Raw genomic sequence first — 225,989 nt, 5'->3', positions numbered from 1 at the left:
CGTCCTGGGGGTATGGCCAGCCATACCCTTGACGCATGGATGATCAGGCCACCGAGGCCACCGAGGCCACCGAGGCCACCGAGGCGATCGACAAGGCGTTCGCGGCAGCGCTGTACGCGGACGGCGTCGAGGGCCTCGACACCGGCGCCTCCCTCCTGGCGGCCGCCCCCGAGGCCGACGCGGAACTGTGGTGCAGGGGCGAGGAGCTGGTGCGCCGCGCATGGGAGCGGGGCTGGCAGCCGGCGGACGTCCTGCGCATGGTCGCCCGCGCCCAGGACGACACCGCCCACGGCACCGACCGTACCCACCAGACGCAGCTGGCCGCCGAGCTGATCACCACGGAGACCAGGCGGTACGGCGACACACTCCCGCCCCGCTGGCAGGCGCAGCTGGCCGAGCTCGCCCCTCACGACAGCCCCAGATCCGACCGCTTCTCCCAGGCCACCACCACCCTCGCCCTCTACCGCCTCCTCCTGCGCCTCCCCGCGATCGAGCCGGTGGGCCCCGCCCCCGGAACCCCGCTCCACGCGCCCCTGCCTCCCGGCCACGAAGAGCCCCGCATCCTCACCCGCATCCGCGCCCTCCTGGCCAAGGCCGAGGCGACCGGATTCCCCGAGGAGGCGGAGGCGCTCACCGCCAAGGCGCAGGAGCTGATGGCCAGGCACACCATCGACGAGGCCCTGCTCGCGTCCCGCACCCACGCCAAGGACACTCCCGGCGCCTGCCGTATCGGCGTGGATGCCCCGTACGAGACGGCGAAGGCGATCCTCCTGGACGCGGTGGCCACCGCGAACCGCTGCCGCGCGGTGTGGAACGAGGCGTACGGATTCTCGACCGTCGTCGGCTTCGAACCCGACCTGGAAGTGGTCGAACTCCTCCACACGTCCCTCCTCGTGCAGGGGACGGCGGCGATGACGAAGGCGGAGGCGGGGCAGCGGGCGGGCGGCCGGAAGCGTACGAAGACGTTCCGTCAGGCGTTCCTGCTGGCCTACGCGAACCGCCTGGGCGCGCGCCTCGCCGCGGCGGCGCAGGACGTCACCGTGGAGTCGCCGGACGCGGGGGAGCTGCTGCCCGTCCTGGCCGCGCGGGACGTGGCCGTCACGTCCCACACCGGGCGGATGTTTCCGGAGACCACCACCACCCGGGTGCGGGGCGCGACGGATCTCGAAGGCTGGGCCCATGGGACGGCGGCGGCGGACGAGGCGCAGGTGGCCCCCGGCCGGCGTCGTCTCCCCTAGGCGGCAGGGTGGGCGGCGCCGCCCCCTGCCCACTCGTTCACCCCGGATCCGCCCCTGGCCGAACGAGCCTCTCCCACCCACCCGCCCGGCACTCCGGATCCGTCCCTGGCCGAACGAGCCTCTCCCACCCGCCCGCCCGGCACCCCGCATCCACCCCTGGACGAACGAGCCTTTCCCGCCCACCCGCCCGATTGCCCCGCATCCGCCCCTGCGCGAACGATTGCTCGCAGACGGCAGCGCTCCTGAGGGGACGTGCCGGTATGTCCGCACGGAGCACGGTTCGCCGGACTCCCTCGCCGGAGCAGCAACTCGGTCACCGGACGATAGCGAGTACGGACATACCGGCGCGGCCCCGTCCCCACCGGCGACCCCGCCCCGTCCCCACCGGCGACCCCGCCCCGCCCCCACCGGCGACCCCGCCCCGCAAACGGCACCCTCGCCACGGACAGACAAGACCGATATGCCCCGTATCATCACAGAGTGACCTGGCTTCGGGCGCTGAAGGAGACCACCCGCTCGGGGTTGACCGTCGAGCGGAAGCGCCTCGAACCCCTCATCGCCCTCCGTGGCGCCGCCGGCCTAGCGATCATCATCGGCGTCAGCCTCACCCTCTTCGGCCCAGCCGTAGCCGCAAGCTCCGCCTTCGGTGCCTTCCAGGCAGCCATCGCCACCTTCCAGCGCAGCTGGCGCCCCCGCCCGGAACTGGCCCTGGCCTCCGGCACGAGCCTCGCCATCTCCACCTTCCTCGGCTACCTCACCGGCTCCCACACCCTCCTCTTCCTCGCCCTCCTCTCCCTCTGGACCTTCCTCTCGGGCCTGAGCTGGGCCGCGGGCCCGACCATCGGCATCATCGCCTCCTCCAACGTCGCGATCATGCTGGTCACGGTCACCCTCCCCGGCTCCCTCGCCGCCGCGGCCGGCCACGCCGCGATGATGGTGGTGGGCGGCGCGGTCCAGGCCGCGCTCGTCGTCCTGTTCCCCGTACGCAGATGGGGCGCCCACCGAGACGCCCTCGCCGACGCCCTGGCGGCCGAGGCCGACTACGCCCGCCGCCTCCGCCACGACCCCCATGCCGACTTCGACCCCGAACCCCTGATGGCGGCCCGCGACGCGGCGACCGTCACCCCGCGCCAGGCCCGCACCCGCCCCGCCGAACTCCACGGCGCCCGCGGCCTCGCGGAACGCATCCGCCCGGTACTCGCATCCCTGGCCGACCCGGCGGTCGGCGTCCCCGAAGAGGGCCCCGAACGCGACCGCGTACGCGAGATCCTGGCCGCTGCGGGCGCCATCCTGGACGCGGCGGCCAGGGCGATCCGCCAGGGCGAGCCGGTCAAGATCCCGCCCGCGGCCGTGGCCACTCTCCGGACCCCGGACACCGGAGCCATCCTCACGGGCCCGGCCCAAAGAGCGGCGAAGCGCCTGGCGGCCCTGCTCCGCGACGTGGTCGAAACAGCAGGCAGACCCCCGGACAAGGCACCCCCACCCACCCCCACCCCCGCCCCCGACGGATCCCCAACCTCAACCCCAACGCCCAGCCCACCCCCAACGCCCACCCCCCTCCTACGCCCCACCTTCCCCGCCCTGCTCCCCGCAGCCCTGCGCGCCATAAGGACCGAACTCCGCCGCCGCCACGAATCCCCGATCACCCGCCACGCGATCCGCGTCACCGCGGTGGCCGCCGCCGGCTACCTCCTGGGCACCTGGCTCCCCCTCGGACACGGCTACTGGGCCCCCATGGCCTCCGTGATGGTGATGCGCCCGGACTTCTCGCAGACCTACTCCCGCGCGGTGGCCCGCTTCGGCGGCACCCTCGTCGGCGTCGCCCTGGCCACGGGCCTGGTGCAACTGGCGCACCCCGACACCGAGCTCTCCGCGGCACTCGCCGTACTCAGCGCCGGAATGATGTATCTGCTCATGCGCACGGGCCAGGTCGCCGCCCAGGCCTGCGTCGCCTCGTACGTCGTGTTCCTGCTCGGCATGGGCGGCGAGCAGTGGACGCAGACGGTGCCGGAACGCGTCGTCCTCACGCTCCTCGGCGGTGTCCTCGCGATGATCGCGTACGCCGTGTATCCGGCCTGGGAGACCCCGCGCCTGCGCAACCGCCTCGCCGACTGGCTGACCGCGGACGGCCGCTACGCCGCAGCCGTCGTCAGCCGCTACGCCGACCCCACGGGCAGCAACTGCCCGGACGTCCGCGAGGCGCTCCTCGCCGCTCGCGACGCCCGCATCGCCTGGCAGGAAGCCGCGGCCCGTGCCAAGAACGAACCGGTGCGCCACCGCGGCCTCTCCCGCGCCGCGGCAGCCGACGCCGAGGAGACCCTCGCCCAACTCGGCCGCGTGGCGATGCTGATGGAGGCCCACCTCCCGGACCGCGACGCGACCCCCGTCCCCGCGGCCGACCGCCTCGCCCAGGCCCTGCGCAAGTCGACCGAGGCAGGCGCGAAGGCCGTACGCGAACGCCGCGTCCCGAAGTGGGAGGCCGTGCGCAAGGCCCTCGACGAGTGGGACGGCGAGGGAGTACCCGACCGGGTCGTACGCAGAGGAGCGAGCCTCCTCCTCGCGACCCTCGAGGAACTGTCGGACGCCCTGGACACGGCGCCGCCGCCCATGCTGGTGGACGGCACAGAAACAGCCACACAAACAGACCAGGAAGACCAAAAAGACCAGCAAGGCCAAAAAGGCCAAAAAGACCAGCAAGACCAGAAAGACAGCGGGCCGCAGAACCCCGAACAAGGTCCCACGGCCCGCCAGCCGCCGATCAGATCAGAGACTCAGGACTGAGGAATCCCCGCCGTAGGCAGGCCCTCGGGCAGCTTCCCGCCCTTGGTCCTCGTGAACTGGTCCTGCCCCGCGCCCTGCCAAGAGACCGTCATCGACGTGCCGTTGACCGACTCGACCGTGCCCTCGGTCCGGGCCGAGTCGCCCTTGGCGCACTTGAGCTTGATCGCGTCGCCGGCGGCGGTCCCACTGCACAGGACGTTCTCACCGAGCAGCGTGGCCTGCTTCCCGGCGATGACCAGCGCGAGCGGATTCCCGTCGGCGGTGGCGACCCAGCTGCCCTCGGAGCTGCCGTCCTCGCCGCCCTCGTCCGGCGCATCGGACCCGCCGGAGGAACCCGCCGAGCCGGAGTCCGAGCCCGCGCTCGATCCCTTGTCCTTGTCCTTGCCCGTGTCCTCACCGTCGCCGCCGTCACTGCTGCAACCGGTCAGGACAAGGGCGGCGACAAGACCCGCCGCCGCGGCACCGATACGTACGTTCCGGACGTGCATCCGCACTGAAGTCCCCCTACATGACGGTCAAATCAGGTCAGTGAGCCGCGTCACCTCAGTGAGTCGATCACCTCGGTGAATCGCGCGCCAAGCTACCAGGACGACTTGCGCACCCCGGGCAGGAATCCGGCGTGCGCTTGGTCACGCAGTTTCACCCTGGAGAGGCCGAACTTCCCCACGTAACCGCGCGGACGGCCGTCGACGCTGTCCCGGTTGCGTACGCGCGTCGCGCTCGCGTCCCGCGGCTGTCGCGCCAACTCCTCCTGGGCGGCGCGCCGTTCGGCGTCACCCGTGCCGGGGCGGCGGACGATCTCCTTCAGCTCGGCCCGCCGCACGGCGTACCGCGCGACGATCTCGCGCCGCTTCTCGTTCTTCGCGATCTTGCTCTTCTTGGCCATCAGACCCTCACCCCACGTGCACGGATCCTGGCGACGGCGGCCTCGATGCCGATGGCGTCGACGGTCTTGATGCCCTTGGCGCTGAGCCGCAGCCGTACGTAGCGGCCCTCGCTCGGCAGCCAGTAGCGCTTGCGCTGGACGTTGATGTCGAACCGGCGTGACGTGCGCCGGTGGGAGTGGGAGATCTGGTTGCCGAAGCCCGGCGTGGCGCCGGTCAGCTGGCAGTGGGCGGACAAGGTGACGCACCTCTCGGTCATGGGGAAGAGAACCCCTGCGGAACCGTTTTGAAAACGGGATTCATTTTCATACACTAGCGCCATGGCCCGCAACGAACTCCGCCCGATCATCAAGCTCCGGTCCACGGCCGGCACCGGCTACACGTACGTGACCCGCAAGAACCGCCGTAACGACCCCGACCGCATGACGCTGCGCAAGTACGACCCGGTCGTCGGGCGTCACGTCGATTTCCGAGAGGAGCGCTGACCGCCATGCGCAAGGACATCCACCCGCCGTACGGCCCCGTCGTCTTCCGCGACAAGTCCGCCGGCTTCGCCTTCCTCACCGGCTCCACCGCGACCAGCGAGAAGACGGTCGAGTGGGAGGACGGGCGCACCTATCCCGTCATCGACGTCGAGGTCTCCTCCGCGAGCCACCCCTTCTACACGGGGACGGCCAAGGTCCTGGACACCGCGGGCCGCGTCGAGCGCTTCGAGCGCCGCTACAGCGCGCGACGAGCGCGATGAACCGCGACCCCGGCCCGGGTTCCGGCCCGGGCCCCGACCCCGACCCCCGCCCTCACCCCCGCCCCCTGCCCATGGACGTCACCATCGTCGGCGGACTGCACTCCGACGCCCGCAAGCAGGCCGTCGAGCGGCTCCTCACCGCTGTCCCGGGGAGCGTGGCGCTCCACCACGACCTGGCGACGGCCGTGCACGGCACGGTCGTACGTACGGTGCGCGACGCCACCGGAGTGCTCTCCACCGGTGAGGCGTCGCTGGTCAACGACTGTGCGTGCTGCGCCCTGCGCGAGGATCTGGTGCCCGAGCTCGAACGGCTCGCGGACTCCGGCCTCACACGGCTCGCGGTCGTCGAGCTGTGGGACTCCGTCGAGCCCAAGGCGATGGCCGAGGTGATCACGGCGCACGCGCACGAGGGGCTGCGGCTGAGCGGCGTGATCACGGCCGTCGACCCGGCCCTGCTCCTGCCCTACCTCGGCAACGGCGACGACCTCATGGAGGCCGGGCTCGCCGCGGCCGCCACGGATCAGCGCACGGTCGCCGACACCTGGGCCCGCCAGCTCGAGTACGCCCCCGTGCTCGCCGTCGCGGAGTCCGCCGACGCCGACGACGAGGACCGCGCGCTGCTCGCCCAGCTCCACCCGACCGCCCGCCAGGTCCCGATCAGCGGTCATGGGGACCTGGCGGGTGCCGCGCTCGCCGGATTCGACGTCGAGGCCGCGGCCGCGGCCCAGCACCCCTCCTGCGCGCTGCTGCCGACCGACGCCGACGAGGGGGGGGGTCGCCACCCTCGTATGGCACCGGGACAGGCCCTTCCACCCGGAGCGGCTCTACCAGGCACTGGAGGACCTGACCTGCGCGGCGGCCCGCAGCCGCGGCAGGTTCTGGCTGGCCGACCACCCGGACACGCTGCTCGGCTGGGACGCGGCGGGCGGTGCGCTGTGCGTGGAGAGCGCGGGGCCCTGGCTGGCCTCGCTGCCGGACGCCGCGTGGGAGATGGTGCCGCCGGTGCGTCGTGCCGCGGCCGCTCTCGACTGGCATCCGGAGCACGGCGACTGCTGCCAGCACCTGGTGTTCACGTCGCCGGGCCTGGACCGCGAGGGTCTCGAAGAGGTCCTGGAGTCCTGCCTGTTGACCGACGAGGAGTACGCCGCGGGGCGCGACGCCTGGAAACACCTGCCACCCGCCTTCGACACCCTCCTGGAGGTCTGAATGTCCCCCCGCAAGCCGTCCGCCCACGTCCAGAAGCCCCGCCCCAACCCCCTGGACCAGGCGAAGATCACGTACATCGACTACAAGGACACGGATCTGCTCCGCAAGTTCATCTCGGACCGGGGAAAGATCCGCTCCCGGCGGGTCACCCGGGTCTCCGCACAGCAGCAGCGGCTGCTGGCCCGCGCGATCAAGAACGCCCGCGAGATGGCGTTGCTGCCGTACGGATCCCCGCGCTGAGCTGGGCCGACGCCGCGCGGCGGATCCTTGCCGCGACCCACCCGAGCACCCCGCAGCAAGCCCGCAGGACGTGCCCCGCGATCACCTCGCGGGGCACGTCCTGTTTCTCGTCGTGCGGGCGTGGGCCGGACCATTACACGGAACGTGGAACACCTGGGGCGCGGCGCGCGTCTGTTCCTAGTACACGGCGTTCGCAGGCCGTCTAGTACACGGCATTCGCATGCCGTGCGGGGTCTTGGGAAGGTGCTGACAGAGCTGTAACCAAGGGAACACCCCGCGTGCACGTGCATCTGCCCATGCATCGGCATGTGAACACAGCTATGATCCGGGACAGTTGACCACTGCATCTAGAGCCACATCAGGCACTGCACCACCGGGGAGCGACTGTGCACCACGTGTTTAACGGCATGGCTGCCACGGAGCTTCACGGGGTGGTCTGGCAGAAGAGCAGGCACAGCAACTCGCAGGGCGCGTGCGTGGAGTTCGCGAAACTGCCGGGCGGCGACGTCGCCGTACGCAACTCGCGGTTCCCCGACGGCCCGGCGCTCGTCTACACGCGCGCCGAGATCGAGGCGATGCTGCTCGGGATGAAGGACGGGGACTTCGACCACCTCATATAGGTGGTCGGCCCCGCTACTGGGACGGGCGGTCGGCCCGCCACTGGGTTGCTTGAGCCCTACGCCAGCTGGAACAGCGCCCACACGACCTTGCCGCGCAGCGCGCCCGCGAGCGGGTGCCAGCCCCAGCTGTCGCTGAACGAGTCCACCAGGAACAGGCCGCGGCCCGACTCGGCCGAGAAGTCGTCGTCGGTCTCGCGCGCGACCGGACTGTCGTCACTGGGGTCGCGCACCGCGCACACCAGGCGCGAGGTCCAGCGCATCAAGTGCAGCCGCACGGGCGGCCCGTGGTCGCGCGGGGTGTCGGACGGCAGCGCGTGTCTCAGGGCGTTGGTGACCAACTCGGACACGACCAGGGCGGTGTCGTCGAAGCGCTCTTCCAGTTCCCACTGACACAGCGTCTTGCGGGTGAACTGCCGCGCGCTGCCCACCGCTTCGTAGCGGGCGGGCAGGGAGCAGGACGCAGCGCTCGAGACCGCTGAGGGGTCGAGTGGGGGAAGCCCCTGCCGTAACGGCTCGAGCATGGTCGATCCATTCGTCCCCATGCGAGGCACTCCCCGGTTTCGCGGTACATAGCGATGGAGCGGTGGTGCGGTCGGTACAACGACGCTGCGAACGCATCGGTACAGCTCGGCCCGATGCATATACAGCGGTGGCGCGCGGACCATGGTTCCGAATGCGTACAGCAGATGCAAGGGCAGATGCACGTGCACGCGCCGGACTTGCTCGTTCCCGTGCCACTTCTTGCCCATTTCTTCCTACGACTTCTTGTGGAGGACTTCCGAAGGCTTTCCGTTTCTGTAACCGAACGAGTACGGCCTGAAGCGTTTAATGGCAGACTGCTGGCTTCCAAGTGATGGGGAGGATTGAGCGAAGTGACCGCAGGGGAGTCGAGCGGCTCGGTCGTACGGCGCATGCTCCTTGGCTCGCAACTGAGGCGCCTGAGGGAATCGCGCGGCATCACCCGTGAAGCGGCCGGCTACTCGATCCGAGCCTCCGAATCGAAGATCAGCCGCATGGAGTTGGGACGGGTGAGCTTCAAGTCCAGGGACGTCGAGGACCTGTTGACGCTGTACGGCGTCACCGACGAGGTCGAGCGTGTCGCACTGCTCTCACTCGCCAAAGAGGCCAACCTCGCGGGCTGGTGGCACAGTTACTCGGATGTCCTGCCGGGCTGGTTCCAGACGTACGTGGGGCTCGAAGGCGCCGCATCGCTCATCCGCGTGTACGAAGTCCAGTTCGTCAACGGCCTGTTGCAGACCGAGGCGTACGCCCACGCGGTCGTCGCGCGCGGCATGAAGGGCGCGAGCAAGGCGGACATCGAGCGCCGCGTCGCCCTGCGCCTCGAACGCCAGAAGCTGCTCATCTCCGAGCGCGCTCCCCGCTTCCACTGCGTGCTCGACGAGGCCGCGCTCCGACGCCCGTACGGAGACCGGGAAGTGATGCGTGGTCAGATCCAGCACCTGATCGACATTTCCGAACGGCCGAATGTCACCCTTCAGGTCATGCCGTTCAGTTTCGGTGGGCACTCGGGCGAGAGCGGAGCGTTCACCATGCTGCGCTTCCCGGAGTCGGACCTCTCGGACGTCGTGTACGTGGAGCAGCTGACGGGAGCCCTGTACCTCGACAAGCCGGAGGAAGTCGGCCAGTACGAGCGGGTGGTCGGCGAGCTGCAGAGCGACAGCCCCAATCCGGCCGATAGTCGCGACCTTCTCCGTGGTCTGCTCCAACTCACGTGACCCATCAGTAGGATGACGTGAAATCAGTTGACTGCACAGTCTGCGTCTAGGGGTCTCATGTCGTCCTTCTTCACTGACCTGGCTCACCAGTACATAGACGGTGAGTGGAAGGCCGGTTCCGGCTCCTGGGACATCATCGACTTCAATCCGTACAACGGGGAGAAGCTCGCGTCGATCACCGTGGCGACGGCCGACGAGGTGGACCAGGCCTACCGAGCGGCCGAGCGCGCCCAGAAGGCGTGGGGGGCGACCAACCCCTATGCCCGGCGTGCCGTCTTCGAGCGTGCCCTGCGCATCGTCGAGGACCGTGAGGAAGAGATATCCGACGCGATCGTGGCCGAACTGGGCGGCACCCGGCTCAAGGCCGCCTTCGAGATCCACCTCACCAAGGAGTTCCTGCGCGAGGCCGTCCACGTCGCGCTGCAGCCCGAGGGCCGCATCCTGCCGTCGCCGGACGACACCAAGGAGAACCGCCTCTACCGCGTCCCGGTCGGCGTGGTCGGTGTCATCAGCCCCTTCAACTTCCCGCTCCTGCTCTCCCTCAAGACGGTCGCCCCGGCGCTCGCCCTGGGCAACGCGGTGGTGCTCAAGCCGCACCAGAACACGCCCGTGATGGGCGGCAGCTTCCTCGCGAAGCTCTTCGAGGAGGCGGGTCTTCCGGCCGGCGTCCTGAACGTGGTGATCACCGACATCGCCGAGATCGGTGACGCGTTCATCGAGCACCCGGTCCCGAGCGTCATCTCCTTCACCGGCTCGGACCGCGTGGGCCGCCACGTCGGCACGGTCTGCGCCGCGAACTTCAAGCGCTCGATCCTGGAGCTCGGCGGCAACAGCGCCCTGGTCGTCCTGGACGACGCGGACATCGACTACGCCGTGGACGCGGCGGTCTTCAGCCGCTTCGTGCACCAGGGGCAGGTCTGCATGGCCGCCAACCGCATCCTCGTGGACCGCTCCCTGGAGGCGGAGTTCACCGAGAGGTTCGTCGCCAAGGTCGCGTCCCTGAAGGTCGGCGACCCGGCGGACCCGTCGACCCACATCGGCCCGCTGATCAACTCCTCGCAGGCGGACGCGGTGACGAAGACCGTCGACCAGGCGGTGGCGGCGGGCGCCAAGGCGCTCCTGCACGGCAGCACGGACGGCAACCTGGTGGCGCCCACCGTCCTCACGGACCTGGCGGCCGACGCCCCGGTCCTGCGGCAGGAGGTCTTCGGCCCGGTGGCGCTCCTCGTGCCCTTCGACGGCGAGGAAGAGGCCGTACGGATCGCCAACGACACCCCCTACGGGCTCAGCGGCGCCGTCCACACGGCCGACGTCGAGCGCGGCGTGCGGTTCGCGCAGCGGATCAACAGCGGCATGTTCCACGTGAACGACGGCACCGTGCACGACGAGCCGATCGTGCCCTTCGGCGGCGAGAAGCACTCGGGCGTTGGGCGCCTCAACGGCGAGTCGACGGTGGACGCGTTCACCACGCAGCAGTGGATCTCGGTGCAGCACGGACGCTCCCGCTTCCCGTTCTGAGCCCTCCTGGACCCCTCTGGACCCCTCTGGGCCCCTCTGAGCCCTTCTGAGGCTCCATCCCGTACGTCATGAACTCACGGACCCTTGCGGACAGAACCTGACCGCAAGGGTCCGTAACGTCAGTGGTGTCGGAAAGCCCGGCAGGCTCCACAGGCTCGGAGAGGCGGACCCCATGGTCACCCACGTCAACGCAGAGGCCCCCGGTGACGAGCGCGGCGCGCTGCTCGCCTTCCTCGACGCCGAGCGCGGCGGCATCCGGCGGGCCCTGCTCGGCCTGACCGACGAGCAGGCGGCCACCAGGCCGAGCGCCAGCGAGCTCTCGCTCTCCGGGCTGCTCAAGCATGTCGCGGAGGTCGAGGAGGGCTGGATCTCGCGGGCGAAGGGCGTCGCCCCCGCGATCGAGCGCACCGAGGCGAACTGGGACGAGTGCTTTTGCCTGATCGAGGGCGAGACGGTCGAGTCGGTGCTCGCGTACTGGGGTCAAGTCGCCGAGCGCACCGAGGAGTTCATCCGCTCCCTGCCCACGCTCGACGCGACCTTCGCGCTCCCCGACGAGCCGTGGTTCCCGAAGGAGGACGTGTCGATGCGGTGGGTGCTGCTCCGCCTGATCACCGAGATGTCCCGGCACTCGGGCCACGCCGACATCATCCGCGAGACGCTCGACGGCAGGACGGCCTTCGAGCTGGTGGCCCAGGAGCGCGGCGAGAGCTGGGGCTAAGGCTCCTCGGTGAGGTGCGCGGCCATCTCCGCCCGGCGGCGGCCGCGTGGTCCTCCTTGGACTCGCCGAGCTCGCGGCAGGGGAACAAGGGGATCATTGTCTCGGCCATGCCGCTACTCTAATCAAAGTTGATTAGAAGCGAGAAGGAGGTGGCCCGATGTCGGCGATCCGACTGCTGGTCCTCGGCGCCGTCCGTCAGCACGGGCGGGCCCACGGCTATCAGGTGCGCAACGACCTGGAGTACTGGGGCGCCCATGAGTGGTCCAACGCCAAGCCCGGCTCGATCTACCACGCCCTGAAGCAGATGGCCAAGCAGGGCCTGCTGCTCGCGCACGAGATCGCCCCGTCGACGGCGGGCGGCCCGCCCCGCACGGAGTACGAGATCACGGAGGCGGGCACCGAGGAGTTCCTGAACCTGCTCCGGTCCAACCTCGTCTCGTACGACCAGCGCCCCGACATGCTCTCGGCGGCCCTCGGCTTCATCGTCGACCTGCCCCGCGACGAGGCGGTCGATCTGCTCAGGCAGCGGGTGCGGGGCATCGAGGACTGGCGCAGATCCGTCACGGAGTACTACACCCCCGAGGACGGCCCGGAGCAGCTCGGGCACATCGGCGAGATCATGAACCTCTGGGTCCACACGGCCGACGGCGGCGTGGAGTGGACGCGCGGCCTGATCAAGCGGATCGAGGGCGGTGCGTACACGTTCGCGGGGGAGGGTGAGCCGTTCGTGGGCATCCTCGGTGAGGGCGAGGAGAACCCGTTCGCGTCCGGGGAGACGCACGCGGAGGACGATCGCTGAGCGGTGCCGGGGGTGGCCGCTGATCAAGTTTGACTAATTGCAGATTCGGGGATACCTTCCTTCGCGTTGAGTCCGTAGTCAAGTTTGACTACGGGGTGGCGCGGACTCGGAGGGAGACGGATGACGGACGCGATCGTCGTCGAGGGCGCACGGAAGCGGTACGGGGAGAAGCGGGCCCTTGACGGCCTGGACCTGGCGGTCGGGCGCGGCACGGTGCACGGCGTGCTCGGCCCGAACGGCGCGGGCAAGACCACGGCGGTGCGGGTGCTCGCCACGCTGCTGCGGGCGGACGAGGGCCGGGTGGAGGTCGCCGGGTACGACGTGCGCAGGCAGCCGGACGAGGTGCGCAGGCGCATCGGCCTGCTCGGCCAGCACGCGGCCCTGGACGAGGAGTTGAGCGGCCGGCAGAACCTGGACATGTTCGGGCGGCTCTACCACCTGGGCGCCCGGCGCGCGGGCGTGCGGGCCGACGAGCTCCTGGAGCGCTTCGGGCTCGGGGACACGGGCCGCAAGGCGGTCAAGCAGTACAGCGGCGGCATGCGGCGCCGCCTGGACCTCGCGGCCTCGCTCATCACGGAGCCCGAGGTGTTGTTCCTGGACGAGCCGACCACGGGCCTGGACCCGCGGGGCCGCACGGAGGTCTGGGACGCGGTGCGCTCGCTGGTCGACGGCGGTACGACGGTGCTGCTGACCACGCAGTACCTCGAAGAGGCGGACCAGCTCGCCCACCGCATCTCGGTGATCGACCGGGGCCGGGTCATCGCGGACGGCACGGCGGACGAGCTGAAGACCAGGACGGGCGGCGACCGGATCGACGTGGTGGTGCGGGACGCGGCCCAACTGGAGCTCGCCGCACGGCTGCTGCCCGGCGACGCCACCCTTGACGCGGACCGGCGCCTTGCCAGCGCGCCGGTGGTGGACCGGATGGCGGCGCTCACCGGGGTCGTGCAGGCCCTGCGGGAGGCCGGGGTCGAGGCGGAGGACATCGCGGTGCGCAGGCCGACGCTCGACGAGGTCTTCCTGCGCCTGACGGGCCCCGCGGAGGACCGGACAGGCCGTGCCGATCACCAGGAACGTACGAAGGAGGCCGTGTGAGCACGACGACGATCAGCCGCACTCCGGCGGCGAGCGGCGCGCCCGTCAGGTGGGCGGCGATCGACTCCTGGACCATGACGCGGCGCGAACTCGCCCACTGGGCAAGGCAGCCGGTGCAGGTGCTCGTCGGCCTGGTCTTCCCGGTGATGTTCCTGCTGATGTTCAACTTCCTGATCGGCGGCGGGAAGGGCATCGCGGGCACCTACGCCGAGTTCCTCGTGCCCGGCATGTTCGCGCTCACCATGACCTTCGGCCTGGACGCGACGATGGTCGCCGTCACGCAGGACCTGAACAAGGGGGTGATCGACCGTTTCCGTGCCATGCCGATGACCAACGGGGCGGTCCTGGTGGGGCGTTCGGTCGCGGACATGCTGCAGTCGCTCGTCTCGCTGATCGTCATGATCGGCGTCGGCCTCGTGATCGGCTGGCGGTGGCACGGCTCGTTCGGCGCGGTGCTCGGGGCCGTCGGGCTGTTGCTCCTGCTGCGGTTCGCGATGCTGTGGATCGGCATCCACCTGGCGATGGTCGCGGGCAGGCCGGAGCTGGTCATGGCTGTGCAGATCCTGGTCTGGCCGGTCGGCTTCCTCTCCAACGCCTTCACGGTCCCGCAGAACATGCCCGGCTGGCTCGGCGCGACCGTGGAGTGGAACCCGATGTCGGCGACGGCCACGGCGGTGCGCGACCTGTTCGGCAACGACCCCGGGGTGGTGGGCACTTCGTGGGCCGCCGAGCACGCGGGGCTGATGGCCGTGGTGTGGCCCCTGGTGCTCGTGGGGGTGTTCATGCCGCTCGCGGTGCGCAGGTTCGGGGCGCTCAGTAAGTAATGACGCCGTGCGGGCCTAGTGGTGGAACCCGGTGGCCGCGTCCCTGTCCCGCGTGAAGGGGTGTGGCTGCTCCCGCAGTTCGGGCACCAGGCTGCTCAGATCGGCCAGGAAGAGCTCCGCGAGGTCGGCCGTGAAGCCGTTGCGGCAGACCACGCGGAGCACCGCCAGATCCTCGCGGTGGGCCGGGAAGGTGTACGCGGGGACCAGCCAGCCGCGCTCGCGAAGCCGCCGGGACACGTCGAAGACGTCGTACGCCTTCACGTCGTCCCGCGTCGTGAAGGCGAACACCGGCAGCTGGTCGCCGCGGGTGATCAGCCGGAAGTCGCCGAGCGCCTCGACGCGGTCCGCGAGGCCGCGGGCGACGTCCCTGGCGGCCTGCTGGACGGCGCGGTAGCCCTCGCGGCCCAGGCGCAGGAACGTGTAGTACTGCGCGACGACCTGCGCACCCGGCCGGGAGAAGTTCAGCGCGAAGGTCGGCATGTCACCGCCGAGGTAGTTCACCCGGAACACCAGCTCCTCCGGCAGCGAGTCCGCGTCCCGCCACAGCGCCCAGCCGACGCCCGGATAGACCAGGCCGTACTTGTGGCCCGACGTGTTGATCGACGCCACCCTCGGGAGGCGGAAGTCCCACTCCAGGTCCTCGTCGATGAAGGGCGCCACCATCGCGCCGGACGCGCCGTCGACGTGCACGGGGATGTCGAGCCCGGTGCGCTCCTGGAGGTCGTCGAGGGCCGCGCAGAGCTCGGCCACCGGCTCGTACGACCCGTCGAAGGTGGAGCCGAGCACCGCCACGACGCCGATCGTGTTCTCGTCGCAGAGCTCGGCGGCGGCCACCGGGTCGAGGTGGTACCGGTCGCCCTCCATGGGGACCTGGCGCGCCTCGACCTCCCAGAAGTTGCAGAACTTGTCCCAGCAGACCTGGACGTTGACGCCCATGACGAGGTTGGGGCGTGCGGTGGGGGAGGGGTAGCGGTCGCTGTTCTTCTTGGCCCAGCGGCGCTTGAGCGCCATCCCGGCGAGCATGCACGCCTCGCTGGACCCGGTCGTCGAGCAGCCGACGGCGCCCGAGGGATCCGGCGCCCGCCACAGGTCGGCGAGCATGGCCACGCAGCGCCGCTCCAGCTCGGCGGTGTGCGGGTACTCGTCCTTGTCGATCATGTTCTTGTCCGTGCACTCGGCCATGAGGACGCCGGCCTGCGGCTCCATCCACGTCGTGACGAAGGTGGCGAGGTTGAGGCGTGAGTTGCCGTCCAGCATCAGCTCGTCGTGCACCAATTGGTACGCCGTCGTGGGCGGCAGCGGCCCGTCGGGGAGGCGGTGCTTGGGCGGTGCCTCGGTCATGCCGCTGACCGGGTTGGCCTCTCCGTAGAAGGGGTTCACCGAGAGGGCGCGCTTCTTGGGGTCGCCCTTCGGGTCCTCGCTGTGATGGAGCGGCATGAGCGGTCTCCTCGGGGCTGAGGTTCTCTGTCCCCGTACGGGGCTTTCATGTCCCTGCTGGCGAGGATATGGGCGGCGGCCGGGCTCTGCACTTGCACCTCACGTGGCGTGAGGATTCAGGCTGAAACGCGTACCGAGAGAGAGGCGGGAGCCAGCCATGAGCTACTCCGTGGGACAGGTCGCCGGTTTCGCCGGAGTGACGGTGCGCACGCTGCACCACTACGACGAGATCGGCCTGCTCGTGCCCAGCGAGCGCAGCCACGCGGGCCACCGGCGCTACGGCGACGCCGACCTGGACCGGCTGCAGCAGGTCCTGTTCTACCGGGAGCTCGGCTTCCCCCTCGACCAGGTGGCGGCACTCCTGGACGACCCGGACACGGACCCGCGCGCGCACCTGCGCCGCCAGCACGAGCTGCTGACCGCCCGGATCACCAGGCTCCAGGAGATGGCCGCCGCCGTCGAGACCGCGATGGAGGCACGGAAGATGGGCATCAACCTCACACCCGAGGAGAAGTTCGAGGTCTTCGGGGACAAGGATCCCGAGGAGCACGCGCAGGAGGCGCAGGAGCGCTGGGGCGGCACGGACGCCTATGCCGAGTCGCAGCGGCGGGCCGCCCGCTACACCAAGGACGACTGGAAACGCATGCAGGCCGAGGTCGCCGACTGGGGAGAGCGCTACGACGCCCTCATGGCGGCCGGCGAGGCGGCGACGGGCGAGCGGGCCGTGGCCATGGCCGAGGAACACCGGCAGCACATCACCAAGTGGTTCTACGAGTGCACCTTCGAGATCCACCAGGGCCTCGCCGAGATGTACGTGTCCGACGAGCGGTTCAAGGAGTTCTACGACTCCATGCGGCCGGGTCTCGCCGAGCACCTGAGGGACGCGATCCGGGCCAACGCCGCACGGCAGCAGTGACCGCGTAAGGGGCTTCCGCCGTGGCGGAAGCCCCTTACGTCAGCTCTCCTGGACGATCACCACCGCTGTCCCGTACGCGCACACCTCCGTGCCCACGTCCGCGGCCTCGGTGACGTCGAAGCGCATCATCAGGACCGCGTTGGCGCCCCGCGCGCGAGCCTGCTCGATGAGGCGCTCCATGGCCTGGTTCCGGGTTTCCACCAGCGTCTTCGTGAGGCCCTTCAGCTCGCCGCCGATCATGGACTTGAGGCCCGCGCCGATCTGGCTGCCCAGGTGGCGATTGGGGCCTCCCCTGCTCGAGCGCAGCCGAGAGCTTGGGGAAGCACGGTGAGGCCGAAGACCTCACCGATAACCTGTTGTACGCGGTACCCCGGTACGTCGTTCGTCGTCACGACCAGTACGTCGGAGTGCGGGTCGGTGCCACCGCCGAAATCTTCGATACCCATGGCACACAGCTTTGTCTCAGATCACGCACAGTGCACCCTGGGAAGGGCAGTGGAACCTGGGCACGTCACCTCGCGTTGATAGCTTTGGGCGGCCGTCCCCGCCGCATCGCCCTCTCACCCTCAGGAGCCCGGAACCGTGACGACGCTTGCGCTCGGACCAAGCTGGCTGGACCCGGATTACCTCCTGAACACGTTCGGGGTCTGGGGTCTGCTCGCGATCGTCTTCGCCGAGTCCGGCCTGCTCATCGGCTTCTTCCTGCCGGGTGACTCGCTGCTGTTCACGACGGGTCTGCTGATCACGACGAAGCAGCTGGACTTCCCGCTCTGGCTCTGTGTCGTCCTCATCTGCATCGCCGCGATCCTCGGCGACCAGGCGGGCTATCTCTTCGGCAAGAAGGTCGGCCCCTCGCTCTTCAACCGCCCGGACTCCAAGCTGTTCAAGCAGGAGAACGTGGTCAAGGCGCACGACTTCTTCGAGAAGTACGGCCCGAAGTCCCTGGTCCTGGCCCGCTTCGTGCCCATCGTGCGCACGTTCACGCCGATCATCGCGGGCGTCAGCGGCATGCGGTACCGCTCGTTCATCACGTTCAACATCATCGGCGGCATCCTGTGGGGTGCGGGCGTGACGCTGCTCGGCGCATGGCTGGGCAACATCGACTTCGTGCACAAGAACATCGAGGCGATCCTCATCCTGATCGTCCTGATCTCGGTGGTGCCGATCGTCATCGAGTTCCTGCGGGCGCGCAGCAAGTCCAAGAAGACGGCCGCGGCCGAGGGCGACGCCCCCGGGCCGGCCCCGGCACCGCGCGGCCGGCACGCCAAGCGGTAGCGAGCCCGTACGGCGCCGAACGAATCTGTAAGGCGCCGAACGATCCTGTACGGCGTCAGAAGCCGCGCGTCCGCTTGGCCGCGCGGCGGTTGGCCGCCGTGGTCGCGCCCGGGATCTTGAGGATCATGCGGGAGACCTCGCTGCCCAGGTTCACGCCGATCGCGATGGCCAGGGCCGTCGCCGCCGCCTTGGTGAGCGAGTTGATGCCCGTGTTCATGTCGTTCTGGGCGAGGGCCAGCAGACCGAAGTACGTCGCGCTGCCGGGCAGCAGCGGGCCGATGGCCGCGGTGACGTACGGCAGCGAAGAGGCGAAGCGGTAGCGCGAGAAGAGCTGCCCGAACAGGCCCACGAGCCCGGCCGCGATGGCCGTCGCCGCCACCGGCGAGAGATCGATCGACGTCTGGGCGAGGGCCCCGAACATGACCCAGGCGATACCGCCGTTGAGGGTCACGATCAGCACGGTGTGACGTTCCTGCTGGAGCAGTATCGCGAAGGCGAGACTCAGCGCCATCGACGCCAGGATCTGGATCACCGGGCGCGAGTCGACCGCCACGAACGCCGTCTCCGCCTTCAGGCTCGTCGCGTCCAGCATCACGCCGAGCGACAGCACGAGCAGGACGCCGACGACGATGCCCACGACGAGATAGCAGACCTCCAGGAGGCGGGCGGCCGCGGTGATGTAGTAGCCGGTCAGGCCGTCCTGAACGCCCGCCACCAGGGCTCTTCCCGGGATCAGCGCGAAGAGACCACCCGTGATCACCGCGGACGCGTTGACCTCCTGGGAGTGCAGGACGCTCAGCGTGACGCCCATCGCGGCGGGCGGCATCGCGGCCCCCACGAACTGGTAGAACTCCGGAAGCCCGCGGCCCGCGCACAGCCAGGCGAGACGGTCGCCGAGCATCGCGCCGAAGGCGGCGACCAGGAAGACCAGGGCGCCACCGCCGACGAGCACGGAGGCCGAGCCCGCGAGCAGCCCGCTGGCCGCGGTGAGTGCCCAGCCGGGGTAGGGGTGGCGGTTACGGCGGATCCCCGCGAGGCGGCGGTAGGCCTCCTCCAGAGAGACGTCGATGTCCGTGTCGCTGATGTCGTCCACCAGATGGAAGACGGCCGCGAGACGGGTGTAGTCGGTGCCACGGCGGCGCACGGTCCTCGATGCCGTGACCGGGTCGTCCACCAGGGACGGCTGGTGCGAGATCGAGAGCAGCGTGAACGTCACGGTCGGCTCGCAGCGGTCGAGGCCGTAGCTGCGGCAGACGGCGAACATCGCCGCCTCCACGTCCTCGGCGCCCTCGCCGCCGGCGAGCAGCAGCTCGCCGATACGCAGCGTCAGGTCGAGCACGCGCGGCACGGCGGGCCCTGCCTCGTCCTCGTGCTTCTGCGAGGCCTCCGGAGTGGGCCGCTCGGCGACCGGCATGCGCAGCATCGTGCGCATCTGGTCCTGCCAGGGCGTCTCCTTGGTGAGCTTCACCAGGGGTATGCCGTGCGGGGGCGTGAAGGCGGGAGGCGCGGTGCGCGAGCTGTAGGTGTGCGGCGTGGTGAACGCCGACTTCTCGGTCTCCTGCGTCGTCGACGCCGACGCGAGGTTCGGCAGACCCGTCGGGATCGCGAACTCCGAGGTCGTCTGCGACTCGTCCTCGGGTGCCGGTGGCTGCGGCATCACGCCGGTGGGCTGAGTGAACGCACTCCGAGCCTCATCCGACTGTGGCTTTCGGTCTTCGGCCTCCTGGTCAGCCACTTCTACTGCCTCGCTCCCACATACGAACCCTGCGCACCTCCAGTACGAACAGTATGCGCACAGATACGCGAACGGGCCGCGCGGTCTTCGTGAAGATCGCGCGGCCCGTCAGCGTCGGGGGAGGGGCACTCAGTGACCCTGCGCCTCCGCGCGCTTGTACGACTTCTCGATCTCGGCCTCGGCGTCCGCGCGGCCGACCCAGTCGGCGCCCTCGACGGACTTGCCGGGCTCCAGGTCCTTGTAGACCTCGAAGAAGTGCTGGATCTCCAGGCGGTCGAACTCGGAGACGTGGTGGATGTCGCGCAGGTGCTCCACGCGGGGGTCCGACGCCGGGACGCAGAGCAGCTTGTCGTCGCCGCCCGCCTCGTCGGTCATCCGGAACATGCCGATCGCGCGGCACTTGATGAGGCAGCCCGGGAAGGTCGGCTCGTCCAGGATGACGAGGGCGTCCAGCGGGTCACCGTCCTCGCCGAGGGTGTTCTCGACGAAGCCGTAGTCCGCGGGGTAGCTGGTCGACGTGAAGAGGCGACGGTCCAAGCGGATCCGGCCGGTCTCGTGGTCCACCTCGTACTTGTTCCGCGAACCCTTCGGAATCTCGATGGTGACGTCGAACTCCACGGGTGGCTCCTCCATGATCAGCACATACTTCGGGTGGTTAAGTGTCCCTCACGCAGATGTGTGATCGCGAAAGGGGCTGGTCGTCGTGCCCGAGCTCAAGCCTTGGCAGAAGACCTGGCAGCAGGTTCGGAGGCTGGCGGGGCAGCTCCCCAAGCCTCCGGCTCCCAAGATCCCTGCCGCTCTCAGAGCTCCTGCGAAGCTCAAGACCTGGCAGCTCACGGCGGGTGCCGCCACCGTAGGACTCGCTGTCGCGGCCGGTGCGGTGGCCGCGGCCGGCCCCTGGGACTCCTCCGGTCAGCGTACGGCCGAGCGGGACTGGGCGGCCTCTCAGGAGGCCGGGGGTGGCACAGATCACGGAGGTCGTACGTCCGGACGGGCGCCGGCGGCCGCCCCGAGCGCACCTTCCGTGCTCAGAGGGCTCGGCGCACCCGTGGGGTCCGCGCACGGCGGCTCCGCGCCGGCTCCGGACGGCAAGGCGCTCGCGGGCGTCCTCGACCCGCTTCTGAAGGACAAGGCGCTCGGTCCCGAGCGCTCGGCGGTCGTCATCGACGCGGGCACCGGGCGGCGGGTCTACGGCAAGGGTGGCGGGGACGCCCTGACGCCCGCGTCCACCACCAAGATCGCCACCGCGGTGGCGGCGCTGACCTCGGCGGGGGCCGACCACCGCATCACCACGAAGACGGTCATCGAGCCGGACTCCAAGGACGTCGTCCTGGTGGGAGGCGGCGACCCCACGCTCACGGCTCGCAAGGACGGCCCGTACTCGGACAGCGCCGCGAGCCTGCGCGAACTGGCTCAGGACACCGCGCGCGCCCTGAAGGACCGCGGCACGGACAAGGTGAACCTGTCGTACGACACCTCCCTCTACACGGGGGAGGAGCAGCACCCCATCGGCCCGAACGAGAACCTCACGCTGGTCAGCGCCCTGATGGCCGACGAGGGCCGCCTCGACGACTCCTCCAGCGGGCCGGCCCCGCGCTCGGGGGATCCGGCGGGCGACGCGGCGAAGAAGTTCGCGGAGCTCCTGGAGGAACAGGGCATTGAGACGGGCGCGGACGCGGGTGCCAAGGGCAAGAAGGACGAGAGAGACCCCGGCCCGTCCAAGGCGAGCGACCGGGCCGAGTCCCTCGCCAAGGTCGAGTCGGCGCCGCTGTCCGCGCTGGTCGAGCGGATGCTGACGCACAGCGACAACGACATCGCGGAGGCGCTCGCCCGGCAGACGGCGCTCGCCTCGAAGGAGCCGGCCAGCTTCGACGGCGCGGACAGAGCGATCAACGCCCAACTGAAGAAGTCCCAACTCCCCCTCAAGGGAACGAAGTTCGCGGACGGCAGCGGCCTGGACCGGGCCGACCGCAGCTCGGCCGAACTGCTCTCCGCACTCCTGGCCCGCGCCGCCGACCCGGCCCACCCCGAACTGCGCTCGGTCGTGACGGGCCTGCCGGTGGCCGGCTTCACGGGCACACTGGTCGACCGCTACCCCAAGGACTCCCCGGGCACGGGCGTAGTACGCGCCAAGACCGGCACCCTGACGGGCGTGAACACCCTGGCGGGCACGGTCGTGGACACGGACGGCCGCCTCCTGGTCTTCGCCTTCATGACAACAGGCACGACGGGCCCCAAGGCGGCACAGGGGGCACTCGACCGGATGGCTTCGGCGGTGGCGACGTGTGGGTGCCGGTGATGACGGGCTGGGTGGTGTGACCCTTACGAGCCCGGAGTGGGGCAGTCGCGGGGCTCGGCGCCTTCTGGGGGTGGGGTCGGTCAGGTGCTGGTGGTGCATGGGGAGCATCGGTGGTGCGGAGATGGTCGACTGGCTGTGTTTTCCCGGGGGCAACCCCCGGACCCCCGGCCGGTGGGGTGGTGTCTCGTCCGTCGTCGCGTCGCCGGACCGGCGGTAGCGGCGGTAGTGGCAGTCGCGGTGGTTTCGGTGGTTTCGGGGGGAGCAATTCCTTCCCGTTGGCCCCTAGGGGCCCGGAGTGGGGCAATCTCGGGGCTCAACCCCCTCCGCAGGCGGAGTCGACCACGTACCGTTGACGCATGACGAGCATCGGTGGTGCGGAGATGGTCGACTGGAATCTCGCGGTGGCGACCGCGACCCGGCTCGTCCGGCCGGGTCCAGAAGTGAGCCGGGACGAGGCGCGGGCCATCGTCGCCGAGCTCCGGAAGCATGCGAAGTCCTCGGAGGAACATGTCCGTTCCTTCACCCGGATGGGCACGGAGGACATCCACGACACCCCGGTGCTCGTGGTCGACCGGGCCGGGTGGATCCGGGCCAACGTCGCCGGGTTCCGGGAGATCCTCAAGCCCCTCCTGGACAAGATGCAGGACCGGCGCAGCGGCCCAGGCGGCGCCGTGCTCGGCGCGGTCGGCGGCAAGGTCACGGGCGTCGAGCTCGGGATGCTGCTCTCCTTCCTCGCCTCCCGCGTCCTCGGGCAGTACGAGACCTTCGCCCCGGCCACCCGCGACCTCCCGGCGGGCGAGCACGGCGGCGGCAGGCTCCTGCTCGTGGCGCCGAACATCGTGCACGTCGAGCGCGAACTCGACGTGGACCCCCATGACTTCAGGCTCTGGGTCTGCCTGCACGAGGAGACGCACCGCACGCAGTTCTCCGCCGTGCCCTGGCTGCGGGACCACTTGGAGGGGGAGATCCAGTCATTCCTCTCCGAGACCGAGGTCGACCCCATGACGGTCCTCGAGCGCATCAGGGAAGCCGCCCAGTCCCTCGCAGGCGGCCGCCCCGAGGGCGAGGAGGACGACGGGGGCCGCTCCATCGTGGAGCTGGTGCAGACCCCCGCCCAGCGCGAGATCCTCGGCCGGCTGACAGCCGTCATGTCGCTCCTCGAAGGCCATGCGGACTTCGTGATGGACGGAGTCGGGCCGGACGTGGTGCCCTCCGTCAACGAGATCCGGGAGAAGTTCCAGCAGCGCAGGGCGCGCGGGGCGAGCCGCCTTGACCAGGCCCTGCGCAAGCTGCTCGGCCTCGACGCGAAATTGCGCCAATACCGCGACGGCGAGCGTTTCGTGCGCGCGGTCGTCGGCGAGGTCGGTATGGACGGCTTCAACCGGGTCTGGACTTCGCCGAACACGCTGCCCACCAAGTCGGAGATCGCCAAACCGGCGGACTGGGTCGCGCGGGTGCACCGTAAGGGAGAGTGAGGGCAGTAGGGGAGCGAGTTGCGGCCGATGGCAGGCGAACGCCCCCGCAATCACCCGTCCGAGGGACCGTGAGCCATGGGTAGGCGTGCAATGCTCGGGGAACGGCTCGGCTCTGTCACCATCGACACACTCTGAGTGACTAACCTCGTGAGGTCTGACTGAGGCCCGATCTCCCGAGTGGTGGTCCTGAGTGACAGTGACAGGTCCGAGGCTCACCCCCGAACTTCATGAAGGGAACCGGACATGGGTCCCCATCCTGCGGTCGCGGCGATACGCCTGGCGGTCCGCCGCGTACTCCACGACGTACTGACCGACGTACAGCGCACCGACGCCCAGCGCGCCGACCTACGGCGCCCCGAAGCACAGCGCACCCCCGAGCACGTCCCCCCGCGCCCCGCTCACCCCCACCCTCCACGCGAGCAGGCCACGACGCCACTCGTCCTTGTCGCGTGCTCAGGCGGCGCCGACTCCATGGCCCTCGCCTCCGCCCTCGCCTTCGAGGCGCCCAAGCTCGGCATCCGCGCCGGCGGCGTCACCGTCGACCACGGACTGCAGGACGGGTCCGATCTGCGCGCCGCCGAGGTCGTCGCGCGGCTCACCGCCCTCGGCCTCGACCCCATCGAGTCCGTCGCCGTCGACGTGGGCCGGGACGGCGGCCCCGAGGCCGCGGCCCGCGACGCGAGGTACGGCGCGCTCGACGCGGTGGCCGACCGCCACGGCGCCGCCGCGATCCTGCTCGGCCACACCCGCGACGACCAGGCGGAGACCGTCCTGCTCGGGCTCGCCCGCGGCTCCGGCATCCGTTCCCTGTCCGGGATGGCGGCCGTGTCCGGCGGCCCGGGGGCCGACCGCCGCTACCGCCGCCCCTTCCTGCACATCGACCGGCAGACCGCCCGCAAGGCCTGCATGGTCCAGTCGCTGCCCGTCTGGGACGACCCGCACAACACCGACCCCGCCTACACCCGCTCGCGGCTGCGGCACGAAGGTCTGCCAGCCCTGGAGAAGGCGCTCGGCAAGGGCGTCGTGGAAGCACTCGCCCGTACGGCCCAGTTGTCCCGGGATGACGCCGACGCCTTGGACCACTGGGCCGCACAGGCGGAAGCTTCCGTGCGCGACGCCGCCGGGCTCCTGGAGTGCGCCAAGCTCTACGCCCTGCCGCCCGCCGTACGCCGCCGCATCGTGCGCCGCGCGGCCATCGAGGCGGGCGCCCCGGCCGGTGCGCTGTTCGCCCGGCACCTCGAAGAGGTGGACCGGCTGATCACGGGATGGCGCGGCCAGGGAGCCATCAATCTCCCGGGCAAAGTCGTCGCTCAGCGCCAGGGTGGCAGACTGGTGATCCGGCAAGGCTGTTGACCGAGGGGCCCCTGGTCCCCGCGCAGCCGGTGGGACGGACGACCGAAAGTGATGCGGGTGGACGCGAAAGACATGAGCACCGACCTTCAGTCGGTGCTCATCACCAAGGAAGAGATCGACGCCAAGCTGGCTGAGCTGGCCGCGAAGATCGACGCGGAGTACGCGGGCAAGGACCTGCTGATCGTCGGAGTGCTCAAGGGCGCAGTGATGGTCATGGCGGACCTGGCGCGTGCGCTGTCCACCCCGCTCACCATGGACTGGATGGCCGTGTCGTCGTACGGCGCGGGCACCCAGTCCTCCGGTGTCGTGCGGATCCTCAAGGACCTGGACACCGACATCAAGGGCAAGCACGTCCTGATCGTCGAGGACATCATCGACTCCGGTCTGACGCTGTCCTGGCTGCTCTCCAACCTCGGCTCGCGCGAGCCCGCGTCGCTGAAGGTGTGCACGCTGCTTCGCAAGCCCGAGGCGGCCAAGGTCGCGATCGACGTGGAGTGGGTCGGCTTCGACATCCCGAACGAGTTCGTCATCGGGTACGGCCTGGACTACGCGGAGAAGTACCGCAACCTGCCGTTCGTCGGCACGCTCGCTCCGCACGTCTACGGCGGCTGATCACTGGGCCTCCCGGCCCTCTCCCGGCCAACTCCTCGGAGGCGGCCGGGAACCCTCACCCGTTTCCCCGCGTTGAAGCATGCGAAGACGGGTTTGTCAGCCGTCCCGTGCGGCTTCGGGTGACAATGCTGGGGTACCGTCCGAAGAACAGTCTTTATCAAACTCACTATGGCAGGAGGGACGGGGCGTCATCGCTCCGTATGGATGGACGTGAAGCGATACTTCCGTGGGCCAGTCATGTGGATCGTGCTGGCCGTCCTTGCCGTGGTCGTGTTGATGCAGGTCGTCGGTTCGTCCGGCGGCTACAAGACGGTGGACACCGGCCAGGTAGTGCAGGCGATCAACGACGACAAGGTCGAATCTGCCAAGCTCACCACCGGTGACGAGCGGACCATCAAGGTCGAGCTCAAGGACGGCCAGAAGGTCAAGGACAGCAGCAAGATCCAGGCGAGCTACATCGGCGACCAGGGCGTCGCCATCGCCAACACCTTGCAGGAGAAGTTCGAGGACAAGAAGATCCCGGACGGTTACACCGTCTCGGAGTCGAAGCAGAACCCGTTCGTCGGCATCCTGCTCTCCCTGCTCCCCTTCGTACTCATCGTCGTTGTCTTCCTGTTCCTGATGAATCAGATGCAGGGCGGCGGCTCCCGGGTCATGCAGTTCGGGAAGTCCAAGGCCAAGCTGATCACCAAGGACACCCCGAAGACGACGTTCTCCGATGTGGCCGGTTCGGACGAGGCCGTCGAGGAACTCCACGAGATCAAGGAGTTCCTCCAGGAGCCGGCGAAGTTCCAGGCCGTCGGGGCCAAGATCCCCAAGGGCGTGCTCCTGTACGGGCCGCCCGGTACGGGCAAGACGCTCCTCGCGCGCGCTGTCGCGGGTGAGGCCGGCGTTCCCTTCTACTCGATCTCCGGTTCCGACTTCGTCGAGATGTTCGTCGGTGTCGGTGCCTCGCGAGTGCGTGACCTCTTCGAGCAGGCCAAGGCGAACGCCCCGGCGATCGTCTTCGTCGACGAGATCGACGCCGTCGGCCGGCACCGCGGTGCCGGTATGGGCGGCGGTCACGACGAGCGCGAGCAGACGCTGAACCAGCTGCTCGTCGAGATGGACGGCTTCGACGTGAAGGGCGGCGTCATCCTGATCGCCGCCACGAACCGCCCCGACATCCTCGACCCGGCGCTCCTGCGCCCCGGCCGTTTCGACCGTCAGATCGCGGTCGACCGCCCGGACATGCAGGGCCGTCTGGAGATCCTCAAGGTTCACCAGAAGGGCAAGCCGGTCGCCCCGGACGTCGACCTGGGCGCGGTCTCCCGGCGTACGCCGGGCTTCACCGGTGCCGACCTGTCGAACGTGCTGAACGAAGCGGCGCTCCTCACGGCGCGCGGCGACAAGAAGCTGATCGACAACCACGCACTGGACGAGGCGATCGACCGCGTCGTGGCGGGTCCGCAGAAGCGGACGCGGATCATGTCCGACAAGGAGAAGAAGATCACCGCGTACCACGAGGGCGGACACGCCCTGGTCGCGGCGGCGTCTCCGAACTCGGACCCGGTCCACAAGATCACGATCCTGTCGCGCGGCCGGGCCCTGGGTTACACCATGGTCCTGCCCGAAGAGGACAAGTACTCGACCACGCGCAACGAAATGCTCGACCAGCTCGCGTACATGCTGGGCGGGCGCGCGGCCGAGGAGCTCGTCTTCCACGACCCGACGACGGGCGCGGCGAACGACATCGAGAAGGCCACCGCGACCGCACGTGCGATGGTCACGCAGTACGGCATGACCGAGCGGCTCGGCGCGATCAAGTTCGGTGGCGACAACACCGAGCCGTTCCTCGGCCGCGAGATGGGTCACCCGCGCGACTACTCGGAAGAGGTCGCGGCGCTGGTCGACGAAGAGGTCAAGAAGCTCATCGAGACCGCGCACAACGAGGCCTGGGAGATCCTCGTCGAGAACCGCGACGTTCTCGACAACCTGGTCCTCCAGCTCCTTGAGAAGGAGACCCTGAACAAGGAGCAGATCGCCGAGGTCTTCGCAGGCATCGTGAAGCGCCCGGCCCGCCCGGCGTGGACCGGTTCCTCGCGGCGCACGCCCTCGACCCGCCCGCCGGTGCTCTCCCCCCGGGAGCTGTCACTGACGAACGGTGCGAACGGCACGACGCCCGCGGTGACCGCCGGTCCGACGGACACGCCCGTCGAGGTGACCAAGAAGGATCGCCCCGAGAGCTGACCCGTCCCCGGCAGCCTCAACAGGCCCGGAATGGAAGCTGCGCCCCCCTGGTTCTAGCCTGGGGGGCGCAGTTTTTTCGTACGCACAGTCGCACTGATGCGTGGAACGCTAGGAACGAGGCACACATGACCGACCCCGTGACGCTGGACGGCGAGGGCACGATCGGCGAGTTCGACGAGAAGCGAGCCGAGAACGCCGTGCGCGAGCTGCTGATCGCGGTCGGCGAGGACCCGGACCGCGAGGGCCTGCGGGAGACTCCTGGACGCGTGGCGCGCGCGTACAAGGAGATATTCGGCGGACTGTGGCTGAAGGCGGAGGACGTCCTGACGACGACGTTCGATCTCGGCCACGACGAGATGGTCCTGGTGAAGGACATCGAGGTGCAGAGCTCCTGCGAGCACCACCTGGTGCCCTTCCACGGTGTCGCGCACGTCGGCTACATCCCGTCGTCCGACGGCAAGATCACCGGCCTGTCCAAGCTCGCTCGCCTCGTGGACGTCTACGCGCGCCGTCCGCAGGTCCAGGAGCGGCTGACCACGCAGGTCGCGGACTCCCTGATGGAGATCCTTGAGCCGCGCGGCGTCATCGTGGTCGTCGAGTGCGAGCACATGTGCATGACCATGCGCGGGGTGCGCAAGCCGGGCGCCAAGACGATCACGTCGGCGGTGCGCGGGCAGCTGCGGGACCCCGCGACGCGCAACGAGGCGATGAGCCTGATCATGGCGCGCTAGCGGCGCTGTGGCAGGCTGCCGGCTCCCAGGTGCCGGCACAGCAGGCGCTACGCGGCCGGGGCCGCCGTACCGCCGTGCTGGTCGTCCTCGTCCTCCGGGAGCTTGCAGACCCGCTCCAGGAAGAAGGCGGCCGCTATCACCGCGATGCCTGCCACGAGGGAGAGACCGGCGTAGATCGCCTGGTCCCGGCGGGACGGGACGTCCAGGTACTCCAGGAGGAAGGCGCCCGTGCCGCCGTACATTCCGGCGACGAGGGCGGCGACCAGGGCGCTCGCCTGGCCGAAGACGACCGCGCGTGCGGCCATCATCGGCTCGACGCCCTTCGCCCCGGGGCGGCGCTCGCGCTGGGCGCGCAGCCGGGAGCGGAGCGAGAGCGCCGTGGCAAGCAGCACCGCGGCGATCACCGCGAGCACGATGGGCGCGGCCAGCGGGACCCGCGGCAGTGTGCCGACGGAGTCCCACAGGCGGGCGCCCGCCCAGGACAGCACCCCGGCCACCACGAAGAGGCCGGCGAGTGTCCTGATGCGCAGCTGCTTCACGGATGACCCTTCATCGCTTCATCGCTTCATCGTCGTACGGATCCGCTTCTCGGTGTCGTGCGGGTCCGATAGACCCTAACGATTACTCGGGCAGGCGGAGTTCCAGGTCGACACGGGGCGTGACGCCCTCGCGGGTGACCTGGGAGAGCAGCTCGGCGACCGGGCCGCGTCCCGCCAGCTGCGCCTCGGGCTCCACGTCGTGCCAGGGGGCCAGGACGAAGGCACGTTCGTGCGCGCGCGGGTGGGGGAGCGTGAGGACCGGGTCGTCCGAGACGACGTCCGCGTACGCCACGATGTCGACGTCGATCGTGCGGGCGGCCCAGCGCTCGTCCCGCACGCGGTGGAAGGCTTCCTCGACCGCGTGTGCCCGCTCCAGGAGCGAGGAGGGCGGCAGGGTCGTCTTCACCACGACCACCGCGTTGAAGTACGACGGCTGGCTGTCCGGCTCGACGCCCCAGGGCTCCGTCTCGTACACCGGAGAGACGGCCTTGACGCGCAGGCCGGGGGTGTCCTCCAGGGCGTCGATGGCGCCCTGGAGCGTCTCCAGGCGGTTGCCGAGATTGCTGCCGAGCGAGATCACGGCGCGTTTGGGGTTGGAGAGGGTGGTGTCGGCGGCGTCGACCTGTTCCACCACGGCGGTGGGCACCGGCTGGACGGTCGGGTCGCTCTGCCCTTGCGTGGAAAACGCGGTCATACTCGGCTCCGGGTGATGGTGACGGTCACGTCGTCGAAGGGGACGGTGATCGGGGCGTCCGGTTTGTGGACGCACACCTCGACCTCCAGGACTCCTTCGTGCTTCAGACACGTCTGGGCGATGCGTTCGGCGAGGGTCTCGATGAGGTCCACGGGGTCGCCCTCGACGGCGGCCACCACCTCCTCGGCCACGACGCCGTAGTGCACGGTCTTCGCCAGGTCGTCGTCGGCGGCGGCCGCACGGGTGTCCAGGCCAAGGACCAGGTCCACGATGAAGGTCTGGCCCTCTTCGCGTTCCCGAGGAAAGACACCGTGGTGCCCACGGGCCTTGAGGCCGCGCAGCGCGACACGATCCACGCGAATCACTCCTGCAATCGTCGTTATCGGCAGGCCTGCACCGAGTGCGGTCGGCACACCGGCCTCGATCGAATCTACCTGCGAGCACTGACGGGTCTTGCTCGCGGGGGCTCCTGGAACCGCCCCTACCCACTCAGGAGGGTGTGTCCTCGCCCTCTTCGTCGTCGGATTCGGCGAGTACGGGTGAGGCGTGGTGCGACCAGAGCTTCCATCCGTCGTCCGTGCGGCGGAACACATTGGTGGCGACCACGAGCTGGCCGACGAGCGGGCCGAGTTCGCCGCCCGCCTCGGGCGGCGGGCCGCCGCTGAGGATGTTCTCCGTGCAGGTCACCAGGGCGGTGTCACCGGCGACCCCGACGTGCACATCGGTCAGGAAGAACTGGATGTACTCGGTGTTCGCCATGATCAGCGCGTACGACCTGAGGACCTCGCCGCGGCCCGTGAGGACCGGCCAGCCGGGGTGGACGCAGGAGATCGGGGCTTCGTCGCCGTCGTCCGCGATGTCCTCGTCGTCCCGGCCGTCGGGGTCCGGATCGGCTTCCGGGGCCGCGTCCGTGCCCGTGTCCAGCCAGAGGTCGGAGAGCTCGTCGAAGTCGCCGCGCTCCAGCGCTTCGTAGAAGGCCGTGTTGGCGCGCTCGACCTGTTCCACGTCGGTCCTGGCCCCGGTCACTGTGGACCGCCCGCCGCGCTGGTCACGGCGTGCGCGACACGGACGGCGTCGGCGGTGGCCCGCACCTCGTGCACGCGGACCGCCCAGGCGCCCTGGTGGGCGGCGATGGCGGAGACCGCGGCGGTGGCGGCGTCGCGCTCGCGGGCGGGCGGCGGCGCGCCCTCGGGGCCCGCGAGGACGCGGCCGAGGAAACGCTTGCGGGATGCGGCGACCAGGATCGGATGACCGAGCTCACGGAGGCGGTCGATGCGGGCCAGGAGCGCCAGGTCGTGCTCGGCGTCCTTGGAGAAGCCGAGGCCCGGGTCGACGACGATGCGCTCGGGGGCGATGCCGCCCTCGATGGCGGCCTGCACGCGCGCGTGCAGCTCGTCGACGACTTCGGAGACCACGTCCTCGTAGACGGGCTTGGCGTGCATGTCGGTGAGGAAGCCGCGCCAGTGCATCACCACGAAGGGCGCGCCGGCGGCGGCGACCGCGGGGACCATGCGCTCGTCGGCGAGGCCGCCGCTGACGTCGTTCACCAGGACGGCGCCCGCGGCGAGCGCCTGCTCGGCGACGGTGGCCCGCATGGTGTCCACGGAGACCGTGACGCCCTCGGCCGAAAGGCCCCGCACGACGGGGACGACGCGCCGCAGCTCCTCGTCCTCGTCCACGCGCGGGGCGCCGGGACGGGTCGACTCACCGCCCACGTCGACCAGGTCGGCGCCCTGGGCGACCAGGTCGATGCCGTGCTTGACGGCGGCCGTGGTGTCGAACCAGCGGCCCCCGTCGGAGAAGGAGTCGGGGGTCACGTTCACGACCCCCATGACCGCACAGCGGCCCCACTCCGGCAGCCCCTCGACCGATCCCCGCCCGCGCAACGTACTCATGCCTCCAGCCTAGGCCCGTGCGGGCGGGGTCTATGCCGCCCGGACCTCGTGCTCCGCCGTGCGGTGCGGGCAGGGGCGGCGCTGGGCGGTCCCACGGCGCAGGAATCGGGGCAGGGTGAGGGTGACGAAGCCCTCGGCCTGCATGGCCGCGATGCCGATGCGGGGGAGGTCCTTGGAGGAGCGGTAGACCACGAAGCGGGGCTCCCAGCGGGGGCGGAACTTCGCGTTGAACTTGTACAGGGACTCGATCTGGAACCAGCGGGAGAGGAAGACGAGCAGGCCCCTCCAGGCGCGCAGGACCGGGCCCGCGCCGATCTTCTCGCCGCGTGCGAGGGCCGCGCGGAACATCGCGAAGTTGAGTGAGACACGGGCGATGCCGAGCTTCGGTGCGGCCTGGAGGGCGGCCACGATGAGCAGCTCGTTCATGCCGGGGTCGGCCGCGCGGTCGCGGCGCATGAGGTCCAGGGAGACGCCGTCCTTGCCCCAGGGGACGAAGTGGAGGACGGCCTTGAGGTCTCCGTAGGGCCCCGGTTCGTCATCGGCCTTGTGGGCCGTCGCGATCAGACAGTCGCCGTCCTCCGGGTCGCCGATGCGGCCGAGCGCCATGGAGAAGCCGCGTTCGGTGTCGGTGCCGCGCCAGTCGTCGGCGGCGCGCTGTATCCGCTCCAGTTCGCGCTCCCCGAGGTCACGCACGCGCCGCACGCGGGTCTCGTATCCATTCCGCTCGATCCGCTTGACCATCTGGCGTACGTTGCGCATCGCACGCCCGGACAGGGAGAAATCCACGACATCCACCACCGCCTCGTCGCCCAGTTCGAGCGCGTCGAGTCCGGTCTCGCGGGTCCAGACCTCGCCGCCCGTCTCGGAGCAGCCCATGACGGCGGGCGTCCAGGAGTGGGCCTTTGCCTCGTCCATGAAGCGCTCGATCGCGCCGGGCCAGGCCTCCACGTCGCCGATCGGGTCGCCGCTGGCGAGCATCACTCCGGAGACGACGCGGTAGGTGACCGCCGCCTTGCCGCTGGGGGAGAAGACGGCGCCCTTGTCGCGGCGGAGCGCGAAGTGGCCGAGCGAGTCGCGGGCGCCGTGCTTGTCGAGCAGGGCGCGCAGCTTCGTCTCGTCGTCCTCGGTGAGGCGCGCGGCCGGGTGTTCGGGGCGGAAGGCGAGGTAGATGGTGGTGATCGCGGTGAGCAGGCCGAGTGCCCCGAGGGAGTAGGCGACCGTCCAGGACGTGCGTCCGTAGTAGTCGACCGGGCCCTCGAAGCCGAACAGGCCGTACAGGACGTGGGCGAGGCGGTCCGTGATGCTGGGGTCCCCGATGACCTTGCCGGGGTGGACGCTGACGATCACCAGGCCGAGCACGATGGAACCGGCCCCGAGGAGCACGAAGTTGGCGAGCGCCCGCCAGCGGCTGCGCGGGTCGGGCAGCGCGGCGAACTCACCCCGGTGGCGCAGCAGCAGCGCCAGGAGCGCGAGCGAGATCAGTACGCCGATGACCGAGTGCCGGTAGGCGAACTGCGCCACGGCACCGGCCGGGAGCAGCACCACGGCGGCCCGCCAGGCCCGCCGCTTGTGGCGGCGCAGGCCGTGCGCGAGCAGCAGCAACAGGACGCCAGAGCTGAGCGCGAGCGCGGCGGCGAAGGGGCCGAGCGCACCGGGCAGGACCTCGGCGATCGCGTGCATGCGGCTGTGCCGGAAGCGGGGGAAGACGCCTGCGGCTACATTCAGCAGGCCGACGAGGGTGCAGGCGCGGGCGACGAGTGTGGGGACGGCCTCGGGGCGGGGGCCGCGGAACATCCGGCCGAACCTGCTGTCACGGAGTCTGCCGTCACGGAACCCGCCGGTACGGCCCCGACCCTCGGGGCGACGGCCCTCACTGTCCGGAACCCCACCCGACATTTCCGCATCTATCCTGACAGACATCGCATCCCGTGGTTCTTTGCGAGAGAGCTCGATTCCGGCACCAAAACGGCATCCGGCGACATTGCGCCCTCTAGGACGGTCCTTCTGCGGCTCGGGTTCACTCCCCGACCGGAAAACCGCTGGAAAAGAACGACGGAACAGGCAGAAAGCGCAGGCAGAACACCCCATGGGTCTGACGAGCAACAAGGTCATCGCGTTGGCGGTGCTCCTCGCCGTCGTGCTGTTCATCGGCACGGTCTGGTTCTGGCCGCGCCTGGCCCGCCAGTCCTGGCGGGCCGTCATCGGCCGTGTCGGGCTGCTCATCGCCACCCAGCTGGCGGTCTTCGCCTCGGTCGGCCTCGCCGCCAACCAGGCGTTCGGCTTCTACGCCACGTGGGCGGATCTCTTCGGCCAGGAGACGAGCCCCGGTGTCGTCGTCGACCACGACCCCGCCAAGGGCGAGACCCCCGTCGACGTGCGCGGCACCCGGCCCGTGAACGTGCCCGGCGGCGGCAGGCCCTCGACCGGCGGCCAGATCCAGAAGGTCGTCGTCAGCGGGAAGGAGGCGGACACAGCGAGCCCCGCGTACGTCTACCTGCCGCCCGAGTACTTCCAGTCGCGGTACAAGAACCGCACGTTCCCCGTGTCCGTCGTCCTCACCGGCTACCCCGGCACCGCCCAGGCGCTGATCAAGGGCCTGCACTACCCGCAGACCGCCCATGAGCAGGCCAGGAAGGGCAAGATGCAGCCGATGATCCTGGTCATGATGCGGCCCACCGTGGCGCCGCCGCGGGACACCGAGTGCGTGGACATCCCCGGTGGCCCGCAGACCGAGACGTTCTTCGCCAAGGACCTGCCCGGTGCCATCTCCGAGCACTACAGGACGGGCAAGGGCGCGGGCAGCTGGGGCGTCATCGGCGACTCCACGGGCGGCTACTGCGCCCTGAAGCTCGCCATGCACCACCCCGATGTGTACGCCGCGGGGGCGGGCCTCTCCGCGTACTACAAGGCGCCGATCGACGTCACGACGGGCGATCTCTTCCACGGCGACAAGGAGTTGGAGCAGCGCGCCGACCTCATGTGGTACCTCGACCACATGCCGGCGCCCAAGACGTCCCTCCTTGTCACCACCAGCAAACAAGGAGAGGACAACTACGGGGACACCGAGAAGTTCATCGGCAAGGTGAAGGCGCCCACCAGGGTCTCGTCGATCACGCTCGACAGCGGCGGGCACAACTTCAACACGTGGCGCAGGGAGATCCCCGCCACGCTGGAGTGGATCAGCGGGCGGTTGAACGGCAAGTAGGGCCTCAGCTGACCGACAAGTAGGGCCTCAGCTGACCGACAAGTAGGGCCTCAGTCCCCGGCGATGGCCGTGATGGTCTCCAGCTCGACCTCTTCGCGCGCGATGGCGCGCGCGTCCGCGGCCGTCGACCTGCGCAGCGCCTCGTGCAGCCGGGCCGGGGTGAGGACGCCGAGGAAGCGGCCCTCGCTGTCCTTGTCGATGACCGCGATCCAGCCCGCGTCGTGCTGGAGCATCGTCGCGAACGCCTGCTTCAGGGTCGCGCCCACCGGGAGCCATGCCTCCATGCGGCGCGCGTGGTCCCGGACGGTCCCCGCGCCGCCGTGCGCGTGCTCGGCGGAGATCCAGCCGTGCAGGTTGTTCCCGCCGTCCAGGACGACGGCCCAGCGGGCCTCCAGCTTCGCGGGCAGCGGGTCGTCCAGGTGCAGGACGGGCGGCTGCTCCAGGTCGCCCTCCTCGATGGGCGTCACGGACAGGCGCTTGAGGCCGCGGTCCGCGCCGACGAAATCCGCCACGTAGCCGTTGGCCGGGGCGCCCAGGATCGTCGACGGGGTGTCGAACTGCTCGATGCGGCCCTCTCCGTAGACGGCCATGCGGTCGCCCAGGCGGACCGCCTCCTCGATGTCGTGCGTGACGAAGAGGACGGTCTTGCGGACGGCCTGCTGGAGGCGGAGGAACTCGTTCTGCAAGTGCTCGCGCACCACGGGGTCGACGGCGCCGAACGGCTCGTCCATCAGGAGCACGGGCGGATCGGCCGCGAGCGCGCGGGCCACGCCCACCCGCTGGCGCTGGCCCCCGGAGAGCTGCTCGGGGTAGCGGTCGCCGAAGACCGAGGGGTCGAGGCCGACCAGGTCGAGGAGTTCGGCGGCCCGCTCGCGGGCCCTGCCGCGCTTCACGCCGAGCAGGTGCGGGACGGTCGCCGTGTTCTCCAGGACCGTTTTGTGCGGGAACAGGCCGACCTGCTGGATGACATAGCCGATCCGGCGCCGGAGTTGGACCGGGTCGATGGTGGATATGTCATCACCTTCGACGTATATCCGGCCCTCGGTCGGCTCGATGAGACGGTTCACCATCTTCATCGTCGTCGTCTTGCCGCAGCCCGACGGGCCGACGAGCGTGACCAGTTCACCCTCGGCGACCTCGAAGGACAGGTCGTCGACGGCCGTGGTGCCGTCCTCGTACCGCTTGGTGACGTGCTCGAACCGGATCATGATTCCCCATTGTTGCGGGCGTTGTGTAAAGCCCATGTTGCGCCAGTACGACGAGTCTCGGCGATTGTCGGTGCTCCGCGTTAGGGTCTCGCCAGACGGCCTCAGGAAACGGACTCGGGGGGAGTGGGGCGGGATGAGCGAACAGAACTGTCTGGTGACGAACGACTGGATCTGCGGGGAGTACGTCCGCTCCCGCAGCCAGGAGTTGATCGACGCCACCGTGCAGCACATGGGCATCACCGCCGCCTCGGTGGCCATCGGTGTCGCCGTCTCGCTGCCGCTCGCGCTGCTCGCCCGGCGCTGGCGCTTCCTCGCGGGCCCGATCCTCGGCCTGACGACCGTGCTGTACACGGTGCCCTCGCTCGCGATGTTCTCGCTCCTGCTGCCCTTCTTCGGGCTCTCGGCCTCGCTGGTCGTCACGGGCCTCGTGCTGTACTCCCTGACGATCCTGGTACGGAACATCCTGGCGGGGCTCCAGGCCGTGCCGGACGAGGCGCGGGACGCGGCCAAGGGGATGGGGTACGGCCCGCTGCGGCTGCTGTGGGAGGTCGAACTTCCGCTCGCGCTTCCCGCGTTGCTCGCCGGCGTCCGCATCACCACGGTCTCGACGGTGGCGCTGACGACCGTAGGGGCGATCGTCGACTACGGAGGCCTCGGGTCAATGATCCTCGACGGCCTCGACACGACCTTCAAGGCGCAGGTGCTCACCGCGTCCGCGCTCTGCGTGCTCCTCGCGATCGTCGCCGACCTGCTCCTGCTCGCCCTCCAGCGGTGGCTCACGCCGTGGACGCGCGTCCACCGCATACGCACGAACCGTCCCGCCCGCGCGGAACGCACGGCCAAGGTGGCTGAACCTGCATGAACGCGATAACCGGCGCGTACGACTGGCTGACCACGGGTGCCAACTGGCAGGGCGAGAAGGGGGTGTGGCACCGGCTCGCCGAGCACCTCTACTTCAGTGGTGTGTGCCTCGCCGTCGCGTGCCTGATCGCGCTGCCGATCGCCCTGTACCTCGGCCACATCGGCAAGGGCGGCGCCCTCGCCGTGAACATCTCGAACGTCGGCCGTGCCGTGCCGACCCTCGCGGTGCTCGTGCTGCTCACGCTCACCCCGCTCGGCGAGCACGGGGACGTGCCGACGCTGATCGCGCTCGTGCTGTTCGCGGTGCCGCCGCTGCTCACCAACGCGTACATCGGGATGCGCGAGGTCGACCGGGCGGTGGTGGAGGCCGCGCGGGGTATGGGAATGAGCGGCCGCCAGCTGTTCGCGCGGGTCGAGCTTCCCCTCGCGTACCCGCTGATCATGACCGGCGTGCGGTCCGCGGGCGTCCAGGTCGTCGCCACGGCGACGCTGGCCGCGATGGCGGGCGAAGGAGGCCTCGGCCGGATCATCACGGCCGGGTTCAACCTGCAGAACACGCCCCAGGTGGTGGCGGGGGCGCTCCTCGTGGCGCTGCTTGCGCTCTTCGTGGAGGTGGTGCTCGTCGTGGTGGGGAAGGTCTTCAACCCCATGCGAGGGCGTTCGGGGGTCGCGCGGTGAGCTTAGGACGGCAGGCTCCCCACCGCCGCCCATCCGGAGCGGCAGTTTCCAGTGTTTCCAAGGGCTTTCGAAATGGTGGTTCACCGATGAACAGCACAACGCGTCGCGCGCGACGGATGGCAGGGGCGGCCGTGGCCGTCGTGGCGCTGACCGCGGGGCTCACCGCGTGCGGCGGGGACAGCCTGGAGAAGGACGGCAAGGGCGAAGGGGACAAGGCGGGCGGCAAGGGCAAGATCGTCGTCGGCTCGGCCCGCTTCACCGAGCAGAAGGTGCTCGCCGAGCTCTACGTCGGAGTCCTTGAGGACGCCGGGTACGACGCCGAGGTCAAGACCGTCCAGAACCGCGAGGTCTACGAACCCGAGCTGAAGAAGGGCGCGATCGATGTCGCTCCCGAATACGCGGCGACGCTCGCGGAGTTCCTCAACCTCGGCAAGAACGGCCCGAAGGCGAAGCCGGTCGCGTCGAATGACGTGGACGCCACGGTCACCGCGCTGAAGAAGCTCGCCGAACCGCGCGGCCTGAAGGTGCTTCCGGTCGGCGATGCGGTCGACCAGAACGCGTTCGCGGTGAGCAAGGAATACGCGAAGGAGCACAAGCTCAAGACGCTTTCGGATCTCGGTAAGTCCGGCGAGAAGGTCAAGATCGCCGCGAGTGACGAATGCGAGTCGCGGCCGTTCTGCGCTCCGGGCCTGAAGAAGACGTACGGCATCGATGTCGCGGGAATCGACCCCAAGGGCGTCGGCACCACGCAGTCCAAGCAGGCCGTCAAGAACGGCACGGACCAGGTGGTGCTGACCACGACCACCGACGCGACGCTCGACAGCTTCGGTCTTGTCGCCCTTGAGGACGACAAGAAGCTCCAGAATGCGGACAACATCCTTCCGGTTGTGAACGCCAAGGATGCGGGCGACAAGGAGATAGCCGACGCCCTTGGGAAGCTGACCAAGGCGCTGACGACGGAAGATCTCGCGGAACTCGACCGGAAGGTCGATGTGGAGCGGCAGAAGGAAGCCGATGTCGCCAGGGAGTATCTGGAGTCGAAGGGATTGATCAAGAAGTAGCGCGGTAGAAGGAGGGCATCCTCGAAGTCGCTCGGCCGAAACTGGAGTTGAGCGACCGAAGAAGAGCGGGAAGGGTGGGGAGTCGGCACTATGGCGATGTCATTTTGGCGGGCGGGGCACCAGAGTTCGCCTACGCGCGGTAAGTTTCTGGCCATGCCACGTGGACGTCACCGCCATTCCCCACCCCTTCACAGGCTGCTTCCTCCCTCGACGGTCGCAGGCCTCTCTCTTGTCTGCGCCGGCGGCGCCTGGCTGTTCGCGGAACCCGTCGTGCTCCGCGGCCTCGCCGCTGCCGCTGCCGCTGCGGCCGTCGTGGGCTCGGTCGTCATGCGCCGCTGGGACCTCGCGGCCGGCAAACAGGTCGCCGAGCTGGGCCGCGCCCGCAAGAGCGACGAGTGGCGCTACGAGGAACGCATAGCCGAGTGCGAGTCCGACCTCGACGAGTCCCGTGAGATCCGGGGCCGCCTGGAGACCAAGCTCCGCTCCAAGCGGGCCGAGCTTGCCGCCCTGCGCAACGAACACGCGGCGCTGCTGCGGCGGTACGCGACGGCGGAGACCGAGCGGGCGAGCGCCCTTGAGGGGCGGCGGCTCCTCGCCATCGAGGCGTCCGCTCCGGCGCGGGCGCTGCCGCCTGCCCCGGTCCGTCCGGAGCCCGCGGCCCGCGCCGAGGCACCGGCTCCCGTCGTGCGCCCGGGGTCGATCGCACCTCCGTCGATGTACGAACGGGCGAACGCGGCGCTCGACCGGCTGACACCGAAGCCTTCCCCCGAGGGCGCGGCTTCCCGGCAGCGCGCGGACGGGGACGAAGCGCGGGGGAAGCCCGGGGCGGCCGAGGGGTACGGCGGGCATGAGCGCGCGGTCGCCGTCGCGCCGCCCGCGCAGAGGCCCCGCAAGGCCGTCCAGGGAGGCTTCGACTTCTTCGGCACGAAGAGCGAGGCGACTGCCGGGGCGCTGGAGTCCGTACAGAACGTGGACCTCGCGGACGTGGTGGGCGAGGAGGCACTCGCCGTGCACAAGGCCGAGGCCGAGGCGGAGTTCAAGGCCCCCGCGGAGGGCGCGGACCGTGCCGCGGGTCAGGTCATCGACCTGACGGCGCATGACGAGACCGAGCAGATCGATGTGGCGGGGCTGCGGACGGCGCTGCGGGCGTAAGCGGTACCTGCGGGGCTATATCCAGCCCGTCCGATCCAGCCCGTCCGGCGTTTGAGGACGAACTCGGCGGAGCCGGTGATGACGGCACGCAAGGCTCCCGAGCAGCGGTCCCTCACGCCATCCACCGGTCGGGCCGCGCAGCCCTGCGCCCCGTACGAGACCTCTCGGCCTGCGCGGACAGCAGCGTGGCCGCCTCGTCGGCGGGACGCAGCCGCGCCGTCACCGTCTTGTTCGCCCCCGTGTCCACCTGCACGTCCGCCACGCCCTTGAACCGCTCCCAGGGCCCCTGCGTGAGCCGTACGCTCTGCACCTTCGCGTGCGGCACCAGGGACAGGCGGCGGCGCAGCAGACCGTGCCGCGCGGCGAACACCGTGTCCGTCACCGTCAGGCCGTACCCCTTCCACCACACCGGAAGGCACCACGCCGCCCGCGCGGGAGGGCGGATCAGCTCGGCCGCGGCCGGCACCCGCACGCCCGGCAGGATCCGCGCGATCACGGACTCGGCGACCTCGCGCGGCGCGACCGGGACCAGGACGCCGTTCGACGAGCCCGCCACGTCCAGCTCCACCCGCACCCAGCCGTGGCGCCGCCACAGCCACGGCTCCACGACGCGCACCGTCTGCACCCGCCCCGGAGGCACCGTCTCGTGCGCCTTGTCGAGCAGCCCGTGGTCGATGCGCAGGCCGTCGGGGGACTCGCCCACCTTCCAGTCGTACTCCCCGATGAAGCGCCCCACACTGCTGGCGAACGCGCCGCCCAGCATGGGAAGTCCGGTCGCGAGCACCGTCCACAGATTGTGCGTGGCGAACCACAGGAAGGGCGGCACGATGAGCGTGGCGACGAGCATGCCCCACGTCGTGCCGGTCAGGAGCAGGGAGATCGCGAGCATGCGCGGCTGTACGTGCACCAGGTTGTTGACGGGCGCCTCGCCGACCTCACGGGCCGTCTCGGGCGCGAAACCGGCCGCCCGCGCGAGGAGTTCGGCCCGCAGGACGGAAGCGTCCTCCTGGCCCAGATAGGCCAGTTCGTCCTTCTTCTCCGTGCCCACGACATCCAGCTTGAGCTTGGCGACGCCCACGATGCGGGCCGCGAGCGGCTGCGTCACGTCCACGGCCTGGAGCCGGTCGAGCCTGATGTGCGCGGTGCGCCGGAAGACCAGGCCGGTGCGGATGCGCAGTTCGGTGTCGGTGACGGCGAAGTGCGTGAACCACCAGCTCATGAAGCCGTAGAGGGCGCCGCCCAGGAGGACGACGGCGATCCCGGCGAGGAGTTGGGTCACGGGGAGCTCGGAGGCCCGCCGCTGCGTGCCGCTCGGGTCGTGCACGGCGAAGCCCACGACGACCGCGACCGGGGCCCAGGCGCGGCGCAGGGGCGTGATGGGGTGCAGACGCCGCTCTCGTACGTCATCGGCGCCCGGGGCGTGTTCTTCCCCCGTCACCTCACGAACGCCGCTCACAGCCCCGCCGAGCGGGCCTCGCCCAGCTCGGTGAGCCGGTCGCGCAGGCGCTCGGCCTCCTGGGGGATGAGGCCGGGGATGCGGGCGTCCGTGGCCGCCGCAGCCGTGTGCAGCTGCACGCTGGCCAGGCCGAAGTGCCGCTCCACGGGCCCCGATGTCACCTCGACGAGCTGCATCCGGCCGTACGGGACGATCGTCTCCTCGCGCCAGAGCACGCCCCGGCTGATCAGCAGGTCGTCGGCCCGCTCCGCGTACCGCCAGGAGCGCCAGTTGCGCCCCAGCATCGGCCAGCCCCACGCCACGAGGGCCAGGGGCAGCGCCGCGAAGGACGCCCATGCGGGGCCCGCGAACATCCCCAGGAGCACGCCGAGCGCCACCGCGACCGGCACCAGCCACACCACCAGGAGCAGCCGCCGCATGCGCAGCAGGTCCCGTGGCAGCCCGGTCCACTCCGGCTCCGCCGCTGACTTTCCCGGCTCCGCCGGCCGTGCCGGCTGTGCCGTCCCCGTTTCCATGCCTCAAGCGTACGTAGCCGAGGTGACAGTCGCGTAGGAGCGCGCGTACGAGAGAATGCGCGCATGAGCCCCACGACGGAGACCACGCTCGGCATCGGCGGCGCCGCGGAGAGCACCGACATGGTGCTCAACATCGGCCCCCAGCACCCGTCCACGCACGGCGTGCTGCGGCTGCGCCTCGTCCTCGACGGCGAGCGGATCCAGCAGGCGGAACCGGTCATCGGCTATATGCACCGCGGTGCGGAGAAGCTCTTCGAGGCGCGTGACTACCGGCAGATCGTGGTGCTCGCCAACCGGCACGACTGGCTGTCCGCGTTCTCGAACGAACTGGGTGTCGTCCTTGCCGTGGAGCGGATGCTCGGCATGGAGGTGCCCGAGCGCGCCGTCTGGATGCGCACGCTCCTCGCCGAGCTGAACCGCGTCCTCAACCACCTGATGTTCCTCGGCTCGTATCCGCTCGAACTGGGCGGAATCACCCCGGTGTTCCACGCGTTCCGGGAGCGTGAGGAGCTCCAGAACGTGATGGAGGAGATCTCCGGCGGCCGCATGCACTACATGTTCAACCGCGTCGGCGGCCTCAAGGAGGACCTCCCGGCGGGCTGGTCCACGCGCGCGCGTGCCGCCGTCGCCTCGGTCCGTTCCCGCATGGACGTGTACGACAAGCTGGTGCTCGGCAACGAGATCTTCCGGGGGCGTACGCGCGGCGTCGGAGTGCTGTCCCCTCAGGCGGTGCACGCCTACGGAGTGAGCGGTCCCATCGCCCGTGCCTCCGGAGTCGACTTCGACCTGCGCCGTGACGAGCCGTACCTCGCGTACGGGGAGCTCCAGGACACCCTGAAGGTCGTCACGCGCCAGGAGGGCGACTGCCTGGCCCGCTTCGAGGTGCTCCTGGAGCAGACCCACAACGCCCTCGACCTCGCCGACGCCTGCCTGGAGCGGCTCGCCGAGCTGCCGCAGGGGCCGGTCAACCAGCGCCTCCCGAAGGTGCTCAAGGCTCCCGAGGGCCACACGTACGCGTGGACCGAGAACCCCCTGGGCATCAACGGCTACTACCTGGTCTCCAAGGGCGAGAAGACCCCGTACCGCCTGAAGCTCCGCTCGGCGTCGTACAACAACATCCAGGCCCTCGCCGAGCTGCTGCCCGGCCAGCTCGTCGCCGACATGGTGGCGATCCTGGGGTCACTGTTCTTCGTGGTGGGCGACATCGACAAGTAGCGGGTCCGTGATGCCGACCGGCTGGGCGAGCCACCCGAAGTCGCCGAGCCCGCCGGCCGCGGTGAGCTCCGCCGCCGCTCCCGCCTGCGCGAGGGCCCGTACGTAAGCGGCCGGGTCGGTGGAGGCCAGGGACAGCGGCGGGCGGCCACCGCTCACCCCCAGGGCGTGCAGGGCCGCGCGCTGGGTGAGCAGGGAGGCTCCCGGCAGCGCGCACGCGTCGAGTGCCACATGGGCCGTGATGTCGCAGGTGCCGTCCGGCACGGGCGCCGTCTCGCGGCCCACGCGGAAGCCGGTCAGCGTGCCGAAGGGCGGCCTTCCCGCGCGGTCGTGCGCGTAGTCGACCGCGACCGCGAGGCCGCGGGTCAGCGTCGCCGCGGCCGCCGCCCACGCCTCGTCCCTGGGGCGGCCGATCTCCGCGCGCAGGCCCGGCTCCGGGGCGAGCGGCCACCAGCGCGCGAGCCAGGAGGCGTCCGCGCCCTCGACCGTCCCGCCGAGCGATTCGGTGCCGTCGCCGCGTACGAGGACGCGGCGCACCAGGCCGTCGGGGTCCACCTCGGCGATCTCCAGGGGGACGTTGTCCAGCCATTCGTTGGCGAAGAGCAGGCCGGTGACGCCGGCGGGCGGACGGGCGCACCACTCGATGCGCGGGTCGAGCCCCGCGGGCCGGTCGGCCCGCTCGACCGCACAGGCACGCGCGCGTGGCGCCACGTCCGGGGGCAGCGCGGCCAGGACGCCCGCGGTCAACTCGCCCCGGCCCGCGCCGAGGTCGACGAACGCCAACTCGTCCGGGTGGTCGAGCGCCTCGTCCACGCGGCACAGGAGCCGGGCCACCGCGCCCGCGAAGAGCGGCGAGGCGTGCACCGACGTCCGGAAGTGCCCCGCGGGCCCTTCGGGGCGCAGATAGAAGCCGTCAGGCCCGTACAGCGCGCTCTCCATGGCCTCCCGCCAGCCACGCCGCACGTCCTGCCGCTCACCTCGGACCTCGTTCGTCACGCGAGAAGGCTAAGCGGGCCTCCACCTTGGGGAGTACATGCGAGGGGTACGGATCGGACCTCCGGTTGACCCCGGAGGGCCGTCGCGCTGCCTACGCTGGGTTACGTGCAGCGCGTCTATGACTTCCTCCGCAGACACCCGACCGGGGTCGATGGCTTCTGGGCCCTCGTCCTGCTCGGGATCTCCGGGATTGGCCTCGTCACCATGGCCGACGCGGAAGGCCATGACCCGGCGGTCCCGGCCGCCCTCGTCGTCGTCGGCATGTCCGTCGTGGTGGCGCTGCGCCGCAAGTACACCGAGAAGATGCTGATCCTCGCCGCGGTCCTCGGCGTCGCCCAGCTGATCTTCGACGTGAAGACGATGCCGGCCGACTTCGCCATGCTGGTGATCATCTACACCGCGTCGGCCGACGGCACCAAGTGGGCCTCGCGTTTCGCCCTGATGGGCGGCCTGTGCGCGGCTCCGCTGTCGTCGTTGCGCTGGCCGGAGGAGAGCATAAGCACCTTCGGCAGCATCTTCTTCGCGATCTTCCAGATGGTGCCCTTCGCCCTCGCCTGGGTGCTCGGCGACTCCATCCGCACCCGCCGCGCCTACTTCGCGCAGCTTGAGGAGCGCGCCGACCGCCTGGAGAAGGAGCGGGCGGCGCAGTCCAAGGTCGCGGTGGCGGCCGAGCGGGCCCGCATCGCACGTGAGCTGCACGACGTCGTCGCGCACAACGTCTCGGTGATGGTCGTCCAGGCGGACGGCGCCGCGTACGTCCTCGACACGGCCCCCGAGCAGGCCAAGCAGGCCCTGGAGACCATCTCGGGCACCGGGCGGCAGGCGCTCGCCGAGATGCGCAGGCTGCTGGGTGTGCTGCGCACCGGCGAGCACCAGGAGGGCGGTGAGTACGTCCCGCAGCCCGACGTCGAGCAGCTCGACGAGCTCATCGAGCAGGTGCGCACGGCCGGTCTCCCGGTCGACTTCAAGGTGGAGGGCACCCCGCGCCCGCTGCCGAGCGGCGTGGAGCTCACGGCGTACCGCATCGTGCAGGAGGCGCTCACCAACACCCGCAAGCACGGCGGTGAGAACACCGGCGCGAGCGTGCGCCTCGTCTACTTCGACGACGGCCTGGGCCTGCTTGTCGAGGACGACGGCAAGGGCGCGCCGCACGAGCTGTACGAGGACGGCGGCGCCGACGGCAGCGGGCACGGCCTGATCGGCATGCGCGAGCGCGTCGGCATGGTCGGCGGCACGCTGGACGCGGGGCCGCGGCCGGGCGGAGGCTTCCGCATCAGTGCGCTTCTCCCGCTCAAGCCCGCGAGCTGACACCTGTCACCGAATCGTCCACGCCATACGCTCATGAACACGATCCCCTCGCTCATGAACCACTCGCTCTTGAAACCGTCTCCACGAAAGGGCCTTTGATGTCGATCCGCGTCATGCTCGTCGACGACCAGGCGCTGCTGCGCACGGGGTTCCGGATGGTGCTCGCCGCACAGCCGGACATGGACGTCGTCGCCGAGGCGGGCGACGGGGTCGAGGCGCTTGCGGCGCTGCGGACGACCGAGGTCGACGTGGTGCTCATGGACGTACGCATGCCGAAACTGGACGGCGTGGAGACGACCCGGCGCATCTGCCAGGACGAGAACCCGCCGAAGGTCCTCATCCTGACGACCTTCGACCTCGACGAGTACGCCTTCTCGGGGCTGAAGGCGGGCGCGTCCGGTTTCATGCTGAAGGACGTGCCCCCGGGGGAGCTGCTCGCCGCGATCCGCTCGGTGCACAGCGGTGACGCGGTGGTCGCGCCGTCCACGACGCGGCGCCTTCTCGACCGCTTCGCGCCGATGCTGCCGAACGCGGGCGGGCAGCCGCAGCACAAGGAGCTGGAGCGGCTCACGGACCGCGAGCGCGAGGTCATGATCCTGGTCGCCCAGGGGCTCTCGAACGGCGAGATCGCGGCGCGGCTCGTCCTGTCGGAGGCCACGGTGAAGACGCACGTGGGCCGCATCCTGACCAAGCTCGGCCTGCGGGACCGGGTGCAGGTGGTGGTCCTGGCGTACGAGACGGGTCTGGTGCGGGCGGGCGGCGGGGGCGCCTGACGGCCGCGCTGCCCCTCTGGGGCACGGCCGCGCTGCCTCTCCGGGGCACGGCCGCGCTGCCTCTCGGGGTCAGCGCAGGATGCCCTCCAGGAAGTCGCTGCCCAGGCGGGCCACCACGGTGACGTCCAGCTGGTGCATCACGTACCGGCCGCGGCGCACCGTCGTGACCAGGCCCGCCTTCTTGAGGAGCGTGAGGTGCCGGGAGACCTCCGGCGCCGTGAGCCCGGTCGCGTGGGCCAGCTCGCCGGTGCTGAAGGGCGCGCGGGCCATGTCGCGGCACAGCCGCAGGCGCACCGGGTGCGCGAGGGCCGTGAGCCGCCGCTCCAGGGTCTCCACGGAGGTCGGCTTGGCCAGGTCCGGGGCGGACACGGGGTAGTGGATCACCGGGCGCCAGCCCGGGGCGTGCAGGACCATCAGGTGCGGCCAGGCGAAGTGCGAGGGCACGAACGTGAGCCCCGCGCCCAGGGTGTGGTCCAGGGCCGTCGTGGTGCCGGGCACCAGCTTGTCCGCGGTGATGCGGCGGCCGTCCGCGTCCACCGAGAGCGCCGCCGACACCGAGGTGAGGACTTCGGCCAGGCCCTTGCGGCGCAGTATCTCCGTCTTGTGCCGGGCGTCGGCGGCCAGTTGGACGCGCACCCGCCGCCAGGTGTCGGCGAAGAACGCCTCGTCGCAGTCTTCAAGGAGGCGGCGCAGCCAGGCCCGGACGGTCTGCGGATCGGTCAGGAGGCGCTCGGCGAAGTCCAGTTGCCGGGTGCCGCGCGTGGCGGCGAGCTCCAGGGCGCGGGCGCCACGGACGGGGTCGGTGAGCGGCGAGGGACCGCCTTCGTTGTACGTCGTGCCGCAGGTGAACTCCAGGGCGGCCATGACGAATCGCTCGTCGTCCAGGCGGTCGAGGAGGTCGAGCTCATCGGCGAGCGTCGCCCCCGGCCTGCCGTCGCCGTCGACGAGCCCCGCGAACGGCATGAACACGTCCGAGAACGTGTTCCGCCACAGGAAGTCGGCCTCGCACAGCCGGTCGGCGAGGTCCGGCTTGAGGCAGGCGGTGGTCGCGGTGGCCCAGCCGTGCAGCCCCGGATGGTGTCCGGGCTCGGCCAGCGCGTGCAGCGCGACGCCCAGCTCCGCCAGGGGCGAGGGGTCGAAGAAGATCCGCTCCTGCGGCAGGCCCGCGATCTCGATGTGCACGCTCATGGACCCATCGTGCACCGCGCCACCGACATCCCGGCCGCCGATTGACGACCGGCGTCAATCGGCGCGACGCCGGCGTGACGGCGGGCGCAGTCTGTGGTGACCGGGCCGCGCATGGCCCCTGATGCCACCACCACCCACTCCTGCGCCGACTCTGTTTCCCGTCGACCCATGAGTGCCCGATAAGTACTATTTGTCTTGAGAGGCGAACCCGTCATGAGCATCACGCAGCAGTACCTGCTCGACAGCTACCGCGCCGCCCAGCACGACGAGCGGACCCCGCCGGCCCCCGGTCAGCAGGACTGGCAGGTCATCCGCGAGGTGCGCGACTACGGACGCTTCCGTGCCGTGGTCGAGGGGCGTCCTGCCCAGGGACGCATCCGCGCCGCCCTGGCCCGGATCGCCCGCGCGGGCTCCGCCGGGCGGGGCTCCGTCAGCCGGGGATCCGTCGCACGAACTCCGCGACCGCATCATTGACGTCGCCGGGCGTCCACTCCAGGCCCGCCTCGGTCACGGTGACCTCCGTGACCGAGAGGCCGGGCGGCCCGTCGGCGAACCAGCGGCCGAACAGCTGGGTCTTGGTCTCCTCCGCCTGCCCGAGCGCCGCCTCGGTCAGGACCTCGGAGTCGTACGGCAGCCAGACCTGGAACTGATGGGTGTGCGGCTGCTCGGGGTGCACGCGCGACCACGGCACCCCGGCGGCCGCGAACCCTTCGCGCAGCGCGTCGGCGACCACGCGCGCGTGGGCCACGTGGTCCGGCAGCCTCGGGAGCGTGTTCTTCAGGCCGAGCAGGGCGGACACGGCGGCCGGGAACTGCTGGAAGATCTGGCCGCCGTACCGGTGCCGCCAGGTCCGCGCCTCGTCGACCAGGGTGCGCGGGCCCGCGAGGACCGCGCCGCTCAGGCCGTCCAGGGACTTGTAGAACGACACGTACACGGTGTCCGCGAGCCCGGCGATCTGGGCGAGGGAACGGCCGAAGTGCGGTGTGCACTCCCACAGGCGCGCACCGTCGAAGTGCACGACGGCGTCGCGTTCGCGGGCCGCCTCCACGACCTCTTCGAGCTCCTCCCAGGACGGCAGCACGAAACCGGCGTCCCGGAGCGGCAGTTCGAGCATCAGCGTCCCGAAGGGCTCCTCGAAGTCCCGCACTTCCTCGGCCGTGGGCAGCCGCGGCTCCCGCGTCGGGTGCACCGTGCGCAGGCCGCTCACCGCGGAGAGCGCGCCGCCTTCGTGGACCTCGGGGTGGGCCTTGGGGTGCAGGGCCACGGTCGCGTTGCCCGTGCGGCCCGCCCAGCAGCGCAGGGCGACCTGCTGGGCCATCGTGCCGCTGGGGAAGAAGGCGGCCGCCTCCTTGCCGAGCAGCCGCGCGACCTCGTCCTCCAGGCGGGCGACGACCGCGTTGCCGTAGATGTCGATCGGCTCGTCCGGGCCCACGACCTCGGCGGCCGCGTCGGCGAGTGCCGAGAGCCGTGCGGTGAGCGGCAGGTGCGCGGACCAGCGGTGCAGGGACCGGGTGGCGCCGAGGGCGGCGGCCCGGCGGCGGGCGGCCGCCGGGTCCTGCTCGCTCGCCTCGCTGTCGGCTCCGGCTCCGTCGTGTGAAGTCATCCCCCGAGCATGGCGTGCGACCGGCCGCCCGCGCGCCCCGGTCATACGAATACCCACAGCCTGTGGACAGCCGAGGACGCGGCGCGGACCAATCGCGTTAGCATGACGAGAAATCGTCCGGTACCCGGAGCGGACTGGAACGGGAAGAAGGCGTCATCACGTGAACGCACCTCATCAGCCAGACCCGCGGGACCGCCCCGCGAGGCTCACGGTGGGTGTCGTGGGAGCGGGCCGAGTCGGCCCCGCGCTAGCCGCGGCACTCCAGCTCGCCGGGCACCGCCCGGTCGCCGCGTCGGGAGTCTCCGACGCCTCCGTACGACGCGCGGCGGTCCTGCTGCCCGACGTCCCCCTCGTCCCGCCCGCCCAGGTTCTGGAGCGCGCCGACCTCGTCCTCCTGACCGTGCCGGACGACGCCCTGCCCGGCCTGGTCGAAGGCCTCGCGGAGACCGGTGCCGTGCGCCCCGGCCAGCTGATCGTGCACACCTCCGGGCGGTACGGCACCAAGGTGCTCGAACCCGCCCTGCGCGCCGGAGCCCTGCCGCTCGCGCTGCACCCCGCCATGACGTTCACGGGCACCCCCGTCGACGTGCAGCGCCTCGCGGGCTGCTCCTTCGGCGTGACCGCTCCCGAGGAGCTGCGTCTCGCCGCCGAGGCGCTGGTCATCGAGATGGGCGGCGAGCCCGAATGGATCGCCGAGGAGTCGCGCCCGCTCTACCACGCGGCGCTCGCGCTCGGCGCGAACCACCTGGTCACGCTGGTCGCCGAGTCCATGGAGCTGCTCCGAGACGCGGGCGTGGAGGCCCCCGACCGGATGCTCGGCCCGCTGCTCGGCGCCGCCCTGGACAACGCGCTGCGGTCCGGCGACGCCGCCCTCACCGGACCCGTCGCGCGCGGGGACGCGGGCACCGTCGCCGCGCACGTCGCCGAGTTGCGCAAGCACGCCCCGCAGACCGTCGCCGGGTATCTGGCGATGGCCCGCGCGACCGCCGACCGCGCGCTCGCCCACGGACTGCTCAAGCCCGAGCTCGCCGAGGACCTCCTGGGAGTCCTGGCCAACGGCGGGAGCGTGACCGGCGACGGCGAGGGAGGCACCCGATGACCAGCCTCGTGCACACCGCCGAACCGCTGCGCACGCGCACGCGTGCCGGCCGCCGTGCCGTCGTCATGACCATGGGCGCCCTGCACGAGGGCCACGCCACGCTGATCCGCACCGCACGCCGCATCGCCGGCGACGACGGCGAAGTCGTGGTCACGGTCTTCGTGAACCCCCTCCAGTTCGGCGCGGGCGAGGACCTCGACCGCTACCCCCGCACGCTGGACGCGGACGTCAAGATCGCCGAACAGGAAGGCGCGGACTTCGTGTTCGCCCCCTCTGTGGACGAGGTCTACCCCGGCGGCGCACCGCAGGTCAGGATCAGCGCCGGACCCATGGGCGCACTCCTCGAAGGAGCCACGCGCCCCGGCCACTTCGACGGCATGCTCACGGTCGTCGCCAAGCTGCTGCACCTCACCCGGCCCGACGTCGCGCTGTACGGCCAGAAGGACGCCCAGCAGCTCGCCCTCATCCGCCGCATGGTGCGGGACCTGAACTTCGGCATAGAGATCGTCGGTGTGCCCACCGTCCGCGAGGACGACGGCCTGGCCCTCTCCAGCCGCAACCGCTATCTCTCCCCGGCCGAGCGGCGCACCGCGCTCGCGCTCTCCCAGGCCCTCTTCGCGGGCCGCGACCGGCACGCAGCGCAGGAGGCCCTCCACGCGCGCGCGGCGCAGGCCCCCGTCACGCACGCGCGCGCCGACGCCCTGAACGCCCTGGGGGAGTCCCGCGCCGCGGCCGACACCCACGCACTCGCCCAGTCCGTCACGCCGACCGTCCCCGGCGGCCCCGCGGCCGTCCGCGCAGCCGCCCGGCACGTCCTGGACGAGGCGGCCCGCCGCAAGCCCCCGCTGGAGCTGGACTATCTGGCGCTGGTCGACCCGGCCGACTTCACGGACGTACAGCCGGGCCACACCGGTGAGGCGGTCCTCGCCGTGGCGGCCAAGGTCGGCGCGACCCGGCTGATCGACAACATCCCGCTCACGTTCGGAGCCACCACATGAGTGCCACCGGAATACGGCTGCATGCCCCCGCCCCCGGCTGGTCCCTGGAGGCCGACGTCGTCGTCGTCGGCTCCGGAGTGGCCGGACTGACCACGGCCCTGCGCTGCTCGGCGGCCGGCCTGAAGACCGTCGTGGTCACCAAGGCCAGCCTTGACGACGGCTCCACGCGCTGGGCGCAGGGCGGCGTCGCCGCGGCACTCGGCGAGGGCGACACCCCCGAGCAGCACCTGGAGGACACCCTCGTGGCGGGCGTGGGCCTGTGCGACGAGGAGGCCGTGCGCACCCTGGTCACCGAGGGCCCCGGCGCCGTCCGGCGCCTCATCGAGACCGGCGCCCACTTCGACACGAGCGCCGAAGGCGCCATCGAGCTGACCCGCGAGGGCGGCCACCACCGCCGCCGCATCGCGCACGCGGGCGGCGACGCGACAGGCCTGGAGATCTCCCGCGCCCTGGTCGAAGCGGTCCGCGCGCAGTCCATACCGACCGTGGAGAACGCCCTCGTCCTTGACCTGCTCACCGACGCCGACGGCCGCACCGCCGGTGTCTCCCTGCACGTCATGGGAGAGGGCCAGCACGACGGCGTGGGCGCGGTCCACGCCCCAGCGGTCGTCCTCGCCACCGGCGGCATGGGCCAGGTCTTCTCGGCGACGACGAACCCGTCCGTGTCGACGGGCGACGGCGTCGCGCTCGCCCTGCGCGCGGGCGCCGAGGTGAGCGACCTGGAGTTCGTGCAGTTCCACCCCACCGTGCTCTTCCTGGGGGCCGACGCGGAGGGCCAGCAGCCGCTGGTCTCCGAGGCGGTGCGCGGCGAGGGCGCCCACCTGGTGGACGCGGACGGCGTGCGCTTCATGGTCGGCCAGCACGACCTCGCCGAGCTCGCGCCCCGCGACATCGTCGCCAAGGGCATCACGCGCCGCATGCAGGAACAGGGCGCCGAGCACATGTACTTGGACGCCAGGCACTTCGGCGCCGACATGTGGGAGAACCGCTTCCCGACCATCCTCGCCGCCTGCCGCGCCCACGGCATCGACCCGTTGACCGAGCCCATCCCCGTCGCCCCGGCCGCGCACTACGCCTCCGGCGGCGTCCGCACCGACCCGCGGGGCCGCACCACGGTCCCGGGCCTGTACGCCTGCGGCGAGGTCGCCTGCACCGGCGTCCACGGCGCCAACCGCCTCGCCTCCAACTCCCTTCTGGAGGGCCTGGTCTACGCCGAGCGCATCGCCGCGGACATCGCGGAACGGCACGCGGAGCTGGCCCAGCCCGCCCTCTACGCTGCGGTGCCCGTCCCCGTGCCCGCCCCCGCGCCGGTGCCCCACCCCGACACCCCCGCGCACCCCCTGCTGCCCCCCGAGGCCCGCTTCGCCATCCAGCGCGTGATGACCGACGGCGCCGGAGTGCTCAGGTCCGCCGACTCCCTCTCCGAGGCCGCGGCCCGCCTGGCCCGCATCCACGCGGAGGCGGCGGGCGCGCTCGCCGAGGACGGCAAGACCGCCGAACCCGGCGTCGACACGTGGGAGACCACCAACCTCCTGTGCGTCGCCCGCGTCCTGGTCGCCGCCGCGCAGCGCCGCGAGGAGACCCGCGGCTGCCACTGGCGCGAGGACCGCCCCGACCGCGACGACGAGGCCTGGCGGCGCCACATCGTCGTACGCCTGAACGCGGACCGGACCCTGGCGGCGCACACGACCGAGACCGCAGACTTCCCCCCGACGACCAGCCTTCAGGAGAAGTGACCGTGAGCACCCCCGACGACCTCCCTCTCGCCCCCACCGGCGGCGGCTGCGGCGACGCCTGCGGCTGCGGCTCGGACGACGCCTACGACCCCCTGGAGTGCGGCCTCGACCCCGCTCTCGCGCAGCTCCTGACCGACGCGGGGCTCGACCCCGTGCAGGTCGAGGACATCGCGCACATGGCGATCGAGGAGGACCTGGACGGCGGCGTGGACGTCACCTCGGTCGCCACGATCCCCGAAGAGGCCGTGGCCACCGGCGACTTCACCGCGCGCGAGGCCGGCACGGTCGCGGGCCTGCGCGTCGCCGAAGCCGTCATCTCCCTCGTCTGCACGGACACCTTCGAGGTCGAGCGGCACGTCGAGGACGGCGAGCAGGTGGAGGCGGGCGACAAGCTGCTCAGCGTCACCACCCGCACCCGCGACCTGCTCACCGCCGAGCGCAGCGCGCTCAACCTCCTGTGCCGCCTTTCCGGCGTGGCGACGGCCACGCGCGCGTGGGCCGACGCACTGGAGGGCACGAGCGCCAAGGTCCGCGACACCCGCAAGACGACGGCGGGCCTGCGCGCCCTGGAGAAGTACGCGGTGCGGATGGGCGGCGGCGTGAACCACCGCATGTCGCTCTCCGACGCGGCGCTGGTGAAGGACAACCACGTCGTGGCCGCGGGAGGCGTGGAGCAGGCCTTCAAGGCCGTCCGCGCGGCCTTCCCCGACCTGGCCGTGGAGGTCGAGGTCGACACCCTCCACCAGCTGCGCGAGGTCGTGGACGCGGGCGCCGACCTGATCCTCCTGGACAACTTCACGCCGGGCGAGACCGAGGAGGCCGTGGCCATCGTGGCGGGCCGCGCGATCCTGGAGTCCTCCGGCCGCCTCACCCTGGAGAACGCACCCGCGTATGCGCGGACGGGCGTGGACTTCCTCGCGGTGGGCGCCCTCACCCACTCCTCGCCGATCCTGGACATCGGCCTCGACCTGCGCGCGGCGGAGTGACGACGACATGCTGCTGACCATCGACGTCGGAAACACCCACACCGTCCTCGGTCTCTTCGACGGCGAAGAGATCGTCGAGCACTGGCGCATCTCCACCGAGGCCCGCCGCACCGCCGACGAACTGGCCGTGCTCCTCAACGGGTTGATGGGCATGCACCCGCTCCTCGGCGAGGAGCTCGGCGACGGGATCGACGGCATCGCCATCTGCTCGACGGTCCCCTCCGTCCTGCACGAACTGCGCGAGGTCACACGGCGGTACTACGGAGACGTGCCCGCCGTCCTCGTCGAGCCCGGCATCAAGACCGGCGTGCCGATCCTCATGGACAACCCCAAGGAGGTCGGCGCCGACCGCATCATCAACGCGGTCGCGGCGGTCGAGCTCTACGGAGGCCCCGCCGTCGTCGTCGACTTCGGCACGGCGACCACGTTCGACGCGGTCTCCGCGCGCGGGGAGTACACCGGAGGCGTCATCGCCCCCGGCATCGAGATCTCCGTCGAGGCACTCGGCGTACGCGGCGCCCAGCTCCGCAAGATCGAGCTGGCCCGGCCGCGCAGCGTCATCGGCAAGAACACCGTGGAGGCCATGCAGTCGGGCATTCTGTACGGCTTCGCGGGCCAGGTCGACGGCGTCGTGCAGCGCATGGCCCGCGAACTGGCGGGCCCGGACGGCGATCCCGACGACGTGACGGTCATCGCGACCGGCGGCCTCGCGCCCATGGTGCTCGGCGAGGCCTCGGTCATCGACGAGCACGAGCCGTGGCTGACCCTCATCGGCCTGCGCCTGGTCTACGAGCGCAACGTCTCCCGGAGTTGAGCACTCCGGGAGACGTTCCGCAGCGGTCGCCGTAGTGGTCGCCGCGGCTGTCGACCGCACCCGTCGGCTCATAACCAACGGCTCATAAGCGGGGCTTGCGCACACAACCCCGCGCCCCATAGAAGAGTCTGCGCAGGGACGGGACGTGACCGGGTTCGAGCGGGCGTGGAGCAAATGGGGCGTAGGGGAAGTCTGGTCGCGACAGTGGCCGCCGGGGTGCTTGCCGGTCTTGCCGGACCGGCCACGGCGGCGAGCGCGGCCACCGGGTTCGAGGACGGCCGCGCGGCGCACACGGTGACGTACGCGGTGGACTTCGGCGCGGAAGGCACCGCCGAGGGCCCCGGCGCCCTTGTCGGAGGGCTGTCCACCACGGCCCCACCGTCCGCCACCTCCAGCACGTCCAGCACCTCCAGCACGCCCGGTACCGATGAAGAGGACCGCGGCACCATCGCGGACACCGGCGCGGGTGTGCTCCCCTGGATCACTGCCGTCGCGGCCGGCGCCCTCGGGGTCGGCGCGGTCGTCTTCGCGATGATCCGCCGCCGCTCGGAGTGAGCGCGGCCGCCGCCACGTCCCGCGGAAGCCACGCCAGAAGCCACGCCACAGATTGGCGTTAAGCGGATTTTGTCCGTTTGGCACGTATTGTCGGTCCATGCCCACGCCATACGGATCTCGCGGCGGCATGGCCTTCGGTGCGGAGGAGCTGCGTGTGCTCCGCCGCGCTCTGGCCCTCGCCCTGCATCCAAGCCCCGTCTCCGACGCAGACGTCCAGGACTGCCTCCGCCTCGCCGACGCCGTCGACGAGGCGGTCAGCGAGGGCGCCAGGCTCCGCGCCTTCCTGCTGGCCGACCTCGCCCGCTACCGGGCGGCCCTGCCCGGCACCGCGACCGGCTACCTCGCGCTCATCGAGGACGTCCTGTGCTCCGGCTACCAGCCGGGCGCCGACGACCTCGCCGCGCTGCGCGCCCTGCGCGGCAACCCGGTCGCGGCCGCCCTCCTGGAGCGCTGCCGGACCATCGCCGAACAGGCCGTACGCGCCCGTCTCTCGGGCCGGTCCCATACGTCCGCCCCGGCGCCCCGCCGTCTCGTCCCCGCCTCGCGCACGCGCCTGCTCGCCCTCCCCGGCGGCCGGAGCGAGGCCGACGACAGGGCGGAGCCCAAGCCCAAGACGCCGAGCGCCCCGCCCGCAAAGCCGGCCACTCCCGAGCAGCCCCGCCCCGTGCCGACCCCGGCCGAGGTCTTCCCTCCCAAGCGCCGTCCGGCGGACCCCCCGCACCAGCTCGCCGCGGGCTAGCTACTCTGGGGGCATGGAATACGTCTCCGCGCTCCTGCCCCCCGTAGTGATGGCCGTGTTCTTCGGCGGTCTCATCGTGACGATCGTGAAGACCCAGGGCGGCGCCAACAAGGCCAAGGAAGACGCGGCCGTCGACGCCGTGATCGCCCGAGCCGAAGGCGCCAGGCAGGCCCCCAAGGCCTGACCAGGTCCGACTCCCGGTGACCCGAGGTCACCACCCGCACACTCTTGGCGTACGACTCGCTCTCATTCCGAGTCGTACGCCCTTTTTGTTGCGGAAATGGCGCCTCGCCCACGTCCGTCACGTCATTAGTGACATCTCCCACTATTGTTCTGGTGTGCCTCGCCCCTTGGGAGAACTCGAAGACTCAGTCATGACACGGGTGTGGAAGTGGAACCGCCCCGTGACCGTTCGAGAAGTCCTGGAAGACCTTCAGCAGGAACGGTCCATCGCGTACACCACCGTCATGACCGTTTTGGACAATCTTCATCAGAAGGGCTGGGTGCGCCGTGAAGCGGAAGGTCGCGCCTATCGATATGAGGCGGTCTCCACTCGGGCCGCCTACGCCGCCGCACTGATGAACGAAGCATGGTCGCAGAGCGACAACCCCGCCGCCGCTCTCGTCGCGTTCTTCGGGATGATGTCGGCGGAACAGCGCGAAGCACTCAGCGACGCGATGCGCATCGTGGGCCCGGTCTCTCAAGCGATCCCTGAAGCGATCCCAGAAGCGATCCCTCAAGCGGATCCTCAAGAGACACCTCAAGCGGATCCTCAAGAGACACCTCAAGAGACGCCTCAAGAGACACCTCAAGCGGTCCCGGAGAACCCCGGCGCGGCGGAGCCAGAAGTAGAGCGATAGCGTCCGGTCATGCCAGCAGAACCCCCGGAACTCAGCGCTAAAGCAGTCTCCGTACGCCGGGCGCGCACCGCCGATGTGCCGGTCGTACGCAACCTCCTCGACTCCTACGCCCGTCAGGGGATCCTGCTCGACAAAGCGACGGTCGCCCTTTACGAGTCCATCCAGGAGTTCTGGGTGGCGGAACGCGACGACAACGCCGAGGTCGTCGGCTGCGGAGCCCTCCACGTGATGTGGGAAGACCTCGCGGAAGTGCGCACTCTCGCGGTGAACCCCGATGTCAAGGGCGCCGGAGTGGGTCATCAGGTGTTGGGGAAGTTGCTGCAGACCGCTCGCTGGCTCGGTGTCCGGCGGGTTTTCTGTCTCACCTTCGAAGTCGACTTCTTCGCGAAGCACGGCTTCGTGGAGATCGGTGAGACGCCTGTCGACGGAGATGTCTACAGCGAGCTCCTGCGTTCCAAAGACGAGGGCGTCGCCGAGTTCCTCGGCCTCGAACGAGTGAAACCGAACACCTTGGGCAACAGCCGGATGCTTCTGCATCTGTGATCGTCGCCGGTATTCCGGGCTGCCTGCTGCCCCGGTTCCCTATGTCCGAAACGCGCACGTTTCCAGGGTTCTCGGGGTCCTCAGTCTCTCCCGGGGGTTTGTGTTTTCCCAGCAAAAGCGGTTTGCTTTCCGACGTACTGCAGTACTGCATATAACAGGGGGCGGCGATTCTGCGGCTCGCGCCGTGCGATCCGGCCCTAAGTTATCGATGAAAGGAAATCCGGTGGCACAGAAGGTTCAGGTCCTTCTTGTCGATGACCTCGACGGTGGCGAGGCAGACGAGACCGTGACGTTTGCGCTGGACGGCAAGTCGTACGAGATCGACCTCACCACGTCGAACGCGGACAAGCTCCGCGGTCTTCTTGAGCCGTACCTCAAGGGCGGTCGTCGCACCGGTGGCCGTGGATCGGCCGGGCGCGGCAAAGCCCGTGCCGCTGCCACGAGCGGCGGTCAGGACACCGCGGCGATCCGTGCCTGGGCGAAGGACAACGGTTTCGAGGTCAACGACCGCGGCCGCGTCCCCGCGTCCATTCGCGAGGCCTACGAGAAGGCCAACGGCTGACGACGGGTCCGTCGCAACCGGACCCGGTGGCACTGCGTTGCCGCCGTGTCCACAAGTCGTACGAGACCGGAGCCCACGGCGGGGTCGCTGTGGGGCACGGTGCCACCCCCCACGCACGACAGGGAAGGCAGTGCCGGCAGCGTCGGCTCCACCTCGCACCCGGGCTCTGGGGGTCGCAGCCAGACGGCGGCCCCCTGCGAGCCGGACCACCCCGGAGGCGTGGGCGCGTCGATCCGTCCGCCCGCACCGATGGCCGTGAGGTCGAGGCGGATGCCGCCCCACTCCAGCCACTCCAGGAGTCCCGGAAGCTCGTCGGCGCTCCCTGCGGCCACGAAGAGCCGCATCGATTCCCCCCGCAGAGCCACCGGAGCCTTCGGCCCGAGATGCCGCAGGGCGGCGAAGCCTGCTTCAGCGGGCAACTGCAGTACGTCGAAGCGGAGCCCCGTCAGGAGCTGCACCGGCAGTCCGGGAGGGTGCTCGGCGGTCGCCCAGCCGAGTTCGTTCTCGTACCACTGCCGCACCGGGTCGCTCTGTTCGACCGGTACACGGGTCTTGGGAACGGTGATGGCCATGCCAGGAGCAACCGGCCGGAAGGCTCCTGGGTTACGCAGCGTGTCTTCATGAATGCGCACAGTGCCCGGAAAGAGGGCGTAAGGGCGTGTTCGGCGGCGCAAGGGTGTTCGCCCGTAGCGGAGGGAACCGGCGCGCGCCGCATGGAGTGTCAGTCGTTGCGGGTAAGACATCCCTAGTGGGGAGGGGCGACACACGCGCCAGGCCGTCTCACGTTCGCCATCGGCGTAGCTGAGGTGAGGGTAAGTGCTTGGCCTGCGGGAACATCGTCTCGCACCATCGGGTTGGAGCAGTTGTCGGCGTTCGGGGTCAGGAGGCACCTCTTGTTCTCGGCCGGGTGTCGGCAGTTGGAATGAGCGGTCCCCGCTTGCGGGACTAAGCTGCGGAAGGACAGGGAGGGGACAGCCCCCTTACTGCCTGACCGCTCTGAGGAGCGATTAACGATGTTCGAGAGGTTCACCGACCGCGCGCGGCGGGTTGTCGTCCTGGCTCAGGAAGAAGCCCGGATGCTCAACCACAACTACATCGGCACCGAGCACATCCTCCTGGGCTTGATCCACGAGGGCGAGGGTGTCGCCGCTAAGGCCCTGGAGAGCCTCGGGATTTCGCTCGAGGCGGTCCGCCAGCAGGTGGAGGAGATCATCGGTCAGGGCCAGCAGGCCCCGTCCGGCCACATCCCCTTCACCCCCCGTGCCAAGAAGGTCCTGGAGCTTTCGCTCCGCGAGGCCCTTCAGCTGGGCCACAACTACATCGGCACGGAGCACATCCTGCTCGGCCTGATCCGCGAGGGCGAGGGCGTCGCCGCCCAGGTCCTCGTGAAGCTGGGCGCCGATCTCAACCGGGTGCGGCAGCAGGTCATCCAGCTGCTCTCCGGATACCAGGGCAAGGAGACCGCCACCGCAGGCGGTCCTGCGGAGGGCACGCCTTCCACGTCCCTGGTGCTCGACCAGTTCGGCCGGAACCTCACCCAGGCCGCTCGTGAATCCAAGCTCGACCCGGTCATCGGGCGCGAGAAGGAGATCGAGCGGGTCATGCAGGTGCTGTCCCGCCGTACGAAGAACAACCCCGTGCTCATCGGCGAGCCCGGCGTCGGCAAGACCGCCGTCGTCGAGGGCCTGGCGCAGGCCATCGTCAAGGGCGAGGTGCCCGAGACGCTGAAGGACAAGCACCTGTACACGCTTGACCTCGGCGCGCTGGTCGCCGGTTCGCGCTACCGCGGTGACTTCGAGGAGCGCCTGAAGAAGGTCCTCAAGGAGATCCGCACCCGCGGCGACATCATCCTGTTCATCGACGAGCTCCACACCCTGGTGGGTGCCGGCGCCGCCGAGGGCGCGATCGATGCCGCTTCGATCCTCAAGCCGATGCTGGCGCGAGGCGAGCTGCAGACCATCGGTGCCACGACGCTGGACGAGTACCGCAAGCACCTGGAGAAGGACGCGGCCCTAGAGCGCCGCTTCCAGCCCATCCAGGTCGCGGAGCCGTCGCTGCCGCACACCATCGAGATCCTCAAGGGTCTGCGCGACCGTTACGAGGCCCACCACAGGGTCTCCATCACGGACGAGGCGCTGGTGCAGGCCGCCACCCTGGCCGACCGGTACATCTCGGACCGCTTCCTGCCGGACAAGGCGATCGACCTGATCGACGAGGCCGGTTCCCGGATGCGCATCCGCCGGATGACCGCGCCGCCGGACCTCCGCGAGTTCGACGAGAAGATCGCGGGCGTGCGTCGCGACAAGGAGTCGGCGATCGACTCCCAGGACTTCGAGAAGGCGGCCTCTCTCCGCGACAAGGAGAAGCAGCTGCTCGCGGCGAAGGCCAAGCGCGAGAAGGAGTGGAAGGCCGGCGACATGGACGTCGTCGCCGAGGTCGACGGCGAGCTCATCGCCGAGGTCCTCGCCACGGCCACGGGCATTCCGGTCTTCAAGCTGACCGAGGAGGAGTCCTCGCGTCTGCTGCGCATGGAGGACGAGCTCCACAAGCGGGTCATCGGCCAGAAGGACGCCATCAAGGCGCTTTCGCAGGCGATTCGCCGTACGCGTGCCGGTCTCAAGGACCCGAAGCGTCCCGGTGGCTCGTTCATCTTCGCCGGCCCGTCCGGTGTCGGTAAGACGGAGCTTTCCAAGACGCTCGCCGAATTCCTCTTCGGTGACGAGGACGCCCTGATCTCCCTCGACATGTCGGAGTTCAGCGAGAAGCACACGGTCTCGCGTCTCTTCGGTTCGCCGCCCGGATATGTCGGCTACGAAGAGGGCGGGCAGCTGACGGAGAAGGTCCGCCGCAAGCCGTTCTCGGTCGTCCTCTTCGACGAGGTCGAGAAGGCCCACCCGGATATCTTCAACTCGCTCCTCCAGATCCTGGAAGACGGTCGCCTGACCGACTCCCAGGGCCGGGTCGTGGACTTCAAGAACACGGTCATCATCATGACGACCAACCTCGGCACGCGTGACATCTCCAAGGGCTTCAACCTTGGATTCGCCGCCGCGGGTGACGTCAAGACGAACTACGAGCGCATGAAGACCAAGGTCAACGACGAGCTGAAGCAGCACTTCCGCCCGGAGTTCCTGAACCGTGTCGACGACACGGTGGTCTTCCACCAGCTCACCGAGGAAGACATCATCCAGATCGTCGACCTCATGATCGCCAAGGTGGACGAGCGTCTCAAGGACCGCGACATGGGCATCGAGCTCAGCGGTGACGCGAAGAAGCTCCTGGCCAAGAAGGGTTACGACCCGGTGATGGGCGCCCGGCCGCTGCGCCGGACGATCCAGCGCGAGGTCGAGGACATCCTGTCGGAGAAGATCCTCTTCGGCGAGCTCCGCCCCGGCCACATCGTGGTCGTCGGCACGGAGGGTGAGGGCGACGAAGCCAAGTTCACCTTCCGCGGCGAGGAGAAGGCGGCGCTTCCGGACGTCCCGCCGATCGAGCAGGCCGCTGGTGGCGCGGGGCCTAACCTGAGCAAGGAGGCGTAGCCCGCCGGGCTCGCACAGGCTCACAGGGGCTGCCCCGGACCGTTTCTCGGTCCGGGGCAGCCCCTTTTGGCGTGCGGCTGCGGGTGCGTTGTGGTTGCTCGCGCAGTTCCCCGCGCCCCCTACGGGGGCTGCCCCTGCCCGCGGCTATGACGTGATCGTGATTCCCTCCGGTACGTTCCGTACGCGGGGGAGGCGGGGGTTGACCCTGAGCACGCTCAGGTTGGGGAAGCGTGTGAGCCAGGACATGTCCGTGTCGGCCAGTTCCGCGGTGACCCACAGGTGGGTGAGCTGCTCGTGCTCCAGTCCGTCGAGGAGCTCCTCGGTGCGTATGACGCCCACGACCTGGATCCAGGGCCGCCCGCCGAGCTGCCGAAGGGCCGCGAGCTCGGCGGTGTCGGAGACCGGGAAGTACAGGCCGACCGGGTCGAGGTGGGCGATGATCTCCTGTGCGTACCGCTCCGTGTCGAAGTGCCGCCAGGGGCGCGCGAGTTCGAGCCGGATGGACAGCGCCGAGCGGTGGCGCAGGCGGGCGAGGTAGTCGATGGCGGCGTCGTCCTGGACGCGGGTCGCCGTGATCGCAAGGAGGAGCGCCTGCTGGTCGCTGGGCACCTGCTCGGGGTCCGGGAGCTGCTCCAGGACGATGGGGCCGACCCAGCCGAGGCTGCGGGCGGCCAGTTCGGTCGTGGGGCGCACGAGGTTCTTCGTACGGTCGTGGACGAGCTGCTGCACCGCCGGGTCGAGCTCGGTGACGTGCTCCAGGCAGGCCGCGGCCATCAGGCGCCGGTGGTTCACGTGCGGGCGGCGCAGGTTCGGGGCGGCGGCGAGCAGCCGCTCCAGGAAGTCGGCGCACTCCTCGGGCCGTGCGTGGGCGGCCGCCATGCGGATGACCTCCTCCCACTCGGCCTGGTGTGCGTGCTCGACGAGGGTGGGCAACTGGCCGCGGGCCACTATCTCCTTGGCGGCCAGATAGTCCTGGAAGGTGCGGTGGATGAAGTCCACCGAGAGGCCCGCCTGTTCGCGGAGCAGACCCGTGCGGTGCAGCAGGTGACGGAAGATCTTCTCGCCGTCGCCCTCGGCGCGCGCGGAGGGGATGGCGGGCAGGGCGCCGTCCAGAATGGCCACGACCCGCTCGCGCGGCAGCTCCGAGACGCCCTCCTCCACCATCGCGTGGGCCAGCTTGCGCAGGAGCAGCTCCCGGGGGCCCTGCATGAGCCGCACATCATCGGCGTACAGGACGTCGCGTTCGGGGTCGCGGCGCTGGAGGAGCATCTCCAGGGCGGCGTCGTACAGCTCCTTGCGGCCTTTGGGCAGGGAGCCGGAGCGGTCGCGGTTGAGGGCGCATATCAGGCCGCACATCAGGGGGTTGGTGGCGAGCTGGCGCAGCTCGCGGTAGATGCGCACGGAGTGCAGGAGACGCTGTTCGTACTCCTTCAGCTTGTCGCGCTCCGCCTGTTCCTTGCACTGGTCGTCGCTCATCGCGGCCGCGTGCCAGTCGTGGATGAAGCGGGTGACCTGGTCGCGTGACATCGGTGCGAGGGACAGCTCCTTGAAGCCCTCCTCGGCGAGGCGCTCCTGGGCGAGCCAGCCGTCCTCGACGGCAGAGGGGCGGGACGTCACCAGGCAGCCGTTGCCGGAGAAGATGCGAAGGAGGCGGCGCAGCTGGTTGCGCAGCTCGCCGCGGGTGGCCTCCGGGGCCTCGTCGATGCCGTCGACCAGGAGCATGGCGCGGCCCGCGAGGAGCGTGCGCACGACCCAGCCCTCCGGGGCCTGGTCGGCGAGGGGGTGGCGGATGGCGTGCAGGAACTCGTCCGGGGCGGGGAAGCCCTCGCGGGCGAAGCGGCGTACGGGAAGGACGAAGGGCACGCGGGCGCCCTCGCGCGCGGCGGCCACGGCGAGCCACTGCACGAGGGTCGTCTTGCCCGAGCCCGCGACGCCACGAAGGAGCACCCGCTCGTGGCCCTCCAGGGCCCGGTCGGCGAGCAGCACGGTCCGCGGCTCGCCCGGTACGCCGCTGCCGCTGCTCTCCTCGGCCTCCAGGCTGAGGTAGGTGTCCTCCAGTTGCCAGCGGTCCGGCGCGTTGGCCAGGTCCACGCCGACGATGGTGAGCCAGCCGTGCTGTCGTACGACTTCTTCGGCGTAGGCGGCCTCGAAGTCCCGGTCCTCCTGGGACTGTTCGGGCTGGCGGGCCGCGGCCTCCGCGTCGTTCAGGTCGATGAGCTGGCGGATGCGGCTCGCGCGCTCGGCCATGTGCCGCTGGATGTGCGGGGAGCGCCGGACGAAGTGGTACAGGACGTGCAGGCACACGGCCACGAGCAGCTCGTCGTGGAACCACGCGGCGCTGGGCGTCAGGGAGCGGTCGGCGCCCTGCACGGCGCCCCGGAGCCGTCGCGCGTAGTCCTGCGGGCCCAGGCGCACGGCGTCCACGTCCGTGAGGTCCAGCTCCCCGATGGCGAGCAGCGTGCGCGTCAACACATCGACCACGGCAGCCAGTTCGGTCGTCGGAGCGGTGTGCGCCTCGGCGGCGAGATGGACGAAGTCGGCGGCCGTGCGGTGCACGTCGTCCGGTGTCGCAGGGGCGTCCGCGCCGCGCCAGGTGGTGAAGGCGGCGATCAGCTCGGGTGTGGTGGGCGCCTGCGGGGGAGGCGTGCCGATGAGCCGTTGTACGAGGGGTGTGGCGAGGGGCGAGGGGATACGGACAACGGGCTCCATGGACATAGGGGGTCCCTGCGGGTGGGATTTCGTGTGTCGTGGAGGGTCAAGGGTAGGTCAAACCCTCCACGGCGGTGGGGTGATGAGTTCGATCCGGTCCGGCACCTGCTGTGCGACGGTTTCGCCGACGTCCGAGGCCACATGGACCCTCTTGAGGTTCGGGAAGGCCGAGAGCCAGGCCAGGCCTTCGACGGGATGGGACGCCTCCAGATTGAGCCGGGTGAGCCGCTCGCGGACGATGAGTTCGGTCAGGTCCTCGACGCGGTAGGCGCCGACGACCTGGATGTCCGCCCAGCCGCCGATGGAGCGCAGGGCGCGGAGGTCGCCGGTGTCGCGCACGGTGACCCGCGCCTGGCGTGGCAGGTGCGCGAGTATCTCCACGGCGTAGAGCTCGCGGTCGAAGTGCGGCCAGGACGCGGCGAGGGTCTGCTGGACGTCGATGCTGGGGTGCTCGCGGAACTGGGTCAGGAAGTGCAGCGCGGACTCGCTGCCCAACCCGCTTGCCGTATGGGCCACAAGACGTGCCACGCGGTCGTCGAGACCCTCCGCGGCCGGAAGCAGCGAGAGCACGAGCTCGCCCCCGGTCCGTGCCAGCTCCTCGGCCTCGGCGCTGGATCCGGGCGGCACGAGCAGCTGCACCCCGACCTCCACGAACGAACGGATCGCGGGCGCCACCTCCGCCGCGTACGGCAGTCCCGCGGCGGCCAGGAGTTTGCCGCGCGGGGTGCCCTGCTCGACGAGGTGCCGCAGCATCTGCCCGGCCTCCTTCGGCCGCGCGTGGGCGATGGCGAGGAGGACGACGTCCTCCCACTCGTCCTTGTCCGCGTTGTTCAGGAGCAGGTCGAAGTCCAGTTCCTGCACCGCGAGCCGGGAGCCGAGATAGTCCTGGAACGTGCGGTGAAGGAAGTCGACGCGCCCGTCGGCGGGTTCGCGCAGCAGTCCGGAGCGCAGCAGGAGCGAGGTGTAGATCTCCTCCGCGTCGCTGCTCAGGTTCAGGGAGGGGAGCGCCTGCGTGATGATGTGCAGCGCATCCGAACGGTCCATCTCCGAGCGGCTGTTGCGGATCAGCCACCATGCGAGGCGTTGCAGGAGCTGGATCTGGGTGGCGTAGGGAATGCGCACTCCGCCCGGATCGTCCAACCCCCGTTCCCTGTCCCGCCGTTCGAGGAGCATGGAGAGGGCGGCCTCGTAGAGGGACTTCCTGTCCTGGGGCAGGAAGCCGTTCCGGTCCCGGTGCAGGGCGCAGAGCATGCCGCACATCAGGGGGTTGGTGGCCAGACGGTTCAGCTCGGTGGTGGTCCGCACGGCCCGCAGCAGGGAGGCGCCGGTGGACTCGTCGGCCCCGGCGGCGTGGTGCCAGCGGCGTACGAAGGTGGCGACGTCGTGGCGGGCCATCGGGGAGAGCGTGACTTCGTTGAAGCCGGCGGCGGTCAGCCATCGTTCGGGGACGGCGGAGGGGCGCGAGGTGACGAGCCACAGGTTCCCGGGGAAGGTCCGCGCCAGCTCGCGCAGCCACCGGCGGGCGGATTCGCGCCGCTCGCCGGCGATCTCGTCTATCCCGTCGACGAGGAGCACGCCGCGCCGGGCGCGCAGGACGCGGTCGACCCAGCCGGCGGGCTGGTCGCCCGCGACCGGGCAGGCGACGGCCTTGAGGAAGTCCCCCGGGATGGGCAGCTCGGCCCCCGGCCGCAGGATCCGCCGCATGGGCAGGACGAAGGGCACGCGCCCGATGAGGTGCGTGAGCCCGTGTTCGTACGTCCGGCTCGCCGCCGTCACGGCGAGCCACTGGACGAGGGTGGTCTTGCCGGATCCGGCGACGCCGCGCAGCAGGACCTGGTCGTGCTGGGCGAGGACCTGCTCGGCGGGGACGTGCAGCCCGCTGCCGCCGGGGCCTGTGCGCTCGCGGGTCGCCTCCAGGCTGAGGTAGGCGGTGTCGAGGGGCCACTCGCTGGTGCCGGCGTCGAGGCCGTAGATGGTGAGGGTGCCGTGGCGCTGCGCGATGTGGGTGGCGTAGCGGTCCTCGAAGGCGGCGTCCTCGGCGGTCTGGGAGGGAAGCCGGTCGAGAAGGATGTCGATGGCTTGGACGACACGGGCCAACTGCTGGGTGTTGACGGTGAGTTGGCGGGCGATGTAGGTGGAGCGCCGGGTGAAGAAGTTCAGGATGTGGAGGCAGGCGGTGTGGAGGAGGCGCTCGTAGAAGAGTTCGCCGCTCGCGCTGAGGCCGAAGGAGATGATGACGGTGCCCGCGTTGGACCGGAGCAGGTTCGCGAAGCCTTCCGGCCCCATGGATACGGCTTCGAAGTCCTCGATGGTGATGGTGCCGAGGGCGGCGAGGGAGTGGGCGAGGGCGTTCCGTACGGCGAGGGCTTCGCCCGGGTCGATGGGCTGCTCGTGGGGCCCGGCGGCCTTCAGCGCCCGGCGCACGAGCTCGTCGGCGACCTTCTCGACGTCCTTGGGCGTGACGCTGCGTTTCTCGCCGCTGAACGAGATGAGGGCGGAGATGCGGACCGGCTTGTCCACCAGGGCCGCGCCCGGCTGGTCCGCCACGAAGAGCTTCTTGATGAGCGGCACGACGACGCCGGACGCGATGCGGGCGCCTAGCGTGGTGGCTTCGACCATGTGTCGAGGGTAGGTGAAGGGGGGTGGGGGCGGCGGGGGTTGGGGCTTAACTGGTACGTGGTCGCTTGCGCTGTTCGGCTGCGTGTGGGGCAAGGATCGTTCATTGGTTCTGCCCGGCTTTGTGTGGCGCAGGGACCGTTCATTGGTTCTGCCCGGCTTCGTGTGGCGCAGGGACCGGTCGTTGGTTCTGCCCGGCTTCGTGTGGCGCAAGGATCGCTCGCTGCCAGGCGCTGCACCGGTGCCGTCTTCCCCCACCCACCCGCCCCCACCTGGTCGGGCAACCCGCCCTGGGTACTGGCTACGGCTACGGGGCGCGGGTGCTGGCTGCGGCAGCGGTGTCCCGGCGCGGGTGCGGTGCCGCTTTGTCCCCACCCACCCGCCCCCTCTTAGCCGGGCAGCCCGTCCGGTTTGTGGCTCGGTGAACCGGGGCTCGCCAGCCGCAGGGTGCCGTGCAGTCGGTGCCGGGGCCGCCCGGCTGGTGCGAGGTTGGCGGTGGAGGGGTGCGGGTCGTCCGCTTTCGCTGCCGGGTGTGGACCGGGTCTGCCGGGGTGGGGTGCGCGGGCGCTCCGGGGTGGGTGCGGCCGGCGACCGGTCCGTCGGGCGCGGTCTGCGGCTGTCGTCAGTTGAGCTTGGTGCCGTAGATGTTGTCGACCGTCATCGTGATCAGCACCCGGCGGTCGGACACCATGACCTGGCGGTACTCGTCCCAGTTCGGGTGCTCGCCGGCGGCCGCGCGGTAGTAGTCCACCAGGGCCTGGACCTCGGGTCCCTGCGGGTCGGTTCCGGGGCCGATGAGCGTGGCCGTGCCCTCGGCGGTGGCCCAGGCGCGGCCGTCGGGGCTTGTCACCTCCAGCGTGGCGCGGGAGTCGCGGCGGAGGTTCGCGATCTTTGCCGTCTTCGCGGTCGTCGATACGCGGATCACGTTGTCGGAGCGGTCGTACGACGGCATGACGGGCGAGAGCTGGGGGCGGCCGTCGGACTTGATCGTCGCCAGTACGCCGAGGTTGCTCTGCGCGAGCAGGGCGTGCGGGTCGAAGTGCGTGTCAGTCGTCATGCTGGGCCCAACCCGCTGTCGGGTGCGGGGTATTCCGGCTCGCGTTGGGCCATGCAGGTGGTGGGGCTCTCTTCAGGAATCCAAGGACTCTCAGGACTCTCAGGACTCGATGCTGTCGATGGCGTCCTGAACCACACGGGACAAGTCATCCTCGGTGGGGACAAGTTCACGGTCTGCCGGGTTGAGTGTCGAGTAGGACGTCACCGCCATCGGGTTGTTGCTGGCGTCGAGAGCGAGTTGCACGGCCGCCTTGTTGTGACGAGCTCCGATCAGGAAGCCGATCGTCGCGTCGTCGCGCTGTGGATCGCGCACTAGCTGATCGACCACGCTGACGTAGAAGTTGAGCTTGCCGATGTGCTCGGGGCGTACGTCCTTCGTCTTGAGCTCGAAGACGAAGTAGCGGTGCAGTTTCAGGTGATAGAAGAGCAGGTCGATGCGGAAGTCGTCGCCGCCGATGACGACGGGGTACTGACGGCCGACGAAGGCGAATCCGACGCCTAGTTCGGTGAGGAACCGGATCATGCCGGCGACGATGGCCTCTTCGAGCTCACGCTCGGCGTGGTGCTTGTCGAGCCCGAGGAAGTCGAGTCGGTAGGGGTCCCGTGCCAGCTCCTTGAGGGTGTCGGATCCCTCGGGGACGGTCGCTGCGAAGTTGTTGGCGGCGGAGCCTTGCGTGAGGTGCAGCCCCTGCTGGATGAAGCGCTCCAGGATGGCGCGCGACCATCCGTTGCGGACGGCTTCGGTGGCGTAGAAGTCCAGCTCGGGACGGGTACCGAGCTTGTCCAGGAGGACGGTGACGTGGCCCCAGGGCAATTGTCCAACAGGCTGTTGGACAATTGGGTCTGGCCACGTTCGGGCCATCTTGTGCATGTACATCAGGTTGCTTCGGGAGAAGCCGCGCTGGCTCGGGAAGGCCGTTCTGAGGTCGATGGCCAGTCGGGCCACGACCTTGGTGCCCCAGCCCTCCTGCTCCTGGCGGTCGAGGATCAGCTTCCCGATCTGCCAGTACATCCGCACCAGTTCGGTGTTCACGGCCCGTTGGGCGCGGATGCGTGCGCCTGCGATGGTCTCTTTGACCTCGCCCAGGAGGTCGCCGTACCAGGGCGGCTGAGTGTTCGGGCGAGGCTGGGCGGGGACGGTGGCCTTGGGCTCGCGGTCGGGCTCAGGTTCGGGCTTGATCCCGGCATTGGCCTGGGTGTTCTTGTGCATGGGGCCGAGACTCGCGGATGCGGCCTTTACAGGCGGGGTGTTCGTGTCACATCACCCGAAAGTGTGGCTGGGGCCGCGCACCGAACCTGCTGCGGTACAGCTCAGGGCCTTGTTCAGGGCCTTGTTCAGGGTGTTGTTCAGGGCCTTGTGATGACGGAGAACTCGTTGCCGTTGGGGTCGGTGATCGTGGCGATCCGGCCGTACGGGATGTCCTCGGGGGTGGTGGACGTGCCGCCGGATGCGGTGGCTTGTTGGGCCACCGCGTCTGTGTCGGCCACCTCGAAGGTGGTGGCCCAGGCGGATGTGGGGGTTGAGGCGGGGGTGGGGGTGGAGGGCTTTGGGATACCGAAGATTCCGCCGATCTCGTGGCCGTCGGGGCGGCGCAGGAAGGTGAAGTCCGCTTCCGGCATGACGTCGTTGAGGTCCAGGGTGTAGCCGAAGACCGCCGAGTAGAACGCTCGGGCCGGGCCGGGGGTCGGGGTGAGCAGGTCGTTGCGGACCAGCGAGCCCGGTTCGTTCACGATCTCGCAGCCGATGCGCGTGCGGGCCTGCCAGAGGCCGAAGCGGGCGCCCACGGAGTCCTCGGCGACGGCCACGCGGGCGCCGCCCGCCATGTCGTCCACCGGCTCCTCCAGCAGGGTGCCGCCCGCCATGACGTCCACCGGCTCCTCCAGCAGGGTGCCGCCCGCATCGGCGATGCGTTTCGCGGTTCCGTCGCAGTCGGCGGTGGCGATGTACATGGTCCAGCCGAAGCCTGTGGTGGCCGGGGCCTGAGTGATGGCCGCGACCGGCTTTCCGTGCAGCAGGCACGTCGCGTTGCGCCGCCCGCCGGCCGACGTGGGTTCCTCGGCGTACTCCCAGCCGAAGAGCGCGCCGTAGAACTCCAGGGTGCGGTCGTACTCGGCGACGCGGAGGTCGATCCAGGTGGGGGTGCCGTCGGGCTGGGCGTTGGTGAGGTGACTCATCGTTCGCTCCTTGCGGCCTTCATCGGACAGTTGAACAACGGGGAGCGTCCGACGCTAGGCGTCCAATAGGGCAGGTGTTGGCCTATTTGGGGAGGGGGGTGGTGGGTGGTCTGGTTTCAGCTCAATCGGCCAAGGGGCGGATGTCGCGCACTTCGATGTGCGAAGGGAGCGCGTCGAGGTCTGACACCTGAGCGGTGGAGACCGCCAGGTGTCGCAAGGCGGTGAGACTCGCCAAGGGGGCGACCGTGAATCTCTCCTGGCCGGTGTGCCCGTACACGGACATGTGCGTGAGGCCCGGCAGGATTTCGCTGACGCGGGATGCCGCCGCCGTCCAGGCGCCGCCTTTGTGCAGCAGGGACAGCTCGGTCACGCCGGGCAGGGCAAGTCCGTCCGGCACGGCGGCGAGGTTGCCGGATGTCAGGTCCAGCCGGATGAGGCGTGGGAGTCGTGCGAGGGCCTCCCAGACAGCGGGTGCGCGCGGACCGTCCTTGTCGCCGAAGATGACCCACTCCAGCTCCGGCCATCTGTCCATGCGGTGCAGATCGCGCGCCACGCGAGCGGATCCGGAGAGGGCCAGCGTGCGCAGCGGGGCCTCGGCGGGGAACAGGTCCAGGCTCCAGGGCTCGATGATCTCCATGAGGCGCAGCTGATCCAGTTCGCCCAGCGCCCGGAGCGCCTCGGGAGTGAGCTGCGAAGGCGGCACCCTGAGCGAGAGGAACGTGGGGGCGCAGGACGTGAGCAGGCGGGAAGCGGCTGCGGGGGAGACGGTGCCCCGGATGTCCAGGAGCCTGGGGCGGATCCCCAGTCGTTCGAGCTCCATGACCTGGTCGTCGCCGCGGATCGTGAAGTAGGTCTCCCCGTTGTCGAGTTGAGAGATCACCTGTTCCGCGTACCTGCGGCAGTCGTAGCGACTCCATCCCCACATGAGCTGGCTGTGCACGGACAGCGCCGGGTGGCGCGCGAAGCGTGCGAGGAAGGGGATCGCGGCGTCGGACGGGATGCTCGTCGCGGTGATCGCGACGTGACCGGCCGCCTCGTCGTCCAGGCCGTTCGGGCCCGGCAGCAGGTCGAGGACCATGGGGCCGACCGCCGCGAGCTCGCGGGCGGCCTCCGGGCTCCGGGGCGGAATCACCTCGGCCAGACGTCGCTCCACCTGCTCCCGCACCGCGGGATCCAGCTCGGCCGCGTGCTCCAGGCAGGCCGCCGCGAGCAGGTGCACTCGAACCCGTGCCCGATCCTCGGAGCGTGTGTCCCCGAACTCCAGCAACTCGCCGAGGAATGCGGCGCGTTCGCGAGGGCGGGCGTGCGCCACCGCCATGCGGATGACGTCCTCCCACTGGTCGTCCGCCGCGTGGCGCGCCAGCACGCCGAAGTCGCCCTCGTCGACCGCCGCCCGCGCGCCCAGGAAGTCCTGGAACGTGCGGTGGATGAAGTCGACCGTGCCCGGGGCCGGTTCGCGGAGCAGGCCGCTGCGGTGGAGGAAGTGCGCGAAGACCTCCTTCGCGTCGCCGAGCGTGGCCGCCTCCGGGACCGAGGGGAGCGCGTCCGCGACGATCGCCTCCGCTCGCGAACGGTCCATCGTCTGGCGGCCGTTGCGGATCAGCCAGTAGGCGAGGCGCTGGAGCAGCTGCAGCTGCGGCTCCTCCCGCAGGTCGGGTACGTCCATGTGCCGCTCGCGGTCGCGGCGGATCAGGAGCATGGACAGGGCCGCCGTGTAGAGATCCTTGCGGCCGAGGGGGAGGAAACCTCTGCGGTCGCGGTGCAGCGCGCAGATCAGACCGCACATCAGGGGGTTGGTGGCCAGGAGCCCGAGGTCGGGCTTCGCGTGCACCGCGTCCAGGAGCTGACTCTCGTACGAGACGAGCGCGGCGTCCTCGTCCGCCGCACCCGTGCGTGCGGCCACGTGCCAGCGGCTGATGAAGGCCGCCGCGTCCGTGGGGCTCATCGGGGAGAGCGTGAGCTCGGCGAAGCCCTCCTCGGTGAGCCAGTCCTCGCGTACGGCCGAGGGGCGGGACGTGACCAGCCAGCGGTTGCCGGGGTAGGCGTCGATCAGGTCGCTGAGCCAGGTGCGGGTGCGGGAGCGCTCGGTGTCGGGGATCTCGTCGATGCCGTCCACCAGGACCAGGGCGCGCCCCGCCGTGAGGACGCGGGACTCCCAGCCCCTGGGCTGCGTGCCGGCCAGCGGGGAGTCGACCGCGGAGAGGAAGTCCTTGGGGGCGGGGAGGCGCTCGCCGTGGCGGGTGAGGGTGCGCAGGGGGAGCACGAAGGGGATGCGGTCGTAGAGGTACGTCATGCGCTCGTCGTCCGGTGCGGAGCGCGCGGCGCTGACCGCCAGCCACTGGACGAGTGTGGTCTTGCCGGAACCGGCCTCGCCCCGCAGGAGGACGCGTTCGTGGGTGGCCATGGCTTGATCGGCGGGGCGAGGGGCGGCGGCGATGTGCTTCACCTCGCTCACCCACCGCTCGAACTCGTCCCCCTCCAGCGAAAAGCCGTGGGCCGCCTCCCTGGCGGGCATGTGGACCGGCCAGGAGCCCCCCGTGGCCTCCAGCGACATGTACGCCGCATCCAGCGGCCACCGCCCCGGCGAGTTCGCCAGATCGATCCCGAAGATCGTCAGCTTCCCGTGCTTCTTCTCGACGTACGCGAGATACCGCTGCTCGAAGGCCACGTCCTCCGCACCGGGGAGGGGGTTGCGGGCAATCAACTCATCTATTTTGGCGATCAGTTCGGACTGTCGACGACTCTGCTCCACCAGCGTCCTGGCCACGAAGGCCGACCGCTGCGTGAAGAAATGCAGGATGTGCAGGCAGGTCGTGTCGAGCAGACGGTCGTAGAAGTACGCGGCGTCCGCCGACAGGTCACGGTCCGGGTTGCCGCTCGCCCGGCGCAGGCGCAGGGCGAGGGCGTTGTGGCCGAGCTCGACCGCCTGGGCGTCCGTGAGGGTGAGGTCGCCCAGGGAGTGGAGGGTGCGGGCCAGGGCGTCGGTGACGGCCTGCTCCTCGTCGGCGGGGACGGCGCGCTCGCCGGAGGTCCGTACGGCCTGGCGCACCAGTTCCGCCGCAAGCCTCGCCAGATCCTTGTCGGTCAGCTTCCGTTTCTCGCCCCGGAAGGACACGAGCCCCGACAGTCGCACGGGGTGTTCCACCAGGTCCGCGCCGGGTCCCTCACGTACGAACAGCCGCTTGACCAGAGGGGTGATGACGCTCGACGCGAGTCGGGTGACGGAGCCTATGGCCGTGGGATCCATGGGCGTGAGCGTAATGGGTGGTCACGTGCGCGGGACCGGGCGGCCGTCGACGGTCAGCTGCACGGAGTCGGGCAGTTGGGCGGGGTCGGGGGTGGCAAGAGCTTCCACCACCGTCACCCGTTTCAGCCGGGAGTGCCCACGCAGCGGGGTGAGTTCGAGGGCCATCGGCTCGTACAGGTGCAGATGGGTCATCGAGGGGAACGCCGTGACGACCTGCCGCAGGTCGCACTCGGCGCCGCGAGCCATGATCGAGACCTGGCTCACCGCGTGCAGCTGAACTCCGGTGGCGGCCAGGCTCGCCAGCTCATGCGGGCTCATGCTCAGGTAGGTCAGGTGGGTCAGGGTCGCGATCGCCCGCCAGTCCTCTTCGTTGATCGGGACTTCGAGTTCCAGGCCGAGCTGGGTGAGAGACGGGAAGTTCCTGAGGGCCGTGAGACCGACGGTGTTCCGGGGCGGGAAGACGCACTCCAGCGGGGCCTCGCGCGGTATGAGATCGAGGACCGGGCACTCTGACTCGGCTCGCGCGCTGACCATGGTGAGCTGGTCGAACTCTCTTATCGGGCTGAGGTCTTGCAGCAGTGGAAGGTTGAAGAGCACCAGCTCTTTCAGGGGGAGCCCGGTCACCGGGGCGAGGGAAGAGACGCCGGAGCACGACCTCAGGCTGAGGCGCTTCAGGTTCCTGAACCGGCCGACGAACTCCAGGTCGTCGATCACGGCGTTGTCGGTGAGGGTGAGGTGCTCGAGGCGGACCTCGTCGAGGGCTTCCATGATCTGGCTTCTCGTGAAGTCGCCCGTGAGGTCGACGCCCCTGTGGCCGCCCATGCGGCTCAGTGCGGAGAGCTCGGCCGCGGAACGGACGGTGATCGTCGAGACGGCCTCGCCGTGCAGGTGGCCGATGATCTGCTGGGCGTAGGTCTCCGTGTCGAACCGGTCCCAGTGCGAACCCAGTTGGAAGCGGACCGCGGGATCCTCTTGGTGCCGGTACTTCACCAAGTAGGAGAGTGCCGCGTCCCCGCCCATCTGGGCTGCTGCGCTGACCACCAAGGCCGCCTCTGTTCCGTCCTGCACGCCTTCGGGCCCCGGTAGTAACTCCAACAAGATGGGCCCGAGTTCGGACAGCTTGCGCGCTTCCGAGTAGGTCCGCGGCGGAATCAGCTCCCCCGCCCGCCGCTCCACCTTCCCCCGCACCTCGGGATCCAGCTTCGCCGCGTGCTCCAGGCAGGCCATGGCGAGCAGATGCAGCCGTACGCGGTGTTCGGGCTCCTTGTCCCCGCGTTTCATGACGCCCCGCAGCAACCTCACCCGCTCGTCCGGGCGGGCGTGGGCGACCGCCATGCGTACGACGTCCTCCCACTGGTCGAGGTGCGCGTGCCGCAGCAGCAGGTCGAAGTCGCGCTCCTCCACCGCCGCACGCGCGCCCAGGTAGTCCTGGAAGGTGCGGTGCACGAAGTCCACTGCTCCCGGGCCCGGTTCGCGCAGGAGACCCGACCGTACGAGCAGATGGCGCAGGATGTCCTCGGCCTGGCCCTGCTCGGCGACGTACGGCATGGACGGCAGCAGGCGTTCCAGCTGGTGCACGGCGTCCGTGTGGTCCATCTCCGCGCGGCCGTTGCGGATCAGCCAGTACGCGAGCTTCTGCAGGAGCTCGATCTGGGACTCCTCGTCCAGCTCCACGGCCATGTCGCGTTCGCGGTCACGGCGTTCCAGGAGCATGGAGAGCGCCGCGTCGTAGAGGGCCTTCCTGCCGCGCGGCAGGAAGCCGCGGCGCTCGCGGTGCAGCGCGCACATGAGGGCGCACATCAGGGGGTTGGTGGCGAGGCGGCCCAGGTCCTGTTTGGTACGTACGGCGCTCAGGAGGGCCTCGCCCAGTGCGGCGTCGGCTCCGGCCGCCTCGTGCCAGCGGCGGATGAAGACGCCGATGTTCTCGCGGCCCATCTGGGAGAGCGTGAGGTCGGTGAAGTCCTCCCCGCCGAGCCAGTCCTCGCGTACGGCCGAGGGGCGCGAGGTGACCAGCCACAGGTTTCCCGGGTAGGCGGTGAGGAGGTCGGAGAGCCAGCGCCGGGTGCGTTCGCGTTCCTCCTCGGGGACCTCGTCGATGCCGTCGATCAGCAGGAGGCCGCGGCCGGCGGACAGGACGCGGTCCGTCCAGCCGGTGGGCTGGGCGCCGGCGAGCGGATTGCCTACCGCCCCGAGAAAGTCCGCGGGGGTGGGCAAGGAGGCGCCGCCGCGCGTGAGGGTGCGCAGGGGCAGGACGTAGGGCACGCGTCCGATGAGGTGGGCGAGGTCGCCCGTGAGCCGGTCCTGGCGGGCGGTGGTGACCGCGAGCCACTGCACCAGGGTGGTCTTGCCGGAACCGGCGGCGCCGCGCAGCAGGACGCGGTCGGTGCCCGCGAACACTCCCTCGACGGGGGAAGGTGCCCGGCGGCCGCCGGACACGATTGCCCCCTCGTGGCTCCCCGTCGCGAAGGCGTCGTCCGAGACCTGCTGGTGTTCCGCGCTGCGGGACGCCCGCAGGCTCAGATAGGCCGTGTCCAGGGGCCAGTCGCGGCACTCGTTGAGATCGATGCCGTAGATCGTCAGGTGGCTGTGCTTCTTCGCGACGTACGCCTCGTAGCGCCCCTCGAAACCCGCGTCCTGTGCGGACTGGGAGCCGACGCGCTGGATGAGGACGTCGGTGCGGGTGATCAGCTCGTCCAGCTGCCTGCTCTGCTCGACCAGCGAGCGGGCGATGAACGTGGAGCGCTGCGTGAGGAAGTGCAGGATGTGGAGGCAGGCGCTGTCCAGGAGCCGGATATAGAGGGACGCCGAGTTCTGGCTGAGGGGCCGTGTGAGCCGGGAGCCGCCCGCCTGGTCGTAGAGCTTGGTGGCCAGTGGTCCCTGGCCGAGGCGTACCGCTTCGACGTCGCTGAGGTCCAGATCCGCCAGCGCGTACAGGGTCCGCTCCAGGGCATCGGCGACGGCTTCCGTCTCGATGCTGCCCGTCGGCGGCTCGCGGGTCTCCCCGGCCTCGTGGGTCTCCCCGGCCTCCCGGCTCTCCCCGGCCTCACGTGCCGCGCGGCGCGTCAGCTCGACCACGAGCTTGCGGAAGTCCTTCTCGTCCAGCGTCCGCTTCTCGCCCCGGAAAGACACCAGACCCGACAGCCGCACAGGCCTGTCCACCAGGCCCGCGCCCGGTCCCTCCCGTACGAACAGTTTCTTGATCAGAGGGGCTACGACGCCCGAGGCGAGCCGGGCGCCTATGACCGCGGGATCCATGCGCCGCAGCGTAGTGCCGGTCACATTCCGGAGGTTGTGGATCTCGGGGGCCGGTGACATGACGCACAGGCGTTATGTCCGGTACTAGGCGGAATAGTGGCGGCGTTCGGGAGGGGGGAGGGGACCTTCGGTCCGCAACCTCCGGGACCTTCGGCGCGTCAGGGGGCCGGGGGTCCGGCCGGGGCCAGTGCTGGCCCGAGGGGTCTTCCTGGAGTGGGGTTAAACCTGACCTCGGCGGCTAAATCCGGCAAGTGGTTGAAGGGGGAATTGTCGGAATTTGGGGGTGTCAAGGAGGAGAAAGTCGGTCGGGGAGCTACGGCTTTCGGTAGTAGATGGGGGGTTTGGGCGAGGGGTGGGGTGCGGGTTACCAAGGGATGGCCAACCCGGCGGGACGCAGTGCTGCGTGTGCCGGGTCCCTTTGTGCCCGTCGTGCACCGCACGACACACGAAGCCCCGGCGTGCACCGCACGCCAGCCGAAATCCGGCGTGCACCGCACGTCACACGAAGCCCGGCATGCGCCGCATGCCGCACGCTCCCCATCACGGAGGTCATCCGCCATGTCGAAGCGCGCCACGTCCCACCATTCCGGCCTGTCCTTGCTCCGTACGCTGCGTACGCGGACGGCCGTCGTCACCGTCGCGGGCCTCGGGCTCGGAGCATCGGCAGTTCTCGGTTCCGGGATCGCGGCCGCTGCGGACACCAAGAGCGGCGCGCTGCCCGGCGTCTCCGCCAACTCCGTGTCGGCGCAGGCGAACGCGCAGGCCAAGGCCGCCACCAAGGCTCAGCAGGCCGCCGCCAAGAAGGCCGTCTCCTGGCAGGACCCGGTCGACAAGTACACGCTCTCCGCGTCCTTCGGGCTCGGCGGCAACATGTGGTCCAGCAAGCACTCCGGCCAGGACTTCGCGGTGTCCATCGGCACCTCCGTCGAGGCCGTGCACAACGGCACCGTCGTCAAGGCCGGCGGCAACGGCGCCGGTGACGGTCCCGCGTACGGCAACGCCGTCGTGATCAAGCACGACAACGGCACGTACTCGCAGTACGCCCACCTGTCGAAGATCGACGTGCGCGTCGGCCAGAGCGTCGCCACCGGCCAGCACATCGCCGCCTCCGGCAACACCGGCAACTCCAGCGGCCCGCACCTGCACTTCGAGATCCGTACGACCCCGAACTACGGCTCGGCGGTCGACCCGGTCGCGTTCCTGCGCTCCAACGGCGTCACCGTCTGACCCAGCAGCAGCTCAGGCGCCCTCGTGCGCCTGTGTCACCAGATCGATGGCGACCTCCAGGATGGCCTTGCGCTTCTCCTCGGGGTCGCCTTCGGCGTCCTTGAGCACGAACATCCCGCCGTGCATCGTGAACAGCGCGCTGAAGCAGCGCACCTGGGTCGTCATCGGCGAGTCCGGCTCCCTGAGGATGTCGAGCAGGCTGAGCATGCGGTCCTTGAAGGTCTCGCCCGTCTTCAGGTCCCGCATCGTCGCCTGGTTCTCCTGCATGAAGCGGAAGAGAGGGGACGCGTCCGTGAGGATCTCGCTGTAGCGGGTCAGGATCGTCCGCTTGATCTCCAGCGTGCGCGGCTGGTCCTTGCCCCACTCCACCAGTTCGTCGATGGGCCTGGTCAGGTCCTCGAAGATGCTGGTGAGGATGTCCTCCTTGGTCTTGAAGTGGTAGTAGAGCGCCGCCTTCGTGACATCCAGACGCTCCGCGATCTCGCGCAGCGACGTCTTCTCGTAGCCCTGCTCGGCGAAGAGTTCGAGGGCCACGTCCTGGATGCGCTGGCGGGTGTCCCCGCGGCGGTGCTGCTTGCCCGCACCCCCACCCGTACCTGCGCCTGCGCCGGCGCTTGCGCCTGTGCCCGTGACCATGTCGGTGCTCCTCGACTCCCTCGACTCGAATCCTTGGACCCGATTTTACTTACTTGACGCCCGGCTAGTTAGGGGTCTAGCTTCCCTCAGTGTAGTCAGCTTGCCGGTCGGCAAGTAAGTACCAGAAGGCAGTCGGGGTAACCGGGGAGTGGGGAACATGGCGGAGATCAAGAAAAAGCCGGGGGAGCAGGCGAAGCAGGGCGGGCAGTCGACGGATCCTCCGGCGGATCGGACGAAGGAAGCGCCACAGCCGCGCAGCGTGCGGGTCGTGATGATGGCGCTGATGGTCACGATTCTGCTCGCGATGCTCGACAACATGATCGTGAGCCCCGCGATGCCGACGATCGTCGGTGACCTCGGCGGCATGGAGCACCTGTCGTGGGTCGTCACCGCGTACATGCTGGCGACCGCGGCCTCGACCCCCATCTGGGGCAAGCTCGGTGACATGTACGGCCGCAAGGGCGTCTTCCTCACCTCCATAGTGATCTTCCTGCTCGGTTCCGTGCTCAGCGGAATGGCGCAGGACATGGGCCAGCTGATCGGCTTCCGCGCGGTCCAGGGGCTCGGTGCGGGCGGCCTGATGGTCGGCGTCATGGCGATCATCGGTGAGCTCGTGTCGCCGCGGGAGCGCGGCAAGTACATGGGCATGATGACCGGCGTCATGGCGGTCGCCATGATCGGCGGACCGCTCGTCGGCGGCACCATCACCGACCACCTCGGCTGGCGCTGGGCCTTCTACATCAACCTGCCGCTCGGCGCCGTCGCGCTCGCCATGGTGACCGCGGTGCTGCACCTGCCGAAGAAGAAGGCAGAGGGACGGATCGACTACCTCGGTGCGGCGCTCCTGACCGTGGGCATCAGCTCGCTGGTCCTCGTCACCACGTGGGGCGGCACGGAGTACGCCTGGACCTCGACCGTGATCATGGAGCTCATCGCGATCGGCGTGGTCGCGCTCATCAGCTTCGTCGTCGTGCAGAAGAAGGCCGCCGAGCCGATTCTGCCGCTGCACATCTTCCGCAGCCTCAACTTCACCCTGATGTCGGTGATCGGCTTCCTCACCGGATTCGTGATGTTCGGCGCGATGCTGTTCCTGCCGCTCTACCAGCAGGCGGTGCAGGGCGCTTCGGCCACCAACTCCGGTCTGCTGCTGCTTCCGATGCTGCTCTCGATGATGGTCGTCTCGTTCTTCTCGGGCCGGTTCACCACCTCCACCGGCAAGTACAAGATCTTCCCGATCGTCGGCACCGTACTGATGGTCCTCGGCCTGTTCCTGCTGTCGCAGATGGACACCGACACCTCGCGGTTCACGTCGGGCCTCTACATGGCGGTGCTCGGTGCGGGCATGGGCTGCCTGATGCAGATCACCATGCTGGTCGCGCAGAACAGCGTCGAGATGAAGGACATGGGCGTCGCGTCGTCCTCGGCCACGCTCTTCCGTACGCTCGGTTCGTCGTTCGGCGTCGCGATCATGGGCGCGCTCTTCAACCACCGGGTCGAGGACACGATGTCCGAGCGGGCCGGGGAGCTCGGCGGCAAGGTCACCGAGCAGTCCGCGCAACTGGATGCGGACAGCCTGCGGCAGTTGGCCGCGCCGGTGCGGGACGCGTATCAGCATGCTGTGTCCGCCGGTACGCACTCGGCGTTCCTGCTGGGGGCGGTTATCGGGGTCGCCGCGCTGATCGCCGCGTTCTTCGTGAAGGAGGTTCCCCTGCGGGGGGCCGGGCCCAAGGACTCCGGGCCCGAGGGCTCCGACTCCGACTCCGGTTCCGAGGCTGGGGCCGGGGCCGACAAGCCGGCCGAGGACGTGGCTGGGGACGCCGCGCGTGGTCCGCGGGACGCGGTTGCAGAGGCCGTCTGACCTGCGGCCCTGATTCCCTCGGCTGAAACGGGCCCCCGGCACTGACTCTGGTGCCGGGGGCCCGTTGCTGTGCGCTGTGCGCTGTGCGCTGTGCGCTGTGCGCTGTGCGTGCCGCGGGCCGGGCCGCTACTTGTACTTGCCCGGCAGCTGCAGCATCGGGAAGCTGCCCGTGTTCGTCGGGGCGTGTTCCGGGAGCCAGAGGACTGCCACCGCGCCCTCCGCCGGGTCGTCCGGGCCCGCGCCCGCCGGCGTCACGTTGCGGAACGTGAGCCTCGCGCCGAGCACCCTCGCCTGGCCCGCGGCGATCGTCAGACCCAGGCCGTGCCCGACGCCCGCGCGGTCCGTGCTGCCGGTGCGGAAGCGGCTCGGCCCCTCCTCCAGGAGCCCCGCCGGGAAACCGGGGCCGTGGTCGCGGACCCGCACCACGCGGCCCTCGACGCTCACCTCGACCGGCGGCTTGCCGTGCTTGGCGGCGTTGGCGAGGAGGTTGCCCAGGATGCGCTCAAGGCGGCGCGGGTCGGTGGTGACCTCCGACTCGTGCACCACCGTCACGCTCACGTCCGAGTTGAGCACCGCGATCCGCCGCGTCACGAACTCGCCGAGCATCAGGTCCTGCAGCTCGGCCCGCTCGGCCGCGCTGTCCAGACGGGCCACTTCGAGTACGTCCTCCACGAGCGTGCGCATCGCCTGCGCGCGGTCCCTGACCAGCTCGGTCGGACGGCCGGGGGGCAGCAGTTCGGCCGCCGTGAGCAGGCCCGTCACCGGCGTACGCAGCTCGTGCGCGATGTCCGCCGTCACCCGCCGCTCGGCTTCGAGCCGCTGCTTGAGCGCGTCCGCCATCGCGTCCACCGACCGCGCGAGGTCATCGGTCTCATCGCGTACGACGCCGCCGATGGCATCGCGTACGTTGACGTCCGTCTGCCCCTGCGCGACCTCCTGCGCCGCGGTCGCCGCCTTGCGCAGGCGCCGCGAGAGCTGGCCGCCGATGAGCACGCCGAGCGCGCAGCCGCCGAAGACGACCGAGATGGAGCCGATGACCAGGGCCTGGTCGAGGTCCTTCATGACGGTGGCGCTGCGGTCGGTGAAGCGGGTGTGCAGCGACAGGATGTGGCCGTCGCTCAGCGGCACCGCGGCCCAGATGTCCGGCACACCGCTGGAGTGGTCCTCCACATACGTCGCGCGGCGCCCGGCGAGCACCTTCTCCAGGAGCTCCTTGGGCATCTCCGGGTCGTCGACCTTCATGCCGAACTGTCCCGTGCGCCCGGACGTCTCGTAGATCCGCTGGGCGTACTGGATCCGCTCGTCCTGCACGTCGCGCGCGTTGTCGAGCATCGAGACGCGCGCCGCGTTGTGCACCACCAGGCTCAGCGCCACCGCGACAAGCGCGCCGACCAGCGCGATCGCCGCGCTGATCTTCCAGCGCACGCCGGTGCGCAGGCGCGCGCCGAACGCCGTGCGGAGGCGGGCGCGCAGCGCGGCCACCGTCCCCCTGCTCATATAGGTCCCCCGAGATGCGCCACGTTCAGTTCATGCACCACGTGCGGTTCATGCACCACGTGCGGTTCAGCTGCCATGGAGTCAGCCATGGAGTCAGCCATGCGGTCAGCCGTGCGGTCAGCCGTGCCATCAGCCATGCCGTCGCGGCTCACGCCTTGAGCTTGTAGCCGAAGCCGCGGACCGTCTCGATCCGGTCCTGGCCCACCTTCGTGCGCAGCCGCTGCACATGGACGTCGACGACGCGGGTGTCACCGCCCCAGCCGTAGTCCCACACGCGCTCAAGGAGCTTGTCGCGGGAGAGGACCGTGCCGGGCGCGGACGAGAATTCGAGCAGCAGGCGCATCTCGGTCGGCGTCAGGGCCACCGGAGCGCCGTCCTTGCGGACCTCCATGCCCTCCGTGTCGATCTCCAGATCGCCGAAGTGCAGCACGCCGCCGTCCGGCGAACCGCCTTCGTTCGCGGCGGGCGCCGCCGAGTCGGGGCCGCTCGCGTGGCCGAAGCGGCGCAGCACGGCGCGGATCCTGGCCACGAGGACGGCGCCGTCGAAGGGCTTCGTCACGTAGTCGTCGGCCCCCGCCTCCAGGCCGAGCACGACGTCGATGGAGTCGGCGCGCGCCGACAGCATGATCACCGGGACGGTGGACTCGTCGCGGATGCGGCGGCACAGCGAGACGCCGTCGAGGCCCGGCACCATCACGTCGAGGAGCGCGATGTCGGGCCGGTCGGCTCGGAACGCCTCAAGGCCCTGGAGTCCGTCGGGCATCGCGGTGACGACGAATCCGTCCCGTTCGAGCGCGAGCTGCGTCGCCTCGCGGATGACGTCGTCGTCCTCGACGAACAGGACATGGGTGTGCTCTGCCATCGGGTGCTCTCAGTTCTCCGTCGGAGCGGGAGCATCGCCGCCCGCCGCGCTGCTGTAGTGATTGCGGATGCGGTCCGTCTCCCTGAAGTGGTTCGCCGCCCACTCGTACGTGATGACGTCCTCGCCGGACGGATACGACACCGGATCACCCTTCTCGTACAGCTGCTTGGTGACCACCAGGTCGCCCCGGTCGATCTCCGCGTAGACGGGTGGCTCCTCGTCCTGGAAGACATTCTCGTACTTCTTGCCCTCGGTGCGATACACGTAAGTGCTGGTACCGACCGCATCGCCGCAGGTCATGATGTTCACGACGACGTCGGAGGCGGATCCTCCGGTCAGGTTGCCGTAACTGACGTCCACCGGGTACTCGTCGGCGACGCAGGGCTTCAGGGCGCGCTTGACCGTCTGGCTGACCTTCGGGTCGTCCTTCACGAGTTTCACCGCCTCGGTGGTGGTGGGCGGCGAGGCCTCGGAGGTCGCGGTGGGTGTCGGCGACGGCGTCGGTGACATCACCGTCTCGCCGCGGTTGCCGGGGCCCTCGTCGCGGGCGCCGGAGCCGCCGGTCGAGCAGGCGGTGGCGGAGAGCAAAAGGCCGATGGCGGCGAGCGCGGCCACGGCCGTACTCCCCGCCTTCGTCGTTCTGCCAGTCCTGCCGGTCCTGCCGGCCCTGCCGGTCCTGCCAGTCCTGCAAGCCCGGGTGCTTAGGCCGCGCAACGCTCCCGCTCCTCACGTTCGAGCGCGCCGGTGGCAGGCTCCTCGTGGTCCCGGCTCTCCAGCTCCTGGCGGAGTCGCGCGAGCGCCCGGTGCAGTGTGCTCTTGACCGTTCCCGCCGACATGCCGAGTGCCGCGGCCGTCTCCTCTGTGGACATCTGCTCCCAGTGTCGCAGCACGACGACGCTGCGCTGCTTGGGTGCGAGCACCTTCATGATGTCCATCAGGAGGGCGCGGTCCGCATGCTGTTCGGTGGAGTCTTCCACGCTCGCGTCGGGCAGCTGCTCGGTGGGGACCTCTTCGAGCTTGCGGGCCCTCCACCACTCCGTACGCGTGTTGATCATGACGCGGCGCAGATAGGCGTCCGCGAGCCGCTTGTCGGCTATGCCGTCCCAGCGGCCGTACGTCCGCACGAGTGCGGTCTGCAGCAGGTCCTGGGCGTCGACGGGGTCGGGGACCAGGCGCCGGGCACTGCGCAGCAGGGCGTCCTGCCGAGTGCGGACGTACTCTTCGAACTCGAGCACCTCACCGTGCGCCATACCTGACCGCCTCCGTTCACCGACCACCGCTGCTTGTGCGGTACGGCTATGAAGCTACGGAGGCGTTGTCACGAGGCTGTGCGGAGCAGCCAGCGGGGGGCGCACGGCCTGCCGTCGGTTGTGTAACAGAAGTAGGCGGGACGTAAAACGGTGGCGATTCGTGGTGGATCGGCCGTCGCTCGGCCGTCGCTCGGCAGGTGTTGTCAGCTGTCGTCAGGTGAGGGGCAGGCGGTAGAGCCCGTCGGGGAGCGGCTCGACGAGTCCGTCGGAGACGAGCCCGTCCAGTGCGCGGGCCCGCTGCACGGGCTCGTCCCACACCCGGTCGAGGGCAGCCTGCGGCACGGGGGCCACGGCCTCGCGCAGGACCGCGAGCAGCTTGCCGCGGACCTGACGGTCCGTTCCCGCGTACGTCTGGCCGCGGCGCGCCGGTCCCTGGTGCGGCGGCTTGCCCGCCGTCTGCCACGCGCACTGCTCCGCGATGGGGCAGCGGGCGCAGTTCTCGTTCTTGGCGGTGCAGACGAGGGCGCCGAGCTCCATGGACGCGGCGGCCCAGCGGGACGCCGTGCGCTCGTCCTCGGGCAGGAGGGCGCGGGCGAGCTTGCGCTCGGCGGCGGTGGTGGCGTTCGGCGGGTACTGGACGCCGGTGACGGCGCGCGCGAACACCCGCCGCACGTTGGTGTCGAGGACGGCATGCCGCTGGCCGTACGCGAACGACGCCACGGCCGCGGCCGTGTACTCACCGATGCCGGGCAGCGCGAGCAGCTGCGCGTGCTTGGTGGGTACGTCGCCGCCGTGCCGTTCCGTTATGGCGACGGCGGCGCCGTGCAGGCGGAGCGCCCGGCGGGGATAGCCGAGGCGTCCCCAGGCACGGACGGCCTCACCCGGGGCTTCCTTGGCGAGGTCGGCGGGGCGGGGCCAGCGGGCGATCCACTGCTCGTACACGGGCAGGACGCGGCTGACCGGCGTCTGCTGCAGCATGAACTCGCTGACCATCACGCCCCAGGGTCCGGCGTCGGGCCGCCGCCACGGCAGGTCGCGCGCGTTCGCGTCGAACCAGGCGATGACGGGGCTGTGCAGGGCCTCGCCGGCGGGCTCGGGGCTGTCTGACATTGGCATGGGCTTCGTGGGCGCAGTCATGGCAGGACGATCCTGCCACGGGGGCGCCGGAGGGCGGGCCAGGCGGGGCTTCTTGGGGGGTGCGGGTTTTGGCTGGGGGGCGCTGGGCGGTGCGGGTTCGGACGGGGGCGCGCTGGGCGGTGCGGGTTTCGGCCGGGGGGGGGCGTGGCGCGCTGCGGGTGCGCTCGTTCTGCGGTGCGGCTGCGGCTGCGCCTTGGGGCGGGGCCGTGCCGGTATGTCCGTCCTCGCTATCGTCCGGTGGCCGTGTTGTTGCTTCGGCACCGGAGTGCCGGGAACCGTGCTCCGGGCAGACATACCGGCACGTCCCCTCACGAGCGCGGCCGACTGCGGACGTGTGGGTCCGGGGCTCCCATAGCTATGACCCCCTCCCCGCCTGTACGCCCCCACCCGCCCCTGCTGCTGTACGCGCCACCCACCCGCCCTCGGCCGGTCCCGCCCTCCACGTCCCGGCGATGCAGAGCCCCGCCCCCACCCACGGCGGTACATGCTCCCCACCGACCCTTCCCACCGTCGACACGGAGCCCCGCGCCCACCCGCCCCTGCTGCTGTACGCGCCACCCACCCGCCCTCGGCCGGTCCCGCCCTCCACGTCCCGGCGATGCGGAGCCCAGCTCCCACTCACGGCGGTACATGCTCCCCACCGACCCTTCCCACCGTCGACGCGGAGCCCCCCACCCACCCGCCCCCGGCCGGTCCCGCCCTCCACCTCCCGTCGACGCGGAGCCCCGCCCCCACCCACGGCGGTACATGCTCCCCACCGACCCTTCCCACCCTCGATGCGGAGCCCCGCGCCCACCCGCCCCTGCTGCTGTACGCGCCACCCACCCGCCCCCGGCCGGTCCCGCCCTCCACCTCCCGTCGACGCGGAGCCCCGCCCCCACCCACCCCTGTCGCCGCGGGGCAATCGGGTGGGTGGGCGGGAAAGGCTTGTTCGGGCAGGGGGAATGCGGGGTGAGGGGTGGGTGGGTGGGAGAGGCCGTTCGCTGCTCAAGGGCGAGGACCTGACGATCGGCAGGGGCGGCCCCGGGCCACCGGGAAGTAGCGTCGCGGGAGTGAAGAGCAGACGTGGGCAGGACGCCCTCCTCTGGGCAGTCCTCGCCCTGCCCGCCCTGACGGCGGACCAACTGGGGCTGAACGAGCCCCGCCCGGCCTTGCAGCAGGCCGCAGGAATCGCCGTGCTAGGCCTCGCCGTAGCCGTCTGGCGCCGCAGGCCACTGGTCGCCTTCGCGGCAGCGGCAGGGCTGGAGCTCGCGGCGGCACCGTCCCTGTTCACACTCTCGTACGGCCCCGCCCTCGCCGTCTTCGCCCTGCTCATGGGCCGCAGGGCCGACCGCCTCAGGCCCGCCCTGCTCCTCTTCGGGGCCGTCGCCCTGGTGGGGACAGCCAAGATCGTCGTACGCGGGGTCGATCCGGTCGTGGAGTGGCTCGTGCTCATGGGGACGCTGCTCTTCGGGGCCGTCTTCCCATGGCTCGCGGGCCGCTACCTCCGCCAGGGCCGCGAACTCGCCGCCGCCGGCTGGTCCCGCGCCGCCCAGCTGGAGCGCGAGCAGCGCATCGTCGCCGACCGGGCCCGGCTGCGGGAACGGGCCCGCATCGCCCAGGACATGCACGACTCCCTCGGGCACGAACTGAGCCTCATCGCGGTGCGGGCCGGCGCGCTCCAGGTGGCCGCCGATCTGCCGGAACGGCACCGCGGCGCCGTCGCGGACCTGCGCGTGGCCGCATCGGACGCCACGGACCGGCTGCACGAGATCATCGGCCTTCTGCGGGAAGAGGGCGACGAGGTCGCGCCGCTCGCCCCGGCGGGCGAGAGCGTGCGGGCCCTGGTGGAGCGCGCCGCCGATTCGGGGCTGGCGGTCCAGTTCGTCGTGGGGGGTGAGGAGGACCCTGCTGAGTCGACCGGGACGTCGACCGGGACGTCGACCGGGACGGAGTCCGAGCGGACCGTCTACCGGGTCGTCCAGGAAGCCCTGACCAATGCCGCCAGACACGCCCCCGGCGCCCCCGTGACGGTCGAGGTGACGAAGGCCGCCGTCGTCGTCACGAACGGACCCGCCAAGGAGCCGGGCTCGGGGCCAGGCGCCCGCTCGGGCCTCCTGGGCCTGCGGGCCAGGGTCGAAGACCTCGGCGGCACGTTCGACGCCGGACCGCACGGCGACGGCTTCCGGGTCGTGGCGCGGCTCCCCGCGGAGGACGGAGCCCCGGAGCCGCGCCCGGCCCCACCCGCCCCCGCCCTCGCGCACGCGCGGCGGCTGACCGTGCTGGCCTTCGGGGCCGCCCTGGCCACCGGGGTACTCCTCGTCGGCGGCGCCTTCGCCTGGTACGCGTACTCCAGATCGCACGCCGTCCTCGAACCGGCCGACTTCGCCCGGCTCACGGTCGGCAGGCCGCAGGCCGAAGCCGAACGGCTGCTGCCCGACAGAGCCGCCTCCGATCCGCCCGAGGAGCGCGCCCCGACCCCGCCCCCCGAAGGCGCGGACTGCCGCTACTACCGGGCCAGCGGCGAACTCTTCGTCACCGTCGAGCACTTCAGGGTCTGTTTCAAGGGAGGCGTCGTCGTGGAGAAGAGCGTGATCCCCAAGGCAGGGGTCGGTGGCGAGGTCCGGGAGCACGAGAAGGAGTGGGAGAAGTGATCCGCGTACTGCTGGCCGACGACGAGGCCATGATCCGCGCGGGCGTCCGCGCGATCCTCGGCGCGGGCGAGGACATCGAGGTCGTCGCGGAGGCGGGTGACGGGCGGGCGGCCGTCGCCCTCGCCCAGGCCCACCGGCCGGACGTCGCGCTGCTCGACATCCGCATGCCGGGGCTCGACGGTCTCGCCGCGGGCGAGGAGATCGTACGGACGGTGCCCGGGACCGCGGTCGCGATGCTGACGACCTTCTCCGAGGACGCGTACGTCGCGCGGGCGCTGAGCGGCGGAGCCACCGGCTTCCTGCTGAAGTCGGGCGACCCGCACGAACTCATCGCGGGCGTACGCGCGGTGGCCGGCGGCGCGGCCTTCCTCTCGCCCAAGGTGGCCCGCCACGTCATCGACGGCTACGGCGCGCAGCGCACGGTCCGCGGCGCCGACGCCCGCGCCAGGACCGCGGTCCTCACCCCGCGCGAGCGCGAAGTGCTCGGGCTCGTCGGGGAGGGGCTCTCCAACCCGGAGATCGCCGCCCGGCTCCATCTGGTCGAGGGCACGGTCAAGGCGTACGTGAGCGCGGTCCTCGACCGGCTCGGGGTCAAGAACCGCGTCCAGGCGGCGATCGTCGCCTATGAGGCGGGACTCGTGCGGCTCTGACACCAGAGCGGTCGGTGCCTCAGCGGCGGTGCGACGCGGGCCGCCGGTGCGACGTCACCTGCGACGTCGGGCTGCCCGGACCCGCGAACCACCTGACGACGCCCGTCGAGGAACCCCGCATCGCCTCGACCACCCGTGCCACGGGCCGCGTCGTCAGACGTACGAGGATGAAGGCGAGCGCGGCGCCGAGGAGCAGGCCCACCAGCACGTCATGCGGATAGTGCACGCCCACGAAGACCCGCGAGAACGCCATGAGCACGGCCATCGGCAGCGTGAGCGCTGCGATCCGCGGCCAGGCGAGCGCGAGCCCGACGGCCGCGGCACCCGCGATCGTCGAGTGGTTGCTGGGGAAGGACCAGTCGCCGTACGCCGGGCACTCGACGATCGAGGTGACCGCCCCGGCGACGGCCCGGCACGGGCGCTCCTCGTCGACCGCGGACTTGAGCAACTCGCTGCACACATACGCCACCGCCGTGACGAGGGGCGCGAGCACAGCTATCGCGAGGGCGCGCGGGTCGCCGCGCCGCGCCCGCCACCAGGCGACGATGAAGAGCACGCCGAAGAGCAGCAGTCCGAGCTCCGTCCACACCTCGGCGAGGTGCTGGAACCAGGTGGGGGTGTCGTGGGCGAAGTCGGTGACATCGCGATAGAGATCGTCGTCCATGGTGTCCATGATTACGGACGGTACGTAGTGGGCCCGAATCGTCACATGGGGCGATCGACCGGTTACGACCCCTGACGAAAGACAGGGGTGCAGAAGCGGAGTCCTTGGTTCCGTGATGATGATCCGCAAACTTTGTTGCTCAGGGCGGCGGGTGGGGCAGGACAAGGCGCGGATCTCTCGTAAGGTTTGGGCCGTGGGATCTCTGCGCAATCCGGTCGGGCCGCTTCCCTCCACCATCTACTGGCGTCGGAGGGCCGTTCTGCTGTCCTTGATCGGGCTGATGGCGCTTCTAGTCGTGTGGGTGCTCACCCTGGGGGGTGGGGGCCAGAAGAACGGCGCCGACGGTCCGTCGGGCTCCGGCCCCGCCACCTCCATCACGCCAGGACCTTCCGGCTCCGGGCCCGCCATCAGCGAACACCCGGGCGGGCGCGACGAGTCGGACGACGAGGGCGACGGCGGCTCGGGCTCCGGCGGCTCGGGCGGCGACGGTGACTCCGAGGGGTCCGGCGGCTCGGGCGGTTCCGGCGGAGGCGCCGGCGGCTCGGACGACGGCGCCAAGGGCGGCGGAGGTGCGGGCGGACAGCTGCCCGCGGGGTCGAGCCTGCCCAACTGCGTGCGCGGCGACGTGAAGTTGAAGCTGCGGAGCATTCACAACACGTACGAGATCGGCGAGAAGCCCAAGTTCGAGCTCATCGCCCAGAACAGCGCGGGCAAGTCCTGCAAGGTGGATCTCGGCGGCAAGAAGACGGTGCTGACGATCACTCAGGCCGACAGCGACAAGGAGATCTGGTCCTCGGCGGACTGCCCCGCCGGTGGCGGGAGCCTGCTGCTGCGGGTGCCGGGTGAGGGGCGCGTCACGCACACCGTCCAGTGGGACGGCCGGGGGAGCGAGCCGCAGTGCGCTTCGCCTTCGGCGGGAGTCGCGGCGCCGGGTACGTATCTCGTCGAGGCTAAGTCTCCCGGCCTCGGGTCGGTGAAGACCTCGTTCGTGCTCGAAGAGGCCTGACCGGGGCAATCGGGTGGGTGGGTGGGAAGCCCTCCACCCACCCAGCGGGACCTACTAGACGTACCGCTCCAGAATCGACGACTCGGCCAGCCGGGAGAGCCCCTCCCGGACACTGCGGGCCCGCGCCTCACCCACCCCGTCCACCGTCTGCAAGTCATCGACGCTCGCAGCGAGCAGCTTCTGCAGCCCCCCGAAGTGCTCGACAAGACGGTCGATGATCGCGCCGGGAAGGCGAGGCACCTTGGCGAGCAGACGGAAGCCCCGCGGCGAGACCGCGGAGTCCAGCGCCTCCGGGGAGCCGGTGTACCCCAACGCCCGTGCCACGGTGGGCAGTTCGAGCAGCTCCGCATGGCTCAGCGCGTCCAGCTCGAAGAGCGCCTCCTCGACCGTGCGGGAACGCTTGGCGGTCGGCTCCGGTACGTAGTCCCTGACGACCAGTTCGCGCTCGGGCTCGACGCCCGCGATCAACTCGTCCAGCTGGAGGGCGAGGAGACGGCCGTCCGTGCCCAGCTCCACCACGTACTCGGCGATCTCCGTGGCGATGCGGCGCACCATCTCAAGACGCTGGGCGACCGCGGTGACGTCCCGCACCGTCACCAAGTCCTCGATCTCCAGGGCGGACAGCGTGCCCGCCACCTCGTCCAGGCGCAGCTTGTAGCGCTCAAGGGTCGCGAGGGCCTGGTTCGCGCGGGACAGGATCGCCGCCGAGTCCTCCAGGACCTTGCGCTGCCCGTCCACGTACAGCGCGATGAGGCGCATCGACTGGGAGACGGAGACGATGGGGAAGCCCACCTGCTTGGACACGCGGTCCGCGGTGCGGTGCCGGGTGCCCGTCTCCTCGGTGGGGATCGTCGGGTCGGGGACGAGCTGCACGCCCGCCCGCAGGATCTTGGTGATGTCCTTGTCGACGACGATGCCGCCGTCGAGCTTGCAGAGCTCGCGCAGGCGCGTCGCCGTGAACTCGACGTCCAGGATGAATCCGCCGGTGCACATCGACTCGACGGTCTTGTCCCAGCCGAGGACGATGAGCCCTCCGGTGTTGCCGCGGAGGATGCGCTCGAGTCCGTCGCGCAGGCCCGTGCCGGGCGCGACCGCGCTCAGGGAGGCGCGCATCAGCCCTTCGGCACCGGAGCTTCCGCCGGGCTTGCCGGGAGCTGACGCCCGGTCGTTGGCTGCCACTGCACTCCTCGGGTCGCGGGTTGTCCAAGCCCCGGTCCGTACGTCTACTTCGTACGGATGGGCGAGACCAGGGCAAAGTCTACCGGCGCTCTTCGTCCTCCCGTGGGGCCTCTCTGCGACGCGACCTCGGAAGGACACGCAGGGCGTCCCCCATGTCGGCGACTTCGGTGACCTTCATACCGGGCGGCACCTTGCCCGGGTCGGCCGGGACGAGGGCGTGTGTGAAGCCCAGCCGGTGCGCTTCGGCCAGCCTGCGCTGGACTCCCGTGACCCGTCTGACCTCGCCCGCGAGGCCCACCTCGCCGATCGCGACGAGATTTTTCGGCAGCGGGGTGTCGCTGGCCGCGCTGGCCAGGGCGAGGGCGATCGCGAGATCCGCGGCCGGCTCGGAGAGCTTCACGCCGCCGACCGTCGCGCTGTAGATGTCGCGCTTGCCGAGCGCGGTGATGCGGCCCCGCTGCTCCAGGACGGCCAGCATCATCGAGACGCGGGAGGTCTCAAGGCCGGAGGTGGTGCGCCGGGGCGAGGGGATCTGGGAGTCGACGGTGAGGGCCTGGACCTCGGCCACCAGGGGGCGGCGGCCTTCGAGCGTGACCGTCAGACAGGTGCCGGGGACGGCCTCCGTGCGGCGGGTGAGGAAGAGGCCGCTGGGGTCGGCGAGGCCGGTGATGCCCTCGTCGTGCAGTTCGAAGCAGCCGACCTCGTCCGTCGTCCCGTAACGGTTCTTGACGCCCCGGACGAGACGGAGGCGGGCGTGGCGGTCGCCCTCGAAGGACAGGACGACGTCCACGAGGTGCTCAAGAAGGCGGGGGCCCGCGATCGCGCCGTCCTTGGTGACATGGCCGACCAGGAGCGTGGACATCGCGCGCTCCTTGGACGCGCGGATCAGGGCGCCCGCCACCTCGCGGACCTGGGCCATGCCGCCCGGCGCACCGTCGATCTCCGGCGACGCGATCGTCTGGACCGAGTCGAGGATCAGGAGGGACGGCTTCACCGCGTCCAAGTGGCCGAGGACGGCGGCGAGATCGGTCTCCGCCGCCAGATAGAGGTGGTCGTCGATGGCCTTGATGCGGTCGGCGCGCAGCCGGACCTGGCTCGCCGACTCCTCGCCGGTGACATAGAGCGTGCGGTGCTCGTCGCTCGCCGACTTCGCCGCGACGTCCAGGAGCAGCGTGGACTTGCCGACGCCCGGCTCGCCCGCGAGCAGCGCCACGGCGCCGGGGACGAGGCCGCCGCCCAGGACGCGGTCGAACTCGGGCACTCCGGTGGAGCGTGCGGTGGCCTGGCGGCCGTCGACCTGGCCGATGGGCAGGGCGGAGGAGGTGACGCGGCCGGGGGCGGTGGTGCGGACCGCGGGCGCTCCGTACTCCTCGACCGTCCCCCAGGCCTGGCACTCGGGGCAGCGGCCGAGCCATTTGGCCGTCTGCCAGCCGCACTCGGTGCAGCGATAGGACGGCCGGTCTTTGCCGGACTTCGTACGGGTGGCCATGAACCGAACCGTAGCGGGCACCACTGACAAGCAAGCACTGGCAGTGGCAGTGGCGCACGCGATCCGGATCGCTCGGGGCGTGGGTCACGGAATCATGGGTTCCTGTCCCCTTTTGAGGGATCTGTTCACCCGTAAGGATTAAATGTGCTCAAGGTGGAGGAAGGGCACGGCATCATCCGCCTAACTTCGCACGGGTGATGAGCAGCAGGCCGGAATCCCCCACGCAAGCAACCGGCGCACACCGGGCGCATCGTGACGCGCGCCAGCGCGTTGTGCCCCGCTCGGTGCCGAAGGCGCCGCCCGCACGCTATGAGCCCTGTCTGGACGGTCTGTTCACGTACTGCCTGTCCGTGCTCTGCGATCACGACGCAGCGACCGCGGCCCTGGGCGACGTGCTCGCCATCGCCGAGCGCCGCGGCTCACGCGGCCCGGCATCCGAGACCGAACTGAAGTCCTGGCTGTACGCACTCGCCCGCTGGGTCTGCCTGCGCGCGCTCGCCGACGCCAAGCGCAAGCGGCAGGGCGCGCACGCCTCCGGCTCGGCATCCCGCGACCCGAAGGCCGCCGAGCCCGCCGAGCCGCCGGACGAGACGCAGCGGCAGCGACGCCGTGAACTCGCCCAGCTGGCCTGGCCCGAGGCCGCGGGGACGACGCCCGAGCAGCGCGAGGCCCTGGAGCTTGCCGTACGCCACCAGCTCTCCCCGCAGGAGGTCGCCGCGGTCGTCGGCATGGACGTCGGCAAGACCCGCGACCTTCTCGCGTCCGCCGCCTGCGAGGTGGAGCGCACCCGCGCCGCGCTCGCCGTGGTGGAGACCGGCACCTGCCCGATCGTCGCCCGCCTCACCGGCGACAACCAGCTCCTCCTGGGCACGGCCCTGCGCCGCGAACTCGTCCGGCACGTCGACGACTGCCCGCGCTGCCGCCGCACCGCCGAGCGCGCCGGATCAGGCGCCTGGCCCGGCACGGCGGCATCGCCGGCCGCGCTGCCCGTCATCGAGGCGCCGCGGGCCGCCGTGCACGTGGCGATGGCGCACGTGCCGCGTGCGCGGGGCGCCGGTCCGCGCTTCGACCGGCGCGGATTCCCGGTGGACCCCAAGGACCACGCCGCGCGCCGGGACCGGATGCGCGCGCGTGCCGTGACGACGACGGTCGTGGCCACCGTGGTGGCGGCCCCGGTGCTCGCGCTCTGGGCGGCGTATCGCGGGGCGCCGCTGACCGGTGAGGGCCAGGACGGCCGCTCGGTCAGCGCGAGCGAGTCCGGGGCCGACGGGATGAACGGCGACCGCAGACGCGAGGACTACGAGAACGCGGGCAACGCCCACACGCCGCCCGACCCCCGCTTCACCGCGGGCAGCCGCTCGCCCGACGTCTCCGTGGAGGTCATCAGCGCCGGGTCGCCGCCGTCCCGCTCGGGGACCGGCGCGGGACGCCTGACGGTCTCGGCGCAGCCGAGCGGCGGTACGACGCTGATCACGCTCTCCGCATCGGGGGGCGAGCCGGTCCACTGGTCGGCGAGTACGGGGGCGTCCTGGCTCTACCTCAGCCGGTCATCCGGGACGCTCGCGCCGGGGGAGACGTTCACGATCCGGGTGTACGTCGACCATGCGCGGGAGCCGGCGGGCCACTGGAGCGCACGGGTGTCCGTCGCCCCGTCGGGGGCGATCGTCTCGATCGACGGGTACGGCAACGGATCGGGACGCCCGACGCGTCCCGGCCCCCGGCCGACCCCGACCCCACCGAAGCCGACCCCGACGCCATCGACGCCGGACCCGACGCCGACCCCGTCGGACCCGGACCCGACCCCGACGACACCGGACCCGACACCGACGCCGTCCGACCCGGGGAACTCCACACCCCCGCCGAGCGACAGCGGCGACCCGAGTCCCAGTGAGGGCTAGAGATTTTCCCCAAGCCCGCCCCTTCCCGAAAACCCGCTGCGCGGGGGCCTCCTCAAACGCCGGAGGGGCTGAATTCTCAGCCCGTCCGGCGTTTGAGGACGAACTCGGCGGAGCCGGTGATGACGGTACGCAAGGCCCTGCGCGGCAGGTTTCTAGCGAGAAGGATCCGCCGGATGCGGCGCAAGCAACGGCAGCTGAGAAGCGAGCCGCTCCTCGCACAGCTCCGCGAGACGGTCGTAGCCCGCCTTGCCCATCAGTTCCGTCAGCTCGGGACGGTAGGAGACGTACACGGGGTCACCCGCGCCGTGCGCCGACGTCGCCGACGTGCACCACCAGTGCAGATCGTGGCCACCGGGGCCCCAGCCGCGCCGGTCGTACTCCCCGATGGACACCTGGAGGATCCGCGTGTCATCGGGCCGGTCGATCCACTCGTACGTCCGCCGGACCGGCAGCTGCCAGCAGACGTCCGGCTTCGTCTCCAGCGGCTCACGCCCCTCCTTCAGCGCGAGGATGTGCAGCGAGCACCCCGCGCCCCCGGCGAAACCGGGGCGGTTCTGGAAGATGCAGGAGCCGTTGTACGGACGCGTCTGGCGCTCGCCGTCGTCGTCCGTCGAGACCCAGCCGCTCACCGTGCCGATGTCGTGGTGCTGCCAGATGTCCGGTGTGAGCCGCGCCACGGACTCGGCGACCCGCTTCTCGTCGTCCTCGTCCGAGAAGTGCGCGCCCAGCGTGCAGCAGCCGTCGTCCGCGCGGCCCGCCGCGATGCCCTGGCAGCCACTGCCGAAGATGCAGCTCCACCGAGAGGTCAGCCATGTCAGATCGCAGCGGAAGACCTGCTCGTCGTCCGCGGGATCCGGGAACTCCACCCAGGCGCGGGCGAAGTCGAGGCCCTTCTCGTCCGGCCGGGACTTCTGCACCTTCTCCGGCTTCCCCGACTTATTCTTCGACTTCGTTTTGTCGGTCTTCGCCTTTTTCGTCTTTGGCACGTCTCCAGGGTATGCGCGCTGTGCCCGGTCCGAGGACCAGCGACCGCCGTACGCGCAGTAGCGTTCCGTATATGAGACTCGGTGTCCTCGACGTAGGTTCGAACACGGTGCATCTGCTGGTGGTGGACGCCCACCCCGGCGCGCGCCCGCTGCCCGCGTATTCGCACAAGGCGGACCTGCGCCTCGCCCAACTCCTCGACGAGGCCGGGGCGATCGGCCCCGAAGGCGTCGACCGCCTGGTCGGCACCGTCCGTGACGCGATGGAGGCCGCCGAGGACAAGGGCGTGGAGGACCTGCTGCCGTTCGCGACCTCCGCGGTCCGCGAGGCCAGCAACGCCGACCAGGTCCTCGCCCGGGTCCGGGAGGAGACCGGCGTCGACCTCCAGGTCCTCACCGGCGCCGAGGAGGCCCGCCTCACCTTCCTCGCGGCCCGCCGCTGGTTCGGCTGGTCGGCGGGAAAGCTCCTGGTCATCGACATCGGCGGCGGCTCGCTCGAAATCGCGTACGGCATCGACGAGGAACCGGACGCCGCGGTGAGCCTGCCGCTCGGCGCGGGCCGTCTGACCTCGGCCTGGCTGGCCCAGGACCCGCCGGACCCCGCCGACGTGAAGGCGCTGCGGCGGCACGCGCGCGCCCAGATCGCGCGCACGGTGGGCGAGTTCAGCCGCTTCGGCGCCCCGGACCACGTCGTGGCGACGTCCAAGACGTTCAAGCAGCTGGCCAGGCTCGCGGGAGCCGCACGCTCCGCCGAGGGCCTCTACGTACAGCGCGAGCTGAAGCGCAAGTCCCTGGAGGACTGGGTCCCGCAGCTGGCCGCGATGACGGCGGCGGAACGCGCCGAGCTGCCCGGCGTCTCCGAAGGGCGGGCCGGACAGCTGCTCGCGGGGGCGCTCGTCGCCGAGGGTGCGATGGATCTCTTCGGGGTCGAGACGCTGGAGATCTGTCCGTGGGCGCTGCGCGAGGGCGTGATCCTGCGCAGGCTCGACCACCTCCCGCCGAGCTAGGCCAGGACCTAGGGCACCCGGGTGTGCGGGAGACCACCTGGACCACCTCCCCGGTGCCCAGGCAGGGCCCGTACGCTGTCCCTCGTGGCAGAACCAGTGGTGCGCATCCCGGATGCGAAGGTCGCCCTGTCGACGGCCTCGGTCTATCCGGAGTCGACGGCGACGGCCTTCGAGATAGCGGCACGCCTGGGCTACGACGGTGTCGAGGTCATGGTGTGGACCGACCCCGTCAGCCAGGACATCGAGGCCCTGCGCAGACTCAGCGACTACCACCAGATCCCCATCCTCGCTGTCCACGCCCCGTGTCTCCTGATCACGCAGCGCGTGTGGTCCACGGACCCCTGGGTGAAGCTCCAGCGCGCGCAGGCCGCCGCCGAGAAGCTGGGCGCGTCGACCGTCGTCGTGCATCCGCCCTTCCGCTGGCAGCGCGGGTACGCGAACGCCTTCGTCGACGGCATCTGGCGGATGGCGGACGAGACGGACGTCCGATTCGCCGTCGAAAACATGTACCCGTGGCGCTACCGCGACCGGGAGATGCTCGCCTACGCCCCCGACTGGGACGTCACCAAGGACGACTACCGCCACTTCACGGTCGACCTCAGCCACACCGCGACCGCCCGCACGGACGCGATGGAGATGATCGACCGCATGGGCGACCGCCTCGGCCACGTCCACCTCGCCGACGGCAAGGGCTCCGCCAAGGACGAGCACCTGGTGCCGGGCCGCGGCACGCAGCCGTGCGCCGAACTCCTGGAGCGCCTCGCGACGAGCGGCTTCGACGGGCACGTGGTCATCGAGGTCAATACGCGGCGCGCGATGTCCAGCGCCGAACGTGAGGCCGACCTCGCCGAGGCCCTCGCCTATACGCGGCTGCACCTGGCGTCCGCGGTGAAGGTGCCCCGCTCGTGACGGACCCGGCGCCGGACGGCGCGGCTCCGCGCCGCAGGGGACGCCCCTCCCGTACGCAGTCCGCCGAGGGCCCGGCGATGCGGGACCGCATCCTGGAGGCGGCCCGCACCGAGTTCTCCGCCCGTGGGTACGAGAAGACGTCCGTGCGCGGGATCGCCAAGGCGGCCGGGGTGGACTCGGCGCTCGTGCACCACTACTTCGGCACGAAGGAGCAGGTCTTCGCGTCGGCGATCGAGGAGGCCTTCGCGCCCGCGCTCGAAGCGCCCGCCGCGATCGAGGACGGCCCGCTCGACGGCATCGGCGAGCGCCTGACCCGCTTCATCTTCGGCGTCTGGGAGAACCCCGCCACCCGCGTACCGCTGCTCGCGATCGTGCGCTCGGCGGTGAACAACGACACCGCGGCGGCCGTCTTCCGCCGCCTCATCGCGACGCAGCTGCTCGGCAGGGTGGCGCGTCAGGTCGACCAGCCGGACGCGGAGCTGCGGGCGGAACTGGCGGCCGCGCAGCTGGTGGGCACGGCGATGCTGCGGTACGTGATCCAGGTGGAGCCGCTCGCGTCCGCGGACCCGGAGGCGATCATCGCGCGGATCGCGCCGGTGGTGCAGGGGCATCTGACCGGGCCGTAGAAGCAGTGCGGGGACAACCGCTCACCGAGACGGTCGTCCCGCCATCCGGACAGCCTGTCCAGATCGTGGAGCGTCGGCGTACCCTCGAGAACAGTCGATTCCTATGTCTCTGAGATCCCTGAAGGAGCGAGCGACGATGCCCGAGCTCAGGTCCCGCACAGTCACCCACGGCCGCAACATGGCGGGCGCACGCGCCCTTATGCGTGCCTCCGGTGTACCCGGCGCGGACATCGGGCGAAAGCCGATCATCGCCGTCGCCAACTCCTTCACCGAGTTCGTCCCGGGCCACACCCATCTTCAGCCGGTGGGCCGGATCGTCTCCGAGGCGATCGTCGCCGCGGGCGCCATCCCGCGCGAGTTCAACACGATCGCCGTGGACGACGGCATCGCGATGGGCCACGGCGGCATGCTGTACTCCCTGCCCTCCCGCGACCTGATCGCGGACTCGGTGGAGTACATGGTGGAGGCGCACTGCGCCGACGCCCTGATCTGCATCTCCAACTGCGACAAGATCACCCCCGGCATGCTGAACGCGGCCCTGCGCCTCAACATCCCGACGGTCTTCGTCTCCGGCGGCCCGATGGAGGCCGGCAAGGCCACGCTGGTCGACGGCACGGTCCGAAAGCTCGACCTGGTCAACGCGATCAGCGACGCGGTCGACGAGAGCGTCTCGGACGAGGACATCCTGCGCATCGAGGAGAACGCCTGCCCGACCTGCGGCAGCTGTTCCGGCATGTTCACGGCCAACTCGATGAACTGCCTGACCGAGGCCATCGGCCTCTCGCTCCCCGGCAACGGCTCGGTCCTCGCCACGCACACCGCCCGCAAGGCGCTGTACGAGAAGGCGGGCGAGACGGTCGTCGAGATCACCAAGCGCTACTACGACGGCGACGACGAGTCGGTCCTGCCGCGCAACATCGCCACGCGCGCCGCCTTCGACAACGCCATGGCGCTCGACATCTCCATGGGCGGCTCCACGAACACGATCCTGCACCTGCTCGCCGCCGCGCAGGAGGCCGAGCTCGACTACGACCTCGCCGACATGGACGAGGTCTCGCGCCGCGTCCCCTGCCTGGCCAAGGTCGCCCCGAACGTCGCGCCCGGCGGCACGTACTACATGGAGGACGTGCACCGCGCCGGCGGCATCCCCGCGATCCTCGGCGAGCTGTACCGCGCGGGCCTCCTGAACGAGGACGTGCACACGGTCCACTCCGCGTCCATCAAGGACTGGCTGGAGACGTGGGACGTGCGCGGCGGTTCGCCGTCGGACGAGGCCGTCGAGCTGTGGCACGCGGCCCCCGGCTGCGAGCGCTCGGCGACGGCCTTCTCCCAGTCGAAGCGCTGGGACACCCTGGACACGGACGCCGCGGGCGGCTGCATCAGGGACGCGGCCCACGCGTACTCGAAGGACGGCGGCCTGGCGGTCCTCAAGGGCAACCTCGCGGTCGACGGCTGCGTCGTGAAGACGGCGGGCGTCGACGAGTCCATCTGGACGTTCGAGGGTCCCGCCGTGGTCTGCGAGTCGCAGGAAGAAGCGGTCGACAAGATCCTCAAGAAGCAGGTCAAGGAAGGCGACGTGGTCGTCATCCGCTACGAGGGCCCCAAGGGCGGCCCCGGTATGCAGGAAATGCTCTACCCCACCTCGTTCCTGAAGGGCCGCGGCCTCGGCAAGGCCTGCGCCCTGGTCACGGACGGCCGCTTCTCCGGCGGCACGTCGGGCCTGTCGATCGGCCACGCGTCACCCGAGGCGGCGTCCGGCGGCACGATCGCCCTGGTCGAGGACGGCGACCGCATCCGCATCGACATCCCGAACCGAGGCATCGAACTCCTCGTCCCCGAGGAGGAGCTGACGGCCCGCCGCGAAGCCCTCGGCGGCGTCTACGCCCCCAAGTCCCGGGAGCGCAAGGTCTCGGCGGCACTGCGGGCGTACGCGGCGATGGCCACGAGCGCGGACCGCGGCGCGGTGCGGGACGTGTCGAAGCTGGGCTAGCGCCTGCGGTCGGGCCTTCAGCCCGTCCGGCGTTTGAGGACGAACTCGGCGGAGCCGGTGATTACGGCACGCAAGGCCCCTGCGCCGGAGCAGGTTTTCGGGAAGGGGCGGGGTTGGGGAAATGTCCCCGCCTGCGCCCCAGCACACGCAACCGTCCCGGCGCACCCAGGCGTCCACCCCTGTAAGCGAACGCGCCAAGGCGGCCGGGAGCCGCCGCTTCACGGGGGAGAGAAGCATGAGCGAGAACGTCATAGCGCCGGAGTCCGCCGCCCTGGTCACGGACGGCCGCTTCTCCGGCGGCACGTCGGGCCTGTCGATCGGCCACGCGTCACCCGAGGCGGCGTCCGGCGGCACGATCGCCCTGGTCGAGGACGGCGACCGCATCCGCATCGACATCCCCAACCGGGGCATCGAACTCCTCGTCCCGGAGGAGGAGCTGACGGCCCGCCGCGAAGCCCTCGGCGGCGTCTACGCCCCCAAGTCCCGGGAGCGCAAGGTCTCGGCGGCACTGCGGGCGTACGCGGCCATGGCCACGAGCGCGGACCGCGGCGCGGTGCGGGACGTGTCGAAGCTGGGCTAGCGCCTGCGGTCGGGCCTTCAGCCCGTCCGGCGTTTGAGGACGAACTCGGCGGAGCCGGTGATTACGGCACGCAAGGCCCCTGCGCCGGAGCAGGTTTTCGGGAAGGGGCGGGGTTGGGGAAATGTCCCCGCCTGCGCCCCAGCACACGCAACCGTCCCGGCGCACCCAGGCGTCCACCCCTGTAAGCGAACGCGCCAAGGCGGCCGGGAGCCGCCGCTTCACGGGGGAGAGAAGCATGAGCGAGAACGTCATAGCGCCGGAGTCCGCGGAGGCCATCGAGGCCGTGGCGGCAAAGACGTACGCCATCGCCGCGGACGTCAACGTCCGCTCAGGACCGGGCACGTCGTACAGCAAGGTGGGCCGCGTCTCGGCGGGCACCCGGGTGACGATCCACTGCCAGAAGCCCGGCGAGAAGGTCACGGGCCCGACCGGCACGTCGAAGCTCTGGGACCGCATCGGCAGCGGCCGCTACGTCTCCGACACGTACGTCCGCACAGGCAGCGACGGCTACGTGGCACCGCGCTGCTGAACCACCGCAAGCAAGAGCACATGAGGCAGGCAGGCGAAGCCGCCCAGGTTCACTCGGACTTGGGCGGCTTCGTCGCGTCGAACGAAAAGACCGTGTTCTTGGCCGCGGCCACCACGACCACACGCCCCGAAACCGCGACCCGCGGACTCGCGTTCACCTCACCGGCAAGACCCTCGACCCGCGGATCGGTGCTCCACAGGGTCCTGCCCCGCGGCGAAACAGCGACCACGCGCCCGCTGGGCGAGCTGAAGTACAGCGCGCCGCTGCCGCTGCCGCTGCCGCCCGCCGCCGGCCCGGAGGCCCCTTCCACACCGGTCTGCCGGGACCACTTCTGGCGCCCGGTCGCGGGATCGACCGCACTGATCATCCCGGTCGGCTCGGCGAAGTAGACGGTGCCGTCCACGACGCCGGGCGTAGCGCCGTACACCTTCTTCAGCGGCCGTGACGAGACGCGGCCACTGCCCGGCTCGACCCGCAGCACCTTGTCGTACCCGAGGAACTCGGGGCCCCGCGTCCGCTGATGGAGGAGTACGAGCCTGCCGTCGTCGCCACCCACCGGGTGCACGGGCCCCTGGACCGCGATGCCCTTGCCGAACGTCCCCGACTTGACGTCGAGAGTGTGCAGAACGGGGTGGTGCACCTCGACGTTCGCGACCTCGGCGGACGGCGCGCACATCGCGTACATCCGCTGACCCGTCGGGACCGGCGTGCACTCCGAGCCCGCGGGGAACGGCGTCGACCGGAGCAGGCGTCCGCTGTGCGCGTCCCTGGCCTCGATCCGCGTACGGCCCGCGTCGACCGACAGGACGGTCGAGCCGGACAGGACCACGTCCTGGGACCGCCCGGTGAAGATCTGGGACTGGCCGCTGATCGGGCGGGACCACAGTTCCTTGCTGGTCCCGGCGTCCAGCGCCACCACTTCGATGGGCTTGTCGGACGAGGCCTCCGGCGGGAGGCGGTAGCCGAGGACGGTGTCGTTCGTGGCGCCCACGATGTGCATGCCCTGCATGGGCACGCCGGGGCTCTTGACCTTCCAGATCTCCTTGCCGTCGGAGATCCGCAGCCGGGTGGCGACGACTCCGCCGCCCCCGCAGAACAACGCGTCCCCGCGCGGCACGCAGCGCACCTCGTCCGGGATGCCCTTGTCGTTGGGCACGGTCGTGCGCCACGGCCGGAAGCCGTCGGGCAGGGGCGCTTCGGCCGCCGCGACCGTGCGGTCCTTGCCGTCGTCGCCGCTCTCCCCGGCGGGTGAGCCGGGCGAGCCGAGCTGGAGCGCCGCGATGCCGCCCCCGAGCGCGGCCACGGCGACGGCCGCGGCGAGCACGGGGCGCCAGCGGCGGCGCAGACTGCGGCCGATGAGGGTGCCTTCGGGGGCGGCGGGCGCTTCGGCGGTGTCGCCCCCGGCAGTCCCGACATCCGATGACCGGTGATGCTGCGTGTCCGTGTCCCGCGTACGGCTGGCCCGCACCCCCGCCGCGTCCCCCAGCTCCACCGGCAGGTCCCGCAGCAGCTCAAGGAGTTGGTCCGCGGACGGCCGCGCGTCCGGGTCCTTGGCGAGACACGGCTCGACCACCGCACGCAGAGCGGCCGGAACGGCATCCAACTCCGGTGCCTCGTGCACCACTTGATACGCCGTCATGTACGGGCTGTCCGAGTCGAACGGCCCCTGTCCCGTCGCCGCGTACACCAGCAACGTACCGAGCGAGAAGACATCGGACCGCGGCCCGACCCCACGCGGCGCCTGCAACTGCTCGGGCGACATGAACGGCGGCGTACCGATGACCCGCCCCGTCATCGTCAGCGTCTGCTGGTCCGCCGCGCGCGAGATGCCGAAGTCGATGACGCGCGGGCCCTCGGGCGAGAGCACGACGTTCGACGGCTTGAGGTCGCGGTGCACGACGCCCACGCGGTGGATGTCGCGCAGCGCCTCCGTCAGACCGATGGCGAGCGTGCGCAGGTCGGTGCCGGTCAGCGGGCCCTTCTTGGCGATGTGCTGGGCGAGCGTGTGCCCCTCTATATAGGACGTCGCCATCCACGGGTGCTCGGCCTCCGGATCGGCGTCGACCACGGCGGCGGTAAACGCGCCGCTCACCCGCCGCGCCGCCGCCACCTCCTGCCGGAAGCGGATGCGGAACTCCTCGTCCCCGGCGTACTGCTGGTGGATCAGCTTGATCGCAACAGGGCGCCCCGAAGCCGTACGCGCCAGAAAGACCGTGCCCATGCCGCCCGAGCCGAGCCGTGCCTCCAGCGGATAGCCGCCGATCTCAGCTGGGTCACCTCCGCGGAGCGACACTCTCCCCGACCTCCCCGTCCCGCGTGCACCGGTTTTCGCATGGGCCCATTTACCTGTCCTGGCACCCAAACTAGCCGCCGGGTGGTACGGGAGGGCAAGGCGGGGGACGAATAGGGCGCGCCTCACCCCTGCCCCGCGCCGCCCTGTGGCCACCGCGGGCGATACTCGACGGGTGAGCGCAGATTCCAGCACCCCCGACCGCACGGACGCGACGGCCCCCGGCCCGCAGCCCGAGCCCCTCCGCTTCTTCGGCACCACCTGGGTCGGCCACGACAACGGCTACGGCGCGCGCCGCGTGGCCGTCGCGGCAGGCTCGCTGCTCGCGGCGGCGGCAGGCTGCTTCGTGCTGCGTTTCGCGTACGAGGGCATGGCGGTCGCGGACGTCGGCACGTTCGTGAACTTCCTCGTCCTCATCATGTTCTCGGTGTGCAGCGCGATCGCCTTCCGCCGCGCCTGGGAGGGGTTCACCCGCCGCCACGACCCGGCGTCCCAGTCGTCGATGCGCGGCCTCATGACGATCGGCTTCGTCGGCGTCCTCCTCGCCTATTTCTTCCGCTCCCTGACCGAGGCCCCCGGCGAGAAACTCCACCGCGAGGAGTACGAGGCGGCCCGCGAGCAGTACGCGAAGCGCACGTCACGCCGCACGGGCAACCCGTCCCGAAAGAAGAAGAAGGCTTGAAAGAAGGGGGCAGGCTTGAAAGAGGGGAAGGCTTGAAGGGCATCGTGAACAACAAGGGGTGACGGAGCCCGACCCCCTGGGGCAACGATGACCGGCATGACTTCAGCCCCTTCGCACCGCCGCGCTCACTCCTTCAACGCGGCAGCCGCCCAGTACGCGGCCCACCGCCCCTCCTATCCCCCCGCCCTCTTCGACGCCGTCGAGAACCTGGCGGGCCGCCCCTTGGCCGGGGCCCGCGTGCTGGATGTCGGCGCGGGCACGGGCATCGCGACCGCCCTCCTGGCAGCGCGCGGCGCCCGCGTCGTCGCGGTGGAGCCGGGCGACGGGATGGCGCGTGAGCTCCGCCGCGCGCTGCCGGACACGCCCTCGTACGGGGCGACGGCGACCAACTGCCGTTCGCGGACGGCTCGGCCGACTTCATCACGTACGCCCAGGCCTGGCACTGGACAGACCAGGAACGCTCCGTCCCGGAAGCCCTCCGCGTGCTGCGCCCCGGCGGCGCGCTCGCCCTGTGGTGGAACATCGCGGACCACGCGGTTCCGTGGGTCGCGGAGCAGGACACCCGGATCGCCCGCTGCCTGGGATACGACGACGGCGCGCGAAAGACCGCGGACCGGACGACCGAACTGACGAAGGCCCTGAACTTCCGCCGCGACCGGATCCACTGGAGCCGCAGCATCCCCCTCGACTCCCACCTGGCCAACATCAGCAGCCACTCGGCATTCCTGGTCCTGGGCGAGGACCGCACGGCGGCCTTCCTCGCCCAGGAGCGCACGGAACTCCTGAAGACCTTCCCGACCGGAATCGTCGAGGAGAGCTACGCAGCAGACCTGCTCCTAGCCCTGAGCCCCACCCCCTAGCCCTGAGCCGCGCCCCTTGCCGCCGACCCTTGACGCCCCCGGCGCCGAAGGCGCAATAATCATCACATGATGAATATCGACGAACCCCCTGCCGCGGAACCCCCTGCCATCGAGGCGAGGGACCTGACCGTCGTCCGAGGCCCCCGCACAGTCCTCCGCACCTTGAACTTCACCGTCCCGAAGGGACAGATCACCGGCCTCCTGGGCCCCTCAGGCTGCGGCAAGTCCACGCTCATGCGCGCAGCGGTAGGCACCCAGGCCAAGGTCACCGGCACCCTGAAGGTCCTCGGCCAACCGGCCGGCGCCCCCGGCCTCCGCTCCCGCATCGGCTACGTCACCCAAGCCCCCTCCGTCTACGACGACCTCACCGTCCGCCAGAACCTGGACTACTTCGCCGCAGTCCTGGACCCCGGCCGCGGCCCCGCCGCCCACCGCCGCCACGAACACGTCACCCGAGCCATCGACGACGTCGACCTGACGAGCCACGCCGACGCCCTCGCGGGCAACCTCTCCGGAGGCCAGCGCAGCCGCGTCTCCCTGGCGGTGGCCCTCCTCGGCGCCCCGGAGCTCCTCGTGCTCGACGAACCCACCGTCGGCCTCGACCCCGTACTCCGCCGCGACCTGTGGAACCTCTTCCACTCCATCGCCGCCGACCGAGGCACCACGATCCTCGTCTCCTCGCACGTCATGGACGAGGCCGAGCGCTGCCACCGCCTCCTCCTCATGCGCGAAGGCGAACTCCTCGCCGACGACACCCCGGAAGCCCTCCGCACCCGCACGGCCACCGAAACCGTCGAAGCCGCCTTCCTCCACCTCGTCGACAAGGCAATCGCCGCATCCAAGAACGCCTCCAGCAGCAACACCTCCACCGGGAGCCCCCGATGAACACCCACCGCACCCTCGCCACCGCGGCCCGTGTCCTGCGGCAGCTCCGCCACGACCCCCGCTCCATCGCGCTGATGCTGTTCGTCCCCTGCGTGATGCTGCTGCTCCTGCGCTACGTGTTCGACGGCAGCCCGCAGACCTTCGACTCCATCGGCGCCTCGCTCCTCGGCATCTTCCCCCTCATCACGATGTTCCTGGTGACCTCCATCGCCACCCTCCGCGAACGCACCTCAGGCACCCTCGAACGCCTCCTCGCGATGCCCCTGGCCAAGGGCGACCTCATCGCGGGCTACGCCCTCGCCTTCGGATTCCTCGCCGTCATCCAGTCGGTCCTCGCCACCGGCCTCGCCCTGTGGGCCCTCGGCCTCGACGTCACCGGCTCCGCCTGGCTGCTGCTCCTGGTCGCGCTCCTCGACGCCCTGCTCGGCACAGCACTCGGCCTCTTCGTCTCCGCCTTCGCGGCCTCCGAGTTCCAGGCCGTCCAGTTCATGCCGGCCGTGATCTTCCCTCAGCTCCTCCTCTGCGGCCTGTTCACCCCGCGCGACACCATGCATCCGGCTCTCGAAGCGATCTCCAATGTCCTCCCCATGTCGTACGCCGTGGACGGCATGAACGAAGTCCTCCGCCACTCCTCCGTCACCGGCGACTTCGTACGCGACGCCGTCATCGTCGCGAGCTGCGCCGTACTCGTCCTGGCCCTGGGCGCCGCCACCCTCCGCCGCCGCACGGCCTGACCCACCCAATGCGAGGATGGCCTCACCAAGCTGATGCGCTGACCCGCTCCACACCGAAGCGCAGACCCGCACCTGGAGGGTGACCCACACATGCCCCAGCCCGTCGCAGTCCTCGGCACCGGCAAGATCGGCGAAGCCCTCCTCAGCGGAATGATCCGGGCCGGCTGGGCCCCCGCCGACCTCCTGGTCACCACCCGCCGCTCCGAACGCGCCGCGGAACTGCGCACCCGCTACGGCGTGGACCCCGTCAGCAACGCCGACGCCGCCAAGCAGGCCGACACCCTCATCCTCGCCGTCAAGCCGCAGGACATGGGCCGCCTCCTCGACGAACTCGCCCCGCACATCACCCCCGACCGCCTGGTCATCAGCGCCGCCGCCGGTATCACCACCTCCTTCATCGAGGAGCGCCTCGCCGACAGCACCCCCGTCGTCCGCGTCATGCCCAACACCCCGGTCCTCGTGGACGAGGGCATGTCCGTCATCTCCGCCGGCAGCCACGCCACGGCCGCCCACCTCGCCCACACCGAAGCGATCTTCGGCGCTGTGGGCAAGACCCTGCGCGTCCCCGAGACCCAGCAGGACGCCTGCACCGCCCTCTCCGGCTCGGGCCCGGCGTACTTCTACTACCTGGTCGAAGCCATGACCGACGCCGGCATCCTCCTCGGCCTGCCCCGCGACAAGGCCCACGACCTCATCGTCCAGGCCGCGATCGGCGCCGCCGTGATGCTCCGCGACAGCGGCGAACACCCGGTCAAGCTCCGCGAGAACGTCACCTCCCCCGCAGGCACCACCATCAACGCCATCCGCGAACTCGAGAACCACGGCGTACGAGCAGCCCTCATCGCCGCCCTCGAAGCCGCCCGCGACCGCAGCCGCGAACTGGCCTCCGGCAACAACAGCTGACCGACCGGAGCCGGGGACCCGGGGCGCGCACGGGCCGCGCCCCGAACACGGCCCCGGCACACCCCGGAAAGCGGCCCGCCGCTACTCCACTTCGTTCACCGGCGGCAGCAGACCGATCGCGCGATAGGCGGTGTCCACCGTCGGCCTGGCCATCGCCCTGGCCCGCTCAGCTCCCCGCCGCAACACCTCCTCCACATACGCGGGATCAGCAACCAGCTCCTTGTGCTTCTCCTGCACGGGCCTCAGCATCTCCACCACGGCGTCGGCGGTGTCCTTCTTCAAAGCCCCGTACGACTCATATACACCGCTCAAGCCCTCGGGGTTCCCACCCTCACAGGACGCCAGGATCTCCAGCAGGTTCGAGATCCCCGGCTTGGTCTCCCGGTCGTACTCGACCTCGCTCCCGCTGTCCGTGACCGCGCGCAGGATCTTCTTCCGCACGACGTCCGGCTCGTCGAGCAGATAGACGATCCCGGCCCCCGCATCGCCGGACTTCCCCATCTTCGTCGTCGGATCCTGCAGATCCATGACCCTGGCCGCCACCTTGGGATACGTGGCCCGCGGCACCACGAACGTGTGTCCGTACCGCTGGTTGAACCGCACCGCCAGATCCCGGGTGAGCTCGACGTGCTGCACCTGGTCGTCCCCGACCGGCACCTGATCCGCCCCGTACGCCAGGATGTCCGCCGCCATCAGCACGGGATAGGTGAGCAGCGAAAGACGCACACTCCCGCCGCGGGCCCGCTCAAGCGCGGATTTCTCCTTGTACTGGATCATCCGCCGCATCTCGCCGTCCGTCGCGACGCACTCGAGCAGATACGAGAGCCGGGCGTGCTCGTCGACATGGCTCTGTACGAACACGGTGGCCCGCTCGGGATCGATCCCCGACGCGAGCAACAGCGTCGCCGCCTGCCGACTGAGCCTGCGCACCCGGCCGGGATCGTGGTCCACGGTCAGGGCGTGCAGATCGACGATGCTGAACAGCGACTCGGCGCGGTGCTGATCAACCTCTGCCCACTGGCGCACGGCGCCCAGGTAGTTGCCCAGGGTCAGATGCCCCGTCGGCTTGATCCCGCTGAAGATCCTCGTCATGTCTCCGCCTCCTGGTCAGGACCGTCGGCCCGACGACCGGGCTCCGGGTCCTCCAGGGGAGAAACAAGAAACGGCCGCCGAGTCGGCAGCCGTTGAGTACATGCGTATGTACGGCCGCCGTCAGGCGGCCCACCACAGCTGGGTGTGCGCATGCGTAGTCACGGCTCCTACAGTAGCCCTCGGGGGCCGCCGTGTACCGGGGTTGACACGCCCGGACCGCATACGTAGTGTTCTCCGAGTTGCCCGACGTGAGCGTCGACCCTTGGTCGGTCCCCGGGCAGCCATTCCGCAAGAACCATTCAAGCGATCGATGTCGTGTCTCTTCGATGACCCGTCGTCTGTTCGTTTTCATGCGCATTTGCGAAATGAGGAATCCGCGTTCGAAAGGACGCCCCGATTTGGATCGGGAGCCTGGATTCCGCTAAAGTCTCACTCGTCGGAACGGCCCAACAGCCGGGAAGACAAGCCCCGCTGACTGGGAATCAGGCCCGAAAGGATCTGGTAGAGTCGGAACCGCCGGAAAGGGAAACGCGAAAGCCGAAAGGCCGGAGCGGAAACCTGAAAGGCACCGAGGAAAATCGGACACGAAAGAGTCTGATAGAGTCGGAAACGCAAGAACGAAGAACAAAAAGAAACACCGAAGGGAAGCGCCCGGAGGAAAGCCCGAGAGGGTGAGTACAAAGGAAGCGTCCGTTCCTTGAGAACTCAACAGCGTGCCAAAAGTCAACGCCAGATATGTTGATACCCCGTCTCCGGCCGTCATGGTCGGGACGAGGTTCCTTTGAAGAAAACATCAGCGAGGACGCTGTGAACCGGAAGATTATTCCTCTTCCTGGTTCCGCTCAACGCGGATGTGCACCCGATTACGGGTAAACATTCACGGAGAGTTTGATCCTGGCTCAGGACGAACGCTGGCGGCGTGCTTAACACATGCAAGTCGAACGATGAAGCCCTTCGGGGTGGATTAGTGGCGAACGGGTGAGTAACACGTGGGCAATCTGCCCTGCACTCTGGGACAAGCCCTGGAAACGGGGTCTAATACCGGATGATATCCCCTCTCGCATGGGAGGGGGTTGAAAGCTCCGGCGGTGCAGGATGAGCCCGCGGCCTATCAGCTAGTTGGTGAGGTAGAAGCTCACCAAGGCGACGACGGGTAGCCGGCCTGAGAGGGCGACCGGCCACACTGGGACTGAGACACGGCCCAGACTCCTACGGGAGGCAGCAGTGGGGAATATTGCACAATGGGCGAAAGCCTGATGCAGCGACGCCGCGTGAGGGATGACGGCCTTCGGGTTGTAAACCTCTTTCAGCAGGGAAGAAGCGAAAGTGACGGTACCTGCAGAAGAAGCGCCGGCTAACTACGTGCCAGCAGCCGCGGTAATACGTAGGGCGCAAGCGTTGTCCGGAATTATTGGGCGTAAAGAGCTCGTAGGCGGCTTGTCACGTCGGTTGTGAAAGCCCGGGGCTTAACCCCGGGTCTGCAGTCGATACGGGCAGGCTAGAGTGTGGTAGGGAGATCGGAATTCCTGGTGTAGCGGTGAAATGCGCAGATATCAGGAGGAACACCGGTGGCGAAGGCGGATCTCTGGGCCATTACTGACGCTGAGGAGCGAAAGCGTGGGGAGCGAACAGGATTAGATACCCTGGTAGTCCACGCCGTAAACGGTGGGAACTAGGTGTTGGCGACATTCCACGTCGTCGGTGCCGCAGCTAACGCATTAAGTTCCCCGCCTGGGGAGTACGGCCGCAAGGCTAAAACTCAAAGGAATTGACGGGGGCCCGCACAAGCAGCGGAGCATGTGGCTTAATTCGACGCAACGCGAAGAACCTTACCAAGGCTTGACATATACCGGAAAGCATCAGAGATGGTGCCCCCCTTGTGGTCGGTATACAGGTGGTGCATGGCTGTCGTCAGCTCGTGTCGTGAGATGTTGGGTTAAGTCCCGCAACGAGCGCAACCCTTGTTCTGTGTTGCCAGCATGCCCTTCGGGGTGATGGGGACTCACAGGAGACTGCCGGGGTCAACTCGGAGGAAGGTGGGGACGACGTCAAGTCATCATGCCCCTTATGTCTTGGGCTGCACACGTGCTACAATGGCAGGTACAATGAGCTGCGAAGCCGCGAGGCGGAGCGAATCTCAAAAAGCCTGTCTCAGTTCGGATTGGGGTCTGCAACTCGACCCCATGAAGTCGGAGTTGCTAGTAATCGCAGATCAGCATTGCTGCGGTGAATACGTTCCCGGGCCTTGTACACACCGCCCGTCACGTCACGAAAGTCGGTAACACCCGAAGCCGGTGGCCCAACCCCTTGTGGGAGGGAGCTGTCGAAGGTGGGACTGGCGATTGGGACGAAGTCGTAACAAGGTAGCCGTACCGGAAGGTGCGGCTGGATCACCTCCTTTCTAAGGAGCATCTAGACTGCCAAGCTTGCTTGGTGGTCCAAGAGCCATAACGTCGGCAAATGTTCGACGGTGGTTAGCTCATGGGTGGAACGTTGACTATTCGGCACGATCGGTTAGGGACTGTAAGTACTGCTTCGGCGTGGAAAACAGAGTCTTGATTGGTCGGGCCGGGCACGCTGTTGGGTATCTGAGGGTACGGACTTGTTCCCGACCTCAATGCCGACCCCGGTGAAGCATCCTGGTAAGGGTGTGTGACGGGTGGTTGGTCGTTGTTTGAGAACTGCACAGTGGACGCGAGCATCTGTGGCCAAGTTTTTAAGGGCGCACGGTGGATGCCTTGGCACCAGGAACCGATGAAGGACGTGGGAGGCCACGATAGTCCCCGGGGAGTCGTCAACCAGGCTTTGATCCGGGGGTTTCCGAATGGGGAAACCCGGCAGTCGTCATGGGCTGTCACCCGCTGCTGAACACATAGGCAGTGTGGAGGGAACGCGGGGAAGTGAAACATCTCAGTACCCGCAGGAAGAGAAAACAACCGTGATTCCGGGAGTAGTGGCGAGCGAAACCGGATGAGGCCAAACCGTATACGTGTGAGACCCGGCAGGGGTTGCGTGTGCGGGGTTGTGGGATCTCTCTTTCACAGTCTGCCGGCTGTGAGACGAGTCAGAAACCGTTGGTGTAGGCGAAGGACATGCGAAAGGTCCGGCGTAGAGGGTAAGACCCCCGTAGTCGAAACATCAACGGCTCGTTTGAGAGACACCCAAGTAGCACGGGGCCCGAGAAATCCCGTGTGAATCTGGCGGGACCACCCGTTAAGCCTAAATATTCCCTGGTGACCGATAGCGGATAGTACCGTGAGGGAATGGTGAAAAGTACCGCGGGAGCGGAGTGAAATAGTACCTGAAACCGTGTGCCTACAAGCCGTGGGAGCGTCGCGTGCAGCACTTGTGCTGTACGTCGTGACTGCGTGCCTTTTGAAGAATGAGCCTGCGAGTTTGCGGTGCGTTGCGAGGTTAACCCGTGTGGGGAAGCCGTAGCGAAAGCGAGTCCGAATAGGGCGATTTAGTAGCGCGCTCAAGACCCGAAGCGGAGTGATCTAGCCATGGGCAGGTTGAAGCGGCTGTAAGAGGTCGTGGAGGACCGAACCCACCAGGGTTGAAAACCTGGGGGATGACCTGTGGTTAGGGGTGAAAGGCCAATCAAACTCCGTGATAGCTGGTTCTCCCCGAAATGCATTTAGGTGCAGCGTCGTGTGTTTCTTGCCGGAGGTAGAGCACTGGATAGGCGATGGGCCCTACCGGGTTACTGACCTTAGCCAAACTCCGAATGCCGGTAAGTGAGAGCGCGGCAGTGAGACTGTGGGGGATAAGCTCCATGGTCGAGAGGGAAACAGCCCAGAGCATCGACTAAGGCCCCTAAGCGTACGCTAAGTGGGAAAGGATGTGGAGTCGCAGAGACAACCAGGAGGTTGGCTTAGAAGCAGCCACCCTTGAAAGAGTGCGTAATAGCTCACTGGTCAAGTGATTCCGCGCCGACAATGTAGCGGGGCTCAAGCGTACCGCCGAAGTCGTGTCATTCCAGCATATAGGGCCAACGCCTGCTGGGATGGGTAGGGGAGCGTCGTGTGCCGGGTGAAGCTGCAGCGGAAGCTAGTGGTGGACGGTTCACGAGTGAGAATGCAGGCATGAGTAGCGATACATACGTGAGAAACGTGTGCGCCGATTGACTAAGGGTTCCTGGGTCAAGCTGATCTGCCCAGGGTAAGTCGGGACCTAAGGCGAGGCCGACAGGCGTAGTCGATGGATAACCGGTTGATATTCCGGTACCCGCTGTGAAGCGTCAAACATCGAGCCCATTAATGCTAAGGCCGTGAAGCCGTCTTGGAGCCTTCGGGCAAAGGGAAGTGGTGGAGCCGCCGACCCAAGGTGGTAGTAGGTGAGTGATGGGGTGACGCAGGAAGGTAGTCCAGCCCGGGCGGTGGTAGTCCCGGGGTAAGGGTGTAGCCCGTCATCTAGGTAAATCCGGATGACATGTGGGTGAGACCTGATGCCGAGCCGATTGTGGTGAAGTGGATGATCCTATGCTGTCGAGAAAAGCCTCTAGCGAGTTTCATGGCGGCCCGTACCCTAAACCGACTCAGGTGGTCAGGTAGAGAATACCGAGGCGTTCGGGTGAACTATGGTTAAGGAACTCGGCAAAATGCCCCCGTAACTTCGGGAGAAGGGGGGCCATCTTTGGTGATCGGATTTACTCCGTGAGCTGGGGGTGGCCGCAGAGACCAGCGAGAAGCGACTGTTTACTAAAAACACAGGTCCGTGCGAAGCCGTAAGGCGATGTATACGGACTGACGCCTGCCCGGTGCTGGAACGTTAAGGGGACCGGTTAGTGCACTTTCGGGTGTGCGAAGCTGAGAACTTAAGCGCCAGTAAACGGCGGTGGTAACTATAACCATCCTAAGGTAGCGAAATTCCTTGTCGGGTAAGTTCCGACCTGCACGAATGGCGTAACGACTTCTCGACTGTCTCAACCATAGGCCCGGTGAAATTGCACTACGAGTAAAGATGCTCGTTTCGCGCAGCAGGACGGAAAGACCCCGGGACCTTTACTACAGTTTGATATTGGTGTTCGGTTCGGCTTGTGTAGGATAGGTGGGAGACTTTGAAGCGGGCACGCCAGTGTTCGTGGAGTCAACGTTGAAATACCACTCTGGTCGTGCTGGATGTCTAACCTGGGTCCGTGATCCGGATCAGGGACAGTGTCTGATGGGTAGTTTAACTGGGGCGGTTGCCTCCTAAAGAGTAACGGAGGCGCCCAAAGGTTCCCTCAGCCTGGTTGGTAATCAGGTGTTGAGTGTAAGTGCACAAGGGAGCTTGACTGTGAGACCGACGGGTCGAGCAGGGACGAAAGTCGGGACTAGTGATCCGGCGGTGGCTTGTGGAAGCGCCGTCGCTCAACGGATAAAAGGTACCCCGGGGATAACAGGCTGATCTTCCCCAAGAGTCCATATCGACGGGATGGTTTGGCACCTCGATGTCGGCTCGTCGCATCCTGGGGCTGGAGTCGGTCCCAAGGGTTGGGCTGTTCGCCCATTAAAGCGGTACGCGAGCTGGGTTTAGAACGTCGTGAGACAGTTCGGTCCCTATCCGCTGTGCGCGTAGGAATATTGAGAAGGGCTGTCCCTAGTACGAGAGGACCGGGACGGACGAACCTCTGGTGTGCCAGTTGTCCTGCCAAGGGCATGGCTGGTTGGCTACGTTCGGAAAGGATAACCGCTGAAAGCATCTAAGCGGGAAGCCTGCTTCGAGATGAGTATTCCCACCCCCTTGAGGGGTTAAGGCTCCCAGTAGACGACTGGGTTGATAGGCCAGATCTGGAAGCCCGGCAACGGGTGGAGGTGACTGGTACTAATAGGCCGAGGGCTTGTCCTCAGTTGCTCGCGTCCACTGTGTTGGTTCTGAAACCACGAACAACCCCGTATGTCGGGCCACGACTACGGTGCGGTTGACAGTTTCATAGTGTTTCGGTGGTCATAGCGTGAGGGAAACGCCCGGTTACATTCCGAACCCGGAAGCTAAGCCTCACAGCGCCGATGGTACTGCAGGGGGGACCCTGTGGGAGAGTAGGACGCCGCCGAACTATTATTAACGGGAAACCCCCGCACCCTCTGGGTGCGGGGGTTTTCTGCGTTTAGGGTCGAGTTATGCGATACGACCTGGTCATCTTCGACAATGACGGCATCCTTGTGGACAGTGAGCCGCTTTCCAACACGATTCTTGCCGCCTATCTGACCGAGCTCGGGCACCCCACCACGTATGAGGACTCCCTCCGTGACTACATGGGGGCGGCCGTTCATCGCGTACACGATCTTGTTCTTGAGCGCAGTGGGCAGCGGTTGCCCGAGGATTTTGATGTGACCTTCCACGCTCGTGTCTTCGCCGCCTTCGAGCGGGAGCTTGAGCCTGTGGCGGGGGCCGTCGACGTACTGGAGAAGCTGGTGGCCGGTGGGGTGCCCTACTGCCTTGCCTCGTCCGGGAGCCATGAGCGGATTCGGGTGGGGCATCGGCGTACCGGGCTCGACCGGTGGTTCGGGGACGAGCGGATCTTCAGCTCCGAGGACGTGGGGCGGGGGAAGCCGGCGCCGGATCTCTTCCTCTACGCTGCCGAGCGCATGGGAGTGGCGCCCGAGAAGTGTGTGGTGGTCGAGGACAGTCCGTTGGGGGTGCGGGCCGCTGTGGCGGCGGGGATGGATGTGTACGGGTTCACCGCCATGACGCCGGCGGAGCGGCTCTCCGGGGCCACTGAACTCTTCGGGGACATGGGGGAGTTGGCTGACCTGCTCGTATGACGCGGGCCGGGGGTTCGGGCTGACATTTGTCATCGCGAGGTCCGGACGATCGTTTCTGTCGGCCGATGGGTCCTCGCGGCGAAGCTGAGTGCGTCGAGAACGAACGGGACGCACCCAGTGACAGTGACGACGGAGGACCGGACGCCATGAGCCAGCTCGCCACCCCAGCCTCGGACATAGCCACAGCAGCTGCTGACTCAGAAGGTTCGCGTCGGCAGTCGAGGTGGGAGTCGCTGAAGCCGCTCGTCCTGGACGCGGTCGTGCCCACAGCCTCGTACTACCTGCTCAGCAAGGGCTTTGGGATGAGCACGCTGGCGGCGCTCGCCTGGAGCAGTGTGGTGCCTGCCGGGCGGACGCTGTGGAGTCTGGTCAAGGAGCGCCAGGTCAACGGGCTCGCGGCGCTCATCCTGGCCGCCAACGTCGTGGGGCTGCTGCTCAGTCTGCTGGCCGGGGATCCGCGGCTGATGCTCGCCAAGGACAGTGGGATCACCGCGACGATCGGGATCGCTGTGCTTGTGTCCGTGGCTGCCGGGCGGCCGTTGATGACCGTCGGGCTCAAGCCCTGGGTCACCAAGGGGAATCCGGTGCGGACCGCGGCGTGGGAGCGGCTGATCGCCGAGCGGGGGCGGTTCGCGCGGATGGAGCGGATGTTCTCGGTGATGTGGGGCGTGGCGCTGTTCGGTGAGGCCGCGGTGCGGGCCGTGGGCGCCTACACGCTGCCCGTCGACACCATGGTGTGGCTCGGCGGCGTGATCGCCGGGGTCACCATCACGGCGACGGTCCTGGTGAGTGGTGCCCTGGTCGTCGATCCGATGGAGAAGAAGGTGACCGAGGAGATCACCCGGCAGGTGGCCGGGGAGGTCGCCGTGCTCGGGCGGTGACGGGGTGCCTCGCCTCGTCTCGGGGCGGGCCGTGGGGAATTGGGTGGGTGATCTATCTACCCACCGGTAGTCAGGGGTCCTACGCTCAGCAGCCATGACAGATGAGCTGCGGCGCGGCAGGGCCTCTTTGGCGTTCAGCTTCCTGGTGCAGGGCGTCACTTTCGCGCTCCTTGTGACGCGGATCCCCGCTATTCAGGATCAGTACGGGATATCCGACGGCCTGTTGCCGGTCTTCCTTGCCGCGGTGCCGATCCTCGCCGGGGTCGGGAGCGTCGGCACGGAGTGGCTGGTCAAGAGGGTGCCGCCCAGTCGTGTGCTGCGGTGGGCGCAGCCCGTGGTGCTCCTGGCGCTGCTCGGGGTCGGTGCCGGTGACACCCTGTGGCAAGTGGCCGTGGCACTGGGGGCGTTCGGGCTTTCGGTGGGGGCGCTCGACGCGTCCATGAACATGCTCGGGGTGAGCCTGCAGCGGGCGTCCGGGCGCAGCATCATGCTCGGCTTTCACGCGGCGTACAGCCTGGGCGGGATCATGGGGGCGTCGGCCGCGTGGGCGGGTGCGCACTGGGATCTGTCGCTCTTCGTGTCGTATCTGCCGGTGGTCGTGGTGCTGTTGCCGGCGGCGCTGGTGGGGAGTCGGTGGTACGTCGACGCCGATGCCGGCGCAGATGCGGCTGCCGCAGGTGAGGGGAAGGGCGGGCCGGTCGTCTTCAAGCTGCTCCTGCCGCTCTGCCTGGTGATGACCTTCGCGTACATCGGGGATTCGACGGTCTCCAACTGGAGCGCGAAGTATCTGCAGGACGTCCTGGGGAGTTCGGAGGAGGTCTCGACCGTCCCCTACAACGTCTACATGGTCATGACCCTGCTGGGGCGGGGGCTCGGGGACCTGGGCGTGCGGCGGTTCGGGGCCGTGGCGGTGGTGCGGGTCGGGTCGGTGGTGGGCGCGCTCGGGTTCGCGATCGTGGCGGTGGCGCCCGGGGCGTGGACCGGGATTCTGGGGTTCACGGTGCTCGGGCTCGGGCTGTGTGTGATCGTTCCGCAGACCTTCGCCGCGGCGGGGCGGCTCTTTCCCGGCGCTTCGGACGCCGCTGTCGCGCGGCTCAATGTCTTCAACTACGTGGGGTTCCTGATCGGTTCGCCGCTGGTGGGTGCGCTCGGGGATGCCTGGAACTACCGCGGGGCGATGCTCGTTCCCATGGTGTTGGTGCTCGTGACCTTGTTGTACGCCCGGTCTTTCGCCCCCGAGACGGACCGATACGGTGACGGGCATGAGCGGCCGCGCACAGCTGATGTGGGACGAGGCAGTAACGGGCTATGACTTCGGTCCTGAGCACCCCATGGACCCGGTCCGGCTCGCGCTGACCAGAAGCCTGGTCGGTGCCTTCGGGCTCGACCAGGAGTTGGACGTGGTCGCGGCCAAGCGTGCCGGTGACTCGACGCTGCGGCTCGTGCATCGCGAGGACTACGTGCAGGCGGTCAAGGCCGCTTCCGTCGATCCGGCGTCGGCGGACGGCAGTTATGGCCTCGGGACCCCGGACGATCCGGCCTTCGCGGGGATGCATGAGGTGTCGGCGCTGATCGCCGGGCAGTCGGTGGGTGCGGCCGAGGCGGTGTGGCGCGGGGAGGCGCTGCATGCCGTGAACTTCGCGGGTGGGCTGCATCATGCGATGCCGGGGTCCGCCTCGGGGTTCTGCATCTACAACGATGCCTCGCTGGCGATCGCGCGGCTGCTTGAACTGGGCGCGGAGCGGGTCGCGTACGTGGACGTGGACGTGCACCACGGGGACGGGGTGCAGGCGTCCTTCTGGGACGACCCGCGGGTTCTGACGATTTCGCTGCACGAGCATCCGCGGACGCTGTTTCCGCAGACCGGGTGGCCCGAGGAGACGGGTGCGGACTCCGTGGCGGAGGGGTCTGCCGTCAATGTCGCGCTGCCGGCGGGGACGGGGGATGCGGGGTGGCTGCGGGCGTTTCACGCGGTGGTGCCGGAGCTGCTCGCTGACTTTCGGCCGCAGGTCCTTGTCTCGCAGCATGGGGCTGACACGCACTTCGAGGATCCGCTCGCTCACCTCGCGGTTTCGCTCGATGCGCAGCGGGCGGTGCAGGTGGCCTGCCATGAGCTGGCGCATGCGTACGCCGATGGGCGGTGGGTCGCCCTGGGCGGGGGCGGGTACGCCGTGGTGGATGTGGTGCCGCGGTCCTGGACGCATCTGACCGCCATCGCCGCGGGGCGGGAGATCTTGCCTTCGGCGGATACTCCCGAGGCCTGGCGGCAGGAAGTCTTCGCGCGGACTCGGCAGTTGGCGCCTGCGCGGATGAGTGATGGGCGGTGGCCTGTCTCCTGGGCGGAGTGGGAGGACGGGTACGACCCTGCGGATCGGCTTGATCAGGCTGTGCTTGCTGCTCGCCGGGCGGCGTTTCCGTTGCGGGGGTTGTTGGCGTAGGGGGGGGCGGCCGTACTGGTTCGGGCTGGCCCTGCGGGGCTTTCCCCGATCCCGCCCCTTCCCGAAACTGGGGCTCCGCCCCAGACCCCGGCCGCTGGCGGGTCCACTGTTCATCGGTGCTCGGGAGCTTCGGTGTTGTGCCCACCCGTTCCGCCCTGCGGAACGCCTGCCCACAACGGTACGTCGTGTTAGCCCAACTGTGGGGGATTTCCGGGGTTTTGGGGCGGACGTCCGGCTGGTGCGTCAGCATCGTGCCGTGTTGAGCACCGGAGCATTGCGTGCGCATCTGTTGGCTGCCCGGTTGGCCGGGCCCGTGGCCACTACTCGGGAAGAGAGCCTGCGGAGCTATCGGCTCTTCGCGGCCCGGGACCCGCGGATACTGCTCGGGCTCGATCCCGAGTGGAGCTGGGGCCCCGGTGACTTGCTGGGGCTGATGGCGGACAAGTGCGGGGTCTCCGCCGACCCCGGGCACACCTCGGGGGTCGATGTCATCGACCCGGAGCGGACGTTGGCCGCGCTCGACGCCTTCGCCGAGAGGCTCGCGGACGCGGCGCGAAGGGGGCTTCCCGTGCTCTTCGGGACGGGTCATCCGCACCGCCTACTCGGCTTCTACGCCGCCCTGGCGGACGCTTTGTCGGCGGCCGGGTGCACCGTCCTCACCCCCGCGCAGGGCAGCAGTGTCGACATAACGACCCGGTTCGGTCTACGCACGTACAACCTTGACTACGTACAAGGAGTCGCGCTGGTGCGGGAACCCGGCGCGCGTCCCACCGGGAGTGAGACCGGCGCACATACCCACTCTCCACTCCCGGTTCGAGCCGCTCTCGCGGCCGCCGCGGAGGCTGAAGGACCGCTTCCAGAGCTCGTCATCGGGGACCACGGATGGGTCTGCGGGGCTGGTCAGCTGGGGTTTGAGGCGATCGGTCTGGCGGATACGGATGATCCCGCGCTGTTCGTCGGAGAGGTCGAGGGGCAGGTGTCCGTCGTCGTTCCGCTTGATGACGCTGTGCGGTCTGATTACTACCGACCGCTTACTCGCTATGTACTCAATCGAGCGTGTCTGTCACAGTAGGCGGCCGATCGCTACTCCTCTTCCCCACTCGCATCATCCGCCCCTAGTCTGGGGAGTGAGCGCGCAGCGACGAAGCGTCACCGGAAGGGGAAGCCGGTGCCCGTCATGTGCGGAAGGTTCAGGTGGGGTGTCATGGCTGCTGACCAGAGGCCGCTGAACGAGGTTCAGTTCTTGACCGTGGCGGAAGTCGCCTCGGTGATGCGAGTGTCCAAGATGACCGTGTACCGCTTGGTGCACAGCGGTCATCTGCCCGCCATCCGGGTCGGAAGGTCTTTCCGGGTCCCGGAGCAGGCGGTTCACGAGTACCTCCGCGAGTCCTATGTAGGGGTCGAGGCGGGCTGATCGGAGCCGGTCGATCCCCCTCGATTACGTCCCTCACCCGGGGGCGGGTAGGCTAGGCCGACGTAGGTCGTGTGGGCCCAGTCTGCTGCCCCGCACCGAGTGAAGAGAAGTGAGCGAGGGTAGTCGTGGGCTCTGTTATCAAGAAGCGGCGTAAGCGGATGGCCAAGAAGAAGCACCGCAAGCTGCTGAAGCGCACTCGCGTTCAGCGTCGCAACAAGAAGTAAGCGACAGCTGCACAGCGAGTCCCGAAGCCCTCCCGTCATCCGGCGGGAGGGCTTCGGCGTTTTGCGGGCCGCCTCAGGGGCACTCGGCGGGCACCCGCCGGGCACCCGCCGGGCACCCGCCGGGCGTCTTCCGGCCGGTTTTCGGGCCTCGCCGGATCGCCTGGGGGCTTGTTTCGAACGTATGCCCTGGGCAGGATGTGCGTCCCGATCCGGAGTACGTCCTGGTCTGGGCGTAGGGCCTGGTCCGGGCGGTTTGCTGTGGCTGTCGTCACTTCCTGCATCAGGCGGTCATCACAGCGCAACATCGACCCGCTAGCGTGTGCCGGGAGAGACATGATGGGGCGCGGCAGGACTTCGAGGGCTGGGGAAGGCAGGCGCTGATCTTGGGCAAGGTCGTGCTCGTGACCGGGGTGGCCCGGCAACTGGGCGGGCGGTTCGTCCGACGCGTCCTGAGGGACCCCGAGGTCGACCGGGTGGTCGCCGTGGACGCGGTCCCTCCTGAGCACCATCTGGGCGGCGCCGACTTCGTCCAGGCCGACATCCGGCAGCCCGCGATCGCCAAGGTGCTCGCCGAGTTCTCCGTCGACACGGTCGTGCACATGGACGTCACGGGCACGGCGCTGGCCGGCGGCAACCGCGGCTCGCTCAAGGAAACCAACGTCATCGGCACGATGCAGCTGCTCGGCGCCTGCCAGAAGTCGCCGACGGTGAAGCGGCTCGTGGTGAAGTCGAGCACGAATGTGTACGGCTCCGCGCCGCGCGATCCCGCGGTCTTCACCGAGACGACGCCGCCGAAGTCGCTGCCCAGCGGTGGCTTCGCCAAGGACACCGTCGAGGTCGAGGGGTACGTACGCGGATTCGCGCGCCGCCGCCCGGACGTGGCGGTCTGTGTGCTGCGCTTCGCGAACATCCTGGGGCCCGCCGCGGACTCCCCGCTCGCCGAGTACTTCTCGCTGCCGGTCCTGCCGACCGTCTTCGGCTACGACCCGCGGCTGCAGTTCGTGCACGAGGACGATGCGATCGAGGTCCTGCGCCTCGGGGCGCGCGACCCCGAGCGCGGCACGCTCAACAGCGGCACGTTCAACATCGCGGGTGACGGACTGCTGCTGCTCTCGCAGTGCTCGCGGCGCCTGGGGCGTCCGACGCTGCCGGTCTTCATGCCCGCGGTCACCTGGGTCGGCCAGGCGCTGCGCACCCTGGGCATGACGGACTTCTCGCCCGAGCAGATCAGGCTGCTCACCCACGGCCGGGTCGTGGCCACCCGGCAGATGCGCGAGACACTGGGCTTCAAGCCCAAGTACACGACCGCGGAGACCTTCGCGGATTTCGTACGCAGTCGGGGTCCGGGACTTCTGCCGCCGCAGGCCGTCGCGGGGGCCATCGACCGGATCGCCACGCTGCCCTTCGCGGGCAACCAGAGCGCCAACTGAGGAGAGCGTCAACGATGGCGGACGCCAAGGTCATTCCGTTCGACGACGACCGGTCGCGCACGGGTGCGCAGCGCCCGGCGCGGCGCAGGGGCACGGCCCGGCGCAAGAACGATCCGGCAGCCGTGCGTGAGGTCACGGCCATGCCGGGGCAGCAGGACGGGGAGCCGCAGGTGGAGAGGGCCGAGCCGGAGCCCGCGCGGCCGGAGACCAGGGCCGGGGCCGAACCGGAGCCGCGGGGCGGTGGCGGTGGCCTGGAGCGGCGTGTCGCGGGTGGCCTCGCGTTCCTGCGCCGGCGGCTCACAGGTGACTACGAGGTCGACGACTTCGGTTACGACGAGGAGCTCACCGACCAGGTCCTGATGTCCCTGGTGCGGCCGCTGTACGAGAAGTACTTCCGCGTCGAGGTGAAGGGCATCGAGAACATCCCGTCGGAGGGCGGGGCGCTGATCGTCTCCAACCACTCCGGGACGCTGCCGCTCGACGGCCTGATGATGCAGGTCGCCGTGCACGACAACCACCCCGAGGGGCGGCATCTGCGGCTGCTCGCGGCGGACCTCGTCTTCATGCTGCCGGTGGTCAACGAACTGGCGCGCAAGGCGGGGCACACGCTGGCGTGCGCCGAGGATGCCGAGCGTCTCCTTGAGCGGGGCGAGCTGGTCGGGGTGATGCCGGAGGGCTTCAAGGGCATCGGGAAGCCGTTCAGCGAGCGCTACAAGCTGCAGCGGTTCGGGCGGGGCGGCTTCGTCTCCACCGCGTTGCGGGCGGGGACGCCGATCGTTCCCTGCTCGATCGTGGGGGCGGAGGAGATCTACCCGATGATCGGCAACGCGAAGACGCTGGCGCGGGTGCTCGGCTTCCCCTACTTCCCGATCACGCCTACGTTCCCCTGGCTCGGGCCGCTGGGGGCGTTGCCGCTGCCGACGAAGTGGACGATTCAGTTCGGGGAGCCGATCCCCACGGACGGGTATCCGCCGGAGGCGGCCGAGGACCCGATGCTGATGTTCAACCTGACCGATCAGGTCCGGGAGCAGATTCAGCACACGCTGTACAAGCTGCTCGTGCAGCGGCGGTCCGTCTTTTTCTGACCGGACGCCGGACGGGCTGGAACCCACGAGGGTTCCAGCCCGTCCGGCGTCACGGGTACTACTTCGCGTCCTCCTCGTCGATCCCCAGGCCCGGCAGCAGGCCGGGAAGGATCGGCGGCACCGTGACGTCCGGCTTGGCCGGCGGGGATTGCTTGTCGGACGAGTCGCCGTCCGACGGGCTGCTCGGGGTGGTGTCGGACTTCGGGGGGTCCAGGAGACCGCCCGTGTTGCCGCCCAGCAGGCCGTCGTCCTCGCTCTTGTCCGGTGCCGACGGGCGGGGCTCGCCCTTGTCGGCGCTCGAGCCGTCGCCCGCGGACGAATCCGGGGACGAGGGGCTGTCCGGGGTGGAGGACCCGGAGGAGCCGCCCTGACTCGGCTGTCCCGGGGCGTTGCCCTTCTCCGGGGTGCGGGGGAGCAGCGAGCGGAGGGGGTCCACTTCCTGGTCCATCGCGTCGAAGACGGAGCTCACCTGCTCGCCCACGTCCCCGAGCTGGACGGGCAGCCTGCTCTGGAGGTCGCTCCAGCTTCTGCGGTGCGACTCGGCGAAGGCGGACAGGGTCTGGATGGGGCCGAGCGAACCATCCCTTTCGTACGCCTCGTGCAGCAGGCGGTGGCCTTCCGTGGCGTCGTGCCGCATGCCGGAGAGGGCTCGCCTGATCTCGCCCAGGGATTCGTGGTCGAGGTCGCCGCTGCGGCCCCGCTCCATCAGCCGACGGGCTTCGTTCAGGCGCGTCGACGCGTGGTCGAGATAGATCCCGCCCTTGTCGCTGTCGTCGTCGGCCATGCCGAGCTTGAGGTCTTCCATGCCGCGCTTCAGGCCGTACAGCGAATCGCCCGGCAGCGCGTCGGAGCTGGCCGCGGCCACTCCGCTGAACGCCCCGGCCGCCACACCGACGGTGAGCCCGCCCGCGGCGATGCCCTTCGACAGCCTGGAGCGCGGCTTCAGTTTGCGCAGTCCCGTGGCCCGGTGGGCACCCTTGCGGGACCGCTGTTCGGGCACCGAGGTGCCGATCGTCCCACCGCCCGCGGCCGTGCCCTCAAGGAGCATGGCCTCCATGGCAGCTACGAGCTGGGCCCGCTGGACCACTTTGACCTCGGGGTCCAGCTGCGGCTTCGGCAGCTCGCCGAGGTCCGTAGCGAGGGTCAGCATCCGGTCCGGGGCCGTCTGTTCGGACGGCACGGAATCGGGTGTGACGGAACCTTCGGACTGCTCGGCCGCCGGGCCCTGGTCGGATTGCTCCTCCAGGGCCTGGGCGAAGGCGTTCGCCCGCCGGTGTGCCGATACGTTCGCGATCACTGGCGGCACCTCCTCTCGTCATGACGGTCGACTCCCCAGGGGGTCCTGAGGGTTGCACTACCTGAACGCTTCCACACGATCGAGTGAGCGAGTAGGGCGTCCCCTGCTCATTAAGAGCTCGGGGAAGTTCAGGGGGCAACCACAGGGAGCCTGCATCCCGCACAACGAGTGTCGCGGCACTTGGGTTACGGACGGAGGATGATCGGACCGCCCAAATTCCGTGACGGCCATCTGGCCGCCACGGAGGGTGAGTTGAACGCTCCGCACGGCTACAGAGGGCTATTGAGAGGGCTATTGGTGACGCGCGGCGCTAGCGCACGTCGTCCGGCAGGAGCCGGGCCAGCGTGCGGACCGCGCGGTACTGGAGGGTCTTGATCGCGCCCTCGTTCTTGCCCATCACCCGAGCGGTCTCGGCGACCGAGAGGCCCTGCAGGAAGCGCAGGGTCACGCACTCCTGCTGCTGGGGGTTGAGGCGGCGCACGGCTTCGAGCAGTGCGGCGTTGGAGAGGGACTCCAGGACGGAGTCCTCGGGGCTGCGCTCGACCTCATTGGCGTCGAGCATTTCGCCGGTGGTCACTTCGAGGCGGAAACGGCTCGATTTGAAGTGGTCGGCGACCAGGTTGCGAGCGATCGTGACCAGCCAGGCGCCGAAGTCACGGCCCTGCCAGGTGAACGTGCTGATGCGGCGCAGGGCGCGCAGAAAGGTCTCGCTGGTGAGGTCCTCGGCGGTCGCTTTGCCGCCGACGCGGTAGTAGATGTAGCGGTAGACCGTGTCGCTGTACTGGTCGTAGAGACGGCCGAAGGCGTCGGACTCGCCCGCCTGGGCGCGTTCGACGAGGTCCATCATGCGGGCGCTGTCGCTGTCCGCGGCGGGACGGCGGGGGGTGGGGGTTGAGGTGGCGGCAGAGGCGGAACGAGCCCGTCTGCTGACCGCCGCGCCGCTGTCCGCCAGGGCATAGACGGGCCCGGCGGGTGTGGGGACGGCAAATGCGGGGACGGCGGGGCCGGCGTACGCGGTGGGGACGAAGCCGCGCAAGCGGTCGGCGACCGTTGCGCGCAGCGTAGCCAGGCCCGAGGCGTCAACCCCGACGTGTGGGTACACGGGACTCCCAGAGGCAGAGCTTCCATCACGTGCAGTGCGAGACCGTTCACCCGTCGTAGCGACGTGTGGGGTCCGTAATGCGTCTGAGGAGAATAACGCTTCGTACAGGCGGCACTACACCCAGTTGCTCAAATCACCGGTTACGTCGCTTCTGTTACCGGTCTATGCCCGTTCAAGTAGCGCACAGTGAACGGTTGTTGATCGAAAAGGTCCACATTCCGTCTCGGCGCGGGGCGTGTTGTGGCCGAGTGCTACCGGCGTGACTGGCGGGAGCCCGGGTGGGGTAGGACCGAGGGAATGTTCAGTGGCGGCGGCGGTGCAGGGCGATCGCCGCGGCTGTGCCGCCCGCGATGGCGCCGACGCCCGCGGCGGCCGGGATGCCGACCTTGGCGGCCTTGCGGCCGGTGCGGTAGTCCCGCAGGCGCCAGTCCCGCTCGCGTGCGTGCTTGCGCAGCTTCGCGTCGGGATTGATCGCGTACGGATGCCCGACGAGCGAGAGCATCGGGATGTCGTTGTGCGAATCGCTGTACGCGGCGCAGCGGGCCAGGTCCAGGCCCTCCGCCGACGCGAGCGCGCGGACCGCCTCGGCCTTCGCCGGGCCGTGCAGGGGTTCGCCGACGAGCTTTCCCGTATAGACGCCGTCCATGGACTCGGCGACCGTGCCGAGCGCGCCGGTCAGGCCCAGGCGGCGGGCGATGATCGTCGCCGTCTCCACCGGGGCGGCCGTGACCAGCCAGACCTTCTGGCCCGCGTCGAGGTGGGCCTGGGCAAGGGCGCGGGTGCCGGGCCAGATGCGCTCGGCCATGTACTCGTCGTAGATCTCCTCGCCGATGGACATCAGCTCGGCGACGCGGTGGCCCTTGACGATGGACAGGGCGCTGTCGCGGGCGTCCTGCATGTGCTCGGGGTCCTCGACGCCGGCGAGCCTGAACCACGCCTGTTGCCAGGCGAATCGGGCCAGCTCCTGGCGCTCGAAGAACTTCCGCTTGTAGAGGCCGCGGCCGAAGTGGAAGATCGCGGCGCCCTGCATCACGGTGTTGTCGAGGTCGAAGAAGGCGGCGGCCTTGTCGTCGCCGACGACCGGGAACTCCGGCTCCGGCTCCTCGGGAGCGGACGCCCCGGCGAGATCGTCGAGTGCCTCCAGCTCCTGGGAGGACTTGCGCGCTGCCTCAGCCGAGGCCTCGCCTGCCAGCACGCTCCGCGCGGTGGCGGAGCGCCTACGGGGGGTGAGCCATCCGAGAGCGGCCATGTCGTGAGCATAGCTAGTTCGTTCGGTCGTTCCGGAGTCGGCAGGATTCGGTGCTGTGAACTCTCCGCGACCGCACCGTTAAAGAGACGGGCCGCGCGGCGCGTCGGTGGGGCGAGAATGGTGTCATGAGCCCGATTTTTCGCCGTACGGAGAAGAAGAAGCCCCAGGACCGGACGGTCACCTTGATCGGCAAGCCCGGCTGTCATCTGTGTGATGACGCACAGCTGGTGATCGAGAAGGTCTGCGGCGAGCTGGGAGTCGTATGGGAGAAGAAGGACATCACGCAGGACGAAGAGCTCAACAAGGCCTACTGGGAACAGATCCCGGTGGTCCTGGTGGACGGTGAACAGCACACCTTCTGGCGGGTGAACGAAGATCGGCTGCGGCGCGAGCTCGCTCCGTAGTCCGAATCGTCACTGACCGACGAGTCCAAACGGCCCGAATGGTCCCTTAGGATCGTGGGCGGTTTGGTCTCGGGGGCGATGATCGTGAGGAGAGTGTGCGGTTTTGCCCCCATCAAGTGAGCACCGCAGCCTCATGTGTGCCGGTTCCCGGAGCGCACGCCGGGGGCGCGTGACCCCGGTCACGTTGGCCGGGCAAATCGGACACCATCTTTGTGCACGCGTTCACAAAGACATAGCCTGCTTTCGACGGGGCGGTCTGGGGACGTGTGACCGCCTGCAGCCCCGCTCTACCCGCAGGAGCACCGTGGCAACTGGCCGAACTCACCGACCGGCGACCCGCAGCCGAGGGATTCCCGAGGCCACCGTCGCCAGGCTTCCGCTGTACCTCCGAGCCCTCACCGCACTGTCGGAGCGCTCGGTGCCCACGGTCTCCTCCGAGGAGCTCGCGGCCGCCGCGGGGGTCAACTCCGCGAAGCTGCGCAAGGACTTCTCCTACCTCGGTTCCTACGGGACGCGCGGTGTGGGCTACGACGTCGAGTACCTCGTCTACCAGATCTCACGCGAGCTCGGCCTCACCCAGGACTGGCCCGTCGTGATCGTCGGCATCGGTAACCTCGGCGCGGCGCTTGCCAATTACGGCGGGTTCGCCTCGCGCGGCTTCCGTGTCGCCGCGCTGATCGACGCCGACCCGGCCATGGCGGGCACGCCCGTCGCGGGGATGCCGGTGCAGCACACCGACGAGCTCGAGAAGATCATCAAGGACAACGGCGTCTCCATCGGCGTCATCTCCACCCCGGCGGGCGCCGCCCAGCAGGTCTGCGAGCGGCTCGTCGCCGCCGGTGTGACCTCGATCCTGAACTTCGCGCCCACCGTTCTCTCCGTGCCCGAGGGCGTCGACGTACGCAAGGTGGACCTCTCCATCGAGCTGCAGATCCTCGCCTTCCACGAGCAGCGCAAGGCCGGTGAGGAAGCGGCGGCCGACGGCATCGAGCCGCCCGCCGCCGCCAAGCAGCAGCGGAAAGGACCCGACGGGGACGTCCCCGCCGTGATGCCGGCATGAGTCTCCTCGTCGTAGGGCTGAGTCACCGCAGCGCCCCGGTGAGTGTGCTGGAGCGGGCCGCCCTTGCCGCCGACGCGCAGGCCAAGCTCCTTCAGGACACGCTGGCCGCCGAGCCCGCCGCCGAAGCGGCCGTGCTCGCCACCTGCAACCGCATCGAGCTCTACGCCGACGTGGACAAGTTCCACGCGGGCGTCGCCGAGCTGTCCACGCTGCTCGCCCAGCACAGCGGTGTGGGCCTCGACGAGCTCACCCCTTATCTGTACGTCCACTACGAGGACCGAGCCGTCCACCACCTGTTCTCGGTGGCCTGCGGCCTGGACTCGATGGTCGTCGGCGAGGGGCAGATCCTCGGCCAGATCAAGGACGCCCTCGCGCGCTCCCAGGAGCTGCACACCGCGGGGCGCCTGCTCAACGACCTCTTCCAGCAGGCCCTGCGGGTCGGCAAGCGCGCGCACTCGGAGACCGGCATCGACCGGGCCGGGCAGTCGCTCGTGACCTTCGGCCTCGAACAGCTCGCCGGGCGCGAGCCGGTCGAGGCCTGGGCCAAGGGCAAGCGCGCCCTGGTCATCGGCGCCGGATCCATGTCCTCGCTCGCCGCGGCGACGCTCGCGCGGGCCGGGGTCCACGAGGTCGTCGTCGCCAACCGCACCCTGGACCGGGCCCACCGCCTCGCCGAGATCCTCTCCGAGGGCGGCACCGGCACCATCGCGCGCGCCGTGCCGATGGAGCAGGTGGCGACGGAACTGACACGTGCAGATGTCGCGGTCTCCTGCACCGGGGCGACCGGACTCGTCCTGACCGCCGAGGCCGTCGCCGCGGGCGTCGCCGACCGCACGGGCGCGCCCGTCGCCGTGGGCGCCGCGCGCCTGCCGGCGGCCGGATCCCCGTCCGCGGGCGCTTCCGCCCCGCACGGCTCCGAGAACGACACCGACGAGGCGTGCCCGCTCGGGCTCTCCGGCGGTCCTGGTGAAGGGGCGGCCGTCGGCCGCGGGGTCGGGTTCTCCGTCATGGGCGAGGACGCCGTCGCCGGGATGGACGCCGCGACCCTTGAACAGCACGCGGCCTGGGTGGACAACGCACCCGCCGTGCGCCGCGACGACCCGCAGAGCGAGGCCGACACGATCACCGCGCTCGCCGCGGCCGTGACCGCCACCGGGCGGGTGCCCGAGCGCCGCGGTCCCTCGCTCGTCGAGACGGGCAACGTCCTGCTCGCCCTGCTCGACCTGGCCATGCCCCGCGACATCGACGGTGCCGTGCACCGCATCGACGGCGTACGCCTCGTCGACATCGAGTCGCTCGCCGACGCATCCGCCGACGCCCCGATGGCCGACGACGTGGAGAAGGTCCGCGGACTCGTCTCCGACGAGGTCGCCGCCTTCGGCGCAGCCCAGCGGGCCGCGCACATCACGCCGACCGTGGTCGCCCTGCGCACCATGGCCGCCGACGTCGTCGCGAACGAGATCGCGCGGCTCGACGGACGGCTCCCCGGACTTCCGGAGAAGGAGCGCGCGGAGATCACCCAGACCGTCCGCCGCGTCGTCGACAAGCTGCTCCACGCACCCACCGTGCGGGTCAAGCAGCTGGCGAGCGAGCCCGGCGGCGCCGGGTACGCGGACGCGCTTCGCACCCTCTTCGATCTCGACCCGCAGACGGTCGCCGCCGTCAGCAGGGCCGACAAGATCAATGAACCCACCGATCAGAACGCAACGCAAACAGATCCGAATCGAGGCCGGGCATGACCGAGAGGGCACTAAGGCTCGGGACACGGCGCAGCAAGCTGGCCATGGCCCAGTCCGGGCAAGTGGCCGAGACAGTGAGCCGGTTGACCGGCCGCTCCGTAGAGCTCGTGGAGATCACGACGTACGGCGATACGTCCCGTGAGCAGCTGGCGCAGATCGGCGGCACCGGCGTCTTCGTCACCGCCCTGCGTGACGCGCTGCTCGGCGGCGAGGTCGACTTCGCCGTCCACTCGCTGAAGGACCTGCCGACCGCACAGCCGGACGACCTGGCCCTGGCCGCCGTACCGCTGCGCGCGGACCCCCGTGACGTACTCATCGCGCGCGACGGGATGACCTTCACGGAGCTGCCGAGCGGCGCGCGCATCGGCACCGGTTCGCCCCGCCGCATGGCGCAGCTCAACGCCTACGCCCGCAACCACGGGCTCGCGATAGAGACCGTGCCGATCCGCGGGAACATCGACACCCGCATCGGGTTCGTGCACAAGGGGGAGCTCGACGCCGTCGTGCTCGCCGCCGCCGGACTCCACCGCGTCGGCAGGATCGACGAGGTGACCGACTTCCTGTCGGTCGACACAGTTCTGCCCGCCCCCGGCCAGGGGGCACTGGCGATCGAATGTGCCGCGTCCAACGCGTCACTGACCGCCGCGCTCGCCGAGCTCGACGACCCGTACACCCGGGCCGCAGTGACCGCCGAGCGATCCCTGCTCGCCGCCCTGGAGGCCGGCTGCAGCGCACCTGTGGGTGCGTTGGCCGACCTGCTGGCCGACGGGCAGATTGTCAAGGAAATGCGCCTGCGCGGCGTCGTCGGGGCAACCGACGGCTCGACGCTGGTGCAGCTGTCCACCACCGGTCCCGTGCCCGAGACGCATGACCAAGCCTTGGCGCTCGGTCGCGAACTCGCTGCCGAGATGCTTGCCAAGGGCGCGGCCGGTCTGATGGGGGAGCGAGCACTTTGAGCCCCACCTCGAACCTTCCCGGCCTTCCCGCACACGGGCACGTCACCTTCCTGGGTGCCGGACCCGGAGATCCGGGACTACTTACGCTGCGCGCCGTAGAGGCGCTGGCCCGAGCGGACGTGCTGATCGCCGAGCCCGATGTGCTCGACGTCGTCTCCGCGCATGCCAGGGGAGGTGTGGACACACCTCAGCCAGGGACAGTTGACGACGCGTCAGCGATCACCGAAGCGTCCTCGTTGCGAGCCGCCACCAATCTTGTCATGGAGGCAGCACGCGGCGGCAAGCGGGTCGTACGTGCCGTCAGCGGCGACGTCGGCCTCGACACGTACGCCGCGGAGGAGATGCTCGCCTGCGCCGCCGAGGGCATTCCCTTCGAAGTCGTGCCCGGCATCGCGGCGGCGGTCGGTGTACCCGCCTACGCGGGTGTTCCGCTGCGCGACGCCCAGGGCACGGACGTGCGCTTCGTCGACGCGCGCACCGCGTCCGACCGCTGCTGGAGCGAGGTGGGGGCATCGGACGGGACCGTGGTCGTGTCGACCTCCCTGGACTCCGTGGCCGCGGCCGCCGGTGAACTGGTGTCGTCCGGCCGCAAGCCGGACACCCCGATGACGGTGACGATCGCCGGTACGACGACGCGTCAGCGCACGTGGACGGCGACCCTCGGCACGATCGCGCAGGTCCTCAAGCAGGCGAAGGTGCTGCCTTCGCCCGACGGCGGGCAGCCCGTCATAGCCGTGGTCGGTGAGCGGTCCGCCGCTGCCCAGCGTGACCAGCTGTCGTGGTTCGAGTCGAAGCCGCTCTTCGGGTGGCGGGTGCTCGTGCCGCGTACGAAGGAGCAGGCGGCCTCGCTCTCCGACCAGCTGAGCTCCTACGGTGCGGTGCCGCACGAGGTGCCGACCATCGCCGTGGAGCCGCCCCGCACGCCCCAGCAGATGGAGCGCGCGGTCAAGGGGCTCGTCACGGGTCGCTACGAGTGGATCGCCTTCACCAGCGTCAACGCCGTCAAGGCGGTGCGTGAGAAGTTCGAGGAGTACGGGCTCGACGCGCGCGCCTTCGCCGGGATCAAGGTCGCGGCGGTGGGCGAGCAGACGGCTGCCGCGCTCGTCGCCTTCGGCGTGAAGCCCGACCTGGTGCCCAGCGGTGAGCAGTCGGCCGCGGGTCTCCTGGAGGACTGGCCGCCGTACGACCCGGTCTTCGACCCGATCGACCGCGTCTTCCTGCCGCGGGCCGACATCGCCACGGAGACGCTGGTCGCCGGGCTCATCGACCTCGGGTGGGAGGTCGACGACGTCACCGCCTACCGGACGGTGCGCGCGTCGCCGCCCCCGGCGGACACGCGTGAGGCGATCAAGGGCGGCGGCTTCGACGCCGTGCTCTTCACGTCGTCGAGCACGGTGCGGAACCTGGTCGGCATCGCCGGCAAGCCGCACAACGTCACCGTCATCGCCTGCATCGGTCCCGCCACCGCCAAGACGGCGGAGGAGCACGGGCTCCGGGTGGACGTGATGGCTCCGGAGCCTTCCGTCCACAAGCTGGCCGAGGCCCTTGCCGAGTTCGGCACGCGGCGTCGCCTTGCCGCGCTGGAGGCGGGGGACCCCGTCACCCGGCCCAGCGAGCGGCGGCCGGGTTCCCGTAGGCGGCGTACGGCGCCGTAGCCTTCGGCGGCGGACGGAACGCGGCGTACCGTAATCACCGGCTTCGCCGAGTTCGTCCTCAAGTGCCGGACGGGCTAGATCATTTCCCTGGCCCCGGCTGAGATCTTCAGCCGGGGCCGGAGTCTTTTCGTGAGGTGAGAGAGACAGTGACCAAGTACGGATCGTTTCCCGGAGCCCGGCCCCGGCGCCTTCGGACCACTCCCGCCATGCGCCGCATGGTCGCGGAGACGCGCCTTCACCCGGCCGACCTGATCCTGCCCGCGTTCGTACGCGAGGGAATCAGCAGCCCCGTGGAGATCGGCGCCATGCCGGGCGTCGTCCAGCACACCCGCGACAGCCTGAAGAAGGCCGCCGTGGAGGCGATGGAGGCCGGGGTCTCCGGGATCATGCTCTTCGGTGTGCCGGAGGAGTCGAAGAAGGACGCCGCCGGGACCGTCGGCACCGATCCGGACGGGATCCTCCAGGTCGCCCTGCGCGACGTGCGCGCCGAGGTGGGCGACGACCTCATCGTCATGTCCGACCTGTGCCTGGACGAGTTCACCGACCACGGGCACTGCGGTGTCCTCGACTCGCAGGGGCGCGTCGACAACGACGCCACCCTGGAGCGGTACGCCGAGATGGCGCAGGTCCAGGCCGACGCGGGCGCCCACGTGGTGGGCCCGAGCGGCATGATGGACGGTCAGATCGGCGTCATCCGGGACGCGTTGGACCAGGTCGGCCACGAGGACGTCTCGATCCTCGCCTACACCGTCAAGTACTCGTCCGCCTTCTTCGGCCCCTTCCGCGAGGCCGTCGGTTCGTCCCTGAAGGGCGACCGCAAGACCTACCAGCAGGACCCGGCCAACACCCGTGAGTCCCTGCGGGAGTTGGCGCTCGACCTCGAAGAGGGCGCCGACATGGTGATGGTGAAGCCCGCCGGGCCCTACCTCGACATCCTCGCGAAGGTCGCGGACTCGGTCGACGTGCCCGTCGCGGCGTACCAGATCAGCGGTGAGTACTCGATGATCGAGGCCGCCGCCGAGCGCGGCTGGATCGACCGGGACAAGGCGATCATGGAGTCGCTCACCGGCATCAAGCGCGCGGGCGCGAACATGATCCTCACGTACTGGGCCACCGAGGTGGCGCGGCAGCTCTGAGGCCCCTTTCGCCTCTCCCGCTTGACCTCAAGCTTGCTTGAGGTCACAGAGTGGTGTGCATCGGCGTCCGGACGACGGACCGTCGACCTTCTGAGGAGGACGCTATGCACGCCGTTGTTCTGCACGAGTTCGGGCCCGCCGAGAACCTGACGTACGAGACCTTGCCCGACCCCGTCGCGGGGCCGGGCCAGGTGCGGATCGCCGTGCGGGCGGCGGGAGTTCACTTCGTCGAGACCGTCATGCGGCGGGGTGAGGCGAGTGACATGGCGCCGCCGCTGCCCGAGCTGCCCTCCGTCTTCGGCGGGGAGGTCGCGGGGGTCGTCGACGCGGTCGGGCCCGGTGTGGACACCTCGTGGCTGGGGCGGTCCGTAGTGACCCCGCGCAGTGAGCCCGGCGGTTACGCCGAGCTCGCCGTGGCCGACCTCGCGACGCTGCACGAGGTGCCGGACGGGCTCGGGTTCGAGGCCGCCGTGACCATGGTGATGACCGGGGCGACGGCCATGGGGCTCCTGGATTCCGCCCGGCTCACCTCCGACGACGTGGTGCTTGTGACGTCCGCCGCCGGTGGCGTCGGGCGGCTCGTGGTGCAGTACGCCAGTGCGCTCGGGGCGGTGGTCATCGGTGCCGCCGGTGGGCCGGACAAGGTCGAGGCCGTCTGGGGGCTCGGCGCCGATCTCGCCGTCGACTACAACAAGCCCGGCTGGGCGGACCTCGTGCGTGAGCGGCTCGACGGGCGCCAGGTGAGTGTCGTACTCGACGGGGTGGGCGGCGAGAAGTCCGCCGCCGCGTTCGGGCTCATCGGTGAGGGCGGGCGCCATGTGGTCATCGGCTGGTCCTCGCAGGAAGGGTTCGAGCCGGACGCCGGTGTCGTGGAGGAGCGGGGGATCTCCGTCGTCAACGCGCTGCTGGAGTTGATCGAGCGGCCCGAGGACGGCCCCGAGCACCAGAGGCGGGCTCTGGAGGCCGCCGCCAAGGGGGAGTTGACACCTTCGGTGCAGACGTTCCCGCTGGCTCAGGCGGCTCGGGCCCATGCGGCCATGGAACGGCGGGAGACCACGGGGAAGGTCGTGCTGGTTCCCTAGCTCTTCTTGAGCAGGGTCACCAGGCGGGAGAGGCCGTCGGCGCCGTGGCCCTCCTCCACCGCACGGTCGAGGAGGTCCTGGAAGGGCTCGAACGCATCGGTCCGCAGGCCTTGTTCGGCGTACGCCTGGATGAAGTTGGGATATGCCTCGCGGTTCATGGCGAGGTTGGACACGTCGGTGAGGTGCTGGTCGGTGTCGATCGCCTCGGCCGTTTCCGGCACGATCCCGTCCGTCATCGCGACGATCCAGTCCCTGAGCAGCGGCGCGAACTCGCGGGCCGGGATGCCCTCGCTGCCGATCAGCGCGAAGGCCTGGGCGACGCCGAGCGCCATGCCGTACATCCCGGTGAGCAGGGAGAGGTCGTAGAGGGCGGCGAGCCCCGGGTCCTTGCCGACCCACTTGGTGTCGGCGAGGGCCTCCAGGGTGGGGCGGTGCGTCTCGAAGGCGGCCTCGTCGCTGCCGCTGTAGAGGATGTACGCGGCGGGCGTCGCGATCATCTGCGGTACGGCCATGATGCCGCCGTCGATGTACGTGATGCCGTGAGCCGCTGCCCACTGCGCCAACTCCCTTGCCTGGGCGGGGGTTCCGTTCGTGAGGTTCACGAGCGTGCGGCCCGCGAGGGCCTCCGCCTCCGGGGCGAGGAGGGCGCGTACGGCTTCGTTGGTGGTGAGGCAGACGATGATGAGCGGGCTCGCGGCGACGGCGTCCGCCGCGGTGTCCGCCGGGGTCGCGCCCTGGGCGGCCAGGGGGCCGGTCTTGGCGGCGGTGCGGTTCCACACGGTGGTGGGGTGGCCCGCCTTGAGGAGCGCGGAGGCGAGCGCGGTGCCCATGAGGCCGAGGCCGAGGACGGTGACGGGGGACTGCGCGGGCTGAACGGGCTGAACGGGCTGAACGGGCTGAACGGGCTGTGCGGGCATGGCTGTGGGACTCCGATCGGAGGCGTGGGGTGGGAACGCCTTCGATCCTTCCCGGGGGCGGGGAAGCGGACAAGTACCCACTTTTTTGTGCGTACTTACCGGGAGGTTGGTGAGTGGGTGCCGGGGAGGCCGGGGGCGCTTGTCGCTCCTGGCCTCGCGCGGTGTCAGACGGAGACCGGCGCGGCGCCCGTCACCACATCAGCGCGTCGGACGCCGACGTCTGCCAGTACGTGACGTACGCCGAGCTGTCCACGTGGACCCCGCCCCGCGGAAGCTTCACCGCCGCCGGGGCGCCAACGCTGCCGTTCATCGTGCGGTTGGCGAAGTGGACGCCCAGCTCATGGGCCTGACGGCCCTCCGAGCCCTCCGGCGACGACGTGCCGATGGCCGCGTACGCCGTCCGGCCCGGCTTCAGCGTGACGACCGCCTGCGGCGTGCTGTCCTCCAGCCACCCGGTGGCGGACTGCGCCTCGTCGAAGCGGAGGTACGGGGCGCCGTACGCGTAACACGTCTTCGTGCCCGTGTTCTTGGCCTTCAGAAGCAGGTGGTTGAGCGGGCGGTCGACCTGCTCGACGGTGACCTCGGTGGTGGCGGCGGTACAGGTGACCGGCGCCGACTTGGCCGCGGGGGCCGCGGCCGACGCGGCGCCGCCGAGCGCGGTGAGCGAGAGGGCGGCGGTGAGGGGCGCGGCGGCGGTGGCGGCTTTGGCGGTGAATCGCATGGATCGCATGGTGAGTCGCATGGCTGGTCTCTTTCGGTGTGACGGGGGAGACGTGAGCCGCGTCGAGAGGCTCCCGGTTGCGGCGTGTTTGTATGGGCCACAGCTTGTGCGGGGTTCGTCCCTGCGGTCGGCGCGGCACGGCAGTTGGGGGCGTCGGGACATTCGGACGGCTGTGAGCTGCGAGAACTCCGTTCCCTGGAACGGGCGGATGGGATGGAGAGAGCGTGGGGGCGGGCGATCTCGCGGAGTTGCTGCGGGAGCTGAAGGAGAGGTCGGGGCTCAGTTACGGGGCGCTGGCCAAGCGGTTGCACATGTCGACGTCGACGCTGCACCGCTATGTGAGCGGGTCGGCCGTACCGACGGAGTTCGCTCCGTTGGAGCGGCTCGCGCGGGTGTGCGGGGCCTCGCGGGAGGAGATGGTCGAGGTCCACCGGCGGTGGATCCTGGCCGACGCGTCGAGAGGCGACCGCAAGGAGGGGGAGCAGGGGCAGGTGCAGCAGGGGCAGGGGCAGCAGGGGGAGCCCCCTGCCGTCGCGGCACCTGAGGCCGCGGCTGCCCCGTCCGGCCACGGTCGTTCCGGCAGCGGTGCGCAAGGTGACGGCGACTCCCACGGCGGTGACTCCGACGACGGAGCACCCGGCATCGTGATCGGCCGGGCGCCCACGGCGGCGGGGCGGCGCGAGGGGAGACGCCTGCCCAGGGCGCGGGTACTCGTGGCCGCCGGTGTCGTGCTCGCGCTCGGTGCCACCGCCGTCGCCGTACAGGCGGCCTCCGGAGGCGGTGACCGCGACCACGTGTCCAGCGACTCCCCGAGCACCTTCGAAGGGGAGCGGGAGCGGAGCCCGGACGACGCAGGGTCCGCCTCACCCTCCGGGAAGGGCTCGGGGAAGGAGTCCGAGAAGGGCAAGCCGGGCAAGGGGGCGAAGGGCTCCGCCGAGCCGGGTGGCGACGGCAAGGACTCCGGCGGCGAGACCCGGGGGCCCGGCACAGGGGACGGCACCGGGGACGGCGGCAAGGGCGGCGGTACGGGCAAGGCCGGTGTCCCGATGACCGTCTCCACCCAGCCCCAGTACTGGGACAGTCCCTGCGGTCACCCCTACCTCGTCGACAAGGACCCCGGCGACCTCTCGCCGCCCCCCAACGAGCAGGACGCCGCCGGCTGGGTGGACGCGAACGGCGCGGTCTCCGCCAGGAACCAGACCGTGATGCTGACCGTCCAGGGCACGGGCGGCGACACCGTCGTCCTGGAGTCCCTGAACGTCCGCGTCGCCGGAACCAGCGCGCCGCTCGCGTGGAACAACTACAAGATGGGGTATCTCGGCGTCGGCTGCGGAGGCAAGGTGCCCCAGCACTCCTTCGACGTCAACCTGGACGCGTCGGTGCCCCGCCTGAGCCCCCAGTCCGCGGGCGACAGCTTCCCTTACCAGGTGAGCGAGAGCGACCCGGAGGCGTTCTACATCAACGCGACCGCCAACTCCCGCTATGTGCGCTGGTACTTGGAGCTGCGGTGGTCGAGCGGCGCACGGCACGGCACGGTGCGCATCGACGACACGGGCAAGCCGTTCGCGACGAGCGGCGACCAGGGGCGTCAGGTCTACGGGTTCTCGCTCAACAGCAAGAAGTGGACAAAGACGAACCGCGACAACGACGACGTGCCGGACCCGCCGGCGTAGCGGCCAGGGGCCTGTCCCCGGCGCGGTCCGTATTCCGGAATGGCGCGTGTAGACGGCACTTACGTGCCTAGGGTGCGAATCGAGCCATCCGCCCGCGCCGAAGGAGCCGTAGATGACCGCCACAGCCGACGAGGCAATCTCCGCCCCCACCCCGCCGTTCGCCGCGCGCGCGGCCGCGGTCGGGGGCTCGCCCGTACGGGAGATCCTCGCGGTCACCGCGCGTCCCGAGGTCATCAACTTCGCGGGCGGGCTCCCCGCGCCCGAGCTGTTCGACGCGGTGGGCGTCGCCGCCGCGTTCCAGGCGGTCCTGACGACGACGCCCGGCACGGCGCTGCAGTACTCCACGACGGAGGGCGAGCCCGCTCTCCGTGCCGCGATAGCCGCAAGGACCACGGCGCGCGGGCTGCCCACCGACGCGGACGACGTGCTCGTCACCACCGGCTCGCAGCAGGCGCTCTCGCTCCTGGCGACGGCGCTCGTCGAGCCCGGGGACACCGTCCTCGTCGAGAGCCCCTGCTACCTGGCGGCACTTCAGGCCTTCGCCTTCGCGGGCGCCCGCTTGGTGCCCGTGCCGTGCGACGCGGCGGGCATCGACCCGGCCGCGCTCGACGAACTCGTCGCCGCGCACCGGCCGAAGCTGCTCTACACCGTCCCCACCTTCCAGAACCCGACGGGCCGTACGCTGCCCGCCGGGCGGCGCGCGGAGATCGCCGCCGTGGCCGCGCGGCGCGGCCTGTGGATCATCGAGGACGACCCGTACGGGGAGCTGCGGTTCGAGGGCGAACGGGTGCCGTGGATCGCGACGTACCCGGGGGCACAGGACCGCACCGTACTCCTCGGCAGCTTCTCGAAGGTGATGGCGCCGGGCCTGCGGCTCGGCTGGCTGCGCGGGCCCGCGGCGCTGCTGCGGGCGTGTGCGGTGGCGAAGCAGGCGGCGGATCTGCATACGCCCACCGTCAACCAGCTCGCCGCGGCGCGGTACTTGGCGGACAACGACCTGGACGCGCATGTCGCCCGCGTCGCCGGGGAGTACCGCTTGCGCCGGGACGCGATGCTCTCGGGCCTCGCTGACGCGTTGCCACACGGCTCTTCCTGGCTCCGGCCCGAAGGCGGCATGTTCGTCTGGGCGACGCTGCCCGAGGGGTACGACACCGCTGCGCTGCTGCCGGAGGTGGTCAGGCATGACGTGGCGTACGTTCCCGGGGCGCCGTTCTATGCCGGGGCCCCTGATGTCGCGACCCTGCGGATGTGCTTTGTCACGCAGAGCGTCGAGGAGATCGGGGAAGGGCTGCGGAGGCTCGGGGGCGCGCTGGTGGGTTGAGATCTGCGGGCCCGCTGTGGCTGGTCGCGCAGTTCCCCGCGCCCCTGAAGACTTGGCCCGGCGTCCCTTGCAGGGACGCCGGGCCAAGTCACGGGAGCAATCAGAGCCGCTCAGGCGTCCTGATGCCCAGCAGTGCCATTCCCTGGTGCAGTGTCCGGGCCGTGATGTCGCAGAGGAACAGGCGGTTCTCCGCGATGTCCTGCGGCGGCTTCGGCTTGATGACCGGGCACTTGTCGTAGAACGTCGTGTACAGCGAGGCCAGTTGGTAGAGGTACGCCGCCAGCTTGTGCGGTGCGTACTCCTCGGCGGCCTCCGCGACCGTCTCCGCGAACTGGTCCAGGTGCAGGCCCAACGCGCGCTCGGCGTCGGCCAGTTCGAGCTCGGGGTGCGCCTTGGGGGACACGTCGTCGGCCTTGCGCAGGATCGACTGGATTCGGGCGTACGCGTACTGGAGGTACACCGACGTGTCGCCGTTCAGGGACACCATCTGGTCCAGGTCGAACTTGTAGTCGCGCACCGCCGACGTCGACAGGTCCGCGTACTTCACCGCGCCGATGCCCACCTGGGCGCCGCGCTCGGCGATCTCCTCCTCGGAGAGGTCCTGGGCCTTCTCGCGGACGATGGCCGACGCCCGGTCGATCGCCTCGTCGAGGAGGTCGATGAGGCGTACGGTCTCGCCCTCACGCGTCTTGAACGGCTTGCCGTCCTTGCCGAGGACCGTGCCGAAGCCCAGCTGCACCGCCTTGACGTCCTCGGTGAGCCAGCCCGCCCTGCGGGCCGTCTCGAAGACCATCTTGAAGTGCAGGGACTGCCGCGCGTCCACGACGTAGAGGAGCGTGTCCGCCTTGAGGTTGAAGACGCGGTCGCGGATCGCGGAGAGGTCGGTGGCCGCGTACCCGAAGCCGCCGTCGGACTTCTGGACGATCAGCGGGGACGGGTTGCCGTCCGGGCCCTTCACGTCGTCGAAGAAGACGCACAGCGCGCCGTTCGACCGGACCGCGACGCCGGACTCCTCAAGCAGGCGGCAGGTCTCCGCCAGCATGTCGTTGTAGCCGGACTCGCCGACGATGTCCTCGTCGTGGATCTCCACGTCCAGCTTGTTGAAGACCGAGTAGAAGTAGACCTTCGACTCGTCCACGAAGCGCTGCCAGATCGCGAGGGTCTCGGGGTCGCCCGCCTGGAGGTCGACCACCCGGCGCCGGGCCCGCGTCTTGAACTCCTCGTCGGAGTCGAAGAGCACCTTCGATTCCTTGTAGACGCGGTTGAGGCTGGACATCGCCTCCTCGCCCGCCGCTGTGTCGTCGGAGGCGTCGGCGGCCTGGTGGCCCAGCGCGTCCGGGTGCTCGATGAGGTACTGCACGAGCATGCCGAACTGCGTGCCCCAGTCGCCGATGTGGTGGCGGCTGACGACCTTTTCGCCGGTGAATTCGAGGATCTTGACGACGGAGTTGCCGATGACCGAGTTCCGCAGGTGCCCGACGTGCATCTCCTTGGCCACGTTCGGCTGGGCCCAGTCGACCACCGTCGTGCCGGCCTTCTCGGCGAACGGCACGCCGAGGCGGTCGCCGTCGGCGGCGCGCGCGGCGAGGTTCTCGGTGATCGCCTTGTCGGTGACCGTGATGTTCAGGAAGCCGGGGCCGGAGACCTCGACCTCGCTGATCAGATCAGGGGCGGTGATCTCCGAGACGACCTTCGTCGCCAGCTCGCGCGGGTTCGCCTTCGCCTTCTTGGCGAGGGCCAGGATCCCGTTGGCCTGGTAGTCGGCCCGGTCGCTTCGTCGCAGCAGCGGGTCGGCGGCGCCGGCCTCCGGCAGGGCAGCCGAGAGGGCGTCCGCGAGGCGCTGGTGGACGGAGGCGGTGAGGGACGTGACCGAGGCCATGGAGTGGATGCCGTTCTCCTCGAGGTGCAGATAGACGCGCCCAGTATCCCATGCAGGGAAAAGCGGTTTTCGCGGTTGCGGGTGGAGCTGGGAGAATGACTCCGACAAGCGGTACTCACGTAGAAGAAGAGTTGGAAGAAGAAAGGCGTGCCGATCGTGGCTCAGAGCACCGATACCACCGACTGGGTCTCCCGCTACGCGGACGAGGTCATCGCCGAGTCGGAGCGTCGTGCCCCGGGCAAACCGGTCGTCGTCGCCTCCGGGCTCTCCCCCTCGGGCCCGATCCACCTGGGCAACCTCCGCGAGGTCATGACCCCGCACCTGGTCGCGGACGAGATCCGGCGGCGCGGGCACGAGGTCAGGCACCTGATCTCCTGGGACGACTACGACCGGTATCGCAAGGTCCCGGCCGGTGTCCCCGGCATCGACGAGTCCTGGGCCCAGCACATCGGCAAGCCCCTCACCTCCGTGCCCGCCCCGGCCGGTTCCGCGTACGCGAACTGGGCCGAGCACTTCAAGGCGGCCATGACCGAGGCGCTTGCCGAGCTGGGCGTGGAGTACGACGGGATCAGCCAGACCGAGCAGTACACCTCGGGCGTCTACCGCGAGCAGGTCCTGCACGCGATGAAGCACCGCGGTGACATCGACGCGATCCTCGACCAGTACCGCACCAAGAAGGCGGCCCCCGGCAAGAAGCAGTCGCAGAAGCCGGTCGACGAGGCCGAGCTGGAGGCCGCGGAGGGCTCCGGCGCGGCGAGCGAGGACGACGGCAGCGGCGGCTCCAGCGGGTACTTCCCGTACAAGCCGTACTGCGGCGCCTGCGAGAAGGACCTCACCACGGTCACGTCGTACGACGACGCGAGCACCGAGCTGTCGTACGTGTGCGCGGACTGCGGGCACACCGAGACGGTCCTGCTCAGCGAGTTCAACCGCGGCAAGCTGGTCTGGAAGGTCGACTGGCCCATGCGCTGGGCGTACGAGGGCGTGATCTTCGAGCCGAGCGGCGTGGACCACTCGTCTCCCGGGTCGTCGTTCGTCGTCGGCGGGCAGATCGTGCGCGAGATCTTCGACGGCGTGCAGCCGATCGGTCCCATGTACGCGTTCGTGGGGATCTCGGGCATGGCGAAGATGTCGTCCTCCAAGGGCGGCGTGCCGACCCCGGCGGACGCGCTGAAGATCATGGAGGCGCCGCTCCTTCGCTGGCTGTACGCGCGCCGCAGGCCCAACCAGTCCTTCAAGATCGCCTTCGACCAGGAGATCCAGCGGCTCTACGACGAGTGGGACAAGCTGGACGCGAAGGTCGCCGACGGCTCCGTGCTGCCCGCCGACGCCGCCGCGCACTCGCGCGCGGTGCGGACGGCCGCGGGGGAGCTGCCGAGGACACCGCGTCCGCTGCCGTACCGGACGCTCGCGTCCGTCGCGGACATCACCGCGGGCGCGGAGGACCAGACGCTCCGCATCCTGCGGGACCTGGACCCGTCCGACCCGATCTCGTCCCTGGACGAGGCGCGGCCGAGGCTCGACCGTGCCGAGAACTGGATCACCACCCAGGTCCCGGCCGACGCGCGCACGATCGTGCGCGCCGAGCCGGACGCCGAGCTCCTCTCCTCCCTGGACGACGAGGGCCGCGAGTCGCTGAGGCTGCTGCTCGAGGGCCTCGACTCGCACTGGTCCCTCGACGGGCTCACGCACCTCGTGTACGGAGTGCCGAAGGTGCAGGCAGGGTTCTCCGCGGACGCGACGCCGAAGGAGCTGCCGCCGGAGATCAAGGTCGCGCAGCGGTCGTTCTTCGCGCTCCTGTACCGGCTTCTCGTGACCCGCGAGACGGGGCCGCGACTGCCCACGCTGCTGCTCGCCGTGGGCGCGGAGAGGGTGCGCAAGCTGCTGGGTGCCTAGCGTTCGCGCTTGGTGGTACGTGAGAGGGGCGCCGTCCGGTTTTCCGGGCGGCGCCCCTTTCGCATGCCGTCGAGGGCTTCTGGCTCCGGGCACCCCCCTGCACTACTCGGTGATACTGTATAGTGGTACTCGGTACCACGCAGTACCGCTAGTGCTAGGAGACCGCGCGATGGACGACCTGACGGAGATGCTGAAGGGCACGCTCGAAGGGTGCGTGCTCGAAATCATCGGCAGCGAGGAAACCTACGGGTACGCCATCACCCGCCGGCTGAACGAACTCGGCTTCGCCGACGTCGTCGAGGGGACGGTGTACACCATCCTGCTGCGGCTGGAGCGGAACGGACTCGTCCAGGTGACCAAACGGCCGTCCGGGGTCGGTCCGCCGCGCAAGTTCTACGCGCTCAACGACGCCGGACGCGAGGAACTCGCGAAGTTCTGGGCGAAATGGCAGTACGTCTCATCACGCATCGACAGCCTCAAGGAGGGCGGGAGATGAACTTCTGGGAGAAGGTCACAGGCAGCGATCTCACCAGGGACTGGGAGGCGTTCGGAGCCCGGGTCAAGGATCTGCCGGACGACTACCGGGAGGCCTGGGACCAGATCGTCGCCCACCTCTTCCCCTACGGGGACTTCACCGGCCGCAATTTGACACCGATCCTCGACTCCGCCCTGGGGCTGCTCGAAGTGTCGGCAGCCGACGGACAGAGCGTCCACGACGTGTTCGGCGACGACATCCCGGGCTTCTGCACGGCGCTGGCCGGTGGAGAAGGAGCCCGGACCCATCGCGACCGGTGGCGCGAGCAGTTGAACGCGAACGTCGCAAAGAAGCTGAGCCGGCTGGGAGGCTGACGTGGGCATCCAGGACATCATCGAAGGCAAGAAGCAGTGGCGGGCGCACCTGGCCCGGGTCAAGGCACTCCCGCCGGACTACCAGATCGTCTACAAGGAGATGCAGAAGTACCTGTTCAAGGTCGGTCCCGTCGACCTGCCCGACGGGGGCCTGCTCCCCGGGATCGTCGACTTCTTCGAGGAGGGCGTCGCCGCCGGCAAGGGGGTCCTGGAACTCGTCGGCACGGACGTCGCCGCGTTCTGCGACGACCTGATCAAGGACACACGCACCTACGCGGACATCTACCAGGAGTCCATCAGCGGGGAGCCCGGCACGGCCCTGCATCGTTCGGATGAGTCCTAGATCCCTCCTCGGCAGGACGAACGGCGCCCCGGGGCCGGTGATCGTGGACGTATGAAGGAAATCATCTCCATCGTCGGATGGGTCGTCGGCATTCAGGGGGCTCTCGGCGCGGCCGGGCGCATGTTCGGGGACGAGCCGTGGGGCCTCTTCCACAAGTGGTGGGACCTGTCCACCCCCGCGTACCTCGCCCTGCTCCTCGTCGGCGCCGCCCTCGCCATCTGGGGCGAGAGCAGCAAGAAGCGCGCCCGCAGCAGGAGTTGAGCCGCGGCGCCCCTACGCGCTGTACTCGGAGTCCAGCTCCTCCTGGTAGCGGCCCCGGAAGTCACGCAGGTAAGGGCGCAGGGTGCTCTCCGCCGGAGGGCCGCCCGCCTGGCCCGTGACGCCGTACAGGTCCATCAAGTACAGGCCGAACTGCCGGGCGTTGGGGTAGTCCCCGAGCTCGCTCACGTACTTCCGGAACGCCGCGAAGTATGCGTCCTCGCGCGAGACGTCGTCCGGGAGACCGGACGCGTCGGGCAGCGCTTCCAGGACCTCGGGCACCTCGGGCACCTCGGGCACCTCGGGCGCCTCCTCGCGCAGGTCGTCGTCGACGTCGGGCGTCTGCTCCTCGCGCGGGCCCGGGATCAAGTGCTGACCGCCGAGCGGACGCGTGCGGCCGGGACCCGCCGGGACCGGGAACGCGGACTCGGGAGCGGCAGCCGCAGGGTCGCCCTGCTCGTCGAAGTACGCCTGCTGCTGCTCCAGATAGGCCTGCTGCTCGACGTAGGCCTGCTGCTCCGCGTACGCCTGCTGGTCCGCGTACCACTGGTCGTGCGGCTCTTCAGGAACGTACGAAGGCTGCTGGGCCGCGAACCACGGGCTCACCTGCGCGACCTCGGGCTCCGGCTGCTGCTGCCCCTGCGGGTGCTGCCCCTGTTCCTGTGCCTGTGCCTGTGCCTGCGCCTGTGTCTGTTCCTGCTGCTGCCCCTGCTCGGCCCGCGGCGCGGGCTCCGCCTCCAGCTGCGGCGCGGCCGGCGCCACCAGCTCAGGCTGCTGCTGTTGTTCCGCAGGAACCGGCGCCGGCGGGAGCAGCGCGGGTTCGATGCCCGCCGCTGCGAGGCCCGCGGGAGCGGTCTGGGCGAGCGGTACGCCGAAGCGCGCCAGGCGCAGCGGCATCAGGGACTCGACGGGGGCCTTGCGGCGCCAGGAGCGGCCGAAGCGGGCCTGGAGGCGGGCCTGGTAGATGAGGCGGTCCTGCTCCAGCTGGATGACCTGCTCGTAGGAGCGGATCTCCCACAGCTTCATCCGGCGCCACAGCTTGAACGTGGGCACGGGAGACAGGAGCCAGCGCGTCAGACGCACGCCCTCCATGTGCTTGTCGGCCGTGATGTCCGCGATCCGGCCCACCGCGTGCCGCGCCGCCTCGACGGCGACCACGAACAGGATCGGGATGACCGCGTGCATGCCCACGCCCAGCGGGTCGGGCCAGGCCGCCGCGCCGTTGAAGGCGATCGTCGCCGCCGTCAGGAGCCACGCCGTCTGGCGCAGCAGCGGGAAGGGGATGCGGATCCAGGTAAGCAGGAGGTCGAGCGCCAGCAGGACGCAGATGCCCGCGTCGATGCCGATCGGGAAGACCACCGAGAAGCTGCCGAAGCCCTTCTGCTCGGCGAGTTCGCGCACGGCCGCGTACGACCCCGCGAAACCGATACCGGCGATGACGACCGCACCGGCGACGACCACGCCGATGAGTATTCGGTGCGTGCGTGTCAGCTGCATCGCGGCCACCCGCGAACCCCTCCCTGTTCGGTTTGTTGCGAGCGACAGCCTGGCACACGCATGCGGAAGACGGTGTGCCGGTACGGCAGGAGCCCGGCCACCAGGGGGCCGGGCTCCACAACTGCCTTGACTGGGCTGCCAGTTGCCCGCGTAACGCGTACGCGGGCTTATCGCCGCCCGGCGTCAGCTCTTGGGCTTGGTGCTGGACTTGGAGCTCTCCTTGGAGCCCGAGTCCTTGGAATCCTTCGAGCCGGAGTCCTCGGAACCGGAGTCCTTCGAGTCCGACTCCTTGGAGCCGCTGCCGCTGCCGCTGCCGCTGTCCGTGCCGCCCGCCTTGTTCGCGGAGACGACCGCGGCGGAGGCCTCCTTCGCCGCCTTCTCGGCAGCCTTCGACAGGTCCTTCGCGCTCGGCGCCTTGTCACCGGCCAGGCCCGCGCCGTTGTAGTCGATCGTGACGACGGCGTTCTCCACGCGCGTCACGACCGTCTGCTGCTTGAAGTTTTCCTTGTCCTTCTTCAGGTCGTACGCCACGACCGTCGTCTGGTCGCCCATACCCGGCACCGGCTCCGTCTTGACGCTCTTCGCGCCCTCCGTCGCCTGCGCGTCCGCGACCTGCTTCGCGAAGTTGTTCTGCGCGCGCTTGGCACCGCTGCCCAGCGACGCGTCCGAGTCGAAGCGCATCAGCGAGACACGGAGCCAACGGAACTGCGAGCCGTCGACGCCGTTGTTGTCGAGGCTGTCCCAGGAGCAGGTGCCACGCGCCGACGTGTCGTCGGACGTGCCCGCCTTGCCCGACTTGTCCTTCGCCTCCGGGACGAGGTCGTCGAGCGACTTCTTCGACAGGACCTCGCAGGGCTCGGGCAGCTTGCTGAACGCCGCCTTCTCCACGGTCGCGGCCTTGTCCTTGCCCGAGGCCGAAGCGGAAGCCTTCGAGCCCGAGTCCTTCTTGGCCCCGTCCGAACCCGAGCCGGAGTCGGAGGAGCAGCCGGAGGCAATGAAGATCACCGGTACGGCGGCTGCGCAGGTGAGTATGCGGGTGAGTCGCTGTGCTGGTCGGTGCATGGTTCCTTCACTCAAGTCACTCAAGACGGCTGTCGTCGGTTCGATGGGCCACGGTACGCCGTGCCCGACGCGGACGACTCCGCTTCCGAGGAGCCGGGCACCCGTCCGAACCGTCGCTATTCGTCGAAGCCGTCGGCCAGGCCTCCGGCCAGTTCCTGCGCCATGTCCTGCATTTCCTTGCTGTCGGGGATGTCGGTGAGACGCCCCGGCTGCTCGTCGTACTCGACGGTCACGATGACGTTCGACGTGCGGAACACCACAGTCACCGTGCGGTGCCGGGTCGCGGAACCGGACGTGGTGAGCGCGTCATCGAGGAAGGCCTCGTCGCCCAGGTCGTCGAGGATGCGGGGCTCAAGACCGGGGGGCGTGACGGCCTCGCCAGAGGAGTCACCGGAGTCACCGGAGGCGCTGTCGCTCGCATCACCCTTACTGTCGCCCTTGCCGGACTCATCCGCATCCGTACCCTTATCGGCACCGTCGGAAGGCTCGGCACCGGCCCCCTCGCCCTCGCCCTCGCTCTCGCCGTCATCGGCGGTCGGAGTGCCGGAAGGCTCGGGCAGGTCCGCCTTCTGGACCTTCGACGCATAGACCTCCGCGGCGCGGGTGTCATCGCTGACGCCGTTGTCGTACGAGACCACGCGCTCGAAGTCGACGAGCAGATGGTGGGTGGCGCCCGAGGACTCCACCTTCCAGCGGCAGCCCACACGACGGTCGGTGTCGTACGTGACGGTGGGCGCACCCTCGTACGCCTTCTCCCGCTGCTCCTCGTCCTGCACCTCCTTGATGCCGGGCAGCATCGAGTCGAGCGTGCCGCGGTCGACCTGGCCGCAGGGTTCGGGGAGCGTGCGGTACTTGCCGGGCTCGGCGGCCGCGGTGGAGCTGCCGGTGTCGCCGGGCTTCGAGTCGTCCGGCTCGCCGCCGAGCGCGCCACCGCCGGTGCAGCCGGCGAGCAGCGCCGCGATGAGAGCTGCGACGCCTGGTACGTACGCCTTCCGCTGCACCGTGTGGGCTCCTTCTCGCCGGGGATATTGGGTTGCCGCTGGTGGGCGACCGGTGGACACAATGTGTATCGCACGCAATGCCGTGGACGCCGGTCCGTCGTACCTTTCGTTGACCTTGGCTCCGGTATTTGCGCTACGAGACTTTCAGCACTTCTGTTCAACTACGGGGGAATGAGGGCGTTATGTCGTACGTGGAGGTTCCCGGGGCAAAGGTACCGATCCGCATGTGGACGGACCCGGCCTCGGTCGAGGATGTCGCACTCCAGCAGCTCCAGAACGTGGCGACGCTGCCCTGGATCAAGGGCCTGGCCGTCATGCCGGACGTCCACTACGGCAAGGGCGCGACGGTCGGTTCGGTGATCGCCATGCAGGGGGCGGTGTGTCCCGCGGCGGTGGGTGTGGACATCGGCTGCGGGATGTCCGCCGTCAAGACCTCGTTGACGGCCAATGACCTGCCGGGGGATCTGTCGCGGCTTCGGTCGAAGATCGAGCAGGCGATTCCGGTGGGGCGGGGGATGCATGCGGATCCGGTGGATCCGGGGAGGTTGCATGGGTTCGGGACTGCGGAGTGGGGGGACTTCTGGTCGCGGTTCGAGGGGGTCGCTGATGCCGTGAAGTTCCGTGAGGATCGGGCTACCAAGCAGATGGGAACCCTCGGCGCGGGAAATCACCACCTCGAGCTGTCGTTCGATTCGGTGGGCTCCGTGTGGCTCACTCTGCACTCCGGCTCCCGCAACATCGGCAAGGAACTCGCCGAGCACCACATAGGCATTGCGCAGAAACTCCCGCACAACCAAGGCCTGGTCGACCGTGACTTGGCGGTCTTCGTCTCGGACACCCCGCAGATGGCGGCGTACCGGAACGACCTCTACTGGGCTCAGGAGTACGCGAAGTACAACCGCGCGATCATGATGGGCCTCCTGAGGGACGTCATCCGTCGGGAGTTCAAGAAGGCGAAGCCGAGCTTCGAGGCGGAGGTCAGCTGTCACCACAATTACGTTGCCGAGGAGCGGTACGAGGGCATGGACCTGCTGGTCACGCGTAAGGGCGCGATCCGGGCGGGCTCCGGTGACCTCGGCATCATTCCGGGGTCGATGGGCACGGCAACGTACATCGTGAAGGGCCTCGGCAACGAGAAGGCCTTCAACTCGGCCTCGCACGGGGCGGGTCGGCGGATGAGCCGCAACGCGGCGAAGAAGCGTTTCTCGGTGCGGGACCTTGAAGAGCAGACGCGGGGCGTCGAGTGCCGCAAGGACTCGGGCGTCGTGGACGAGATTCCGGGTGCGTACAAACCGATCGAGCAGGTCATGGAGCATCAGCGGGACCTTGTTGAAGTCGTGGCGAAGCTGAAGCAGGTTGTCTGCGTCAAGGGCTGAGCTGTAAGTGGGGCCGGGCAGTGGTTGGCCCGGCCCCACTTGTGTCCGGCGTTCTAGTGATCGGTCGGCATCAACACTCGGCCGGTGCGGAGTCGCCATAGGCGCATATGGCAGCTCCTCTCGGTCCGCCCGAGTTCCGAGGCTGCAGCTGCGGCGTCGCGGAGCTGGAGCAGGACCTGGTCATCCTTTGGCGTCCAGCGCCGTTGTGTGTGCGCAATTCGCATGTCGACTGGGCGGGCCCATGAGGCGAGTGCGTCGGCCTTGACCTGCTTGCGTCCCAGGGAGAGGCATCCTGGGTAGTACAGATCTGCTGCGAGTGCCTGGGCTGTCTCCTTCTCGTAGGAGATGTTGTAGATCTGGTCGCGTGCGTTGCGCCTGATCAGGCGTTCGGCGCCCGTGAGCTGGCGGGCGTAGCGGCAGAGGTAGACCCCTACAGCTGTGCTGGCAGTCGTCAGCGAAACGAAGGGGAAGCCTTGGCTTGTGTAGCCGATGGAACCGTCTGCATCAACGACTCCTCGTAGGTAGTCGCGACGCGAGAACTCGGTGCGTGGCGGGGCGATCTTCTTGGACTTGCGGCCATAAGGCAGACCGAGTTGATTGATCTTGGTCCTGGCGTCGAGGCTGCACAGTGTCCAGGTTGCCGAATGGTGAGACATTGCGAAGTTCGTGGACCGGATGCGTTCGGTGACGCTGCTGTTGTAGGGCGTCAGCTGCTTGAACCGGTACAGGAGATCGATGTCGCGGATGCTGACCTCGACCGCCAGGCGGCCCTTCTGGCCGCTCCCTTGCGCTAGATGCCCGTCGGCTTGCAAGAAGCCGAACATGTAGGCGTACTCGGGGACTTCGAGGTCCATGAACTGCGATGAGCTCGCGTTAGGCTCGCGCTCAGCCATGAGGAAGTGAGTCCTTCCTTGATGGTCAGGCCCCGGCCGGGACTGCAATCCCGGCCGGGGCCGTTCTGTGTGCTGTTGTCGATCTGAGCCTAGGCAGACCACGCGCCAACTGGCATGGCGATACGACGCGTTCACCAATGTGGGTGACTCGCGTATGTGGATTGCCGGGGTGTACGCCTACTTCGCGTTCTTGATGGCGAAGATCATGACGAACGCGATGATGTGGATGCCGAAGAGGAAGTACGCCAGGTACCACCACACCAGGCGTTCGTTCTTCGTCTCCTGGGTGAGGTGGCGCTGCTCGGCCGTCTCGGCCCTCTCCTCGGGGGCCGGCATCACAGCTCCCTGTGGACCTTCGTGTTCGAGGCCTGGGCGCGGGGGCGGACCACCAGGAGGTCGATGTTGACGTGGGGCGGCCGGGTCACCGCCCAGGTGATCGTGTCCGCCACGTCGTCCGCCGTGAGGGGGGCCGATACTCCCGCGTAGACCTTCGCGGCCTTCTCCTCGTCGCCGCCGAAGCGGGTCGTGGCGAACTCCTCCGTCTTGACCATGCCGGGGGCGACCTCGATCACGCGGACCGGGGTGCCGACGATCTCCAGGCGCAGGGTCTCGGCGAGGACGTGCTCGGCGTGCTTCGCGGCCACGTAGCCGCCGCCGCCCTCGTACGTGCCGTGGCCGGCCGTGGAGGAGAGGACCACGATCGTGCCGTCGCCGCTCGCGGTGAGCGCGGGGAGCAGGGCCTGGGTGACGTTCAGGGTGCCGATGACGTTCGTCTCGTACATCTGGCGCCAGTCGGCGGGGTCGCCGGTGGCGATGGTGTCGGCGCCGAGCGCGCCGCCCGCGTTGTTGACCAGGACCGCGACCTTGCGGAAGGCGGTGGCGAACTCGTCGACGGCCGTGCGGTCGGTGATGTCGAGCGCGTACGCCATGGCGTCGTGGCCCGCGGCCGTGATCTCCGCGGCGAGTGCCTCGATGCGGTCCTTGCGGCGGGCGGTGAGGACGACGCGGTAGCCGGCGGCCGCGAGTCCGCGCGCGGTGGCGGCGCCGATGCCGCTGCTCGCGCCGGTGACGATCGCGATGCGGGTGGCGGCGGGCGCGGCGTTCGCGGCGGCGGTCATGGCTGCTCCTTGTGCGTCCTGATGCGTACGTGTGTTCCTGGCCTGTTCCGCCAGGATAGGTCGCCGGGCTAGCGGCCCCGTGGGGCGTACATGATCACCGCCATGCCGGCGAGGCAGATCAGCGCCCCGGTCACGTCCCAGCGGTCGGGCCGGTAGCCGTCGGCGACCATGCCCCAGGCGATCGATCCGGCGACGAAGACGCCGCCGTACGCGGCGAGGATGCGGCCGAACTCGGCGTCGGGCTGGAGCGTGGCCACGAAGCCGTAGACGCCGAGGGCGATGACGCCCGCGCCGATCCAGGCCCAGCCCTTGTGCTCGCGTACGCCCTGCCAGACGAGCCAGGCGCCGCCGATCTCGAAGAGTGCGGCGAGGGCGAAGAGGGCGACGGAGCGGGCGGTGAGCATGGGGGAATCGTGGCATGACCCCTCAGGTCTCTGCAGGTCTCTGCAGGTCTCTGCAGGTCTCTGCGTCGTACGTTTTCTGTCTGGCGCAGATGCCTGAACCTGCTCAGCCTGGAGGCGGCAAGCTCGGGGGCGGCTGGTTCGCGTTCTTCGAGCGGTCGCGGGGCGTTGTCAGACCCTCGCCGTACCGTGGCCGGTATGGAGAGATCGTCGTCTGTACGTCTGGTTCGCTGGTCCGAGGGTGACTTCGAGTTGTTGGTCGCCTGCAACTCCGCTGAGATGACCGCGCACTTGGGGGGTCCCGAGACGCACGAGCAGTTGGTGTCCCGGCATCGCCGCTACCTCGGGCTGGAGCGGGGGCAGATGTTCCGGATCGTCCTGGACGGGAGCACCGTCGGGGTCATCGGGTACTGGGAGACGTCCTGGCAGGGGGAGTCCACCTGGGAGACGGGGTGGAGTGTGCTGCCCGGGTTCCAGGGGCGGGGCATCGCGGCGAGCGCCGCGCGGCTTGTCGTCGAGGAGGCTCGGGCCGCCGGTCGGCACCCGCGGCTGCATGCCTTTCCCTCGGCGGACCACGCGGCTTCCAACGGGGTGTGCCGGAAGGCCGGGTTCACGCAGGGGGGCGAGCACGACTTCGAGTATCCGAAGGGGCACTGGATGCGGTGCAACGACTGGAGCGTCGATCTGCCCCTCAGTGCGGCGCGTACGCCGTCGGGGGAACACCCACCGTCGTCGTGAAGTCCCTGACGAGGTGGGCCTGGTCGGCGTAGCCCAGCGTGGCCGCCAGGTCCGCCCAGTCCACCTCCGCGTCCGTCTCCGCCCGCTCCAGCGCCTCGTGGATCCGGTGGCGCAGGATCAGCCACTTCGGGCCGACCCCCACGTACGCCGAGAACAGTCGTTGCAGCGTCCGTACGGTCATGCCCTCCGCCCGCGCGAACTCGCTCACCCGGCGGATCCCGCGGTCCGTGCCGATGCGTTCGGCGAGGGCCGTCGCCAGGTCCGCCTGGGGGTCGGGGGTGGGGCCGATGGCCAGGAGGAAGGCGTCGAGCGCCGCCACGCGCGCCTGCTCGTCGTCGGGGGTCAGGACCGCGTCCAGTGCGCCGTCGGGGACCTCGGCGAACACCTCCTCCAGGGGCAGCATCCGCCGGCCGGTCCAGGCGGAGACCGGGTGCTCCGGGGCGAACGGGCGGAAGCCGCCGGGGCGGAACTTCACCCCGCAGACCCGCCCCCGTCCTTCCAGCTTCTGGGTGAAGAGGTCGAGCCCGATGCCCGCGACCTCGGCGAAGGGTTCCTGGCCGGGGAGGGTCTGGAAGACGACGTTCACGGAGGGGTGCGGGACGACGTGCGAGGCGTACGGCTGGGGCAGGTCCCAGTCGATCAGCCAGTACTGCTCCACGTAGGGGCGCAGTGCGGGCGCTGCCAGGTGCCGGCGGAACCGTGCGCGGGCGAAGAGCCCGGCGGCGTCGACGATGCCCTTGGTGTCGCTGCGCGGGGCGGGCTCGGAGGCGTCGGCCATGGCTGGATCGTATGCCGGGGGTCTGCGGCCGGTGTCGCGTTTCTTCAAGCCACGGGGGTGATCGCGGTCCTAACGTCGTGGCATGACTGAGAACAGCATCGGTGATCTCCTGAAGGTGGCGGCCGACCACGCGGTCCCTGTCGTCCGCGCCATCCCGGAAGACCGCCTCACCGCCCCCACCCCCTGTGCCGACTATGACGTGAAGGCCCTGGTCAACCACCTCCACCAGGTGGTCGTCCAGTTCCAGGCGCTGGCCGCCAAGCAGGACTCCGAGTTCGGCGAGACGCCCGACTTCGTCGCCGAGGGCCCCGACTGGCGCGACCGTTTCGCCGACGAGGCGGGGAAGCTGGTCGCCGCCTGGTCCGCCCCTGGCGCCGACGAGGGCACCACGGGTGCGATGGGCATGCCCGCGACGACGGTCGGCAGCATGGCGCTGCTCGATCTGACGGTGCACGCCTGGGATCTGTCCCGTGCCACGGGTCAGGAGTTCGAGGCGGCCCCTGAGAGCAGCGGTGTGGTCGCCGCGTTGCGGGAATCTGTCGCGGGGCTGGCGCCGACGGCCCGGAAGATGGGCGTCTTCGGGGAGCCGGTCGCCGTGCCCGAGGGGGCCGGGGAGCTGGAGCGGCTGCTCGCCGAGACGGGCCGTGACCCGCACTGGACCCCACGGACCCCACAGACCCCGCAGACCCCGCAGACCCCTTCCGTGCCCTAGCCGGGCCCTGTCCGGCGGAAGCCCTGCCCCGCCCCCGCCGAAGCCCTGCCCCGCCCCCGCCGAAGCCCCGCCCGGAGCCCCCGCCGAAGCCCCGCCCGGGAATACCCCCTGGACCGCCACCGTTCCGTAGGTATAGTTGAACAGTCAACAACCTGCGGAGAGTGAGTCAGCCATGCAGTCCGGATCCGGCATGCAGTTCGGGATCTTCAGCGTCGGCGACGTGACGCCGGACCCCACCACGGGCCGCACCCCCACCGAGCACGAGCGCATCAAGGCCATGGTCGCCATCGCGCTGAAGGCCGAGGAGGTCGGGCTCGACGTGTTCGCGACCGGCGAGCACCACAACCCGCCGTTCGTCCCGTCCTCGCCCACCACGATGCTCGGCTACATCGCCGCCCGCACCGAGAACCTGATCCTCTCCACCTCCACCACCCTCATCACCACGAACGATCCGGTGAAGATCGCCGAGGACTTCGCGATGCTCCAGCACCTCGCCGAAGGCCGGGTCGACGTGATGATGGGCCGCGGCAACACCGGCCCGGTGTACCCGTGGTTCGGCAAGGACATCCGCCAGGGCATCAACCTCGCCGTCGAGAACTACGCGCTCCTGCACCGCCTGTGGCGCGAGGACGTCGTGACGTGGGAGGGCAAGTTCCGTACGCCCCTGCAGTCCTTTACCTCGACGCCCCGCCCGCTGGACGGCACCGCGCCCTTCGTCTGGCACGGCTCGATCCGCTCCCCGGAGATCGCCGAGCAGGCCGCGTACTACGGCGATGGGTTCTTCCACAACAACATCTTCTGGCCGCAGGAGCACACCAAGAAGATGGTCGAGCTCTACCGCAACCGGTACGCGCACTACGGACACGGCACGCCCGAGCAGGCGATCGTCGGGCTCGGCGGGCAGGTCTTCATGCGGAAGAACTCCCAGGACGCGGTGCGGGAGTTCCGCCCGTACTTCGACAATGCCCCGGTCTACGGGCACGGCCCGTCCCTGGAGGAGTTCACGTCCCAGACCCCGCTGACCGTCGGCTCCCCGCAGGAGGTCATCGAGCGGACGCTGTCCTTCCGTGACGCCGTCGGCGACTACCAGCGCCAGCTGTTCCTGATGGACCACGCGGGCCTGCCCCTCAAGACGGTCCTGGAGCAGCTGGACATCCTCGGCGAGGAGGTCGTCCCTGTCCTGCGCGAGGAGTTCGCCAAGAACCGCCCGGCGAACGTCCCGGACGCACCGACGCACGCCGCACGCGTGGCGGCCGCCCAGAGCAGTGCCGAGAAGGAGGTCACCGCATGAAGCTCGTCGTCGTATCGGCGGGGCTGAGCGTCCCGTCCTCCACCCGCCTCCTGGCCGACCGCCTCGCGGCGGCCACCGGACGCCACGCCGACGTGGAGATCGAGGTCGTCGAACTCCGCGACCTGGCCGTGGAGATCGCGCACAACTACGCCACCGGGTTCCCCGGCCCCGAGCTGAGCGCGGCGGCGGACGCGGTGAAGTCCGCGGACGGCCTGATCGCCGTCACGCCGGTCTTCTCCGCCTCGTACAGCGGCCTCTTCAAGTCGTTCTTCGACGTGCTCACGGTCCTCGACAAGGACGCGATCGCCGGTACGCCGGTCCTGATCGCGGCGACAGGCGGCACCGCACGCCATTCGCTGGTCCTGGAGCACGCGATGCGACCGCTGTTCGCGTATCTGCGGGCGGTGGTCGTGCCGACCGCCGTGTACGCGGCGTCCGAGGACTGGGGCGCGGACGGCCTGGAGGGCCGCATCGAGCGGGCCGCGGCCGAATTGGCCAGAATCATGCGACCGGCAACGGTCGAGGAGGACGAGCTGATCCCCTTCGAGCGGCAGCTCGCGGCGCTGCGGCCGGAGTAGATCCGGCCTGGGCGCAAGAGCGCAAGGCAGCAAGAGCGCAAGGGCGCGGGTTGTCAGGGCGCGGGGTGTCAGGGCCACACCAGGCAGTACGCCTGATGCCCCGCGTCATGCAGCCGGTGGCTGAAGTCCTGCCATTCGTGCAGCAGTTGATAGACGTTGAACGCGTCGCGCGGGCCGCCGCGGTCGGGGACCGTGGACCAGATGAACGCCGCGGCGCCCACCGACTCCTCGCCGATGCCGCGCAGCGGGTCGACGACCGTCATGGGGAGCTTCACCACGGCGTAGTCGGGGTGCAGGACGACCAGTTCCAGCGGGGGGACCTTGTTCAGGGGTATCCCCTCGATGCCGGTCAGGACCATCGCGGCCACCGTCTCCGGCTTGATCTTCGTGAACATGCCGCCCATGCCGAGCTCGTCGCCGCCGAGCTCTTCGGGGCGCATCGAGATGGGCACTCGGGCGGCGGTCGCGCCGTCCGGGGCTCCGAAGTACTTGTAGGTCACCCCGCCCACCCGGCCACTCCTGGTTCCCGCCCGGTCCTGCTCCGTCTCGCCCCGTGCCAAGGCTTCTGCCTCGGCCGCTTCCGCCTCGCGCCGGTGCTTGCCGATCCGCCGGGCACGCCGCGGACCCAGGTCGTCGGTCCCCTCGCCCAGTCCGCCACCGCGATGCATATCTCCACCCGACTGCTTTTCCAGGGCGCCCGCCCCTGCTTTTCTAGGCCTCGCGGCCCCCGCCGCGCAACCCGATCATCGTGTCAGTGACCTCCCCCACGGTCACCGGCTAAAACGTCGAGTGAAACACCTGTCCGCAGGATGTCCGAAGCCTCTGACACCATGGTTCATGTGAGCTTCCCGTATAGCGCCCCAGTTTCGCAGACTCTCTTCGACCGTGCGGCGGCCGTGACGCCCGGCGGTGTGAACTCTCCCGTGCGCGCTTTCCGCGCTGTGGGCGGTACGCCCCGCTTCATGGTGTCCGGTACCGGTCCGTACCTCACGGACGCCGACGGCCGTGAGTACGTAGACCTCGTCTGCTCGTGGGGGCCGATGATCCTCGGCCACTCCCACCCCGATGTGATCGCCGCCGTCCAGGAGGCCGTCGCGCGCGGCACGTCCTTCGGCACGCCCGGCGAGGGCGAGGTCGCGCTCGCCGAGGAGATCGTCGCGCGCATCGCGCCCGTCGAGCAGGTGCGTCTTGTCTCCAGCGGCACCGAGGCGACGATGTCCGCGATCCGCCTGGCGCGCGGATTCACCGGCCGCGCCAAGATCATCAAGTTCGCCGGCTGTTACCACGGTCACGTGGACGCGCTGCTCGCCGCCGCGGGATCCGGTCTCGCCACCTTCGGTCTTCCGGACACCCCGGGCGTCACCGGCGCCCAGGCGGGCGACACGATCGTCGTCCCGTACAACGACCTCGATGCCGTGCGCGCCGCGTTCGCCGCGAACGCCGGTGAGATCGCCTGTGTCATCACGGAGGCGTCGCCGGGCAACATGGGCGTCGTACCGCCGCGTGAGGGCTTCAACCAGGGCCTGGCCGACCTCTGCCGGGAGAACGGCGCGCTGTACATCTCGGACGAGGTGATGACCGGCTTCCGTACGTCGAAGGCGGGCTGGTTCGGCGTCGACGGCGTGCGGCCCGATCTGATGACCTTCGGCAAGGTCATGGGCGGCGGCTTCCCGGCCGCCGCTTTCGGTGGTCGCGCCGATGTCATGGGGCACCTCGCCCCGGTCGGTCCCGTCTACCAGGCGGGCACCCTGTCGGGGAACCCGATCGCGACGGCCGCGGGCCTCGCGCAGCTGCGGCTGCTCGACGACGCGGCGTACGAGAAGGTCGACGCCGTCTCCGAGCAGCTGCGCGGCCTGGTCACCGAGGCGCTCTCCAAGGAGGGCGTGGCGCACCGGCTGCAGAACGCGTCGAACATGTTCTCCGTCTTCTTCACCGACGGTGACGTGCGGAACTACGACGACGCGAAGGCCCAGGAGTCGTTCCGCTTCACCGCGTTCTTCCACTCGATGCTGTCGCAGGGCGTGTATCTGCCGCCGTCGGCCTTCGAGTCCTGGTTCGTCTCCACCGCCCATGACGAGCGGGCGATCGAGAAGATCGCCGCGGCCCTGCCTTCGGCGGCGCGCGCGGCGGCCGAAGCCACTGAATCCACCACGGAGGCCACCGCATGAGCGCGGGCAGCGAGCTCACAGTCGTCCATGTGATGCGCCACGGGGAGGTGGAGAACCCGGAGGGGATCCTCTACGGACGCCTTCCCGACTACCACCTCTCCGAGCTGGGGCGGCAGATGGCCGACCGGGTCGCCGAGCACCTCGCCCCGCGTGACATCACGCACGTCGTGGCCTCACCCCTGGACCGCGCGCAGGAGACGGCGACGCCGATCGCCAAGGCGCAGGGCCTTGATCTGGCGACGGACGGGCGGCTCATCGAGGCGGGCAACGTCTTCGAGGGCAAGACCTTCGGGGTCGGCGACGGCGCGCTGAAGAACCCGGAGAACTGGAAGCACCTGGTCAACCCCTTCAAGCCGTCCTGGGGCGAGCCGTACGTCGAGCAGGTCGTGCGGATGATGGGCGCCCTGGACGCGGCGAAGGACGCGGCCCGCGGGCATGAAGCGGTGTGCGTCAGCCATCAGTTGCCGATCTGGATCGTGCGCAGCTTCGTGGAGAAGCGGCGCCTGTGGCACGACCCGCGCAAGCGGCAGTGCACGCTGGCCTCCCTTACGACGTTCACGTACCGCGGCGACAAGATCGTGTCGGTCGGGTACAGCGAGCCGGCGCGGGATCTCGTCCCCGCTCATCTCCTCGCGGGCGCCAAGCCGGTGAAGGGGAAGGCCAAGGCGTTCGGCGCTTAGTCAGTGGCGGCTCGCCTTCGATTGGCTCGCCTTCGATTCGTAGTCGACGGCGGGTAATTGACTGGCGACTGTATGTCCATTCTCGGCAAAAAGCGCTAAATATGTGCTTGTTGCAGGAACCCTCTAGTTCGTCGCGCCCTCTTACGGGGCGTCCATCGTGCATGGACGCAGGGCGCGACGAATGGGGATGGAATGCGCGACTTCAGTCGCAGGGGAATGCTCGGTCTCGGAGTCGGGACCGCCGCCGCTTTGGGTCTTGCCGGCTGCGGCACGGGCAGCAGCAGTCATTCGGCCGGTTCCGCGGAGAAGGGCGAGGGCGGTCAGGGTGGCGGCAAGCACCCGGCGAAGCCGATCGGTGACGGCTCGACCTCGTACACGGGCAAGCAGCCGCATCAGCCGGGCAAGCCCGTCCCCCTCCAGCCCGGTGAGACGCCCCCGCAGTTCGTGATCTTCTCCTGGGACGGTGCGGGCGAGGTCGGCAACGGTCTCTTCCCGCGCTTCCTGAAGCTGGCCGAGGACCACGACGCGAAGATGACGTTCTTCCTGTCCGGGCTCTATCTCCTCCCCGAGTCCAAGAAGCGGATGTACAAGCCGCCGAACAACGGGGTCGGCGCCTCCGACATCGGTTATCTCACCGACGGTCACATCAAGGAGACGCTGAAGTACGTCCGTCAGGCCTGGCTCGAAGGCCATGAGATCGGCACGCACTTCAACGGGCACTTCTGTGCGGGCAGCGGCACGGTCGCCAACTGGACGCCCGCGCAATGGCAGAGCGAAATCGACCAGGCCACCGCGTTCGTGAAGGAATGGCGCACGAATACCGGCTGGACCGAGCTGCCGTCGCTGCCTTTCGACTACGACAAGGAACTCGTCGGCGGCCGTACTCCCTGTCTCCTCGGCCAGGAAAACCTGCTGCCGACGGCGAAGAAGCTCGGCTGGCGTTATGACGCCTCCTCGCCCGGCGGCCGTCAGCGCTGGCCCCAGAAGAAGATGGGCATCTGGGATCTGCCGCTCCAGGCGATGCCGTTCCCCGGGCACTCCTTCGAGGTCCTTTCGATGGACTACAACATCCTGGCCAACCAGTCGCACAACTCCACCAAGGCGCCGCCGGCCAACTATCCGGGCTGGCGCAAGCAGGCCACCGAGTCCTACATCGCCGGATTCAAGCGGGCGTATGAGACCAACCGCGCGCCGTTCTTCATCGGCAACCACTTCGAGGAGTGGAACGGCGGCATCTATATGGACGCCGTCGAGGAGGCCCTGAAGCACATAGCGGGCAAGAAGGACGTACGCCTCGTCTCGTTCCGGCAGTTCGTCGACTGGCTCGACGTCCAGGACCCGAAGGTGCTCGCCGACCTGCAGGGCCTTGATGTCGGCCAGGAGCCCACCGGTGGCTGGAAGGGACTCGGGAAGGCCGTCTGAAATGGGACTTTCCGCAACCCCGGGGGGTGCGGAAGATCCCCGAAACAGACATGCGAAACTTTTCACATGAGTGCCGCCTGCCGCGCCCCCCACAGCACGAACCGCAGCCGTAGCCGCAGCCGCGCCGCCCTTCTGGGCGCTGGGGCCGCGGTCGCCGCGCTGACCCTGTCGGCGTGCGGCTCCGGCGGCACGTCCGGTGGCTCCGGGAACACGAACTTCGTCACCGGCTCCGACGGCATCGCCACGGCCGGCAAGGGCGAACGCCAGGACGGGCCGAAGCTCGAGGGGGAGACCCTCACGGGCAAGCACCTCGATGTCGCCGACTACAAGGGCAAGATCGTCGTCCTGAACGTATGGGGCTCCTGGTGTTCGCCGTGCCGGGCCGAGGCGCCGAACTTCGCGAAGGTCTCCAAGGACCTCAAGGGCAAGGGCGTGCAGTTCGTCGGGATCAACACCCGCGATCCGCAGAAGGGCCCGGCGCTCACGTTCGAGAAGGAGTGGAAGATCTCCTACCCGAGCCTGCACGACCCGATGGGCAAGCTGATGCTGCGCTTCCCCAAGGGCACGATGAACCCCAAGTTCATCCCCTCCACGATCGTCCTGGACCGCGAGGGCAAGATCGCGGCCCGCTCGCAGCAGGCGCTCAACGAAGAGAAGCTGCGCAAGATGATCGACCCGCTGATCGCGGAGAAGTGATCTCCTCGTGATGTCCTCTCTCGCCGCCGTCGGCGAAGCGAACCAGACCGTCATGAACGGGGCGCTCCTCCTGGCGCTGCCCGTGGCCGTGCTCGGTGGTCTCGTCTCCTTCTTCTCGCCGTGCGTCCTGCCGCTCGTGCCGGGCTATCTGTCGTACGTCACCGGGGTCGGCGGCACCGACCTCGCGGAGGCCAAGCGGGGCCGGATGGCCGCCGGGGCCGGGCTCTTCGTGCTCGGCTTCACCGCCGTCTTCGTCTCCACCGGGGCGCTCTTCGGATACGTCGGGCAGAACCTGCAGGAGTACCAGGACGTCATCACCAAGGTGCTCGGCGTGGTGATGATCGCCCTCGGCATCTTCTTCATGGGCCTCATGCCCTGGCTCTCCCAGCGCGAATTCCGCTTCCACAAGAAGCCCGCCGCCGGGCTCGCGGGCGCTCCTGTGCTCGGCGCGCTGTTCGCCGTGGGCTGGGCGCCCTGCGTGGGGCCGACGCTCACCTCCGTCAACTCCCTGGCGCTCGACCAGGGGAGCGCGGGGCGCGGGGCCATACTGAGCGTCGCGTACTGCGTGGGGCTCGGGCTGCCGTTCATCCTCGCGGCGATCGCCTTCCGCAAGGCGCTCGGCGCGTTCAGCTGGGTGAAGAAGCACTACGTCTGGGTGATGCGCATCGGCGGCATCATGATGATCGCGACCGGGCTGCTCCTTGTCACCGGCGTCTGGGACAGCATCGTGCAGCAGATGCAGGTCTGGTCCAATGGCTACACGGTGGGGATCTGATCCATGAGCAAGACCGAAGCCCCTGAAGAACAGAGCGACCTGGGCGCCGCGGGCTCCCAGCTCTCCACCGCCCCGGTCGACCGGGCGATGCCAGGATCCTTCGGCGGCAGGCGCGCTCCCGGCGTCACCGGATGGCTCGTCTGGACCGGCCGTGAGATCACCGGCTGGGTGCGCTGGATGTGGCGGCAGCTGACCTCGATGCGGGTCGCGCTGCTCCTGCTGCTCCTGCTCTCGCTCGGCGCGATCCCGGGCTCGCTGATCCCGCAGACCAGCATCGACGAGCTGAAGGTCGCGGACTTCAAGAAGGCCCACACCACGCTCGGGCCGATCTACGAGAAGTTCCAGCTGTTCGACGTCTACAGCTCCGTGTGGTTCTCGGCGATCTACATCCTTCTCTTCATCTCCCTCATCGGCTGCATCGTGCCCCGCACCTGGCAGTTCGTCGGCCAGCTGCGCGGGCGCCCGCCGGGCGCCCCCAAACGGCTCGACCGGCTGCCCGCGTACACCACGTGGCGCACCGAGGCGGAGCCCGAGCAGGTGCACGAGGCCGCGCTGACCCTGCTCAAGGGGCGGCGCTTCCGCGCGGACCTCACGAGCCGCCAGGGCGGCGGGGCGTCCGTCGCCGCGGAGAAGGGCTACCTGCGTGAGGCGGGCAACCTCTTCTTCCACATCTCCCTGATCGTGCTCCTGGTGGCCTTCGCCGTCGGCGCGCTGTTCAAGTCCGAGGGCGGCAAGCTCATCGTCCAGGGCGACGGGTTCTCCAACACCCTCACCCAGTACGACAACTTCAAGTCCGGCAACCTCTTCAACACCGACGACCTGGCGCCGTTCACCTTCAAGCTGGACAGCTTCGAGTCGTCGTTCGAGAGGAAGGGCCCCGAGAAGGGGACGGCCCGCACCTACCGTGCGAACGTCACCTACAGCGAGGGCATCGACGGCCCCGAGAAGAAGAAGGCCATCGAGGTCAACAAGCCGCTCGAGGTCGACGGCTCGAAGGTCTACCTCATCGGCCAGGGCTACGCGCCGACCGTCACCGTGCGCGACGGCAAGGGCAAGGTCGTCAGCAGGCAGTCGACGCCGCTCCTTCCGATCGACTCCAACGGCACGGCCACCGGCGCCATCAAGATCCTCGACGGGTACCGCGACAAGAACGGCAAGAAGGAGCAGCTCGGCTTCAACGCCTTCTTCGTGCCGACGTTCGCGGGCTCCGGCCAGGGCAACATGTTCTCCCAGTTCCCCGCGCTCGACTATCCCGTGCTCGCGCTGTCCGCGTACCACGGGAGCCTCGGTGTGGACTCCGGGCTGCCGCAGAACGTCTACCAGCTGGACACCAGCAAGATGGAGAAGTTCAAGGACTCCAAGGGCGAGCTCCTGAAGAAGCGGATGGTGCCCGGCGAGACGATGAAGCTGCCGAACGGCGCCGGCTCGATCACCTTCGAGAAGGACATCAAGCGCTGGGCGACCTTCCAGATCTCCCAGCAGCCCGGCAGCATGTGGGCGCTCGTCGGAGCGATCTGCGCCATCGCGGGACTCGCCGGATCGCTGTTCATCCAGCGCCGCCGCGTGTGGGTGCGGGCCGTGCGGGGCGCCGACGGTGTCACCGTCGTCGAGATGGCCGGGCTCGGCCGCAGCGAGTCCGCCAAGCTGCCCGAGGAACTGGGCGACCTCGCCGCACACCTTCACGAGACGGCGCCGAGCGCGCCCGATCCAGACCATGCCGATCATGCCGGTGACACCCCCGATGCCGCGCATGCCGACTCCACCCCCGATGTTGTTCCTGCCGAAGGGGCTGAGAAGTGAATCTCGCCACCACCCTCGCCGCCGAACCAAATGAGAACCTCGCGCACATCAGCAATGTGCTGATCTACTCCGCGATGGCCGTCTACCTTCTTGCCTTCTTCGCGCACATGGCAGAGTGGATCTTCGGCAGCCGCAGCAAGGTCGGCCGCACGGCCGCCGCGCTGACCGCCAAGACGGATGCCGTCGCCGCCAAGGCGCCCGCCGTCACCGTCCAGGCCAAGGGCGGCACCGCCGTCCTCGACCGCCCCAAGTCCACCCCCAAGGTCGTCACCCGCTCCGTCACCGGAACCCGTGACGTGCCGGACGGTCCCGGTGCCTCGGCAGGTGACGAGAAGGGGGACCTCTACGGCCGTATCGCCGTGTCCCTCACCGTGCTCGCCTTCCTCGTCGAATTCGGTGGTGTGCTCACCCGCGCCCTTTCGGTGCAGCGGGCGCCGTGGGGCAATATGTACGAATTCAACCTGACCTTCTCGACCATGGCCGTGGGTGTGTACCTCGTGCTCATGGCGCTGAAGAAGAACGTCGGCTGGCTCGGGCTTCCGCTGATCACCACGGTCCTCCTCGATCTCGGTCTCGCCGTCACTGTCTTGTACACCGCCAGCGACCAGTTGGTTCCCGCCCTTCACTCGTACTGGTTGTGGATCCACGTCTCCACCGCGATCTTCTGCGGTGCGGTCTTCTACGTCGGCGGCGTCTCGACGGTGCTCTACCTCTTCCGGGACAGCTACGAGTCGAAGCTGGAGCGCGGCGGACAGCCCGGAAAGTTCGCCACGTCCGTCATGGAGCGGCTGCCCTCCGCGGCCTCCCTCGACAAGTTCGCCTACCGCGTGAACGCCGCGGTCTTCCCGCTGTGGACGTTCACGATCATCGCGGGCGCGATCTGGGCGGGCGACGCGTGGGGCCGCTACTGGGGCTGGGACCCCAAGGAGGTCTGGTCCTTCATCACCTGGGTCGCCTACGCCTGCTACCTGCACGCGCGCGCGACCGCGGGCTGGAAGGGCCGCAAGGCCGCCTACCTGGCCCTGATCGCCTTCGGCTGCTGGCTGTTCAACTACTACGGCGTGAACATCTTCGTCACCGGCAAGCACTCGTACGCGGGGGTCTGACCCCCCCGCACCGCCCTTTGCCGTACGCCGCCCGTAAGTACGCGCAAGGGGTGCGGAACGGGGCGTACCGGGCCAGGCTTGGGCCATGACCGCGATCATCGGGCAGGGCACGAGCAGGACGGAGCGCCCCACCGGTACCGGGGGGCCGACCCAGCACCTCCACCACGAGCTCCGCCTTCCCCACCCTGTGGAAAAAGTCTGGGCCGCGGTGGCCACCCCGGAAGGTCTTCCGGGGTGGCTTGCCGCCGCCGACGTGTTCGAGCCGCGGCTCGGCGGTGCGGTCTCGCTGCGCTGGCTCAACGGGGACGAGTCGGCCACGCACTCCGGGCACATCACCGCGTGGGACCCGGAGCGGGTCGCCGAGTACACGATCGACCTGCACGGACGGTGCCGCTTCCACCTGGAGACGGCCGACGGCAAGGCAGGGACGACCCTCCGCTTCACCAACGAGTTCGACGGCGACGACGAGCTGCGCCTCGACTGCCTCGCCGGCTGGCACAACCACTTCGAGTTCCTCGTCGACGCGCTCGACGGGCGGCCGAAGGACTGGTCGGCGTGGAGCCTGGACCGGTGGCGCGAGCTGCGCGAGTCGTACGCGAAGAGCGAGTGATCAGCCCAGGGAGAACAGCCCAGGGAGATCAGCCCAGCGTGATCAGCCCAGCGTGATCGCGTCCAGCTTCGCCCGCAGATACGTGTGCGAGTCCACCGGCTCGTACGCCACCCGCCCCACCGGCGCGGGCACCGACTCCACGAGCGTGCCCGGCGTGCACTCGCCGAAGTAGACCAGGGACATCAGCTCCTCGGCCGGTGCGTCGGCCGGTGGCGGCAGGACCCGGTGGCGGCCCGAGCGCCAGCGGTCGCCGGTCCAACGGGCCATCAGATCCCCGATGTTGACGGTGAACGCCTCCGGGTCGTACGGGGCGTCCTGCCAGCCGCCCTCGTCGGTGAAGACCTGGAGTCCGCCCTTGCCCGCCTGCCGGTCGAGCACGGTGACCGTGCCGAAGTCGGTGTGCGGGCCGATGCGGAACTGGCCGGGCTGCGGCTTCCCCACGACCTCCGTGCCCGGGTACCAGTTGATATTGAAGCCGTACGTCGGGTGACTCATGTGCCGTGTGAAGAAGTCCGGCCGCTCGCCCAGTGCCTCGCCGAGGAGGGTGAGGAGCTGGTCGGTGAGTTTCTCCATCCGGGCGAGGTAGGCCGAGCAGAGAGCCCTCAGTCCGGGTGCCTCCGCGGGCCAGACATTCGGTTCGTACCACTCGGCGTTGACGGCCGGGTCGTCGAAGGGGCGCTCGGTCGCGAAGGTCAGGGACTCCTTGAGGTCGGGCGGGGTCTCGGTCCCCTCCGCGTAGCCGTTGGCCTCGGCGCCGGGGCCGAGCCAGCCGCGCCCGCCGACCTTCGCGGCGTACGGCTCCTTGACCGACGCGGGGAGTACGAAGAACGCGCGGGCCGCTGCCCGGATGCGTGTGCGCAGGGACGGGTCCACGCCGTGGCCGGTCACCAGCAGGAACCCGGCCGTCCGCAGCGCGCGGTCCACGGTCCGCGCGACGGCGGCACGGGCCGCCGGGTCGCCGGAGAGCCACGGTTCCAGGTCGATGGTGGGGATGCGGGGCTCGCCCCTGCCGTGCTCTCCCGAGGAGGTCGTCATGCTCTTCACTGTCCTCCCGGACAGGCCGTGACGTCAGCCCGCCACCCGCAGCAGCAGCTTCCCCGTGCTCGTGCGCGCCCCCATCAGGCGATGCGCGTCGGCCGCGTCCGCGAGGCCGAACTCCGCCGTCACCGGCAGCTCCACCGTCCCGTCGGCCACCTTCGCGAAGGCGCGGGCCGCGACCTCGCGCAGGGCCTGCGGTGCCGTCTTGGCGAGGGAGAGGATCGAGAAGCCGAAGACTCCGAGCGCCGTCCCGTACAGCTCGGGCTGGCCCACCTGCCACGGCTCCGCCGAGCTCGCGTTGCCGAAGGAGACGAGCCGGCCGAAGACGGCGAGCGCGGCGAGCCCGTCGCGGAACGCGTCGCCGCCGACCGGGTCAAGGGCGAGGTCCACCCCGCGCCCGCCGGTGGCCGCGCGGACCTCCGCGGCGAAGCCGTCCCCGACGAACACCTCGTCGTACCCGTGCTCAAGGGCGTACTTGGCCTTGGCCTCGCTCGACACGACGCCGTACACCGCGCCCGCGCCGCCCGCCTTCGCCAACTGGCCCACCACCGTGCCGATTCCGCCGGCCGCGCCCTGCACGAGGACCGTCTCGCCCGCGCGCAGCCGGCCCACTTCGTGGAGCAGGGCGTGCGCGGTGGGCAGGACCGTGGGCAGGGTGGCGGCCGTGCGCAGGTCCACGCCGTCCGGCAGGGCGAACACCGTGGTGGCATCGGCGAGCGCGACCTCGGCGTACGCCCCGCCCTCGGTGAGCGCGGCGACCTCCTGGCCGACCTCGAACCCCTCGACGCCCGCGCCGAGCGCCCGGACGCGACCGGAGACCTCCAGGCCCGGCACGTAGGGCAGCGAGGGCACGCGGTAGCCCTCGGCGCGGGCCTTGAGGTCGGCGAAGTTCACGCCGGTGTAGGCGACGTCGACGGTGATCTGGCCGGGGCCGGGCTCGGGGGCGCTCGTGTCGGCCACCCTGAGGACCTCGGGGCCGCCGTACTCCTGGAACTGGATCGCGCGCATGGTGGACATGGGCATGGCTGGGCACCTCTTCGAGTGTTTAACGGGAAGCGAACACTCGGAGTGTATGGTTTTCATCGAACACTCGGCAAGAGGCCGAGGGGGAGGGAGGGGTCGGCCGTGGCGAACACGCATCACCGCGCGGCGCCGGTGCACGTGCACCCGGACGAGGTGTCCGTACTGACCGCGCTCACCGCACTGGCCGATCCCGTACGCCTGGAACTGGTACGGGAGTTGGCGTCGTCCCCCGACTGGTCCCGCGCCTGCGGCAGCTTCGACGTACCCGTCGGCAAGGCGGCGCTGAGCCACCACTTCGGGGTGCTGCGGGGAGCGGGGATCGTCGAGCAGCGGGACGAGGGGCCGCGACGGGTCAACCGGCTCCGCCGGGAGGAGTTCGAGGCGCGCTTCCCGGGCCTGCTCGCGCTGGTGCTGCGGCCCGACTAGTCGGCTCCGATGTCCTCGTGCCACAGCTCCGGCCGCGCCGCGATGAAGTCCTCCATCATCGCCGCGCACGCGGGATCGTCGAGGACCACGATCTCCACGCCGTGCTCCGCGAGCCAGTCGTGCCCGCCGTGGAACGTCCGCGCCTCGCCCACGACCACCCGCGAGATCCCGAACTGCCGCACCAGGCCGCTGCAGTACCAGCAGGGGGAGAGCGTCGTGACCATCGTCGTCCCGCGATAGGTGCGCTGCCGCCCCGCGTCCCGGAACGCCGACGTCTCCGCGTGCAGGGACGGATCGCCGTCCTGGACGCGGCGATTGTGCCCGCGCCCCAGCAGAACCCCGTCCGCGCCGTAGAGCGCGGCGCCGATCGGGATACCGCCCTCCGCGAGCCCCTGCCGCGCCTCGTCGACAGCGGTCGTGAGCCATGCGCGGGCCTGTGCCTGATCCATGCGTGCACCCTTCGTGAGGTCCCTGTCAGGAGCCATCGTCCCCGCCGATGGCCCCATCGGCACGACGCCCCACTGGCTCGTGGACCAGCGCATACGTCCGCTCGTAGCTTCGACGCATGACCTCAGAGAACAAGGGCACGGCCCAGCTCACCGCCGCGATGGTGCTCTCCGGCACCCTCGGGATCTTCGTCGTCGAGTCGGGCGCGTCGGCCTTCAACGTCGTGTTCTTCCGCGTGCTCTTCGGTGCCCTCGCCCTGGGCGCCTACGCCTTCGCCCGCGGCTACTTCCGCGGCCACGGCCTCACCCCGAAGAAGCTCGGACTCGCCGCGCTCGGCGGCGCGTTCATCGTCTTCAACTGGGTGTTCCTCTTCAAGGCGTACGAGGAGACCTCGATCTCCCTGGCCACCGTCGTCTACCACACGCAGCCTTTCCTGCTCGTGCTGCTCAGCGCGGTCATCTTCCGCGAGCGCCTGACCAGGCATCAACTCATGTGGCTGGCCACCGCGTTCGCCGGTCTCGTCCTGGTCTCCGGGGTGCGTCCTGGCGACCTCGGCTCGCTCACCGGCATCGGCTTCGCGCTCCTTGCCGCACTGCTCTACGGCCTGTCCACGCTCGTCACCAAGCGCATCACCGGTGTACGACCCCACCTCATCGCCCTGGTCCAAGTCCTCGTCGGCATACCGCTGTTGCTGCCCTTCGCCGACTTCGGCGCGATGAGCGGCACGGGCTCGGGCTGGGCCTGGCTGGTCGGGCTCGGCGTCATCCACACCGGCCTCATGTACGTCCTGATGTACGCGGCGTACGCGAAGCTGCCCACCGCCAAGATCGCCGTACTCGCCTTCACCTACCCGGCGGTCGCGATGGTCGCCGACTGGGCCGTCTACGGGCACCACATCGGGCTCGTCCAGGCGCTCGGCGTACCGCTGATCGTCCTCGCGAGCCTCAAGGTGAACCGCGCCAAGTCGCCCAGGAAGGTGGCTAGTTCACCGGCTCCTGAGACTGCTGAGCCTCCGCTGCCTGCTCCCGCACCAGCCGTACCGACTGGTCGATGAACAGCCGCACATGCGAGGCAAGCCGCTTCCCCGACCGCCACGCCAGCTGCGTGTGCAGCACGAACGGCGGCTCCCACGGCAGCGCGACAAGCACCCCCGAAGCCAGCTCCTCCCGCACCGCCACCCGCGGCAGGAGCGCCACCCCGAGGCCACCGGCGACACCCCGCTTGGTGGCCTCGATCGTGCCGAACTCCATGAAGGGCGGCGGGGCGCCGTTGCGCACCCGCAGCTCGTCCTCGAACAGGTCGCGATAGGGGCAGCCCGGCTCCGTGCCGACCAGCTGCACCGCCGCCAGGTCGCCCGTGGCGAGCGAGTCACCCCCGTGCCCGGCCAGCGGATGCGTCGGCGCGCAGACCAGGACCAGCGGCTCCTCGGCGAGGACCTCGGTCTCCAGGCCCGCGTGCGTGGTCTCCCGCTCCATCAGGAACCCCACGTCGTACGTCCCCTGCCGCAGCGCGTGGCGGGTCTCGTCGCCGAGGGTGGGGCGCAGCGAGAGCTGCACCTTCGGGTAGCGGTGGTGGAAGAGTTCGAGCAGCGGGGGCAGGCGGTAGGAGGTCAGCGACTCCATCGTGCCGACCGCGATCGCGCCGCTCGGTTCCCCGGCGTCGGCGACCTCGGCCCGTGCCTCTTCCGTCAGCTCGATGATCTGCCGGGCGTAGGGGAGCAGGCGCTCACCGGCCTGAGTCAGACGGATGCGGCTGCCGAGCCGGTCGAAGAGCTCGGTGCCCAGCGAGGACTCCAGGGAGCGGATCTGGCTGGTGACGCTGGACTGGGCGTACTTCAGCTCGGCCGCGGCCTGCGTGAAGCTGAGTACGGACGCGACTTTTTCGAAGGTGACGAGCAGCCGCAGTTCCATCATTCAGCCTTCCGTTGCCCTGGCCCTAGCTCTCCGTGCCCTTGTCCCGCTTCTTGTCGTCCGGGTCCTCGTCCCTGAGGGACTTCAGGAACTCGGGGTTGTCGTCCGGCGCGACCCACTGTCCGCCGCGCCCGGCGCGCGGGCCGCTTCCGGCGGCGGGTGTCTTGCGCACCTTGCCCGTGACGAACCAGGCGATCGGTCCGAGGAGAACCTCGCCGAAGAGCAGCACGATGATGACCCAGACCACCTTCGGCAGATGCCTGATCTCCTTCTCCGGAGTGTTCAGGACATCGATGAAGGCATAGATCCACACGGCCAGGACCAGCAGGAACGGCAGATACCGGAGCATGGTGGCGCGATTCCCCAAGCGACGAAGGTAGGGCGGCGTGCGGGCCCCGCTGTCGGGGCCAGGGTAGCCGGTGACCGATACTTGACCGCATGGCTTATGACGATCTTCGCTCCCTGCTCCGTGCACTGGAGCGCGAGGGCGATCTCAAGCGCATCAAGGCCGAGGTCGATCCGTATCTGGAGGTCGGCGAGATCACCGACCGGGTGCAGAAGTCCGGCGGCCCCGCGCTCCTCTTCGAGAACGTCAAGGGCTCGGCGATGCCCCTTGCGATGAACGTGTACGGGACGGACCGCCGCCTCCTGAAGGCGCTCGGCCTGAAGTCGTACGGCGAGATCAGCGAGAAGATCGGCGGCCTGCTCAAGCCGGAGCTGCCGCACGGCTTCGTCGGGGTGCGCGAGGCGTTCGGGAAGCTCGGCGCCATGACGCACGTGCCGCCGAAGAAGGTGAAGTCCGACAACGCGCCCGTGCAGGAGGTCGTCCTCACCGGCGACGACGTCGACCTGGAGAAGCTGCCCGCGCTCTTCACCTGGCCCGAGGACGGCGGCTCCTTCTTCAACCTGGGCCTGACCCACACCAAGGACCCGGACACCGGCGTCCGCAACCTCGGTCTGTACCGCCTCCAGCGCCACGACAAGCGCACCATCGGCATGCACTGGCAGATCCACAAGGACAGCCGCAACCACTACCAGGTGGCCGCCCGCAGGGGCGAGAAGCTCCCCGTGGCGATCGCCTTCGGCTGTCCGCCCGCCGTGACGTACGCGTCGACCGCGCCGCTGCCCGGCGACATGGACGAGTACATGCTGGCCGGGTTCATCCAGGGCAAGCGCGTGGAGATGGTCGACTGCAAGACGGTCCCGCTCCAGGTCCCGGCGCACGCCGAGGTCGTCATCGAGGGCTGGCTGGAGCCGGGCGAGATGCTCCCCGAGGGTCCCTTCGGCGACCACACCGGGTTCTACACGCCGCAGGAGCCGTTCCCCGCGCTGAAGATCGACTGCGTGACGATGCGGAAGCGTCCGCTGCTCCAGTCGATCGTCGTGGGCCGGCCGCCGACGGAGGACGGCCCCCTTGGCCGCGCCACGGAGAGGTTCTTCCTCCCCCTCCTCAAGGTGATCGTCCCGGACATCGTGGACTACCACCTGCCGGAGTCGGGCGGCTTCCACAACTGCGCGATCGTCTCGATCGACAAGAAGTACCCGAAGCACGCGCAGAAGGTCATGCACGCCATCTGGGGTGCGCACATGATGTCGCTGACCAAACTGATCGTGGTCGTGGACAAGGATTGCGACGTCCATGACCTGCACGAAGTGTCCTGGCGCGCGCTCGGCAACACCGACTACGCCCGCGACCTGACGGTGGCCGAAGGTCCCGTCGACCACCTCGACCACGCCTCCTACCAGCAGTTCTGGGGCGGCAAGGCGGGCATCGACGCGACGAAGAAGCTGCCCGAAGAGGGATACACCCGGGACGGGGGCTGGCCGAACATGGTCGAGTCCGACCCGGAGACGGCGTCGAAGGTCGACCGCCGCTGGAAGGAGTACGGGCTCTAAAGATGAGTGCTGATTCAGCGACTCCGGAACTCTTCGGGCCCGAGCCCGCCCCGCCCGGCAAGGTCAAGGCGTTCCTGCGCCTGGTCATGATCGAGCACTCGGTCTTCGCCCTGCCCTTCGCCTACATCGCGGCCCTGACCGCGATGTTCCAGCTGGACGAGAACATCCACTGGGGGCGGCTGCTCCTGGTCACGATCTGCATGGTCGGCCTGCGGACGTTCGCCATGGCCGCGAACCGGATCATCGACCGGGAGATCGACGCCCGCAACCCGAGGACCGCCCACCGCGAGCTCGTCACGGGCGCCGTCTCGGTGAAGTCCGCCTGGACCGGCGCGCTGATCGCGCTCGTCGTGTTCCTCGCATCGGCCGCCCTGCTCAACCCGCTCTGCCTCGCACTCGCGCCCATCGCGGTGATCCCGATGGTGGTCTATCCCTACGGCAAGCGGTTCACGAACTTCCCGCAGGCGATCCTGGGCCTGGCCCAGGCCATGGGTCCGGTCGGCGCCTGGATCGCGATCACCGGCGAGTGGTCGTGGCAGGCCGTCATCCTCGGGCTCGCGGTCGGCGTGTGGATCGGCGGCTTCGACCTGATCTACGCCTGCCAGGACGTGGAGACGGACCGCGAGGTCGGCGTGATGTCGGTGCCCGCGCGCTTCGGCATCCCGGGCGCCATCTGGGGTGCGCGCGGCTGTCACCTGGTGACCACCGCGCTGTTCGTCTGGTACGCCGCCGCCACCGACGCGGGCGCGTTCCTGTGGCTGGGCATCGCGGTCGTCGCCGGAGCGTTCGTCTACGAGCACTCCATCGTGAAGCCCCATGACCTCTCGCGGCTCAACAGGGCCTTCTTCCAGGTCAACGGCTTCATCGGTATCGCGCTCTTCGTCTGTGCGCTGCTCGATCTGCTGGTGCGCGGCCTGACCGTCTAGGCTCACAGCGTGAAGCCAGGAGATACGCAGCGTAAGCCTTGGATCGTGGGGGTGTCGGGGGCCTCAGGGACCCCGTACGCCGCCGCCGTGCTGCGGGCGCTGCTCGCGGCGGGTCAGAGCGTGGACCTGGTGGTCTCGCGGGCCTCGCGCCTCACGATCCTCGACGAGACGGGCATCGCCTTCCGGGACGCGCACTGGCAGGACGACCTGCGGGAGTGGCTCGGGCGGGGTGCCGACGGGAAGCCGGGCACCTTCGACGTGCCGGTGGACGGCGTGCGGTACTGGGCGGCCGGGGATCTGGCCGCAGGGCCCTCGTCGGGGTCGTACGCGACCAAGGGGATGCTGATCGTGCCCGCGTCCACGGCGTGCGTGGCCGGGGTGGCGCTCGGGCTCTCGAAGGATCTGCTCCAGCGGTCGGCGAGCGTGACGCTCAAGGAAGGCCGCCGGCTGGTGGTCTGCGTACGCGAGACGCCGCTGAACGGGCAGACGCTGAAGCACTTGGTGAGCCTGGACGAGGCGGGCGCGATCGTGCTGCCCGCCTCTCCGGCGTTCTACGCGGGGGCGACGCACATCCAGGATCTGGTGGACTTCGTCGCCGGGCGGACGCTCGACGCGGCAGGGGTGCCGCATCAGCTGTACCGCCGCTGGAAGGGAGAGCTCGGTGGGGGCTCTGCCCCTTCGGGGGGTTAGCGCTTCTTGGCGGCGCGCTTCGTGCTGCGCTCGGCCTTGGGCGCGGTGGGCTTGTGGGCACGCGAGCGGTTGGCCAGGTCCTGCAGCTCGCGCATCCGGGCGTAGGCCATCTCGATCGAGTACACGGTGTCTCTCACTCCTGAGTGTTGTTTGTGAAGTGTCGTTTGAAGAATCAACGCCGATCGGCGGAGATTCCGAAAGATTCACAGGGGTTCAACCCTGTTGCGCCTTAGATTCTACACATAGACTCGCGGTATCGCTGAATAATGAAAGGCATCGCACCTATGGACGCCGTGGACAGGCAGCTCATCCAGGCTCTGCGCGAGAACGGCAGAGCCTCGTACGCCGAACTTGGCCGTCTCGTCGGCCTCTCCGGACCGAGCGTCACGGACCGGATCAACCGCCTCGAAGCGGCGGGTGTCATCACCGGATACCGCGCGACCGTGGACTCCGCCTCGCTCGGTCTGGGCGTCATCGCCCTCATCGGCATCTCCCTCTCGGACGCCGCCGACCACGAGGACGTGGCGCGGCGCCTGAAGGACCTGCACGAGATCGAGGACTGCTGGTTCATCGCGGGCGACGACTCGTACATGCTCAAGGTGCGGGCCAGTGACGTGGACGGCCTGGAGAAGACGATCCGCAGGCTGAGCGGCACGAAGGGCGTCTCCAGGACGCGTACGACGATCGTGCTCTCCACGAAGTGGGAGAACCGCGTCGGGGAGCTGCCCGAAGAGGGATGAGTACGGGGGCGTACCGTGGGCGAGGCCTGATTTACGCAGATATTTAGAGCAGACGGAACAGACACGGAGAGGCGGCCGGGAATGGACGCTGGGCTCAAGCGCGAGCTGGAGGAGAAGGTCCGCGCGGGTGAGCGGCTGTCCCGTGAGGACGGCATCGCCCTCTACGCATCGGACGATCTGGCCTGGCTCGGCGGTCTCGCCCACGAGGTGCGCACGCGCAAGAACGGCGACGTCGTGCACTTCAACGTCAACCGTCACCTCAACATGACGAACGTGTGCACCGCCTCCTGCGCGTACTGCTCGTTCCAGCGCAAGCCGGGCGAGAAGGACGCGTACACGATGCGCATCGAGGAGGCCGTCCGCCTCGCCAAGGCGATGGAGGGCGAGAACCTCACCGAGCTGCACATCGTCAACGGCCTGCACCCGAACCTGCCGTGGCGCTACTACCCGCGTTCGCTGAGCGAGCTCAAGAAGGCGCTCCCGGACGTGTCCCTGAAGGCGTTCACGGCCACGGAGATCCACCACTTCGAGACGATCTCGGGGATGTCGGCGTCCGACATCCTGGACGAGCTGATCGAGGCGGGCCTGGAGTCGCTGACCGGCGGCGGCGCGGAGATCTTCGACTGGGAGGTCCGCCAGCACATCGTCGACCACCGCACCCACTGGGAGGACTGGTCGCGCATCCACCGCCTCGCGCACGAGAAGGGTCTGAAGACCCCGTGCACGATGCTGTACGGCCACATCGAGGAGCCCCGTCACCGGGTCGACCACGTGCTGCGCCTGCGTGAACTCCAGGACGAGACCGGCGGTTTCCAGGTCTTCATCCCGCTGCGGTACCAGCACGACTTCGTGGACATGAAGGACGGCAAGGTCAGGAACCGCCTCCAGGCGCGGACGACCATGGCGTCGGGCGCCGAGGCCCTGAAGACCTTCGCGGTCTCGCGGCTGCTCTTCGACAACGTCCCGCACGTCAAGGTCTTCTGGGTCATGCACGGCCTGCAGACGACGCAGCTCGCGCTGCAGCACGGTGCGGACGACATGGATGGCTCGGTCGTCGAGTACAAGATCACGCACGACGCGGACAACTTCGGCACGCCGAACAAGCTGACGCGCGACGACCTGCTCGACCTCATCCGCGAGGCGGGCTTCCGCCCCGTCGAGCGGAACACCCGCTACGAGTCGATCCGTGAGTACGAGGGTCCCGACCTGGCGCTGCGGGAGACCCCGCAGGCGATGCGGGTCTGACGCACCCGCGAACGGACGGCGAGCCCCGGCCCCTCCGGCCGGGGCTCGTCGCGTTCGCCCCGTTCGCAGCGTTCGTCGCGTTCGGTGTCCGCGATGCGGAACGCGGTTGAGGCGCGGGATGAGTAATAGTTAATCTGCCACTATGGCACTTACCTTCCGGCTGGACCCGGAGATCGATCCCGCCCTCCGCGACGGCGTCCTCGCCCTCTGGGTCGACGTGTCCAACGCCGACGGGGCCGTCGGCTTCGTGCCGCCCGTGACGGTCGAGGACATCCGGCCCGAGTGGCTCAAGCGCCTGACCCAGCTCAGCCAGGGGGACACCCGGCTGCTCGTCGGGTACGACGAGGACGGCACCGTCGCCGCGACCGCCTTCCTCGCCTACAACACGCACCGCCTGATGAAGCACTGGATCTGGCTGTACGTGGTGATGGTGCACCCCAAGCACCAGGGCAAGGGATACGGGCGCGACCTGATGGCCGCCGCCGCGGACGCCGCCCGGGGGTTCGACGGGATCCAGGCGATCCGGCTGACCTGCCGGGGCGGCATCGGGGTCGACCGGTTCTACGAGTCCTGCGGATACAAGGAGGTCGGGCGGGTGCCCGGCGCCATCCGCGTCGCCCCCGGTGACGACCGCGACGACATCACCATGCTGCTCCCGCTCGGCTGACGGTTCCCGCGAGGTTCCCGCGAGGCTCACCCCCTTGCCGGGCGCGACCCCTGCCGTGCTTCACTGGTGGGGCTCGTCCTACTCGGGCCCATTTCGGAACGGAAGAGTGGATTGACATGCTCCGCTACACGCTGATGCGCCTCGGGCTCTTCGTGGGCTGCTTTTTCGCGGTCTGGGGCCTTGTCTACGCCGGGATCCTGCCCAAGGGCCTCGGAGACTCCAACCTCCTGTGGGTCCTGCTGCTCGCGCTCGTCATCTCCGCGCCCCTCAGCTTCGTGCTGCTGCGCAAGGAGCGGGACCGGGCGTCGATCCAGGTCGTCGAGCGCGTGGAGCGGACCAAGGCCAACCTGGAGGCGAACCGCACCCAGGAGGACCTCGCCGACGACGCGGCCCGCGCGCAGTCGTAAGGTCCGCGCGCAGTCGTAAGGCTCGCGCGCACTCGTAAGGTCCGCGCGCACTCGTAAGCTTCGTCACAGAAGCCTCAACCCCGGTACTGGAGCAGCCGCTCCGGGCCGGGGTTTCTTGCGTCCCGGAGCGCTCCCGCCTCCGATCGGCCTCGTCTACCTCAAACAAGACCTTTGATGTTCTCAAAGTTCAAGTGTTAACGTGTTCGACATGAAGACAGCAGCCGCGCACCGCATCGCCATGAGCGTTCCGCTCGTGGCGCGCCTGCATGTCGATCTCTGCCGCTGCATGTCCGCGGCCTGTCGTCGCTGCCACTGAGTTCTCGCTGAGCCTCTCTGAACAGCGCAAGCGACAAGCACCAAGTGACATCTGCACTGCAGCGGCGCCGTAACGGCCGTCCCGTCTGACCCCTCGCGGTCGCCGCTCCCTCACGTCCCCCGCTTTCATCCGGAGTGTGTCCGTGTCCGCGAAGTCCCCCGTGTCCCCGGCCCCGCAGGCCGACGAGCCGACGTCCGGCTCCCGGATACCCAAGTTCCTCAAGCCGCCCTTCTGGGCGCAGATTCTCGGCGGTCTGGTCCTCGGCGTCCTGCTCGGCTGGCTCGCCCGCAGCCAGGACATCTCCTGGCTCGTCACCACCTTGGACAAGGTGGGCACCACCTTCATCGGGCTCCTGAAGCTCGCGGTCGCCCCGCTCGTCTTCTTCGCGATCCTGGTGTCGATCACCAACCTGCGCAAGGTCAACAACGCGGCGCGCCTCGCCACCCAGACGCTGATCTGGTTCATGATCACCTCGCTGATCGCGGTCGTCATCGGCCTCGCCATCGGGCTCCTCACGAACCCGGGCTCCGGCACCGGCCTCACCCCGAAGGACGGCGCCAAGCCGGACCACGCGGGCTCCTGGATCGACTTCCTGACCGGGATCATCCCGACGGACGTCGTCACGCCGTTCACCGAGCTGAACGTCCTGCAGATCGTCTTCATGGCAGCCGTCGCCGGTATCGCCGTACTGAAGATCGGCGAGAAGGCGCAGCCGATCCTGGAGCTGAGCGAGTCCGTGCTCGCCCTGCTCCAGAAGGCCCTGTGGTGGGTCATCAAGCTCTCCCCGATCGGCACCGTCGGCCTCATCGGCTTCGCCATCGCCGACTACGGCTGGGACCTGATCGGCAAGTACGCGACGTTCACCGTCGACATCTACGTCGGCTGCGCCATCGTGATGTTCGGTGTCTACCCGCTGCTGCTCTCCACGGTCGCCAAGGTCAACCCGCTGCAGTTCTTCAAGGGCGCCTGGCCCGCGATCCAGCTGGCCTTCGTCTCGCGCTCCTCGGTCGGCACGATGCCGGTCACCCAGAAGGTCACCGAGCGCCTCGGCGTGCCGAAGGAGTACACCTCCTTCGCGGTGCCGTTCGGCTCGACCACGAAGATGGACGGCTGCGCCGCGATCTACCCGGCGATCGCCGCGATCTTCGTCGCGCAGATCTTCGACGTGCAGCTCGGCGTCAAGGAGTACCTCCTGATCGCCTTCGTCTCGGTGGTGGGCTCGGCCGCGACGGCCGGTCTGACCGGCGCGACGGTCATGCTGACGCTGACCCTGTCGACGCTGGGCCTGCCGATGGAGGGCGTGGGTCTGCTGCTCGCGATCGACCCGGTCCTGGACATGATGCGCACGGCCACGAACGTGGCAGGACAGGCGGCCGTGCCGGTGATCGTCGCCGCCCGCGAGAAGATTCTCGACCGTGAGGCCTACGAGAACGCGTCGGCTTCGCCGCTCGACGGGTTCGACGGGGTTGCCGACGAGCCGCAGGTCGCGCCCGCCGCCGCCTGACGTCCCCCGGCTCGTGGTGAGCGTGCCCCGTACCTGGATTCTTTCCGGGTGCGGGGCACGTTTGCTGTTCTGCCTCTGCCTCTGCCTCTACCTCTGCCGCAGGGGTGACGGCTGATCAGTGGTCGCCGGTGGTCACGGGCTTCGTCGCGCGGACGATGGCGGAGTGCATGGCGTCGGCGACGGTGTGGGTCGGGGTGAGTTCGATGTCCGTGAAGCCGGCCGCCGACAGGCCGTCGCGGTACTCGGTGAAGGAGAGCGCGCCCGCGATGCAGCCGACGTGGTCGCCGCGTTCGGCGCGCTGGTCGGGGGTGAGGGTGTCGTCGGCGACGACGTCGGAGATGCCGATCCGGCCGCCGGGCGCCAGGACGCGGAACATCTCGGCGAACACCGCGGGCTTGTCGGTGGACAGGTTGATCACGCAGTTGGAGATGACCACGTCGATGGTGTGCGCGGGCAGCGGGACGGCCTCGATCGTGCCCTTGAGGAACTCGACGTTGGTGGCGCCCGCCTTCTTCTGGTTGGCGCGTGCCAGGGCGAGCATCTCCTCGGTCATGTCCAGGCCGTAGGCCTTGCCGGTGGGGCCGACGCGGCGGGCCGAGAGCAGGACGTCGATGCCTCCGCCGGAGCCGAGGTCCAGGACGCGCTCGCCCTCGTGGAGGTCGGCGACGGCGGTGGGGTTGCCGCAGCCCAGCGAGGCGGCGACGGCCTCGGCGGGCAGTTGGTCGCGCTCGTCGGCGGCGTAGAGGGTCCCGCCGAAGTTCTCGTCGACCTCGATCGCGGCCGGTCCGCAGCAGGCGGTGCCGCCTTCGGTGACCTGGACGGCGGCGGCCGCGTAGCGCTCGCGGACGGTTTCGCGCAGGTCGGTGGATGTGGATTCTGTGGATGCGGATTCCGTGGATGTGGATTCCTTGGTCATGGCTGTCGCTCCTCGACTGTATTGATATTTCTCGATGCAGACTCGATACGAGCTTGCGCCTTGGATCGAAGAACGTCAACATAGAAGCATGTCGAAACAAGAGCTAGTGGTGCTCGGTCAGGACGGCGGCGCCGATGGGTGCTGCCCGACCCTGCTGGCCGCCCCCATGGCCGAGGACCAGGCCGTTGAGCTGGCGAAGGTGTTCAAGGCCCTCGGGGACCCGGTGCGGCTGCGACTGCTGTCGATGATCGCCTCGCGGGAGGGTGGGGAGATCTGCGTGTGCGATCTGACCCCTGCCTTCGATCTCTCCCAGCCGACGATCTCCCACCACCTCAAGCTCCTGAAGCAGGCCGGTCTCATCGCCTCCGAGCGGCGGGGCACGTGGGTGTACTACCGGCTGCTGCCCGAGGCGACGGACCGGCTCGCGGCGGTTCTCACTCGCCCGGGGACGGGTGTGGGTGTGGGTGCGGGGGTAGTGGGTGTGGGCTCGTGAGCGAGGTGAGGGCTGCCGGCGCCGCAGCCGATGCGGGGCCGGTCGCGGCGCGGCTGTCGTTCCTCGACCGGTTCCTCGCGGTGTGGATCCTGATCGCGATGGCCGCGGGCCTCGGCCTCGGTCGTCTCGTGCCCGGACTCGGGGACGCGCTGGCCGAGGTCACCGTCACCGGGGTCTCCCTGCCGATCGCGCTGGGCCTGCTGGTGATGATGTATCCGGTCCTTGCCAAGGTCCGTTACGACCGGCTCGACTCCGTCACGCGGGATCGCCGCCTGCTCGTCCCCTCCCTGGTCCTGAACTGGGTCCTGGGCCCGGCGCTGATGTTCGCGCTCGCCTGGATCTTCCTGCCCGACCTGCCGGAGTACCGCACCGGGTTGATCATCGTCGGGCTCGCCCGGTGCATCGCGATGGTCATCATCTGGAACGACCTCGCCTGCGGCGACCGCGAGGCCGCGGCCGTGCTTGTCGCCCTCAACTCGGTGTTCCAGGTCATCGCGTTCAGCCTGCTCGGCTGGTTCTATCTCTCCGTGCTGCCCGGCTGGCTGGGCCTGGAGACCACCGGCCTGAACGTCTCGGTGTGGGAGATCGCCCGCAGCGTGCTGATCTTTCTCGGCATCCCGCTGGCGGCCGGTTTCCTGACCCGCAAGCTGGGCGAGCGGGTGAAGGGGCGCGCCTGGTACGAGGCTGAACTGATCCCGAGGATCGGTCCGTTCGCGCTCTATGGCCTGCTGTTCACGATCGTCGTGCTCTTCGCGCTACAGGGGGATGCGATCACTTCCCGGCCGGTGGACGTGGCGCGGATCGCGCTGCCGCTGCTGGTGTACTTCGCCGTGATGTGGGCCGGGTCCATGGCTCTGGGCAAGGCTGTCGGTCTCGACTATCCGCGGGCCACGACGCTGGCGTTCACCGCGGCGGGCAACAACTTCGAACTCGCCATCGCCGTGGCCATCGCCACGTTCGGTGCGACGTCGGGGCAGGCCCTGGCCGGGGTCGTCGGTCCGCTCATCGAGGTGCCGGTGCTGATCGGTCTGGTGCATGTCGCTCTGGCGGCCCGGCGCCGCTTCCCTCAAGCCGTTGCTGTGCAGGAAGGTTCCGCCCGTGTCTGAGCCGAGGAAGTCCTCTGTGCCTTCTGTTCCTTCTGTGCTGTTCGTCTGCGTGCACAACGCCGGACGCTCGCAGATGGCCGCGGCCTGGCTCGCCCACCTTGCCGGTGGCCGCATCGAGGTCCGCTCGGCGGGGTCCGCTCCCGCCGAGACCATCAACCCCGCCGTCGCCGGGGCGATGCGCGAAGTCGGTGTCGACATCTCGGCCGAGGTGCCCAAGGTCCTCACGGCCGAGGCTGTCCGGGCGTCCGACGTGGTGATCACCATGGGCTGCGGTGACGCCTGCCCGGTCTTCCCCGGCAAGAGATATCTGGACTGGAAGCTGGACGACCCGGCCGGGCAGGGCATCGCTGCCGTACGCCCCATCCGGGACGAGATCAGGGTGAGGGTCGAAGCGTTGATCGCGGAGCTGCTGCTGCTGCGCTGAGGTCACCGGGCCGCTGGGCCGCTGGGTCTCCGGCGTGAGTGCAGCATCGTAGGCTGGTTCTTTCTGTGCGCAGGTTGTGTGGAAGGTGGGCGGCCGGGGTGGGCGACGTGAAGGCCGGAGCGGTGGCCGCTGGTGCGGTGGGGAGGCGGCAGAAGCGGATGCCGCGGGCTGTGCGGGAGCAGCAGATGCTGGACGCCGCCGTGCGGATCTTCGGGCAGCGGGGATACCGGGCGGCTTCGATGGATGAGATCGCGGACGTCGCGGGGGTCTCGAAGCCGCTGGTGTACCTGTACTTGAACTCCAAGGAAGAGCTGTTCACCGCGTGCATCCGGCGGGAGGCGGCGGCGTTGGTGGCGGCGGTGCGGGCCGGGGTCAGCGGGGGCGAGGGCGGGGGCGGCGTGCGCGGGGGCCTGCCCGCCGACCGGCAGCTGTGGGCCGGGCTCCAGGCCTTCTTCACGCATACCGCGGAGCGGCCCGACGCGTGGGTGGTGCTGCACAACCAGGCGCGGACGCAGGGGGAGCCGTTCGCCGCCGAGGTCGCCGTGATGCGCGAGGAGATCGTGGCGTTCGTGACGTCGCTGATCGCGGAGGCGGCACGCGAGGCGCACCGGAAGCCGGAGCTCGCGGAGCGCGAAGTGGCGGGCCTCGCACAGGCGTTGGTGGGGGCGGCGGAGTCTCTGGCGGGCTGGGCGAACGGCGATGCGTCGGTGTCCGCGAAGGAGGCCGCGGCGACGCTGATGAACTTCGCGTGGGCGGGGCTCGGGGAGTTGATGGAGGGGCGGCGGTGGGTTCCTTAGCGGATGGTTCCGCTGAGGTGGGTGGTGTTGCTGTCGCTGCTCCGGAGTTCGAAGGCCGGCCCGTCGGCGGCGTAGGTGACGGTGCTGGGGAGCAGTACGGGGGCCTTGAAGTCGATCTGTACGTGGGCGGATTCCGGCGTGTCGTACTCGGCGAGGCAGCGGGCGGCGGTCCACATGCCGTGGGCGATGGCGCGGGGGAAGCCGAGGAGGCGTGCGGTGAGGGGGTACAGGTGGATGGGGTTGCGGTCACCTGAGACGGCGCCGTAGCGGCGGCCGAGGTCTGAGGGGAGCGGCCACTCGGCGTGGGCGGGGAGGGGATCGCTGCCGCGCGGTGGGCGGGGTGTCTCGGCGGTGGTGCGGTGGCGGGCGAGGTAGGTGCTGCTGGAGGTCCATACGGTGGTGCCGTCGACGCGGGCTTCGGTGACGAGGGTGGCTTCGGTGCCGCGGCGGTGGGGGGTCAAGTGGGCGGCGTGCACGGAGAGTTCGAGGCTGTCGGCGGTGGTTGGCGCGCGGTGCTGGGTGATCTCGATGGACGTGTGGACGAGGCCGAGGAGGGGGAGCGGAAAGGCGCGGGTGGTCATGAGGCGCATGGCCAGGGGGAAGCTGAGGACGTGGGGGTAGGTGAGGGGGAGGGTGTGGGTGGGGGTGCGGTAGCCGCAGAGGCGGGAGTAGGCGGCGAGGTGGGCGGGGCTGGGGCGGACGCCGGTGAGGGTGGGGTGGGCGCTGGGGAGCGGGGCGTCGGGGCGGGGCCGCTTCAGGGGGGAGAGGATCGCGCCGCGGAGGAGGAGGGGGGCGAGCATGGGGGTCCTTTCGGGGGGTGTGTGGGTCCTGCGGTGTCGATCCGGCTGCGGGTGCGTGCGGGCTGCTCGGGGCTGGTCTGTTTGTGGGTGCAGGTCCGCTGGGACGAGGGCTACGACCCGAGCAGGCTCTGGCCGCAGACCCGGATCACCTGACCGTTCACCCCGCCGGAGGCCGACGCGGCGAGCCACGCCGTGGTCTCCGCCACGTCCACCGGAAGGCCCCCCTGCGCAAGGGAGTTCATCCTGCGGCCCGCCTCGCGGATGAAGAGCGGGACCGCCGCCGTCATCTTCGTCTCGATGAAGCCGGGGGCCACCGCGTTCACCGTCACCCCGTGTTCCGCGTGAGCCCCCGGCGCCAGAGCCCGTACCAGGCCGATGATCCCCGCCTTGCTCGCCGCGTAATTCGTCTGGCCGACGTTCCCCGCGATCCCGGCGATCGACGCCGTGGCCACCACGCTCCCGCCCCGGTTCAGCGTCCCGGACTTGAGCAGCGCGTCCGTCGTGCGCAGCACGCTCGTCAGGTTCACGTCCAGGACCGGGTTCCAGCGGTCCGCCGGCATGTTGGCCAGCTTGCGGTCCCTCGTGATCCCCGCGTTGTGGACGAGGATGTCCAGGCCGTCGGGCGCCAGCGCCGAAGCCATCCGCTCCCCGGCGTCGTCCGCCGTGATGTCCAGCGGCAGCGCCGTACCGCCGAGCCGGTCCGCGACCCGTACCAAATCCCCCTGCGCCGACGGCACATCGAGTACGACCACGTGCGCACCGTCCCGCGCGAGGACCTCCGCCACCGCCTCGCCGATCCCCCGCGCCGCCCCCGTGACCAGTGCCGTACGGCCGGACAGCGGGCGGTCCCAGTCGCAGGGGGCCGCCTGGGCGTCGCCGACCTCGATCACCTGGCCGCTGACATACGCCGACCTCGGTGAGAGAAGGAAACGCAGCGTCGACTCCGCCGCCTCCGCCGAGCGCATGCGGACCAGCGTCGCCGTGCGGCCCCTGCCCAGTTCCTTGCCCAGGGAGCGTACGAAGCCCTCCAACGCCTGTTGCGCCGCCGCCTGGTGGTGGTCCGACGGCGAGACCGGGGCGCCGAGCACCACCACGCGGCCGTTCTCCGCCACCGAGCGCACCACGGGGTGCAGCGCCGCGTGCACCTGGGCGAGGCCAGGAGTGTCGCTGATGCCCGTCGCGTCGAGCACCACCGCCGCCGGGTGTGAGGACTCTGTGGCGAGTGTGAGGTTCGTCCGGGTCAGGATCTGGCGGAGGTCCGCCTCGTGAGGGGATTCCCCTGCCGTCAGGTGCAGCAACTCGCCCTCCAGGGAGGGGCTTTCCGGTGTCCAGCGGCGCAGCGGCGACGGCTGCGGCAGGCCGAGCCTTCGAGTGAGGAAGCGGCCGGGCGCCGTGCCCGTGAAGTTCAGATAGCGGTCGGCCATTGTCCAACTCCCAGCTCGGTCGTAAATTTACTTCAGAGTAAGGTTACTCAAGGGTCAGGAGCTGGTCGAGACATGAATCTGCCCACCACCCGCCGCGTGGCGGTCATCGGCGGCAGCCGCATCCCGTTCGCGCGCTCCGACGGCCCGTACGCCACCGCGTCCAACCAGGAGATGCTGACCGCCGCCGTCGACGGGCTCGTCGAGCGGTATCGGCTCGAGGGGACGGGGGACGTGGGGGAGTTCGTCGCCGGTGCCGTGCTCAAGCACAGCCGCGATTTCAATCTCGCCCGCGAGACCGTCCTCGGCTCCCGCCTCGCGCCGACCACACCCGCGTACGACATCCAGCAGGCCTGCGGCACCGGGCTGCAAGCCGTCATCGCCGCCGCCAACAAGATCATGCTGGGGCAGACGGAGTCGGCCGTCGCGGGCGGCGCCGACACCGCGAGCGACGCGCCCCTCGGCGTCAACGACTCCCTGCGGAAGATCCTCCTGGCCGCCCGCCGCGCCAAGTCGGCCGGCGGCCGGGTCAAGGCCCTTGCCCGCGTGCGGCCCTCGCACCTCGTGCCCGACATCCCGCGCAACGCGGAGCCCCGCACCAGGCTTTCGATGGGTGAGCACGCCGCCGTGACCGCCCAGGCCTGGGGCGTCACCCGCGAGGCCCAGGACGAACTCGCGGCGGCCAGCCACCAGCGGCTCGCCGCCGCGTACGACAGGGGGCTCCTGGACGGGCTCGTCGTGCCGTTCCGTGGGCTAGAGCGGGATCAGAATCTGCGGCCCGGGTCGACCGTCGAGAAGCTGGGGAAGCTGAAGCCCGTCTTCGGGGTGACGGGCAGCAACCCGACCATGACCGCCGGGAATTCGACGCCCTTGACGGACGGTGCCGCCGTCGCCCTGCTCGCCAGTGAGGAGTGGGCCGAGGAGCGCGGGCTCGAACCGCTGGCCTATCTGACCGCGTACGAGACCGCCGCCGTCGATTTCGTCGCGGGCGATGTCGTCGGTGGTGAGGACGGGCTGCTCATGGCGCCCGCGTACGCCGTGCCGCGGATGCTGGAGCGCGTCGGGCTCGGCCTCTCGGACTTCGACTTCGTCGAGATCCATGAGGCCTTCGCCTCGCAGGTGCTCGCCACGCTCGCCGCCTGGGAGAAGCGCGGGCTCGGCGTCGTGGACCGGGACCGGCTCAACGTCGCCGGGTCCTCGCTCGCCACGGGGCATCCCTTTGCCGCCACCGGTGCGCGGATCGTCGCCACCCTGGCGAAACTGCTGGCCGAACGGGGTACGCCGGGGCGCGGGCTCATCTCCATCTGCGCGGCGGGCGGTCAGGGGGTGACCGCGATTCTGGAGCGGTAGCCACTGTCACCGCCCACCGCCCACCGCCACCGCCCACCGCCACCGCTCACCGCCCACCGGTTCCGCCGCGTACGCCCGCATGCAGTCCCGCAGTCCCGGGCGAGCCGCAGTCCCGCAGCGCGGACCGGCGGATGCCGGGAGGCGGATCACCCGACCATCACCCGACAAGGAGCCGCCACCCCATGCCCCCCGTCGCCCCCCAGCCAGCCCTCGTCGAACCCCGTCTGCGCCATCTCGACGGCGTCGTCCGCGAAGTCTCCGTGCCGCCCTTCGCCGCCCCCGTCAGCAGTGGGTCCCTCGCCGACATCCCCTTCGACAACGCCCGCGAGGCCCCCGCCGAAGCCGTGCTCTCCCGGAAGGGCGACGACGGGCGGTGGCGGGACGTTTCGGCCGCGGAGTTCGCCGAGGAAGTGCTCGCCGTCGCCAAGGGGTTGATCGCCGAAGGGCTCGCCCCGGGGGACCGGCTCGCCATCATGGCGCGTACGACGTACGAGTGGACGCTGCTCGACTTCGCGGGCTGGGCGGCCGGGCTCGTCACCGTGCCCGTCTATCCGACCTCCTCCGCCTATCAGACCCGGTGGATCCTCCAGGACTCGGGCGCCGTCGCGCTCGCCGTCGAGACCGTCGCGCTGGCCGCTTCGCTCGGGCCCGAGCGGGACCGGATGCCCGACCTGGAGCATCTGTGGTCCTTCGAGAAGGGGGACGTGCGGCGGCTCGCCGAGCTGGGGCGCAACGGGGATGTCTCCGATGCCGAAGTCGCCGGGAGGCGGGCCGAGTTGGGGCCCGATTCCGTTGCCACGCTCATCTACACCTCCGGCACCACCGGGCGGCCCAAGGGCTGTGTCCTGACCCACGGCAACTTCTTCGCCGAGGTCGACAACGCCATCGAGCTGCTGCATCCCGTCTTCAAGTCCGTCAGCAAGGCGCCTGCCTCCACGCTGCTCTTCCTGCCGCTGTCCCACGTCTTCGGGCGCATGGTCGCCGTCGGCTGTCTGCGCGCGCGGGTGCGGCTCGGGCACGCGCCCAGCATTCAGACCGAGGATCTGCTGGGGGACCTGGCAGGCTTCCGGCCGACCTTCCTGCTCGCCATTCCGTATGTCCTTGAGAAGGTCTTCAACACCGGGCGCGCCACCGCAGAGAAGATGGGCCGCGCCTCCTCCTTCGACCGCGCCGCCCGCATCGCGGTCCGCTACGGCGAGGCGGTCGAGGCGCGGCAGCACGGCACAGGACCCGGTCCGACGTTCGGGCTCCGGATGGCCCGCGCGCTGTACGACCCGCTGGTCTACCGGCGGATCCGCGCGGCCCTCGGCGGCAAGGTGCGGTACGCGATCTGCGGCGGTTCGCCGCTCGGGCGCCGCCTCGCCGCGTTCTACGCGGGCGCGGGCATCGAGATCTTCGAGGGCTACGGGCTGACCGAGACCACCGCCGCCGCGACCGTGACACCGCCCCTGAAGCCGCGGCTCGGCACGGTGGGCTGGCCGCTGCCCGGCACGCGCGTGCGGATCGCGGACGACGGGGAGGTGCTGCTCGCCGGAGGGCAGGTCTTCGGCGGGTACTGGGACGGGCAGGCGGGCCGCGTGGTGCCCGAGCGGGGGGAGTGGTTCGCGACCGGGGACATCGGCGCACTCGACGCCGACGGATACCTCTCCATCACCGGACGCAAGAAGGACATCCTCATCACCACCGGCGGCAAGAACGTGGCCCCGGCCCCGCTGGAGGACTGGCTGCGCGCCCACCCGCTGGTCGGCCAGTGCATGGTGGTCGGCGACGACCGGCCCTACATCACCGCCCTGCTCACGCTGGAGGCGGACGGCATCGCGCACTGGTGCCGGATGAAGAAGAAGGCGCACACGGGCCCCGGTCTCGTGGACGACGCCGACCTGCGCGAGACGCTTCAGCGCGCCGTCGACGAGGCGAACAAGCTCGTGTCGCGGGCCGAGTCCATCCGGCGGTTCGCCGTGCTGCCCGTGGACTTCACGGAGGAGAGCGGCCATCTGACCCCGTCCCTGAAGCTGAAGCGGGACGCCATCGAGCGGGACTTCGCGGAGGAGATCGAGGGACTTTACGGACACGCACGGTAGCGGATGTCACTCGCTGTCACCTGGACGGGCGGGGCCGCTGCCCCGCGCTTAGGGTGATCGAGGGGCAGACCCTGGGAGGTTGCCGTGCGCAGAGCTGCCGTACTCGCCGGCGTGACCGCGCTGGCCGTCATGGGGACAGGGGCCTGGCTGCCGGGCGTGAGCGCGGCGGCTTCGCCCGAGTCGCCCTCTTCACCCGCGTCCTCACCCTCACTCTCACCCTCACCCTCGTCCTCGTCCCCCGATCTTTCCCGCTTCTACACGCAGAAGATCAAGTGGGGCGCCTGCGAGGGAGACGGGGCGGGTCTCCTGTCCGAGTCGGACGCCACCGCCGTCCCCAAGGACAAGAACGTCCAGTGCGGCAAGATCACGGTCCCTCTCGACTACGCGAAACCGTCGCGCGGCAAGGTCGAGGTGGCCATGGTCCGCATCAAGTCCAGCGGCAAGCCCCGGGGTTCGCTCCTGATCAACTTCGGGGGGCCCGGCGGCGCGGGGGTGTCTGGGCTGCTCCATGCGCAGAAGGAGTTCGAGTATCTCGGCAAGGGGTACGACGTGGTCTCCTTCGATCCCCGTGGCGTGGGCGAGAGTTCGCCCGTCAGCTGCGGGGAGGACGGTGCGCAGGAGCCGGAGATGGAGGGCGGACCCGAGGACCCCGCTGCCGTGCTCGACGAGATGCGCAAGATCAACGAGCAGTGCGAGAAGGAGTCGGGACCCGTCCTTCCGTACGTCGGGACCGTCAACGTCTCGCGCGACATGGACGTCATGCGGCAGGTGCTCGGCGACAAGAAGCTCAACTACCTGGGCTTCTCCTACGGGACGCGGCTCGGCGCCGTGTACACCGCCCAGTTCCCGAAGAAGGTCGGGCGGATGGTCCTGGACGGCGTGGACACGCTGACCGAGGACGTCGAGGAACAGGCCCTGGTCAGCGCGGAGGGGCGGCAGACCGCCCTCGACAACTTCATCAAGTGGTGCACGGGTAACGCGGGTTGTGTCCTCGGAACGGACTCGCGTGCGGCCCGCGACAACATGAGTGAGCTGATCAAGGGGCTCGACACGTACCCGCTCCAGTCCTCCGACGGCGCCGAGTTCACCGGCCAGGACGTCGTGGACGTACTCGGCCAGGCGCTCTACAGCAGGCAGTCGTGGCCCGCGCTCTCGCAGGCGCTCGGCGCGCTGCTCGCGGACGGGGACCCCAGGGCGCTGCTGCGGATGAGCGGGTCGCTGGCCCAGCAGGCACCCGGGGACGGCGTGCAGGGTCTGGCGGGCGTGGGGGGCTTGGCGGGCGTGGCGGGCCTGGCGGGCCGGGCGCCCGAGGACATTCCCGCCGACAACATGGCTGCCGCGCTCATGGCCGTGAACTGCGCGGACGACCCGGACCGGCCCGACGCCGACAGCATAGAGAAGGAAGTCACCAAGCTTCAGGAGGAGTTCGAGTCGACGTCCGCGATCTTCGGGCGTTCGATGCTGATGCCGGTGCTCTTCTGCTTCGGGCGGCCCGCGGGCACGGACTACATCCGCGATGAAGTACGCGACGTGAAGAGCCCAGACTTCCTGCTCGTCGGCACCCGGGGCGACCCCGCCACGCCGTACCGCTGGACCCAGGAGACCGCCGAGCGGCTCGGGTCTGCCGCCGTCGTGCTCGACAACAAGGGTGACGGACACACCGGTTACGCCGGGTCGAAGTGCGTGCGGGACAAGGTGGACGGGTTCCTGTTGTACGGGGAGATGCCGGCGAACGGGAGTTCGTGTGGGGTGGACGAGGAGGAGTAGCGGCGGCCGGTGGTTCGTGCCCGGTGGCTGGCGGGTGGCTAGCGGGTGGTGCGGGCCGCCGGGTCCAGGCGCAGCATCGCTTCGTCGTCCGCGCTGCCCGGCTCGGCCTGGTAGACCACCAGGCGCTGGCCGTCCGTCCTCGCCAGCTTCATCACCTCGTACGTGAGCGTCATCGCGCCCACCTTCGGGTGGTCGAAGGACTTGGTGCCGCCCCCGCGTTCCTTGACTTCGTAGCGCTCCCAGAGGCGGGCGAAGTCCGTTGACTTGAGGAGGAGTTCGCCGACCAGGGAGGCCAGCTGGGGGGAGTCCACGTCCACGCCACCGACCGCGCGCAGGTGCGCGACGGACTTGGCCACCGTCTCCTCCCAGGGCTGGTAGAGCACGCGGCCCACGGGGTGCAGGAACAGATAGCGCGTGACGTTGCGCTTCTCCGCGGGCCAGTCCCACAGGCCCGGCAGGAGGCGGCGCCCTGCCGGGTTGGCGGCCAGCATGTAGCTGTGGCGGCTGACCACGTACGCGGGTGACGGGCTGAGGTTCTCCAGCATGCGCTGGATGCTCGGGCGGACGGTGTCCCCGGGGGTGGGGTGCGGTTCCGTGAGGCGGCCCGATGCCAGTTCGGCCAGGTCGTGCAGGCGCTCGTGGGCGTCGCCGCTGAGGCGCAGGGCGCGGGCCAGGGCGTCTATGACGGAGGGGGAGGGGTTCGTCTCGCGGCCCCGCTCCAGGCGGGTGTAGTAGTCGACGCTGACTCCCGCGAGGGTGGCGAGTTCCTCGCGGCGGAGGCCGGGGGTGCGGCGCAGGCCCGTGCCGGCCGGGAGACCGGCGTCCGCGGGGCTCACCTGCGCGCGCCTCGCCCGCAGGTATCTGCCCAGTTCCGTGCCCGTGCCCTCTGCCTTTGCCATCCGTCCATTGTCCCCGGTGGGGGTGGGGTGTGGGGGGCCGTGTCAGGGCCAGGAACGTCGCGGTCTGCCTGGGCGGCGGGCCTGGGCGGAGTCTTGGGGTGCCGCCGGTTGCGTTGTGCCCCGTTGCTCTGGTTGCCCCAAGGGCCTCTCCCGCCCACCCGCCCGTTTGCCCCGCAGTGCCTCCTTGCCGAACAGGCCTTTCCCGCCCGCCCACCCGTTTGCCCCGCAGTGCCTCCTTGCCGAACAGGCCTTTCCCGCCCGCCCCCCGAATCTCAGGAGTCGTCCTGTGACCCAGACGGCCACCGCATCCACGGCCTCTCCCCTCGCGCCCACCTCCCCTCCCCACCGCTCCCCGACCCTCGCCCCCCTCCTCGCCTCCCTCCTCGGCTTCACCGTCATCACCGTCGACGTGTCCGCCGTGAACATCGCCCTGCCCGCCATCCGCACCTCCCTGCACGGCGGCATGGCAGGGCTCCAGTGGGTCGTGGACGCGTACACGCTGATGTTCGCCGCCCTCATGCTCTCCGCCGGAGCCCTCGCCGACCGGGCGGGGGCTCGGCGTGCCTACGCCTGGGGCGTCGGCCTCTTCACCCTTGCCTCGCTCGCCTGCGCCCTCGCCCCCGGCATCGGCGCGCTCATCGCCGCCCGCGTGGCACAGGGCGGGGCCGCGGCCGTCGTCATGCCCGCATCGCTCGCGCTGATCCGCCAGGCGTACGACGACCCGCGCCGCCGTGCCCGCGCCATCGCGCTGTGGACGGTGGGCGGTTCCGTGGCCATGGCGGCCGGGCCCGTACTCGGCGGCGTACTCACCGAGGCGGCGGGCTGGCGTGCCGTCTTCCTCCTCAACCTGCCGATAGGGGCCGTGATCCTGGCCCTTCTCGCCCGCACCGCCCCCTCCGCGCGGCGCCCCGCGCCCATCGACGTCGCCGGTCAGGCCACCGCCGTACTCGCCCTCGCGGGGCTCGCGTTCGCCGTCATCGAGGGCGGGCACCTGGGGTGGACGAGCGCGCCGGTGCTCGGCGCCGCCGCCCTCGCCGTCGCGGCGGGGTTCGGCTTTCACGCCGCCGAGAAGCGGCACCGCGCGCCCATGGTCCCGCTGGGCCTGCTGCGGGAGCGGAAGGTCAGCGTCTCGCTGGCCATCGGCTTCGCCGTCAACGCGGGCTTCTACGGGATCGTCTTCCTGCTCGGCCTCTACTTCCAGCAGCTGCGCGGGATGTCGGCGATCGCGGCGGGCCTGATGTTCGTCCCTCTCGCGGTCATCATCACGTCGACGAACCTCGTCTCGCCGCGCATGGCCGAGCGCATCGGCCGCCGCCGGGTCATCGTGGCGGGCCAGGCGGTGCTCGCGCTCGCCATGTTCGTCCTACTGCCGCTGGCCGCGGACACCCCGCTCTGGCTGGTGCTCGTCCTGCTCGTCCCCACCGGCATGGGCGGCGCGTTCGCGGTCCCCGCGCTGACCGCCCTGCTGATGGACGCCGTACCGGCCCACCGCGCGGGCACAGCGTCCGGCCTGCTCAACGCCCTGCGCCAGACGGGCGGCGCGATGGCGGTGGCACTGTTCGGCGCGCTCCTGGCAGCCGACGGCGGGACGGGCTTCTCGGCCACGGGAATGCGCGAGGCGCTCCTCGCGGTGGGCTTGCTCCTGTGCGCCACGACGGCCCTCGCGGCATGGCTGCTGCCGAGGGACGGCCGCGGCTGAGCGGGGGCCGGTTCGTGAGAGTCCAGCCCGTGGGAGGCCGGTCCGTCGGGGACAGTCCGTGAGAGTCCAGCCCGTGGGAGGCCGGTCCGCGAGAGCCCCCGATTGCAGAAAGATCCCGCCCAGGACCCCGGAATGCCCTCCCGAACCGGGATTTTCCTGCAACCCCCGCAGTGCCCCTGCCTTGCCCTGCCCCTCCCCTTCCCCCGACGCGCGGCTACCGTTCCCGCATGCGCCGACAAGCCGAACAAGAACCCGCAACGCCCGGTCCCGTAACCCCCGACGACCTCGACCAGGCCGTCCAGCTCGCCCTCGCCACGCTCCGAGAAGCGCCCCCGGCCGCCTGGGACGGCAAGGCGGGCACGCTGGAGTGGGACTGCTGGGAGACGGTCGAGCACCTCGCCGACGACCTCTTCGCGTACGCGGCTCAACTCGGCCCGCGGCAGCCGCCGTTGACGGACGAGGTCCCCTTCATCTGGGAGCCGCGCAGGCCCGGCGGCCCGTCCAACGCCATCCACGCGAACCGCGACGCGGGCCCAGCAGGCCTCCTCCAGGTCCTGGAGTCGAGCGGCGCGCTGCTGATCGCCATGGTGCGCACGGCCCCGCCGACGACGCGGGCGTACCACGGCTTCGGGGTCTCCGACCCGGAGGGCTTCGCGGCGATGGGAATCGTGGAAACCCTGGTCCACACGTACGACTTGGCGGCGGGCCTGGGGCTGAAGTGGACCCCGCCCGCCGACGTGTGCGCCCGGGTCCTCCACCGCCTGTTCCCTGACGCCCCCTCGGGCTCGGGCGCGGAAACGTGGCCGACGCTGCTGTGGGCCACCGGGCGCGGGGAGTTGGCGGGGCGGGAACGGCTCACTTCGTGGCGGTGGAACGGGGAGCCGCGCCCCTGAGCCCGAGTTGCCAGAAGTACGAGGAGTACGACCTCAGGCGGCCTTCTCGAGGATCGTCTTCAGCTCCGACAGCATCATGGTCCAGCCGTCCTTGACGCCCGCGAGCATCTTGGAGTCGGCCGAGGTGAAGCCGTCGTGCGTGATGGTCAGCTTGACGCCAAGGTCCGGCTCCTCGGAGGGCTCGATGTCGAAGGTGACCTTCGAGCGCTCCTTGGCCGCCTCTGCGAACTCCTCGTCGCCCATGCCGAACATCTCCTGGTGCATCGGCTGGAGCGTGTGCCAGGTGTAGGCGAGCCGCTTGCCGGGCTCCGACTCGGTGACGACCTGGCCCAGGTCCTGCGGCTCGCCGCCGTCCTCGACCGGCCACAGCACCTTCGAGCCGACCTTCCAGTCGGAGGAGGGCGCCCAGCCGCCGTGGTACTGCTTCAGGAACTCCGGGCTGGTCAGACCCTCCCAGAGCTTCTCGGGCGTGGTGTGGATGTAGATCGTGTAGACGTACTCGGGCTTGCTCATCGCCGTTCCTTCCAGGGCGTCCTTCAGATTGCCGAGCGCGGCCATCCGGCCCCGCTCGTACTGGTCTATCCAGCGGTCGGCAATGTCGTGGATGGGTACGGGGTTGAGGTAGTGCAGCCTCTCCCGGCCATGCCGGACCGCCGTGACCAGGCCAGCGCCCTCCAGCACCGCCAGGTGCTTGGACACCGCCTGCCTGGACATCTCAAGCCCCGCGCACAGCTCGCGCAGACTCTGCCCGGCCCGCTCGTTCAGCCGGTCGAGCAGCAGCCTTCGGCTCGTGTCCGCGAGTGCCTTGAACACCTCGTCCATGTCATCCAACCCCCTCCCTTTTAAATTGGCAACCATTTGGTTGCATGTCAAGTCGGCCGGTCCTCGACGGCGGCTGGGGCCGGGGGAGCTGCTGCCGTGGGCCTGGGCGGCCCAGCGGCTGACCGCGGCCCGCACGTACTGGATCGCCACGACCCGCCCCGACGGCCGACCTCACACGCGCCCCGTCTGGGGCGTCTGGCTGGAGGACGGCCTGTGGCCTGGACGACGGCGACCGGCCGGTGATCGTGGAGGGCACGACTGAGGCGGTCGCGGGCGTGCGGGAGCTGACGCGGTTCGTCACCGCGGGACCCGTTTTCCGGGTTAGGCCGCGGCTGGTCTTCGGGTGGGACTCAGATATGCGGGCGCCTACGCGGTGGCGGTTCCCTGCGTGTGCGAGATGAAGGCGGCCCAAGTGGTGGGTGTGACGCTGAGGTTGGGGCCTTCGGGGTTCTTGGAGTCACGTACGTGGATGGCGTGGGGGCAGGGGGATACCTCCACGCATTCGCCGCCTTCGCCACCGCTGTGGGTGGACTTGCGCCAGGCGTAAGCGACTTCGAGGCATTCGCCTCCGCCCCCGCTGCTGTAGCTGGACTTGAACCAGGTGAGTTCCTCGGTGCTCATAGTTCTCCCAGCATCTTCTCGATCATGGCCAGCGAATCACGGGGTGTGAGAGCCTCCGATTGCAGGATCCCATAGCGGACGGAGAGTACGCGGACTTCCTCCGGAACGGTGATCAAGCGCGGGTACGTGTGGATCTCCATGTACGCCACCTGCTGCTGCTTTTTGGGCGTCAGGAGAGTGAACGGGCCGTCCAGGCTGGGTTGTTCCTCCCGAGTCAATGGCATCACCTGCAGTTGGACTGTCCGCATCCGCCCGATACGCAGGAGCTTCCGCAGTTGCTCCTCGTGGACGACTTTCCCTCCGATCGGTCGCAGCAGCACGCTCTCGTCCAGGATGAAGCTGAACGTCGGTGAAGGCCAGGGGTCGAAGATCTGCTGACGAGCGAGGCGGTCCGCCACTCGTTTCTCGATGGTTTCCTCGCTCAGCAGCGGCTTCCACTGGGCGAACATGGCCTGTGCGTACGCCTCTGTTTGCAACAGGCCGGGAACCGACTGGTTGGTGTACACGTAGAGCTGGACCGCCAGCGCCTCCAGGCTGGCGTACCCCCGGTACCACTCCGGGTGCCGCGTACGCGACCTCTTCTGCGCCTCCCGTACGTCATCGATGACGGCCAGCAGCAGACCGCCCGCCCCCAGCAACGGATCCGCCAGTTCCAAGAACTCGGGCTGCGGCGTGCGAACGCCCCGTTCCATCGCCGAGACCAGATCCTCCCCGCAGTGCGCCCGCGCACCCAGTTCCTTCTGGCTCAACCCCGCGCCGACGCGCAGGACCTTGATCTGCTTGCCCACGGCCCGGAAGAGATGAGCCGTGCCGTCCTCCTCGGCGGGCCGCTCCGGGCGCCGCTCCTCAGGTTCCGTGCTCGCCATGTCCCGTACCGCCTTCGGTGCGCCCAGTGGTCACGGCCGACGACCCGACAGGCAGCGCAAAGCATCCGTACAGCTACGCTCCGTCGCGGCGTCGTACCTGGTCAGCGTAGAGCGCACCGACCACGCTCAGTGACATGGAATCCCAAATCTCCACCCCCCAAATGCGGTTCGCGCAGCGCCTCAGTCCCACCCGGAGAGGCGCACGCCTCGCCCGCAGACTGGTGGCCCACCAGCTGGACCTCTGGGGAATCCCCCACGACAGCGACCTCTCCGACGCGGCGGCCCACGTCACCGCGGAGCTGGCGGCCAACGCCGTCACGCACGGCCACGTACCCGGAAGGGACTTCGAACTCCGCCTCGCCTACGCGGAGTCGACGCGCACGCTCCGTATCGAGGTGTCGGACGCGCGGGGCGACCGCGCCCCGGAGCTGCGCCCGGCGGATCCCGAGGCGGAGGCGGGCCGGGGGCTGCGGCTCGTGGAGGCGACGGCGGCGGCGTGGGGCGTCACGGAGCGCCGGATCGGCAAGACGGTCTGGGCCGAGCTCCGAGCTCCGAGCCCCGAGCTCTCTTTTGCAAGGAGTGGTTGGAAGGCTTGAACCCACCCTCCCGCCCAGTCCGAGACGGTTCAACTCCCGGCTGGAGCAGGGGAGATGACAATTTGTGATCAGGTCGCGACCGAGCGTCGATGTGCTCTAGGTTCGCGACAACAAACGACCCCGGTCGGTGCTGCGAACACCGGGCCCGGGGTCTACCCAACGAGATCGCAAAGCTGAAGGACGATCCGATGGCTTCCACTGAGCCTAACTCCCTCCTGCCCGCGTCCGCACACCCCATGGCCAACCCGGGGTACGGGAAACGCCTGGCGCCCGGCCAAGAGCGGGACCGAAGCGTCGACTTCGAACATCTGCCTAAGCGTGAAGCGTCGATCGCCGGGTTCATCGACCGTTTGCCCGAAGGCGCGGCGATGGATCACAAGACGCTCGCCACGCACATCGCGGGGTACGGCCAGGCGGCTGTCCGCAGTGCGCTGAAGGCCCTGTCCCACGCCGGGCATCTGCGCCGCATCAAAGAGCAGGTCGTCCGCGATGACGGCGCGCGCCGCTGGGTGACCCGCACCTACTGGTCGCGCACGCCACGTACGGCGGCTTGGTGGTGGGAGTTCTGCCGCAGCGTGCGGGGCGTGATGCTGGACGACCCCTACGGCGGTGACGGCGTTGACGGCGACGGTGGCGGGGAGGGCGGACCACCGGCCGACGAAGTGCCGCCACCCCGCTCCACCGCGTACCGCGCACTCGCCGAACTCGGCCGCACCGAACCCCGATTGACGCTCTCGGCGGCGGACTGTGCCCGACTCGAACCCCTCGCCGCGGCCTGGCTCGCGCGCGGGGCGACCGTGACACACCTGACCCACGCGTTGACCGCCGGGCTCCCGGAACAGCTCCACAATCCGGCCGGTATCGCGAAACGACGACTGGAGGACAAGATGCCCCCCGAGATCAGCGAGAGCCACGGCCGCGAGACGGTGCTGCGGCGCGTGATGGTCTGCCTGTTCTGCGAGACCACGGGCGATGAGGACCCCCTGGTCCGGCGCCACGGCTTGTGCGCGGCCTGCGCCGCCGAGGAGGAGACGGACGTCCCGGACACCTTCCGCCCGGCACCGGGCCCGACGGACGTCGCCGCGTACGCGGACGCGGTGCGGCTGGCGGCGGGTATCTCCCCCAGGGGCCTCGGGTGACGCAGGACTTCGAGTACAGAAGTGGCGGGAAGTGTACAGTTCAGTGCATGAGTGAGACGCTGCCCATGACTGAAGCCCGCGCTCGTTTCGGCTCGCTGGTCCGGCGGACCGCGCATGCACGGGAGCGGATCACCATCACTGATCACGGGCAGCCGGCGGCTGTGCTGATCAATCCGCAGGAACTGGCCGACCTGGAAGACGCGTTGGCGTTGGCGGAGTACCGGGCGGAGCAGGCCGCCGGTGCTCCTGCCGGAATCCCTCACGAAGAGGCGCGCGCCCGGCTCGGTCTGGAGCGTGAGTGAGCTACCAGATCATCTGGCGCACGCAAGTGATCGATACCGCCACGCGATTCCTGAAGGACGATCCGGACGGGTTGCAGCAGCTCTTCGACGCGGTGGACCTGCTGGCCGACGATCCACGCCCGGCCGGCACGGCTGCGTACGGGTCCCCTGATCTGCGGCGCATGCATGTCGGCCGGTACCGGGTGATGTACGAGATCACCCACGAGACGGTCACCATCGTGGTGATTCACGTCGGACGGATGGCCTGATCCGCTCCGAGTCACCACGTGACCCCGACCGGACCGGGCACAGGATGTCGGGTCCGGCAGGGTGGGTCCTTCCTAACGTGAGTGACGAAAGGGAAGGAGATCCGGGTGCTGGAGCGGTTGAACCTGGCCATGGAGCACATCGAGAGTCATCTCGATCAGACGATCGACGTGGCCGACCTGGCGCGGACGGCGGTGACGTCGGAGTACCACTTCCGGCGGCTGTTCTCCGCGCTGGCGGGGATGCCGCTGTCGGAGTACATCCGGCGCCGGCGGCTGACCGTCGCGGGGGCCGAGGTGCTTGCCGGGGAGCGGACGCTGCTCGAAGTGGCCGTGCGCTACGGCTACTCGTCGGGCGAGGCGTTCGCGCGGGCGTTCCGCGGCATGCACGGGGTCGGTCCCGGTGAGGCCAGGCGCAGCGGCGCGAGTCTGCAGTCCCAGCCTCGGATGTCCTTCCGCCTCGTCGTCGAAGGGAACAGCAGCATGCGGTACAAGGTCGTGGACAAGGACGAGTTCCGGGTCGTCGGCAGGAAGGCGCGGGTTCCGCTCGTGCATGAAGGCGTGAACCCGGACATCGCCGCGTTCATCCGAGGGCTCGGCCGGGAGACACTGGGACGCATCGAGAGCCTGTCCGACCAGGAGCCGGAGGGGATCATCTCGGTGAGTGACAAGCTCGACGAGAGCCGCGCCGAGGGGACCGAACTCGACTACTGGCACGGTGTGGTGAGCAGTTCAGCGGTGCCGGAGGACATGGACGCGCTCACCGTCGAGGCGGGGAGCTGGGCCGTGTTCGAGAGCTCGGGGCCGTTCCCGCAGACGCTTCAGTACATGTGGCGGGACGTTTTCACGCAGTGGTTCCCGTCGAATCCGTACCAGAGCAGGCCGGGGCCCGAGATCCTGCGGACCCGCCTGTCGGACGACGGGACGCAGGCGGACGCGTCGCTGTGGATCCCGGTGGAGCGGACGGCCGGCTGAGCGGCAGTGGCGCGCGGCGGCCTCCCTCCCGAAGCCGCCGCGCGCCCTCAGCCCTCAGCCCTCAGCCCTCCGCCCTCAGCCCTCCGCACCGCTCAGCAGTTGCCCCGCGCCGGTTTCCCCGCGAAGCGTTCCGCCAGCCAGTGCGCCGCCAGCGGTGACTGCGTGATGACCCCCGAGACGTGCTCACCCAGCGGGACCGTGTGCCACTCCACGTTCGCGCCCTTGGCGCACCAGTCCTTGCGGACCTGCTTGCCGACGCCGTACGGGATCAACTCGTCGGTGATCACGTGGTACTGGTACACCGGCGCGTCCGGGGCCCGCGTGCCGACCTGCGAATCGCGCAGGCGCTGCTGCCAGTCGGGCTGGTCGAGGGGGTTCTTCACCGTCATGTCGTCGATCTTCTTGAAGGCGCCGAGCACCGCGCCGTCCGCCACGCAGCTGTTGCGCAGGGCGCCGATCAGCTTCTTGCCCGCCGGGTTGAGGTAGGACTCCAGGTTCAGCTCGGGGAAGGCCGCGTTCTGGCCGATGGCCGCCATGAAGATCAGGCCGGAGCCGTACGAGCCGTCGTTGAAGTCCGCCACCTTCATCAGGTCGCCGGGGACACCGCCGGTCGCCGTGCCCTTGACCTTCAGGTCGGGGGCGTACGAACCGTGCAGCTCGGCCGCCCAACTGGAGGCCTGCCCGCCCTGGGAGTAGCCCATGATGCCGACCGGCGTGTCCTCGCCGAGCCCTGCCTCCGGGAGGCGGATCGCGGCGCGGGCGGCGTCGAGCATGGCCTGCCCCTCGGCCCTGCCGACCGTGTAGGTGTGGTCGCCGGGGGTGCCGAGGCCCTCGTAGTCCGTGACGGCGACCGCCCAGCCGCGCAGGGTGAGCTGCTGGATGAGGTTGGCTTCGAGGGTGGTGCCCCGGGGGAAGCCGGCGCTCGGGGCGCAGTGGTCGCCCATGCCGATCGTTCCGACGGCGTACGTGATGAGGGGGCGGGGGCCCTTCCTGCCGTCCTGCGGCACGATGACCGTGCCGGAGACGGTGTTCGGTTCGCCCTTCGCCGTCGTCGAGCGGTAATTGACCTTCCAGGCCTTGGTGTTCGTCGGCTGGCCCGGCAGCGGGTGGAAGCTGCTCGGTGCGGAGCTGACGATGTCGCCGGGGGCGTCGGCGTCCGCCGCCGGGGCGGCCTGTGCCGTCACCGGGGTGATGACCGACAGGCCGAGCGCGGCCACCACGGCCAGAGCTCTTGCGCTGGTACGTACGTGCATGCGGCTCTCCCAACAGTCCTCAATGGCTGGGGTGTGCAGGCGACGACCGTAGTGACTGGTGGGTAAGTCCGGCGCTGGCGGGAGCGCTCAGCTTTGTTGACCCCGGTTCTCATAGCCCCGGATTTCATAGCCCCGGTTCTCATAGCGGTAGGCCCCCGGCGTCGTCCCCGTCCACCGCCGGAACGCGCGGTGAAAGGCCGTGTCCTCGGAGAACCCGAGCCGCGCGGCGAGATCCGCGATCGGCTCCGTGCCCTCGGCCAGCCCCGCGATCGCCGCGTCGCGCCGCACGGCGTCCTTCAACTGCTGGTACGAGGTGGACTCCTGGGCCAGGCGCCGCCGCAGCGTCGCGGGGCTCACGGCGAGGCGGGCGGCGATCTCGCCGAGCGAGGGCAGCCGGGGGGAGGTGCGCAGCGCGCGGGCGAGGGCGCGCCGCACCTGCTCGGCGACCGTCGTCCCGTACTCGCGGCGCGACAGGAGGTCGAACGGCGCCCGCTCCAGCATCCCCTCCAGCGCGGCCTCGTCCCGGATCAGCGGGGCGGACAGCCAGTGCTCGTCGAACCCGGCACCGGTGCGCGCCGCGCCGAAGCGGACCGGGCAGCCGAAGAGGAGCCCGTACTCGTCCTTGTGCGGGGGCGGCGGATGGCCGAACTCGGCCCAGTGGAGCGGGATGCGGCGTCCGATCAGCCAGCTGCACAGCCGGTGCCAGATGATGACGAGGCACTCGGCGAGGAAGTAGTCGTGTTCGAGGTCGTTGCGTACGGCGAAGACGGCGCTGCCGGTGTCGCGGTGCTCAAGGGTGAGGTCGGGGCCGCCCGGAAAGAGGCCGTAGAACGTGACACCGCGCTCCATGGCGGCGCCGAGGTCGCGGCAGCCGAGGGACGCGTGGCACATCATCGCGAAGGTGCCTGGCCTGCTGACGGCCGCGCCGAGGCCGAGGAACTCGTCGCCGGTGGCGCGGTACAGCTCCCGGAAGAGGCGCGCGAACTGGACCTCGGTGATGCGGGCCCGGTCGTCGCCGAGGAGGAGCGGCGGGATCTGGGCGGTGCGGAGCAGCGGGACGGTGTCGATTCCCTGGCGTTCGGCGCCGTGCAGCATGGCGCGGACGTGGTGGACGGTGATGGTCCTGCTGGGCATGGGGTTTCCTTCCCCCGTCGCGGCCCTACCCGAAACGGTCGGGGTCCCACCCGAAACGGTCGGGGCCCGACGCCGCGCATAGGCAAAGCGCGGGGCGGCCGGGGATGTGCACCTCCCCGGCCGCCCTGCCCTGCCCTGCCCGCCCCGCCGTCAGACGCCGGACAGGCCCGCGAGCACCCCGAAGCCGACGGGCAGCAGGAAGGCGATGCGCCCGTACTCGGGCCGCCCCTTGTCCGCCCGGCGCAGGAACGTCGCGAACCCTGCGGTGACGATGCCGAACGTCACCGCGTACAGCAGGGTGTCCGTGGTCGACATCCCGCCCCAGCCGTCGGAGAGCAGCGCGGTGAGTGTCATCGCGCCGCCGAACAGCGCGGCACCGGCCAGCGCGTCATCGCCGGTGAACACCAGTGGTGCCGTGCTGCCGTGCCGTTCCTTGCGCCAGACCTGGAAGACCAGGACGGCGACCAGGACGATCTCGGCGGCCACGGCCAGCATGAACGAAGCCTTGAAGGTGGTCTCCATGACTCAGCCGCAGGCGGTGGCGATGGTGGAGATGCCGGTGACCTCGCCGAAGATGGCGACGAGCAGCTTGATCCGCTCCTCCTTGTTGCCGGCCTGCACGATGAGCTTGGCGCCCTTGAGCACGCCGCCGAACTTGGTGGCCTTGGTGACGAGCAGGGCGTTGCCCGCGATGAAGGCGCCGATCGCGCCCACGCACTTGGTCACCTTCCACGCGGTGTCCCAGCCGCGCAGCTGCACGCCCTGCGGCTGCACGCCCTGCGACTGGGCGCCCTGCGGTGCGAGTTGGGCGAGCGCCGCCTTCTGGGCCGCCTCGTCGCCCGGGTACATCGCCTCGACGAGCTGCTGGGTCGTCGGGTTCTGGGGAAGCGCCCCCAGTCGCTCCTCCAGACCCTCTTCGACGATCTGCGGCACGTCGGCGTCCTCGGCGACGGCGGTCAGGACTTGCGCGGCGGCCTTGTGCTCGGCGGCACGGGTGTTGGCGGCCTCGGTGGCGGAGGCGATCGGTCCGGTCGCCGCGAGCGCGAGGGCCGCGGTGACGGAGAGCGCGGCGGTGCGCAGGACGTTTCTCGATATGGACATAGGTGTTCCCCTTTTTGTTCATCGCGTGGCGATGGCCGACACCGGTCGGTACCGCCCTGGTCAGGGGCGGTTGGGGCGTCGGGCTTGGGAGGGATACTGACGCCGGGGCCCCTGGCGCAACAAGAGTTTTGAGGATCTTCTGAGCAAGTGCGGCGGAGAGTTGAGCTTCCCGGCCAACCGCGCTGACGCTTCCCGTCATCCCGCGATGGCCCGCCCTGTCCCTAGCGTCGTAGCCATGCAGCCGACGGAGCGCCCCGAGACCCTGGCCGTCCTCACCGAGTGGGCGGCCGACCGCCACGGCAAGCTGCCCGCACTCCGCTTCAAGTCCGCGGGCGGGGCGTGGGAGGAGGTCTCGTACGACCAACTACGCGCACATGTACGGGACTTCGGGGCGGAGTTGCTCGCGCTGGGCGTCCGGCCTGACGACCGCGTGGCGATCCTCGCCGAGACCCGCCCCGAGTGGACCTACGCGCACTTCGCCGTCTTCGCGGCGGGCGCGGTGGTCGTCCCCGTCTATCCGACGGCGGGCGACGAGGAGGTCGAGTGGGTCGTCGGCGACTCCGCCGCCTCGGTGGTGATCTGTGAGAACGCCGAGCAGGCGGCGAAGATCGAGCGCCTGCGGCCACGCCTGCCCGGCGTACGGCATGTGACGCTGATGACGGACCGCGAGCCGCCCGCCGAACAAGCCGCGCCGGACGCCTTGTCGGACGCCTTGTTGGACCGCGCCCGGACCCGCGCCCCCGCCGATCTGGCGACCATCATCTACACCTCCGGCACCACAGGCCTGCCCAAGGGCTGTCTCCTCACCCACGCCAACCTGGGCGCGGTCCAGTCCGCGACGCTCCCGCTGATCGACGGCGGCCCGGGCGACTCGACGTACCTCTATCTCCCGCTGGCCCATCTCCTGGCCCAGCTCATCGAGTTCACGACCCTCATCGAGGGAGGTGAACTCTGCTTCTACGGAGGGCGGATCGAGAACGTCGTCGCGGAGCTGGCGGAGGCGAAGCCCACGCATCTGCCGTCCGTGCCGCGCCTGTTCGAGAAGGTGCACTCCGTGGTCCTCTCCCTGGCGGAGTCCCAGGACGGGGGCCGCGAACGCTTCGAGGAGGCGGTGCGCATCGGGGTGCTCGCGGCGGACGGCGTGCTGCCGCCCGATCTCCAGGACGCGTACGAGGCAGCCGACAAGGCCCTGTACGGGCTGGTCCGGCAGGCGCTGGGAGGGCGCGTGCGGTGGGCGCTGACCGGCGGCGCCCCCATCGCGCCGCACGTCGTCGACTTCCTGCGGGCCTGCGGCATCGCGGTGTACGAGGGGTACGGGATGACGGAGTCGGCCGGTGTCATCAGCCTCAACCATCCCGGCGCGGTCCGGTACGGCACGGTCGGCCGCCCCATCGCGGGCTGCGAGGTCCGCATCGCCGATGACGGAGAGGTGCTTGCCCGGGGCGAGATGGTCTTCCCCGGCTACCACGCGGACCCCGCCGCCACCCGCGACGCCCTGGACGACGAGGGCTGGCTGCACACCGGTGACCTGGGTGCCGTCGACGCCGACGGCTACCTCAGCATCACCGGCCGCAAGAAGGACCTGATCATCACCTCCGGCGGCAAGAACCTCACCCCGTCCCTCAGTGAATTCGCCATCCAGCGCTCGCGGTTCGTGTCCCGCGCGGTGATGGTGGGCGACAAGCGCCCCTATCCGGTGGCCCTGATCACGCTGGACGCGGAGGAGATCGGCGGCTGGGCGGCAAGGGAGGGCATGGAGCTGACCGAGCCGCCGTCGCGGGACCCCCGGGTGCGCGCCCTGGTCCAGGAGGTGGTGGACGCGGCGAACGCGGAGGTCTCGCGCCCGGCCCGCATCCGTGAATTCGCCGTGCTTGACGAGGACTTCACGGTGGAGGGCGGGCTGCTCACACCGAGCCTGAAGGTGCGCAGGCGGGCGGTGGCGGAACAGTACGCGGGAGTGGTGGCCGGTCTCTACGAGAAGGGAGACTCCTCGACTACGCCACACCCGCAAGCCGCAACAAGGCCGTAGTCGCCGCCGCGCCGACCACGACCACGGCGAAGGGAGCCTTCCGCCAGGCGAGCACCCCGCCGGCCAGGACACCGATGGGCCGCGCCCACCCGGCGAACCCGTGCCCCTCGGTGAGCGCACCGGTGGCGAGCAGCGCGACGAGCAGGACGGTGGCTCCGACGGTCAGGAGTTCCTGGGCCCGGGTGGGCAGTTCGATGCGTCCGTGCAGCGCGGGGCCTGCGAGGCGGAAGGCGTAGGTTCCTGCGGCGAGGACGAGGACGCAGGCGAGGTAGGCGTTCATGAGTCGCTCCTCGGGGTGGTGGTGGCAGGGGCCGGGGCGGTCGGAGTGGGGCGGCGGGGCCCGCGCCGGGTGGCGAGCAGGACGGTGGCTCCGACGGTCAGTTCGATGCGTCCGTGCAGGACGGGGCCTGCGAGGCGGAAGGCGTAGGTTCCTGCGGCGAGGACGAGGACGCAGGCGAGGTAGGCGTTCATGAGTCGCTCCTCGGGGTGGTGGTCGGAGTGGGGCGGCGCGGTCCGCGCCGGGCGGCGAGCAGGCCGAGCAGGGCGAGCAGCACCGGCACCCCGGCGGGCAGCACCGGCGCGGCGGCGACCGCGATGACGGCACCGGCGGCCGCGGCCCGCCGCGTCATGCTGTCGCCGCGCAGTGCGGGAAGGACCAGGGCGAGGAGGACCGCGGGGAACGCGGCGTCGAGTCCGAAGCGGGCGGTGTCGCCGAGGGCGGACCCCGCGAGGGCGCCGCCGAGGACGCTGACGTTCCATACGGCGAACAGGCCGAGCCCCGATATCCAGAACGCGGCCTTGCGCCGCTTCTGGTCGGGCTGCGCGAGGACGAAGGCCGCCGTCTCGTCGGTGATCAGATGCGCGCCCAGGAGCCGCGCGGCCCAGGACCGGCCGAGGCTGTCGGCGACGGCGAGGCTGAACGCGGCCGTGCGGGAGTTGAGCAGCAGTCCGGTCGCCGCCGCGGCCACCGGACCGCCGCCCGCGACGAGGATCCCGATCGCACTGAACTGGGCGGAGCCCGCGTACACGAGCAGCGACATCAGCACCGGCACCCAGATGGGCAGGCCGCCTGCGACGGCGATGGCGCCGAAGGAGACACCGACGACGGCGTCGGCGAGCCAGACGAGGGCGATGTCGCGCAGGACACCGCGGGGCAGATGGGAGAGGCGCACGAAACCGTCGTTCGTTCGCTTTGGCGGGCTGTCTGTTCGGTCTGACGAACGCATACGCCGTAGGATGGGTGGAGTGGCGAGCGTTCGTCAAGCCGAACGGAATGTTCGCCACATCGAACGATTGGTGAGAGGCGAGGGAGCGAGGGGCATGACGCCGGACAGGGCGCGGGGTAGGGCGGACGAGAGCGCGGGTACGGGCGCCGGGGAGGCGCCGGGCGCCCCCACCCCCTCCCGCCTCCCTCGTGAATGGGTCGCCGCCGCCCTGCGGCGCGAGCGCACCAAGGCCGGGATCTCGCTCTCCGAGCTGGCCAAGCGGGCCGGGATCGCGAAGTCGACGCTCTCCCAGCTGGAGGCGGCCACCGGCAATCCGGGCATCGAGACGCTGTGGGCCCTCGCCGTGGCGCTCGGTGTGCCGTTCAGCGTGCTCGTGGACTCACCGGCCCCCGCCGTGACGGTGATCAGGGCGGGGGAGGGGCCGACCATGCACGCCGAACAGGCCTCGTACGCGGGGACGTTGCTCTCCGCGGGCCCCGCCGGGGTGCGGCGCGACATCTATCACGCGGCGGTGGAGCCAGGCAGCGTACGGGAGTCGGATCCCCACATCCCGGGGTCCATGGAACACCTGGTCGTCTCCACCGGGCGGCTGCTCGCCGGGCCGTGCGAGGAGACGGTGGAGCTGGCCGCCGGTGACTACATGTCGTACCGGGGAGACGTCCCGCATCTGTACGAGGCGCTGGAGCCCGGCACGACGTTCGTCCTCGTGATGCAGCACGTCTAGCCCCGTAAGGGGCGCGGGGAGCTGCGCGACCAGCCCCCACCGACCCGCAGGCCGAGGTCACCCCTTGCGCGGCTTCGGCGACAGCAACTGTTCGCGCAACGCGGTCAGTTGATGGGACGTCTCCACCGCGAGCCCCTCGTCCAGCGTCGCCAGGGCGAGCAGCAGCGCGTCCGCCACGACCAGGGCGGTCAAGGCCTCGGTCGTGATGCCGGTAGGCGTATGCGGCGCCGTCAGGACAGCGTCGACCCGCGGCCCGTACAGCTCCGCCAGCTCGTCCGTGACCAGGACGACCCGCGCCCCCACCGCCCGCGCCCGCTCTATCAGCACCGTCAGCTCGGTCAGCGCGCGCCCCGGCTGGAAGATCACCACCGCGTCGCCCTGCCGCACGGCGAGCAGCCGGTCGGCGAGGGTGAACCCGGTGTCCCCGAAGTAGCGCGCCCGGCGGCCGATCCTGCCGAGCGCCAACGCCAGGTGCCGCGCGGCGAGTTCGGACGCCGCGATGCCGTAGCAGTGGATCTCCGTGGCCTGCGCGAGGAAGCCCACCGCGTCCCGCAGCGCCTCGCCCGGCGTCAGGCGCCGCGCGTGCTCGATGCGCTCCTGCGCCTCGTCGAAGACCTCGCCCCAGATGTCGTCCAGGTCCCGGCCCACGTGCGCGATGCGCTGCCGCAGCCGCACCTCGGGCGGCACCGCCGACGTGAAGTCCGACGTCAGCTCCCGCTTGAGCGCGGGCAGGCCCGCGTAGCCCAGGCGCTGGAGCGCGCGGACGACCGTCGCGTTGCTGGTGCCGCTCGCCGAGCCCAGCTCCTGGGCGCTGGCGAAGAGCAGGGCCTCGACGGGGGCGCTGACCAGGTACTGGGCGACGGCCCGCTCGGACGTCGAGAGCGTCTCCCACTGGTCGCGCACCGCGGCCCGCAGCCGTGCGAGTCCGGCCCCGCCGGAGGGCCCGGCCCCCGTGCCGCCGGAGGACCCGGCCCCCGTACCATCCTCTGAAATTTCCATTACAGCTATTGACTCTCGTGTGATGGCCGTTACTCTCCTGGCAACGCATTCCAGAAGGAGAGATTCCTGTAATCGACGTTACAGGACGGTTGACGGAACCTCTCCGCCGCGAGGAGAACAATGGCACCCCGCACCGCCCCCGCCGCCCCCGAACGCTCCGAACGCACCCTCCCGGTCATCGAGATATCCGGCACCCCCGTCGAGCGCGGCCACCAGTACGGCGAAGCCGTCCGCCCCCAACTGCACGCCGCCCTCGCCTATTACGAGGAGGCGTTCGGCCAGTCGTCGGGCCTGACCTGGAGCCAGGTCGCCACCCGCGCCGCCCGCTGGACGGAGCCCGTACGCGACTACGCGCCCCACCTCCTGGAGGAGATGCGCGGCATCGCCGAGGGCGCAGGCGTCGACCTCACCGACATCCTCGCCCTCAACGCCCGCGGCGAGGTCATCTACGACCGCTCCTTCGCGGACATGGGCGCCACCAAGGAGAAGGAGGAGCCCGCCGAGGGCTGCACCTCCTTCGCCGCCTACGGAGAGGCCAGCGGGGACGGCCACGTCTGGGCCGGGCAGAACTGGGACTGGCGGGCCGGGGTCGCCGACACCGTCGTCATGCTGCGCGTCGTCCAGCCCCCGCACCCGACCCTGATCATGCAGGTCGAGGCGGGCCAGATCGGCCGCCAGGGCGCCAACTCGGCGGGCATCGCCCTCAACGCGAACGGCCTCGGCGGCCGCTTCGACGACGCGATCGGCCTCCCGCAGACCGTCGTACGCCGCAGCGTCCTGGACCAGCACTCCATCACCGACGCCCTCGAAGTGCTCTGCCGCACCCGCGCCCACATCGCGTCCAACGCCCTGCTCACCTGCCGCGAGGGCTTCGCCGTCGACCTGGAGACGACGCCCGCCGGGCACGGCTGGATGTACCCCACGGACGGCCTCCTGGTCCACGGCAACCACTACCAGGCGGGCATCCCGGCCGCGATCGCCGCCGACTACCGGCCCATGTCGTCGGACTCGCTCGTCCGCGTCCCCCGCGCCGAACAGGGCCTGGGAGCCCTGCGCTCCTCCACCGGCGCCGACGAGTCCCGCAAGCTGATCAAGCAGGCCATGTCCGACCACCTCGGCCACCCCGAGTCGCTCTGCACCCACCCCGACCCGCGCAAGCCCGAGATCAAGCACTGGATGACGCTCGTCTCCTCCTGCGTGGACCTGACCAGCGGCGACTACCACGTCACCGCCGGCACCCCCTGCGACCGCGACTACCAGCACATGCCCTGGAACCTCTACGACGGCCCGTACGGAGACAACAGATGACCAGGACCAACACGAGCAGGGGGCAGGGGCGCCGGGCGGCGGTCGCAGGTCTCGCGGCGGTGGCCACGCTCCTCACCGCGGCAGGATGCAGCGGCGCCGACACGGCCGCGACCGGCGGCGAGCCCGCCGACGCCGCCAAGCTGAAGCTGACCGCCACGACCGCCGCCGCCAAGGGCACGCTCGACAAGGCGAACTGGCTCCTGGAGGACGAGCCGGACTCGCTCGACCTCGACACCCAGGGCACCAGCGCGGGCCGCGTCGTCCTCACGAACGTCTGCGAGCGGCTCTACCAACTCCAGCCCGACATGACGACGAAGCCGTTCCTCGCCGAGAAGGCACAGACACCCGACGACAAGACCCTCGTCCTGAGCGTCCGGGACGGCGTCACCTTCCACGACGGCTCGAAGCTCACCGCCGACGACGTGCTGTGGTCCCTGAAGCGGCACGCCGACCCGGACATGGAGCAGGCCGACGAGTTCGGCAACGTCAAGTCCATGAAGAAGACGGGCGACCGCGAGATCACCATCCGCTTCAAGTCCCCCGACGCGCTCTTCACGAAGGCGCTCGCGGGCGACGCGGGCATCGTCTGGAACAAGGAGCAAGTGACCGCCGCCGGAAAGGACTTCGGCACTCCCGGTCAGGGCGACGCGTGCAGCGGACCGTACGAGCTGAAGAGCTGGAAGTCCGGCGACTCGATCACCATCGAGGCGTACGACGGCTACTGGGGCAAGAAGCCGCTGACCCGGCAGGTCGTCTTCCGCTGGGCCTCCGACAGCGCGCTGGTCAACGCCCTCAAGACGGGCGCCGCCGACGGGACGTACGCGGAGTCCCCGAACACCGCGTCCGCCCTGCGCACCAGCAAGGGCCTCGACCAGCACTACGGCCCCTCCACGGCGTCGCTCGTCCTCATCCCGACGGCCCGCGGCGGCCTGAAGGACCCGCAGATCCGACGGGCCCTGTCCCTCGCGATCGACCGCACGGGCATCGCAAGGTCGGGCTACGGCGGGCTCGTCCAGCCATGGGCCACACCGGTCGGCTCGGGCGCCTGGGGATACGAGAAGCCGGAGTTCGAGGCGGCCCAGAAGAAGCTGTCCACCGCGGCGCCCGCCACCCCCACCGCCGACGACCTGGCCAAGGCCAAGGAGCTGGTCAAGGAGGCGGGCGCGCCGACCGACCCCGTCGTGATCGGCACGGACAGCAGCCAGGGCAGGACGGTCGTGGCGAACGCGGTGCGCTCCGCGCTCCAGCGGATCGGCCTCAAGGGCCAGATCAAGACGGTGCCCACGGCCCAGTTCGAGGAGTTCTACAGCGACCCGGCCGCACGGTCCGACATCGACGTACTGGTCGGCGACTGGTACATCTCCAAGGCCGACCCCATGGGCTTCTACGACAACGGCCTCTCCGACTCGTCCAACAACTGGGTCGGCTTCAAGGACGCGACGTACGACAAGTTGGTCCACCGGGCGCTGAGCACCCTGGACGACGCGAAGCGGGCCGAGCTCGCGATCGACGTACAGAAGCGGTTCGTGGACGCGGGTGTCTGGATCTCGGTCGCGCAGGTCCCCACAGCCCTGGTCATCAGCGACAAGCTGACGGGCCCGCCCGCATCGCAGGCCTACCTCTACTACCCGTGGGCGGCCGAGCTCGGCCCCAAGACAGCGAAGGACAAGGTGAGTTGAGAGATGCTCGCCCGAATCTCGCGACGCCTCGCGGGCCTGGTCGCCACCCTCTTCGCCGCCTCGTTCGTCATCTTCGCCGCCGTGTACGCGGCGCCCGGTGACCCGGCGGTGTTCCTCGCGGGCGGCAGGGACAAACTGACGCCCGAACGCCTCGCCCAGGTACGCGCGCAGTACCACCTGGACGAGCCGCTGGTGGTCCAGTACGGCCGGTGGCTGTGGGACTGCGTCCACTTCGACCTGGGGCGCTCCTTCAAGTACAGCGACCAGGTGGCCGACCTGGTGACGGCCCGCTTCCCCACCACGCTCCAACTGGTCGCCTACGCGACGGTGTTGTTCGTCGTCCTGGGCGTAGGGGCCGGAATCCTGGCCGCCGTGAAGCGCTCGACGTGGATCGACTCGGCGGTGGTGGGCGGAACGACGCTCGCGGCCTCGGTGCCTTCGTTCGTGGCGGCCATCGCGCTCGTCTCGCTCTTCGGGGTGCGGCTCGGCTGGTTCCCGGTCTCCGGATCGGGGGAGGGCTTCGGCGGAACGCTGCACCATCTGACCCTGCCCGCCCTGTCGTTGGCGCTCGGCGCGCTCGCCATCATCAGCCGGGTCACGCGCCAGGCGATGGCGGACGCCGCCGCGTCCGACCACGTGGAGGCGGCACGCGTGTCGGGCGTCCCGGAACGCGACATCATCCGGCGGCACGTCCTGCGCAACGCGCTCGGCCCGATCATCACGATGTGCGGACTCGTCATGGCCGGAATGCTGGCCGGCACGGTGGTCGTGGAGACGGCGTTCGGCATCAGCGGCATCGGCTCGCTCCTCGTGGGCGCGATCAATACGCATGACTTCCCGGTGGCGCAGGCGGTCCTGCTGCTCATGGTCACCGGCTACATCGTGGTGACGACGCTGGTCGACGTGGTGCATCCACTGCTCGACCCGCGAGTGAAGGAGGCACGTTCCTGATGGCTGTCTCTTCTGCCGTGGCGCTCGCGCCCCTGACCGTACGCAACCGTCGCCCCGTCGGGGTGATGGTGGCCGGCGGCCTGCTCGCCCTCGTCGTCCTGGCGGCGGTCTTCGCACCGCTCCTCGCGCCCTACGCCCCGGACGCGATCGACCTCTCGGCCTCACTGGTGGGGACGTCGGGCGACCACCTCCTCGGCACGGACTCGTCCGGCCAGGACCTGCTGTCCCGCGCCCTGTACGGAACCCGCACGAGCCTGATCGCACCGATCCTGCTCCTCGCCGTCGCGGCCGTCCTCGGCGTCACGCTAGGGGTGCTCGCCGCCTGGCGCGGCGGCTGGGTGGACGCCCTGGTCTCCCGGCTCACGGACGTGATGTACGCCTTCCCGGGCCTGCTGTTCACCGTCCTGATCATCGCCGTCTTCGGCGCGGGAATGACGACGTCAGTACTGGCCCTCGGCCTCGCCTTCACGCCCACGATCGCCAAGTACGTCCGCTCGCTGGCCCTTTCGGAGTCCCGCAAGCCGTACGTCGACGCCTACCGGGTGCAGGGCATGGGCGGCGCACGGATCTGCGTGGCGCACCTGGTGCCGAACCTGGGCCGCGCGATCCTCGGCTACCTGGTGGTCCTCTTCGGAGAGGCGCTGATGTCGCTGGCGACGCTCTCGTACCTGGGCTTCGGCGCCCAACCCCCTTCCTCCGACTGGGGCTTGATGGTCCAGGAGGGGCAGGCCGCGGTGGTCCAGGGCGCCCTGCTCCCGGCCCTCGTCCCCGGCACGGCCATCGCCCTGGTCGTCGTGTCCTTCAACGTGGTCGGGGTCTGGGCCGCCGACCGGCTAGGGAGGCAGTGACCATGCTGCTGGAGATCGAAGACCTCACCTTGCGGATACCGGGCGCGGCCCGGCCGCTGCTCGACTCGGTGTCCCTCACCGTGCGCCCCGGCGAAGTCGTGGGCCTGGTCGGCGAGTCGGGCTCGGGCAAATCGACGACGGCGAAGGCGGCACTGGGCCTGCTCCCGGCAGGGTCGGCCACCTCAGGCACCGTCCGGGTGAACGGCACCGAAGTCCTGACCCTCACCGGCGAGGCCCTGCGGACGCACCGCGCGCGGACGGTGGCCATGGTCCACCAGGACCCCCGCGCGGCCCTCAACCCGGTGCGCCGCATCGGAGACTTCCTGGTCGAGAGGGGAGCAACGCGTGAGCGCGCGGTCGAACTCCTCGACTCCGTGGGCCTCTCCGACCCCGAACACCGCGTACGCCAGCGCCCGCACGAACTCTCCGGCGGCATGCTGCAACGCGTGGTCATCGCGGGCGCGCTCGCGGCGGAACCGAGCCTGCTCCTCGCGGACGAGGCGACCAGCGCGCTTGACGTCACGACGCAGGCGGAGATCCTGGCCCTCCTGCGACAACTCCGCTCCACCCGGGACCTCGGCCTCCTCTTCATCACCCACGACCTGCACCTGGCGGCCGCGTACTGCGACCGCGTGTACGTCATGTACGCGGGCCGGGTGGTGGAGGAGCGCTCGGCGAAGGCGTTGTTCGACACCCCGGCGCACCCCTACACACGCGGCCTCCTCTCCTGCTCGCCCACCCTGGGCGACACGACCCACACCCTCCACCCGATCCCGGGCCGCCCGCCGTCCCTGTCGGACACGTTCGGGGGCTGTCCGTTCGTGTCGCGGTGCGGGGAGGCGGAGGAGGGGTGCGAGACGTGGACGCCGGAGCAGTTCGCGCTGGACGACGGCGGAAGCACGGCCTGCGCAGTTGTGGGCAGGCGTTCCGCAGGGCGGATCCCGAGTACCGATACGACTGAGGTGAGCCACTGATGCCGACCAAGAACCTGCTGTCGGTGGATGGCCTCAGCAAGAGCTACCCGTTGCCGGGCGGCGGCCGCCACCAGGCGGCGGAGAACGTGACGTTCACGGTCCAACCGGGAGGATCCGTCGGCATCGTCGGCGAATCAGGCTCGGGCAAGACAACAGTCGCCCGCATGCTGGTGGGCCTGGCCCGCCAGGACACCGGCACGGTGACGGTGAACGGCCGCCCCCGGGAATCGCGTCCACCCCGAAAGCGCACCGCACGCCTGGCCAGGGCCAGGGAGATCCAGATGGTCTTCCAGGACCCCTACCTCTCCCTGGACCCCCGCCTCACCTCAACCCAGTGCCTGAGCACGGCCCTGCGCCTGCACGGCAAGGACGAGAAGCAGGCTGCAAGGCTCCTTGACCAGGTGGGCCTCGGCACCCGCGAGGCCGGCGCCCGCCCCCGCGAACTCTCCGGCGGCCAGCGCCAGCGCCTGGCCATCGCGCGGGCACTGGCGGTGGACCCGCAGGTCCTCGTCCTGGACGAGGCGGTGGCGGCACTGGACGTGTCGATCCAGGCCCAGATCCTCCAACTGCTCGGCGAGATCCGCCGGGACACCGGGGTGGCCCTGGTCTTCGTCAGCCATGACCTGGCCGTCGTCCAGCACATCACCGACGAGGTCCTGGTGATGCGCCGGGGAAAGGTGGTGGAACAGGGCCCGACGGAACGGATCCTGGCGGCACCGGAGGCCCCGTACACAACCCTGCTCCTGGCCTCGGTACCGAGAGAGGGCTGGAACCCCCAGGAAGTGGTGAGCAGCCCCCGATAGGAGGGCGCCCCGATAGGGGCGCGGGGGGCCGGCGCGCCAAGCCACCGACGAGCGCCCCGAAGGGGCGCGGGGAACTGCGCGCCCAGCCACAACACACCCGCAGAAGAACCCAAAGCCCCGTCCAAGGCCCCCAGGCCAGAAAAAGGCAGGAGCCCCGCCAATCCGCTTACGCGGAGAGGCAGGGCTCCTTGGGTACTGCTATCCATGTCCGGATCAAGTCACCGGAACTATCACACACCCCATCTGCATGGGGTGCCCCACTACTGGGGGGTGACGTTCTCCGCCTGCGGACCCTTCGGGCCCTGCGTGACGTCGAAGCTCACGGCCTGGTTCTCCTCAAGGGAGCGGAAGCCGTTCGCGTTGATCGCGGAGTAGTGGACGAAGACGTCGGGGCCTCCGCCTTCCTGGGCGATGAATCCAAAGCCCTTTTCGGCGTTGAACCACTTCACGGTTCCGGTAGCCATAAGCCCTCCTTGGGCCAAAGGGTTGCCCTGCTCCAGAACCTGCGATTGTTGAAACAACTGCATAAGTCTGAAAACGACGAGAGCCCGCGGGTCACATGCTCCGCAGGCTCTGTACTGCAAGGGAAACCAAACTGCAACTTGCGGCGAGCTTAGCACGCAGGCAGCCGAAAGCAATAGGGGGCAAGATCACGTCACCCGGATGTTTGACGGACCCCCCAGAGGGGTTGACGGACCAGGTCCGAAGCTCTTGACAAAGGCGGGATCGGGGCCCCGCTTTCTGCACCGTACCGCAAGGGGGCTAGCCTCCCCGATGTGGACAATTCTCCCGTTGACGCCATCGCCGGGGTGGGCTCCGATCAGCTCCCCGGCCCCCGTCGCACCCCCCGGCCGCGCGTCGGTCACATTCAGTTCCTGAACTGCATGCCTCTGTACTGGGGGCTCGCGCGGACCGGAACGCTGCTCGACTTCGAGCTCACGAAGGACACCCCTGAGAAGCTCAGTGAGCAGCTGGTGCGCGGTGATCTCGATATCGCGCCCGTCACCCTCGTCGAGTTCCTCAGGAACGCCGACGATCTCGTCGCTTTCCCGAATCTGGCGGTCGGCTGCGACGGCCCGGTGATGTCCTGCGTGATCGTCTCGCAGGTCCCCCTCGACCAGCTGGACGGCGCCAGGGTCGCGCTCGGCTCGACCTCGCGCACCTCCGTGCGCCTGGCGCAGCTCCTTCTCGCCGAGCGCCACGGCGTGCAGCCCGACTACTACACATGCCCGCCCGACCTCGGCGTGATGATGCAGGAGGCGGACGCCGCCGTGCTCATCGGGGACGCGGCGCTGCGGGCGAACCTGATCGACGGGCCGCGGCTCGGACTGGACGTGTACGACCTGGGCCAGATGTGGAAGGACTGGACGGGCCTGCCGTTCGTCTTCGCGGTCTGGGCGGCCCGGCGTGACTATGTCGAGCGCGAGCCCGCCGTCGTGGACGCGGTGCACAAGGCGTTCCTGGCCTCGCGCGATCTCTCCCTGGAGGAGGTCGGCAAGGTGTCCGAGCAGGCCGCGCGCTGGGAGGCCTTCGACGCGGGGGTCCTGGAGAAGTACTTCACGACGCTCGACTTCAGGTTCGGGAGCGCGCAGTTGGAGGGCGTGGCGGAGTTCGCGCGCCGGGTGGGGGAGACGACGGGCTTCCCGGCGGACGTGCGGGTGGAACTGCTGGGTTCGCAGCCGTAGTACGCGGTGGGGCACGTCAGAACCACGGGGCGTGCCCGAGGACTACCCTGAGCTGCAGACAATGCCGCGGCCCAGGGTGGTCGCGGCCGTGCGGCGCGTCCGGGGGAGGCCTTCGTCATGCACCCGCTCGATCCCGGCGAACCGACGACCGTCGGCCCCTACCGGCTCCTTGGCCGGCTTGGCTCGGGCGGTATGGGCCGGGTCTATCTGGGGCGCAGTTCGGGCGGCCGTACGGTCGCGGTGAAGGTCGTCCATCCGCACTTCGCGCTCGACGAGGAGTTCCGCGCCCGCTTCCGGCGCGAGGTGGACGCGGCGCGGCGGGTGGGCGGCGACTGGACGGCGCCGGTCCTTGACGCGGATCCGGAGGGGCCGGTGCCGTGGGTGGCCACGGGCTACGCGGCGGGCCCCTCCCTGGCCGACGCGGTACGCGACGCGCCCCCTCTGCCCGCGCATTCCGTACGCGTGCTGGTCGCGGGCCTGGCCGAGGCGCTGGCGCACGTACACGGCCTCGGCCTGGTCCACCGCGACGTCAAGCCGTCGAACGTCATGCTCACGATGGACGGCCCGCGGCTCATCGACTTCGGCATCGCACGGGCGACGGACGGCACGGCCTCGCTCACGTCGACCGGCGTCTCCGTCGGCTCGCCCGGCTACATGTCGCCGGAGCAGATCCTCGGCAAGGGGGTGGCCGGTTCGGCGGACGTCTTCTCGCTGGGAGCCGTCCTCGTCTTCGCGGCCACGGGGGCTTCGCCGTTCCCGGGTGACTCGTCGGCCTCGCTCCTCTACAAGGTCGTACACGAAGAGCCCGTACTGGGCGCGCTGGAGGGAGATCTGCGCGACCTGGCGAGGGAGTGCCTGACCAAGGACCCTGCCGCGCGCCCCACTCCGGAGCAGATCGCGAGCCGACTCGCGCCCTCGGGCGCGGACGTACTGGTGGCGGCGGGATGGCTGCCGGGCCCGCTGGTGGAGCGGGTCAGCCGGAGTGCGGTGCGGATCCTGGACCTGGAGACGGACGGGGCGGGGGTCGCGGAACAGCCGTCGGGCCCGGTGCCGTTCGGCACGTCGATGGTGGGCGGGGCATCGTCGGTACGTGAAATGCCGCAGGGCAACGGGACCTTCGGCCCCCCGGACCCTTCCTACGCACCGATCCCAGCCGCGTACGTCCCCACGCAGACGTCAGGCCGATCGGATCCGCCCGGCCGCGTGAGCGTCTCGGTCGCGGCAACGTCCACGCCGAGCGGGGCGGACGGAAGGGGCCGCAAGGTCAGCTGCACGCTGGTCCTGGGGGTCGCGGGCGCACTGGCGGCGGTGACGCTCGGCTCGGTCTTCGTGCTGGGACAGTTCCGGGGGGACGACAACGCGTCGAGCGACGCACAGAAACAGCCCCCGGCCGCGACGGCCAGCGATCAGCCGTCGGGCGCAGGCAAGGTACCCGCCTCCTACCGCGGCACGTGGGAGGGCCAGGCGGTGGCGGCGAACGGAGCGGTCCCGATGGGCACGTTTCGCCTCAAGGTCGAGCAGGGCAAGGTGGGCGAACGCTTCGCGGTCATGACGCAGACGGACCAACTGGGCGGAGTCTGCACGGTGGACCTCACCCTCAAGTCGGTATCGGAGAAGGAGATCGTGGCGAGGGGCAAGGGCCAGGAGTCCAGCGCGGCGCAGTGCACGAAGAACGCGCACACGGTCCGCCTACGCCCCAAGGGCGACGCCCTGCTGTACCTCTCGGAGAACACCAAGTCAGGCAACCCAGAGGCCCAACTCTCCCGCATGGACTAGCCCTACGCCCGCACCGGCGCGGGAAGCGCACCCCCCGCACCGGTACAGGAACGCCCCTCCGCCTCACATCGGCGTAGTAACGGTGACCGGCTCCCCGCTGCCCGTGTACAGCAGGCCCTTCCCCGGTGCGATCGGGCCGCCGACCATGCTTCGCGTGGTCCGGATGCCGATCAGTTCGCCGCTCGACGAGTCCTGCGGCGAGAGCAGGATTCCGCGCCGGCCCTTCTTCGCCTCCACCTGCCAGCCGGAGAAGCCGCCGCACACCTCCTCCTCGTCGCCGCCGATGATCAGCCCGAGACCCCGCTCGGAGCCCCGCTGCACGAGGCGCTTGAACTCGCGTTCCGCGTCGCAGTCCTCCAGGACCTCACCGTCGTCGATGATCCACACGATCGGGTTCTCGGGTGACGCGTCCTCGACGACTTCCTTGAAGTCGTCGCTCTCGATGTCGTCGTCCTTGAAGACCTTCAACACGCCTTCCTGGCCTTCCAGTTCGCGCAACGGCGAAGGCCGCGGGGCGGCGATGATCAGGCGTACTCCCTGCGTCAGATAGGACCGCGCCAGGTTCATCAGCGTCGTACTGCGGCCCGACTTCGCGGGCCCGGCCACCACGAACGTGGGCACGCCCTGCGCCAGGTCCGGTCCGAAGCCCATGATGTCGTCGCCGCCGATGCCCGCGAGGGCCCACAGCTTGGAGCGTGAGGCGTCGGGGTCCCGCATCTCCCACGCGTCGGCGAAGTTGATCCGGCTCGGCAGGCTGTCTACCCGGAACGGCTTGCGCGAGCGCGGCACGTCCGCGTCCCGCACCGCCGCCGCCTCGCCGATCTCGGAGATCGCCGCGGCCTGGCCCTGACCCGTGGAGTCCTCGGCGAGCAGCGCGAACTGCGTCTCCGTGCCGTGCTCGTTCTTGAAGCCGCGGCCCGGCGGGATCTCCTCCGGCACCTTGCGCGCGTTCATGCCGAGCATCGAGAAGTCGGAGCGGTCGGCGAGCCGCAGGCCGTACTTGTCCTCGGTCAGGGATGCCATGCGGCCGATGAGGACCTGGCGGTCGCCGGTGATGACCAGGTGGATGCCGACGCTCGCGCCCTCGCGCATCATCGCCTGGAGCTCGTCGGTCAGCTCGCCGTGGTCGTACTCGCCGAGGGTCGGCAGCCAGCCCTCCCAGCGGTCGAGGAGCACGACGATGTGCGCGAGCCGCTCCTCCTCGGGCACCGCGGCCCGCTGCTCGCCGATGTCGGCGAAGCCCTTGTCGGCAAGGAGGTCCTGGCGGCGGGTCAGTTCACCCTTGAGGCGGGTGACGAGGCGCACCGCGCGCTCCGTCTGGTTACGGCTGACGACGGCGCCGCAGTGCGGAAGCCGGGTCAGCGCGTTGAGCGCGCCGTTGCCGCAGTCGATGCCGTAGAGGTGGACGTCCGCCGACGAGTGCGTACGGGCGATCGAGCCCGCGATCGTACGCAGGATCTGCGAGCGGCCACTGCGCGGGGCGCCGCCGATGAGCAGATGCCCGAACGTCTCGAAGTTGACCGCGACCGGGCGGCGCGCCTGGTCGGAGGGGATGTCCTCAAGGCCGAAGGGCGCGGGGGCGAGGGAGCCCGGCTTGTCGCTCGCGACGGGCAGCGGGATCTCGTCGAGCTGGAGCTGATCGGAGAGCGCGGGCAGCCACGGGCTGTGCTGGGCGGGAATGCCCATCGTCGCGTTCGCGTCGCGCACGGCGTCCACGAGGACCTTGAGGTCGGTGATCTCCTCCTCCTCGCGCGCCTCGGCCTTGGGCTTCACCAGGGCGGCACGGCCCAGGTCCTCCCACCCGAGCGGACCCGCCCACGGCGCGAGAAGGGCCGGGTCGGTGGCGCCGGGCCTGCGGCCACCGACACGCCCCGACTGGAAGGGGACGAGGGAGGCGTGGCCGAGGCGGACGTAGGCGCGGCCGGGCGTGCTCTTGGCGATGTGCCCGGCCTCGGGGGAGTCGATGACGTCGCTGGACTCCGCGCCGTCCGTCACGCGCAGGGCGATACGGAGGTTGGTGTTGGCCCGGATCTCGGGGGACACGACACCGCTCGGCCGCTGGGTGGCAAGCAGCAGGTGGATGCCGAGCGAACGGCCTCGCTGGGCGATGTTCACGAGCCCCGTCACGAAGTCGGGCAGGTCACGCACCATCGAGGCGAACTCGTCGATGACGATGAGGAGCCGGGGCACGGGCGGGTGCGAGGAATCACGGCGTACGAGGTCCTGGTAGTCCTCGATGTCCTTGGCGTCGGCGGCGGCGAGGATGTGCTCGCGCCGCTTCAGCTCGGCGCCGAGCGACTCCAGGGCGCGCTCGACGAGGTGCGCGTCGAGGTCGGTGACCATGCCGACGGTGTGCGGCAGCTTCACACAGTCCTTGAACGCGGATCCACCCTTGTAGTCCACGAGCACGAAGGTCATGTTCTCGGGGGTGTTGGCGACGGCGAGCGCCGCCACGATGGTCTGGAGCAGCTCCGACTTACCGGAACCGGTCGTACCGGCGATCAGGCCGTGCGGCCCGTCCCGCCGCATGTCGATGCCGAAGGGCCCGTCGTACGACTCACCGATGACGGCCATCGTCGACTGGCCGCCCATCCGCCAGCGCGCGGTGATCTGGTCGGCCGTCGGCGGCTCCAGCTGGAGCACGTCGAGCAGCCGGCTGGAGCCGGGCAGTGCCGAGTCCTCGGTCTCGCCGCTGATGTCGCGCAGCGGCGAGAGGGCGCGGGCGAGCCGCCCGCACCAGGCGGGGGACACGAAGTCGGGCCGTACGGAGCGGATGCGGGCGGCGCCCGTCTGCTCGACGCGCAGCCGCAGTTCGAGGGGCTTCTCGGCGCCTTCCTCGCTGCTCTCGGCCTCGGTGGAGTGCCAGGCCTGGAAGGAGGGGAAGCCGCCGGGCGCGGGCGGTGCGGGCGTCTGGCCGCCGGGCGCGGGCCGGGCCGGCAGGCTGATCTCCTCGGGCCGCGGCTCGGCGATCACGATGGCCTGGCACTCGCCGGGCAGGAACCGCTCCTCGGCGTCGAGGCAGAGCGCGAACATGGACACGGAGGGCCCTTCGCGCAGCAGCTTCACCACACCGGGCATGGACCGAAGGCGCCGTGACCCGTCCCAGACGACCACGATGTCGGGGTCGCCGAAGGAGGCACCGCCCTGCCGGTTGTTGTTCTCCTTGGCGGCCTTCTGGCGCGCGGCGAGGATCTGGGTCAGCTCACCGATGCGGGAGCCGACGGTCTCGGCGTCCGTCCCGATCAGCACGTTGGCGTCCTGCGCCCCCGCGGGCCGCGAGTGCGGCAGCCAGCGCGTCCAGTCCCAGGTCTCGCGTGCGGAGTTCTCGGTCAGTACGTAGAACTGGACGTCGAGGGGGCTGTGCAGCACGGAGGACTGCGCGACCGCCCAGCGGCCGAGCGCCTGCGCGGAGTCGCCGGGCCCGGCTATGCCGATGACGCCGAGCTTGCGCAGCGAGAGCGCGACGGGCGCGTCCTCGATCTTCCAGGTGACCTCGCGCTTGTGGTCGTCCTGCTCGGGGTCGTCGAGCACGACCTCGGAGTCGAGCCGCCCGGTGCCGACGCGCAGCAGCAGATGGTCCTCGTCGGTACGCCGCCGCTCCCACAGCCGCGTACGAGGACCCGTGCTCAGGGAGAGGATCCCGGCCGGACTGAGGATGGCCTGCCGCTTGTCGAGCCGCTCGGCGACGAGGGCCTCCTGGGCGTCCTTCTCGATCCGCTCCTTGTGTTCGTTGTACTCCTTGACCTGCTTGGCATGGGACTTGCGCCCGTGCTTCTTGTCCATGAAGTAGTTGCCGAACAGGATGAGCGGGCTGAGCGCCGCCATGATCAGGTAGTACCAGCGCTGGAAGATCATCACCGATACGAGCGCACCGACGAGCGGCGTGAGCGCCATCAGCCAGGGCAGCGGCCGGGCCTCGAAGTCACGTACCGGATTGGGCAGCTTGAATTTGGTCTGCCGCTCGGGGGGACGCAGTCGGGGCGGCCGGTTGTAATCGAGTCCCGTGCCGTCCTCCGACCATTTCAGAGCGGCATTGGGCGGGGCATAGCGGTCGAGTTCGAGAAGGGTATTGCCGATGGCGATCTGAGCGCCGAGCGGCCACTCTCCCTTGTCGCGCTTTTCCCCTTCCTTGCCGCCACGATTCCCCTTATTGGCCTTATTCCTCTTGCTCCCCTTCTTGCCCTTCCTGCCCTTCTTGCCTTCCTCGTCCGTCTCGTCCTTTTCGCTCTCCTCGACTTCACCGAACGGCTTGCCTTCGAGAGTTACGCCGTCTATATCCCCATGTACGGCGACTTGGCAGGTGCCATCGGTTGCAACTGACAATGTCAGTGCGCGCGCGGGCAGTTCCGGATCGTCGATGCGGATGTACGAGGCGGGTCCGCTGCCGATGTCGTAGCGCCCGATCCCGAGCCGGTGCACGGCGCCGGCCACGGGCCCGCCCGCGACGCGCAGCTCGACCAGACCGGTGGGCTCACCGGGCAGGCACCCGGCGGGGTCGTGCAGGCTGACGACGGCGCCCTCGCGCAGCGGCGACGTCCCGATGGTCGCGGCGGCGTCGATGGGATAGCCGTCCACGAAGACGATCGGCGCCCCGCCCTGACCTGGGCCCGGCTGCAGTTGATGCCCGCCGATGGGGATGATCTGTGCGTCGCCGCCGCCGTACCCCACATGTGAGGCAAGCTCCTTGGCGATGTCCCCCACGGAGGACTCAGGATCGGCGTCGAGCACGACGTCGGCGTTGGCGCCGCCGAGCGGATCGACGACGGTCAGAGTCAGGCGCACGATCGTCCTCCCCTTCAGCCCTGAGCGACCGCTTCCGGAACGCGGTCACATGGGCTGGTCCACAGTGCCTGTGAGGCTGTCCACAGTTCCTGTGACGATAGCCGCTCCACCCTTCCCGCAGGCAACGGGCTGTGCACCAGCTCATAGCAGAGCTGTGACTCAACCGGGGTGTGCTCACTTCTGCCCCACCCGTAAGCTGCTGACTCAAGAGCGGAAGATCGTACGAGTGGCCACACGGCCTTCGAGCGGCCCGCACTGAGGAGCCAAGGGGGATGGCCCTGCGGCGAGTTGGATTGGATGTGAAGCCACATGGCCAAAGACGCCGATATCACATATGAGGAGATGCGGACCGCGGCGGGCAAGCTGAACGACGCCAAGGACAAGATCGATGAGAAGCTCGACGCTCTTGAGCGCTTCATCGAGAACCTGGTGAAGAACGGCTACACGACTCGCAAGGGTTCGCAGGCCTTCGAGGACTCCTTCAAGGAGTTCAAGAAGGGCGCCAAGGACACCATCGAGGGCCTCACGGGCATGGGCAAGTTCCTGACCAGCGCCGCGAAGGCGTACGAGGACCTGGACGACGACCTCGCGAGGGGCGTCAAGGGCAAGTAGTCACGCCCTCGATCTGGTGAACCAAACCGGTGCGACGGACCGCCCCTCCCGGCGGACCGTCGCACCGGTCGCATTTCAGTAGCAGATGTATGAATTGCGTGAATGCCATGGGGGAACTGTGGGTGGCGGTGGTGACCGGGCCAAGTTGGACCTTGACGTGATCAAGGGCATGGGTACCGGACTCAACAACGTGAAGAAGGCCTTCGACGGCCTCGAGGATCTCGGCGGCCAGTACGAGGATGACTTCGGAAACGGCGACCTCGCCGACAAGTTCAGTGATTTCGCGGACAACTGGAAGCTGAGCCGCAAACGGCTGACAGACGAGGTCGACGCCCTTGCGCAGATCGCCAAGGCCGCAGCGGAAGCGTACGAGGACATCGACCACCAGCTGGCCGAGGCGATCCGTGGTGCGCAGGACCCCAAGTCGAAGAAGAAGGGCTGACCCATGGCCGGACGCCCACGCGATTGGCACCCGGTCGCGGACAACGATCCCGTTCCCGGTGACGCCGACCGGGTCGCGAACCTGGGGAAGAAGCTCCGTAAGACCGCCGATGAGCTCGAACGGCAGATCAAGAACATCAAGGCGGTCTCCGATGTGGAGGCCTGGGACAGCAAGGCGGGCAAGGAGTTCCGCGAAAAGGCGCAGGGCAACGTCAAGAAGCTGGAAGCCGCCTTCAAGCGCTATGACACGGCGGCGGACGCCTTCGGCAGTGAAGTGACGGAGGTGGGTGGCAGGTTCGACGACAAACTGCACGCCAAGCCGAAGAACTACGCCTCCGACCTGAACCGCGCCCAGGAGATGGCGGACCTCGCGCTCAAGGAGGCGCAGGACGCGGACGAGCGCAAGAGCACCAACCAGAAGAGCCTGGACGCCCTTTCGGACAAGGGCGGCAAGGGCAAGGACGACAAAGACGCCAAGGACGACAAGAAGAAGCTCGAAGAGGCGCGGGACACCGCCGGCGACGAGATCGAGGCCGCCAGGCAGAAGATCGAGCAGGCGAAGAAGGTCCGTGACGACGCGGCGAAGCGCGCCCGTGACTCGATCGAGGACGTCATCGCTGACGACTCCCTGAAGGACGGGTTCTGGGAGAGCCTTGTTGACGACATCAAGTCCGTGACGGAGTTGATCTCCACCGTCTGTGGAATCCTCTCTCTTGTGGTCGGCTGGATTCCGGTCATCGGACAGGCGTTGGCGGGAGTGCTCGGCGCGATCGCCATGATCGCCACGCTGATCACCACCATTTGCACCATCATCCAAGTCTTCCAGGGCAATGCCGACTGGATGGACGTGGGGCTGGCGGCAGTCGGATTCTTGCTGATGGGCGTGGGCAAGGCCTTCTCGAAGGTGGCGGGGAAGTTCGCCAAGACGGCACTTGGGAAGATGAACCGGGCAGGGAACGCGAAGACCGTCCGGCAGGTGAACAGGGCCACCAAGAACATGCGGAGGCTCTCGGGCAAGAAGTTCAAGCTGGAGAAGGGCGAGGGTTGGAAATCCCTCAAGGAGCCCTTCACCGAGCCCTTCTCGAAGGCAGCCTGGGGCAAGAATCTCGGCACTCTCAAGCCGGGCAGCGGGAACTTCGCAGCCGCCCGGAACGAACTTGCGGAGCGTGGCGGCGGAAGCGCCTTCAAGGGCATCGGAAAGTCGTTCTCCATGGCCGACCCCGGTGTCGCCTCCAACCTGCAGTCGATCAAGTCAAGCGCGGCCCGACTCGGCAATCTGGACGCGAACGCCGTGAATCAGATCTCCAAGACGGCGTCACGTATGTCGGTCGTCGGAGCGGGCATTACGTTGGGTGGCCTCGGCCTGGACGGTAACCTCAACCCGCTCGTGGCCTGAGCCCTCACGGGCCCGCAGAAGATCCTCGGCAAACCCGGCAGAGAAGGAACGCAGTGAACACACCCGACGACGTCCCGCCGCTCTCCGAGGGCTTCGCCGTCCGACTCGACCTCACGCCGGGCTGGGTCGATCTGACGCTGCGCGACGGCTCGAAGGCCGAGGCCAAGGCGCTGGCGACTGAGACGGTCAATCGCCTCAACCCGCTGTCGCTTGAGATCGAGAAGAGCGCGGTCTTCGACGACATGGCCGACCGGGCGTTCAACCTCAACGAGGACGTCCCGGCGCTCGCGGCTGCGTACTACGCCGAGAGTGGCGAGGCCCTGGTGGACCTCGTCATCGACTCGTACGGCGACGAGGGCGTGCCGCGTCCCTCGGCGGACGAGGTCCTGCCACTACTCCTGGAGTGGGAGAACGGCGAGGTGATCGGGGAGCCGGAGGTCACACGGCTTGAGCTGTCGGCCGGCCCCGCGATGCGCGTCCAGGCCACGCTGAAGATCAAGCGAATGTTCGGCCTCGGGCGTCGTCTGACCGAATTCGTGAAGTACGCGGTATTTCCCCCCGACATGCAGAGCCTCGTCGTCGTCACGGCGACGTGGGAGAAGATCCAGCTGACGGAGGAGAACTCGCAGCGTGTGGACGAACTCCTCCCGTCGCTGAGCCTGAACCTCGTGGACGAGGACGGGAACGACATCGCCCCGACGCCGCCCAGCCTTGAGTGAGTTCGAGAAACCGATGAAGAATGCCAGCGAATTCACTTCGCCGCCCTCCGACTACAACGTCATCGTCCCCGACGGCTGGTTCCAGCTGCCGCTCAACCCCGAGGACCGTGACCGCGGCATCGTGGCGCTCGCGGACCAGCAGTTCCGCGGCGTGGACAACGCCCCGCACATCAAGAAGCAGTTCATGCGGGAACTGCAGCGCAAGGCCAAGGATGCCTACACCATCGGCGGCACGGAGCTCTACATCTCGACCCTGACGGTCGGTCAGCTCCCGCTGTCCTCCTCGCTCCTCATCAGCATTCCGGGACCCGAGGAGTGGCCGAGGATCTCGGACGTGCATGAACTGGCGGAGCACTTGGCGTCCAAGAGTGATGTCCGTTCCGAGAACTCCGACAAGCCCGACCAGTCCGACGAGACCCGCGCAGAGCTGGACGTGGTGACGCTGGCGGTCGCGGGCAAGGCCGTACGCCAGCGCCGCAGGGAGTCCTCGGACCCCTCGTCCCAGCTCGGCAACACGCTCCCGAACACCCTCCTCACGTACTACGTCCCGATCCCCGCGACCAAGAGCTGGCTACTCCTGAACTTCTCCACTCCCATGGACGCGCTCGCGGACCAGTTGGTGGAGCTGTTCGACGTGGTTGCCGGAACGCTGCACTGGGACTGACCGATGACACACACGGACGGCACCTCCCGCTCCCGGACCCGCGATGGCTTCGGCATCGCGGCCTTCGTACTGGTACTGCTTGCCCTGGCTGTCGGATTCTTCTGGGTGAAGGGCGCCTGGCGCACGGTGATCCGCGAGTCCCCGAACCTGATTGCGGACTGGCCGGGCGGCGCATGGGCTTTCGGGATCATGGCCGGGGTGGTGGCGGTCGCCGGAACGTATGGAGGTCTGCGGGCATCCGCCGCACTCCAGGGCACGATGACACGGCGCCGCATCGCTCGGCGCACGGCCACATCAGTGTGCTGGGCCGTGCCGCTTCTCCTGACGCTGTACGTCCTCTCGGCACTCCCGGGCCGCAACTGCAGCTCGTCGTCGCCGACTTGCCGGGAGATCGACGGCGCGTTCCCGGCTCTCCTCGCCTACGCCATCACCACCGCAGTCCTGGGTTGGACCGTCTACCGCGTCAGCGCCGCCCGAGAGGAACAACGCCGTGCGGCACAGCAGACACGGCTGCGCAAGCTGCGGAAGAAGGGCAAGGGGAAGAGCCGCCGGGAGGCGCGTTAGGCGGGTGCCCTCGGCGCCCCCGGCCGGTCAGCGGTTGATGGACTGCACTTCCTCGACCGTGA

210 protein-coding genes, 3 rRNA genes and 4 pseudogenes (1 of these 217 only partly in view) are annotated in these 225,989 nt (G+C 69.8%); 138 read left to right on the top strand and 79 right to left on the bottom strand.

Annotated features, from left to right (window positions below; translation table 11 throughout):
* The first annotated feature begins 35 nt into the window (after nt 1-35).
* Nucleotides 36-1,238 carry a DUF2786 domain-containing protein gene (locus M4V62_RS20150; RefSeq protein WP_249588640.1) on the top strand — a complete coding sequence of 401 codons (1,203 nt, stop codon included), beginning with the start codon at nt 36-38 and terminating at the stop codon, nt 1,236-1,238.
* Between the two features lie 480 nt (nt 1,239-1,718).
* Nucleotides 1,719-4,019 carry an FUSC family protein gene (locus tag M4V62_RS20145; protein WP_249588639.1) on the top strand — a complete coding sequence of 767 codons (2,301 nt, stop codon included), beginning with the start codon at nt 1,719-1,721 and terminating at the stop codon, nt 4,017-4,019.
* Here M4V62_RS20145 and M4V62_RS20140 read toward each other — a convergent pair.
* The 3 genes from M4V62_RS20140 to rpmB form a co-directional block, all read right to left on the bottom strand.
* Nucleotides 4,010-4,507, bottom strand: coding sequence for a hypothetical protein (locus tag M4V62_RS20140; RefSeq protein WP_249588638.1), 498 nt, complete (start codon nt 4,505-4,507; stop codon nt 4,010-4,012). The two genes, M4V62_RS20145 and M4V62_RS20140, sit on opposite strands and share 10 nt — an antisense overlap.
* A 92-nt stretch (nt 4,508-4,599) precedes the next feature.
* Nucleotides 4,600-4,905, bottom strand: a complete 306-nt coding sequence (rpsN, locus tag M4V62_RS20135; RefSeq protein WP_249588637.1) for a 30S ribosomal protein S14 — start codon at nt 4,903-4,905, stop codon at nt 4,600-4,602.
* Complete coding sequence (gene rpmB / locus M4V62_RS20130; RefSeq protein WP_249592911.1) at nt 4,905-5,141, bottom strand: 50S ribosomal protein L28; 237 nt, start codon at nt 5,139-5,141, stop codon at nt 4,905-4,907. Before rpmB ends, rpsN begins: the two co-directional genes overlap by 1 nt.
* Before the next feature lie 82 nt (nt 5,142-5,223).
* Here rpmB and rpmG point away from each other — a divergent pair, with 82 nt between their 5' ends.
* The 5 genes and pseudogenes from rpmG (at nt 5,224) to M4V62_RS20105 (ending at nt 7,714) form a co-directional block, all read left to right on the top strand.
* Nucleotides 5,224-5,388 carry a 50S ribosomal protein L33 gene (gene rpmG / locus M4V62_RS20125; protein ID WP_009719228.1) on the top strand — a complete coding sequence of 55 codons (165 nt, stop codon included), beginning with the start codon at nt 5,224-5,226 and terminating at the stop codon, nt 5,386-5,388.
* A gap of 5 nt (nt 5,389-5,393) precedes the next feature.
* Entirely contained in the window at nt 5,394-5,648 is a 255-nt protein-coding gene (locus tag M4V62_RS20120; RefSeq protein WP_249588636.1) for a type B 50S ribosomal protein L31, read from the top strand.
* A gap of 71 nt (nt 5,649-5,719) precedes the next feature.
* A pseudogene (locus M4V62_RS20115) lies at nt 5,720-6,854 on the top strand (CobW family GTP-binding protein).
* On the top strand, nt 6,855-7,094 hold the full coding sequence (gene rpsR, locus M4V62_RS20110; RefSeq protein WP_249588635.1) for a 30S ribosomal protein S18: 240 nt from the start codon (nt 6,855-6,857) through the stop codon (nt 7,092-7,094).
* 386 nt (nt 7,095-7,480) lie between these two features.
* The gene (locus M4V62_RS20105; protein ID WP_249588634.1) at nt 7,481-7,714 is read left to right on the top strand and encodes a DUF397 domain-containing protein; all 234 of its coding nucleotides are present in this window, start codon (nt 7,481-7,483) and stop codon (nt 7,712-7,714) included.
* Between the two features lie 56 nt (nt 7,715-7,770).
* Here the strand turns inward: M4V62_RS20105 and M4V62_RS20100 are convergent, their stop codons facing one another.
* Nucleotides 7,771-8,256 carry an ATP-binding protein gene (locus M4V62_RS20100; RefSeq protein ID WP_249588633.1) on the bottom strand — a complete coding sequence of 162 codons (486 nt, stop codon included), beginning with the start codon at nt 8,254-8,256 and terminating at the stop codon, nt 7,771-7,773.
* Nucleotides 8,257-8,586: 330 nt separating this feature from the next.
* On the opposite strand from M4V62_RS20100, the gene M4V62_RS20095 reads away from it, so the two are divergent.
* The 6 genes from M4V62_RS20095 to M4V62_RS20070 all read left to right on the top strand — a co-directional run bounded on the left by M4V62_RS20095 (nt 8,587) and on the right by M4V62_RS20070 (nt 14,404).
* On the top strand, nt 8,587-9,450 hold the full coding sequence (locus tag M4V62_RS20095) for a helix-turn-helix domain-containing protein (protein WP_249588632.1): 864 nt from the start codon (nt 8,587-8,589) through the stop codon (nt 9,448-9,450).
* Between the two features lie 57 nt (nt 9,451-9,507).
* Entirely contained in the window at nt 9,508-10,968 is a 1,461-nt protein-coding gene (locus M4V62_RS20090; RefSeq protein ID WP_249588631.1) for an aldehyde dehydrogenase family protein, read from the top strand.
* Nucleotides 10,969-11,140: 172 nt separating this feature from the next.
* Nucleotides 11,141-11,686: a DinB family protein gene (locus M4V62_RS20085; protein WP_249588630.1), complete on the top strand. Its 546-nt coding sequence runs from the start codon at nt 11,141-11,143 to the stop codon at nt 11,684-11,686.
* A gap of 157 nt (nt 11,687-11,843) precedes the next feature.
* Nucleotides 11,844-12,485, top strand: coding sequence for a PadR family transcriptional regulator (locus M4V62_RS20080; protein WP_249588629.1), 642 nt, complete (start codon nt 11,844-11,846; stop codon nt 12,483-12,485).
* A 120-nt stretch (nt 12,486-12,605) separates the two neighbouring features.
* Nucleotides 12,606-13,580, top strand: a complete 975-nt coding sequence (locus M4V62_RS20075) for an ATP-binding cassette domain-containing protein (RefSeq protein ID WP_249588628.1) — start codon at nt 12,606-12,608, stop codon at nt 13,578-13,580.
* A gap of 74 nt (nt 13,581-13,654) precedes the next feature.
* Nucleotides 13,655-14,404, top strand: coding sequence for an ABC transporter permease (locus M4V62_RS20070; protein ID WP_249592910.1), 750 nt, complete (start codon nt 13,655-13,657; stop codon nt 14,402-14,404).
* A 15-nt stretch (nt 14,405-14,419) separates the two neighbouring features.
* Here M4V62_RS20070 and gad read toward each other — a convergent pair whose 3' ends face one another.
* Nucleotides 14,420-15,841 (bottom strand): glutamate decarboxylase, encoded by a 1,422-nt coding sequence (gad, locus tag M4V62_RS20065; RefSeq protein ID WP_249588627.1) that lies wholly within the window; start codon nt 15,839-15,841, stop codon nt 14,420-14,422.
* 157 nt (nt 15,842-15,998) lie between these two features.
* Between gad and M4V62_RS20060 the strand changes: the two genes are divergently transcribed.
* Complete coding sequence (locus M4V62_RS20060) at nt 15,999-16,757, top strand: MerR family transcriptional regulator (RefSeq protein WP_249588626.1); 759 nt, start codon at nt 15,999-16,001, stop codon at nt 16,755-16,757.
* Between the two features lie 39 nt (nt 16,758-16,796).
* Here M4V62_RS20060 and M4V62_RS20055 read toward each other — a convergent pair.
* Nucleotides 16,797-17,203: pseudogene (locus tag M4V62_RS20055) on the bottom strand (YbjQ family protein).
* Between the two features lie 136 nt (nt 17,204-17,339).
* Between M4V62_RS20055 and M4V62_RS20050 the strand changes: the two are divergent.
* Nucleotides 17,340-18,032, top strand: a complete 693-nt coding sequence (locus M4V62_RS20050) for a DedA family protein (RefSeq protein WP_249588625.1) — start codon at nt 17,340-17,342, stop codon at nt 18,030-18,032.
* A gap of 55 nt (nt 18,033-18,087) precedes the next feature.
* Here M4V62_RS20050 and M4V62_RS20045 read toward each other — a convergent pair whose 3' ends face one another.
* Nucleotides 18,088-19,767, bottom strand: a complete 1,680-nt coding sequence (locus M4V62_RS20045; RefSeq protein ID WP_425575124.1) for a threonine/serine exporter family protein — start codon at nt 19,765-19,767, stop codon at nt 18,088-18,090.
* A gap of 129 nt (nt 19,768-19,896) precedes the next feature.
* A complete protein-coding gene (locus M4V62_RS20040; RefSeq protein WP_135330561.1) occupies nt 19,897-20,385 on the bottom strand; it encodes an inorganic diphosphatase in 489 nt (162 codons plus the stop codon).
* Nucleotides 20,386-20,470: 85 nt separating this feature from the next.
* Here M4V62_RS20040 and dacB point away from each other — a divergent pair, with 85 nt between their 5' ends.
* The 6 genes from dacB (at nt 20,471) to folE (ending at nt 28,466) form a co-directional block, all read left to right on the top strand.
* Nucleotides 20,471-22,066, top strand: a complete 1,596-nt coding sequence (gene dacB / locus M4V62_RS20035; RefSeq protein ID WP_425575123.1) for a D-alanyl-D-alanine carboxypeptidase/D-alanyl-D-alanine endopeptidase — start codon at nt 20,471-20,473, stop codon at nt 22,064-22,066.
* A gap of 356 nt (nt 22,067-22,422) precedes the next feature.
* The gene (locus M4V62_RS20030) at nt 22,423-23,541 is read left to right on the top strand and encodes a zinc-dependent metalloprotease (RefSeq protein ID WP_249588623.1); all 1,119 of its coding nucleotides are present in this window, start codon (nt 22,423-22,425) and stop codon (nt 23,539-23,541) included.
* A gap of 243 nt (nt 23,542-23,784) precedes the next feature.
* Complete coding sequence (tilS, locus tag M4V62_RS20025) at nt 23,785-24,894, top strand: tRNA lysidine(34) synthetase TilS (protein WP_249588622.1); 1,110 nt, start codon at nt 23,785-23,787, stop codon at nt 24,892-24,894.
* 51 nt (nt 24,895-24,945) lie between these two features.
* Entirely contained in the window at nt 24,946-25,506 is a 561-nt protein-coding gene (hpt, locus tag M4V62_RS20020) for a hypoxanthine phosphoribosyltransferase (protein ID WP_249588621.1), read from the top strand.
* 204 nt (nt 25,507-25,710) lie between these two features.
* Nucleotides 25,711-27,735 carry an ATP-dependent zinc metalloprotease FtsH gene (gene ftsH, locus M4V62_RS20015; protein WP_249588620.1) on the top strand — a complete coding sequence of 675 codons (2,025 nt, stop codon included), beginning with the start codon at nt 25,711-25,713 and terminating at the stop codon, nt 27,733-27,735.
* A 125-nt stretch (nt 27,736-27,860) separates the two neighbouring features.
* A complete protein-coding gene (gene folE, locus M4V62_RS20010; protein ID WP_249588619.1) occupies nt 27,861-28,466 on the top strand; it encodes a GTP cyclohydrolase I FolE in 606 nt (201 codons plus the stop codon).
* 47 nt (nt 28,467-28,513) lie between these two features.
* Here the strand turns inward: folE and M4V62_RS20005 are convergent, their stop codons facing one another.
* From M4V62_RS20005 to M4V62_RS19980, 6 genes are all read right to left on the bottom strand, one after another.
* Nucleotides 28,514-29,005: a DUF3180 domain-containing protein gene (locus M4V62_RS20005; RefSeq protein WP_249588618.1), complete on the bottom strand. Its 492-nt coding sequence runs from the start codon at nt 29,003-29,005 to the stop codon at nt 28,514-28,516.
* An 82-nt stretch (nt 29,006-29,087) separates the two neighbouring features.
* A complete protein-coding gene (folK, locus tag M4V62_RS20000) occupies nt 29,088-29,699 on the bottom strand; it encodes a 2-amino-4-hydroxy-6-hydroxymethyldihydropteridine diphosphokinase (RefSeq protein WP_249588617.1) in 612 nt (203 codons plus the stop codon).
* Nucleotides 29,696-30,055, bottom strand: a complete 360-nt coding sequence (gene folB, locus M4V62_RS19995; RefSeq protein ID WP_160506392.1) for a dihydroneopterin aldolase — start codon at nt 30,053-30,055, stop codon at nt 29,696-29,698. The genes folK and folB overlap by 4 nt, the downstream gene beginning before the upstream one ends.
* Before the next feature lie 133 nt (nt 30,056-30,188).
* Nucleotides 30,189-30,725 carry a nuclear transport factor 2 family protein gene (locus tag M4V62_RS19990; protein WP_249588616.1) on the bottom strand — a complete coding sequence of 179 codons (537 nt, stop codon included), beginning with the start codon at nt 30,723-30,725 and terminating at the stop codon, nt 30,189-30,191.
* A complete protein-coding gene (folP, locus tag M4V62_RS19985) occupies nt 30,722-31,594 on the bottom strand; it encodes a dihydropteroate synthase (protein ID WP_249588615.1) in 873 nt (290 codons plus the stop codon). The genes M4V62_RS19990 and folP overlap by 4 nt, the downstream gene beginning before the upstream one ends.
* A gap of 30 nt (nt 31,595-31,624) precedes the next feature.
* Nucleotides 31,625-33,490 carry a phosphatidylglycerol lysyltransferase domain-containing protein gene (locus M4V62_RS19980; RefSeq protein WP_425575122.1) on the bottom strand — a complete coding sequence of 622 codons (1,866 nt, stop codon included), beginning with the start codon at nt 33,488-33,490 and terminating at the stop codon, nt 31,625-31,627.
* A gap of 190 nt (nt 33,491-33,680) precedes the next feature.
* Here M4V62_RS19980 and M4V62_RS19975 point away from each other — a divergent pair, with 190 nt between their 5' ends.
* Nucleotides 33,681-34,799, top strand: a complete 1,119-nt coding sequence (locus M4V62_RS19975) for an alpha/beta hydrolase (protein WP_249588613.1) — start codon at nt 33,681-33,683, stop codon at nt 34,797-34,799.
* A gap of 50 nt (nt 34,800-34,849) precedes the next feature.
* On the opposite strand, the gene M4V62_RS19970 is transcribed toward M4V62_RS19975, so the two are convergent.
* The gene (locus tag M4V62_RS19970; protein WP_249588612.1) at nt 34,850-36,007 is read right to left on the bottom strand and encodes an ABC transporter ATP-binding protein; all 1,158 of its coding nucleotides are present in this window, start codon (nt 36,005-36,007) and stop codon (nt 34,850-34,852) included.
* 133 nt (nt 36,008-36,140) lie between these two features.
* Between M4V62_RS19970 and M4V62_RS19965 the strand changes: the two genes are divergently transcribed.
* The 4 genes from M4V62_RS19965 to M4V62_RS19950 all read left to right on the top strand — a co-directional run bounded on the left by M4V62_RS19965 (nt 36,141) and on the right by M4V62_RS19950 (nt 39,759).
* Nucleotides 36,141-36,869: an ABC transporter permease gene (locus M4V62_RS19965; protein WP_249588611.1), complete on the top strand. Its 729-nt coding sequence runs from the start codon at nt 36,141-36,143 to the stop codon at nt 36,867-36,869.
* Nucleotides 36,866-37,546, top strand: a complete 681-nt coding sequence (locus M4V62_RS19960) for an ABC transporter permease (RefSeq protein ID WP_249588610.1) — start codon at nt 36,866-36,868, stop codon at nt 37,544-37,546. The genes M4V62_RS19965 and M4V62_RS19960 overlap by 4 nt, the downstream gene beginning before the upstream one ends.
* Nucleotides 37,547-37,632: 86 nt before the next feature.
* A complete protein-coding gene (locus tag M4V62_RS19955) occupies nt 37,633-38,607 on the top strand; it encodes an ABC transporter substrate-binding protein (RefSeq protein ID WP_249588609.1) in 975 nt (324 codons plus the stop codon).
* 153 nt (nt 38,608-38,760) lie between these two features.
* Nucleotides 38,761-39,759, top strand: a complete 999-nt coding sequence (locus M4V62_RS19950) for a hypothetical protein (protein ID WP_249588608.1) — start codon at nt 38,761-38,763, stop codon at nt 39,757-39,759.
* A 112-nt stretch (nt 39,760-39,871) separates the two neighbouring features.
* On the opposite strand, the gene M4V62_RS19945 is transcribed toward M4V62_RS19950, so the two are convergent.
* On the bottom strand, nt 39,872-41,197 hold the full coding sequence (locus M4V62_RS19945) for a PH domain-containing protein (protein WP_249588607.1): 1,326 nt from the start codon (nt 41,195-41,197) through the stop codon (nt 39,872-39,874).
* A 14-nt stretch (nt 41,198-41,211) separates the two neighbouring features.
* Nucleotides 41,212-41,730, bottom strand: coding sequence for a PH domain-containing protein (locus M4V62_RS19940; RefSeq protein WP_249588606.1), 519 nt, complete (start codon nt 41,728-41,730; stop codon nt 41,212-41,214).
* Nucleotides 41,731-41,793: 63 nt separating this feature from the next.
* Here M4V62_RS19940 and M4V62_RS19935 point away from each other — a divergent pair, with 63 nt between their 5' ends.
* Nucleotides 41,794-42,945 carry an NADH-quinone oxidoreductase subunit D gene (locus M4V62_RS19935; protein ID WP_249588605.1) on the top strand — a complete coding sequence of 384 codons (1,152 nt, stop codon included), beginning with the start codon at nt 41,794-41,796 and terminating at the stop codon, nt 42,943-42,945.
* On the opposite strand, the gene M4V62_RS19930 is transcribed toward M4V62_RS19935, so the two are convergent.
* On the bottom strand, nt 42,910-43,881 hold the full coding sequence (locus M4V62_RS19930) for an SAM-dependent methyltransferase (protein ID WP_249592908.1): 972 nt from the start codon (nt 43,879-43,881) through the stop codon (nt 42,910-42,912). The two genes, M4V62_RS19935 and M4V62_RS19930, sit on opposite strands and share 36 nt — an antisense overlap.
* Nucleotides 43,882-44,043: 162 nt before the next feature.
* On the opposite strand from M4V62_RS19930, the gene M4V62_RS19925 reads away from it, so the two are divergent.
* Together M4V62_RS19925 and M4V62_RS19920 are read left to right on the top strand one after the other, a co-directional pair.
* A complete protein-coding gene (locus M4V62_RS19925) occupies nt 44,044-45,246 on the top strand; it encodes a sensor histidine kinase (RefSeq protein WP_249588604.1) in 1,203 nt (400 codons plus the stop codon).
* A gap of 98 nt (nt 45,247-45,344) precedes the next feature.
* Entirely contained in the window at nt 45,345-46,019 is a 675-nt protein-coding gene (locus tag M4V62_RS19920) for a response regulator transcription factor (RefSeq protein WP_249588603.1), read from the top strand.
* Nucleotides 46,020-46,088: 69 nt separating this feature from the next.
* Here M4V62_RS19920 and M4V62_RS19915 read toward each other — a convergent pair whose 3' ends face one another.
* A complete protein-coding gene (locus M4V62_RS19915; RefSeq protein WP_249592907.1) occupies nt 46,089-47,201 on the bottom strand; it encodes a DUF5937 family protein in 1,113 nt (370 codons plus the stop codon).
* A 219-nt stretch (nt 47,202-47,420) separates the two neighbouring features.
* Between M4V62_RS19915 and M4V62_RS19910 the strand changes: the two genes are divergently transcribed.
* Nucleotides 47,421-47,681, top strand: a complete 261-nt coding sequence (locus M4V62_RS19910) for a hypothetical protein (RefSeq protein WP_249588602.1) — start codon at nt 47,421-47,423, stop codon at nt 47,679-47,681.
* On the opposite strand, the gene M4V62_RS19905 is transcribed toward M4V62_RS19910, so the two are convergent.
* Nucleotides 47,638-48,810, bottom strand: a complete 1,173-nt coding sequence (locus tag M4V62_RS19905) for a threonine aldolase family protein (RefSeq protein WP_249588601.1) — start codon at nt 48,808-48,810, stop codon at nt 47,638-47,640. The two genes, M4V62_RS19910 and M4V62_RS19905, sit on opposite strands and share 44 nt — an antisense overlap.
* Nucleotides 48,811-48,970: 160 nt before the next feature.
* Here M4V62_RS19905 and M4V62_RS19900 point away from each other — a divergent pair, with 160 nt between their 5' ends.
* The 11 genes from M4V62_RS19900 (at nt 48,971) to M4V62_RS19850 (ending at nt 57,702) form a co-directional block, all read left to right on the top strand.
* Nucleotides 48,971-49,909, top strand: a complete 939-nt coding sequence (locus M4V62_RS19900; protein WP_249588600.1) for a Rossmann-like and DUF2520 domain-containing protein — start codon at nt 48,971-48,973, stop codon at nt 49,907-49,909.
* Complete coding sequence (gene panC, locus M4V62_RS19895) at nt 49,906-50,907, top strand: pantoate--beta-alanine ligase (RefSeq protein WP_249588599.1); 1,002 nt, start codon at nt 49,906-49,908, stop codon at nt 50,905-50,907. The genes M4V62_RS19900 and panC overlap by 4 nt, the downstream gene beginning before the upstream one ends.
* Nucleotides 50,904-52,643, top strand: a complete 1,740-nt coding sequence (locus tag M4V62_RS19890; protein WP_249588598.1) for an L-aspartate oxidase — start codon at nt 50,904-50,906, stop codon at nt 52,641-52,643. Before panC ends, M4V62_RS19890 begins: the two co-directional genes overlap by 4 nt.
* A 2-nt stretch (nt 52,644-52,645) precedes the next feature.
* Nucleotides 52,646-53,629 carry a carboxylating nicotinate-nucleotide diphosphorylase gene (gene nadC, locus M4V62_RS19885; protein WP_249588597.1) on the top strand — a complete coding sequence of 328 codons (984 nt, stop codon included), beginning with the start codon at nt 52,646-52,648 and terminating at the stop codon, nt 53,627-53,629.
* Between the two features lie 7 nt (nt 53,630-53,636).
* Nucleotides 53,637-54,443 (top strand): type III pantothenate kinase, encoded by an 807-nt coding sequence (locus M4V62_RS19880; protein WP_249588596.1) that lies wholly within the window; start codon nt 53,637-53,639, stop codon nt 54,441-54,443.
* Between the two features lie 174 nt (nt 54,444-54,617).
* On the top strand, nt 54,618-54,998 hold the full coding sequence (locus M4V62_RS19875; protein WP_249588595.1) for a hypothetical protein: 381 nt from the start codon (nt 54,618-54,620) through the stop codon (nt 54,996-54,998).
* Between the two features lie 127 nt (nt 54,999-55,125).
* The gene (locus M4V62_RS19870) at nt 55,126-55,737 is read left to right on the top strand and encodes a hypothetical protein (RefSeq protein ID WP_249592906.1); all 612 of its coding nucleotides are present in this window, start codon (nt 55,126-55,128) and stop codon (nt 55,735-55,737) included.
* A 13-nt stretch (nt 55,738-55,750) separates the two neighbouring features.
* Nucleotides 55,751-55,921, top strand: a complete 171-nt coding sequence (locus M4V62_RS19865; protein ID WP_249588594.1) for a hypothetical protein — start codon at nt 55,751-55,753, stop codon at nt 55,919-55,921.
* Nucleotides 55,922-56,075: 154 nt separating this feature from the next.
* On the top strand, nt 56,076-56,597 hold the full coding sequence (locus M4V62_RS19860) for a BlaI/MecI/CopY family transcriptional regulator (RefSeq protein ID WP_249588593.1): 522 nt from the start codon (nt 56,076-56,078) through the stop codon (nt 56,595-56,597).
* A gap of 9 nt (nt 56,598-56,606) precedes the next feature.
* Entirely contained in the window at nt 56,607-57,140 is a 534-nt protein-coding gene (locus tag M4V62_RS19855) for an amino-acid N-acetyltransferase (RefSeq protein ID WP_160506416.1), read from the top strand.
* 223 nt (nt 57,141-57,363) lie between these two features.
* Complete coding sequence (locus tag M4V62_RS19850; protein ID WP_249588592.1) at nt 57,364-57,702, top strand: histone-like nucleoid-structuring protein Lsr2; 339 nt, start codon at nt 57,364-57,366, stop codon at nt 57,700-57,702.
* On the opposite strand, the gene M4V62_RS19845 is transcribed toward M4V62_RS19850, so the two are convergent.
* A complete protein-coding gene (locus M4V62_RS19845; RefSeq protein WP_249588591.1) occupies nt 57,681-58,274 on the bottom strand; it encodes an SCO3374 family protein in 594 nt (197 codons plus the stop codon). The genes M4V62_RS19850 and M4V62_RS19845 overlap by 22 nt on opposite strands.
* 441 nt (nt 58,275-58,715) lie before the next feature.
* Here M4V62_RS19845 and M4V62_RS19840 point away from each other — a divergent pair, with 441 nt between their 5' ends.
* On the top strand, nt 58,716-61,241 hold the full coding sequence (locus M4V62_RS19840; protein ID WP_249588590.1) for an ATP-dependent Clp protease ATP-binding subunit: 2,526 nt from the start codon (nt 58,716-58,718) through the stop codon (nt 61,239-61,241).
* 144 nt (nt 61,242-61,385) lie between these two features.
* Here the strand turns inward: M4V62_RS19840 and M4V62_RS19835 are convergent, their stop codons facing one another.
* The 7 genes from M4V62_RS19835 to M4V62_RS19805 all read right to left on the bottom strand — a co-directional run bounded on the left by M4V62_RS19835 (nt 61,386) and on the right by M4V62_RS19805 (nt 76,299).
* Complete coding sequence (locus M4V62_RS19835; protein WP_249588589.1) at nt 61,386-63,950, bottom strand: NACHT domain-containing protein; 2,565 nt, start codon at nt 63,948-63,950, stop codon at nt 61,386-61,388.
* Nucleotides 63,951-64,007: 57 nt separating this feature from the next.
* Nucleotides 64,008-66,569, bottom strand: coding sequence for an NACHT domain-containing protein (locus M4V62_RS19830; RefSeq protein WP_249588588.1), 2,562 nt, complete (start codon nt 66,567-66,569; stop codon nt 64,008-64,010).
* A gap of 619 nt (nt 66,570-67,188) precedes the next feature.
* Nucleotides 67,189-67,623 (bottom strand): PPOX class F420-dependent oxidoreductase, encoded by a 435-nt coding sequence (locus tag M4V62_RS19825; protein WP_249588587.1) that lies wholly within the window; start codon nt 67,621-67,623, stop codon nt 67,189-67,191.
* Between the two features lie 99 nt (nt 67,624-67,722).
* Nucleotides 67,723-68,832, bottom strand: a complete 1,110-nt coding sequence (locus M4V62_RS19820) for a PDDEXK nuclease domain-containing protein (protein WP_249588586.1) — start codon at nt 68,830-68,832, stop codon at nt 67,723-67,725.
* A 137-nt stretch (nt 68,833-68,969) separates the two neighbouring features.
* Nucleotides 68,970-69,797 carry a VOC family protein gene (locus M4V62_RS19815; protein ID WP_249588585.1) on the bottom strand — a complete coding sequence of 276 codons (828 nt, stop codon included), beginning with the start codon at nt 69,795-69,797 and terminating at the stop codon, nt 68,970-68,972.
* Nucleotides 69,798-69,918: 121 nt separating this feature from the next.
* Complete coding sequence (locus tag M4V62_RS19810; protein ID WP_249588584.1) at nt 69,919-73,044, bottom strand: NACHT domain-containing protein; 3,126 nt, start codon at nt 73,042-73,044, stop codon at nt 69,919-69,921.
* A gap of 21 nt (nt 73,045-73,065) precedes the next feature.
* A complete protein-coding gene (locus M4V62_RS19805; protein WP_249588583.1) occupies nt 73,066-76,299 on the bottom strand; it encodes an NACHT domain-containing protein in 3,234 nt (1,077 codons plus the stop codon).
* A gap of 558 nt (nt 76,300-76,857) precedes the next feature.
* On the opposite strand from M4V62_RS19805, the gene M4V62_RS19800 reads away from it, so the two are divergent.
* Complete coding sequence (locus tag M4V62_RS19800) at nt 76,858-77,526, top strand: M23 family metallopeptidase (protein ID WP_249588582.1); 669 nt, start codon at nt 76,858-76,860, stop codon at nt 77,524-77,526.
* Between the two features lie 12 nt (nt 77,527-77,538).
* On the opposite strand, the gene M4V62_RS19795 is transcribed toward M4V62_RS19800, so the two are convergent.
* Nucleotides 77,539-78,162, bottom strand: coding sequence for a TetR/AcrR family transcriptional regulator (locus M4V62_RS19795; protein ID WP_249588581.1), 624 nt, complete (start codon nt 78,160-78,162; stop codon nt 77,539-77,541).
* A gap of 157 nt (nt 78,163-78,319) precedes the next feature.
* Here M4V62_RS19795 and M4V62_RS19790 point away from each other — a divergent pair, with 157 nt between their 5' ends.
* Nucleotides 78,320-80,020 carry an MDR family MFS transporter gene (locus M4V62_RS19790; protein WP_249588580.1) on the top strand — a complete coding sequence of 567 codons (1,701 nt, stop codon included), beginning with the start codon at nt 78,320-78,322 and terminating at the stop codon, nt 80,018-80,020.
* Nucleotides 80,021-80,146: 126 nt separating this feature from the next.
* On the opposite strand, the gene cseC is transcribed toward M4V62_RS19790, so the two are convergent.
* From cseC to M4V62_RS19765, 5 genes are all read right to left on the bottom strand, one after another.
* Nucleotides 80,147-81,517, bottom strand: coding sequence for a two-component system sensor histidine kinase CseC (gene cseC / locus M4V62_RS19785; protein WP_249588579.1), 1,371 nt, complete (start codon nt 81,515-81,517; stop codon nt 80,147-80,149).
* Between the two features lie 148 nt (nt 81,518-81,665).
* A complete protein-coding gene (gene cseB / locus M4V62_RS19780; RefSeq protein WP_249588578.1) occupies nt 81,666-82,379 on the bottom strand; it encodes a two-component system response regulator CseB in 714 nt (237 codons plus the stop codon).
* A gap of 9 nt (nt 82,380-82,388) precedes the next feature.
* Nucleotides 82,389-83,093, bottom strand: coding sequence for a hypothetical protein (locus M4V62_RS19775; RefSeq protein WP_425575116.1), 705 nt, complete (start codon nt 83,091-83,093; stop codon nt 82,389-82,391).
* Nucleotides 83,081-83,629: a SigE family RNA polymerase sigma factor gene (locus M4V62_RS19770; protein ID WP_249588576.1), complete on the bottom strand. Its 549-nt coding sequence runs from the start codon at nt 83,627-83,629 to the stop codon at nt 83,081-83,083. Before M4V62_RS19770 ends, M4V62_RS19775 begins: the two co-directional genes overlap by 13 nt.
* Before the next feature lie 213 nt (nt 83,630-83,842).
* Nucleotides 83,843-84,766, bottom strand: coding sequence for an HhH-GPD family protein (locus M4V62_RS19765; protein WP_283779098.1), 924 nt, complete (start codon nt 84,764-84,766; stop codon nt 83,843-83,845).
* Nucleotides 84,767-85,818: 1,052 nt separating this feature from the next.
* Here M4V62_RS19765 and M4V62_RS19760 point away from each other — a divergent pair.
* Together M4V62_RS19760 and M4V62_RS19755 are read left to right on the top strand one after the other, a co-directional pair.
* Complete coding sequence (locus tag M4V62_RS19760) at nt 85,819-87,399, top strand: sensor histidine kinase (RefSeq protein ID WP_249588574.1); 1,581 nt, start codon at nt 85,819-85,821, stop codon at nt 87,397-87,399.
* Entirely contained in the window at nt 87,396-88,049 is a 654-nt protein-coding gene (locus M4V62_RS19755; RefSeq protein WP_249588573.1) for a response regulator transcription factor, read from the top strand. Before M4V62_RS19760 ends, M4V62_RS19755 begins: the two co-directional genes overlap by 4 nt.
* A gap of 19 nt (nt 88,050-88,068) precedes the next feature.
* Here the strand turns inward: M4V62_RS19755 and M4V62_RS19750 are convergent, their stop codons facing one another.
* Nucleotides 88,069-88,722 (bottom strand): phosphatase PAP2 family protein, encoded by a 654-nt coding sequence (locus tag M4V62_RS19750; protein WP_249588572.1) that lies wholly within the window; start codon nt 88,720-88,722, stop codon nt 88,069-88,071.
* Between the two features lie 184 nt (nt 88,723-88,906).
* On the opposite strand from M4V62_RS19750, the gene M4V62_RS19745 reads away from it, so the two are divergent.
* Nucleotides 88,907-89,719 carry a hypothetical protein gene (locus M4V62_RS19745; RefSeq protein ID WP_249588571.1) on the top strand — a complete coding sequence of 271 codons (813 nt, stop codon included), beginning with the start codon at nt 88,907-88,909 and terminating at the stop codon, nt 89,717-89,719.
* 54 nt (nt 89,720-89,773) lie between these two features.
* On the opposite strand, the gene disA is transcribed toward M4V62_RS19745, so the two are convergent.
* The gene (disA, locus tag M4V62_RS19740; RefSeq protein ID WP_249588570.1) at nt 89,774-90,898 is read right to left on the bottom strand and encodes a DNA integrity scanning diadenylate cyclase DisA; all 1,125 of its coding nucleotides are present in this window, start codon (nt 90,896-90,898) and stop codon (nt 89,774-89,776) included.
* 79 nt (nt 90,899-90,977) lie between these two features.
* Entirely contained in the window at nt 90,978-92,387 is a 1,410-nt protein-coding gene (gene radA, locus M4V62_RS19735) for a DNA repair protein RadA (protein ID WP_249588569.1), read from the bottom strand.
* Nucleotides 92,388-92,584: 197 nt separating this feature from the next.
* On the opposite strand from radA, the gene M4V62_RS19730 reads away from it, so the two are divergent.
* A complete protein-coding gene (locus M4V62_RS19730; protein ID WP_425575304.1) occupies nt 92,585-94,285 on the top strand; it encodes a BACON domain-containing protein in 1,701 nt (566 codons plus the stop codon).
* A 152-nt stretch (nt 94,286-94,437) separates the two neighbouring features.
* Here M4V62_RS19730 and M4V62_RS19725 read toward each other — a convergent pair whose 3' ends face one another.
* On the bottom strand, nt 94,438-95,271 hold the full coding sequence (locus M4V62_RS19725) for a DUF3109 family protein (RefSeq protein ID WP_249588567.1): 834 nt from the start codon (nt 95,269-95,271) through the stop codon (nt 94,438-94,440).
* 71 nt (nt 95,272-95,342) lie between these two features.
* Here M4V62_RS19725 and M4V62_RS19720 point away from each other — a divergent pair, with 71 nt between their 5' ends.
* From M4V62_RS19720 to M4V62_RS19695, 6 genes and pseudogenes are all read left to right on the top strand, one after another.
* On the top strand, nt 95,343-96,275 hold the full coding sequence (locus M4V62_RS19720) for a Ppx/GppA family phosphatase (RefSeq protein WP_249588566.1): 933 nt from the start codon (nt 95,343-95,345) through the stop codon (nt 96,273-96,275).
* 84 nt (nt 96,276-96,359) lie between these two features.
* On the top strand, nt 96,360-97,184 hold the full coding sequence (locus M4V62_RS19715) for a sugar phosphate isomerase/epimerase family protein (protein WP_249588565.1): 825 nt from the start codon (nt 96,360-96,362) through the stop codon (nt 97,182-97,184).
* A complete protein-coding gene (locus tag M4V62_RS19710) occupies nt 97,181-97,810 on the top strand; it encodes a TetR/AcrR family transcriptional regulator (RefSeq protein WP_249588564.1) in 630 nt (209 codons plus the stop codon). Before M4V62_RS19715 ends, M4V62_RS19710 begins: the two co-directional genes overlap by 4 nt.
* Nucleotides 97,811-97,946: 136 nt before the next feature.
* The gene (gene ilvD, locus M4V62_RS19705) at nt 97,947-99,800 is read left to right on the top strand and encodes a dihydroxy-acid dehydratase (RefSeq protein WP_249588563.1); all 1,854 of its coding nucleotides are present in this window, start codon (nt 97,947-97,949) and stop codon (nt 99,798-99,800) included.
* Nucleotides 99,801-100,059: 259 nt separating this feature from the next.
* A pseudogene (locus tag M4V62_RS19700) lies at nt 100,060-100,380 on the top strand (dihydroxy-acid dehydratase); the annotation flags it as partial.
* 235 nt (nt 100,381-100,615) lie between these two features.
* A complete protein-coding gene (locus M4V62_RS19695) occupies nt 100,616-100,909 on the top strand; it encodes an SH3 domain-containing protein (RefSeq protein WP_249588562.1) in 294 nt (97 codons plus the stop codon).
* A 49-nt stretch (nt 100,910-100,958) separates the two neighbouring features.
* Here the strand turns inward: M4V62_RS19695 and M4V62_RS19690 are convergent, their stop codons facing one another.
* On the bottom strand, nt 100,959-103,202 hold the full coding sequence (locus M4V62_RS19690) for a protein kinase domain-containing protein (RefSeq protein ID WP_249588561.1): 2,244 nt from the start codon (nt 103,200-103,202) through the stop codon (nt 100,959-100,961).
* 172 nt (nt 103,203-103,374) lie between these two features.
* Between M4V62_RS19690 and M4V62_RS19685 the strand changes: the two genes are divergently transcribed.
* The 5 genes and pseudogenes from M4V62_RS19685 (at nt 103,375) to proC (ending at nt 107,263) form a co-directional block, all read left to right on the top strand.
* Nucleotides 103,375-103,881, top strand: a complete 507-nt coding sequence (locus M4V62_RS19685) for an EamA/RhaT family transporter (protein WP_249588560.1) — start codon at nt 103,375-103,377, stop codon at nt 103,879-103,881.
* A gap of 96 nt (nt 103,882-103,977) precedes the next feature.
* Nucleotides 103,978-104,741: pseudogene (locus tag M4V62_RS19680) on the top strand (class I SAM-dependent methyltransferase).
* A 66-nt stretch (nt 104,742-104,807) separates the two neighbouring features.
* Nucleotides 104,808-105,626 carry an ABC transporter ATP-binding protein gene (locus M4V62_RS19675; protein WP_249588559.1) on the top strand — a complete coding sequence of 273 codons (819 nt, stop codon included), beginning with the start codon at nt 104,808-104,810 and terminating at the stop codon, nt 105,624-105,626.
* Nucleotides 105,623-106,360 carry an ABC transporter permease gene (locus M4V62_RS19670; RefSeq protein ID WP_249588558.1) on the top strand — a complete coding sequence of 246 codons (738 nt, stop codon included), beginning with the start codon at nt 105,623-105,625 and terminating at the stop codon, nt 106,358-106,360. Before M4V62_RS19675 ends, M4V62_RS19670 begins: the two co-directional genes overlap by 4 nt.
* Before the next feature lie 90 nt (nt 106,361-106,450).
* A complete protein-coding gene (gene proC, locus M4V62_RS19665; RefSeq protein WP_249588557.1) occupies nt 106,451-107,263 on the top strand; it encodes a pyrroline-5-carboxylate reductase in 813 nt (270 codons plus the stop codon).
* Nucleotides 107,264-107,344: 81 nt separating this feature from the next.
* Here proC and trpS read toward each other — a convergent pair whose 3' ends face one another.
* Complete coding sequence (trpS, locus tag M4V62_RS19660) at nt 107,345-108,355, bottom strand: tryptophan--tRNA ligase (protein WP_249588556.1); 1,011 nt, start codon at nt 108,353-108,355, stop codon at nt 107,345-107,347.
* Nucleotides 108,356-109,231: 876 nt separating this feature from the next.
* Between trpS and M4V62_RS19655 the strand changes: the two genes are divergently transcribed.
* The 12 genes from M4V62_RS19655 (at nt 109,232) to M4V62_RS19600 (ending at nt 122,573) form a co-directional block, all read left to right on the top strand.
* Nucleotides 109,232-110,756 (top strand): 16S ribosomal RNA (locus tag M4V62_RS19655).
* Between the two features lie 305 nt (nt 110,757-111,061).
* A 23S ribosomal RNA gene (locus M4V62_RS19650) occupies nt 111,062-114,184 on the top strand.
* A gap of 91 nt (nt 114,185-114,275) precedes the next feature.
* A 5S ribosomal RNA gene (gene rrf / locus M4V62_RS19645) occupies nt 114,276-114,392 on the top strand.
* The 16S, 23S and 5S rRNA genes sit together here, the layout of an rRNA operon.
* A 64-nt stretch (nt 114,393-114,456) precedes the next feature.
* Nucleotides 114,457-115,101, top strand: coding sequence for an HAD family hydrolase (locus M4V62_RS19640; RefSeq protein ID WP_249588555.1), 645 nt, complete (start codon nt 114,457-114,459; stop codon nt 115,099-115,101).
* 146 nt (nt 115,102-115,247) lie between these two features.
* Nucleotides 115,248-115,982, top strand: a complete 735-nt coding sequence (locus M4V62_RS19635) for a VC0807 family protein (protein ID WP_249588554.1) — start codon at nt 115,248-115,250, stop codon at nt 115,980-115,982.
* A 94-nt stretch (nt 115,983-116,076) separates the two neighbouring features.
* Nucleotides 116,077-117,294 (top strand): MFS transporter, encoded by a 1,218-nt coding sequence (locus M4V62_RS19630; RefSeq protein ID WP_249588553.1) that lies wholly within the window; start codon nt 116,077-116,079, stop codon nt 117,292-117,294.
* On the top strand, nt 117,245-118,420 hold the full coding sequence (locus M4V62_RS19625) for an acetoin utilization protein AcuC (RefSeq protein WP_249588552.1): 1,176 nt from the start codon (nt 117,245-117,247) through the stop codon (nt 118,418-118,420). Before M4V62_RS19630 ends, M4V62_RS19625 begins: the two co-directional genes overlap by 50 nt.
* 256 nt (nt 118,421-118,676) lie before the next feature.
* Nucleotides 118,677-119,492, top strand: coding sequence for a phosphatase (locus M4V62_RS19620; RefSeq protein WP_249588551.1), 816 nt, complete (start codon nt 118,677-118,679; stop codon nt 119,490-119,492).
* A gap of 132 nt (nt 119,493-119,624) precedes the next feature.
* Entirely contained in the window at nt 119,625-119,834 is a 210-nt protein-coding gene (locus M4V62_RS19615; RefSeq protein ID WP_157869005.1) for a helix-turn-helix domain-containing protein, read from the top strand.
* Nucleotides 119,835-119,959: 125 nt separating this feature from the next.
* Nucleotides 119,960-120,058, top strand: coding sequence for a 30S ribosomal protein bS22 (locus M4V62_RS19610; RefSeq protein WP_003948845.1), 99 nt, complete (start codon nt 119,960-119,962; stop codon nt 120,056-120,058).
* Between the two features lie 383 nt (nt 120,059-120,441).
* Nucleotides 120,442-121,488, top strand: coding sequence for an NAD-dependent epimerase/dehydratase family protein (locus M4V62_RS19605; protein ID WP_249588550.1), 1,047 nt, complete (start codon nt 120,442-120,444; stop codon nt 121,486-121,488).
* Nucleotides 121,489-121,502: 14 nt separating this feature from the next.
* A complete protein-coding gene (locus tag M4V62_RS19600; protein ID WP_249588549.1) occupies nt 121,503-122,573 on the top strand; it encodes a lysophospholipid acyltransferase family protein in 1,071 nt (356 codons plus the stop codon).
* A gap of 58 nt (nt 122,574-122,631) precedes the next feature.
* Here the strand turns inward: M4V62_RS19600 and M4V62_RS19595 are convergent, their stop codons facing one another.
* From M4V62_RS19595 to M4V62_RS19585, 3 genes are all read right to left on the bottom strand, one after another.
* Nucleotides 122,632-123,870, bottom strand: a complete 1,239-nt coding sequence (locus M4V62_RS19595; protein ID WP_249588548.1) for a DUF5667 domain-containing protein — start codon at nt 123,868-123,870, stop codon at nt 122,632-122,634.
* 310 nt (nt 123,871-124,180) lie between these two features.
* Nucleotides 124,181-124,972 (bottom strand): ECF subfamily RNA polymerase sigma factor, BldN family, encoded by a 792-nt coding sequence (locus M4V62_RS19590; protein ID WP_249588547.1) that lies wholly within the window; start codon nt 124,970-124,972, stop codon nt 124,181-124,183.
* Between the two features lie 301 nt (nt 124,973-125,273).
* A complete protein-coding gene (locus M4V62_RS19585) occupies nt 125,274-126,221 on the bottom strand; it encodes an HAD family hydrolase (protein ID WP_249588546.1) in 948 nt (315 codons plus the stop codon).
* A gap of 125 nt (nt 126,222-126,346) precedes the next feature.
* On the opposite strand from M4V62_RS19585, the gene M4V62_RS19580 reads away from it, so the two are divergent.
* The 7 genes from M4V62_RS19580 (at nt 126,347) to M4V62_RS19550 (ending at nt 134,253) form a co-directional block, all read left to right on the top strand.
* Complete coding sequence (locus tag M4V62_RS19580; protein WP_249588545.1) at nt 126,347-126,625, top strand: glutaredoxin family protein; 279 nt, start codon at nt 126,347-126,349, stop codon at nt 126,623-126,625.
* Nucleotides 126,626-126,929: 304 nt separating this feature from the next.
* Nucleotides 126,930-127,685: a redox-sensing transcriptional repressor Rex gene (locus M4V62_RS19575; protein WP_249588544.1), complete on the top strand. Its 756-nt coding sequence runs from the start codon at nt 126,930-126,932 to the stop codon at nt 127,683-127,685.
* A complete protein-coding gene (locus tag M4V62_RS19570; RefSeq protein WP_249588543.1) occupies nt 127,682-129,424 on the top strand; it encodes a glutamyl-tRNA reductase in 1,743 nt (580 codons plus the stop codon). Before M4V62_RS19575 ends, M4V62_RS19570 begins: the two co-directional genes overlap by 4 nt.
* The gene (gene hemC / locus M4V62_RS19565) at nt 129,421-130,380 is read left to right on the top strand and encodes a hydroxymethylbilane synthase (protein WP_249588542.1); all 960 of its coding nucleotides are present in this window, start codon (nt 129,421-129,423) and stop codon (nt 130,378-130,380) included. The genes M4V62_RS19570 and hemC overlap by 4 nt, the downstream gene beginning before the upstream one ends.
* Entirely contained in the window at nt 130,377-132,035 is a 1,659-nt protein-coding gene (locus M4V62_RS19560; RefSeq protein WP_249588541.1) for a bifunctional uroporphyrinogen-III C-methyltransferase/uroporphyrinogen-III synthase, read from the top strand. The genes hemC and M4V62_RS19560 overlap by 4 nt, the downstream gene beginning before the upstream one ends.
* 146 nt (nt 132,036-132,181) lie before the next feature.
* Nucleotides 132,182-133,171 carry a porphobilinogen synthase gene (gene hemB, locus M4V62_RS19555; protein ID WP_249588540.1) on the top strand — a complete coding sequence of 330 codons (990 nt, stop codon included), beginning with the start codon at nt 132,182-132,184 and terminating at the stop codon, nt 133,169-133,171.
* 104 nt (nt 133,172-133,275) lie between these two features.
* The gene (locus tag M4V62_RS19550) at nt 133,276-134,253 is read left to right on the top strand and encodes a zinc-binding dehydrogenase (RefSeq protein WP_249588539.1); all 978 of its coding nucleotides are present in this window, start codon (nt 133,276-133,278) and stop codon (nt 134,251-134,253) included.
* Here the strand turns inward: M4V62_RS19550 and M4V62_RS19545 are convergent.
* Together M4V62_RS19545 and M4V62_RS19540 are read right to left on the bottom strand one after the other, a co-directional pair.
* Nucleotides 134,250-135,170, bottom strand: a complete 921-nt coding sequence (locus M4V62_RS19545) for an NAD(P)-dependent oxidoreductase (RefSeq protein ID WP_249588538.1) — start codon at nt 135,168-135,170, stop codon at nt 134,250-134,252. The genes M4V62_RS19550 and M4V62_RS19545 overlap by 4 nt on opposite strands.
* A 190-nt stretch (nt 135,171-135,360) precedes the next feature.
* On the bottom strand, nt 135,361-135,891 hold the full coding sequence (locus M4V62_RS19540) for a DUF4232 domain-containing protein (RefSeq protein WP_249588537.1): 531 nt from the start codon (nt 135,889-135,891) through the stop codon (nt 135,361-135,363).
* 224 nt (nt 135,892-136,115) lie between these two features.
* Between M4V62_RS19540 and M4V62_RS19535 the strand changes: the two genes are divergently transcribed.
* Together M4V62_RS19535 and M4V62_RS19530 are read left to right on the top strand one after the other, a co-directional pair.
* Nucleotides 136,116-137,564: a helix-turn-helix domain-containing protein gene (locus M4V62_RS19535; protein ID WP_249588536.1), complete on the top strand. Its 1,449-nt coding sequence runs from the start codon at nt 136,116-136,118 to the stop codon at nt 137,562-137,564.
* 112 nt (nt 137,565-137,676) lie between these two features.
* On the top strand, nt 137,677-138,885 hold the full coding sequence (locus M4V62_RS19530; RefSeq protein WP_249588535.1) for an aminotransferase-like domain-containing protein: 1,209 nt from the start codon (nt 137,677-137,679) through the stop codon (nt 138,883-138,885).
* Between the two features lie 100 nt (nt 138,886-138,985).
* Here M4V62_RS19530 and argS read toward each other — a convergent pair whose 3' ends face one another.
* Nucleotides 138,986-140,764: an arginine--tRNA ligase gene (gene argS / locus M4V62_RS19525; protein ID WP_249588534.1), complete on the bottom strand. Its 1,779-nt coding sequence runs from the start codon at nt 140,762-140,764 to the stop codon at nt 138,986-138,988.
* A 147-nt stretch (nt 140,765-140,911) separates the two neighbouring features.
* Here argS and lysS point away from each other — a divergent pair, with 147 nt between their 5' ends.
* The 5 genes from lysS (at nt 140,912) to M4V62_RS19500 (ending at nt 144,113) form a co-directional block, all read left to right on the top strand.
* The gene (gene lysS / locus M4V62_RS19520; RefSeq protein WP_249588533.1) at nt 140,912-142,660 is read left to right on the top strand and encodes a lysine--tRNA ligase; all 1,749 of its coding nucleotides are present in this window, start codon (nt 140,912-140,914) and stop codon (nt 142,658-142,660) included.
* Between the two features lie 169 nt (nt 142,661-142,829).
* Nucleotides 142,830-143,156 (top strand): PadR family transcriptional regulator, encoded by a 327-nt coding sequence (locus M4V62_RS19515; protein ID WP_249588532.1) that lies wholly within the window; start codon nt 142,830-142,832, stop codon nt 143,154-143,156.
* Nucleotides 143,153-143,509, top strand: a complete 357-nt coding sequence (locus tag M4V62_RS19510) for a DUF1048 domain-containing protein (protein ID WP_249588531.1) — start codon at nt 143,153-143,155, stop codon at nt 143,507-143,509. The genes M4V62_RS19515 and M4V62_RS19510 overlap by 4 nt, the downstream gene beginning before the upstream one ends.
* A 1-nt stretch (nt 143,510) precedes the next feature.
* A complete protein-coding gene (locus M4V62_RS19505) occupies nt 143,511-143,852 on the top strand; it encodes a DUF1048 domain-containing protein (protein ID WP_249588530.1) in 342 nt (113 codons plus the stop codon).
* A gap of 51 nt (nt 143,853-143,903) precedes the next feature.
* A complete protein-coding gene (locus tag M4V62_RS19500; protein WP_249588529.1) occupies nt 143,904-144,113 on the top strand; it encodes a hypothetical protein in 210 nt (69 codons plus the stop codon).
* A gap of 12 nt (nt 144,114-144,125) precedes the next feature.
* Here M4V62_RS19500 and M4V62_RS19495 read toward each other — a convergent pair whose 3' ends face one another.
* From M4V62_RS19495 to M4V62_RS19485, 3 genes are all read right to left on the bottom strand, one after another.
* Nucleotides 144,126-145,616 (bottom strand): DUF2637 domain-containing protein, encoded by a 1,491-nt coding sequence (locus M4V62_RS19495; RefSeq protein ID WP_249588528.1) that lies wholly within the window; start codon nt 145,614-145,616, stop codon nt 144,126-144,128.
* Nucleotides 145,617-145,790: 174 nt separating this feature from the next.
* A complete protein-coding gene (locus tag M4V62_RS19490; RefSeq protein ID WP_249588527.1) occupies nt 145,791-146,669 on the bottom strand; it encodes a DUF3558 domain-containing protein in 879 nt (292 codons plus the stop codon).
* Nucleotides 146,670-146,785: 116 nt separating this feature from the next.
* Nucleotides 146,786-147,670, bottom strand: a complete 885-nt coding sequence (locus M4V62_RS19485; RefSeq protein ID WP_249588526.1) for a DUF3558 domain-containing protein — start codon at nt 147,668-147,670, stop codon at nt 146,786-146,788.
* A gap of 182 nt (nt 147,671-147,852) precedes the next feature.
* Between M4V62_RS19485 and M4V62_RS19480 the strand changes: the two genes are divergently transcribed.
* Nucleotides 147,853-149,046, top strand: coding sequence for an RtcB family protein (locus M4V62_RS19480; RefSeq protein WP_249588525.1), 1,194 nt, complete (start codon nt 147,853-147,855; stop codon nt 149,044-149,046).
* Nucleotides 149,047-149,099: 53 nt separating this feature from the next.
* Here M4V62_RS19480 and M4V62_RS19475 read toward each other — a convergent pair whose 3' ends face one another.
* The 4 genes from M4V62_RS19475 to M4V62_RS19460 all read right to left on the bottom strand — a co-directional run bounded on the left by M4V62_RS19475 (nt 149,100) and on the right by M4V62_RS19460 (nt 151,461).
* The gene (locus tag M4V62_RS19475) at nt 149,100-149,939 is read right to left on the bottom strand and encodes a hypothetical protein (RefSeq protein WP_249588524.1); all 840 of its coding nucleotides are present in this window, start codon (nt 149,937-149,939) and stop codon (nt 149,100-149,102) included.
* Between the two features lie 177 nt (nt 149,940-150,116).
* Complete coding sequence (locus tag M4V62_RS19470) at nt 150,117-150,275, bottom strand: hypothetical protein (RefSeq protein WP_249588523.1); 159 nt, start codon at nt 150,273-150,275, stop codon at nt 150,117-150,119.
* The gene (locus M4V62_RS19465; RefSeq protein WP_249588522.1) at nt 150,275-151,057 is read right to left on the bottom strand and encodes an SDR family NAD(P)-dependent oxidoreductase; all 783 of its coding nucleotides are present in this window, start codon (nt 151,055-151,057) and stop codon (nt 150,275-150,277) included. The genes M4V62_RS19470 and M4V62_RS19465 overlap by 1 nt, the downstream gene beginning before the upstream one ends.
* Nucleotides 151,058-151,125: 68 nt before the next feature.
* Nucleotides 151,126-151,461, bottom strand: a complete 336-nt coding sequence (locus M4V62_RS19460) for a YnfA family protein (protein ID WP_249588521.1) — start codon at nt 151,459-151,461, stop codon at nt 151,126-151,128.
* Nucleotides 151,462-151,656: 195 nt separating this feature from the next.
* Between M4V62_RS19460 and M4V62_RS19455 the strand changes: the two genes are divergently transcribed.
* The gene (locus tag M4V62_RS19455) at nt 151,657-152,196 is read left to right on the top strand and encodes a GNAT family N-acetyltransferase (protein WP_249588520.1); all 540 of its coding nucleotides are present in this window, start codon (nt 151,657-151,659) and stop codon (nt 152,194-152,196) included.
* Here the strand turns inward: M4V62_RS19455 and M4V62_RS19450 are convergent.
* Nucleotides 152,150-152,974, bottom strand: a complete 825-nt coding sequence (locus M4V62_RS19450; protein WP_249588519.1) for a helix-turn-helix domain-containing protein — start codon at nt 152,972-152,974, stop codon at nt 152,150-152,152. The two genes, M4V62_RS19455 and M4V62_RS19450, sit on opposite strands and share 47 nt — an antisense overlap.
* A gap of 82 nt (nt 152,975-153,056) precedes the next feature.
* On the opposite strand from M4V62_RS19450, the gene M4V62_RS19445 reads away from it, so the two are divergent.
* From M4V62_RS19445 to M4V62_RS19435, 3 genes are all read left to right on the top strand, one after another.
* A complete protein-coding gene (locus M4V62_RS19445) occupies nt 153,057-153,686 on the top strand; it encodes a TIGR03086 family metal-binding protein (protein WP_249588518.1) in 630 nt (209 codons plus the stop codon).
* A 190-nt stretch (nt 153,687-153,876) separates the two neighbouring features.
* Complete coding sequence (locus M4V62_RS19440; RefSeq protein ID WP_249592905.1) at nt 153,877-154,977, top strand: LLM class flavin-dependent oxidoreductase; 1,101 nt, start codon at nt 153,877-153,879, stop codon at nt 154,975-154,977.
* On the top strand, nt 154,974-155,555 hold the full coding sequence (locus M4V62_RS19435; protein ID WP_249588517.1) for an FMN reductase: 582 nt from the start codon (nt 154,974-154,976) through the stop codon (nt 155,553-155,555). Before M4V62_RS19440 ends, M4V62_RS19435 begins: the two co-directional genes overlap by 4 nt.
* A gap of 68 nt (nt 155,556-155,623) precedes the next feature.
* Here M4V62_RS19435 and M4V62_RS19430 read toward each other — a convergent pair whose 3' ends face one another.
* Nucleotides 155,624-156,223: a hypothetical protein gene (locus tag M4V62_RS19430; RefSeq protein ID WP_249588516.1), complete on the bottom strand. Its 600-nt coding sequence runs from the start codon at nt 156,221-156,223 to the stop codon at nt 155,624-155,626.
* 162 nt (nt 156,224-156,385) lie between these two features.
* Here M4V62_RS19430 and hemL point away from each other — a divergent pair, with 162 nt between their 5' ends.
* The 8 genes from hemL (at nt 156,386) to M4V62_RS19390 (ending at nt 164,812) form a co-directional block, all read left to right on the top strand.
* On the top strand, nt 156,386-157,723 hold the full coding sequence (hemL, locus tag M4V62_RS19425; RefSeq protein ID WP_249592904.1) for a glutamate-1-semialdehyde 2,1-aminomutase: 1,338 nt from the start codon (nt 156,386-156,388) through the stop codon (nt 157,721-157,723).
* The gene (locus M4V62_RS19420) at nt 157,720-158,403 is read left to right on the top strand and encodes a histidine phosphatase family protein (protein WP_249588515.1); all 684 of its coding nucleotides are present in this window, start codon (nt 157,720-157,722) and stop codon (nt 158,401-158,403) included. Before hemL ends, M4V62_RS19420 begins: the two co-directional genes overlap by 4 nt.
* Before the next feature lie 192 nt (nt 158,404-158,595).
* Nucleotides 158,596-159,825, top strand: a complete 1,230-nt coding sequence (locus M4V62_RS19415) for a polysaccharide deacetylase family protein (protein ID WP_249588514.1) — start codon at nt 158,596-158,598, stop codon at nt 159,823-159,825.
* Between the two features lie 66 nt (nt 159,826-159,891).
* Nucleotides 159,892-160,521 (top strand): TlpA family protein disulfide reductase, encoded by a 630-nt coding sequence (locus M4V62_RS19410; protein WP_249588513.1) that lies wholly within the window; start codon nt 159,892-159,894, stop codon nt 160,519-160,521.
* 10 nt (nt 160,522-160,531) lie between these two features.
* Nucleotides 160,532-161,296 carry a cytochrome c biogenesis CcdA family protein gene (locus M4V62_RS19405; RefSeq protein ID WP_249592903.1) on the top strand — a complete coding sequence of 255 codons (765 nt, stop codon included), beginning with the start codon at nt 160,532-160,534 and terminating at the stop codon, nt 161,294-161,296.
* Nucleotides 161,297-161,299: 3 nt separating this feature from the next.
* Nucleotides 161,300-163,096: a cytochrome c biogenesis protein ResB gene (gene resB / locus M4V62_RS19400; protein WP_249588512.1), complete on the top strand. Its 1,797-nt coding sequence runs from the start codon at nt 161,300-161,302 to the stop codon at nt 163,094-163,096.
* Nucleotides 163,093-164,202 carry a c-type cytochrome biogenesis protein CcsB gene (ccsB, locus tag M4V62_RS19395; RefSeq protein ID WP_249588511.1) on the top strand — a complete coding sequence of 370 codons (1,110 nt, stop codon included), beginning with the start codon at nt 163,093-163,095 and terminating at the stop codon, nt 164,200-164,202. Before resB ends, ccsB begins: the two co-directional genes overlap by 4 nt.
* An 85-nt stretch (nt 164,203-164,287) precedes the next feature.
* On the top strand, nt 164,288-164,812 hold the full coding sequence (locus M4V62_RS19390; protein ID WP_249588510.1) for an SRPBCC domain-containing protein: 525 nt from the start codon (nt 164,288-164,290) through the stop codon (nt 164,810-164,812).
* A 42-nt stretch (nt 164,813-164,854) separates the two neighbouring features.
* Here the strand turns inward: M4V62_RS19390 and M4V62_RS19385 are convergent, their stop codons facing one another.
* Complete coding sequence (locus M4V62_RS19385; RefSeq protein WP_249588509.1) at nt 164,855-165,847, bottom strand: isopenicillin N synthase family dioxygenase; 993 nt, start codon at nt 165,845-165,847, stop codon at nt 164,855-164,857.
* Between the two features lie 33 nt (nt 165,848-165,880).
* Nucleotides 165,881-166,858, bottom strand: a complete 978-nt coding sequence (locus M4V62_RS19380; RefSeq protein ID WP_249592902.1) for a quinone oxidoreductase family protein — start codon at nt 166,856-166,858, stop codon at nt 165,881-165,883.
* Nucleotides 166,859-166,975: 117 nt separating this feature from the next.
* On the opposite strand from M4V62_RS19380, the gene M4V62_RS19375 reads away from it, so the two are divergent.
* Nucleotides 166,976-167,299, top strand: a complete 324-nt coding sequence (locus M4V62_RS19375) for an ArsR/SmtB family transcription factor (protein WP_249588508.1) — start codon at nt 166,976-166,978, stop codon at nt 167,297-167,299.
* Here M4V62_RS19375 and M4V62_RS19370 read toward each other — a convergent pair.
* Nucleotides 167,296-167,748 carry a nucleoside deaminase gene (locus M4V62_RS19370; protein ID WP_249588507.1) on the bottom strand — a complete coding sequence of 151 codons (453 nt, stop codon included), beginning with the start codon at nt 167,746-167,748 and terminating at the stop codon, nt 167,296-167,298. The genes M4V62_RS19375 and M4V62_RS19370 overlap by 4 nt on opposite strands.
* 116 nt (nt 167,749-167,864) lie before the next feature.
* On the opposite strand from M4V62_RS19370, the gene M4V62_RS19365 reads away from it, so the two are divergent.
* A complete protein-coding gene (locus M4V62_RS19365) occupies nt 167,865-168,800 on the top strand; it encodes a DMT family transporter (RefSeq protein ID WP_249588506.1) in 936 nt (311 codons plus the stop codon).
* Here the strand turns inward: M4V62_RS19365 and M4V62_RS19360 are convergent.
* Nucleotides 168,727-169,656: a LysR family transcriptional regulator gene (locus M4V62_RS19360; protein ID WP_249592901.1), complete on the bottom strand. Its 930-nt coding sequence runs from the start codon at nt 169,654-169,656 to the stop codon at nt 168,727-168,729. The genes M4V62_RS19365 and M4V62_RS19360 overlap by 74 nt on opposite strands.
* 25 nt (nt 169,657-169,681) lie before the next feature.
* A complete protein-coding gene (locus M4V62_RS19355; RefSeq protein ID WP_425575329.1) occupies nt 169,682-170,023 on the bottom strand; it encodes a PLD nuclease N-terminal domain-containing protein in 342 nt (113 codons plus the stop codon).
* 71 nt (nt 170,024-170,094) lie between these two features.
* Here M4V62_RS19355 and M4V62_RS19350 point away from each other — a divergent pair, with 71 nt between their 5' ends.
* The 3 genes from M4V62_RS19350 to M4V62_RS19340 are packed head-to-tail and all read left to right on the top strand — an operon-like array spanning nt 170,095 to nt 173,168.
* Complete coding sequence (locus M4V62_RS19350) at nt 170,095-171,552, top strand: menaquinone biosynthesis decarboxylase (RefSeq protein ID WP_249588505.1); 1,458 nt, start codon at nt 170,095-170,097, stop codon at nt 171,550-171,552.
* A 2-nt stretch (nt 171,553-171,554) separates the two neighbouring features.
* The gene (mqnP, locus tag M4V62_RS19345; RefSeq protein ID WP_249588504.1) at nt 171,555-172,478 is read left to right on the top strand and encodes a menaquinone biosynthesis prenyltransferase MqnP; all 924 of its coding nucleotides are present in this window, start codon (nt 171,555-171,557) and stop codon (nt 172,476-172,478) included.
* 9 nt (nt 172,479-172,487) lie between these two features.
* Complete coding sequence (locus M4V62_RS19340) at nt 172,488-173,168, top strand: UbiX family flavin prenyltransferase (protein WP_249588503.1); 681 nt, start codon at nt 172,488-172,490, stop codon at nt 173,166-173,168.
* On the opposite strand, the gene M4V62_RS43595 is transcribed toward M4V62_RS19340, so the two are convergent.
* Entirely contained in the window at nt 173,165-173,293 is a 129-nt protein-coding gene (locus tag M4V62_RS43595; protein ID WP_283779097.1) for a hypothetical protein, read from the bottom strand. The genes M4V62_RS19340 and M4V62_RS43595 overlap by 4 nt on opposite strands.
* A gap of 159 nt (nt 173,294-173,452) precedes the next feature.
* On the opposite strand from M4V62_RS43595, the gene M4V62_RS19335 reads away from it, so the two are divergent.
* The 5 genes from M4V62_RS19335 (at nt 173,453) to M4V62_RS19315 (ending at nt 178,047) form a co-directional block, all read left to right on the top strand.
* The gene (locus M4V62_RS19335) at nt 173,453-173,908 is read left to right on the top strand and encodes an Lrp/AsnC family transcriptional regulator (RefSeq protein WP_249588502.1); all 456 of its coding nucleotides are present in this window, start codon (nt 173,453-173,455) and stop codon (nt 173,906-173,908) included.
* A gap of 81 nt (nt 173,909-173,989) precedes the next feature.
* Complete coding sequence (gene mqnE / locus M4V62_RS19330) at nt 173,990-175,153, top strand: aminofutalosine synthase MqnE (RefSeq protein WP_249588501.1); 1,164 nt, start codon at nt 173,990-173,992, stop codon at nt 175,151-175,153.
* A gap of 142 nt (nt 175,154-175,295) precedes the next feature.
* Nucleotides 175,296-175,820, top strand: a complete 525-nt coding sequence (locus tag M4V62_RS19325; protein ID WP_249588500.1) for a GNAT family N-acetyltransferase — start codon at nt 175,296-175,298, stop codon at nt 175,818-175,820.
* A gap of 116 nt (nt 175,821-175,936) precedes the next feature.
* Nucleotides 175,937-176,227: a DUF4229 domain-containing protein gene (locus M4V62_RS19320; RefSeq protein WP_249588499.1), complete on the top strand. Its 291-nt coding sequence runs from the start codon at nt 175,937-175,939 to the stop codon at nt 176,225-176,227.
* Nucleotides 176,228-176,685: 458 nt separating this feature from the next.
* Nucleotides 176,686-178,047: a dicarboxylate/amino acid:cation symporter gene (locus tag M4V62_RS19315; RefSeq protein ID WP_249588498.1), complete on the top strand. Its 1,362-nt coding sequence runs from the start codon at nt 176,686-176,688 to the stop codon at nt 178,045-178,047.
* 115 nt (nt 178,048-178,162) lie between these two features.
* Here the strand turns inward: M4V62_RS19315 and arsM are convergent, their stop codons facing one another.
* The gene (gene arsM, locus M4V62_RS19310; RefSeq protein ID WP_249588497.1) at nt 178,163-178,963 is read right to left on the bottom strand and encodes an arsenite methyltransferase; all 801 of its coding nucleotides are present in this window, start codon (nt 178,961-178,963) and stop codon (nt 178,163-178,165) included.
* A gap of 88 nt (nt 178,964-179,051) precedes the next feature.
* On the opposite strand from arsM, the gene M4V62_RS19305 reads away from it, so the two are divergent.
* From M4V62_RS19305 to M4V62_RS19290, 4 genes are all read left to right on the top strand, one after another.
* Nucleotides 179,052-179,456 carry an ArsR/SmtB family transcription factor gene (locus M4V62_RS19305; RefSeq protein ID WP_249588496.1) on the top strand — a complete coding sequence of 135 codons (405 nt, stop codon included), beginning with the start codon at nt 179,052-179,054 and terminating at the stop codon, nt 179,454-179,456.
* Entirely contained in the window at nt 179,453-180,562 is a 1,110-nt protein-coding gene (gene arsB, locus M4V62_RS19300) for an ACR3 family arsenite efflux transporter (protein WP_283779096.1), read from the top strand. The genes M4V62_RS19305 and arsB overlap by 4 nt, the downstream gene beginning before the upstream one ends.
* Nucleotides 180,563-180,578: 16 nt before the next feature.
* Nucleotides 180,579-180,986 (top strand): arsenate reductase ArsC, encoded by a 408-nt coding sequence (locus M4V62_RS19295; RefSeq protein ID WP_249588495.1) that lies wholly within the window; start codon nt 180,579-180,581, stop codon nt 180,984-180,986.
* Between the two features lie 158 nt (nt 180,987-181,144).
* The gene (locus M4V62_RS19290) at nt 181,145-181,783 is read left to right on the top strand and encodes a TetR/AcrR family transcriptional regulator (protein ID WP_249592898.1); all 639 of its coding nucleotides are present in this window, start codon (nt 181,145-181,147) and stop codon (nt 181,781-181,783) included.
* Here M4V62_RS19290 and M4V62_RS19285 read toward each other — a convergent pair.
* The gene (locus tag M4V62_RS19285) at nt 181,780-182,583 is read right to left on the bottom strand and encodes a MaoC family dehydratase (protein ID WP_249588494.1); all 804 of its coding nucleotides are present in this window, start codon (nt 182,581-182,583) and stop codon (nt 181,780-181,782) included. The two genes, M4V62_RS19290 and M4V62_RS19285, sit on opposite strands and share 4 nt — an antisense overlap.
* Before the next feature lie 110 nt (nt 182,584-182,693).
* Entirely contained in the window at nt 182,694-184,007 is a 1,314-nt protein-coding gene (locus tag M4V62_RS19280) for a 3-oxoacyl-ACP reductase (protein WP_249588493.1), read from the bottom strand.
* A gap of 72 nt (nt 184,008-184,079) precedes the next feature.
* Here M4V62_RS19280 and M4V62_RS19275 point away from each other — a divergent pair, with 72 nt between their 5' ends.
* The 3 genes from M4V62_RS19275 to M4V62_RS19265 all read left to right on the top strand — a co-directional run bounded on the left by M4V62_RS19275 (nt 184,080) and on the right by M4V62_RS19265 (nt 189,202).
* Nucleotides 184,080-185,354: an acetyl-CoA C-acetyltransferase gene (locus M4V62_RS19275; protein ID WP_249588492.1), complete on the top strand. Its 1,275-nt coding sequence runs from the start codon at nt 184,080-184,082 to the stop codon at nt 185,352-185,354.
* A gap of 182 nt (nt 185,355-185,536) precedes the next feature.
* Entirely contained in the window at nt 185,537-187,435 is a 1,899-nt protein-coding gene (locus tag M4V62_RS19270) for an AMP-dependent synthetase/ligase (RefSeq protein WP_249588491.1), read from the top strand.
* 84 nt (nt 187,436-187,519) lie between these two features.
* Nucleotides 187,520-189,202 (top strand): alpha/beta hydrolase, encoded by a 1,683-nt coding sequence (locus M4V62_RS19265; RefSeq protein WP_344646460.1) that lies wholly within the window; start codon nt 187,520-187,522, stop codon nt 189,200-189,202.
* Between the two features lie 38 nt (nt 189,203-189,240).
* Here the strand turns inward: M4V62_RS19265 and M4V62_RS19260 are convergent, their stop codons facing one another.
* Entirely contained in the window at nt 189,241-190,101 is an 861-nt protein-coding gene (locus tag M4V62_RS19260; RefSeq protein WP_249588490.1) for a helix-turn-helix transcriptional regulator, read from the bottom strand.
* Nucleotides 190,102-190,387: 286 nt separating this feature from the next.
* On the opposite strand from M4V62_RS19260, the gene M4V62_RS19255 reads away from it, so the two are divergent.
* Together M4V62_RS19255 and M4V62_RS19250 are read left to right on the top strand one after the other, a co-directional pair.
* A complete protein-coding gene (locus M4V62_RS19255) occupies nt 190,388-191,800 on the top strand; it encodes an MFS transporter (RefSeq protein WP_249588489.1) in 1,413 nt (470 codons plus the stop codon).
* 227 nt (nt 191,801-192,027) lie between these two features.
* Nucleotides 192,028-192,693 (top strand): maleylpyruvate isomerase N-terminal domain-containing protein, encoded by a 666-nt coding sequence (locus M4V62_RS19250; RefSeq protein ID WP_249588488.1) that lies wholly within the window; start codon nt 192,028-192,030, stop codon nt 192,691-192,693.
* Between the two features lie 33 nt (nt 192,694-192,726).
* Here M4V62_RS19250 and M4V62_RS19245 read toward each other — a convergent pair whose 3' ends face one another.
* From M4V62_RS19245 to M4V62_RS19230, 3 genes are all read right to left on the bottom strand, one after another.
* Nucleotides 192,727-193,515 (bottom strand): ArsR/SmtB family transcription factor, encoded by a 789-nt coding sequence (locus M4V62_RS19245; RefSeq protein WP_249588487.1) that lies wholly within the window; start codon nt 193,513-193,515, stop codon nt 192,727-192,729.
* A gap of 366 nt (nt 193,516-193,881) precedes the next feature.
* Complete coding sequence (locus tag M4V62_RS19235; protein WP_249588485.1) at nt 193,882-194,136, bottom strand: DUF397 domain-containing protein; 255 nt, start codon at nt 194,134-194,136, stop codon at nt 193,882-193,884.
* On the bottom strand, nt 194,133-195,002 hold the full coding sequence (locus M4V62_RS19230; protein WP_249588484.1) for a helix-turn-helix domain-containing protein: 870 nt from the start codon (nt 195,000-195,002) through the stop codon (nt 194,133-194,135). The genes M4V62_RS19235 and M4V62_RS19230 overlap by 4 nt, the downstream gene beginning before the upstream one ends.
* Before the next feature lie 134 nt (nt 195,003-195,136).
* Here M4V62_RS19230 and M4V62_RS19225 point away from each other — a divergent pair, with 134 nt between their 5' ends.
* The 5 genes from M4V62_RS19225 (at nt 195,137) to M4V62_RS19205 (ending at nt 198,259) form a co-directional block, all read left to right on the top strand.
* Nucleotides 195,137-195,598: an ATP-binding protein gene (locus tag M4V62_RS19225; RefSeq protein WP_249588483.1), complete on the top strand. Its 462-nt coding sequence runs from the start codon at nt 195,137-195,139 to the stop codon at nt 195,596-195,598.
* Nucleotides 195,599-195,786: 188 nt separating this feature from the next.
* Nucleotides 195,787-196,737 carry a hypothetical protein gene (locus M4V62_RS19220; protein ID WP_249588482.1) on the top strand — a complete coding sequence of 317 codons (951 nt, stop codon included), beginning with the start codon at nt 195,787-195,789 and terminating at the stop codon, nt 196,735-196,737.
* Nucleotides 196,738-196,784: 47 nt separating this feature from the next.
* Nucleotides 196,785-197,039 carry a type II toxin-antitoxin system Phd/YefM family antitoxin gene (locus tag M4V62_RS19215; RefSeq protein WP_249588481.1) on the top strand — a complete coding sequence of 85 codons (255 nt, stop codon included), beginning with the start codon at nt 196,785-196,787 and terminating at the stop codon, nt 197,037-197,039.
* The gene (locus M4V62_RS19210; protein ID WP_249588480.1) at nt 197,036-197,287 is read left to right on the top strand and encodes a type II toxin-antitoxin system RelE family toxin; all 252 of its coding nucleotides are present in this window, start codon (nt 197,036-197,038) and stop codon (nt 197,285-197,287) included. The genes M4V62_RS19215 and M4V62_RS19210 overlap by 4 nt, the downstream gene beginning before the upstream one ends.
* A gap of 105 nt (nt 197,288-197,392) precedes the next feature.
* Nucleotides 197,393-198,259, top strand: a complete 867-nt coding sequence (locus M4V62_RS19205; RefSeq protein WP_249592896.1) for an AraC family transcriptional regulator — start codon at nt 197,393-197,395, stop codon at nt 198,257-198,259.
* Nucleotides 198,260-198,351: 92 nt separating this feature from the next.
* Here the strand turns inward: M4V62_RS19205 and M4V62_RS19200 are convergent, their stop codons facing one another.
* From M4V62_RS19200 to M4V62_RS19185, 4 genes are all read right to left on the bottom strand, one after another.
* Nucleotides 198,352-199,512 carry a lipase family protein gene (locus M4V62_RS19200; RefSeq protein WP_249588479.1) on the bottom strand — a complete coding sequence of 387 codons (1,161 nt, stop codon included), beginning with the start codon at nt 199,510-199,512 and terminating at the stop codon, nt 198,352-198,354.
* Nucleotides 199,513-199,599: 87 nt separating this feature from the next.
* On the bottom strand, nt 199,600-200,646 hold the full coding sequence (locus M4V62_RS19195; RefSeq protein ID WP_249588478.1) for an AraC family transcriptional regulator: 1,047 nt from the start codon (nt 200,644-200,646) through the stop codon (nt 199,600-199,602).
* Nucleotides 200,647-200,796: 150 nt separating this feature from the next.
* Nucleotides 200,797-201,168: a hypothetical protein gene (locus tag M4V62_RS19190; protein ID WP_249588477.1), complete on the bottom strand. Its 372-nt coding sequence runs from the start codon at nt 201,166-201,168 to the stop codon at nt 200,797-200,799.
* A 3-nt stretch (nt 201,169-201,171) separates the two neighbouring features.
* Nucleotides 201,172-201,747, bottom strand: coding sequence for a hypothetical protein (locus M4V62_RS19185; RefSeq protein ID WP_249588476.1), 576 nt, complete (start codon nt 201,745-201,747; stop codon nt 201,172-201,174).
* Between the two features lie 235 nt (nt 201,748-201,982).
* Between M4V62_RS19185 and M4V62_RS19180 the strand changes: the two genes are divergently transcribed.
* The gene (locus M4V62_RS19180) at nt 201,983-203,776 is read left to right on the top strand and encodes an AMP-dependent synthetase/ligase (protein ID WP_249588475.1); all 1,794 of its coding nucleotides are present in this window, start codon (nt 201,983-201,985) and stop codon (nt 203,774-203,776) included.
* On the opposite strand, the gene M4V62_RS19175 is transcribed toward M4V62_RS19180, so the two are convergent.
* Genes M4V62_RS19175 through M4V62_RS19165 form a run of 3 tightly spaced genes read right to left on the bottom strand, consistent with a single transcriptional unit; the run spans nt 203,742 to nt 205,002 of the window.
* Nucleotides 203,742-204,056 (bottom strand): AzlD domain-containing protein, encoded by a 315-nt coding sequence (locus tag M4V62_RS19175; protein WP_249588474.1) that lies wholly within the window; start codon nt 204,054-204,056, stop codon nt 203,742-203,744. The genes M4V62_RS19180 and M4V62_RS19175 overlap by 35 nt on opposite strands.
* Nucleotides 204,053-204,247: a hypothetical protein gene (locus M4V62_RS43920; RefSeq protein WP_425575239.1), complete on the bottom strand. Its 195-nt coding sequence runs from the start codon at nt 204,245-204,247 to the stop codon at nt 204,053-204,055. The genes M4V62_RS19175 and M4V62_RS43920 overlap by 4 nt, the downstream gene beginning before the upstream one ends.
* The gene (locus M4V62_RS19165) at nt 204,244-205,002 is read right to left on the bottom strand and encodes an AzlC family ABC transporter permease (RefSeq protein ID WP_249588473.1); all 759 of its coding nucleotides are present in this window, start codon (nt 205,000-205,002) and stop codon (nt 204,244-204,246) included. The genes M4V62_RS43920 and M4V62_RS19165 overlap by 4 nt, the downstream gene beginning before the upstream one ends.
* 94 nt (nt 205,003-205,096) lie before the next feature.
* On the opposite strand from M4V62_RS19165, the gene M4V62_RS19160 reads away from it, so the two are divergent.
* Nucleotides 205,097-205,726 carry a helix-turn-helix domain-containing protein gene (locus tag M4V62_RS19160; RefSeq protein ID WP_249588472.1) on the top strand — a complete coding sequence of 210 codons (630 nt, stop codon included), beginning with the start codon at nt 205,097-205,099 and terminating at the stop codon, nt 205,724-205,726.
* Nucleotides 205,727-205,783: 57 nt separating this feature from the next.
* On the opposite strand, the gene M4V62_RS19155 is transcribed toward M4V62_RS19160, so the two are convergent.
* Nucleotides 205,784-206,725, bottom strand: coding sequence for a MurR/RpiR family transcriptional regulator (locus M4V62_RS19155; RefSeq protein WP_249588471.1), 942 nt, complete (start codon nt 206,723-206,725; stop codon nt 205,784-205,786).
* A 120-nt stretch (nt 206,726-206,845) separates the two neighbouring features.
* Here M4V62_RS19155 and M4V62_RS19150 point away from each other — a divergent pair, with 120 nt between their 5' ends.
* Genes M4V62_RS19150 through M4V62_RS19125 form a run of 6 tightly spaced genes read left to right on the top strand, consistent with a single transcriptional unit; the run spans nt 206,846 to nt 213,288 of the window.
* Nucleotides 206,846-208,033 (top strand): C45 family autoproteolytic acyltransferase/hydrolase, encoded by a 1,188-nt coding sequence (locus M4V62_RS19150; RefSeq protein ID WP_249588470.1) that lies wholly within the window; start codon nt 206,846-206,848, stop codon nt 208,031-208,033.
* The gene (locus M4V62_RS19145; protein ID WP_249588469.1) at nt 208,030-209,712 is read left to right on the top strand and encodes an ABC transporter substrate-binding protein; all 1,683 of its coding nucleotides are present in this window, start codon (nt 208,030-208,032) and stop codon (nt 209,710-209,712) included. Before M4V62_RS19150 ends, M4V62_RS19145 begins: the two co-directional genes overlap by 4 nt.
* A 3-nt stretch (nt 209,713-209,715) precedes the next feature.
* Nucleotides 209,716-210,663, top strand: coding sequence for an ABC transporter permease (locus M4V62_RS19140; protein WP_249588468.1), 948 nt, complete (start codon nt 209,716-209,718; stop codon nt 210,661-210,663).
* Entirely contained in the window at nt 210,663-211,511 is an 849-nt protein-coding gene (locus M4V62_RS19135) for an ABC transporter permease (RefSeq protein WP_249588467.1), read from the top strand. Before M4V62_RS19140 ends, M4V62_RS19135 begins: the two co-directional genes overlap by 1 nt.
* Nucleotides 211,512-211,513: 2 nt before the next feature.
* Entirely contained in the window at nt 211,514-212,485 is a 972-nt protein-coding gene (locus M4V62_RS19130) for an ABC transporter ATP-binding protein (RefSeq protein WP_249588466.1), read from the top strand.
* Nucleotides 212,485-213,288, top strand: a complete 804-nt coding sequence (locus M4V62_RS19125) for an ABC transporter ATP-binding protein (protein WP_249588465.1) — start codon at nt 212,485-212,487, stop codon at nt 213,286-213,288. Before M4V62_RS19130 ends, M4V62_RS19125 begins: the two co-directional genes overlap by 1 nt.
* Before the next feature lie 260 nt (nt 213,289-213,548).
* Here M4V62_RS19125 and M4V62_RS19120 read toward each other — a convergent pair whose 3' ends face one another.
* The gene (locus tag M4V62_RS19120; protein ID WP_018528239.1) at nt 213,549-213,752 is read right to left on the bottom strand and encodes a cold-shock protein; all 204 of its coding nucleotides are present in this window, start codon (nt 213,750-213,752) and stop codon (nt 213,549-213,551) included.
* A gap of 345 nt (nt 213,753-214,097) precedes the next feature.
* Between M4V62_RS19120 and M4V62_RS19115 the strand changes: the two genes are divergently transcribed.
* Nucleotides 214,098-214,973, top strand: a complete 876-nt coding sequence (locus tag M4V62_RS19115) for a menaquinone biosynthetic enzyme MqnA/MqnD family protein (RefSeq protein WP_283779163.1) — start codon at nt 214,098-214,100, stop codon at nt 214,971-214,973.
* 117 nt (nt 214,974-215,090) lie between these two features.
* Nucleotides 215,091-216,749: a serine/threonine-protein kinase gene (locus M4V62_RS19110; RefSeq protein ID WP_249588463.1), complete on the top strand. Its 1,659-nt coding sequence runs from the start codon at nt 215,091-215,093 to the stop codon at nt 216,747-216,749.
* 63 nt (nt 216,750-216,812) lie between these two features.
* Here the strand turns inward: M4V62_RS19110 and M4V62_RS19105 are convergent, their stop codons facing one another.
* A complete protein-coding gene (locus M4V62_RS19105) occupies nt 216,813-221,531 on the bottom strand; it encodes an FtsK/SpoIIIE domain-containing protein (protein ID WP_249588462.1) in 4,719 nt (1,572 codons plus the stop codon).
* A gap of 309 nt (nt 221,532-221,840) precedes the next feature.
* Here M4V62_RS19105 and M4V62_RS19100 point away from each other — a divergent pair, with 309 nt between their 5' ends.
* From M4V62_RS19100 to M4V62_RS19075, 6 genes are all read left to right on the top strand, one after another.
* Nucleotides 221,841-222,143 carry a WXG100 family type VII secretion target gene (locus M4V62_RS19100; protein ID WP_249588461.1) on the top strand — a complete coding sequence of 101 codons (303 nt, stop codon included), beginning with the start codon at nt 221,841-221,843 and terminating at the stop codon, nt 222,141-222,143.
* A 169-nt stretch (nt 222,144-222,312) separates the two neighbouring features.
* Nucleotides 222,313-222,585: a hypothetical protein gene (locus M4V62_RS19095; protein ID WP_249588460.1), complete on the top strand. Its 273-nt coding sequence runs from the start codon at nt 222,313-222,315 to the stop codon at nt 222,583-222,585.
* Nucleotides 222,586-222,588: 3 nt separating this feature from the next.
* Nucleotides 222,589-223,980, top strand: a complete 1,392-nt coding sequence (locus M4V62_RS19090; protein WP_249588459.1) for a hypothetical protein — start codon at nt 222,589-222,591, stop codon at nt 223,978-223,980.
* A gap of 53 nt (nt 223,981-224,033) precedes the next feature.
* Nucleotides 224,034-224,699 (top strand): hypothetical protein, encoded by a 666-nt coding sequence (locus tag M4V62_RS19085; RefSeq protein WP_249588458.1) that lies wholly within the window; start codon nt 224,034-224,036, stop codon nt 224,697-224,699.
* A gap of 13 nt (nt 224,700-224,712) precedes the next feature.
* The gene (locus M4V62_RS19080; protein ID WP_249588457.1) at nt 224,713-225,363 is read left to right on the top strand and encodes a hypothetical protein; all 651 of its coding nucleotides are present in this window, start codon (nt 224,713-224,715) and stop codon (nt 225,361-225,363) included.
* Between the two features lie 3 nt (nt 225,364-225,366).
* Nucleotides 225,367-225,927 carry a hypothetical protein gene (locus M4V62_RS19075; protein WP_249588456.1) on the top strand — a complete coding sequence of 187 codons (561 nt, stop codon included), beginning with the start codon at nt 225,367-225,369 and terminating at the stop codon, nt 225,925-225,927.
* A gap of 27 nt (nt 225,928-225,954) precedes the next feature.
* Here the strand turns inward: M4V62_RS19075 and M4V62_RS19070 are convergent, their stop codons facing one another.
* A protein-coding gene (locus M4V62_RS19070) for a hypothetical protein (RefSeq protein WP_249588455.1) crosses the window boundary here: on the bottom strand, nt 225,955-225,989 show its end. The gene runs 1,048 nt beyond the window's last position; 35 of the gene's 1,083 nt are visible here — the last part of the coding sequence; the start codon falls outside the window, past its right edge; it ends in the stop codon at nt 225,955-225,957.

The sequence above is a fragment of the Streptomyces durmitorensis genome (assembly GCF_023498005.1).
Taxonomy (GTDB): Bacteria; Actinomycetota; Actinomycetes; order Streptomycetales; family Streptomycetaceae; genus Streptomyces; species Streptomyces durmitorensis.
This window is presented reverse-complemented; position numbering and strand designations above follow the sequence as displayed.

Coding starts and splice junctions, on each gene's coding strand:
- M4V62_RS20150 (WP_249588640.1), top strand. CDS start 36: ATGGATGATCAGGCCACCGAGGCCACCGAGGCCACCGAGGCCACCGAG.
- M4V62_RS20140 (WP_249588638.1), bottom strand. CDS start 4,507: ATGCACGTCCGGAACGTACGTATCGGTGCCGCGGCGGCGGGTCTTGTC.
- rpsN (WP_249588637.1), bottom strand. CDS start 4,905: ATGGCCAAGAAGAGCAAGATCGCGAAGAACGAGAAGCGGCGCGAGATC.
- rpmG (WP_009719228.1), top strand. CDS start 5,224: ATGGCCCGCAACGAACTCCGCCCGATCATCAAGCTCCGGTCCACGGCC.
- M4V62_RS20120 (WP_249588636.1), top strand. CDS start 5,394: ATGCGCAAGGACATCCACCCGCCGTACGGCCCCGTCGTCTTCCGCGAC.
- rpsR (WP_249588635.1), top strand. CDS start 6,855: ATGTCCCCCCGCAAGCCGTCCGCCCACGTCCAGAAGCCCCGCCCCAAC.
- M4V62_RS20100 (WP_249588633.1), bottom strand. CDS start 8,256: ATGGGGACGAATGGATCGACCATGCTCGAGCCGTTACGGCAGGGGCTT.
- M4V62_RS20090 (WP_249588631.1), top strand. CDS start 9,508: ATGTCGTCCTTCTTCACTGACCTGGCTCACCAGTACATAGACGGTGAG.
- M4V62_RS20085 (WP_249588630.1), top strand. CDS start 11,141: ATGGTCACCCACGTCAACGCAGAGGCCCCCGGTGACGAGCGCGGCGCG.
- M4V62_RS20080 (WP_249588629.1), top strand. CDS start 11,844: ATGTCGGCGATCCGACTGCTGGTCCTCGGCGCCGTCCGTCAGCACGGG.
- M4V62_RS20075 (WP_249588628.1), top strand. CDS start 12,606: ATGACGGACGCGATCGTCGTCGAGGGCGCACGGAAGCGGTACGGGGAG.
- M4V62_RS20070 (WP_249592910.1), top strand. CDS start 13,655: ATGACGCGGCGCGAACTCGCCCACTGGGCAAGGCAGCCGGTGCAGGTG.
- gad (WP_249588627.1), bottom strand. CDS start 15,841: ATGCCGCTCCATCACAGCGAGGACCCGAAGGGCGACCCCAAGAAGCGC.
- M4V62_RS20060 (WP_249588626.1), top strand. CDS start 15,999: ATGAGCTACTCCGTGGGACAGGTCGCCGGTTTCGCCGGAGTGACGGTG.
- M4V62_RS20030 (WP_249588623.1), top strand. CDS start 22,423: ATGACGAGCATCGGTGGTGCGGAGATGGTCGACTGGAATCTCGCGGTG.
- tilS (WP_249588622.1), top strand. CDS start 23,785: ATGGGTCCCCATCCTGCGGTCGCGGCGATACGCCTGGCGGTCCGCCGC.
- hpt (WP_249588621.1), top strand. CDS start 24,946: ATGCGGGTGGACGCGAAAGACATGAGCACCGACCTTCAGTCGGTGCTC.
- ftsH (WP_249588620.1), top strand. CDS start 25,711: ATGGACGTGAAGCGATACTTCCGTGGGCCAGTCATGTGGATCGTGCTG.
- folE (WP_249588619.1), top strand. CDS start 27,861: ATGACCGACCCCGTGACGCTGGACGGCGAGGGCACGATCGGCGAGTTC.
- folK (WP_249588617.1), bottom strand. CDS start 29,699: ATGACCGCGTTTTCCACGCAAGGGCAGAGCGACCCGACCGTCCAGCCG.
- folP (WP_249588615.1), bottom strand. CDS start 31,594: ATGAGTACGTTGCGCGGGCGGGGATCGGTCGAGGGGCTGCCGGAGTGG.
- M4V62_RS19980 (WP_425575122.1), bottom strand. CDS start 33,490: ATGTCGGGTGGGGTTCCGGACAGTGAGGGCCGTCGCCCCGAGGGTCGG.
- M4V62_RS19975 (WP_249588613.1), top strand. CDS start 33,681: ATGGGTCTGACGAGCAACAAGGTCATCGCGTTGGCGGTGCTCCTCGCC.
- M4V62_RS19970 (WP_249588612.1), bottom strand. CDS start 36,007: ATGATCCGGTTCGAGCACGTCACCAAGCGGTACGAGGACGGCACCACG.
- M4V62_RS19965 (WP_249588611.1), top strand. CDS start 36,141: ATGAGCGAACAGAACTGTCTGGTGACGAACGACTGGATCTGCGGGGAG.
- M4V62_RS19960 (WP_249588610.1), top strand. CDS start 36,866: ATGAACGCGATAACCGGCGCGTACGACTGGCTGACCACGGGTGCCAAC.
- M4V62_RS19955 (WP_249588609.1), top strand. CDS start 37,633: ATGAACAGCACAACGCGTCGCGCGCGACGGATGGCAGGGGCGGCCGTG.
- M4V62_RS19950 (WP_249588608.1), top strand. CDS start 38,761: ATGCCACGTGGACGTCACCGCCATTCCCCACCCCTTCACAGGCTGCTT.
- M4V62_RS19940 (WP_249588606.1), bottom strand. CDS start 41,730: ATGGAAACGGGGACGGCACAGCCGGCACGGCCGGCGGAGCCGGGAAAG.
- M4V62_RS19935 (WP_249588605.1), top strand. CDS start 41,794: ATGAGCCCCACGACGGAGACCACGCTCGGCATCGGCGGCGCCGCGGAG.
- M4V62_RS19930 (WP_249592908.1), bottom strand. CDS start 43,881: ATGGAGAGCGCGCTGTACGGGCCTGACGGCTTCTATCTGCGCCCCGAA.
- M4V62_RS19920 (WP_249588603.1), top strand. CDS start 45,345: ATGTCGATCCGCGTCATGCTCGTCGACGACCAGGCGCTGCTGCGCACG.
- M4V62_RS19910 (WP_249588602.1), top strand. CDS start 47,421: ATGAGCATCACGCAGCAGTACCTGCTCGACAGCTACCGCGCCGCCCAG.
- M4V62_RS19905 (WP_249588601.1), bottom strand. CDS start 48,810: ATGACTTCACACGACGGAGCCGGAGCCGACAGCGAGGCGAGCGAGCAG.
- panC (WP_249588599.1), top strand. CDS start 49,906: ATGACCAGCCTCGTGCACACCGCCGAACCGCTGCGCACGCGCACGCGT.
- M4V62_RS19890 (WP_249588598.1), top strand. CDS start 50,904: ATGAGTGCCACCGGAATACGGCTGCATGCCCCCGCCCCCGGCTGGTCC.
- M4V62_RS19880 (WP_249588596.1), top strand. CDS start 53,637: ATGCTGCTGACCATCGACGTCGGAAACACCCACACCGTCCTCGGTCTC.
- M4V62_RS19875 (WP_249588595.1), top strand. CDS start 54,618: ATGGGGCGTAGGGGAAGTCTGGTCGCGACAGTGGCCGCCGGGGTGCTT.
- M4V62_RS19870 (WP_249592906.1), top strand. CDS start 55,126: ATGGCCTTCGGTGCGGAGGAGCTGCGTGTGCTCCGCCGCGCTCTGGCC.
- M4V62_RS19865 (WP_249588594.1), top strand. CDS start 55,751: ATGGAATACGTCTCCGCGCTCCTGCCCCCCGTAGTGATGGCCGTGTTC.
- M4V62_RS19855 (WP_160506416.1), top strand. CDS start 56,607: ATGCCAGCAGAACCCCCGGAACTCAGCGCTAAAGCAGTCTCCGTACGC.
- M4V62_RS19845 (WP_249588591.1), bottom strand. CDS start 58,274: ATGGCCATCACCGTTCCCAAGACCCGTGTACCGGTCGAACAGAGCGAC.
- M4V62_RS19840 (WP_249588590.1), top strand. CDS start 58,716: ATGTTCGAGAGGTTCACCGACCGCGCGCGGCGGGTTGTCGTCCTGGCT.
- M4V62_RS19835 (WP_249588589.1), bottom strand. CDS start 63,950: ATGGAGCCCGTTGTCCGTATCCCCTCGCCCCTCGCCACACCCCTCGTA.
- M4V62_RS19830 (WP_249588588.1), bottom strand. CDS start 66,569: ATGGTCGAAGCCACCACGCTAGGCGCCCGCATCGCGTCCGGCGTCGTC.
- M4V62_RS19825 (WP_249588587.1), bottom strand. CDS start 67,623: ATGACGACTGACACGCACTTCGACCCGCACGCCCTGCTCGCGCAGAGC.
- M4V62_RS19820 (WP_249588586.1), bottom strand. CDS start 68,832: ATGCACAAGAACACCCAGGCCAATGCCGGGATCAAGCCCGAACCTGAG.
- M4V62_RS19815 (WP_249588585.1), bottom strand. CDS start 69,797: ATGAGTCACCTCACCAACGCCCAGCCCGACGGCACCCCCACCTGGATC.
- M4V62_RS19810 (WP_249588584.1), bottom strand. CDS start 73,044: ATGGATCCCACGGCCATAGGCTCCGTCACCCGACTCGCGTCGAGCGTC.
- M4V62_RS19805 (WP_249588583.1), bottom strand. CDS start 76,299: ATGGATCCCGCGGTCATAGGCGCCCGGCTCGCCTCGGGCGTCGTAGCC.
- M4V62_RS19800 (WP_249588582.1), top strand. CDS start 76,858: ATGTCGAAGCGCGCCACGTCCCACCATTCCGGCCTGTCCTTGCTCCGT.
- M4V62_RS19795 (WP_249588581.1), bottom strand. CDS start 78,162: ATGGTCACGGGCACAGGCGCAAGCGCCGGCGCAGGCGCAGGTACGGGT.
- M4V62_RS19790 (WP_249588580.1), top strand. CDS start 78,320: ATGGCGGAGATCAAGAAAAAGCCGGGGGAGCAGGCGAAGCAGGGCGGG.
- cseC (WP_249588579.1), bottom strand. CDS start 81,517: ATGAGCAGGGGGACGGTGGCCGCGCTGCGCGCCCGCCTCCGCACGGCG.
- cseB (WP_249588578.1), bottom strand. CDS start 82,379: ATGGCAGAGCACACCCATGTCCTGTTCGTCGAGGACGACGACGTCATC.
- M4V62_RS19770 (WP_249588576.1), bottom strand. CDS start 83,629: ATGGCGCACGGTGAGGTGCTCGAGTTCGAAGAGTACGTCCGCACTCGG.
- M4V62_RS19765 (WP_283779098.1), bottom strand. CDS start 84,766: ATGACTGCGCCCACGAAGCCCATGCCAATGTCAGACAGCCCCGAGCCC.
- M4V62_RS19750 (WP_249588572.1), bottom strand. CDS start 88,722: ATGGACACCATGGACGACGATCTCTATCGCGATGTCACCGACTTCGCC.
- radA (WP_249588569.1), bottom strand. CDS start 92,387: ATGGCCACCCGTACGAAGTCCGGCAAAGACCGGCCGTCCTATCGCTGC.
- M4V62_RS19730 (WP_425575304.1), top strand. CDS start 92,585: ATGAGCAGCAGGCCGGAATCCCCCACGCAAGCAACCGGCGCACACCGG.
- M4V62_RS19720 (WP_249588566.1), top strand. CDS start 95,343: ATGAGACTCGGTGTCCTCGACGTAGGTTCGAACACGGTGCATCTGCTG.
- ilvD (WP_249588563.1), top strand. CDS start 97,947: ATGCCCGAGCTCAGGTCCCGCACAGTCACCCACGGCCGCAACATGGCG.
- M4V62_RS19695 (WP_249588562.1), top strand. CDS start 100,616: ATGAGCGAGAACGTCATAGCGCCGGAGTCCGCGGAGGCCATCGAGGCC.
- M4V62_RS19675 (WP_249588559.1), top strand. CDS start 104,808: ATGATGAATATCGACGAACCCCCTGCCGCGGAACCCCCTGCCATCGAG.
- M4V62_RS19670 (WP_249588558.1), top strand. CDS start 105,623: ATGAACACCCACCGCACCCTCGCCACCGCGGCCCGTGTCCTGCGGCAG.
- proC (WP_249588557.1), top strand. CDS start 106,451: ATGCCCCAGCCCGTCGCAGTCCTCGGCACCGGCAAGATCGGCGAAGCC.
- trpS (WP_249588556.1), bottom strand. CDS start 108,355: ATGACGAGGATCTTCAGCGGGATCAAGCCGACGGGGCATCTGACCCTG.
- M4V62_RS19640 (WP_249588555.1), top strand. CDS start 114,457: ATGCGATACGACCTGGTCATCTTCGACAATGACGGCATCCTTGTGGAC.
- M4V62_RS19635 (WP_249588554.1), top strand. CDS start 115,248: ATGAGCCAGCTCGCCACCCCAGCCTCGGACATAGCCACAGCAGCTGCT.
- M4V62_RS19630 (WP_249588553.1), top strand. CDS start 116,077: ATGACAGATGAGCTGCGGCGCGGCAGGGCCTCTTTGGCGTTCAGCTTC.
- M4V62_RS19625 (WP_249588552.1), top strand. CDS start 117,245: ATGAGCGGCCGCGCACAGCTGATGTGGGACGAGGCAGTAACGGGCTAT.
- M4V62_RS19615 (WP_157869005.1), top strand. CDS start 119,625: ATGGCTGCTGACCAGAGGCCGCTGAACGAGGTTCAGTTCTTGACCGTG.
- M4V62_RS19600 (WP_249588549.1), top strand. CDS start 121,503: ATGGCGGACGCCAAGGTCATTCCGTTCGACGACGACCGGTCGCGCACG.
- M4V62_RS19585 (WP_249588546.1), bottom strand. CDS start 126,221: ATGGCCGCTCTCGGATGGCTCACCCCCCGTAGGCGCTCCGCCACCGCG.
- M4V62_RS19580 (WP_249588545.1), top strand. CDS start 126,347: ATGAGCCCGATTTTTCGCCGTACGGAGAAGAAGAAGCCCCAGGACCGG.
- M4V62_RS19570 (WP_249588543.1), top strand. CDS start 127,682: ATGAGTCTCCTCGTCGTAGGGCTGAGTCACCGCAGCGCCCCGGTGAGT.
- hemC (WP_249588542.1), top strand. CDS start 129,421: ATGACCGAGAGGGCACTAAGGCTCGGGACACGGCGCAGCAAGCTGGCC.
- M4V62_RS19550 (WP_249588539.1), top strand. CDS start 133,276: ATGCACGCCGTTGTTCTGCACGAGTTCGGGCCCGCCGAGAACCTGACG.
- M4V62_RS19545 (WP_249588538.1), bottom strand. CDS start 135,170: ATGCCCGCACAGCCCGTTCAGCCCGTTCAGCCCGTTCAGCCCGTTCAG.
- M4V62_RS19540 (WP_249588537.1), bottom strand. CDS start 135,891: ATGCGATTCACCGCCAAAGCCGCCACCGCCGCCGCGCCCCTCACCGCC.
- M4V62_RS19530 (WP_249588535.1), top strand. CDS start 137,677: ATGACCGCCACAGCCGACGAGGCAATCTCCGCCCCCACCCCGCCGTTC.
- argS (WP_249588534.1), bottom strand. CDS start 140,764: ATGGCCTCGGTCACGTCCCTCACCGCCTCCGTCCACCAGCGCCTCGCG.
- M4V62_RS19515 (WP_249588532.1), top strand. CDS start 142,830: ATGGACGACCTGACGGAGATGCTGAAGGGCACGCTCGAAGGGTGCGTG.
- M4V62_RS19510 (WP_249588531.1), top strand. CDS start 143,153: ATGAACTTCTGGGAGAAGGTCACAGGCAGCGATCTCACCAGGGACTGG.
- M4V62_RS19500 (WP_249588529.1), top strand. CDS start 143,904: ATGAAGGAAATCATCTCCATCGTCGGATGGGTCGTCGGCATTCAGGGG.
- M4V62_RS19490 (WP_249588527.1), bottom strand. CDS start 146,669: ATGCACCGACCAGCACAGCGACTCACCCGCATACTCACCTGCGCAGCC.
- M4V62_RS19480 (WP_249588525.1), top strand. CDS start 147,853: ATGTCGTACGTGGAGGTTCCCGGGGCAAAGGTACCGATCCGCATGTGG.
- M4V62_RS19475 (WP_249588524.1), bottom strand. CDS start 149,939: ATGGCTGAGCGCGAGCCTAACGCGAGCTCATCGCAGTTCATGGACCTC.
- M4V62_RS19470 (WP_249588523.1), bottom strand. CDS start 150,275: ATGCCGGCCCCCGAGGAGAGGGCCGAGACGGCCGAGCAGCGCCACCTC.
- M4V62_RS19465 (WP_249588522.1), bottom strand. CDS start 151,057: ATGACCGCCGCCGCGAACGCCGCGCCCGCCGCCACCCGCATCGCGATC.
- M4V62_RS19460 (WP_249588521.1), bottom strand. CDS start 151,461: ATGCTCACCGCCCGCTCCGTCGCCCTCTTCGCCCTCGCCGCACTCTTC.
- M4V62_RS19455 (WP_249588520.1), top strand. CDS start 151,657: ATGGAGAGATCGTCGTCTGTACGTCTGGTTCGCTGGTCCGAGGGTGAC.
- M4V62_RS19450 (WP_249588519.1), bottom strand. CDS start 152,974: ATGGCCGACGCCTCCGAGCCCGCCCCGCGCAGCGACACCAAGGGCATC.
- M4V62_RS19445 (WP_249588518.1), top strand. CDS start 153,057: ATGACTGAGAACAGCATCGGTGATCTCCTGAAGGTGGCGGCCGACCAC.
- M4V62_RS19440 (WP_249592905.1), top strand. CDS start 153,877: ATGCAGTTCGGGATCTTCAGCGTCGGCGACGTGACGCCGGACCCCACC.
- M4V62_RS19435 (WP_249588517.1), top strand. CDS start 154,974: ATGAAGCTCGTCGTCGTATCGGCGGGGCTGAGCGTCCCGTCCTCCACC.
- M4V62_RS19430 (WP_249588516.1), bottom strand. CDS start 156,223: ATGCATCGCGGTGGCGGACTGGGCGAGGGGACCGACGACCTGGGTCCG.
- hemL (WP_249592904.1), top strand. CDS start 156,386: ATGGTTCATGTGAGCTTCCCGTATAGCGCCCCAGTTTCGCAGACTCTC.
- M4V62_RS19420 (WP_249588515.1), top strand. CDS start 157,720: ATGAGCGCGGGCAGCGAGCTCACAGTCGTCCATGTGATGCGCCACGGG.
- M4V62_RS19415 (WP_249588514.1), top strand. CDS start 158,596: ATGCGCGACTTCAGTCGCAGGGGAATGCTCGGTCTCGGAGTCGGGACC.
- M4V62_RS19410 (WP_249588513.1), top strand. CDS start 159,892: ATGAGTGCCGCCTGCCGCGCCCCCCACAGCACGAACCGCAGCCGTAGC.
- M4V62_RS19405 (WP_249592903.1), top strand. CDS start 160,532: ATGTCCTCTCTCGCCGCCGTCGGCGAAGCGAACCAGACCGTCATGAAC.
- resB (WP_249588512.1), top strand. CDS start 161,300: ATGAGCAAGACCGAAGCCCCTGAAGAACAGAGCGACCTGGGCGCCGCG.
- M4V62_RS19390 (WP_249588510.1), top strand. CDS start 164,288: ATGACCGCGATCATCGGGCAGGGCACGAGCAGGACGGAGCGCCCCACC.
- M4V62_RS19385 (WP_249588509.1), bottom strand. CDS start 165,847: ATGACGACCTCCTCGGGAGAGCACGGCAGGGGCGAGCCCCGCATCCCC.
- M4V62_RS19380 (WP_249592902.1), bottom strand. CDS start 166,858: ATGCGCGCGATCCAGTTCCAGGAGTACGGCGGCCCCGAGGTCCTCAGG.
- M4V62_RS19370 (WP_249588507.1), bottom strand. CDS start 167,748: ATGGATCAGGCACAGGCCCGCGCATGGCTCACGACCGCTGTCGACGAG.
- M4V62_RS19365 (WP_249588506.1), top strand. CDS start 167,865: ATGACCTCAGAGAACAAGGGCACGGCCCAGCTCACCGCCGCGATGGTG.
- M4V62_RS19360 (WP_249592901.1), bottom strand. CDS start 169,656: ATGGAACTGCGGCTGCTCGTCACCTTCGAAAAAGTCGCGTCCGTACTC.
- M4V62_RS19350 (WP_249588505.1), top strand. CDS start 170,095: ATGGCTTATGACGATCTTCGCTCCCTGCTCCGTGCACTGGAGCGCGAG.
- mqnP (WP_249588504.1), top strand. CDS start 171,555: ATGAGTGCTGATTCAGCGACTCCGGAACTCTTCGGGCCCGAGCCCGCC.
- M4V62_RS19335 (WP_249588502.1), top strand. CDS start 173,453: ATGGACGCCGTGGACAGGCAGCTCATCCAGGCTCTGCGCGAGAACGGC.
- mqnE (WP_249588501.1), top strand. CDS start 173,990: ATGGACGCTGGGCTCAAGCGCGAGCTGGAGGAGAAGGTCCGCGCGGGT.
- M4V62_RS19325 (WP_249588500.1), top strand. CDS start 175,296: ATGGCACTTACCTTCCGGCTGGACCCGGAGATCGATCCCGCCCTCCGC.
- M4V62_RS19320 (WP_249588499.1), top strand. CDS start 175,937: ATGCTCCGCTACACGCTGATGCGCCTCGGGCTCTTCGTGGGCTGCTTT.
- arsM (WP_249588497.1), bottom strand. CDS start 178,963: ATGACCAAGGAATCCACATCCACGGAATCCGCATCCACAGAATCCACA.
- M4V62_RS19305 (WP_249588496.1), top strand. CDS start 179,052: ATGTCGAAACAAGAGCTAGTGGTGCTCGGTCAGGACGGCGGCGCCGAT.
- M4V62_RS19290 (WP_249592898.1), top strand. CDS start 181,145: ATGCCGCGGGCTGTGCGGGAGCAGCAGATGCTGGACGCCGCCGTGCGG.
- M4V62_RS19285 (WP_249588494.1), bottom strand. CDS start 182,583: ATGCTCGCCCCCCTCCTCCTCCGCGGCGCGATCCTCTCCCCCCTGAAG.
- M4V62_RS19280 (WP_249588493.1), bottom strand. CDS start 184,007: ATGGCCGACCGCTATCTGAACTTCACGGGCACGGCGCCCGGCCGCTTC.
- M4V62_RS19275 (WP_249588492.1), top strand. CDS start 184,080: ATGAATCTGCCCACCACCCGCCGCGTGGCGGTCATCGGCGGCAGCCGC.
- M4V62_RS19270 (WP_249588491.1), top strand. CDS start 185,537: ATGCCCCCCGTCGCCCCCCAGCCAGCCCTCGTCGAACCCCGTCTGCGC.
- M4V62_RS19260 (WP_249588490.1), bottom strand. CDS start 190,101: ATGGCAAAGGCAGAGGGCACGGGCACGGAACTGGGCAGATACCTGCGG.
- M4V62_RS19250 (WP_249588488.1), top strand. CDS start 192,028: ATGCGCCGACAAGCCGAACAAGAACCCGCAACGCCCGGTCCCGTAACC.
- M4V62_RS19245 (WP_249588487.1), bottom strand. CDS start 193,515: ATGGACGAGGTGTTCAAGGCACTCGCGGACACGAGCCGAAGGCTGCTG.
- M4V62_RS19235 (WP_249588485.1), bottom strand. CDS start 194,136: ATGAGCACCGAGGAACTCACCTGGTTCAAGTCCAGCTACAGCAGCGGG.
- M4V62_RS19230 (WP_249588484.1), bottom strand. CDS start 195,002: ATGGCGAGCACGGAACCTGAGGAGCGGCGCCCGGAGCGGCCCGCCGAG.
- M4V62_RS19225 (WP_249588483.1), top strand. CDS start 195,137: ATGGAATCCCAAATCTCCACCCCCCAAATGCGGTTCGCGCAGCGCCTC.
- M4V62_RS19220 (WP_249588482.1), top strand. CDS start 195,787: ATGGCTTCCACTGAGCCTAACTCCCTCCTGCCCGCGTCCGCACACCCC.
- M4V62_RS19215 (WP_249588481.1), top strand. CDS start 196,785: ATGAGTGAGACGCTGCCCATGACTGAAGCCCGCGCTCGTTTCGGCTCG.
- M4V62_RS19200 (WP_249588479.1), bottom strand. CDS start 199,512: ATGCACGTACGTACCAGCGCAAGAGCTCTGGCCGTGGTGGCCGCGCTC.
- M4V62_RS19195 (WP_249588478.1), bottom strand. CDS start 200,646: ATGCCCAGCAGGACCATCACCGTCCACCACGTCCGCGCCATGCTGCAC.
- M4V62_RS19190 (WP_249588477.1), bottom strand. CDS start 201,168: ATGGAGACCACCTTCAAGGCTTCGTTCATGCTGGCCGTGGCCGCCGAG.
- M4V62_RS19185 (WP_249588476.1), bottom strand. CDS start 201,747: ATGTCCATATCGAGAAACGTCCTGCGCACCGCCGCGCTCTCCGTCACC.
- M4V62_RS19180 (WP_249588475.1), top strand. CDS start 201,983: ATGCAGCCGACGGAGCGCCCCGAGACCCTGGCCGTCCTCACCGAGTGG.
- M4V62_RS19175 (WP_249588474.1), bottom strand. CDS start 204,056: ATGAACGCCTACCTCGCCTGCGTCCTCGTCCTCGCCGCAGGAACCTAC.
- M4V62_RS43920 (WP_425575239.1), bottom strand. CDS start 204,247: ATGAACGCCTACCTCGCCTGCGTCCTCGTCCTCGCCGCAGGAACCTAC.
- M4V62_RS19165 (WP_249588473.1), bottom strand. CDS start 205,002: ATGCGTTCGTCAGACCGAACAGACAGCCCGCCAAAGCGAACGAACGAC.
- M4V62_RS19160 (WP_249588472.1), top strand. CDS start 205,097: ATGACGCCGGACAGGGCGCGGGGTAGGGCGGACGAGAGCGCGGGTACG.
- M4V62_RS19155 (WP_249588471.1), bottom strand. CDS start 206,725: ATGGAAATTTCAGAGGATGGTACGGGGGCCGGGTCCTCCGGCGGCACG.
- M4V62_RS19150 (WP_249588470.1), top strand. CDS start 206,846: ATGGCACCCCGCACCGCCCCCGCCGCCCCCGAACGCTCCGAACGCACC.
- M4V62_RS19145 (WP_249588469.1), top strand. CDS start 208,030: ATGACCAGGACCAACACGAGCAGGGGGCAGGGGCGCCGGGCGGCGGTC.
- M4V62_RS19140 (WP_249588468.1), top strand. CDS start 209,716: ATGCTCGCCCGAATCTCGCGACGCCTCGCGGGCCTGGTCGCCACCCTC.
- M4V62_RS19135 (WP_249588467.1), top strand. CDS start 210,663: ATGGCTGTCTCTTCTGCCGTGGCGCTCGCGCCCCTGACCGTACGCAAC.
- M4V62_RS19130 (WP_249588466.1), top strand. CDS start 211,514: ATGCTGCTGGAGATCGAAGACCTCACCTTGCGGATACCGGGCGCGGCC.
- M4V62_RS19125 (WP_249588465.1), top strand. CDS start 212,485: ATGCCGACCAAGAACCTGCTGTCGGTGGATGGCCTCAGCAAGAGCTAC.
- M4V62_RS19120 (WP_018528239.1), bottom strand. CDS start 213,752: ATGGCTACCGGAACCGTGAAGTGGTTCAACGCCGAAAAGGGCTTTGGA.
- M4V62_RS19110 (WP_249588463.1), top strand. CDS start 215,091: ATGCACCCGCTCGATCCCGGCGAACCGACGACCGTCGGCCCCTACCGG.
- M4V62_RS19100 (WP_249588461.1), top strand. CDS start 221,841: ATGGCCAAAGACGCCGATATCACATATGAGGAGATGCGGACCGCGGCG.
- M4V62_RS19095 (WP_249588460.1), top strand. CDS start 222,313: ATGGGTACCGGACTCAACAACGTGAAGAAGGCCTTCGACGGCCTCGAG.
- M4V62_RS19090 (WP_249588459.1), top strand. CDS start 222,589: ATGGCCGGACGCCCACGCGATTGGCACCCGGTCGCGGACAACGATCCC.
- M4V62_RS19080 (WP_249588457.1), top strand. CDS start 224,713: ATGAAGAATGCCAGCGAATTCACTTCGCCGCCCTCCGACTACAACGTC.
- M4V62_RS19075 (WP_249588456.1), top strand. CDS start 225,367: ATGACACACACGGACGGCACCTCCCGCTCCCGGACCCGCGATGGCTTC.